We start from the raw sequence: 222,192 nt of genomic DNA, 5'->3' as shown, positions 1-222,192 counted from the left end.
CTGGCTGCGGGCGCGGCTGGCGGCGATGCCGCCGTCCCTGCCCTTCGCCGACGGCGCCAGCGTGCCCTATCTCGGCATCGAGCATGTCATCCGCCACGACCCTGCCATGCGCGGCCCGACGCGCCTTGAGGACGGTGCCCTGCTGGTCGGCGGCCAGCCCGAGCATGTCGCCCGCCGCATCCGCGATTTCCTGACCGCGGAGGCCAAGCGCGAGCTGGCGACCCGTGCCCGGCTGAAGGCCGCGGTCATCGGCGCCCGCGTGGCGGCGGTCACGATCCGCGACACCAAAAGCCGCTGGGGCAGCTGCTCGTCCACCGGCCGGCTGTCCTTCTCCTGGCGGCTGATCCTGACGCCGGAGCCGGTGCTGGATTACGTGGTCGGCCACGAGGTGGCCCATCTGCGCGAGATGAACCACTCGCCGCGCTTCTGGGCGCTGTGCGCCAGCCTGACGGACGGCAGCGGCGTGGACTGGCCGCGGGCCTGGCTGAAGGCGAACGGTACGCGGCTGCTGCGGTACGGGTGACGCCCGGTGGGTGACGCCTGCCCTGATCGACCGCCTAACCCACCGGTTCGGCCACCCGCGGCTCGGCTGCCGCTGCGTCGCGGCGGACGAACTCCAGGAAATCCTCGTAGGGCATCGGGCGGCCCAGCAGATAGCCCTGGCACTGGTCGCAGCCCATCTCGGCGAGGCAGCCATACTGCTCCTCGGTCTCCACCCCTTCGGCCAGCGTCTGCATGCGCAAGGACCGCGCCATGCCGATGATCGCCTCGGCGATGGCGCCGCTGTCCGGGTTGCCGGCGCGCAGGCCGCTGACGAAGCTGCGGTCGATCTTCAGCTTGTCGACGCGGAAGCGCTTCAGATAGGCCAGCGAGGAATAGCCGGTGCCGAAATCGTCGATGGCGACCGGCACCCCCAGCTCGCGCAGCCGCGAGAAGGTTTCCGACACCACGTCGGACTCGTCCATCAGGACGCTTTCCGTCACCTCCAGCTCCAGTGCCGAGGGCGGGATGCCGTAGGCCGACAGCCAGCCGGCCACCCGCTCCGCCAGTCCCGGACGGCGCACCTGCACCGCCGACAGGTTGATGGCGATCAGCAGGTCATGGTGGCGCAGCAGTTCGGCCGCGCGGCGGCAGGCCTCGCCCAGCACCCAATCGCCCAGAGGCAGGATCAGGCCGGTATCCTCGGCCACCGGGATGAACTGGCCGGGCATGATCAGCGTGCCGTCGGGCTGGCGCCAGCGCACCAGCGCCTCCGCCCCGATCAGCCGGCGGCCGTCCATGGAGAACTGCGGCTGGAAATGCAGTTCCAGTTCGTTGTTGGCGAGCGCCCGGCGCAGGTTGTTTTCGGTCCACATCCGGTCCGACGCGCGGCGGTTCAGCTCCGGCGTGAAGAACTGGTAGGTGGCGCGCCCGGCATCCTTCGCGGCATACATCGCCATGTCGGCGCTTTTCAGCAGCCCGTCGATGTCGGTGCCGTCGTCGGGGTAGATGGCGATGCCGATGGAGGGCGTGACCCGCAACTCGTGCCCGTCGATCAGATAGGGTTCAGACAGGGTGTGCAGGACCTTGCGCGCGACGATGTCCGCCGCGTCGGGGCTGCCCATGTCGCCGATCAGGATGATGAACTCGTCGCCGCCCTGGCGGCTGACGGTGTCGCCCGCCCGCACGGTGCCGGTCAGCCGCCCGGCCACCTCGCGCAGCAGGTCGTCGCCGACCTGATGTCCCAGGCTGTCGTTGATCGTCTTGAAGCGGTCGAGATCGACGAACAGCAGCCCGACCTTGGTGCCGTGGCGCCCGGCGGCCAGCATCGCGCGCTCCAGCCGGTCGCGCAGCAGGAAGCGGTTGGGCAGGTCGGTCAGGAAATCGAACTGCGCCAGATGGCGGATGCGCTCCTCCTGCGCCCTGGTCGCGGTGATGTCGCTGAAGGCCGCGATATAGTTGGCGACGGCGCCGTCCTCGTTGCAGACCAGCTTGACGCTCAGCCACTCCGGGAACACCTCGCCGTTCTTGCGGGTGCTCCAGATCTCGCCGGCCCAATGGCCGTTTTCGAGCAGCTGCGCCCACAGCTCCTCATAGAAGCCGGAGGGATTGCGGTCGGAGCGCAGGAAGTCGGGGCCCCGGCCCAGCACCTCGTCCCGATCGTAGCCGGTGATGCGGGAGAAGGCGTCGTTGGCGGCGACGATCTGCCGGTGTTCGTTGGCGACGAACATGCCCTCGGCCGCATTGTCGAACACCTTGGCCGACAGGCGGAGCTGCCACTCCGCCCGCTTGCGCTCGCTGATGTCGCGGGCGATGGCCGAGTAATAGACGTCGCCTTCGTAGGTGATGCGGCTGGCGGTGACCTCCAGCTCCAGCGTGCGGCCGTCGGCGGTGCGGTAGGCGGTCTCGTAATGGCTGGCCGCGGCCTCGCCCTCGGCGGCGAAGCGCTTCAGCAGATCGGCCTGCCCCATCACGAGGTCTTCCAGCGTTCCGCCCAGGGCCTGGCAGCCGAAGGGATTGATGTAGGCGATGCGCAGGCCGGCGTCGGCCAGCACGACGATCTCCGACACATGGTCGATGAAGAAGTTGGCGAGATACAGCTGACGCGCCCGTTCGCGCAGCATGCTGTCGCTGTGCCTGACCCGCAGCTGATAGCCGCCGACGATGCGCCGGATCCAGCCGGTGACCAGCCATGACACGCCGACCGACGCCGCCAGCGCCACGGCCAGCACCGCCACCGTGGTCCAGACCCGCTGGTTGACGCCGCGGCTGATTTCCGCCCGGCGGACCTCCATCTCCTTGCCGACATCGTCGATGTAGAAGCCGGCGACCAGGATCCAGCCCCAGACGCTGGGGGCCGAGACATAGGCCATTTTCGGGGTCGGCCGGGCGGTGACCGGATGGATCCAGTCATAGCGCAGCTCGCCGCCGCCCTGGCGTCCGAGTTCCAGCAACCGGGTGACGAGGTCGCGCTCGGTCTTCCATGGCAGGTCGCGGGCGTTCATCCCCTCCGACGCCGGGGCGGTGGGCGACAGCAGCACCTGCCCGTCCTGGCGCAGCACCCCGACATAGCCGGTTTCCCCGAAGCGGAAGGCGCGCAGACGCTCCAGCGATTCGTGCTGCAACCGCGCCTCCACCGCTCCCAGCGCGTCGCTGGCGCCGATCACCCAGTCATAGGGTTCAAAGCGGCGGACGAAGGCCATCTTGTCCACGGCCGATCTGTCGCCAGTTTGGACCGGATCGTCCGGCATGCGCCAGCGATAGCGGGCGAAGCCGCGCAGGCTGGGATCCTGGACGGCCCGCATCAGCTCGCGCATCACCGCGGCCCCTTGCGGATCGGGAGCGGAGAAGGGAGAGGTCCCCTCCCGCGCCGGGTCGACCGGCATCAGCACCGATTCGCCGTTCAGGTCGTTGATGAAGTAGTAGCCGCGCCCGCCGGAGAAGCGCAGCGGCCGCAGCGTCTGTTTGATCGATTCCTTCACCGACGCTTCGGGCAGGATGTCCTTTTCCCGGTCATGGACGCTGCGGGCGATGGAATAGGCCTCGTCCACCTGGGCGCGCAGCTGCTCCTTCAGCAGCGGTTCGACGCGCGAGCGCATGTAGGCGAGGTAGGACTGCGCGTTCTCCACCTCCTGCACCAGGGCCTGGTGCTGCTCCTCGACATAGCGCGCCTCGCTCTGCTGGAGGTCGTGCTCCAAGTCGGCCCAATGCTGCCAGACGAAATAGAGGCCGAGCCCGAGGACGAGCGCCGAGACCAGCGCCATCGACGCCAGGAATTGCAGGCGGTAGAGCCGGGCCTCGTCGGACGAGCGCGACGGCGCACGGACCAGCTCGGCGACGGGGTCGGACAAGAAGGGCTCCCTTCGGATGGCCTGTTCGGCGGAACTCGCGGAAACCGGCTGGGGCCGGTCCCGATGCGCTGTGCAAGTGTTGCTTAATGCTCGCGCGGATTCAACTGCAAGCAAATCAAATCCACCCAGGCGCGACTCTTTGACTGTTTTCCTCGCGTCTGGATGGACGGTGGCGTGCGGATCCCTATGTTGACAGGGAATTGATGGAAAGTCCGCCCGCGCAACGTTAGGCGCGGATTCCCTTAGGCTGGCAAAGATTCGCCCGTGAAGATTAATGCCGCCAACAGCGGAGCGGGCAGACAAGCCGGTTGGGCGGACGGATCGGGCCATCGCGAGGCTTTAAAACGCCCCCCGGCACCGCTATGGTCGCGCGCGCGTGCTATCAGACCTGCAGCCGCTCCTTTTCCAGCGCCAGCATCCTCCGGAGAGTGCCGATGATCCCCCGCTATACCCGCCCCGAAATGGCCCGCATCTGGGAGCCGGAGAACCGCTTCCGCATCTGGTTCGAGATCGAGGCGCACGCCTGCGACGCGCAGGCCGAGCTGGGCGTGATCCCGAAGGAGGCCGCCAAGGCGGTGTGGGAGCGCGGCAAGTGGGAGATCGACCGCATCGACGAGATCGAGCGCGAGACCCGGCACGACGTCATCGCCTTCCTGACCAACCTCGCCGAATATGTCGGTCCGGAAGCCCGCTTCGTCCACCAGGGCATGACCTCGTCGGACGTGCTGGACACCTGCCTCGCCGTCCAGCTGACCCAGGCCGCCGACCTGCTGCTGGCCGACATGGACGCCCTGCTGGCCGCGCTGAAGCGCCGGGCCTATGAGCACAAGAACACCGTCACCATCGGCCGCAGCCACGGCATCCATGCCGAGCCGACGACCTTCGGCCTGAAGCTGGCCGGCCATTACGCCGCCTTCGCCCGTGGGCGCGAGCGTCTGGTCCAGGCGCGCCAGGACATCGCCACCTGCGCCATCTCCGGCGCCGTCGGCACCTTCGCCAACATCGATCCGCGGGTGGAGGAGCATGTCGCCGCCAAGCTCGGCCTGTCGGTGGAGCCGGTGTCGACCCAGGTCATCCCGCGCGACCGCCACGCCTTCTTCTTCTCCGTGCTGGGCGTGATCGCGTCGAGCGTCGAGAATCTGGCCACGGAAATCCGCCACCTGCAGCGCACCGAGGTGCGCGAGGCGGAGGAGTATTTCCACCCCGGCCAGAAGGGCTCGTCGGCGATGCCGCACAAGCGCAACCCGGTGCTGTCGGAGAACCTGACCGGCCTGGCCCGCATCGTGCGCGCCGCCGTCGTCCCGGCACTGGAGAACGTCGCGCTGTGGCACGAGCGCGACATCTCCCACAGCTCGGTCGAGCGGATGATCGGCCCCGACGCCACCGTCACGCTGGACTTCGCCCTGGTGCGCCTGACCGGCATGATGGAAAAGCTGGTGGTCTATCCGGAGCGCATGCAGAAGAACCTGGACGACCTGGGCGGGCTGGTCTTCTCGCAGCGCGTCCTGCTGGCCCTGACCCAGGCCGGCATGAGCCGCGAGGACAGCTACAAGGCGGTGCAGCGCAACGCCATGCAGGTGTGGGAGAAGGGCGGCAACTATCTGGACCTGCTGTCGAACGACGCCGACATCGCCAAGCACATCGGCCGCGACAAGCTGGAGCCGATGTTCGACATGACCTACCACACCAAGCATGTCGACACGGTGTTCAAGCGCGTGTTCGGCGAATAACAGGCGTCTCCTGTTGAATGAGGGGCGTCCGGGCCGTTACGGCGTCTTCCGCAGGGCGGCAAAGACTTGCCGGTGGATGACAAACGGCCCGGCCGCACCTACTCTATCTCGATAAGCGTGTGCCCGGGCGGGGCAATCCTGAACAGAGCGAGGACCAGACCCATGGCGATGGAAGCCGCCACGATCGAAAAGCTCATCAAGGAAGGCATCCCGGACGCGGTCGTGGAGATCGCGGACCTGCGCGGCGACGGCGACCACTATGCCGCGCTCGTCACCTCCGCCGCCTTCAAGGGCAAGAGCCGGGTGCAGCAGCACCAGATGGTCTACGCATCCCTCCAGGGAAAGATGGGCGGCGAACTGCACGCCCTGGCGCTGACCACCGCGGTGCCGGAAGGCGCCTGACGCAAGGCTGCCGGAAGGCGCCTGATCAAAGTTGCAACGGACAAGGCCCCGGCGCCGCCGGGCCTTAATCGGAAGGGTTATCAGGTCATGGTCGATCAGAACGTCGTCGAGCGCATCGAGCAGGACATCAAGAACAACGATGTCGTGCTGTACATGAAGGGGACCCCGGTGTTCCCGCAGTGCGGCTTCTCCGCCGCCGTCGTCCAGGTGCTCAGCCACACCGGCGTCAAGTTCAAGGGCGTCAACATCCTGGAGGACCCGGGCCTGCGCCAGGGCCTGAAGGAATACTCGAACTGGCCGACCTTCCCGCAGCTCTACGTCAAGGGCGAGCTGGTCGGCGGCTGCGACATCGTCCGCGAGATGTACGAGTCGGGCGAGTTGCAGACCCTGATGGCCGACAAGGGCGTCGCCACCGCCGCCTGACCGCATCGCCGGTCCGGTGAGAAACGGAAAAGCCCCGCTCCGGCGGGGCTTTTTCATGCCCGGCACCTTTTCCATGCCGGGCATTTTCGATACCCGACGCCAGGATGACGTGTAGCGATGCCGGCCGCGCAGCCCGGCCATGCCCGGCGGCCCGCTGCCGGATTGCCCAAACAATGTGCTAAACGGACGGTATGGCTCAGACCCCGCCGCCCGCCAAGGCCCCGACCTCCACAACCGCCGCGTTCGTCGCGGCGCTTGCCTCCTACCTGATCTGGGGGCTGGTCAACCCCGTCTTCTTCAAATCCCTGGGCGATGTCGGCGCGGTGGAGATCGTCGCCCACCGCGTGGTGTGGACCGTGGTGCTGGTCGGCATCGGCGTGCTGGCGACCCGCGGGCCGGCGGCCGTCGTCGCCGCGGTCGGCAACTGGCGCCGGCTGGGCATCCTGGTGGTCACCACCCTGCTGGTCACCGTCAACTGGACCGTCTTCATCTGGGCGGTGGTGAACAGCCGGCTGGTCGAGGCCAGCCTGGGATACTTCATCAACCCGCTGGTCAATGTGCTGCTGGGCGTGCTGTTCCTGAACGAACGGCTCAGCCGCGGCCGGATGCTGGCGGTCGCCATCGCCGCGGCCGGCGTCGGCAGCCTCGTCGTCAGCTATGGCGCCGTGCCCTGGGTCGCGCTGTCGCTGGCACTGTCCTTCGGCTTCTACGCCCTGGTGCGCAAGAAGGCGGCGATCGATCCGGTGATCGGACTGCTGGTGGAAACCGCCCTGCTGCTGCCGGCGGCGCTGGGTTATCTGCTGTGGCTGGGCAGCGACGGCGCCTTCGGCCATGGCTGGGGGGAAAGCACCCTGCTGGTGCTGGCCGGACCGATGACGGCGGTGCCGCTCGTGCTGTTCATGATCGGCGCGAGCCGGCTGACCATGACCACCCTGGGTCTGCTGCAATATGTCGGGCCGACCGGGCAGTTGCTGCTGGGCGTGCTGGTCTATGGCGAGGCCTTCACCCACAGCCACGCCATCACCTTCGCCTGCATCTGGGTGGCCCTCGCCGTCTTCACCGCCGACGCGGTGCACAGCCACCGCGCCACCACCCGCGCCGCGGCAGCTGCGGAGTAGGGGTCAGCGCGGCGTCAGGCCATGGGCGATGGTGTGGGCCAGCGTGCCGACCATCGCGCAGATGCCGGCATCGTCGCGGCCGAACACCACCTGATCGAGAAAGCCCAGCCCGAAGCTGAGCGTCGCGATGCCGGCCGCCACATTGGCGAGGTCGGCGTCGGCGGCGATGGCGCCGCGGTCGCGATAGCCCTCCAGCCGCTTCAGCAGGCAGGGGATGCGGCTCTCCGACAGGGTGCGCGCCATCTCGTCCGCCACCGCCTGATCGACCAGGGCGCGCGCCAGCACGACGCGGGTGAAGTCGCGGCATTTCCAGCTGTGCTTCAAATGGGCATGCAGGAAGCGGGCGAGATCGGTTTCCAGATCGTCGTCCGGCGGCGGCAGGTCGCAGCCACCGGACTCCTCGCGCCAATAGCGCTCGACCACCGCCAGCAGCAGCCCGCTCTTTCCTGAGAAATAGCGCTGGATCAGCTGTTCGTTCACCCCGGCCCGCCCGGCGATCTCCCGGGTCGTCGCCGCGTCGAAGCCGCGCTCGGCAAACACCACCTTGGCGGCGTCGAGCAGCGCGCTTTCCGTCGCGGCACGGTCGCGCTTGCGCGCCCCGCCTTCGCAGGCGCCCTCGGTGCCGTTTCCGGGGCAACAGCCGTCGGCTTCAGTGCTTGCGTCCAAGACCCGTCCCTCTCCAGTCCGCCCCGCCGCCGTCATGACGGGCCGCTTCACGATAGGCAGCGTCATGTCGGACGGCTTCATAATAAGTATGCAGATACATACTTGACAAGCGGCAGGCGTCGGTTCAAGTATGTACTCACATACATACAAGCCCTCACCCCAAAAGCCTATTGCCCAACAGGGGGTATTCCCGCCATGCCGCACAGCAACGACACGCACAGCACCGCCACTCCGGATCTGTTCACCCCGCTGCGTCTCGGCGCGATCGAACTGCCGAACCGCGTCGTCATGGCGCCGATGACCCGCAGCCGCGCCGGCGACGGCAACTGCCCGACCGCGCTGACCGCCGAATATTATGCGCAGCGCGCATCCGCCGGCCTGATCATCACCGAGGCGACGCAGGTCTGCGACACCGCCCAGGGTTATCCCAACACGCCGGGCATCCACACCGACGCCCAGACCCTGGCATGGCGCGCGGTCGCCGACGCGGTGCACACGGCCGGTGGGCGGATCGTCACCCAGCTCTGGCATGTCGGCCGCATTTCCCACCCGCGCTTCCAGCCCAACGGCGCCGCCCCGGTCGCCCCGTCGGCCATCGCGGCGAAGGGCCAGCTCTACACCGGCGCCGGCATGGAACCCTTCCCGGTTCCGCGCGCCCTTGAAACCGCCGAAATCCCTGCCTTGGTCCGTCATTTCGCCGACGCCGCCAAGCGCGCCGTCTTCGATGCCGGCCTGGACGGCGTCGAGATCCACGCGGCCAACGGCTATCTGATCGACCAGTTCCTGCGCGACAGCACCAACACCCGCACCGACCGGTATGGCGGGACGGTGGAGAACCGCTGCCGCTTCCTGCTGGAGATCCTGGAGGCGACGGCCCATGCCGTCGGCGCCGACCGCATCGGCGTCCGCCTGTCGCCGACCGGCGTGTTCAACGACATGAAGGACAGCGACCCGCTGCCGCATTTCCTGGCGATCACCAAGGCGCTGAACCCCTTCAACCTCGCCTATCTGCATGTGATCGAGGGCAAGCCCGGCCACCACATGGCCCCGCCGGAGGGCGCGCCGCACGTGGCGTCCACCCTGCGCGCCGCCTACAAGGGTCCGTTCATCCTGAATGGCGGCTACAGCCGCGGTGACGCCGACGCGGCGCTCGCCAACGGCGAGGCCGATGCGGTCAGCTTCGGCGAGGCCTTCATCTCCAACCCGGACCTGCCCGTGCGCCTGCGTGCCGGCGCCTCGCTGGCCGAGCCGGACCGGACCACCTATTACGGCGGCGATGCCAAGGGTTACACCGATTACCCGGCGCTGGAATCGGTCGCCGCCTGACAGGTTTGCGGCCCCGACTTCCGCCCCCTGGAATCCCCAGTCGGAAATCCCCAATCGGGGCCGCAATTCCTCTCGACGTGAGAGAGCGCGTCGTGAGCGCGTCGTGAGACGCAAATCCCCCCTGCCCCCGGCCCGGTTCCCCCCTGGGCCGGGGGTCTTTTTTATGGGACCGCCTTATCTGGCCGGGTCGCTCACGCCGCCCCGCCCTCTCCGTCCAACCCGCGGGCAAGTGCCGCGATGGTGCCGTAGCCGACCTGATCGGCAGGGTCGATCTCCGCCATCTTGGCGAGGATCGCCAACGCCTTGTCGCGGTTGTGGCGGCGCAGTTCGATGAAGGCCAGCGCCTTCATGGTGAACAGGAAGAAGCGCGCCGGCCCGGCCGCCGTCCAGTCGGTGGAGCCTGCGGTCAACCGCGACCAGTCGGCGGGAAAGCCGCCCTGGAGAGCCGCGGCATCCAGCCCGATGCGGGCCACCCGCTCCGCCTCCCCCAGCTTCTTGCGGTTGAAGTAGAATTTGTAGAGCGCGTAGAAGACCGGCAGCACCCGCGGTCCCTTGCGGTGGGCCTCCCACAGCAGCGCCTCGCAGGCCTCGGGCACGTCGCGGGCCTTCACCGCCTCCTGCAAAAGCTCGTCGATCTGTTCGGGCACGTCGCCGAAGGCCATGCGGCCGTTCGACATCCGGAGTTCGATCGGTTCGTCGCTCATCGCTTCCCTCGCCTGTGTTTTCCGCTGCTGCAATCAACCATCCGACGCACCGACGACGCCCCCATGGTACGCGTGGGGACGCCGGGAAAGACCACATTATTTTTGTGCGGCGAAGTGTCGCGGCTGTCGCGAATCCGACACGCACCAAACCCGACAAAACCGTTTGTAGGCGAAACATTGTCGGACTTTCGCCACGCCCGCCTGACCTGACAATCCTTTTGTTTCAATGACTTGTTAGATTGGCACACCGCTTGCTTTTAACCTCGTCAGATTGGCCGGCACCCCCGGCAACGCGGCTTGAGGAGGCGGGACATGGTGACTCTGACGGATGCGGCGGTCTCCACCCTGGAACAGGTCCTGGCGAAGTCCGGCGGTGCTGCCGCCGGCTTGCGGATCGCGGTGACCGACGGCGGCTGCGCCGGCCTGAAATACCAGATGGGCCTGGAGGCGGCGGCGGGCGACGACGACACGGTGCTCAGCTTCGGCCCCGTCACCATCTTCGTCGACGCCAACAGCCAGCCCTTCCTGTCGGGCGTGGTGGTCGATTTCGTCGAGGGCATCGAAGGCTCGGGCTTCAAGTTCGACAACCCGAACGCGACGAGCAGCTGCGGCTGCGGCAAGTCCTTCTCGGCAGGCGACGGCGGCGGGGGCTCCTGCTCGACGTCGTCGTCGAGCTGCGGATCGTCAGCCCCCTACTCGACCCACTGATCCCGCTTTCAGATAGCTCTTCCCCTAGGCGCGCACCCCACGGAAAGGCAGCAGCGACATGTGGAACTACACCGACAAGGTCAAGGAACACTTCTTCAACCCGAAGAACTCCGGTGTCCTGGACAGCGCCAACGCGGTCGGCGAGGTCGGCTCCATCACCTGCGGCGACGCGCTGCGTCTGATGCTGAAGGTCGATCCCGACACCCAGGTCATCCTGGACGCCAAGTTCCAGACCTTCGGCTGCGGCTCGGCCATCGCCTCCTCCTCAGCGCTGACCGAGATGATCATCGGCAAGACGGTGGACGAGGCACTGACGCTGACCAACCGCGACATCGCCGAGTATCTGGGCGGCCTGCCGCCGGAGAAGATGCACTGCTCGGTCATGGGTGCGGAGGCCCTGCGTGCCGCCATCGCCAACTACAAGGGCGAGGAGTGGGTCGACGACCACGAGGAAGGCGAGCTGATCTGCAAGTGCTTCGGGGTCGACGCCGCGATGATCGAGCGCGCGGTGACCGTCAACGGCCTGACCTCGCTGGAGGAAGTCACCCACTACACCAAGGCCGGCGGCTCCTGCCAGACCTGCCACGAGAAGATCGAGGAAGTGCTGGAAGCGGTGATGGCCAAGACCGGCGCGCTGAAACCCGCCGCGAAGCACACCCCCGGCACCGTCGGCCTCGACGCCATCAAGCCGCTGCCGGCCAAACCGGAACCGGCCGCCGCGCCGAAGCTGACCAACGTGCAGCGCATGCAGGCCATCATGTCCGCCATCGAGGAGATGCGCCCGCAGATCCAGCGCGACGGCGGCGACGTGGAGCTGGTCGACATCGACGGCAAGGACATCTACGTGCGGCTGACCGGCGCCTGCTCCGGCTGTTCGCAGTCGGCCGGCACCATGATGGGCGTGCAGATGAAGCTGGTCGAGGCGCTCGGCGAGTTCGTCCGGGTCAAGCCGGCGTCCCTCATGCCGGCCCATGCGGGCTAAGGGGAGGAACCGGCGATGACGATCCCGAACACGACCATTCCCAACCGGGGCATCTATCTCGACAACAACGCCACCACCCGCGTCGACCCCGACGTGCTGGCGGAAATGCTGCCGCTCTTCACCGAGCATTTCGGCAACCCGTCCTCGATGCACGCCTTCGGCGCCGCGGTCGGCGGCAAGATCGAATGGGCGCGCAAGCAGGTGCAGGCTCTGCTGGGCGCTGCGCATGACAGCGAGATCGTCTTCACCTCGGGCGGGACGGAAAGCGACAACACCGCGATCCTGTCGATCATCGAGGCCTATCCGAAGAAGCGCGAGATCGTCACCAGCGTGGTCGAGCATCCCGCCGTGCTGGCGCTCTGCGACTATCTGGAGAAGAAGCGCGACTACAAGATCCACCGCATCCCGGTGGACGGCAAGGGCAACCTCGACATCGACGCCTACCGGGCGGCGCTGTCGGACCAGGTCGCCATCGTGTCGATCATGTGGGCCAACAACGAGACCGGGACGATCTTCCCGATCGAGGAACTGGCGCAAATGGCCAAGGCGGTCGGCGCCGTCTTCCACACCGACGCCGTCCAGGCGGTCGGCAAGATCCCGATGAAGCTCGCCGACAGCGCCGTCGACATGCTGTCGCTGTCCGGCCACAAGCTGCACGCCCCCAAGGGCATCGGTGCGCTGTACGTCAAGCGCGGCCTGCGCTTCCGTCCGATGCTGCGCGGCGGCCACCAGGAACGCTCGCGCCGCGCCGGCACCGAGAACGCCCCGGCCATCGTCGGCCTGGGCGCCGCCGCCCACCTCGCCCTCACCCACATGGGCGAGGAGAACACGCGGGTGAAGGCGCAGCGCGACCGGCTGGAACAGGCGATCCTGGCCGCCGTGCCGGCCTGCTTCGTCACCGGCAACCCGGACCACCGGCTGCCCAACACCTGCAACATCGCCTTCGAGTTCATCGAGGGCGAGGCCATCCTGCTGCTGCTGAACGAGCAGGGCATCGCCGCGTCCTCCGGATCGGCCTGCACCTCGGGGTCGCTGGAGCCGAGCCACGTGATGCGTGCCATGGGCGTGCCCTACACGGCGGCGCACGGCGCCACCCGCTTCTCGCTGTCGCGCGACACCACCGACGCCGAGATCGACCACGTCATCGCCGTGGTGCCGGGCATCATCGCCAAGCTGCGCAGCCTGTCGCCCTACTGGCAGCAGGAAGCCGGCAAGCCCAAAGAGTTCGCACCCGTTTATTCCTAACACCGGAATCGCAGGCCGGGTCGGTGGCCCGTCCCGGCACCCCGCCCGACGACACCCCGTCGGGGCGGGTCCCCGGCCCGGCCTGCGACATTTATCAACGGGGACAGCCGGTCCCCGCGCGCGAGGTGCCCCCATGCCCACCACCTTCGCCACAATCAACGACACCACGCTGCGCGACGGCGAGCAGACCGCCGGCGTCGCCTTCACGCTCGACGAGAAGATCGCCATCGCCAAGGCGCTCGACGCCGCCGGCGTTCCGGAGCAGGAAATCGGCATCCCGGCCATGGGCGAGGAGGAGCGCGAGGGCATCCGCGCCGTGGCGTCGCTGGGGCTGAAAGGCCGGCTGATGGTGTGGTGCCGGATGCATGACGCCGATCTGAAGGCGGCGCTGTCCTGCAATGTCGGCTTCGTCAACCTGTCGATGCCGGTGTCGGACATCCACATCACCAGGAAGCTGAAACGGAGCCGCGCCTGGGCACTGGCCGAGATCGAGCGCCAAGTGAAACAGGCGCGCGACCATGGGCTGGAGGTCAGCGTCGGAGGCGAGGATTCGTCGCGCGCCGACATGGATTTCCTGATCGCCGCCGCCACGGTGGCGCAGGAAGCCGGCGCCCGCCGTTTCCGCTTCGCCGACACGCTCGGCGTGCTCGATCCCTTCCAGACGCGCGCCTGCATCGAGCGGCTGCGCCGCGCCACCGACCTGGAGATCGAGATCCACGCCCATGACGATCTGGGCCTCGCCAACGCCAATTCGCTGGCCGCGGTGCTGGGCGGCGCCACCCACGTCAACACCACGGTGAACGGGCTGGGCGAGCGCGCCGGCAATGCCCCGCTGGAGGAGGTGGTGGTGTCGCTGAAGCACCTCTACCACATCGACACCGGCGTCGAGACGCGCTCGCTCGGCACCATCAGCGATCTGGTGGAGCGGGCGTCCAACCGGCCGGTGGCGGTCAACAAGTCGATCGTCGGCGCCGCCGTCTTCACCCACGAGGCCGGCATCCATGTCGACGGGCTGCTGCGCGACCGCAGCACCTACCAGAATTTCGACCCGGCCGAGGTCGGGCGTGAACACCGCATCGTGCTTGGCAAGCATTCCGGCACCGCAGCGGTGAAGCTGGCCTATGAGCGGCTCGGCATCGCCTGCGACGACGCCGCCGCACAGGCGGTGCTGCCGCGCGTCCGCGCGCTGGCCACCCGCGCCAAGCGGCCGCCAACTCCCGAGGAACTGCACGCCTTTCTGGAGGCGGCGACATGACGAAGGCCAGAACTCCTCCGAGAATCGTCGTCCTGCTGCGCGAGGACGTCGCCTGCGTGTTCGACCGCGACCCGGCGGCGCGCAACGTCCTCGACGTGCTGACCTGCTATCCCGGCATCCATGCGCTGGTGATCCACCGCGTCGCCAACGCAGCCTGGCAGCGGGGGCTGCGCTGGCCGGCGCGTTTCCTGTCCTATGTCGCCCGCGCGGTGACCAACATCGACATCCATCCCGGCGCCCGCATCGGCCGCCGCTTCTTCATCGACCATGGCGCCGGGGTGGTGATCGGCGAGACGGCGGAGATCGGCGACGACGTGACTCTCTACCACGGCGTGACGCTGGGCGGCACGTCCTGGACCAAGGGCAAGCGGCACCCGACGCTGATGGACGGCGTGCTGGTCGGTGCCGGCGCCAAGATCCTGGGACCGATCACCGTCGGCGCCGGCGCGCGGGTCGGCGCCAATTCGGTGGTGACCAAGCCGGTGCCGCCGGGCATGACCGTGGTCGGCATCCCCGGCCGGGTGGTGCGGCCGGAAGCACACCGCCAGTTGTCCGACCCCCACCTTTCCAATCACGGCATCGATCTGGAACATCATCTGATGCCCGATCCGGTCGGCAAGGCCATCGCCTGCCTGATCGACCACATAAACCGCATTGAAGCCCGGCTCGAGGCCCACACCGCAGCGGAAACGTCACAGTTTCCTGCTAAAAGCATCCGCCTGTCGGAATTTCGCCTGAACGACATACACAGCGATATACGCTTGGACGGTGTGGCCTGCAGTTCCTGCGGCAACATCTGCGACCAGGAGGGGTGCGCCCCCTCGCCTTCCACCCAGCAGCACGCGTGAGGAGCCTTCGACGATGAGCGATTTCACCGACGACCTCGACGATCTGGAGACCGCGGAAGACTTCCTGCGCTTCTTCCACGTCACCTACGACCAGCGTGTTGTGAACGTGAACCGGCTGCACATCCTGCAGCGCTTCCACGATTACCTGTCCGACGACATCGGCATGGAAGGGCTGGACGACGACGGCACGGCGGCACGCTACCGTTTCCACCTGGAACGGGCGTACCAGGATTTCGTCGTCTCCAACGCCATCGCGGAGAAGACCTTCAAGGTCCACAAGGAAGAGGCGCGCAAGATGGCCGACCGCTTCGTCCCGCTGGACAGCCTGCTGGGCACGCCGGTCGGCTGAACCGCCGGCGCCGTTTTGCGGAGCAAGGGGGGCGCCTGCAGCGCCCCCTTTGTCGTCAGTGGATTTTGCTCTCGTTCGGGCTGCCGTCGCGCCGGTAGACATGAACATGGTAGGCCGCCATCGGATTTTCGTCGAGATAGCGGAGCAGCTCCTGCTCCGTGCGTGGCGTGGCGCCGCGGATCAGCACCTGCCAGGCGGGCTCCATCGTCGCGCGCATGGTCTCACTGTGCGGCAGCATGATGAAGCCGGCCCATTCCGGGTCGAAATCGGCCAGATAGCTCTTGGTGTAGTGCTTCATCATCGCCGCGTCGTTGACGTTGACGCTTTCCATGTTTTCAAAACAGACGCGCAGATCCATCGCCGGTCTCCTCATGCAAAAAGGCCGCAAACCCGCAGATAACCCGTCCGACAGTTTGCAAGGGACGGGTGCAGGCCCGCGATGCTCGCTCGTGAAAACAGCCTTAACAGTCAGATGGTACGCCGCAGGTGTGAAAAACAAGGGTTCGCGGACAGCCCAGCCGACGCTTTTCCACCCTCACCCATGCAAGGGACGCAGGCTGCACCATTGGTCATAACCCCGCCTTTTCAGGTTCGCCGATTGCACGACTCCTGTAAAATCATTGTGACACTCCTTGCACGATCATGATGACCGACCTATCGCCTGCCTCCGACAGTCCTGTCCGCATCCTCATCGTCGAAGACGAAAGCCTCGCCGCCATGGCTTTGGAGGAGGTCCTCGGCATGCTTGGATTCGCCGTCGTCGGGATCGAGGACAATGCGGATGACGCGGTCGCGACGGCGGAGCGGCTGCGTCCGGACATCGTGATGATGGACATCCGCCTGCGGGGGCCGCGCGACGGGATCGAGGCCGCGGCGGCGATCCGCAAGCGGACCGGCATCCGCTGCATCTTCACCTCCGCCTTCGGCGACCCCGAAACCCGCCACCGCGCCGCCGAATGCGATCCTTTCGGCTTTGTCCGCAAGCCCTATTTCCCGGCCGAACTGCAACGGGCGCTGGGGCAGGCGACAGAGGCGTTGCAGAGCCGGGTGTAGAAAAGCGTCGGCGGAAGCCTCCTCCCTTCCGAAAACAGATCGGCCCCCGCGCGTCACCGCGCGGAGGCCAACCGGTTCAGGGGAAAGACAATGAAAGACCGGATCAGCCGAACTTGTAGCTGATGCCGTACCCGCCACGCGGATAATCCCAGGCGATGTTGCCCTTGTCCTGGCAGACGACACGGCAGGTACCGCATTCCAGGCAGCCGTCGGTCACCAGCGTCACGCCGCCGGTTTCGTTCTTGCTGTAGCAGGCCGCCGGGCAGCAGAAGGTGCAAGCCTGCTTTTCGCAGGTCTGGCAGGCCTCCACGCTCTTGATCTGGATGTGCGGCCGGCTTTCGTCGACGATGTAGCGGTTCTGATAGAGCTTCTCTTCGACCTTCACCATCATTGTCATCGCACGGCCCTCACCAGCTTGATTGCGTCACCGACCAGTCCCATCACCGAGCGGCGCTTGATGAAGGACTTCATGATCTGCTTTTCCTTCGACTTCTTGTCGACGCTGTCCACGGTGAACCAATTGTGGGCCGCCGCGGTGATTTCGTCGGGATAGGCGCCGAAGAACTGCTTGTTGCCATGCATGATGCCGGGCAGTTCGCGATACTTCTTCAGATCCTTCATGATGAAGCTGTCATCCAGCTTCTTCTTGTAGGCGGCCAGGTTCGGCGCGCTGAAGCCCTTGCCGGCGGACTTCAGCTCGATCACCGTCTCCGCCGCCATCCGGCCCGACGCCATTGCAAGGTTGGAGCCCTCGCGGTGGGCGGCGTTGTTGAAGTGGGCGGCGTCGCCAACGACCATCCAGCCATCGCCATAGAGCTGCGGAATCGCCTTGTAGCCGCCCTCCGGGATCATGTGGGCGGCGTATTCCTTCATCTCCGCCCCTTCGATCAGCGGCTTGATGACGGGATGCTTCTTCAGATCCTCCAGCATCCGGTAAGGCGGGCAATCGCCGTTCTTGAAGTCGGAGATCAGGCAGCCGATGCCGATCGTCAGCGATTCCTTGTTGGTGTAGAGGAAGGCGGTGCCGACCATCCCCTTGGTCACCTTGCCCATGATCTCGATGACGACGCCCTCGTCCTCCTTGATGCCGAAGCGCTGCTGGATCAGCTCCGGATCGATGAAGAGGATTTCCTTGACCGCCAGCGCCACATTCTCCGGCGCGGCTTCGTCCTGCAACCCGGCGCGCTTGGCGAGCAGGGCGTTGACGCCGTCGGCCATGATGACGACGTCGGCGTGAATCTCGCCGCCTTCGCGGTCGGTGCGGACGCCGATGACCTTGCCCGACGCATCGCGGATCAGCTCGGTCACCGTCGTCTCGCAGATCTGGAGACCGCCGACCTTGCGGATCTGCTCGCCCCACCATTTGTCGATGTTGGCGCGGATGATGGTGTAGCGGTTCGGCTTGTCGCTGTTGAAGGCTTCCGAGCGGTAGTTGGTGCCGACGTAATTGTCGTCACCCAGCAGCCAGACGCGCTGTTCGATGATGTGGCGCTCGGTCGGGCAATCGTCCCGGAAGTCCGGAATGATCTTCTCCAGCTCATGGGCGTACATGATGCCGCCCTGGACGTTCTTGGCGCCGGGATACTCGCCGCGCTCGAGCTGGAGCACCTTCAGCCCCTGCTTTGCCAACGTGTAGGTGGCGGCGTTGCCGGACGGGCCGGCACCGATGACGATGGCGTCGAACTTTTCGACCATGTCGACAGGCTCCTTTCTCGTCCGGCGGTCAGCCGGCCATGCGGTTGACGGAGAGGCGGCGGCCGAAGGCATCGGTCAGCGCCGGCAGGATCTTCAGCGCGTCGCCGACCAGCCCGAGATGGGCGAAGTCGAAGATCGTCGCGTTCGGATCGGTGTTGATCGCCAGGATCAGGTCCGACTTCTCCATGCCGACCCGATGCTGGATGGCGCCGGAAATGCCGGCGGCGATGTAGAGCTTGGGCCGCACCGTCTTGCCGGTCTGCCCGACCTGACGGTCGTTGGTCGCCCAGCCGGCCTGGACCAGCGGGCGGGTCACCCCGACCTCGGCGCCCAGAATCTTGGCGAGATCGAAGACCAGCTTCATGTTCTCGACCTTGCCCAAACCCTTGCCGGCCGACACGATGATGTCGGCGAAGGCCAGTTGCGCCTCGTTCTGCTCGCGGTCGGCGATGAAGTTCAGGACCTTGGTGACGATGTCCTCTTCGCGCAGGTCCGGCTGGATTTCGATGACGCGGCCGATGCGGGCGTCGTCGCGCTCCGGCATCGCCATCACGCGCGGGCGCACCGTCGCCATCTGCGGCCGGTAGGCCAGCGTCTGGATGGTGCAGAGCAGCGTGCCGCCGAAGGTCGGCCGGGTGGCGGCCAGCGAGCGGTTGTCGGCGTAGATGTCCAGCTCGGTGCAGTCGGCGGTCAGCCCAGTCGCCAGCGTGGTGGCGATGGCGCCGGCCAGATCGCGGCCCAGCGTGGTGGCGCCCAACAGCACGATTTCCGGCTTATGGGTGTTCACCACGTCGGTCATGACGCGGCAATAGGGATCGGTGCGGTAATCGGCCAGCGCCGGATCGGTCACCTTGTAGACGATGTCGGCGCCATAGCCGATGGCGTCGCCGCAGATGCGGTTCAGGTCGGGGCTTTCGGCACCCAGCACCACGGCACCGACCTCCACCCCCAGCTTGTCGGCCAGCTTGCGGGCTTCGCCCAGCAGCTCCAGCGACACGGAGTGGACGATGCCGCGCTCCTGCTCGACGATCACCCAGACGTTCTTGTAAATTTTCAGGTGTTCGGGAAGCTGGAACTTGCGGCCCTGGGGCTTGCTCGGTTCGCTCATCGTCGGGTCTCCCGCGGGTAAATCGTCAGAGCCCGGCCGCGGCGCGGGCGAGCAGGTCGCCGGCCAGCTTGGGCTGGGCAGCGAAGATGGCGTCGATGGCGGCGGCGGCCATCGCGTCGGGGGTGTCGGCGTCGGCAACGATCATCTTCGCCTTCTCCGCCCGCGGCTTCGGCACGAACACCTTCGACACCACGGTCGGCGAGCCCTTCAGCCCGACGCGGCCTTCCTCGGCTCCGGTGAAATCGCGGCTCCAGCTCTTCAGCTCGTAGCGGGCGGCGCGGAACAGATCGTCCATCTTGCCGAAGCGGATGGTGTTGGTGCCCTCCAGCATGGTGATCATGCAGGGGAGCTTCGTCTTCAGCACCTGCACGCCGCCTTCCGAGCGGCGCTGCACCACGATCTCCTTCGAGGCGGTGTTCAGATCCTCGATCCTGGTGATGTAGGTCAGCTGCTCGAAGCCGAGGCGGGTGGCGATGCCGGGGCCGACCTGGGCGGTGTCGCCGTCCACCGTCTGCTTGCCGCAGAAGACGATGTCGACCGGATCCTCCTCGGACAGCTTCTGGATGGCCGAGGTCAGGGCGTAGGAGGTCGCCAGCGTGTCGGAGCCGGCGAACTTGCGGTCGGTCAGCAATACCGCGTCGTCGGCTCCCAGCGACAGCGCCTTGCGCAGCGAGGTCTCCGCCATCGGCGGCCCCATGGTCAGCACGGTGACGCGGGCGCCCACCTTGTCCTTCAGCCGCAGCGCCTCTTCCAGCGAGAACAGGTCGAAGGGGTTGATGATGGCGGGCACGCCCTGCCGCATGATGGTGTTGGTGACGGGATGGATGCGGATCTGGGCGCTGTCGGGCACCTGTTTGATACAGACGACGATGTGCATCCCGTTCTCCTTGGCTTCCGCTCTCGCTGTGGCGCGCATGTGGGTTTGGGGCCGGCACCGGGCCGGGATACACCCAAGACAGCAAGCAGCGTGCCAGCCGGCGGAGGCCGGCCAAGTCACGGGAAACACTGGAGATTTTCAAAAGTCGGAAAGTGCCCTCCCCGTGTCGCAAAGGCGACAAGGGGAAGCTGATGTCGGTTTCGCTACAGCCGCGGCGGGTGCGGGCTCAGACCGTTTCGATGTGGGCGACGACCCGGTCCAGCTCCACGCCGATACGGGCGACCATGTCGGCGATGCCGTCGAGCCGGTGGTCGATCACCGCCAGTTCCACCGCATCGGCGGCGGCGGCAAGGTCGCGGGCGCCGACGGTGCGCGAGGACCCCGCCAGCTTGTGGGCGGCCTGCCGAACCTCGTCCCAGATCTCGCCGGCCAGCGCGTCGACCAGCCAATGGTGCGAAGCGCTGTTGGAGGTCACGAACTCCCCCAGCAGATGCCGGACGAACTCGCTGTCGCCGTCGAACAGCGCGGTCAGCGCCTCAAGATCGAGCGGCGGCAAATCGGCGATGACGGGAGCGGCGGCAGGAGCATGCCGGGGCGAGGGCTGAGGTTCCGGTTGCTGCAACCCGCCGGTCACCGGTACCTTGCTCTGCAACGGATCGTCCAATTCCTCACCCTCCCCGCTTTCGCCGTCCACCGGCGGCAGGAAACGGTCCACCACCCGGCGCAGGTCGGCAAGGCTGACCGGTTTCGCCAGCGTGTCGTCCATGCCCGCGAGAAGGCAAAGCTGGGCCTCGTTCTCCGTCGCGTTGGCGGTGATGGCGACGATGGGCAGGCGAGCCCCGCTTTCCCCCTCCGCGGCGCGGATGCTGCGGGCCAGCTCCATGCCGTCCATCTCCGGCATCTGGCAGTCGGTCAGCAGCAGGCCATGGCCGCCGGCCCGCCACAGGGCCAGCGCCTGGGCACCGTCCTCCGCGGTCTCCATCACATGGCCGAGCAGGGTCAGCTGGCGCTGGATGACCTGACGGTTGGTCGGATGGTCTTCCGCTACCAGGATCAGCCGGCCCCGTGCCCGCGCCTCCTCCACCGTGGGCAGTCGGCGGCGGCCGGCGGCCGGGGCGGCGGGCTCCGGCGCGGGTTGCCGGTCGGCGCGCCCGCCCTCCCCTGCCGCCATCCGGCCGGCGGCGGCCAGGATGGCGCGGACCAGCCCGACCCGGCGCACCGGCCGGCCGAGCACCATTGTGCCGGCACCGGAGGCACCAAGCTCCGCCGCATCGCCGGAACTCAGCGCGTCGCCACCGATCACCACGCGCCCGCGCACCCGGCCGCGCGGATCGCGGTCCAGCGCCGCGGTGTCGGTGCCGAGCGTGGCGACCAGAACATCGCAGGCGGCGGTCGGCAACAGGGTGCGCAAGGCGGCGTCGGCGTCGGCCGCCTCCACCACCTGCGCGCCGTCGGCGTTCAGATAGCGGGCGAGAAAGCCACGCTCCTGCGCATCCGCCGCCAGGAGCAGGACGGTCACCCCCTGCAGCGGCGCCCGCTGCGTCACGGCCGGTTCGTCCACCGCAACCAGATCGGCGGCGAAGGTGAACCAGAAGGTGGAGCCGACATTGACCTCGCTGTTGACGCCGATGTCGCCGCCCATCAGTTCGGCCAGGCGCCGGCAGATCGACAGCCCCAGCCCGGTGCCGCCGAAGCGGCGGGTGGTCGATGCCTCCGCCTGGGTAAAGGGGCGGAACAGGCGGGTCTGGTTTTCCCTGGAGATGCCGATGCCGGTGTCGGTCACCGCGACGCGGATGATGACGCGGTCGCCGTCGAAATGCGCCAGTTCCACCCGCACGGTGACCGAGCCGGACTGGGTGAACTTCACCGCATTGCCGGCGATGTTGAACAGCACCTGCCGGATGCGGACCGGATCGCCGACGACCTCCGCCGGCAGGTCGGGGTCGATGTAGGTGACCAGCGACAGCCCCTTGGCCCTGGCCCCCGGCGCCAGCGTGTCGGCCACCCCCTCCACCACATTGGCGAGCGCCACCGGCACCCGCTCCAGGTCGAGCCGGCCGGCCTCGATCTTTGAGAAGTCGAGGATGTCGTTGATGATGGTCAGCAGGGCGCCGGCCGATTCCCGCACCACGCTGACCAGTTCGCGCTGGTCGCCGGTCAGGCTGGTGTGCTCCAGCAACTCCAGCATGCCCTGGATGCCGTTCATCGGCGTGCGGATTTCGTGGCTCATCGTCGCCAGGAACAGCGACTTCGCCTGATTGGCCGCCTCCGCCTCCGACCGTGCCGCCTCCGCCGCCACGCGCGCCGCCACCAGATCCTGCGTGCGCTCCGCCACCTGCCGTTCCAGGCTGCGGTTCAGCTCGGTCAGTTCCTCGTACAGGTGGACGTTGTCGAAGCCGATGGCGACCTTGGCGCAGAACACCTCCAGCAGCCGCCGCTCGTCGGCCGTCAGGGCGCGGCCATGCCCGAGATAGACCACGGTGTCGTGCCGGCGGGTGGCGGAGCGGAAGACCAGGACGCTGTGCCCGCGCTCATAGCGGTTGCGGCCATCGGCCAGCGCTGCGGTCACCGCCTGCGCCGCGTCGGGCGGCAGCGCCAGGAACAGCGGGATCCCCTCCATCCCGACATGGCAGCCGGCACCGCCCAGCACCAGCGGCTCCGACGGCCGCGGCCCGTCGCACAGGCGGCTGACCAGCGCCACCCCGCCCGACACCCCACCCGACATCAGTCCATTGGCCGGCGGGCAGACGCCGACGATCTGGGCCACGGCATGGCGGACGAACTCCGCCATCGTCCGCTTGCCCAGCAGGGTGGAGGAGGAGTCCAGGATGCGCTCCAGCCCCTCCCGGTGATCCTCGATGGCGGTGATGTCCTGATAGCCGCGCAGCGCGGCGACCACAGAGGTGAACAGCTTCTGCGCCGTCAGCTCGGTCTTCGATTTGTAATCGTTGATGTCGTAGCTGAGGATAACGTCGCGTTCCGGCGCCTGCCCCGGTTGGCCGGTGCGCAGGATGATGCGCACACGGCGGTTGCTCAGCTCGCTGCGGATGTAGCGGACCAGCCGCAGACCGGCATCGTCGGATTCCATCACGACGTCCAGCAGGATCACCGCGATGGCCGGGTTGTCGCGCAGCACCCCGCGTGCCTCCGCCGCGGTGGCGGCCGACAGGAACTGCGCCGGGCGTCCTTCAAAGGTGAAGCCGCGCAGCACCATCTTGGTGGTCGCATGGATGGCCGGGTCGTCGTCGACGATCAGGATCAGCCAGGGTTCGACCGGCTCCGCAGCCTCGGCAACCGCCTCGACGGCGGGCTCCTCCTCCGCGAACAGGAATTCGTCGCTCATCACGGTCCCCCGCCGAACTTGCCGCGCTTTTTCCACCCCGACACGCGGCCCAAAGCGCCGGCGACCTTAGCATATGTCGGGGAATGGCCGCCAGTTCGGCCCCCTCCGGCGGCCATCGGGCTGAAAGGGTGGATTTGCCGGGCGGCAGCCGCCATGGTGGCGCCGTTTTCCATCGCGCATGTGCCGTCATGAACCTGCTTGCCTGCATCCACGACAAGGCCCCGCTGATCGAGGCGCGGGATCCCGACCTGGGCGACCTGTTCCCGCCCGGCTTCCTCGATCTGTACGAGGTGCACAGCTACCGCAACGCCGCGCGCATCCTGGCCCATGCCTGCACGGCCGAGTTCCGCGAGATCACCGAACGGCTGATGGAGTTTCGCATCCGCACCGAGGACATCGTGGCGTCCGGAGGCAACAAATCGCAGATCGCCAAGACGATGGAGCGGATGCTGAACCCGCTGGGCTGGAACGAGACGCGCATCCGCGGCGACCTGTTCATCACCAAGATGATCGTGACGCACGAGGAGAAACGCCGCGTCGCCGGCAAGAACCGCGGCCGGACCGTCACCGAACAGCGCCAGCGCGAGGAGCTGTACAAGGTCAACGGCTTCATCGACGGGCACAAGATCGACTTCGTGAAGGGACGGGTGTCCTTCGACCTGGAATGGAACAGCAAGGACCAGACCTTCGACCGTGACCTCTACGCCGCCCGCACCTTCTACGAATGCGGCATCATCAATGCCGGCGTCCTGCTGACCCGCAGCGCCGAGCTGATCCCGCTGTTCACCGAGGTGGCGCGGCGGGTCGAGATGAAGAATTTCCAGAACAAGTACGGTGCCAGCACCACCTGGATGAAGAAGCTGCTTTACCGGCTGGATGCCGGCCGCGGCGGCGGCTGCCCGGTGCTGGCGCTCGGCATCCGTCCGGCGCTGGTGTCGGATTTCGACGACTGGAAGGACAGCCATCCGGTGGTCCGGCAGGCCGCGACCTTCGATGTCGATACCGGTGCGGAGGACGAGGACGATCTGTGGTGAGGGCGCCAGGGAGCCCTCACCGGCTTCTTCACGCGAATTTGCGGTCGGTCAGCAGCAGCCGCACCGCGAAGCCCAGGAACAGGACGCCGGCGATGCCGTCCAGCGCCGTGCGGACCCGCGGGCTGGACAGGACGCGCCGCGCGGCCCCGGCACTGAGTGCCGCGATGCCGACCAGATAGAGACCGCCCAGCACCGAGATGATGTTGCCAAGGATGAAGGTCTGCAACGCCACATGGCCCAGCTCCGGGGCGATGAACTGGGGCACGAAGGCCAGCTGGAACAGGATGATCTTCGGGTTCAGCAGGTTGGTCAGCAGCGCCTGGACGAAGACGCGGGAGGTGCCCGCCGGGGCCGGGGCCTCGATGGACGGAACGGGCTCGGCTCCGCGGCTGGTCCAGACGCTCCACAGCGACCGCAGGCCGATCCAGGCGAGATAGGCGCCGCCGGCATAGCGCAGCAGGTCGAACAGCGACGCCGACGCCGCGATCAGGGCGGAGATGCCGGCGGCGGCCAGCAGCGAATGGACGGTGTTGCCGACGCAGATGCCGATGGTGGCCACCACGCCCGCCTGCCGGCCATCGGCGATGCTGCGGGTCAGCACCAGAAGCGAGTCCGGTCCCGGTGCCAGGACCAGCACACAGACGGCGACCATATAGAGTTGCAGCAGGTGGAGGTCGAGCGGCAGGGTCATCGCAGGACGGACCTTCGGCGAGAGGTTCGGGTGCTCAGTCGGGCCAGCGGCGGTGGATCCACAACCATTGCGCCGGCCGGTCGCGGATCCAATCCTCCAACAGTCGGTTCAGCCTTTCCATAAGAATTCGCGCATCCGCATTGCGGTCGCCGCTGGTCGGGTATTCCTCCGGCGGCAGGACGGTGACGCGGAAATGGGCCCCCTCCAGCCTCTCGGTCCGCGCCGGACACAGCGGGAGCTGCATCTTCATGCCGAGGACGGCAGCCGCCGGAGCCGTCATGGCGTCGCGACCGAAGAAAGGCACCGGAATGCCGTCGTTCATCTTCTGGTCGATCAGCATGCCGACATGGCCGCCCCTGGTCAGGTGACGCAGTAGGATCCTGGCACCGTCCGGCCCCTTGGGAATCTGCATGCCGGTCGCCGCCCCGCGCAGCTTCACCAGCAGTTCACCGACCATCGGGTTGTTGGGCGCGCGATAGACCAGCCCCAGCTCCAGCCCCAGCATGCGGGAGGCGACCGACTGGACCTCCCAGTTCGCCAGATGGCCGGAGACCAGGATACCGGCCTTGCCGTCCTCGCGCAGCGCATCGACATGCTCGATGCCGACCACCTCGATCCGTTCACGGCCGATCTGCTCCAGATGCGGATATTCGGCGATGGTGCGGCCGAGATTGTCCCACATGCCGCGAATGATCGCCTCGATCTCCGCCCCGCTCTTCTCGGGGAAGGCGCGGGTCAGGTTGCGCCGGGCACGGGCGCTGTTGGGCAGCCACGGCCCCACCGTCCGGCCGATCCAGCCGCCGAGCGCCGATGCGCGGTCGAGCGGCAGCATCCGGAACAGACCGCAGACGCCATGGACCAGCAGCGCCTCCACCGGATAGCCGATGCGGCGCGTCAGCCATTTCTGAAACGGGCTACGCGGCTTGGCCATCGGGGCTTCCTTTCAGCGAAACATGCGTCAGCAGCGCGGCGAGCGCGCTCTCATCGGCCCAGCGCACCGACACCGGCAGGACGGCGATCTTCGCCCGCAACTCCGGCGGCAGGCGGATGGCGTCCTTGGCGGTGGTGACGGGCACGGCGCCCAACGCCGCGGCGCGGTCGAGCAGCGCCGCCACCTCGGCCGGACGGTAGGGGTGATGGTCGGCGAAGGGCACCCGCTCCGCGATGCGGGCGCCGAGCGCCTCCAGCGTCGCGAAGAACTTCTCCGGCCGGCCGATGCCGGCGAAGGCCAGCACGTCGCGCCCGGCGAGACGGGCGGCGGCCTCCGGATCGGGCTCCAGCCGGGCGGTCAGCACCGGGCGTCCGCCGGCCAGCGCCGCCAGACCGTGACGGTCCTCGCCCAGGATCACCAGCGCATCGGCGCGGGCGAGGCCGTCGGCCACCCGTTCCCGCAGCGGCCCCGCCGGAACCAGCCGGCCGTTGCCGAAACCGACCGCCCCGTCTGCCACGATCAGCGACAAATCCTTGTGCAGGGCCGGGTTCTGGAAGCCGTCATCCATGACGATTGCCTTGGCTCCGGCGGCAACCGCGCGCTCCGCCCCAGCCAACCGGTCGCGCGCCACCCAGCAGGGCGCCGCCCCGGCCAGCAGCAGCGCCTCGTCGCCGACGTCGGCGGCGGTGTGGCGGCCGGGATCGACCGCCAGCGGACCAGCCTCCCGCCCGCCATGGCCGCGGGTCAGCGCATGGACGGCGACACCGCGGGCCTGCAAGGCCGCAATCACAGACAGCCCGACCGGCGTCTTGCCGGCGCCGCCCGCCACCAGATTGCCGACGCAGACCACCGGAACGCCGACCTTGCGCGGAACGGTTCCGGCGATGCGCCGCCGCCCGGCCAGCCCATAGAGCGCACCCAGCGGTGCCAACAGGGTGGAGGCGAGACCGGGCGGCCGGTACCAAAAGGCGGGGGTCTTCACGGCGGCGCGTCCCCTCAGGCAGCCGTCCGGATGCCGGCCGCGCCCAGCACCGGGGCCAGCGCCGCCAGCGCCCGGTCGATGATCCGCCGGTTGTCGGCGGTCACCCGTGCCGCACCCGCGACGATGCGGTCTCGTGCACGGTCATCGGTCAGCAGCCGGCGCGCCTCGCGGGCCAGCGCCTCGCCGTCCGCCACCGGCAGGGCGCCGCCGGCGGCTTCCAGCATGTGGGTGATCTCGCCGAAATTGAACATGTGCGGCCCGTACAGCACGGCACAGCCCAGCTGCGCCGGCTCCACCGGGTTCTGTCCACCATGGGGGATGAAGGAGCCGCCCATGCACACCACCGGTGCCGCACGGTAGAACAGCCCAAGCTCGCCCATGGTGTCGGCGACATAGACGGCATGCTCGGGACCCGGCAGGCGATGCCCGGCGGTCCGTTGAAGAACCGGCAGCCCGCGCGCCCGCATCAGCTCCGCGATGGAGTCGCCGCGATGGGCATGGCGCGGGGCGACGACCGTCAGCAGCCCGGGCAGCACGGGGGCCAGCGCGGTGTGGACCGCCGCGGCGATCTCGTCCTCGCCAGGGTGGGAACTGGCGAGCAGCCAGACGGGCCGGCCGGCCAGGGATGCCCGCAGCGGCTCCATCGCGTCGGCAACGGCGGGGGGAGGCTCGGCGGAGAATTTCAGGTTGCCGACGCTGGCGACACCGGAGGCGCCGAGCCGGCGCAGCCGCTCCGCATCGCCTTCGGTCTGGGCCAGCGTCACCTGGAAGGTCGACAGCAGGCCGCCGATCAGCCCCGGCACGTTGCGCCAGCGCGAGAAGCTGCGTTCGGACATGCGGGCATTGACCAGCGCGGCGGGGATGGATCGGGCGCGGATACCGGCCAGCAGGTTCGGCCAGATCTCCGATTCCGTCCACAACACCGCGTCGGGCCGCCAGTGTTCGAGGAAACGGTCGACCGCGCCCGGCAGATCGACCGGCACATACTGGTGGATCGCACGCCGCGGCAGCCGCCGGCCCATCAGCTCGGCCGAGGTGACGGTGCCGGTGGTCATCAGCACGGTCAGGTCGGGCGCGCCGTCCAGCAGCCGGCCGACCAGCACGAGGACCGAGTTCGCCTCCCCCACGCTGGCCGCGTGGATCCAGACCAGCGGACCGGCCGGCCGGGCTTGCGATGCCATGCCGAACCGCTCCGCCTGGCGCGCGGGGTCTTCCTTGCCGGCAGCACGGCGCCGGTCGAGATAGAGGCGCACCGCCGGCCCGGCAACGGTCGTCAGGCCACGGTAGAGGGAATGCAGCATCAAGGCCCGGAACAGGAGACGTACGACAACGGGCGCGTTGCCGGTGCCCCTGATACGGACCACCGGCGACGCGCCCGGCGGCACCTTAGCACGCGGCAACGGTTCCGTAACAGGGGCCGGTGCGACGCAGGCCCCTCATCGCTCCCTCAAAGCGTCACAAGCGCCAACCGCGCGGAAAAGGCTGCGGCGCATCCCGAATGCTTCCCGCTTACGAAAAGGGTCGCAGGTTCGACAGGAACTGTTCGGCCGAGCGGCGCCAGGAGTAGCCCAGCGCATAGTCGCGGCAGGTCTGCGCCGGGATCGCCAGCGCCCCTTCGACCGCGCGCTTCAGAATCCTCGTCCAGGCAGCCGGCGCCGGAGCCGTCCACCACGTCCAGCGGTCCAGGCACCGGATAGGCCGCCACCGGCACGCCGGACGCCAGCGCCTCCAGCAGCACCAGCCCGAAGGTGTCGGTGCGCGACGGGAAGACGAAGACGTCGGCGGCGGCATAATGCCTCGCCAACTCCTCGCCATGCTTGGCGCCGACCCAATGGACGGCCGGATACTTGCGCTGCAACTCCTCCCGCGCCGGGCCGTCGCCCACCACCACCTTGGTGCCGGGCAGGTCGAGGCGCAGGAAATCCTCCAGGTTCTTTTCCACCGCCACGCGCCCGACATACATCGACACCGGACGCGGCAGATCGAGGAAGTCCTTGTCGCGGGGCCGGAACAGCTCGGTGTCGACTCCGCGGGTCCAGCGGCGGATGTTGGCGAAGCCGCGGGTCGTCAGCGCGTCCTCGATGGTCTGGGTCGCCACCATCACCGCCGAGGACGGCTTGTGGAAGCGGCGCACCACCGCATAGGACAGCGCCAGCGGGATCGGGGCGCGGTCGCGCACATATTCGGGAAAGCGGGTGTGGTAGGCGGTGGTAAAGGGCTTGCCGTGCTTCAGGCAATAGGACCGGGCGGCAAAGCCCAACGGCCCTTCGGTGGCGATGTGGATGCAGTCGGGCCGCAGGCCGTCGATCATCGCCCACAACCGCCGCTTCGCCCCCAGCGCCAGCCGGATTTCCGGATATGTCGGCATCGGCAGGGTGCGGAAGCGGTCGGGGCCGATCACCTCGACGCTGTGGCCCATCGCCTCCAGCTCCGCGCGCACGGTGCCGATGGTGCGCACGACGCCGTTCACCTGCGGGTGCCAGGCGTCGCTGACGATCAGGATGTTCACGCCGCTTCCCGTTCCTTCGCCGTGAGTTCCTTCGCCTTGATCTTGCCGCCGGTGGGACTGCTGCTGGGACCGGTGGTGGCAAGCCGCTGCGCCATGACCTCCGTCCAGTGGATGATTTCCAGCGCGCCACTGTCGTGCTCGACCAAGGCGGTGCAGGACTCGACCCAATCGCCGTCGTTGCAATAGAGGATTCCTTCGATGTCGCGCATCTCAGCGGTGTGGATGTGGCCGCAGACGACGCCGTCGACCTTGCGGCGGCGGGCCTCCTCGCCGAGCGCCTCTTCGTATTTGCCGATGAATTCGACCGCGGTCTTCGCCTTGTGCTTCAGGTAGGCCGACAGCGACCAGTAATTGAAGCCGAGCTTGCGGCGCACCCAGTTGAACAGGGTGTTGACGTGCAGCAGCGTGACGTAGGCGTGGTCGCCGAGCAGGGCCAGCCACTTGGCGTAGCGCACCACCGCGTCGAACTTGTCGCCGTGGGTGATCAGCAGGCGGCGGCCGTCGGCGGTGGTGTGGACCCATTCGTCCACCACATGCACGCCGCCGAACTGCAGCCCGACGTAATCGCGCGCCGCCTCGTCATGGTTGCCGGGGATGTAATAGACCTCCACCCCCTTGCGGGCGCGGCGCATGATCTTCTGCACCACGTCATTGTGGGCCTGCGGCCAGTACCAGCTTTTCTTCAGCCGCCAGCCATCGACGATGTCGCCGACCAGGTACAGGTGATCCGATTCGGTGTGCTTCAGGAAATCGAGAAGCAGTTCCGCCTGACAGCCGCGCGTTCCAAGATGAACGTCGGATATCCAAATGCTGCGGTACCGCTTGACCGCTGGGACGGCGTCCATCTTCCGCTCCGTCGTCGCCATGGCCGATGGCCATCAAGACAACTGCCGTATAAAGGAAAGAGGCACTCCTTGACAATGATTTGAAACACCCGCACCTATTCGTCACAACGATTTGGGCTATCGTCATACCGCCGCAGTTTTACTGCAATGGAACCGCCACGAGCCCTTCACTGTTCTGCAACAGAAGGCGCCCTTCGCGCCGGCCAGGGAGAACGAATCGGTGCGCGACACGGTTCTGATGGATGAAAGTCCGGCGGTTGGCATGGGCAGCGGCGAGGATGCGGCCATCGACATGCGACGGCTGCTGGTGATCCACAACCCGACTGCCGGCGGGCGGCGGGCACGGCGGCTTCGCGCGGTGGTCGCCCGGTTGGAGGCCCGCGGCATCGGCGTCACCGTCAGGCCGACCGGCAGGCGCGGCGATGCGGAGGCGTTTGCCCGCGCGGCCGATCCCGCCGAGGTGGATGCGGTGGTGGCGGCCGGCGGCGACGGCACCATCAACGAGGTCATCAACGGGCTGGCCGCCCATGCCGAGGCGGGTCGGCCGCTGCCGCTCGGCATCGTGCCAATGGGCACCGCCAACGTGCTGGCGGCCGAACTGGGCCTGACGATGGATGCGGAGCGCATCGCAACGGCGATTGCCAGCGGACGGCGGACGATGATCTGGCCGGCGCAGGCCAACGGACGGGTGTTCTCGCTGATGGCCGGGGTCGGGCTGGACGCGCGGGTGGTGGAGCGGGTCGATCCCCGGGTGAAGCGGCTGATCGGCAAGGGCGCCTATGTCGCCGAGACGCTGGTGCAACTGGCGACCCGGCCCGACCACCGCTATCGGGTCACTCTGGATAATGGCGACGGCTGGGGCGAACCGCAGGAGGTGGCGTCGGTCATCGTCGCCAAGGGGCATTTCTACGGCGGCCGCTTCATCTGCGCACCCGATGCGCGGCTGACGGAGCCGGAGCTGCATGTCTGCCTATTCCCGCGCGGCGGGCGGCTGAACGCGCTGCGCTATGTCTGGGGCGTCACCGCCGGGCGGCTGGCGCGCTTTCCGGATTATCGGGTGGTGACGGCCAGGCGCGTTCGGATCGAGGGGCCGGCCGGCGACGGGCTGTTCGCCGATGCGGTGCAGGGCGACGGCGACGTTCTGGCGCGGTTGCCGGTGGAGATCGCGCTCGCGGGGTGGCGGTTGCCGGTGCTGGCTGGGTGAGGTTTTCCGATCACCGCGACGGCGGCAAGCCCCGCGCCGCCCGTGCCTGCTCCTGCAACGCCACGTAATGGTGCCAGACCAGCCGAGCCGCCAGTGAGCGATGGGGCCGCCACGGCTCCGCCACCTCGATCAGCTGCTTAGCATTCGGCTTGTCCGCCCAGCCCTTCAGCCGCTGGACGCCCAGCTGAATCGCCAGATCGCCGATGGGCCAGATGTCCGGCCGGTCGAGCGTGGTCATCAGGTAGACCTCGGCGCTCCAGCGGCCGATGCCCTTCAGCGCGACGAGCCGGGCAATCGCCTCCTCGTCGGGCAGGTCGTGGATGATGTCGAAATCGAGCCGGCCGCTCGCCACCGCCTCGGCGAGGCCGCGGGCGTAGCCGATCTTCTGGCGGGAGAAACCGCAAGCGCGCAAGCTGTCGTCGTCGAGCGCCAGGATGGCGTCGGGGGTGACGGTGCCGCCCAGCCGGTCCTGCAGCTTGGCCCAGAGCGCCAGCGCAACCTTGGTGGAAAGCTGCTGCTCCATCACCATGCGCAGCAGGCCGACGAATCCGGTCGGCCGGCTGAAATCCCGGATCACCGGGCCGCCGACGCGCAAGCATTCGGCGAAAATGGGGTCGAGCGCGGCCAGATGGTCAACACTCATCTGCCGCGCTCCACTCCGGAAACCGCTGAATCAAGAAACCGCTTAATCAAGGCTGCCGGCGGATCAGGCCACCAGCTCGATGGCGTAGTCCTCGATCACGGTGTTGGCGAGCAGCTTGCTGCACATCGCCTCGACCTCTTTGCGGGCGGTCGCCTCGTCGGTGCTCTTGAGCTGCAGCTCGATCACCTTGCCGGCGCGGACGTCCTCGACGCCGTCGAAGCCCAGCGTGTGCAGCGCGTGCGCAATGGCCTTGCCCTGGGGGTCGAGAACGCCGCGCTTGAGGGTGACGTGAACCTTGGCCTTCATCGGATGTCCGCTCGCTTTACGGTGTTGGGTGGAGGGGTGGTTGCTGGATGGCGGTCACTGGATCGTCTTGGGACCCTTGACGTCGCTCGGCCCGCCTTCCGGCAGGATGCCGAGGCGCCGCGCGACCTCCTGATAGGCTTCCTCGACACGGCCCAGATCCTGGCGGAACCGGTCCTTGTCCAGCTTCTCGTTGGTCTTGACGTCCCACAGGCGGCAGTTGTCGGGGCTGATCTCGTCCGCCAGGACGATCCGCATCTCCTCGTTCTCCCACAGACGGCCGAACTCCAGCTTGAAGTCGACCAGCTTGAGCCCGATGCCGAGGAAGAGGCCGGACAGATAGTCGTTCACGCGCAAGCTGAGCGCGACCATGTCGTCGAGATCCTGGGGAGCCGCCCAACCAAAGGCGGTGATGTGCTCCTCCGAGACCATCGGGTCGTTCAGCTCGTCCGACTTGTAGTAGTATTCGATGATCGACCGCGGCAGCGGCGTGCCTTCGGGAATGCCGAAGCGGCGCGACAGGCTGCCGGCGGCGACGTTGCGGACGACGACCTCGATCGGGATGATCTCCACCTCGCGCACCAGCTGCTCGCGCATGTTCAGGCGGCGCATGAAGTGCGTGGGCACGCCGATCTCGGACAGACGGCTCATCAGATACTCGGAGATGCGGTTGTTCAGCACCCCCTTGCCGGTGATGACGCCCTTCTTCTGGTTGTTGAAGGCGGTGGCGTCGTCCTTGAAGTACTGCACCAGGGTGCCCGGCTCCGGCCCTTCGAAGAGTACCTTGGCCTTGCCTTCGTAGATGCGCCGGCGTCGTGTCATCGTATCTTCGTCCAAATACGTAAGGACCGGTCAAGCGAGCTTGCCGGCCCAGGAATGTGCCTGAGTGATATAGCAAGCCGGGTGCACGAACACAACGACGGGGGCTGGAGGGCAGGATTGTGCCGCCGGTTTACAGCTCCGCCGCCTCACAGCTCCACCGGCGCATAGTCCACCGCATGCGGCCGGCCGGGAGCGAAGTGCCAGATCGGGTTCAGGTCGGGACGCTCCACCCGCGGCACCGCGAGAAGCGAGCTGGACGAGGTTCCGAAGCCGCTCGGCAGCAGGAAATCCATGGCGCCGCGCTCGTCCGGCGTGCCCTCCCAGATGCGGCTGCCCATCAGTTCCGGCCAGCCGCCCCAGGCGAAGCTCTCCGCGTCGAGCGCGTCGAGGGTCGGCGGAATGGCATGCTCGAACAGCGGACGGTAGAAGGCGGTGCGCGGGTCCTGCGGGTCGTCCATCTCGAAGGCGGTCAGCATGTGTACGCCGGCGGGGATCGACGACACCTCCGGCCGGTGACGCGGGTTGGCGCCGCGGTGGACGACCAGGAAAGCGTCGCGGTTGTCGGCGACCACCAGATTGAACGGGCGGTAGGCGCGGATGTCGAGATCGGCGAAGCTGCGCGCCGCATCGGCGGCATCGGCATGGTCGAGCGCATCCAGCACCAGTTCGCCGCGCGACCGCTTGCCGGCCTCCGGCCCCAGCGTGCCGAAGCGGTTGAGGATGACCGCCACCACCCCCTCGTCGTTCAGCCCCATCCAGGAACCGCCGGCCAGCTCGTCCAGCCCGGCGACCACGTTGGGTCGGTCGGGCCAGTGGCGGGCCGGTGGCAACCAGGGGCGCCCCACCATCTCGTCACGGTTCCCGGCGACGACCAGCGGCCAAGTTGCATCGGGTCGCCGCAGGAGAATCACACTGCACATGCCTTGCCCTGTCTTTCGTTCGAGTCTTTTGTCGTGCCCGTCTTCGGCGGCATCCGAGGGTATCCCGCCGACCGGGGAGGCTCTGCAGAATATCCGCGGGTGCGACGCGGCGGGGCAGTGACGACAGCCGCCGTCGGGCTATATTATCTTCATATAAGGGAGCGAAACCAATAAAGGAGCCTGGGTCCCCATGACGACCTTCGACGACCGCGAAAAGGCTTTCGAGAACAAGTTCCAGCACGACGAGGACCTGCTCTTCCGCATCCGCGCCCGGCGCGACCGGCTGGCCGGCGAATGGGCCGCCGACCTGATGGGGCTGTCCGGTGGCGACGCCGAGGCCTATGCCCGCCAGATCGTGGACACCGACATCGCGACCCCCGGCCCGCACGACATCCGGGACAAGCTGAGCGCAGACCTGCACGCCCGCGGGGTCGACATCTCCGACCACCGCGTCGAAAAGCAGATGGCGCATTTCCTGGACATCGCGCGCCAGCAGGTCACGCAGTCCTGAGTGGAACGGGCCTGAGTGGATCGGGCCTGACGGGAACGGGCCTCCGCACGTCCTTCGCGACCCCGCCGACCCGATCCCGGCGGGGCGCCTACTCCGCTGCGCGGTGCAGGACGCGCTGGCCGGCATAGTCGGCGATGCGGCGGATCAGCGTGTCGATGTCGCCCTTCAGCCGGGCGAAGCCATCGTGGCGCTCCAGCGTCTCCTCGTTCATGTAGAGGCGGCGGTTGATCTCCAGTTGGATCGAATGGCGGCCACGCGCCGGCTCGCCATAGCGCGCCAGCAGTTCCACGCCTTTGTAAGGATCGTTGATCGCCACCCGATGGCCGAGGCCGCGCAGGGTGTCCGCCACCAGCCGGACGAAACCCGGCTCGCTGGTGGTGCCGTCGCGGTCGCCGATGACGAAATCCACCGCCAGCGGATCGCGCCCGTCCGGCCGCAGCGACGACGGCATGGAATGGCAGTTGACGTGCCACACGGCGCCGAACCGCTCCGCCAGCCCGTCCAGCGCCATCCGCATCTGGGCGTGGTACGGGCGGTAATAGCGGTCGATGCGGTCGGCAACCGCCGACGCCGGCAGCTTCCCGTCATAGAGCGGCACGCCCGGCCGTAGCATGGCCCGGATCAGACCCATGCCCAGCGTGCTGCGCGGGGTCGGACGCACCGGCAGCGGCAGATCGCCGTCGATCATCGCCGGGTCGATGTCGTCGACGGCACGGTTCACATCGATGCAAGTGCGCGGGAACAGCGCGCACAGCAAGGTGGCGCCATGGTCGGGGGCAGTGGCGAACAGCTCCTCGACATGGGTGTCCTCGGCCTGACGCAGCAGCGGATGCGGGCAGATCACCCGGAAATCGTCGGGATAGATTCTGCCGCTGTGCGGCGAATCGAACAGCACCGGGAGGCGCCGGCCGACCGGGTCGTTGCGGACCAGAACGTCATCGATCACGAAGCTCATCGACCTGCCCCGACCAGACGACCCACAACCAGATAGCCCCCACCCAGGAAACCCGGGCGGAACAACCGCCAGTCCAAGTGCCGCAACGTCCACCGCCGCCCTTATCGATCCGGCGGATCCTATAACCCATGCGTCAACTCGCAGTCGACGGCAATTCGTCATGATGCTGCCATGCCGCCGCAACATTGCGCCAGGCGCATCAGCCAAAAAAACCGCGGCTGCGCACCGGCCCGCACTGGCGTGGAGTCGCTTGGTTCGCCATACTGTTCGGAGCGCCCACCGCTGGCGAGCTTGCCGCTTGACCGACCCGCTCTTCGCCCCCGTAGAACTCACGCCGCCCGACATCGCGCCCTACCGGCGCGGCAACACCGGCATCGACCACGTCACCAGCCTGTCGGCGGCGGAGCCCGGGCCGCACGTGGTGCTGAACGCGCTCGTCCACGGCAACGAACTGTGCGGCGCCATAGCGCTGGACGCCCTGCTGCGCATGGGATTGCGGCCGACGCGCGGGCGGCTGACCTTCGTCTTCGCCAACACTGCGGCCTACGCCACCTTCGACCGCCAGAACCCCTACGCGTCGCGCTATCTGGACGAGGATTTCAACCGGCTGTGGTCACCGGAGCATCTCGACGGCCGGCGCGACAGCATCGAGCTTCGGCGTGCCCGCGCCCTGCGGCCGGTCTATGAATCGGCGGATCTGCTGCTCGATCTCCATTCGATGACGGCGGACACCGCACCGCTGACCCTGTGCGGACGGACCACCCGCGGGCGCGATCTGGCGCTCGGCCTCGGCTATCCGGCCTGGGTGGTGGCGGACGGCGGGCATGCCGGGGGCAAGAGACTGATCGATTACGGCAACTTCGCCAAGCCCGAGGGGTCGCACACCGCCATCCTGGTCGAATGCGGCCAGCATTGGCGGACGGAAGCCGCGACGGTGGCGCTGGAAAGCTGCCTGCGCCTGCTTCTCGGCCTGGAGATGATCGAGCGACCGGCGAACGGTCCGCGCATGCGCCCGCGAACCGATCCGCAGCGGCTGGTCGAGGTGACCGAGGCCATCACCGCCGCCAGCGAGCGCTTCCGCTTCACCGCCCCCTTCGTCGGGATGGAGGTAATCGGCCGCGCCGGAACCGTCATCGGCTGGGACGACGGCCGCGCGATCCAGACCCCTTACAACGACTGCGTTCTCATCATGCCCGCCCGCCGTGTGAAGGCCGGCCAGACGGCGGTGCGGCTGGGGCGGATCGTCGGCTGACGATGGATGTGGGGCCGGACCGGCCGCTCACTTCACGGCCGGCTTGCCCTTCGTCCAGGTCGCGTTCGCGCTGAACAGCGGCACGGTGGAGATCGAGGTCTTGGCCGAAGCGTCCTTCACCTGTCGGCTGTACACCACATAAACCAGCGTGTCGTTTGGCCGGTCATAGATGCGGCGGATGGCGATCGACTTGAAGATCAGGCTTTTCCGTTCGGAGAAGACCTCCTCCCCCTTCTGCGACAGGTCGATGTCGCCGACGGTGACCGCCCCGGTCTGGCGGCAGGCGATGGAGGCGTTCGACGGATCCTCGAACCAGTTGCCCTTGCTCAGCCGGTCGATCAGGCTGCGGTCGAAATCGACCAGATGGCAGGTGATCCCCTTCACCTTGGGGTCCTCGATGGCCTGGACCTGAAGTCCGTTGCCGGTCCAGTCGTTGGAGAAGCGGCCGATCACGTCGTCCGCCGCCGCTGCTGACGGCAGCGTCAGCCCGGCGGTCAGCAGGCCCAGAACCAAAAGGCCGGCGGAAACGTTCATCAGGGGAAACGGGCTGCGCATCGCGACTGGGTCTCCGGCAAGGACGGGCGGGGACCGCGGGCAGCGCGGTCCGGCAAAACACTCCCCTAGATCGGAGGATCGGGCGCCACCGTCAAGCGCCCACCTTCGGAGGTCCGGCCACCGCGATGACAGACCGCAGCCAGTTCGCCTCGATTCCCCCCGCGCATCCCCCTGCGCCAGAGGCTCCGCTCGCCGGAACGCCGGAACCGGCGACAGAGCCCGTGCCCCCGCCTGGCCATCGCCGCAATCCGCAAACCATCGCAACCGTCGGCCTGTTCGTCATCGCCCTGCTGTTCGCGCTGTATTTCGGGCGCGACGTGCTGCTGCCGATCATGCTGGCGCTGATCCTGAGTTTCCTGCTGCGGCCGCTGGTCCGCGCCCTCTACCGCGTCCGCGTGCCGGAAGGCATCGGCGCCGCCATCATGGTGCTATCGCTGTTCGGCGGGGTGCTACTGGCGGTCTACACCCTGTCGGGCCCGGCGGCGGAATGGGTCAACCGCATGCCGCGGGTCATGCACGAGCTGGAGTTCAAGCTCGGCGACATCCGCGCCGGCATCGACCGCGCCCGCGAAGCGTCGCGCCAGATCGAACAGATCACCAAGGAGACCGGCAACGAGGCCGGACCGGTGCGCGAGGTGGTGGTGCGCGGCCCGACGCTGATGGAGCAGGCGGTCAGCCAGGTCGAAACGGTGCTGGCCAATGTCGTGATCCTGCTGGTGCTGCTCTACTTCTTTCTCGCCCGCGGCCGGCATTCGCTGGAGGCGCTGATCGGCACCATGCGCAACATCGACGACCGGGTGCATTACGCCATGGTCGCGGCGACATTGCAGCAGAATATCGCCGCCTATCTGCTGACCATCACGGCCATCAATACCATCCTGGGGCTGGCGACCGGCCTGCTGATGTGGCTGTGGGGATTGCCCAACCCGGCGCTGTGGGGGGTGATGGTGGCGCTGGCCAACTACATCCCCTTCATCGGCCCGGCGGTGATGACCGGCGTGCTCTTCCTGGTGTCGGTCCTGACCTTCGACAGCCTCGGCACCATCATCCTGCCGCCGCTGTCCTTCGTGGCGCTGACGACCATCGAGGGCAATTTCCTCACTCCGATGATCGTCGGCCGCCGTCTGTCGCTGAACCCCATCGCAGTGTTCGTGTCGATCCTGTTCTGGGGCTGGCTCTGGGGCATTCCGGGAGCGCTGCTGGCCGTGCCGATCCTGGCGATCCTGAAGATCCTGTTCGACGCCCACGAACCGCTGAAACCGGTCGGCGCCCTGCTGGGCGACTGAGGGGAGCCGACGCCCCCCTCATGTCTCCCTCACGCCACCGAGGCCAGCGGCAGGTTCACCAGCAGGTTCTGCGGCTTCAGCGTCAGCCGCCGCGCTTCCGTCATCGCCAGCCCGAGATAGACCGGCCGGCCGGCGACGTCGGGGCGCATGGCGGCGGGATCGGCGAAGTCCAGGCGGAACAGGGCGAGGATGCGGGCCAGCCGCTCCTCCCCCACCTCTACCCCGTTGTACAGGTCGTTGAGGATCGCGGATGCTGCGCTGTCCAGCCCGACATGCCAGACCCAGCGGTCGTCGCGGATGGTCTGCACCGGCTGGATGCTGACGGTCACGCCCAGGAAATGCCCGACCCAGGCCTCCAGCACGCGGGCCAGCGCGTCCAGCCCGGCAGCGGCGAAGGTGATGTCCAGCACTGTGTCGTGGCGGGCGTCGCGTCCCCAGTAGAGCGGGTGGTTGGTCTCGTCCAGAATGTCCAACTCGACGCTGCGCGGGGTGGTGCCGGCCTCCACGACGAGGCGGCCGAGCGAGCCGAAGCCGCCGGACGCCGCCATCGTCTCCACAGTCTCGGCATCGGCGACGCGGACGCGGCCGTCCTCCACCGACACCGTCTGCTCGCGGAAGAACAGCTCCCCCGCCCGCGCCCGCAGTCCGGACGGCGTTTCGTCGAGGATGCCGCGCAGGATGGCGTGGACCAGCTGGTCGATGAACAGGCCGGGCACGCCGCGGGCACCCTCGCGGAACAGGCGGATGTAGCAGCCCTCCAGCGTCCCGGCGGCGAGCAACCGGTCGCGGAAGGCCAGCCAGACCTGGAAATTCTCCCGTGCGTCCGCATCGGCGATGGCGTCGAGCAGCGGAGCCGGCACGATCCGCGCCGGATCGTCCAGCAGGGCGGCGTGCAGCGTGCGCTCGGCGTCGCAGGCCTCCTCCGGCGGGCGCATCTCGGGCCGGAGCAGGTAGGCGCGCAGAAAGTCGGGCGTCACCGCCAGATGGTTGTCGGCGTCGCGGGTCAACAGGTGGAAACCGGACGCCGTCCAGAAATCGGTCATGCTGCTGGGCACCTTTGGTCCTGAAGGCGCCTATCGGACGACAGAGCCGCCGGCCGGCGCAAGTGTCTTGTGCCCGGCCCCCTTGCCGAGGGTCCTGTCGAGAAAGGCGTCGATGTCCGCCCACACCCGGTCGCGGATGGCGTCGCATTCCATCAGCACCTCGTGCCGCGCGCCGGGATAGCCGACGAGATGGGCGTTGCCGAGGCGGGCGGCCACCATGCTGTGGGCCTCCGCCCGCACCACCCGGTCCTCCGGCGCGCTTAGCAGCAGCACCGGCGTGCGAACCCGCTCCAGCGGCAGGACGTGGCGCAGCGCATCCTCCGCATCCAGGGCGGCGGCGACCCAGGCGAAGCTGACACCGCCGACGCGCAGCTCCGGCCGCTCGGCAAAAGGTCCATGGTAGGCGGCATACCGCCGCGGATCGGCGGTGATCTTGTTGTCCAGGCTGAAGCGCCCATCGGCCGGATCGTAATCGCCCTGCCCCAGCGCATAGCGCGCGCCCCAGCCGCAGGCGAGCCCAAGGCTGGCGAGCACCCGCACCAGCCAGCGCGGCAGCGGCCCGCTGTGGATGGCATACATCGGCGCCGCCAGCAGGACGGCGGCGTAGCGGTCCGGATCGTCGGCGGCATGGCGGACAAGCGCCAGAGTCGCCACCAGCCCGCCCATCGAATGGGCCAGCAGGATCACCGGCCCGCCCGTCTCCGCCGCAACCGGCGCCACCACCTGCCGATGGATTTCGTCGAGATCGTCCACCAGGGTCGCGAAATCTGTCAGGTGATGGATCTGCCGGTTGGGCAAAGGCCGGTCGGACAGGCCCTGGTTGCGCCAGTCGACCGCCACGACGCGGAAACCGCGGGCGGTCAGCGCCTCGGTGGTTTCGGCATATTTCTCGATGAACTCCGCCCGGCCGGTCAGCACCAGCGCCGTGCCGCGGGCCCGCTCCGGCATCGGCCAGACGGCCACGCGCAGCCGAGCCCCGTCGGGCATCGTCACCTGACGCATCTCAGCCGGGGCGGACACACCATTGGCGAGGTGATCCGCCGCAAATTCGGATGCAGTCCAGGCGGCATCATCGGCCATGCTTTCTCCCCTGACCGTTGTGTTGTGGACCGGAGGGGCGCCCCCGAGGGCAACCCACTCCGAATTCGTCAAGATATAAGAAACCAGAAATAGTGGCGATGTCTTGTCCCACTCCTGCGAGGGAACTCTTTTCCTTGAATGGCGTTGGTCCGCCGTTGGAGGTGTACCGATGAAGACAACACGCATTATCGTCCTGGCGCTGACCGCCGCGACCCTGTGCGGGACTGCCGTCCCGGTGCTGGCGAACGGGAAGGCCAAGGTTCCGCCCGTGCATGTAGAGCATGAGGATGGCGAGGAGATCCTCGTCCACAAGGGGGAAGCGTCCTTCTACAGCCAGAAGTTCCATGGCCGCACCACGGCGAACGGCGAAACGATGAACCAGAACAAGGCGACCGCCGCCTCGCGCACCCTGCCGCTGGGTTCCAAGGCCACCGTCACCAATCAGGAGAACGGCAAGAGCGTCGACGTCATCGTCAACGACCGCGGCCCCTATGTCGACGGCCGCGTGATCGACCTGTCGCGCTCCGCCGCCAAGAAGCTGGACATGATCGAGGACGGCACCGCCCCGGTGAAGGTCGAGGTCAAGCCGTCGGAACAGCCGACCGACACCGCCCGCGAAAAGGTGGAGGAGAAGGTCGACCAGCTGACCCCCGGCAATCAGGTCGCCCAGGGCGAGGGCAACCGGAACAGCGGAAATTCCGGCGGGAGCAGAAGCGACACAGTGTCGCACTCCGGCTCCGGCAAGTAATGCTGCGGCGCGGCGAAAAGGGCTTCCGATTCGCCGCGCCTGCCACCCTTATTATATTGCATCGCCGAACCAACCGTCACCATACGGTCAAACCGTTGAAAAGAACGGGACTTCGCCACCGACGCTCCAGACGGTGGCGAAACAGTCGCATCCATGGCGCCATATCGGTTGGAGCGGCTCGGGCTTTTATGATAAGTCCATGATCCGGCGTGATTTCTCCTGCATTACCTTGGTTTGTAAGTAATCCTTTACCGTCGTTCCGGCTTCCATTGACGCAAAGCCTGCCGGACGGAGCGGCCGGCGTCCTCGCCAACTTGCGCAGGACGTTAGAGATTTTTTTGCATTTTTGGAGGAGACGTGGTGCCATTCCCATCGCTGCGGTGCACATGACGCATTGCAGCGAACGGCACGGCGCCCGGGCGTCAGATGCCGGAACAGGCACCGAGAGAAAGAGGAATTGCTGCGATGGACGACGTGCGTCAGGTCCGCAAGGATACCGAAGGCTACTGCATCGAAGACCTGTCCGTCGGCATGACGGCCAGCTTCGCCAAGACGGTGACGGAAGCCGACATCGTCCTGTTCGCGGGCATTTCCGGCGACACCAACCCGGTCCACATCAACCAGGAATATGCCGCGACCACCATGTTCCAGGGCCGCATCGCCCACGGCATGCTGACGGTCGGCTTCATCTCGGCCGTTCTCGGCACCAAGCTACCGGGGCCGGGCTGCATCTACATGAGCCAGACCCTGAAGTTCAAGGCGCCGGTCCGCGCCGGCGACACCGTCACCGCCCGCGCCACCGTCACCGAACTGATCCCGGAAAAGCGCCGCTGCGTCATCAAGACGGTCTGCACCGTCGGCGAGACCGTGGTGGTCGAAGGCGAAGCGCTGCTGATGGTTCCGTCCCGCGGCTGATCGCATAGGGCCAATCGGCCTGTCTGCGAGCGTAAAACACGCCGGCGCGTTTACCCCGCGCCGGCGTCGGTCTATATAGACGCCCGAGCAAGCGGACCCGCCGGGGTCCGCCCACAGCACCGGGGCGCGCATGCGACTGTACAGACACACCGCCGACCTGCCGGCCGAAGAGCGGGGCGCCGTCGTGGCGCTCGGCAATTTCGACGGCGTCCATCGCGGGCATCAGACGGTCATCGGCACCGCCCAACGCCTCGCCGCGGAATTGAGGGTGCCGTCCGCCCTCGTCACCTTCGAGCCGCACCCGCGCAGCGTCTTCCGTCCCGACGACCCGCCCTTCCGCCTGACGCCCTTCCGCGTCAAGACCCGCCACATCGAGGCGCTGGGCGTCGACCAGCTGATCGTCTGCCATTTCGACGACGGCTTCCGCCACAAGACCGCGCAGGCCTTCGTCGACGAAATCCTGGTCGGCGGGCTGGGCGTGCGGCATGTCGTCTGCGGCTACGACTTCCTGTTCGGGCACAAGCGGTCGGGGAATCCCGCCTTCCTGCTGCAGGCCGGGCGCACCCAGGGCTTCGGCGTGACCGAGGTCGGGCCGGTGTCCGACGAGCAGGGCGGCGTCTATTCCTCCACCCGCGTGCGCGACGCGCTGACCGCCGGCCGGCCGCGCGAGGCCGCCCATGTGCTGGGCCATCCGTGGGAGATCGAGGGACGTGTCGTCCATGGCGACCAGCGCGGCCGCACCATCGGCTTCCCGACCGCCAACATCGAGCTGGGCGAGTATCTGCGCCCGGCCTTCGGCGTCTATGCGGTGCGCGCCGGCATCGACCGCGCCGGTGAGACGGTCTGGCTGCCGGGCGTCGCCAATCTCGGCGCCCGCCCCACCGTGGACGGCACGGTGGCGCGGCTGGAGGCCCACCTGTTCGATGTCGATCTCGACCTGTACGATCTGCATCTGCGGGTCCAGATGATCGACTTCCTGCGGCCGGAGATGAAGTTCCCCAGCTTCGGTGCGTTGAAGGACCAGATCGTGCAGGATGCCGCCGCCGCCCGCGCCGTGCTGGCGGCCGGCTGACCGGGAGGGGAATTGGATGGAACGGGTCCTGATGCTGCTGTTCATGCTGAACCAGGGCGGCCCGACCACCCTGGAGTTCGCCAGCATGGAGCAATGCAAGGCGGCCGAGCCGATCATCATCCAGAACTACCGCGAGATGACCGGCAACACCGTGCTGTCACGCTGCATCCGCATGACGCTGCCGGCCAACCGGCCGGGATGAACGCGCAGCAGGCTTGAACAGGCGGGCGGCGATCCGCACTGGCGGCGGTGGTTTCATCTGATACAGTGCCGCCCCGTCCCCGCTTCCCGCCGCAAGCCGTCCCGAACCTCCATGCCCCGTCCAGACTCCCTGACCATCCGCATCCTGCTGACGGCGCTGGTCGCCTTCGGCCCGCTGTCCACCGACCTGTATCTGCCGTCGCTGCCGACGCTGGTGCGGGTGTTCGGCACCGACGTCGCCACGGTGCAGCTGACCCTGTCGATCTTCCTGGTCGGCTTCGCGGTGTCGCAGCTGGTCTATGGCCCGATGTCGGACCGGTTCGGCCGGCGCCCCACCCTGCTGGTGGGGGTGACGATCTATCTGGCGGCCAGCGCCGTCTGCGCGATGACCAGCAGCATCGATGCGCTGATCGCCGCCCGCTTCTTCCAGGCGCTGGGCGCCTGCTGCGGCCCGGTGGTGGCGCGCGCGGTGGTGCGCGACGTGTTCGGGCGCGACCGGGCGGCGACGGTGCTGGCCTATATGTCGATGGCGATGGCGTTGGCCCCGGCGGTGGGGCCGATGCTGGGCGGTGTGCTGACGGAATGGTTCGGCTGGCGCGCCAACTTCGTGCTGCTGACCGTCTTTGCCTGCTGCATCCTTGCCGCCGTGTGGTCGATGCTGGGCGAGACCAACGCACATCGCGACGAGGACGCCCTGAGACCGAGCCGGCTGGCGGCGAACTACCTGCTCCTGCTGCGCAACCGCGGCTTCCTCGGCTATGTGCTGGTGGTCGCCTTCTCCTACAGCGGCATCTTCTCCTTCATCTCAGGCTCGTCCTTCGTGCTGATCGAGCAGATGCACCTGACGCCGGCCCAGTATGGCGCCAGCTTCGGCGCGGTGGTGCTGGGCTACATGCTCGGCACCTTCCTGGCCGGGCGGCTGACGCCGCGGCTTGGGGGGCCAAGGATGATCCGGATCGGCACGCTGCTGTCGATGGGCGGCGGGCTGGTCGGCGGGGCGCTGGCGCTGGCCGGGGTGCTGCACCTGCTGGCCATCGTGGTGCCGGTCTTCCTGTTCATCCTGGGCACCGGGCTGACCCTGCCGAACGCCAGCGCCAACGCCGTCGGTCCCTACGCCACCATGGCCGGGCTGGCCTCCTCGCTGCTGGGCTTCGCGCAGATGGCCATCGCCGCGGTCATCGGCATCGTCGTCGGCCACATGAACGACGGCACCGCCCTGCCGATGATGGGGGCCATCGGGCTGGTCGCCCTGGGGGCGTTGCTGGCGCACCGGTTGCTGGTCATCCCCGCGGCGACGAGCGGGCAATCCGCCTGATCCGGCCCTGATCGGCGGAGTGACGGGAGGAATGACGGGAGGTGCCGCGGCGCTTCCGAGCCTTCCCGGCATCGTCGCCGTCCTCTTTGCCCAACTGCGGGAAGCGATCCAGCAGGATGGTGAACAGGATCGTCACCAGCAGGCACAGGCCCAGCGTCATCCCCGCCAGCATGTAATATCCGGCGCCGCAGGCGATCCCGAGCGCGCCGGCCACCCAGATCACCGCCGCGGTGGTCGCCCCGCGCACGCTGTCGCCCGAGCGGAACATCACGCCGGCACTGATGAAGCCGACCGCCTGGGCCACCCCCTGGATGACGCGGACGGGATCGCTCGGCCGCTCGTCCCCCGTCGCCTGCAGCCCGGCGTAAAGCTCCAATGCAACCAGCGTGGTCAGCGCACAGCTGATGGATATCAGCGTATGCGTGCGCAACCCCGCCGCCTTGCCCCGCATCTCGCGGTCGAGTCCAAGCAAAGCGCCGCACAGGGCCGCCGCCAGCAGCCGCAGCCCGATTTCCCCGGAAGTCAGAACACTGGTCAAGCCCATGAAATTGCTCCGGTTTTTCCGCCCTCCAAACGGTCTGCCACTTTTTTGGGGCAGACGGCATTTTTCACTTTGCAATCGTTCGCGTTGGATCTATGTAACGCGAACTCGCAAGCGCACGTGCCGCTGGCCCGCCCCTCGGCGTCTCCGAGATGTGGTTATGCAACGACGTAACGCGTGATCCCCGACCGTCCCTTAAACAAGGCGGCGACTTGGAGGTTACGATGGTTGATGTTGTTGTGGGTGGGCGCGTGCTCACCCGTCTCCGAAATTTGCCGCTCCTGGACCATACGGACAGAACAGGGTTCTGTACGGGGAAATCCAGTATTGGCGGCTTGAGCGCCTGATCAGCTTTTTCAGTTGCTGATCGGCCCGCTCGGCCGCTCCGTTCCCCCCCGACTTCGCCCTTTCCGTTCCATCATCTTGCGTCCCAGGAGACTGAGATGACCCAGAAGATTGCGCGCTTTTTCGAAGAGCAGCGCCCGCAGACCCCTTGCCTCGTCATCGACCTGGATGTCGTCGAGCAGAACTACAACGATCTGCATGACGCCCTGCCCGACGCCCGCATCTTCTATGCGGTGAAGGCGAACCCGGCCGCGGAAATCCTCAGCCTGCTGGCCCGTCTCGGCTCGGCCTTCGACTGCGCCTCGGTCCCGGAAATCCAGATGGCGCTGGCTGCCGGCGCCACCCCGGACCGCATCTCTTTCGGCAACACCATCAAGAAGGAGAGCGACGTCCGCCGCGCCTTCGAGCTGGGCGTGCGCCTGTTCGCCTTCGACAGCGAGCCGGAGCTGGAGAAGATCGAGCGTGCCGCCCCCGGCGCCCGTGTGTTCTGCCGCATCCTGACCTCGGGCGAAGGCGCCGAATGGCCGCTGTCGCGCAAGTTCGGCTGCGACCTGCCGATGGCGCGCGAGCTGCTGCTGAAGGCCCGCGACATGAACGTGCAGCCCTATGGCGTGTCGTTCCATGTCGGCTCGCAGCAGAAGGACCTGATGCAGTGGGACCACGCCATCTTCCAGGTGGCGCAGCTGTTCCGCGAGCTTGAGGTGCTGGGCGTCGACCTGGGCATGATCAACCTGGGCGGCGGCTTCCCGACCCGTTACCGCACCGACGTGCCGGAATGCACCGCCTACGGCCAGGCGATCTTCAACTCGCTGCGCACCCACTTCGGCAACCACCTGCCGGAGACCATCGTGGAGCCGGGCCGCGGCATGGTCGGCAGCGCCGGCATCATCGAGAGCGAAGTGGTCCTGGTGTCGCGCAAGTCGGCCGAGGATCCCAAGCGCTGGGTCTACTTGGACATCGGCAAGTTCGGCGGTCTGGCCGAGACGATGGACGAGGCGATCCAGTACCCGATCGAGGTGCTGGGCGACGAGCAGGATGAGGACCGCGAGGCGGTGATCCTCGCCGGCCCGACCTGCGACAGCGCCGACGTGCTGTACGAGCGTGCCGACTACAAGATGCCGATGGGCCTGAAGTCCGGCGACCGCGTGCGCATCCACGCCACCGGCGCCTACACCACGACCTACTCGGCCGTCTGCTTCAACGGCTTCGAGCCTCTCAAGCACTACTGCATCTGAGGATACGGGCGGGGGGTTGCCCTGCCCGGCTTCAGTCCACCAAGAGAAAGCCCGCCTGCCGGTTCACCCGGCGGCGGGCTTTCTCTTTTCCAGCCGGCGATTTTTTGTGCAGCTTATTTTTTGAGCACGCCTAAGCATCGGACAAAGAAAAAGGCCGCCTCCGATCAACGGAAGCGGCCTTTTTCAGTGCGTTCGCCGGCCGGCGTACAGGCGCTCATTCGCGCCAGAACGGCTTCGACATCTCGCGCTCGGCATCCAGGCGGCTGAAGCCGATGTCCTGGAGCATACGGTCGTCCAGATAGCCCAGTTCACGGCGGGTGACGACGCGCTGGCGCCACAGGCCCAACAGGTTCGAGGCGATTTCGACGACATGGCCGAAGGTGGTGTTGGCGTGGCCGGTCTCGGCCGAGTGCAGAAGGGTTGCCATGATGGAGATTCCTGAGATGTCTTGTTTTGGAGGGTCCGCCGGTCGGCGATCACGTCCTCCTTGTGTGGAAATATAATTATGCTTCTTTGAGCCATGTTGCCACCCCCGACGGCAACATGCCCGCTTTGCAGGCAGCGAAGAACTCGCCATGGAATGTCACCGATCTGTGGCAAAATCGTCATTGCGGATACTTACCGTTCGCTAGACGGACAATAAAGGACCTCCACATCGGCACCCCCTGGACAAGGCAGACCGACTTGGGCCATGTATTGTTTTACTTACGGATCAATCCTGCGGACCAGTGGACAGGCTCATGAGCAGCATCCCCAGCCCCGCCGGCACCCCCGCCGGCCAGCAGTTCGAGACCATCGGCTTCGATGGCGACGACACGCTCTGGCACAATGAATCGCTGTTTTCGATGACGCAGGACCGCTTCCGCGCCCTGCTCGCCCACGCCGCCGACCCGACCGACCTGGACCGCCGCCTGCTGGAGGCGGAGCGGGCGAACCTCGGGGTCTATGGCTATGGCATCAAGGGCTTCGTGCTGTCGATGATCGAGACGGCGATCGCCGTCACCGACGGCCATGTCCCCGCCCGCGACCTGCAGAGCCTGATCGACTTCGGCAAGGCGATGCTGGAGCATCCGGTGGAGTTGCTGCCCGGCGTGAAGGAGGTGGTGGAAACGCTGGCCGGCCGTCACCGGCTGGTGCTGATCACCAAGGGCGACCTGTTCGACCAGGAAAGCAAGATCGCGCGCTCCGGTCTGTCGGACCTGTTCCAGGCGGTGGAGATCGTCAGCGAGAAGGACCCGGCCACCTACCGCCGGGTGATGGACCGCCACGGCATCGACCCGGCCCGCTTCCTGATGGTCGGCAACTCGGTGCGTTCCGACATCCTGCCGGTGCTGGCGACCGGCGCCCATGCCGTCCATATCCCCTATGCCATCACCTGGGCCCATGAAGAGGCCGAGGTGCCGGATGAACATTACCGCCGGCTGGGGTCGGTTCGCGACTTGCCGGCATTGCTGGCCGACTGGTAAGGAGCCCTGACGATGACCCTGCCCATCCCCCTGTCGCTCCTGGCCGACCTCGACGGCATCACCCCCGAAACGGGCGCACCGGCAGCCGAGCGCATCCTGTCGGGCGCGCCGGTCTTCACCAGTTGGAACGGCTACGAGTTGCCCGATGGCAAGCGGTTCGCCGGCACATGGCGGTCGACGCCCGGCTCCTGGCGCATCGTCTATGACGAGTGGGAATATTGCGAGATTCTGGAAGGCGAAAGCATCGTCGCCCATGACGATGGCCGGTCATGGACCTTGAAGGCCGGGGACCGTTTCGTCATCGAACCGGGATTCCAGGGAAGCTGGACGGTGATCGCGGCCACCACAAAGCGCTATGTGGTGATCCTGCCCTGACCCTAACCGGTGATCTCGACGGACTGCTGGACGGTGTTGTGGCTGAGGATGGTGACGGCCTTGCGCCCGATCTCCACCGCCAGCACGCCCAGGACGAGGATGGAGGCAACCAGCATCAGGCGGGCGATGTCGCGGGACCAGACGCGTTTGCGGGCATTGGCCCGGCGATGTGCGCGGAGTACCGCCTGAGCGGCACGGCCGGGCAGACGCTGTCCCATCCAGGCGGTGGCGGCCATGATGCGCTCCCTCACCATTCCCAACAATCGATATGCTTTTATATAAAATTTTATCTTGTTCGGCAAGAGACGAGTCCCGCAGCGGATTGCCGCAGGACTCACCCCGCAGAGGCGACGCTTACTCCTTGAAGGCCACCTCGCGCTGGCGGCGGAAGGCCGGCAGCAGGATCAGGGCCAGCAGGCCGGCGGCCACCGCCATCAGGCCGGCGCTGATCGGCCGGGACACGAAGATGCCCAGGTCGCCATGCGACAGCAGCATCGCCCGGCTGAGATTCTCCTCCAGCAGCGGGCCGAGGACGAAGCCGAGCAGCAGCGGCGCCGGTTCGCAGTCCAGCTTTTTCAGCACATACCCGAACAGGCCGAAGCCGGCCATCATCACCACGTCGAAGACGTCGTTGCGCAGGCTGTAGGTGCCGATGCAGCAGAAGACCAGGATGGCGGGAAACAGGTAGGCGTAGGGAACGCGCAACAGCCGCACCCAGATGCCGATCAGCGGCAGGTTCAGCACCACCAGCATGATGTTGCCGACCAACATGCTGGCGATCATGCCCCAGAACAGGTCGGGCTGCTTGGTCATGATCTGCGGGCCCGGTGTGATGCCGTGGATCATCATCGCGCCGATCATCAGCGCCATCACCGCGTTGGACGGAATGCCGAGGCTGAGCATCGGGATGAAGCTGGCCTGGGCGCCGGCATTGTTGGCGGCCTCCGGCCCGGCGACACCCTGGATGGCGCCCTTGCCGAAGGCAGCCGGATCCCGCGCCACCTTCTTTTCCAGCGCATAGGAGGAAAAGGCGCTCAGCGTCGCCCCGCCGCCCGGCAGGATGCCGAGGAAGGCGCCGAGAGCCGTGCCGCGCACCGCCGCCGGCCAGGCGTCCTTGAAGTCCTGCCAGCTCGGCCACAGCCGGTGGATCGGCGAGGGCTCGATGCCGCGCCCCTCCGTCTCCTCCAGGTTGATGATGATGTCGGCCAGACCGAATAGCCCCATGGCGAGCGGCACGAAGTCCAGCCCGTCGTAAAGCTGCGGGATGTCGAAGGTGAAGCGCATCTGGCCGGAATTGACGTCGGTGCCGACCATCGACAGCAGCAACCCGATCAGGATCATCGCCACCGCCTTGACGACGGAGCCGTGGGCGAGGATCACCGCACCAATCAGCCCGACCAGCATCAGCGCCACATATTCCGACGGACCAAAGGCCAGCGCCACCCCGGCAAGCGGCGGACCGGCGACGGCGATGACCAGCGTGGTGACGATGCCGGCGAACAGCGAGGCCAGTGCCGCGGTCGCCAGCGCCACGCCGCCGCGGCCCTGGCGCGCCATGGCGTTGCCATCCAGGCAGGTCATGACGGACGAGGATTCGCCCGGCAGCTTCACCAGGATGGCGGTGGTCGAGCCGCCATACTGGGCGCCGTAGAAGATGCCGGCCAGCATGATCAGCGCGCCGACCGGTGGCAGGTAGAAAGTGATCGGCAGCAACAGCGCCACCGTCGCCGTCGGCCCCAGCCCCGGCAGAACGCCGATCAGCGTGCCGATCAGGGCGCCGAGGAAGCAGTAGAGCAGGTTCATCGGCTCGACCGACACGCCCAGCCCGAGCCAGAGATTGGCGAAGACGTCCATCATGGCCAGATCTGGAGCGGCAGGCCCAGTCCCCAGGAGAAGATAGCGACGCAGGCGGAGGCCAGCGTGGCCCACAATGCGGTGAAGGGACCCGGGCGCAGCGGCCGGCCGGCCAGCCCGCCGATCCCGATCAGCGCCAGGATGGCGAGCACCAGTCCCAGCTTGTCGAGCAGGGCGGCGAAGGCCACCACCGCGACGGTGATGGCGACCGACGGCCTCCATGCCCAGGCCAATGCCGCCGGCGCATCGGCGGTCAGGGCGCGAAACATCGTCGCGAGCCCCGACAACAGCAGGAAATAGCAGACGAGCCGCGGGAAGAAGCCGGCCTGCATCAGGGCCAGCGACCCGGCCTCCCAATTGCGCGCCAGCCACAGGCCGCCGAGTGCGATGGCGGCGAGCAGCAGCCCGGCCGCCAGGTCCTGGGGCGATCTCAGCCGGAAGGCAGCCGGCCGTGGCGATCTCAGGGTATGTGTCATTGGATGGATGTCCGCTCTCTCAGGCACGCAACGGCGAGTAGGCCGGGTGCAGCGCTCTCGCTTCGTGGAACGAGTTCATCGGACGAGGGGCACGGGAGGGAGCGGGCCCGCGCCCAACCGGGCGCAGTCCACACTGGCCGTTCCGAACCCTCGGCACCCGAATCCGCGGGTTGCATTATCGTCGCGCAGCGCATCTCCGTCGAGTGTCATATGCATGACGTTGCGCGCTTTAATTCGCGATAAAAGGAAATTTTCAAACTTTATCCGCGGCATTTCGCGCGGAGACACCCTTTTCGATATCAATAAATTTAGCCAATACACGCACAAGCGACGGCGTGTGGATGCGGGTGCCGAGGCGAGCGGAGCCGGCGCCGGCCCCATCGGCACGAAAGAAGGGATGGAGCGATGACAGCAGCGACCCGATTACTGCGCATGGCCGGCGGCCGTGCCGCATCCCTTTTCGGCACGGCACTCGCGGCGCTGGTTCTGTGCGCTGCGGCCGCCCCGATGGCGCAGGCCGCCTATCCGGAGAAGCCGATCACCATGATCGTGGCCTATGGGGCCGGCGGATCGACCGACGTGACGGCCCGCATGCTGGCGCCCTACATCGAGCGGTATCTGGGAGGCGCCCGGATCGTCATCCTGAACCGTCCCGGCGCCGGCGGGGAAATCGGCTTCGCCGCCATCGCCGACGCCGTGCCCGACGGCTACACCATCGGCTTCATCAACACGCCGAACCTCATCACCATCCCGATCGAACGGCAGGCGCGCTACGGCCTGGATCGGCTGGATCCGCTGGTGAACATCGTCGACGACCCCGGCGTGATGACCGTCCGCGCCGACAGCCCGTTCCGCTCGGTCGCAGACGTGGTCGCCCAGGCCAAGTCCAATCCCCGCGCTCTCACCGTCGGTTCGACCGGCATCGGCTCCGACGACCATCTCGCCATGCTCCTGCTGGAACGGCAGGCCGGGGTTCACCTCACCCATGTGCCCTTTCCCGGCAGCGCCGAGAATTACCGGGCGATGCTGGGCCAGCACATCCAGATCTGCGACCAGAATCTGGGCGAGGGGCTGCGTGGACTCGCCGGTGGCGATCCGGTGCGGATGCTGGGCGTGATGAGCCGATCGCGCTGGGACATGGCACCCGACCTGCCGACCTTCCGCGAGCAGGGCTATGCCATCGACATGGTGTCGATGCGCGGCATCGGTGCTCCGAAAGGCCTGCCGCCGGAGATCCGCCGCCCCCTGATCGAGGCGATCACCAAGGCCGCCATGGATCCGGAATTCCAGGCCAAGGCGCGCGAGACCTTCCAGCCGCTGCGCATCGTCGGCCCCGACGCCTTCACCGCCGAGTTGATGCAGCTGGACGGCGAGTTCCGCAGCCTGTGGACCGAGATGCCCTGGAAGTGACGGCCTGGATATAAGAACCGATCGCGAAACGATCTCTTCTGTTACGCATTCATTCCGGTATCGTAACGGATCGGATCGGTCATTCCGGCTTCGGAAAAGCCCTTGAGACGCAGCAGGCAGCTGTCACAGGCGCCACAGGACAACCCCTCCGGCGTCGGATCGTAGCAGGAGTGGGTGAGGCTGTAGTCCACCCCCAGCTCCAGCCCGCGGCGGACGATGGCGGCCTTGTCCAGCGTCATCAGCGGTGCATGGATCCTGAAGCGGCTGGTGCCTTCGACCCCGGCCTTGGTGGCGAGGTTGGCGAGTGTTTCAAACGCCGCGATGTATTCGGGCCGGCAGTCGGGATAGCCGGAGTAATCCAGCGCATTGACGCCGATGAACAGGTCGGATGCTCCCAGCGTCTCCGCCCAGGCCAGCGCAAAGGACAGGAAGACGGTGTTGCGCGCCGGGACATAGGTGACGGGGATGCCCTCGCCCAGCCCGGCCTGCAGATCGGCGGTGCTGTCGTGCTTCGGCACGGCGATGGAGTCGGTCAGGGCCGAGCCGCCGAAGGCGCGCAGGTCGATGTCGGCGATCACATGCCGCTCCACCCCCATCGCCGCGACCACCCGCCGCGCCGCTTCCAGTTCCACCGAATGGCGCTGGCCGTAACGGAAGCTGAGCGCATTGACCCGGTAGCCCTCGGCCTTGGCGATGGCGAGCACCGTCGTCGAGTCGAGCCCGCCGCTGACCAGCACCACCGCGTCCCTGACACCGTTCCGATCCGCCATCGCACACCTGCCTTTCCGAAACCGTCCACCGACAAGGCGGACATCCCGCGACAGCTTCTGGCACATCCGGGCGGCACAGGCCAGATCAGGACATCGACGCCAGCAACTCCGCGATGGTCATGATGCGCGAGGGCGGCAGCCGGATGGTGGCGGTGCAGCCCTGCCCCGGCGCGCTGTCCAACGTCAGCGTGCCGCCATGCGCCTCCACCAGACGCAGCGCCAGCGGCAGGCCGAGACCGATGCCTTCGTGACGGCGGGTGACGGTCTGGTCGATCTGGCCGAAGGGGGTGAGCGCCTGCGCGACGTCCTCCTGCCGCATGCCGACGCCACGGTCGCACACCGACAGCTCCACCCAACCATCGGCGGCGAGCCCTGCGGACAGGCTGACCGGACCACCCGGATGACTGAACTTGATGGCGTTGGACAGCAGGTTCCCCAAGGCCTGCCCGAGGCGGCGGTCGTCGCCGCGAATCGGCGGCAGGTCGCCGTCGGCCATCACCTCGACCGTCACGCCCTGACGGGTCGCATGGAAGCGCAGATCCGCCACCGCGCGCTCGATCAACGCCGACAGGTTCACCGATCCTTCGACCAGCGACAACCCGCCGGCATCGACGCGCGCCATATCGAGGATGTCGTCGATGATCGCCAGAAGCTGTTCGCCGGCCTGCCGGATCGCCCCGACGCAGTCAGCCATTAAGTCATTCTGCCGCCCGCCCGCCGCGGCAGTCCCGGCTTGCGTCTCCAACAGTTGGGAGAAGCCGATCACCGCGTTCAGCGGGGTGCGCAACTCGTGGCTCATCGTCGCAATGAAGGTCGATTTCGCCTGGTCCCCGGCCTCCGCCGCCTCTTTGGCTGCCAGAAGCTCGGCTTCGACCCGCCGACGCTCGGTCACGTCGCGAAGAATGGCGGTGTAGAGCCGCCGCCCCTCCACCTCGCTGGCGCTGACCGACAGCTCGACAGGAAAGCGGGTGCCGTCGGCACGTTCCGCCTCCGCCGCACGGTCGCGGGCGACCAGGGCGGTGGTCTGGCCGGGAGCGAACTCCAGCCGGATGCCGCCCTCCTCCCTCAAATCGGCCAGCGGGATCAGGCGGTCGAGCGGGCGCCACAGCAGGTCGCCCGCCGCAACGCCGAACATCGCCTCCGCCGCACGGTTGAAGCTGAGCAGCACGCCCGCCTCGTCGACGGTCAGGATCGCATCGGCGGCGGTGTCGAGAACCGCCTCGTTGCGCGCCTCCGACAGGCGGAGCGCGTTGGCGGTGAGCACATATTCGCTGACGTCGGTGATGGTGGCGATGGTGCCGCCATCCTCCAGGCGGATGCGCTGGCACAGCACCCGGCGGTCGGCCCCCGTCCCGTCCGGATCGTGGAAGCGGAAATCGGTCGTCGCGGCATCGCAGCCCGAGTCCAGCCGCCAATCCGCCGCCACCCGCTCCCGGTCCTCCGGATGCACGGCATCGAGCCAGCCCCTGCCGAGCAGCCGGTCGGGCTCCAGCCCGGTGATCCCGGCCAGACGGGCATTGGCGAACTGCACCTGCCCTGTGGAATCGGCCTGCAGAATGCCGACCGGCACCGCCTCCGCCAGGGTGCGGTAACGCGCCTCGCTGGCGCGCAGCCGCTCCGACAGGGCGATGTGGTCGCTGATGTCGCGGATGTTCAGCACCAGCCCGCCGATGGCCGGGTCGGCTAGCTCGTTGCGGGTGGTGACCTCCAGCCAGCGCCAGCCGCCATCGGCATGGCGGAAGCGGAAAACGGCGCGGCCGCTGCTGCCCGCGGGAGCGTTCACGCGGAGTTGCAGCCTGTGCTGCGCCTCCTCCACATCGTCGGGGTGGATATGCTCGCCGAGCGATGCGCCGGCCAGCGCCTCCGGCGGATAGCCCAGCAGGTCGCCCGCGAACTCGCCGATGTGGCGCACGCGCCCGTCCGGCGACAGCACAGCGACAAGCTCGCGGCGATCCTGGAACAGGCCGCCGATCCTGAGTTCCCTGGACAGGCCATCCTGCAAGACGACACCCCCGACCCTGATGCGGACAGCGGGATTGCGCTCGATCCCGCCGTCCGCAGGGTAATCAGAGGGCGTTAACGGTTCATGTCAGGATCAACCCCACTCCGGGTGCATGATTTCCGCGTTGAAACCCCTATCCCCGCCGCAGGGACAGGAAGGAAGCCAAGGCTTCCAGCACCGAATCGGGGGACTCGGTCATCACCATATGCCCGGTCTGCGGCAGGACGACGACCTGCGATGTCTTGACGCGGGCCGCCAGCGACCGTCCGGCCTTCGCCGGGGTCATCTTGTCGAGCGCCCCCAGCAGGAACAGCGCCGGACAGGCGACCATCGCCGCGGCATCGGCCCCCTGCCCATAGTCGTTGCAGGCGGCGAGGTCGACGCCCAGCACGCCCGGACGCACCGAATCCATCAGCCGGCGCCCGCCGGGGATCAGCGCCAGCCCCGGCGTCGGGCAGCCGCCGCCCTGGGCACCGCCATGGCCGCGCGGGCCGGAGCCCCAGCCGATCACCATCTCGATGGCCGACTGTTCGCCGGCATGGGCCGCGGCCAGCAGGTCCGGATGGACCGGCATCCGCTCCGCCACGCCCAGCAATGCCACCGCCTCGACCCGGCCTCCATGGCGAGCGGCGGCGTCCAGCGCCACCAGCGCGCCCATGGAGTGGCCGACCAGCGCCGCCCGCTCCAGCCCGGCGGCGTCCAGCAGGGCGATCACCCAGTCGGCGATGGCGGCGATGCTGTCCAGCGGCCCGCCGCCGGAACGGCCATGGCCGGGCAGATCGACCGCCAGGACGGAGCGGCCATGGTGGGCGAGATAGCGGCTTTGCAGGCTCCACACGCTGTGGTCCATGCCGGCGCCGTGGATCAGCACGACAGCCGGACGGGCGGGGTCGATGTCCCGGCCGCCGGTGTGGATGAAGACGGGGTTTCCGTTGACGGTCAGCTGCATGGCGCGGCCCTCAGCCCTTGGTGGCGGCGCGCAGCGCCTGCTTCAGATCGTCGATCAGGTCTTCGCAATCCTCCAGCCCGATGGACAGGCGGATCATGTCCTCCCCCACCCCGGAGGCCTTGAGCGCCTCGGCATCGAGCTGGGCGTGGGTGGTGCTGGCCGGATGGATCACCAGCGACTTGGCGTCGCCGACATTGGCGAGGTGCGAGAACAGCGTCAGCAACTCGATGAAGCGCCGTCCGGCCTCGCGGCCGCCGCCCTGCGCGCCGGCCCGGATGCCGAAGGAGATGATCGAACCGGCGCCATGCGGCAGCAGCCGGGCGGCCAGAGCATGGTCGGGATGATCGACCAGTTCCGGGTAGGAGACCCAGGCGACCGCCCCCTTCTCCGAATTCAGCTCCCCTTCCAGGAAGCACACGACCTTGCGGGCGTTGTGGATGTGGCACTTCATCCGCAGCGGCAGCGTCTCCACGCCCTGCAGGATCTGGAAGGCGTTCATCGGGCTCATGCAGGCGCCGAAGTCGCGCAAACCCTCGGCACGGGCACGGGCGATGAAGGCGGCCGGGCCGTATTCCTCGGCGAAATCGATGCCGTGATAGCCGGCATAGGGCTCGGTCAGGGTCGGGAACTTGCCCGATGCCTCCCAGTCGAAGCGGCCGCCATCGATCACCACGCCGCCGATGGCGGTGCCATGCCCGCTCAGCCACTTGGTGCAGGAATGCATGACCAGATCGGCGCCATGCTCGAACGGCCGGCAGAGATAGGGGGTGGTGAAGGTCGAATCGATCAGCAGCGGGATCCCGGCCTCATGGGCGATGGCCGCGACCTTCGGCACGTCCAGCACCTCCAGCCCCGGATTGCCCAGCACCTCGCCGAAGACCAGCCGGGTCTCATCACGGATCGCGGCGCGGATGCCGTCGAAGTCGCGCGGATGGACGAAGGTGGTGGTGATGCCGAAGCGCGGCAGGGTATACGCCAGCAGGTTGCGGCTGCCGCCATAGATGGAGGAGGAGGCGACGATGTGCCCGCCCGCCCCCATCAGCGTCATGATGGCGAGCGTCAGCGCCGCCTGTCCGCTGGCGGTGCAGACCGCGCCCACCCCGCCTTCCAGCGTCGCCAGCCGCTCCTCCAGCACCGCGACGGTGGGGTTGGAGATGCGCGAATAGATGTGGCCGGGCCGCTCCAGGTTGAAGAGCGCCGCCGCCTGATCGACGTCGCTGAAGACGTAGGAGGAGGTCAGGTGGATCGGAACCGCCCGTGCCCCGGTGGCCGGATCGGGCTTCTGCCCCGCATGCAGGCTCTGCGTATCGAACTTCAGGAACTTGGCGCCCGCCATGCTCCCCCTCCCCTCGAAGTTGGCACCGAAAATTAAAAGAGGGCCGCCTGCGATGGAGCGGCCCTCTTTGCTTTTCAGCGTCTTATTTGCCAGCCCTGTTCAACCCGCATTCCTGCGGCATCGACGGTGCGGAATCGTATGGAGACGTGACGCGCGCGTCAAGGTGGTTGGATCGACGAAAAAGCCAGTCGTTGGACAAGTTTACGCGAATGAGAACAAGTTGCAACAAGTGGCGGGAGGGACTAAAAGGCGGCGATGGCTTGGTCCCTCGAGGCCCGGCCTGTCCGAAGAAGAGGTTGGAATGAAGATCTCCCGCTCCCGGTTCGTCCGGTCGCTCGCCCTCGCCTCCGCTCTCGCCGCCCTGCCGGTCGTGGCCCTCACCGGCACCGCCTCGGCGCAGACGGCCCCCACCCAGGCGACGCCGAGTGCCGATGGCATCACGGTCTACAACGCCCAGCACGCCAGCCTGACCAAGGAGTGGGTGGAGCGCTTCACCCGCGAGACCGGCATCAAGGTGACCGTGCGCAACGGCAGCGACATGGAGCTTGGGAACCAGATCGTGCAGGAGGGCGCCGCCTCCCCCGCCGACGTGTTCCTGACGGAGAATTCGCCGGCGATGGCCCTGGTCGACAATGCCGGGCTGTTCGCGCCGCTCGGCGCCGAGACGCTGGCCCCGGTGCCCGAGAGCTTCCGCCCGGCCAACGGCCATTGGGTCGGCATCGCCGCCCGCTCCACCGTCTTCGCCTACAACACCGGCAAGCTGACGCAGGACAAGCTGCCGAAGTCGCTGCTCGACCTCGCCAACCCGGAGTGGAAGGGCCGCTGGGCCGCCTCGCCCGCCGGTGCCGACTTCCAGGCCATCGTCGGCGCGCTCCTTCAGCTGAAAGGCGAGGCGGCCACCGCCTCCTGGCTGAAGGCGATGAAGGAGAACGCCAAGCCCTACCGCGGCAACAGCGTCGCCATGAAGGCGGTGAATGCCGGCGAGGTCGAGGGCGCGGTGATCTACCATTATTACTACATCGGCGATCAGGCCCGCACCGGCGGCGAGAACAGCAAGAACGTCGCCCTGCATTATTTCCGCAACGGCGATCCCGGCGCGTTCGTCAGCATCTCCGGCGCCGGCATGCTGGCATCCAGCAAGAACAAGCGCGAGGCCGAGGCCTTCGTGAAGTTCCTGACCGGCAAGGGCGGGCAGGAAGTGCTGCGCGACGGCAATTCTTATGAATATGCCGTTGCCAGCGGCATCGCGTCCAATGCCAAGCTGGAGCCGCTGGACAAGCTGCAGGCGCCGAAGGTCAAGCCGGAGGCTCTCAACAACAAGGCCGTCACCGACTTGATGACTGCGGCCGGCCTGCTGTAATCCAATCTGCCGTCGCCCGCGGCATCGAACCCGCGGGCGGCGGCAGTTCAGGCCCGTCCATCCGGACGGACCCGGAGCCGGTTCCGGAGTTCACCGTCATCGCTCTTCACCCACACTCTTCCCAGCCGCAGGCGGACCGCGACCGCCCCACGCTTCATGCCGCGGCCTCCCTCGTCACCGCACGCCGTCCCAAGCAGGCGGCACTGCCGGTCCTGGCCGTCACCTCTGTGGTCGCGGCACTTGCGCTGATGCCGCTCGCCTTCGTCGTCTGGATCACCTTCCAGACCGGATGGGACACGGTGGTCGAGCTGGTGTTCCGCCGCCGGGTCGGCGAGCTGCTGGTGAACACGCTGCTGCTGGTGCTGTTGACCCTGCCGCTTTCCATCCTGGTGGCGGTCACGCTGGCTTGGTTGACCGAGCGCTCCGACCTGCCGGGACGGCGGTTCTGGGCCTGGCTGGCGGTGGCGCCGCTGGCGGTCCCCGCCTTCGTCCACAGCTATGCCTGGGTCACCGTCGCCCCCGGCCTGCACGGGCTGGCGGCAGCGGTGCTGGTCTCGGTGCTCGCCTACTCCCCGTTCCTCTATTTGCCGGTCGCCGCCCAGCTGCGCCGGCTCGATCCGACGATGGAGGACGTCGCCGCCTCGCTCGGCCACGGACCATGGCGGGTTTTCCTGACGGTGGTGCTGCCCCAGCTGCGGCTGGCCGTCTGCGGCGGTTCGCTGCTGATCGGCCTGCATCTGCTGGCCGAATACGGCCTCTACGTCATGATCCAGTTCGACACCTTCACCACCGCCATCGTCGACCAGTTCCAGTCGGCCTACAACGGCCCGGCGGCGAACATGCTGGCCGGCGTGCTCGTGCTGCTCTGCATGGGGCTGATGGGCGGCGAGGTGCTGCTGCGCGGCCACGAACGCTACGCCCGTGTCGGCAGCGGCGCCGCAAGACGGGCGGCACCGGTCGAACTCGGCCGCGCGACCCTGCCTTGCCTGCTGATCCCGCTGCTGTTCGCCGCACTCTCGCTCGGCGTCCCGCTGCTGACGCTCGGCCGCTGGCTGGCCATCGGCGGTTCCCGCATCTGGCAGGGCGCCGACATCGGCGGCGCCATCGTCCAGACCGTCGCCCTGGCGCTGGCCGGCGCGCTGCTGACCACGCTGGCCGCCGCACCGATGGCCTGGCTGTCGGTGCGTGCGCCCGGCCGGCTCCAGCGTCTTCTGGAAGCCTGCCATTATTATGTCGGCTCGCTGCCGGGCGTGGTCGTCGCCCTGTCGCTGGTGACGATCACCGTGCGGGTCGCGCTGCCGCTCTACCAAACCGTCGGCACGGTGCTGCTGGCCTACCTGCTGCTGTTCCTGCCGCGGGCCCTGGTCGGGCTGAGGGCCAGCCTCGCCCAGGCGCCGGTCGAGCTGGAGCGGGCGGCCATGGCGCTTGGCCGCACACCGTTGCAGGCGGTGCGCCAGATCACCTTCCGGCTCGCCGCCCCCGGTGCGGCGGCCAGCATGGCGATGGTGGCGCTCGGCATCACCAACGAGCTGACGGCGACCCTGATGCTCGCCCCCAGCGGCACGCGCACGCTGGCCACCGAATTCTGGTCGCTGACCAGCGAGATCGACTATGCGGGGGCTGCCCCCTATGCGGTGATGATGGTCGCCGCATCGCTGCCGATGACGATCCTTCTCCACATCCAATCGAAACGGGCCGCCGGACGATGAGCTTCCTTCAGGTTCAGGGACTGGGAAAACGGTATGGCAACGCGGTGGCGCTGGAGGATGTCGACCTCTCGGTGCATGCCGGCAGCCGCACCGCCATCGTCGGACGTTCCGGCTCGGGAAAGACCACGCTTCTGCGCATCGTCGCCGGCTTCGAGTCCGCCGACAGCGGCCGTATCCTGCTCGACGGGCACCCGCTGGTGGATGGCGCCGGAATCGTGCCGGCCCACCGTCGCGGCATCGGCTATGTGCCGCAGGACGGCGCGCTGTTCCCCCATCTCAGCATCGCCGACAACATCGGCTTCGGGCTGGAGCGCGGCGATGCCGGCCGGCGGAGCCGCATCCTCGAACTGCTGGATGCGGTGGAACTCGATCCGCAGATGCTGGAGCGCCGGCCGCACGAACTGTCCGGCGGCCAGCAGCAGCGCGTCGCGCTCGCCCGCGCGCTCGCCCGCAAGCCGGCGCTGATGCTGCTGGACGAGCCCTTCTCGGCGCTCGACACCGGCTTGCGCAACTCCCTGCGCCGCACCGTCGCCCGGGTGCTCTGCGAAGCCGGGATCGCGACGATCCTCGTCACCCACGACCAGGCCGAAGCGCTGTCCTTCGCCGATCAGGTGGCGGTGATGCGCGAAGGCCGCTTGACGCAGGTCGGCTCGCCCCAGGAGCTGTACCGGCGGCCGCGCGACCGCGAGACGGCGGCGTTCCTCGGCGATGCGATCATTCTGCCGGCGGACGTCGAAAACGGCTGGGCGAGCTGCAGTCTCGGCCGGCTGGCGGTGAGCGCCGGTTCCCGGCGCGGCGCGGCCGAGATCATGTTGCGCCCCGAACAGCTCCGGCTGGTGGTGGACGACCGCGACGCCCCGCCGAACACCCCGCCGAAGGCCGGGGAGAGCGGTGCGGAAAGCTGGGGGCGGGTCATCGACGTCGAGTTCGGCGGCTCCGTCTGCAAGGTCGCGGTGGCGCTCGGCACTGTGCCGGGGCAGCGCAACCCGCTGCTCCTGCGCCATTCCAGCCTGGATTTGCCGAGGATCGGCAGCCGCGTCCGCATCCATGTCGAGGGCGAGGCGCATATCTTCGACACGCCCCTGCGCTGACAACTCCGTGGACGCCGGGGGGGCGGGATCAGGCGGTGACGCCCGTCGGTGACGGCTCGTCCCGCACCCCCACCATCGTCTCCTCCACCAGCCAGTCCACCACCCGCCGCAAAGCCTCGTCCTCGCTGGCGCCGTCGGCGAGCGCCGCCTGGAAGATCTCGATCTGCCGGTGTGCGCTGGTGCCGCGCTTCAGAATTTCACGTGCCCGCCCGACCTCGGCGGTGCAGCCGAAATGCTCGGCATCCTCGCGGGTCAGGTCGATGATTTCGTCCAGCAGGTCGGCGTAGGGCACGATGCGGCCCTGCCCGAAATCGACCAGCCCGCTGTCCAGGCCGTAGCGCTGGGCGCGCCAGCGGTTTTCCTCGATCAGCAGGTTCTTGTAGGGCCGCCACGTCACATTGCGCAGCTTCAGCCGCCACAGCATGCGCAGCAGGCAGCGATACAGCGCCGCCACCGTCACCGCATCGTCCAGCCGGGTGCAGATGTCGGTGATGCGCATCTCCAGCGTCGGGAAGCGCGAGGACGGGCGGATGTCCCACCACAGCTTGCTGGCATCCTCGATCACCCCGGCATTCACCAGAACCGCGACGTGGCTCTGATACTCGCCATAGCTCTGGAAGCTGGCGGGCATGCCGGTGCGCGGCAGCTCGTGCCAAACGCTGAGCCGGTAGGAGCGGCGCTCCATGTCGCGCCCGCGCCAGAAGGGCGAGGAGGTCGACAGCGCCAGCAGGTGCGGCAGGAAATAGCGGACCTGATTCATCAGGTCGATGCGCAGGTCGTCGTCTTCGATCCCGACATGCACATGCATGCCGCAGATCATCAGCCGGCGGGCCGGCGCACCGAGGTCGCGGGCCAGCATGTTGTAGCGGTCGCGGTTGGTGTGCTTCTGCGGCTCCCATGCGGCGAAGGGGTGGGTCGAGGCGGCGATCGGCGCCAGCCCGTAGCGGTCGGCCACCCCGGCCACCGTGCCGCGCAGCGCCGCCAACTCGGCCCGCGCCTCGTCCAGCGTCTTGCAGACCGGCGTTCCCACCTCGATCTGGCAGCGCAGGAATTCCGGATGGATGCGGCCGGGCGCCTGTTCCTGGCAGGCTTCCAGCATCTCGTCCGGCGGGCTGGTCACGATGTCGCGCGTGCCGCGGTCGACCAGCAGATATTCCTCTTCCAGGCCGAGGGTGAAGGACGGTTCGGTCACGGTGCTTTCCATGCGGTGTCAGGCCCGGGGATAATGGTGGACGACCGTCAGCGACGGCAGGGAGAGCAGAGGGTCCAGCGCGTCGCCGATCACCTGCGCCCAGAGATCGGCGCCCTCCGGCGTGGCGATCAGGTCCTGCCGCACCTCAAGCAGGACATTGGGGTAGCCGGCGGGGGTCGCATGGGTCTCCACCGTGCCGCCCAGCGTGCCGCGGCCGGAATAGGGCTGGTTGTCGCCGACGCACCAGCGGCCGTCGGCCTTCAGCGCGTCGATCAGCGGCACCGGCAGGCGCGGATCGTTGTCCCACAGAACGCCGATGTGCCAGGGCCGCGCCACCCCGCGCATGGCCGGGGTGAAGCTGTGCACCGAAACCAGCACCGGCACCTGCCCACGGGCGCGGATCGCTGCGACCGCCGCCGCGACCGCGGCGTGGTAGGGCTTGAACAGCGCCTCCACCCGCTGCGCCTGGGCCTCGGCATCGAGCGCACGGTTGCCGGGGATCACCACGTCGTCGCTGACCACCGGGATGGCGGTCGGATCCTCAAGCGCCCGGTTCGGATCGATCACCAGCCGGGAGAATCCGGAGAGCACCGCGGTGGCGCCGAACCGCTCCGCCAGCCGCCGCGTCACCTCGGCCGCGCCGATGTCGTAGGCGATGTGGCGGCAGAGCTGCTCCTCCGGCAGACCGAGGTCGGCCAGCGACCGCGGGACCGCGCGGGAGGCGTGGTCGCACAGCAGCAGCAGCGGTCCGCCGGCATCCGGGTTCAGCGTGGTCGCCGGCGGCGGATCGCCGGGTCCCAGCAGCGGAACGGCACTGCGCGGTGCCGGCGCGGGGGCGGTGACGGGCTGGCGATGTTCGGAAGGTGATGTGGCCATATGCCACACTAACGCAACCGCGACACCGGGCGGAAGCGCGGCCGATGGTGGTAGCCCGAACGGCAAGATGCTAGGCTGTCCTTCCCTCTCCCGCGCGAACCCACCCGGAAGACGACCCGCATGCTTCGCCTGCTTTCCCTCTGCCTTGCCGTGATGGCGCTGCTCAGCGCTTGCGGACCCGTTTACGAGACGCAGTACAGCCTCGTCCCGCCAAGCTCGGCCGAAGGTCGGCTCTGCGTCAACCAGTGCCAGCAGAACCGCAACTACTGCCGCCAGAATTGCGGCATGTCGCAGCAGGCCTGCGTGAACGAGGCGCGGTCGCGCGCCCTCTACGACTATCAGGCCTACGTCAACCGCCAGCAGGCGGAGAAGAAGCCGATCAAGAAGTCGGTGGGTGATTTCGACCGCTCCTATTCCTGCGGCAACAGCAGTTGCGAAGCGCGCTGCGAATCCGACTATCGCGACTGCTTCGGCGGAAGCTGCGGCGGGCAGGTGGTCGCCAAGCGCGTCTGCACCGCCTTCTGCGACCAGGAAAAGCCGGCGCCCGCCGCGCCGATGCTGAGCCCGGTGCCGCCGGGCGGCGTTCAGGCGCCGATGATGCAGGCGCCGATGGGGGCCGCTCCGATGTCCAACAATGGTGGCTATGCCGCCGGTTCGTCGCTGTGCCAGCCCGGCATGCGGGTGTCCGTGGAATGGAAAGGCGACTGGTATCCGGCCACCGTCAAGGACCATCCCCGCAAGGACGGCCGTTGCCCGGTGCACTATGACGATTTCGGTTCGGACGACGACGAGTCGGTCGCGCTGCGCCGCATCCGTCCGCGCTGATCCGCGGTTTTTCCCATCGCCGCCGGCAGCCTTCGGGAGAGTCCCGGGGGCGCACGGCAGCCATGACTTGCGTCCCGCTGGCCCGGCAACCGGGCGGCCGTTATAAGCGGTCCATGCCAGACGCCAGTGCCTTCCCCGTCGACCATGCCTACCGGACCCAGCGCATCGCCCTGATCGCGCTGCTGGTCGGCGCCTTGGGCATCGCCTTTGCCCCCATCTTCGTCCGGCTGTCGGAGGTCGGACCGGTCGCCACCGGCTTCTGGCGGACCGCACTGGCGATGCCAGCACTGGGGCTGTGGATGGCCGCCGAGTCGCGGCAGCACGGCGGGCGCTCCAGCCGCCGCCCCTCCTCGGTCTCCGACTATGCCCGCCTGTCGCTGGCCGGCCTGTTCTTCGCCGGCGACCTTGCGATCTGGCACACGTCGATTCGCTTCACTTCGGTCGCCAACTCGACGCTGCTGGCGAACTTCGCCCCGCTCTACGTGGCGCCGGCCGCCTGGTTCCTGTTCAAGGAGCGGATCACCCGCCGTTTCGTCATGGGCATGCTGCTGGCACTGGCGGGCGCCATCGTGCTGATGGGGGAGAGCTTCCAACTCGATGCCGATCATCTGTTCGGCGATGGGCTGGCCCTGCTCACCGCCGCCTTCTATGCCGGCTACATCCTGTCGGTCGGGCGGCTGCGCGCGGAATTCTCCACCGCCACCATCATGACCTGGAGCGGCGCGATATCCGCCTTGGTGCTGTTGCCGATCGGCCTGTATGACGGCGAGCCGATGCTGCCGGCGAGCGCGTCCGGCTGGGCGGTGCTGGCGGGGCTTGCCCTGTTCAGCCACGCCTGCGGCCAGAGCCTGATCGCCTACGCCCTGGCGCATCTGCCGGCGTCCTTCTCTTCGGTCAGCCTGCTGCTTCAGCCGGCAGCGGCAGCCATCCTCGCCTGGATTCTCCTGAGCGAGCCTCTGGGCCCGTTGCAGGCACTGGGTGCCGCAGTGATCCTGGCGGGCATCCTGCTGGCCCGCCCCGGCGGCCGCTGACCCCCAGGTCCGGGCGGTTGCCCATCGCCATCGCCGCCATAGTTTTCCATCCCGTGGGCAAGGCGCCGCAGCGCGACGGTCGGGCATTGACCGCACCCGCAGGGACCGTTACCGGTATGACCATCCAGCAATGAACCGCCTTCCGACCAAAGGGGAACAACCCGTGCCCGGCACCGACGACAGCGCTCACGTCCCCTCCTCTTCCCAGCGCATTTCGGAGTGGGTGGCGCAACAGCTCCTCGACCGCATTGCGCGGGGCGAGCTGGTGCCGGGGGAACGTCTGCCGGGCGAGCGCCAGCTGGCTGAACAGCTGCATGTCAGCCGGGTTTCCGTTCGCGCCGCGCTGCAGAAGTTGAAGACGCAGGGCTTCCTGACCGCAGTCCAGGGCGGCGGCACCCGTGTCGTCTCCTCGGCCGGTGTAATGGACGGGGCATTGACCGCCATGGTCCGCAGCACCCACCAGAACCTGTGCGACCTTGTCGAAATCCGCATGGCACTGGAGAGCTGGGCCGCCCGCCGCGCCGCGGAGCGCGCGACGCCGGAGCAAATCGACACCATCGGCCGCATTTTGGCGGCGATGACCGAGACCAACCGCGACGGCGGTCGCGCTGCCGACGACATGGATTTCCACGTCGCTGTCGCCCAGGCGTCGGGCAGTCCGGTCTACCTCCATCTGCTGTCGACCATCCGCGACATCCTCGGCAACATGGTCGAGATGAAGCACACGGAACCCTTCATGGAAAACCATGAAGCGCTGATGATCGAGCATCACCGTGCCATCCATCAGGCCCTCGCCCGCCGCGACCCGGACGGCGCCGCGAACGCCGTCACCGCTCATCTCGGCTGGATCCTGGCGCGCTACCGCACGATGTCCGACCATTCCGCCGGCGGCACCGACAGCGCGACCGACGCCTCGCCCTCCCCCAGCGCCGGCTGACACCGGCAGCCCGCTCCAAAGACGGCAAAAAGAAAGGCCGCAGCCTCCGGACGGAGACTGCGGCCTTTTTCTATCCGACCGACGGCGATCCTCAGCTGGCGAGGATCGTCCCGATCTGCTTGGTAACCTCATCGATGTCGGCCATGCCGTCCACCACCTTCAGCACGCCGCGGCCCTGGTAATAGGGCAGGATCGGCGCGGTCTGCTGGTGATACTGGCCCAGGCGGGTGGTCACCGTCTCCGCATTGTCGTCGGCGCGCCGCTTGAATTCGGTGCTGCCGCAGACATCGCAGACGCCCTCGACCTTCGGCTTCTCGAAGCTGTCGTGATAGCCCTTGCCGCACTTGGCGCAGGTATAACGGCCGGTGATGCGGTCAACCAGCACGTCGTCGACCACCCGCATCTCGATCACGTGATCGAGCTTCAGGCCCTTCTCATCCAGCATCCGATCCAGCGCCTCGGCCTGAGCGACCGTGCGCGGGAACCCGTCGAGGATGAAGCCGTTCTTCACGTCAGGCTTCGAAATGCGTTCGGCGATCATGCTGACCATCAGCTCGTCCGGCATCAGCTTGCCGGCGGCCATGATCTCCTTCGCCTGCTGCCCGAGCGGCCCGCCTTCCGCCACCATGGCGCGGAGCATGTCGCCGGTCGACAACTGCACCAGACCACGAGTGTCTTCCAGACGGCGCGCCTGGGTCCCCTTCCCGGCGCCCGGCGGACCGAGCAGTATGAGGTTCATTACTTTCTCCCCCGAAGCTTCGATTTCTTGATCAATCCCTCATACTGGTGGGCCAGCAGGTGGGAATGAATCTGCGCAACCGTGTCCATCGTGACGGTGACCACGATCAGCAGGCTGGTGCCGCCAAAATAAAACGGAACCGAGTGCTGGGATATCAGGATTTCGGGGAGGAGACAAACCGCCACAAGGTAGGCGGAGCCGATGACCGTCAGCCGCGTCAGCACGTAGTCGATGTGGTCGGCGGTGTTCTTGCCCGGACGGATGCCGGGGATGAAGCCGCCGTACTTGCGCAGGTTGTCGGCCGTCTCCGTCGGGTTGAAGACGATGGCGGTGTAGAAGAAGCAGAAGAACACAATCAGCGAGGCGTACAGCAGCATATAGAGTGGCGTGCCGTGCGCGACATAGCGCGACACCGCCTGCAGCCACTCCGGCCCTTCGCCGCCGGCGAAGCCGACCGCGGTCAGCGGCAGCAGCAGCAGCGACGAGGCGAAGATCGGCGGAATCACGCCGGCCGTGTTCATCTTCAGCGGCAGGTGCGACGCTTCGCCGCCGAACACCCGGTTGCCGACCTGACGCTTCGGGTACTGCACCAGCAGGCGGCGCTGGGCGCGTTCCATGAAGACGATGAAGAACACCACACCGACCGCCATCACCAGCATCAGGATGATGAAGACGGTGGACAGCGCGCCCTGGCGGCCGAGTTCCAGCGTGTTGACCAGCGCACGCGGCAGTTCCGCGACGATGCCGGCGAAGATGATCAGCGAGGTGCCGTTGCCGATGCCCCGCGCGGTGATCTGTTCGCCCAGCCACATCAGGAACATGGTGCCGCCGACCAGCGTGATGACCGTGGCGATGCGGAAGAACAGGCCAGGGTCGATGACCGCAGCACCCGTGGAGCCGCGCATCGACTCAAGCCCGACCGCGAGGCCGTAGGCCTGGACGGTGGCGAGAACGACGGTGCCGAACCGGGTGTATTGGTTCAGCTTCTTGCGCCCGGCCTCGCCTTCCTTCTTCATGGCCTCCATCTGCGGCGACACGGCGGTCAGCAACTGCACGATGATGGACGCCGAGATGTACGGCATGATGTTGAGCGCGAAGATGGTCATGCGGTGGAGCGCACCGCCGGCCAGCATGTCGAACATCCCGAGGATGCCGCTGCCCTGCTGCTTGAAAACGTCCTGCAGGATGTGCGGATCGATGCCCGGAATCGGGATGTAGGTGCCCAGCCGATAGACGATCAGGGCCGCCAAGGTGAACCAAATCCGCTTTTTCAGCTCGGTCGCCTTGGAGAAAGCCCCGAAATTGATGTTGGCGGCAAGCTGCTCGGCCGCTGATGCCATGGTCCAATCCCTGTCCCGTAAGCGCGAACGGGGCGGCACTGCATGACGCAGGCCGCCCCTCGCGACTTCGCTTTTTGTAGTGCCCCGAAAGCCCGCGCGCAAGCACGGGCTTGTCGCGGAACTTTACTCGGCGGCTTCGGCGGCGGGAGCGGTCAGCGTGACGCTGCCACCCGCCTTCTCGACGGCTTCGATCGCCGACTTGGACGCGCCGGCGACCGTGAAGGAAACCTTCGTGGTCAGCTCGCCCTTGCCCAGCAGACGGACACCGTCCTTCTTCACCTTGCCGGTGACGCCGGCGGCGTTGAGCGCCGCGGCATCGATGGTCTCGGCGGCGTTCAGCTTGCCCAGGTCGATGGCCTTCTGGACCATGCCCAGGTTAACCACCGAGTATTCCTTGGCGAAGATGTTCCGGAAACCGCGCTTCGGCAGGCGGCGGTGCAGAGGCATCTGCCCGCCTTCGAAGCCGTTGATCGCCACACCGGTGCGCGAGGTCTGACCCTTCACGCCGCGGCCAGCGGTCTTGCCCTTGCCCGAACCGATACCGCGACCGACGCGCATGCGCGCCTTGCGGGCACCGGCGTTGTCACGCAGGTCATTAAGCTTGGTCATGATCTCAGCCCTCGTTCTCGACGCGGACCAGGTGCGCGACCTTGGCGATCATGCCCCGCACGGCCGGAGTGTCCTCCAGCTCGCGGGTCCGGTGCAGCTTGTTGAGACCCAGACCGACCAGCGTTTCGCGCTGGTCGTGCTTGCGGCCGATCGGGCTGCCGATCTGGGTCACGACGACGGTCTTCTTCTCGCTCATGATCAGGCCTCCTGACCGGCGCCGGCCTCGCGACGACCGAGGATGTCGCTCACGCGACGACCACGGCGCGCCGCGACGGACCGCGGGCTGGTGACCTGGGTCAGGGCGTCGAAGGTCGCCTTGATCATGTTGTGCGGGTTCGACGTGCCGATCGACTTGGTCACGACGTCAGCGACGCCAAGAGCCTCGAAGATCGCGCGCATCGGACCACCGGCGATGATGCCGGTACCGGCCGGAGCCGCCCGCAGCACGACCTTGCCGGCACCGAAGTGGCCGTTGGTGTCATGATGCAGCGTACGGCCTTCGCGCAGCGGGACGCGGATCATGCCGCGCTTGGCCTGGTCGGTCGCCTTGCGAATGGCTTCCGGGACCTCGCGGGCCTTGCCCGAGCCGACGCCGACACGACCCTTGCCGTCGCCAACGACGACCAGAGCGGCGAAGCCGAAGCGACGACCACCCTTGACCACCTTGGCAACGCGGTTGATGCCGACGAGCTTTTCGATCAGCTCGCTTTCTTCCCGCTCGCGCGGCTGCCGGTCGCGGTTGTCCCGCTCCCCACGTTCACGTGCCATATCCGGGCCTCCTTAGAACGACAGCCCGCCCTCACGGGCGGCGTCGGCCAGGGCCTTGACCCGGCCATGGTAAATGTAACCACCGCGGTCGAACACGACCTCGGTAATCCCAGCGGCCTTGGCGCGCTCGGCAATCAGCTCGCCGATGCGCTTGGCAGCATCGACGTTGCCGCCGTGCTTGAGCTGCTCGCGCAGCTCCTTCTCGAGCGACGAGGCAGACGCGAGCGTCTGGCCGTTCACGTCGTCGATGATCTGGGCGTAGATGTGCAGATTGGACCGGAAGACCGAGAGGCGAACGCGCCCGCCGGCCTTCTTGGCAATCTGCGCGCGCACGCGCTGCTTGCGGCGCTCGTGGAGTTGCTTTGGCTTCAGCATGGCGGTTACTTCTTCTTACCTTCCTTGCGCAGGACGGTTTCGGTCTCGTACTTGATGCCCTTGCCCTTGTAGGGCTCCGGCTTCTTCCAACCGCGGATCTCGGCGGCGACCTGGCCGACCTTGTGCTTGTCGTAGCCGCTGACCGAGATGGCCGTCGGCTTGTCGCACTTGATCGTGATGCCTTCCGGGATCGGGTACTTCACGTCGTGCGAGAAGCCGAGCTGGAGAACCAGCTCCTTGCCCTGCACGGCCGCGCGGTAACCGACGCCGTTGATTTCCAGGTTGATCGTGTAGCCCTGGCTGACACCGGTGACCATGTTGTTGATCAGGGTGCGCGAGGTCGCCCACATGACGCGGGCGCGCTTGCTGTCGTTTGCCGGCTTCACCACCACCTTGCCGTCTTCCAGCGAGGCGGTGATGTCGTCGATCAGGGTCAGGCTGAGTTGCCCCAGCTTGCCCTTGGCCGTCACCTGCTGACCGTCGACCTTTACGTCGACGCCAGCCGGGACCGGCACGGGATGCTTGCCAATGCGCGACATCTGCCAATCCCCCTTAGAACACGCGGCAGAGGACTTCACCGCCAACGTTGGCGGAGCGGGCCTCATTGTCCGACATCACGCCGCGCGGGGTCGACAGGATCGACAGACCGAGCCCGTTGTAGACACGGGGCAGGTCGGCGATCTTCGAGTAGACGCGGCGGCCGGGCTTCGACACACGGGCGATCTGCTTAATGACAGGCTCGCCTTCGTGGTACTTCAGCTCGATCTTCAGGTTCTTGACGCCCGGACGCAGTTCTTCCTCGGACCAGCCGCGGATGAAGCCTTCACGCTTCAGAACTTCCAGGACGTTGACGCGCAGCTTAGACGCCGGGGAAACCACAACGGACATGCGGGCGTGCTGACCGTTGCGGATGCGGGTCAGCATATCGCCGAGCGGATCGCTCAAAGACATTCTCGGACCCTCCTTACCAGCTCGACTTCGTCATGCCCGGAATCTGGCCGGTCGAGGCCAGTTCGCGGAGCGTGACGCGGGACAGCTTGAACTTGCGATAGAACGCGCGCGGACGCCCGGTCATTTCGCAGCGGTTCCGGATGCGCACCTTCGAGGAGTTGCGCGGCAGTTCGGCCAGCTTGAGGCGGGCAGCGAATTGCTCTTCCGGCGGGAGGGCCTTGTCGTTCGCGATTGCCTTCAGGCGCGCACGCTTGTTCGCGTACTGCTTGGCCAGCTTGGCGCGACGCTTGTTCTTTTCGATGGCACTGGTCTTAGCCATGGTCGTGCTCCAGCCTCAGCTCACGAACGGCATGTCGAAGCCCTTCAGGAGAGCCTTGGCTTCCTGATCGGTCTTCGCCGAAGTGACGATGATGATGTCCATGCCGCGGATCTGATCGATCTTGTCGTAATCGATCTCCGGGAAAATGATCTGCTCCTTGACACCCATGGCATAGTTGCCACGGCCGTCAAAGCTGTCACCCGGGATACCGCGGAAGTCACGGACGCGCGGCAACGCAATCGTCACCAGGCGATCCAGGAACTCGTACATGCGGTCGCGGCGGAGCGTGACCTTGCAGCCGATCGCCATGCCTTCGCGCAGCTTGAACTGGGCGATCGACTTGCGCGACTTGGTCACCACCGGCTTCTGACCGGTGATGGCGGCCATCTCGGCCACGGCGAGCTGGATCTTCTTGGAGTCGGCGACAGCCTCGCCGACACCCATGTTGACCACGATCTTCTCGATCCGCGGAACTTCCAGGTCGTTCTTGTAGCCGAATTCCGACTTCAGAGCGGCGCGGATCTTGGAATCGTAAACTTCTTTCAAACGTGCGGTCATGCCCGGGTCCTCACAGGTCAATGACTTCGCCGGACCGCTTGGCGACACGCACCTTGCGGCCATCCTCAAGGATCTTGAAACCGACGCGGGTCGGCTTGCCATCCTTGGGATCGACGTGAGCGAGATTGGAGACGTTGATCGGCGCCTCCATCTCGATGATGCCACCCTGCGAGCGGGCGCTGGCACGTTGGTGCTTCTTCACCACGTTCACGCCCTGCACAACGGCACGGTTCTCCTTGGGGAAAACCTTCAACACCTCGCCGGTCTTGCCTTTGTCGCGGCCGGTCAGGACAACGACCTTGTCCTTGGTCTTGATCTTGGCGGCCATTACAGCACCTCCGGCGCCAGCGAGATGATCTTCATGAACTTCTTGCCGCGCAGCTCGCGAGTGACCGGCCCGAAAATACGGGTGCCGATCGGCTCGCCCTGCTTGTTGATCAGCACGGCGGCATTCCGGTCGAAACGGATCGCCGACCCGTCCTCCCGACGCAGTTCCTTCGCGGTGCGGACGATGACGGCGCGATGCACGTCACCCTTCTTGACGCGGCCCTTCGGAATGGCCTCCTTGACCGAGACGACGATGACGTCGCCCACGGTCGCGACCTTCCGCTTGGACCCGCCAAGCACCTTGATGCACTGCACCCGGCGCGCCCCGCTGTTATCGGCGACTTCCAGGTTGGTTTGCATCTGGATCATTGTTTACGACCTTTCGTTATCACGCGGCGCCGCTGTCGGCGGCGGACTCCGTCACGACCGTCCAACGCTTGGACTTCGAGATCGGGCGGCATTCGATGATCGAAACGGTATCGCCGACCTTGAACTGGTTACCCTCGTCGTGGGCGGCGTACTTCTTCGACTGACGAATGAACTTCTTGTACACGGGGTGCATGACGCGGCGCTCGACAAGAACCGTAACGGTCTTGTCGCACTTGTCGCTGACCACCGTGCCCTGCAGAACGCGGCGAGGCATGGATGATCCCCCTTACTTGCCGGCGTCGGCGGAGCGGGCGCGCTCGCCGAGGATGGTCTTGATGCGGGCGATGTCGCGGCGCACCGTGTTCACCCGCGCGGTGTTCTCCAGCTGGCCGGAGGCCTTCTGGAAGCGCAGGTTGAACTGCTCCTTCTTGAGCTGGATGAGCTGATCGTTCAGCTCATCCGCGCTCTTCGTACGAATGTCTACGGCCTTCATGCCGCGGTCTCCTCGACACCGCCCAGGCGGGTCACCAGCTTCACCTTGATCGGCAGCTTCGCGGCCGCCAGAGCGAAGGCGGTTTTTGCCACATCTGCCGGCACGCCGTCCAGTTCAAACAGGATGCGACCCGGCTTCACGCGAGCCGCCCAGTACTCCGGCGAGCCCTTACCGGAACCCATGCGGACTTCGGCGGGCTTGGTGGAGACGGGGAGGTCCGGGAAAATGCGGATCCAGACGCGGCCCTGACGCTTCATCGCACGGGTGATCGCGCGGCGGGCCGCTTCGATCTGACGGGCGGTGATGCGCTCCGGCTCCAGGGCCTTGAGGCCGAAGGAGCCGAAATTCAGGGCGGTACCGCCCTTGGCGTTGCCGTGGATGCGGCCCTTGTGGGCCTTACGGAATTTCGTGCGCTTGGGAGAAAGCATCGCTCGGCCCCTTTACTCGCGTTCGGAGCGCTCGGAGCGCTCGCGACGGTCGCGGCGATCGTGCCGCTCGCGGCGCGGCTCGCCATCGGTCGACACCGGCTCGGAACCCATGCGCTTGTCCTGCGCCATCGGGTCGTGAGCCATCACCTCGCCCTTGAACACCCACACCTTGACACCGCAGGTGCCGTAGGTGGTCTTGGCGGTGCCCACACCGTAGTCGATGTCGGCGCGCAGGGTGTGCAGCGGAACGCGGCCTTCGCGGTACCACTCCATGCGGGCGATTTCCGCACCGCCGAGACGGCCCGAGCAGTTGATCCGGATGCCCTGGGCGCCCAGACGCATGGCGGACTGCACGGCGCGCTTCATGGCGCGACGAAATGCCACACGGCGCTCAAGCTGGCTGGCGATGTTCTCGGCGATGAGGCGAGCGTCGATTTCCGGCTTGCGGATCTCGACGATGTTCAGGCTCACCTCGCTGCCGGTCATCTTGGACAGCTCAAGACGCAGCTTCTCGATGTCCGCGCCCTTCTTGCCGATCACCACGCCCGGACGAGCCGAGTGAATGGTGATGCGGGCCTTCTTGGCCGGACGTTCGATGACGACGCGCGAGCAACCGGCCTGCTGCAGGCGACCCTGCAGATAGCCACGCAGCTTCAGGTCCTGGTGCAGCAGATTGGCGTAGTCGCGCTTGGCGAACCAACGGCTGTCCCAGGTCCGGTTGATGCCGAGGCGCAGCCCGATCGGATTGATTTTCTGACCCATTACTCGGCCCCCTCGGCAACGGCGGCGTCACGCTCGCGGACGATGATCGTCAGGTTGCTGAACAGCTTCTCGACCCGGGCGCCACGACCGCGGGCACGGGCGTGGAAGCGCTTCATCACCAGAGCGCGACCGACCGTCGCCGACGACACGTACAGACGGTCGACGTCGAGCTGGTGGTTGTTCTCGGCGTTCGCGATCGCGGCCTGCAGGACCTTCTTCACTTCGCCGGCGATGCGGCGCTTGGAGAAGGTCAGCTCGGCCACGGCGCGGCTGGCATCCATGTTCCGGATGAGCTGGGCGACGAGGTTGAGCTTCCGCGGGCTGGTGCGGATCATCGGATTGCGGGCCAGAGCCTCGTTCTCCGCGACCCGGCTGGGGTTGGCAGACTTGCCCATGGCTTACTTCCTCTTCGCCTTCTTGTCCGCCGCGTGGCCATAGAAGGTCCGCGTCGGAGCGAACTCGCCGAACTTGTGACCGATCATGTGCTCGGTAACCAGAACCGGCAGGAACTTGTGGCCGTTGTAGACGCCGAACGTCAGACCGACGAACTGCGGCAGGATGGTCGAACGACGCGACCAGATCTTGATGATCTCGTTGCGGCCCGAAGCCCGGCTCTTGTCCGCCTTCTTCAGCAGATAGCCGTCGACGAACGGGCCCTTCCAAACGGAGCGTGCCATCGTTCGACCTCCTTACTTCGAATGACGGCGGCGCAGGATCAGGCCATCCGTCTTCTTGTTGTGACGAGTCTTCTTGCCCTTGGTCGGCTTGCCCCATGGCGTGACCGGATGACGGCCGCCCGAGGTGCGACCCTCACCACCACCGTGCGGGTGGTCGATCGGGTTCATGGCGACGCCACGGACCGACGGACGCTTGCCCAGCCAGCGGTTGCGACCGGCCTTGCCAAGGTTGGTGTTCATCTGGTCCGGGTTGGACACGGCACCCAGGGTGGCCATGCACTCGCCACGAACCATGCGCAGCTCGCCGGACGGCAGCTTCAACTGGGCGTAGCCGCCGTCGCGGCCGACCAGCTGCAGGTAGGTGCCGGCGGAACGAGCCACCTGACCACCCTTGCCGGCCTTCAGCTCGACGTTGTGCACGATCGAACCGACCGGGATGTTCTTCAGCGGCATCGCGTTGCCGGGCTTCACGTCGGTGCGCTCGCCGGAGATCACGGTGTCGCCGACCTTCAGGCGCTGCGGCGCCAGGATGTAGGACAGGGTCCCATCCTGGTACTTGATCAGCGCGATGAAGGCCGTGCGGTTCGGATCGTATTCCAGCCGCTCGACGGTGGCCGGAACGTCGAACTTGCGACGCTTGAAGTCCACCAGACGGTAGGTACGCTTATGACCGCCACCCATGCGGCGCGCAGTGATGCGGCCGGTGTTGTTGCGGCCACCAGACTTGGTCAGGCCCTCGGTGAGGGTCTTGACCGGCTTGCCCTTCCACAGCTCCGAGCGGTCAACGATGACCAGCTGGCGGAGCGACGGCGTAATCGGGCGGTATTGCTTCAGAGCCATCGGATCACACTCCCGCTCAGATGCCCGTGGTCACGTCGATCTTGTTACCCTCGGCGAGGGTGACGACGGCCTTCTTGAAGTCCGAGCGACGGCCGATGGTGCCGCGGAACCGCTTGGTCTTGCCCTTGGAAACGAGGGTGTTGACCCCGGTCACCTTGACGTTGAAGAGACCTTCAACGGCGGCCTTGATCTCCGGCTTGGAGGCCGTGAGCGGCACGCGGAACGTGACCTGGTTATGCTCCGACACCAACGTCGACTTCTCGGTGATGACGGGAGCGAGGATCAGGTCGTACATCCGCTCCTGGCTCACCGCAGGTTTCGACTGCTTGCTCATTTCAGGCGAGCCTCCAGTTGCTCGACCGCGTTGCGGGTCAGGACCAGCGTGTCGCGGCGGAGAATGTCGTAGACGTTCGCACCCTGCTCCGGCAGCACGTCGATCAGCGGGATGTTGCGCGAAGCCTTGGCGAAGTTATCGTCCAGGTTCGAGCCATCGATGATCAGCGCCGAAGTCAGGCCGAGGGTGGCAAGACGGGCCGCCAGTTCCTTGGTCTTGTGCGTCTCGGCGGCCGCGGCCTCGAGGACGATCAGCTTGCCCTCGGCGGCCTTGGCCGACAGGGCGGTCTTGAGCGCCAGCTTGCGGACCTTCTTGGTCAGGTCGTGGGCATGCGAACGCACCACCGGCCCGAAGATGGTCGCACCGCCGCGGAACTGCGGCGAACGGATGGAGCCCTGACGAGCGCGGCCGGTGCCCTTCTGCCCATAGGGCTTCTTGGTCGTGCCGCTGATCTCGCTGATGCCCTTGGTCTTGTGGTTGCCGGAGCGGCGCTTGGCCAGCTGCCAGTTAACCATGCGGGCCAGCAGGTCGGTGCGGGCCGGCAGACCGAACACGGCGTCCGACAGCTCGATCTCGCCGACGGCTTCGTTGTTCAAATTCTTGATCGTGGCCTTCATGGCGCTCACTCCTGCGTCTCGGCCGGGGCTTCCGCCGCCGGAGCAGACTTGATGCCGGCCGGGAAGGGCAGGCCTTCCGGAGCCTTCTTCTTGACGGCGTCACGGATGCGCAGCCAACCGCCCTCGGCGCCGGGGACGGCACCCTTGAGCAGGATCAGACCACGGGCTTCGTCGACGGACACGACCTGAAGGTTCAGGACCGTGACCCGCTCGTCGCCGAGATGACCGGCCATCTTCTTGTTCTTGAAGACCTTGCCGGGATCCTGACGGTTACCCGTCGAACCGTGCGAGCGGTGCGACACCGACACGCCGTGCGTGGCGCGCAGACCACCGAAGTTCCAGCGCTTCATCGCACCGGCAAAGCCCTTGCCGATGGAGGTGCCGGTGACGTCGACGAACTGGCCGGCGACGAAGTGCGACACCGACAGCTCGGCACCGACCTCGATCAGGGCATCGGCATCGACGCGGAACTCGACAAGCTTGCGCTTGGGCTCCACACGCGCCTTGGCGAAATGCCCGCGCTCAGGCTTGTTGACGTTCTTGACCTTGATGGCGCCCGCGCCGAGCTGGACGGCGGTGTAGCCATCCTTTTCCTCGGTGCGAACGGCGACGACCTGGCAGCTGTCGACTTTCAGCACAGTGACCGGAACATGCTGGCCGTCGTCCGTGAAGACGCGGGTCATGCCGACCTTCTGCGCGATCAAACCGGATCGCATTGTTCTTTATCTCCTGACCAGGGACATCCGATTACCGGAGAGGTCCCTTACCAAACCAAAATCAGAGCTTGATCTCGACGTCGACGCCGGCGGCGAGGTCGAGCTTCATGAGCGCATCCACGGTCTGCGGCGTCGGATCGACGATGTCGAGCAGGCGCTTGTGGGTGCGGATCTCGAACTGCTCGCGCGACTTCTTGTCGATGTGCGGCGAACGGTTCACGGTGAACTTTTCGATGTGCGTCGGCAGGGGGATCGGGCCCCGCACGCGCGCGCCGGTCCGCTTGGCGGTGTTGACGATCTCGCTGGTCGACTGGTCGAGCACGCGATGATCGAACGCCTTCAGACGGATGCGGATGTTCTGGCTGTCCATGTCCAAACGTCCCTTGCACCTTCTAGCGATGACGCGGACGCGTCACCGGAACTCCACGAGCTGCTTCGGGGCTTCGCCGACAGCGCAAGGCCGCGCGCCGAACCACCGAAACGGGGCCGACGGGCGACACTGTGACCGATGCGACGGGCCGACACGAAAAAGAACATCCCCTGCGCGGGAGGCGCGGAGGGGATGTTCCGATCAGCAGACGGCGCGCCTCCCGTGGAGGCGCGCCGTGCCGTTCGTCTCGGGCTGCGTCTAGGCCGAAGCTGCCTACCACCAACCCAAAATCCAGAGGGCGTAATCTCTAGGCGTTCAGCGCCCGCGTGTCAATCCTGAATCTCCCCCCGGATCGGAGGAAGCTGGGTTGACAGGCGGACGGCTCCGAACACCGACGCCCGATGGCTAGAACCGGGCGGGCCAACCTTCCTGCTCGCGCAGGAACGACGGCCCGTCTCTTACATCCGGCGGCCGGATCGCTCCGACCGCCCTACCCGTCCCTCTCCGGCGACCGCCTTGCGGCGGCTGCCGGATGGGTCATCACTCGACGATCTTGGCAACGACGCCGGCACCGACGGTGCGGCCACCCTCACGGATGGCGAAGCGCAGGCCTTCGTCCATGGCGATCGGGGCGATCAGCGTCACTTCCATGGCGACGTTGTCGCCCGGCATCACCATCTCGACGCCTTCCGGCAGCGCAACCATGCCCGTCACGTCCGTCGTACGGAAGTAGAACTGCGGACGGTAGTTGGTGAAGAACGGCGTGTGACGGCCACCCTCTTCCTTCGTCAGGATGTAGGCTTCGGCCTTGAACTTGGTGTGCGGGGTGATCGAACCCGGCTTGGCCAGAACCTGGCCGCGCTCGACGTCCTCACGCTTCGTGCCGCGCAGCAGAGCGCCGATGTTGTCGCCGGCTTGCCCGGAGTCGAGCAGCTTGCGGAACATCTCGACGCCCGTCACCGTCGTCTTCACCGTCGCCTTCAGACCGACGATCTCGACTTCCTCGCCGACCTTCACGATGCCGCGCTCAACACGGCCGGTCACCACGGTGCCGCGGCCCGAGATCGAGAACACGTCTTCGATCGGCATCAGGAACGGACGGTCGACCGGACGCTCCGGCTGCGGGATGTACTCGTCAACCGTCTTCATCAGCGCCAGGACGGCGTCACGGCCGATCTCCGGCTGACGGTCTTCCAGGGCGCACAGAGCCGAACCCTTGGTGATCGGAATGTCGTCGCCCGGGAACTGGTAGGACGACAGAAGCTCGCGCACTTCCAGCTCGACCAGCTCCAGCAGCTCCGGATCGTCGACCATGTCGACCTTGTTCATGAACACCACCAGCGCCGGAACGCCAACCTGGCGCGCCAGCAGGATGTGCTCGCGGGTCTGCGGCATCGGGCCGTCGGCGGCCGACACGACCAGGATCGCGCCGTCCATCTGGGCGGCGCCCGTGATCATGTTCTTCACGTAGTCGGCGTGGCCCGGGCAGTCGACGTGCGCGTAGTGGCGGTTGTTCGTCTCGTACTCGACGTGGGCCGTCGAGATCGTGATGCCGCGCGCCTTCTCTTCCGGCGCCTTGTCGATCTGGTCGTAAGCGGTGAAGGTGGCGCCGCCGGACTCCGCCAGCACCTTCGTGATCGCCGCCGTCAGCGACGTCTTGCCGTGGTCGACGTGGCCGATCGTGCCAACGTTGCAGTGCGGCTTGTTCCGCTCGAACTTTGCCTTCGCCATGGGGTGGTCTCTCCGTTTCTCAATCGTTCCAGCGGTCTTCAGGCCACCTTGGCGCGGACGCCGTCCGCGATGGCCTGTGGCACCGGCTCATAATGGTCGAACTGCATGCTGTACTGCGCGCGGCCCTGACTCATGGAGCGCAGGGAGTTCACATAGCCGAACATGGCCGCCAAGGGAACCAGTCCCGTGACGATTCGCGCGTTGCCGCGCTGGTCCATGCCGGTGATCTGTCCCCGGCGACCGTTCAGGTCGCCGATGACGTCGCCCATATAGTCGTCCGGCGTGATGATTTCGACCCGCATCAGCGGTTCCAACAGCGCCGGAGCGGCTTTTGTCATAGCCTCGCGGAAGGCGGTCCTCGCCGCGAGTTCAAAGGCGAGCGGCGAGGAATCGACGTCGTGCGCCTCGCCGCCTGTCAGCGTCGCCTTGACGTCCACCACCGGATAGCCGGCGACGACGCCGCTGTCCTTCGCGGCCTCCAGGCCCTTCTGCACACCGGCGACGAAGTCGCGCGGCAGGCCCGCCGCCCGGTTCTCGAACACGAAGCCGGCGCCGCGATCCAGCGCCTCCAGCTTCAGCATCACGCGTGCGAACTGGGCGCGGTCGCCGGTCTGTCGGGCGTGGACATGGTCGATTTCGGCCGAGCGCAGCACGGTCTCCCGATAGGCGACCTTGGGCGCACCGACAGCCGCATCGACGCGGAACTCGCGCCTCATGCGGTCGACGATAATGTCGAGATGCAGCTCGCCCATGCCGCGGATCACGGTCTGGCCGCTTTCGCGGTCGACCGTAACCTGCAACGAGGGATCCTCATGGCCGAGACGGTTCAATGCCGCCGCCATCTTGTCGTGGTCGGCGTCGGTGCGCGGCTCGACGACGATCTCGATCACCGGTTCCGGAACGTCGAGACGCTCCAGCACGATCGGCTTGGCGGCGTCGCACAGCGTGTCGCCGGTTGCCGTGTGCTCCAGACCGGCGAAGGCCACGATGTCGCCGGTGTGGGCGCGCTCGATCTCTTCACGGCTGTTGGCGTGCATCAGCAGCATCCGACCGATCTTCTCGCGCTCACCCTTGATGGGGTTCAGCAGCGAATCGCCGACGCTGACGGTGCCTGAATAGATGCGGCAGAAGGTGAGCGTCCCGACATAGGGGTCGTTCATCACCTTGAAGGCAAGGCCGGAGAAGGGCGCACTGTCGTTGGCGGCGCGCTCCTCGGCCCGGTCGCCACCCACCGCATGGCCCGTCACCGCACCGATGTCGTTCGGCGCCGGCAGGTAATCGACCACGGCGTCCAGCATCGGCTGGATGCCCTTGTTGCGGAAGGCGGACCCGCAGAGCACGGGAACCATGGCGCCGGCAATCGTCCCCTTGCGGATCAAAGCGCGCAGCGCGTCGGGCGTCGGCTCCTCGCCGCGCTCGAGATAGGCGGCCATTGCCGCCTCATCGAGGTCCAGCACAGCGTCCAGCAGCGCCTGACGGGCGCTTGCAGCCGGACCGGCCAACTCCTCGGGAATTTCGGTGTGCTGGAATTCGGCGCCGAGCGTTTCGGCTTTCCAGATCGTGGCGCGCATCGAAACCAGATCGACGACACCGGCGAAGCCGGCCTCGCTGCCGATGGGACGCTGAACCACCAGCGGCTTGATGCCAAGGCGCTCGGCCATCATGGCGACACAACCGTCGAAGTCCGCGCCGACGCGGTCCATTTTGTTGACGAAGGCCATGCGCGGCACGCCGTACTTGTCGGCCTGCCGCCACACGGTCTCGGTCTGGGGCTCGACCCCCGCAACCGCGTCGAAGATGGCAACGGCGCCATCCAGAACACGCAGCGACCGCTCGACTTCGATGGTGAAATCCACGTGGCCGGGCGTATCGATGATGTTGATGCGGTGGTCGCGCCAGAAACAGGTCGTGGCCGCCGACGTGATGGTGATGCCCCGCTCCTGCTCCTGCTCCATCCAGTCCATGACGGCGGTGCCGTCATTGACCTCGCCCATGCGATAGGACTTGCCGGTATAGAACAGGATGCGCTCGGTCGTCGTCGTCTTTCCGGCATCGATGTGAGCCATGATGCCGATGTTGCGGTAACGGTCGAGGGCGTGCGAGCGGGGCATGCAAAATCACCAGGACAGGCGTTAACCTTACCAGCGGTAGTGCGAGAACGCCTTGTTGGCTTCCGCCATGCGGTGCGTATCTTCGCGCTTCTTCACGGCAGTGCCGCGCTGGCTGGCGGCGTCGAGCAGCTCACCCGACAGACGCTCGGTCATGGTGTTTTCCGAGCGGGCACGGGCGGCGCTGATCAGCCAACGGATTGCCAGGGCCTGGGCGCGATCCGAACGGACCTCGACCGGAACCTGATAGGTCGCACCACCGACGCGACGCGACCGCACTTCGAGGTGCGGCTTCACGTTGGCGAGGGCGTCGTGGAAGACCTGAACGGGGTCGTTCTTGGTCTTGACCTCGATGCGGCCCAGCGCACCATAGACGATGCTTTCAGCCGACGACTTCTTGCCGTCAAACATCAGGCAGTTCATGAACTTCGTCAGGACGCGGTCGCCATACTTGGCGTCCGGCAGGACTTCACGCTTCTCGGCGCGATGACGACGGGACATCGTGAATTCTCCTTACTTCGGACGCTTCGCGCCGTACTTCGAACGACGCTGCTTACGATCCTTGACGCCCTGGGTATCCAGCGTGCCGCGAATGATGTGATAGCGAACGCCGGGAAGATCCTTCACACGACCGCCGCGGATCATGACCACCGAGTGTTCCTGGAGGTTGTGGCCCTCACCAGGGATGTAGCTCGTCACCTCGAAACCGTTCGTCAGACGAACGCGGGCGACCTTACGGAGCGCCGAGTTCGGCTTCTTCGGGGTGGTGGTGTAAACGCGAGTGCAGACGCCACGCTTCTGCGGGCAGGCCTCCATCGCGGGAACCTTGTTGCGCGCGGCCAACGGCTCGCGCGGCTTACGGATCAACTGGTTGATCGTCGGCATATCTGCCCTTCATCCCTTCAAGATCACTCGGCCGGACGAGCCGGACGAAGCAAAAGCCCGCCTGCGAAACGTTGCCGTTCCGAGCGGGCTGAATGAGCGAAAGCCGACCGGAGGACTCCGATCGGCGGGATCGGTGGATTCAAGCGGACGCACGGAGAGCCCCGGCGGCCTTTGAAGTTCGCGGACTTTAAGGAAAGGGGTGAATGGAGTCAAGCGGGCTTTGCGCCGCGTTTGGACCCGGCCGGGCGGAGCGCTCCGGAGCGCCTGTCGGACCCGTCACCGGAGATCAGTCGGCATCGGGGGCAGCCCCAACTCCGACAGCGCGCGGATGATCAGATCGCGCAATTCCCGGTGAATGGCGATGCGGCGTGGGCCGGCATCCTCACGACAGAGCGAATCGTCCTCCCCGTTCTCCTGCAAAAGAGCCGCAGCTTGGGCGGCGCAAACCGGGAAGAGGTCGAAGGGGGTCGTCCCCGCCACGGAGCGAAAACGGTCGGTCGGCAGGAAGCCGGCGAGATCGTCCACCTTCGCCCCTGAGATCACCGCCTCGCCGAGCAGCAGGACCGACATCGAGCGGCTGGCCGCCATCAGCCCCTCCGACGTCATGACACTGGTCAATTCCGGGGCTACGGCCACACCGGCAAGCACTCGAGCGTCACGGTGGTTGGCCCCCACCGGACCGAGATCCAGACCGGAGAAGGAAATACCGGCGTTGGCGAACCAACGGCAATCACGATCCCCCGGCGATCCCTCGCACAGGGTCGCGTAGCGTTCGCCGCTGATCCGTGCTCCGAGCAACGCCATGGCCGAGGTTCCGCCACGCAACAGCCCGACCGCGCCGATCCGTCCGGGCTCGATCGCCGACGACAATTCGGCGTTTCCAAGCAGCGCGGAAATCGCCGCGCTCATGTCCGCGGGCCTGGCGGCCAGCTCCTTGAGCACACCGGCGCCATCCGGTTGGAACCCGACGGGTTCGATGAGCGCCACGACATAGCCGGCCCGCGCCAGCCCGGCCGCAAGCCAGTCTCCGATATGACCGCCTGCGCGCAACCCACCATGCGCCATCACCAGCAGGGGATGGCGCCCTTGGGGAAGCGAGCCGGTCCGGGCCAGCGTCGGCCTGAAAACCCGACTGCCCCCGACAAGCGTGCCGGCACCACCATCGCCATCGCCTGCAACGGGATACCAGATGCCGACCGTGACCTCGCCGCCACGCACCGGCGAGGCGATGGTCATTGACCGGTATCCCACCGCAACCGTCGCTTCCGGCGGGTCGACAAGGGCCGATCCGGTGGCCGCCGGCAGGAGCAGCGTGACAAAGACCACCGTCAGAAGCGCGATCAACCTCCGCCGCATCATATCATCCTCCGATCCGGCCAAAGGAAAAGCCGGACAAAGAAAAAGTCCGGGGCTTCCTTTCGGAGGCGCCCGGACTTTTTCTAACACCCAACCAATCAGCGCCGCATCAGGCCGCGCTGCTTTCCTCACCCGGGGTCGGCAGGGCCGGAGTTTCCTCCGGAGCGCCGGCCTCGAGGGCCGCCTCGCGGTCACGCTCGGCGGCGATCAGCTTCAGGCGGTTCACCACGGAGCCCGTGCCGGCCGGAATCAGACGGCCGACAATGACGTTCTCCTTCAGGCCTTCCAGATTGTCGACCTTGCCGCCGACGGCCGCTTCCGTGAGGACGCGGGTGGTTTCCTGGAACGACGCGGCCGAGATGAACGAGCGCGTCTGCAGGCTGGCTTTGGTGATGCCCTGGAGAACCGGGTGGCCGTGCGCCGGCTGCAGGCCTTCCGCGACGGTCTTTTCGTTCTCCTCGTCGAACTCCTGACGGTCGACCTGCTCGCCCACCAGGAAGGTGGTCTCGCCGGCGTCGGTGATCTCGACCTTTTGCAGCATCTGGCGAACGATCACCTCGATGTGCTTGTCGTTGATCTTCACGCCCTGCAGTCGATAGACGTCTTGGATTTCGTTGATCAGGTAGTCGGCCAAGGCCTCCACACCCATCACCGCCAGGATGTCGTGCGGCACCGGGTTGCCATCCATCAGCAGATCGCCGCGTTCGACATAATCACCCTCCTGCACGGAGATGTGCTTGCCCTTCGGGATCAGATACTCCTTCTCGTCACCGCTCTCGTCGTTGCGGACGACGATGCGGCGCTTGGTCTTGTAGTCCTTACCGAATTCGACGCGGCCGCTCATCTCCGAGATGATGGCGAAGTCTTTCGGACGACGCGCTTCGAACAGCTCGGCCACGCGCGGCAGACCGCCGGTGATGTCGCGAAGTCTTGGACAACTCGCGCGGGATACGCGCCAGCACGTCGCCGGCCCGGACCTCGGCACCGTTCTCCACCGACAGGATGGCGTCCACCGACATGAAATAGCGGGCTTCCAGTCCGTTCGGCAGGGTGATCAGCTCGCCCCGCTCGTCCACCAGCGCGATGCGCGGCTTCAGATCGGCACCGCGCGGCTGCTGGCGCCAGTCGACGACCACCTTGGAACTGATGCCCGTCGCCTCGTCCATCACCTCGCGCATGGAGATACCCTCCACGAGGTCGATGTAGCGGGCGGTACCGGCGCGCTCCGTGATGATCGGCAGGGTGTAGGGGTCCCACTCGGCCAGCTTGGCGCCGCGCTCGACCTTCACGCCCTCATCGGCCAGCAGCTTGGCACCATACGGCACGCGGTGACGCGCCCGCTCGCGGCCCTGCTCGTCGAGCAGGATCACTTCGGTGCTGCGGCCCATGACGACCGGGATGCCCGACGAGTTCATGACGACGTTGCGGTTGTTGATCCGCACCGTCGCGTCGAACGCCGCCTCGATCTGGCTCTGCTCGGCACCGCGCTGCGCCGCACCGCCGATGTGGAAGGTACGCATCGTCAGCTGGGTGCCCGGCTCGCCGATCGACTGCGCCGCGATGACGCCGACCGCCTCGCCAGTGTTCACCAGCGTGCCGCGGGCCAGATCACGGCCATAGCACTTGGCGCAGACGCCGTCGCGGGTCTCGCAGGTCAGGACCGAGCGGATCTTGACCGAGTCGATGCCCGACCGCTCGATGCGGTCGACCGTCGGCTCGTCGATCAGGCCACCGTCCTCGACGATCAGCTCGCCGTTCAGCGGGTCGATCACCGCCCCGACCACGGTGCGGCCGAGGATTCGATCGCCCAGCGGGCTGATGACTTCGCCGCCGTCGATCACCGCCTTGACGGTGATGCCGCGTTCGGTGCCGCAATCATGCTCGACGATGATGGCGTCCTGCGCCACGTCGACCAGACGGCGGGTGAGGTAACCGGAGTTCGCTGTCTTCAAGGCGGTGTCGGCCAGACCCTTGCGGGCGCCGTGGGTGGAGTTGAAGTACTCCAGCACGGTCAGGCCTTCCTTGAAGTTCGAGATGATCGGCGTCTCGATGATCTCGCCCGACGGCTTGGCCATCAGGCCGCGCATACCGGCCAGCTGACGGATCTGCGCGGCGGAACCACGGGCACCGGAGTGGGCCATCATGTACACCGAGTTGACCGGCTTGCCGGCTTCGGTGGTCGAGATTGCCTTCATCATCTCGGACGCGACCTTTTCGGTGCATTCCGACCAGACGTCGACGACCTTGTTGTACTTCTCGCCCTGGGTGATCAGGCCGTCGAGATACTGCTGCTCGAACTCCTTCACCCGCTCCTTCAACTCGTTGACCAGCTTCTCCTTGGCGGCCGGGATGACCATGTCGTCCTTGCCGAAGGAGATGCCGGCGCGGCAGGCGTGGCCGAAGCCGAGCTTCATCAGGCGGTCAGCGAAGATCACCGTCTCCTTCTGACCGCAATGGCGGTAGACGGCGTCGATAACGTTGCCGACGTCCTTCTTGGTCAGGACGCGGTTGATCAGCGAGAAGGGCACCTTCGGATGGCGCGGCAGCAGCTCCGACAGAAGCATGCGGCCCGGCGTCGTCTCGACGATGCTGATCAGCTCCTCGCCCTCGTCGTCCACGCCGACGTAGCGCGCCTTGATCTTGGCATGGATCGACAGGACCTTGGCGTTCAGCGCCTGCTCGATTTCCGAGACATTGGCGAACACCATGCCCTCGCCCTTCTCGCTCGGGCGGTCCATCGAGATGTAGTAGATGCCGAGCACGATGTCCTGCGACGGCACGATGATCGGCTTGCCGTTGGCGGGCGACAGGATGTTGTTGGTCGACATCATCAGGACGCGCGCTTCCAACTGCGCTTCAAGCGACAGCGGAACGTGCACGGCCATCTGGTCGCCGTCGAAGTCGGCGTTGAAGGCGGTGCAGACCAGCGGGTGCAGCTGGATCGCCTTGCCTTCGATCAGCGTCGGCTCGAAGGCCTGGATACCGAGGCGGTGCAGCGTCGGCGCCCGGTTCAGCATCACCGGATGCTCGCGGATGACCTCCTCCAGGATGTCCCAGACCTCGGGACGCTCCTTTTCCACCATCCGCTTGGCGGCCTTGATGGTGGAGGCGAGACCGTACAGCTCCAGCTTGGCGTAGATGAAGGGCTTGAACAGCTCCAGCGCCATCTTCTTCGGCAGGCCGCACTGGTGCAGCTTCAGCTCCGGACCGACGACGATGACCGAACGGCCCGAGTAATCGACGCGCTTGCCGAGCAGGTTCTGACGGAAGCGGCCCTGCTTGCCCTTCAGCATGTCCGACAGCGACTTCAACGGACGCTTGTTGGCGCCGGTGATGACGCGGCCACGGCGGCCGTTGTCGAACAGAGCGTCGACGGCCTCCTGCAGCATGCGCTTCTCGTTGCGGACGATGATGTCCGGCGCCTTCAGCTCGATCAGCCGCTTCAGACGGTTGTTGCGGTTGATGACGCGGCGGTACAGGTCGTTCAGGTCGGACGTGGCGAAACGGCCGCCATCGAGCGGCACCAGCGGACGCAGCTCGGGCGGGATTACCGGAATCACTTCCAGAATCATCCACTCAGGCCGCGACTGCGAGGCCAGGAAGGCGTCGATCAGCTTCAGGCGCTTGACCAGCTTCTTGCGCTTGGCCTCGGAGTTGGTGTCGCGCAGATCCTCACGGCAGCGCTTCTTCTCCTCGTCGAGGTCGAGCGCGGACAGCATGATGCGCAGCGCTTCGGCACCGATCGACGCGGTGAAGGCGTCCTCGCCGTACTCGTCCTGGGCGTTCATGAACTCTTCCTCGCTCAGCAGCGAATGCAGCTTGAGCGGGGTGAGGCCGGGCTCGATGACGACGTAGTTTTCGAAATAAAGGATGCGCTCCAGATCCTTGAGCGTCATGTCGAGCAGCAGGCCGATGCGGCTCGGCAGCGACTTCAGGAACCAGATGTGCGCGACCGGGGACGCCAGCTCGATGTGGCCCATGCGCTCGCGCCGGACCTTCGACAGCGTGACCTCGACGCCGCACTTCTCGCAGATGATGCCGCGATACTTCATGCGCTTGTACTTGCCGCACAAGCACTCGTAGTCCTTGATCGGGCCGAAGATGCGGGCGCAGAACAGGCCGTCGCGCTCCGGCTTGAAGGTGCGGTAGTTGATGGTTTCCGGCTTCTTGATCTCGCCGTAGGACCAGGACCGGATCCGCTCGGGGCTCGCGATCTGGATGCGGATCTGATCGAAGCTCTGCGGCCCCTGGACCTGGCCGAAAATGTTCATCAACTCATTCATGACCGTCTCCCGCTGGCATCGCCGCGTTGTCGGTTAAGGGCAGTGCATGACCCCGGACCGGCGCGAATGCGCCGCTCCGGGGTTTGGTCACGTCAAATCGGCTCAGTAGGACCGCTGGTTCAGTTCGACGTTCAGGCCGAGCGAGCGCAGCTCCTTGACCAGCACGTTGAACGATTCCGGAATGCCGGCCTCGAAGTTGTCGTCGCCGCGGACGATGGCTTCGTAGACCTTGGTGCGGCCGGACACGTCGTCCGACTTCACCGTCAGCATTTCCTGCAGCGTGTAGGCGGCGCCGTAGGCTTCGAGCGCCCAGACCTCCATCTCACCGAAGCGCTGACCGCCGAACTGGGCCTTGCCGCCCAGCGGCTGCTGCGTGACCAGCGAGTAGGGACCGATCGACCGGGCGTGGATCTTGTCGTCCACGAGGTGGTGCAGCTTCAGCATGTAGATGTAGCCGACGGTGACCTTGCGATCGAAGGTCTCGCCGGTACGTCCGTCCACCAGCGTCGACTGGCCCGACCGGTCGAAGCCGGCGCGTTCCAGATGGACGCAGATGTCCTCCTCGCGGGCGCCGTCGAAGACCGGCGTCGCGAAGGGCACGCCCTTGCGCAGGTTGCCGCCCAGCTCCAGCAGCTCGCCGTCGGTCATGTCGGCGATGTCCTCATTGTAGGTCACCTCGCCGTACGCCGACTTCAGCGTGCCGCGCAGGGCCTCCAACTGGGGAGCGCCTTCGGCCTTCTGGCGGATGGCCAGACGGTACTGGTCGACCGCACGGCCGATCTGCTTGCCGAGACCCGAGGCCGCCCAGCCGAGGTGGGTTTCCAGGATCTGACCGACGTTCATGCGCGACGGCACGCCCAGCGGGTTCAGCACCAGATCGACGGGGGTGCCGTCCTCCAGGTAGGGCATGTCCTCCTGCGGGATGATGCGCGAGACGACACCCTTGTTGCCGTGACGGCCGGCCATCTTGTCGCCCGGCTGCAGCTTGCGCTTCACCGCGACGAAGACCTTGACCATCTTCATGACGCCCGGCGGCAGCTCGTCACCGCGCTGCAGCTTGTCGACCTTGTTCTCGAAGCGGTCCTGCAGGGCCTTGATCGAGTTGTCGAACACCTTCGCCAGGTTCTCGACGGTCTCCATCACCTGCTCGTCGGCGATGGCGATCTGGCGCCACAAGCCCTTCGACAGGCCGGCCAGCACCTCGTCGGTCAGGACCGTGCCACCCTTCATGCCCTTCGGACCGGACTGCGCGGTCTGGCCGATCAGCACTTCCTTCAGGCGGGTGTAGAAGCTGCGCTCCAGGATGCCGCGCTCGTCGTCGCGGTCCTTGGCCAGCTTCTCGATCTCGGCGCGTTCGATGGCGAGCGCGCGTTCGTCCTTGTCGACGCCGCGGCGGCTGAACACGCGGACCTCGACAATGGTGCCGACCACGCCCGGCGGCAGGCGCAGCGAGGTGTCGCGGACGTCCGAGGCCTTCTCGCCGAAGATGGCGCGCAGCAGCTTTTCTTCCGGCGTCATCGGGCTTTCGCCCTTCGGCGTCACCTTGCCGACCAGAATGTCGCCCGGACGGACTTCGGCGCCGATATAGACGATGCCGGCCTCGTCGAGGTTCTTCAGAGCTTCCTCACCCACGTTCGGAATGTCGCGGGTGATTTCCTCCTGGCCCAGCTTGGTGTCGCGGGCCATGACCTCGAACTCCTCGATGTGGATCGAGGTGAAGACGTCGTCCTTGACGATGCGCTCGTTGATGAGGATCGAGTCCTCGAAGTTGTAGCCGTTCCACGGCATGAACGCGACGAGCACGTTCCGGCCGAGCGCCAGCTCGCCCAGATCGGTCGACGGACCGTCGGCCACGATGTCGCCGGCGTTCACCCGGTCACCGACCTTCACCAGCGGACGCTGGGTGATGCAGGTGTTCTGGTTGGAACGCTGGAACTTCAGCAGGTTGTAGATGTCGACGCCCGGCGCTGTGCTGTCCGAGCTGTCGGTCGCACGGACGACGATGCGGGTGGCGTCGACCTGGTCGACGATGCCCGAGCGCTTGGCGACGATGGTCACGCCGCTGTCGCGGGCGACGGTCGCCTCCATGCCGGTGCCGACCAGCGGGGCGTCGGCCTTGACCAACGGCACCGCCTGACGCTGCATGTTCGAGCCCATCAGCGCGCGGTTGGCGTCGTCGTTCTCCAGGAACGGGATCAGCGCCGCGGCGACGGACACCAGCTGCTTCGGCGACACGTCGATCAGGTCGATGGCTTCCGGCCGGAACATCAGGTATTCGCCGCCCTGGCGGCAGGACACCAGATCGGCGGCGAAGCTGTTGTCCGCGTTCAGTTCGGCGTTCGCCTGGGCGACGACGTAGCGCCCCTCCTCCATCGCCGACAGATAGACCACCTCGTTGGTGACCTTGCCGTCGATGACCTTGCGGTAGGGGCTCTCGATGAAGCCGTACTGGTTGACGCGGGCATAGGTCGCCAGCGAGTTGATCAGACCGATGTTCGGGCCTTCCGGCGTCTCAATCGGGCAGATGCGGCCATAGTGCGTCGGGTGCACGTCGCGCACCTCGAAGCCGGCGCGCTCGCGGGTCAGACCGCCCGGACCGAGAGCCGAGAGACGACGCTTGTGCGTGATCTCGGACAGCGGGTTGGTCTGGTCCATGAACTGCGACAGCTGCGACGAGCCGAAGAACTCGCGCACGGCGGCCGCCGCCGGCTTGGCGTTGATCAGGTCGTGCGGCATCACCGTGTCGATCTCGACCGAGCTCATGCGCTCGCGGATCGCACGCTCCATGCGGAGCAGGCCGACGCGGTACTGGTTCTCCATCAGTTCGCCGACCGAGCGGACGCGGCGGTTGCCGAGATGGTCGATGTCGTCGATCTCGCCGCGGCCGTCCTTCAAGTTCACCAGAACCTTCAGGATCTCCAGGATGTCCTCCTTGCGGAGCACACGCATCTGGTCGTCGGTCTGGAAGTTCAGGCGGGCGTTCATCTTGACGCGGCCGACGGCCGACAGGTCGTAGCGCTCGCTGTCGAAGAACAGGCCGGAGAACAGCGCTTCGGCCAACTCCAGGGTCGGCGGCTCGCCCGGACGCATCACGCGGTAGATGTCGATCAGCGCGTCTTCGCGGCTGGCGTTGCGGTCCGCGTTCATCGTGTTGCGGATGTAGGCGCCGACGTTCAGATGGTCGATCGCCAGCACCGGCAGCTCGTCGACGCCGGTCTTCTCCAGCTTGTCGAGATCGCTCGCCGACAGCTCGTCACCGGCTTCGAACAGGACTTCGCCCGTGCGCTCGTTGATGATGTCGACGGCGAGGTAGCGGCCGGTCAGCTCCTCGGTGGAGACCTGCTGCTCGGTCAGGCCGGCCTCGACCAGCTTCTTGATGACGCGCGGGGTCATCTTGGTGCCGGCCTCGGCGACGATGGCGCCGGTGGCGGCATCCACGAGGTCGGAGATCAGCTTGACGCCCTTCATCCGCTCGGCGCTGAACGGGGTCTTCCAACCGCCGGCCGACCGGGTGTACGTGATCGTGTCGTAGAAGTAGTTGAGGATCTCTTCCTTGGCCATGCCCTGCGCCTCGTAGGGCAGCAGGTCCTTGCGGTTGGCCTTGCGCTCGGCGCGCAGCGCCTCGGTCTCCGCGCCGTCCAGGGCGAACAGCAGCGTGGTGGCCGGCAGCTTGCGGCGGCGGTCGATGCGGACGTAGACGAGATCCTTGGCGTCGAACTCGAAGTCGAGCCAGGAACCGCGGTAGGGAATGACGCGGGCGGCGAACAGATACTTGCCCGACGCGTGGGTCTTGCCCTTGTCATGGTCGAAGAAGACGCCCGGGCTGCGGTGCATCTGCGAGACGATGACACGCTCGGTGCCATTGATGACGAAGGTGCCGTTGGCCGTCATCAGGGGCATGTCGCCCATGTAGACGTCCTGCTCCTTGATGTCGCGGATCGAACGGAGGCCGGTGTCCTCCTCAACGTCGAACACGGACAGGCGCAGGGTGACCTTCAGCGGGGCGGCGAAGGTCATGCCGCGCTGCTGGCATTCCTCGACGTCGTATTTCGGCTGCTCAAGCTCGTACTTGACGAAATCCAGCACCGCGCGGTCGGAGAAGTCCTTGATCGGGAAGACCGACTTGAAGACTTCCTGCAGGCCCAGGTTCGCCCGCTTTTCCGGGGCGACGTCCATTTGCAGGAAGTGATCGTAGGAGCTGCGCTGCACCTCGATGAGGTTGGGCATCTGGGTGACTTCCGGGATGCGCCCGAAGCTCTTCCGAACACGTTTACGACCCGTAAAGGATTTGGCCATGGATGTCCCCAAACGTCTGTACGTGATGCGCGTTATACCGACCGTTCAACCGACCGTAGGATCGAGCCGACTGCTGTCGACCGGTCCCGAGGGCGCCCGCGCGGGCCATCCCCATGATGGGGACGGAAAGAGCCGGGCCGGGCAAGCCCGGTCCGGCGGAAGGCAGAAAATGCCGTGCGGCGGCCGGTCCCCTAGGGAACCGACCGCCGTCCGGCTTGGTACTGTGTGCTTCGTACGCAACAAGGTCTTACTTAATATCGACCTTGGCGCCGGCTTCTTCAAGCTGCTTCTTGATCTTGGCGGCCTCGTCCTTCGTGGCGCCTTCCTTGACCGGCTTCGGAGCGCCCTCGACCAGGTCCTTGGCTTCCTTCAGGCCCAGGCCGGTGATCGCACGGACTTCCTTAATCACGTTGATCTTCTTGTCGCCGGCATCGGCGAGGATCACCGTGAACTCGGTCTGCTCTTCGGCCGGAGCGGCGGAGGCAGCGGCCGGGCCGGCGGCGGCGACGGCAACCGGAGCGGCGGCGGAGACGCCCCACTTCTCTTCGAGCAGCTTCGACAGCTCGGCGGCTTCCAGGACGGTCAGGGCCGACAGATCGTCGACGAGCTTCTGCAGATCAGCCATGTTACTACTCCAAACGACTTGAGTTCTGGGGATGTAAAAAACGAGTGACTAGGCCTGGTTAGGCCGCCGCCTCGTCGTCCTTCTTCGCGTAGGCAGCAAGCACGCGGGCGACCTGGCCGCCCGGAGCCTGGAGGACACCGGCGATACGGGTCGCCGGGGTCTGGATCATGCCCACGAGGCGGCCACGCAGTTCGTCCAGCGACGGGAGCGAAGCGAGGGCCTTGACCCCCTCCGCGTCCAGAATCTGGGTGCCGAGGCTGGCGCCGACGATCTTGAGCTTCTCGTTGGTCTTCGCGTAGTCGGCCACCACCTTGGCAGCCGCAACGGGATCCTTCGAGTAGGCGATCGCCGTCGGTCCCTTGAAGAGACCGTCCAGACCTTCGAACTGCGTCCCCTGAAGGGAACGACGGGCGAGCCGGTTCTTCGTCACTTTGAAGCTGGCGCCAGCAGCCCGAACCTTCGCACGCAGGTCGGTGACTTCCTTCACCGTCAGGCCCAGATGGTGGGTGACCACCACCAGGCCCGTGTCCTGGAGCTTCGATTGCAGAGCCGCGATCGTCGCTTCTTTTTGTGTACGATCCACGGATCGCCTCCTTGCACAGAGGTGTACATGGACCCCCGTCCCCGAAGGGCCGGAGATCCGGCGAACCTGTCCCAGAAGTCAAGCCGTTCCTGAACCGGTTCCCGTCGCGCATGGCGGCGGGGCCGGAGGGGTAAACGGGTTCAACTCCTGTCTGCGCGGGTGAATTTTAAGCCCTTCCCTCTCCTTGCGGTCGGGGACGGACACCAGCGGTCTCGGACAGGGATGGGCGGGTCCCCTCGGGGTTTCCCCCTCAGGCGGTCCGCCCGGACGCCACCGCTGCCCGAGGGCAGACGGCGGCGAAACGGGTCATCAGGCGGCGGCCGGAGCCGACACGCTGGAGAGGTCGAGCTTCAGACCCGGGCCCATCGTCGACGAGAGCGAGACCTTCAGCAGGTACTGGCCCTTGGCGCCGGTCGGCTTGGCACGGGTGATGGCATCGACGAAGGCGCGGATGTTCTGGACCAGCGCCTCTTCCGAGAAGCTGACCTTGCCCACGCCGGCGTGGATGATGCCGGTCTTCTCCGCACGGAACTCCACCGCGCCGGCCTTGGCGGCCTTGACGGCGCCGGCGACGTCGGGGGTCACAGTGCCCAGCTTCGGGTTCGGCATCAGGCCGCGCGGGCCCAGCACCTTACCGAGCTTGCCGACCACGCCCATCATGTCGGGCGAGGCGATGCAGCGGTCGAAGTTGATGTTGCCGGCCAGGATCTGTTCGGCCAGATCGTCGCCGCCGACAACGTCGGCGCCGGCGGCCAGAGCCTCATCGACCTTGGCGCCACGGGCGAACACCGCCACGCGGACGGTCTTGCCGGTGCCGTTCGGCAGGTTCACGACGCCGCGGACCATCTGGTCGGCGTGGCGCGGATCGATGCCGAGGTTCATCGCGATCTCGATGGTCTCGTCGAACTTGGCCTTGGCGGCACCCTTGACCAGGGTGACGGCCTCTTCCAGCGAGTAGAAGGAGTCGCGGTTGACGGTCTTGTAGGCGTCGGTCAGACGCTTGCCCAGCTTCGCCATAGGATCAGCCCTCCACCACTTCGAGGCCCATCGAGCGGGCGGAACCGGCGATCATGCTCGCGGCGGCTTCGACGTCGTGCGCGTTCAGGTCGACCATCTTCTTCTGGGCGATCTCGCGGATCTGCGAGGTCGTGACCTGGCCGACGAAACCACCCTTGCCGGGGGTCGTCGAACCCTTGTCCTTGCCCGAAGCCTTCTTGAGGAAGTAGCTGACCGGCGGGGTCTTCGTCACGAAGGTGAAGGTGCGGTCGCCGTAGGCGGTGATGACCACGGGAATCGGCATGCCGACTTCCAGGTCCGCCGTCTTGGCGTTGAACGCCTTGCAGAACTCCATGATGTTCAGGCCGCGCTGACCGAGCGCCGGACCGATGGGCGGCGACGGGTTGGCCTTGCCGGCCGGGACCTGCAGCTTGATGTAACCGACGATTTTCTTCGCCATCTCACAACCTCCTGGGACGACGCCTCACGCTCTTGACCGATTGGTCCGGCGCGGCGCCGCGGGGTTTTGCGGTTCGGCCATGGCGAGCCTCCCGCAACAGAATGGAGCCACCGATGCAAGCACCGGCAGCTCCAACTCATAAACCGTGGAACCTTGCGATCAGAATCTTTTCGACCTGCGTGTATTCCAACTCGACCGGCGTGGAGCGACCGAAGATCGAAACCGCCACCTTGAGGCGGGACTTCTCTTCGTCGACTTCCTCGACGACACCATTGAACGAGGTGAAGGGACCGTCGCTCACTCTCACCTGCTCGCCCACCTCGAAGGTGATCGAGGGCTTGGGGCGCTCAAAGCCTTCCTGCACCTGATGGATGATCCGCTCGGCCTCTCGCTGGGAAATCGGCTGCGGCTTGCCGCCGCCACCCAGGAAGTCCGTAACCTTCGGCGTGTTCTTCACCAGCGACCAGGATTCGTCGGTCAGGTCCATCTTGACGAGGACATAGCCGGGAAAGAACTTGCGTTCGGTGTTGATCTTGGAACCCCGGCGCACTTCGACCACTTCTTCGGTCGGGACCAGGATTTCCTCGAACTTGTCTTCCAGACCCTTCTGAGCCGCCTTTTCGCGGATGGCCTGGGAGACTTTCTTTTCGAAACCCGAATAAACGTGAACGACGTACCAGCGCGCAGCCATGTCTTAGCCCCCCAGCCCAAGGATCAAGCGAACGGCAACCGCCAGCACCTGATCGACGACGAGGAAGAACAGGGCGGCGAGCACGACCATGACGAACACCATGGCGGTCGTGATGCCGGTTTCCTTGCGGGTCGGCCAGGTAACCCTGGCTACCTCGCGGCGGACCTCGCGCGCGAATTCTGCGGGATTGACTTTAGCCATCGTGCGAACCGTGCGAGCTCCGGAGCGACTGTGAGGGCGCCGCTTTTACCCTAATCATTATTGGGACGGGATGGCAGGAGTGGAGGGGATCGAACCCCCAACCCCCGGTTTTGGAGACCGGTGCTCTACCAATTGAGCTACACTCCTATCTCCGTCCGGCCACACCTTTCGGCGTGGGAGGCCGCTTAAACCATTCTTTAGGCGGCTGTGTCAAGGCCTTTCGACCTGACTTTCGGAATAACTTTCAGAACGGCTTTCCGGAAGCCCAACCGTACTCTTCAGGCAGACAACCTCCCCCGCCAGACCGGGGTCCGACGGGGGAGGCAGGCTTATAGCATCACTCGATGATCTTGGCAACGACGCCGGCACCGACGGTGCGGCCACCCTCGCGGATGGCGAAGCGCAGGCCTTCGTCCATGGCGATCGGGGCGATCAGAGCGACATCCATGGCGACGTTGTCGCCCGGCATCACCATCTCGACGCCTTCCGGCAGCGCAACCATGCCCGTCACGTCCGTCGTACGGAAGTAGAACTGCGGACGGTAGTTGGTGAAGAACGGCGTGTGACGGCCACCCTCTTCCTTCGTCAGGATGTAGGCTTCGGCCTTGAACTTGGTGTGCGGGGTGATCGAACCCGGCTTGGCCAGAACCTGGCCGCGCTCGACGTCCTCACGCTTCGTGCCGCGCAGCAGAGCGCCGATGTTGTCGCCGGCCTGACCGGACTCGAGCAGCTTGCGGAACATCTCGACGCCGGTCACCGTCGTCTTCACCGTCGCCTTCAGGCCGACGATCTCGACTTCCTCGCCGACCTTCACGATGCCACGCTCAACGCGACCGGTCACAACCGTGCCGCGGCCCGAGATCGAGAACACGTCTTCGATCGGCATCAGGAACGGACGGTCGACCGGACGCTCCGGCTGCGGGATGTACTCGTCAACCGTCTTCATCAGCGCCAGGACGGCGTCACGGCCGATCTCCGGCTGACGGTCTTCCAGGGCGCACAGCGCCGAACCCTTGGTGATCGGAATGTCGTCGCCCGGGAACTGGTAGGACGACAGAAGCTCGCGCACTTCCAGCTCGACCAGCTCCAGCAGCTCCGGATCGTCGACCATGTCGACCTTGTTCATGAACACAACCAGCGCCGGAACGCCAACCTGGCGCGCCAGCAGGATGTGCTCGCGGGTCTGCGGCATCGGGCCGTCGGCGGCCGACACGACCAGGATCGCGCCGTCCATCTGGGCGGCGCCCGTGATCATGTTCTTCACGTAGTCGGCGTGGCCCGGGCAGTCGACGTGCGCGTAGTGACGGTTGGTCGTCTCGTACTCGACGTGGGCCGTCGAGATCGTGATGCCGCGCGCCTTCTCTTCCGGCGCCTTGTCGATCTGGTCGTAAGCGGTGAAGGTGGCGCCGCCGGACTCCGCCAGCACCTTCGTGATCGCCGCCGTCAGCGACGTCTTGCCGTGGTCGACGTGGCCGATCGTGCCAACGTTGCAGTGCGGCTTGTTCCGCTCAAACTTTGCCTTCGCCATCGCTTTGGTCTTTCGTTCCCGACGTTCCGGACGCACACAATGGCCCGGCCGAGATCGGTTTTCCGTGGCGCACGCGGGATTGGAGCGGGTGAGGGGAATCGAACCCCCGTCGTAAGCTTGGAAGGCTTCTGCTCTACCATTGAGCTACACCCGCAAGCATCCCGCCGGCGCGACCGTCCGGGGCAAACGCGATCACGGACAAGCCGTGGAAAGTAATGGTGGAAGGGGCTGGATTCGAACCAGCGTACGCGTACGCGGGCAGATTTACAGTCTGCTGCCTTTAACCACTCGGCCACCCTTCCAGTCCGCGGCCTGGCGATGCCCGCCGCGGAGTTCGGCAATATGCGAATTTTTCAGGCCTTGTCAACACGGGTTAAGCGGTTCACACCAGAAAAAATTCGGCCGCAGTCCGCTGCGGCCCCCTCCCCTTCTTCGTGGGTATCATGACGCGCTCCAGACATCCCGGTTCCGGCCCCTCCTCCGCCCGTCCCGCAGACCGCAATACCGACCGCAATACCGACCGCAACGCCGACCGATCCGGCGGCCGGCCTCAGCCGGGCGCGTCTCCGCGGCAGGACGAAGGGGACGAGGGAGCGCGCGGCGGCCGCAAGGCGGCCAAGGGAGGACGGGGACCCGCGGCACGTGGCGTCCTTATTTACGGACTTCACCCGGTGGCCGCCGCCTTGACCAACCCCGAACGGCGCATCCATCGCCTGCTGGTGACCGACTCGGGCCGCGCCGCGCTGGAACCGGCAATTGCCGCCGCCCGCGCCCAAGGGCTGCAAAGGCCGGAGGCGTCGCCGACCGACCGGGTGGAGCTTGACAGGATGCTGCCGCCTGGTGCGGTGCATCAGGGCGTCGTCGTCGATGCCTCTCCCCTGCCCGATCTGGGCATCGAGGATCTGTGCAACGAGCTGGCGGGGGAAATCTCGGCGGTCATCGTGGCGCTCGATCAGGTGACCGACCCGCACAATGTCGGCGCCATCCTGCGATCCGCCGCCGCTTTCGGCGCCCGTGCGGTCGTGGTGACCGAGCGCCATGCTCCCGAGACGACCGGTGTTCTCGCCAAGAGCGCTTCGGGCGCTTTGGAGGCGGTGCCGCTGATCCGCGTCACTAATCTGGCCCGGGCTCTGACGGATCTGCAACAGAACGGCTTCTGGTCGGTGGGGCTCGCCGAATCGGGACCGTCGACGCTGGCCAAGCTGAATTTGACCGGAAAGACGGTGCTGGTGATGGGCGCGGAAGGCAGCGGCCTGCGCCGGCTGACCATGGAGCGCTGCGACACGATCGCCCGGCTGCCGACAGGCGGACCGGTCGGCAGCCTCAACGTCTCGAATGCCGCCGCGGTGGCACTCTATGAGGTCGCCCGCCTGCGTGAGTGATCGCGCCCCGCAACACCATCGTGGTCAAGTGCTTGTTTACGCGGAAAAGGGGCGCTAAGGTGTGCCTCCCGCAAGCGGCGGGCGCCGGATTAGCTCAGCTGGTAGAGCAGCTGATTTGTAATCAGAAGGTCACGGGTTCGATTCCTGTATCCGGCACCAGATTTTTCAACGGCTTAGCGCACACTGCGCTAGGCCGTTTTGCTTTCTGGGAAAAAAGTCGGTCGGTTGCCATTCCGCTGAGGCGGGTTCAAGCCGCCGACATGACGGGCTCATCGGACCTTGGGGCCGTCCAATCGCTTGGAGGCGTGCGCAGGGCGGTCTTCTTTTCTGTCACTCACCGCCCAGCCATTGTGGCGTTTCTGCCAAGCATCCGCCATCGGCGCGCCCCTAGGCGCCCATCCGGTTGCAACCAGAGGGCTTTCCGACTCTCTGCGGTCACGGGCAAGGCAACGCACACCGGGAAGCCTTGCCGGCCCGTCGCGGTAGGGTTGCACTGTTCCCGCATAGGTCTGGATACGGCACCCGATCTGGGGTATATCCCATGCCGCTCTGGACCGAAATGCCGCTTGAATTTGGAGTTCCGGACCCACAGGCGCGCAGCAGGGATGGCATAAGGGTGGATGATGGTTTTCAGCTCTATCGTATTTATCTTTTATTTTTTGCCAATTTTTATCTTTTGCTATTATTCCCTGCCCTTGAAGCACGGGACGCTGCTTTTCTTCAGCCTGGTTTTCTATGCGTATGGCGAGGTGATCTATACCTACGTCATGCTGCTGTCGATCCTCGTCAATTATGCCTTCGGGTTGTGGATCGCCGGCCAGGAAGGGCGTGGCCGCAAACTCGCCATGGGTGCCGGCGTCGTCGTCAACCTGGGCATTCTCGTCTATTTCAAATATCTGGGCTTCTTCTACGAGATGGTGGCCGCGGTTTTCCCCAACCTGCTGTCGGGACCGCCGCAGGTGCATCTGCCGCTCGGCATCTCGTTCTTCACCTTCCATGCGCTGTCCTACCTGATCGACGTCTACCGCCGGCAGGTTCCGGTCGAGCGCAGCCTGATCTATGTCGCCGTCTACATCACAATGTTCCCGCAGCTCGTGGCGGGACCGATCATCCGCTTCCACGACATCCGCGACGAGATCCACAACCGCAGGGTCAGCGCCGGGCTGTTCGCCGAGGGAATTCAGATCTTCGTGATCGGCCTCGCGCAGAAGGTGCTGATCGCCAACACGGTTGCGGTGGCGGCGGACCAGATCTTCGCGCTCGACCCGACGGGACTGAGCCTGCCGATCGCCTGGCTGGGAATCGTCTGCTACACCCTGCAGATCTTTTTCGATTTCTGCGGCTATTCGACCATGGCCATCGGGCTGGGGCTGATGATCGGCTTCCATTTCCCGCTGAACTTCAACTATCCCTACATCGCCCAGTCGATCACCGAATTCTGGCGCCGCTGGCACATCTCGCTGTCGATGTGGTTCCGTGACTATCTCTATATCCCGCTGGGCGGCAACCGCGCCGGTCCGCTGGCCACCTACCGCAACCTGCTGATCGTCTTCTTCCTGTGCGGCCTGTGGCATGGCGCCAGCTGGACCTTCGTGGTCTGGGGCCTGTGGCATGGCGCCTTCCTGGTGTTCGAGCGGCTGGGCATCGCCCGGATGCTCGACCGGTCGGCGCCGGCGGTCCGCCATGTCTACACGCTGCTGGTGGTGATGATCGGCTGGGTCTTCTTCCGCGCCGACACGCTGGGCCATGCCTGGATCTTCCTGAAGGCCATGGCCGGCGCCGGCCATCCCAGCCCTCTGGCGCCGCATGTCCTGCAGTTCCTGACGCCGGAAACCGTCACCGCCCTGGTCATCGGCGCGGTCGCCGCGACGCCGCTGCTGGGCCGGCTGGTGCGGGGCGGGCTGGATGCGGTGCGGAACGCGACCGGCGGGCGCATGCTGGTCGGCACCGGCGAGGCGCTGTACCTCGCCGGCCTGCTCGGCATGTTCGCGCTGGCGGTCATGAGCCTCGCGGCCGGCACCTACAACCCGTTCATCTACTTCCGGTTCTGACCATGCGAGCGATGTCTCTCGGGATCGTGCACAGCACGCTGTTGCAGAAACTGTGCATCGGGATTTTCCTGGCGCTCCTGCTGCTGCCCATGATCGGCCAGACGCTGTCGGTCGGGACGGGCGTGACGGCGACCGAAATGCGGGCGCCGAACGAGCTGCCCGACCTGCCCGCCACCTTCGACGAGTTTTCCGTCCTGCCGCAGCGCTTCGAGGCGTGGCTGAAGGACCATTTCGGTTTCCGCAACGATCTCGTCCTCGCCAACAACTTCATCCGGGTCAAGGTGTTCGGGCAGAGCACCTCGCCGCTTGTCGTGCTCGGCCGGAACGGCTGGCTGTTCTATACGGGCGAGCATGCGCTCGAGCAGACGCGCGGCATCGACCGCTTCTCGCCGGAGGAGCTGGACCGCTGGATCGACGTGATGGAACGGCGGCAGGCATGGCTGGCGGAGCGCGGCGTCCCCATGCTGATGGTCGCGATCCCCAACAAGGAGCGCGTCTATCTCGAGGATTTGCCGGCCTGGGCCACCCAGGTGAACCCGGAAAGCCGGATGGAGCAGATCGTGCGCCGGCTGGCGGAACGTCGCTCGCCGCTGGTGTTCAAGGACATGACCGCCGACCTCGTCGCCGCGAAGAAGAGCATGAAGGTCTATCTCCAGGCCGACACGCACTGGACGGGCGATGCCGCCTTCGCCATCGGCTATCGGCGGATCGTGGAGTGGATCAAGACGGTCCGCCCTGATTTCACGCCGCTGACGCCGGCCGACATGAAGCAGGTCCAAGTCATGCGCCAGGGCGTCGACCTCGACCTCGCCCGCATGCTGGGACTGGCCGCGGTTTATCAGGAAGAGGAGGTCCGCTACGAGTCCCTGAGGCCGCCCAAGCTGCGCGCCAACGACGTCTCGATGCCGAACGGCATCGTGCAGAACATCCTGCGCGCCGATCTGCCGACGGCACCCAGCGTGGTGTGGTTCCGCGACTCCTTCACCATCCCGATGTTCCCGTACATCGCCGAAAGCTTCAGCAAGGCGGTGGTCACGGAGCACAAGGGACTGCGCTTCGACAAGGCGTTGATCGAGGCGCAGAAGCCGGATGTCGTCGTCTACCAGTTCGTCGAACGCTCGCTCAACAACCCCGTCCCGGCGGAGTGAACAGGGGTAGGCCGGGAGCTTACCCTCACCTTTTCCAAGTTCTGTCAGTCAGGTTTCACCGCCAGCCTGCGCCCCGGCCCTGACGCGGACGGGCCCTGCCCACGACGAAGATCAGGCCGAGCAGGGCCCTGCCGCATCCCACGAATGCCAGCATCAGTCCGGCTCCGAAGGTCGGGGGCATTTCTCCGCTGATGGACCCGTCGGGCAGCACCGTCGGAGACAGGCAGCACAGGGCAATCGCCGCCCCTGCACTGCCGCCGGCGATCAGGATCGCGCAGCAGGCCCAATAGAGCCGCCGCCAACCGCGGGCGCGGACCGCCAGGACCGTGGCCACGAGCAACAGGGTCACCGCAATCGCCGGGATGACGAACGCCAACAGCGTCAGGCCGGTGTCGGGCATCGGGCGCTCCCATGGCGTTGAGTGGTCGGGCCGGGTCTTACGATCGCCGATAAGCCCACCGATATGCCCCGGCGGGGAACCCCCGGCAGGACGCGGCGGTTGGAGAAGGCATCGGAATGCCCCTCACAGCAGTTTGCGCGAAAGGCCGACCATGACCAAGCCCCATCCCGAGTCGGGTGACCGGACGCCGACCACCCCCAGCGCGGAAGCGAATCGGATGCGCGCGGACATCGACCGCGGCCTGACCGGCGACAAGGTTCCCGCCACCGATCCCGCCGCGGCGCCGCTCGGCACCGACGACGAAGCCGCCGGCACCACCCCGCCGCACGGTATCTCCCGCGATGCGGTCGTTCCCGCGAACCAGCGCATGCCGCCGGGGCAGAAGAAGGGCGGCGACACGCTCGACACCTGATCGGACATCCCGATCCGCAGACGGCAGAAAGCCCGGCCGGGTGCTCCCCGGCCGGGCTTTCTTGCAATCCGGCAGCGTCCTGCCGTTGGCTCTTGGAAACCGTTGCTTAGAAATAGCGCTCCGGAATGCGGACCACGTCGTCCGGCATCACCGAGGTGGTGATCGGGGCCTTGCGGATTTCCTTCTTGGGATCGCTGCCGCGGGTGATGAGGACGTAGTCCTCCTTGGCGCGGTAGGTGTAGCCGCCGGCCATCGCCACCGCCGACAGGGCGGTCATGCCGTTGACATACTGGTACTGGCCGGGGTTGCGCACCTCGCCCAGGATGAAGAAGGGGCGGTGGTTCAGCACCTCGACGCTGACCTTCGGATCCTTCACATAGCCGGCGGACAGCCGGGTAGCGATTTCCTTCTCCAGGTCCCGGGTGTTGCGGTCCTTGGCCGAAACCTCGCCGATCAGCGGCATGGCAACCTTGCCGGTGCCGTCGACGCGGAATTCGCCGGACAGCTGCTCTTCGCCGAACACGATGACGCGCAGCGCGTCACCCGGGCCGAGACGGTATTCGCCGATCTGACCGGCGCTGGCGGTCTCCATCGGCGCGTCGTTGCCGCCGGCACAGCCGACCATGGCAACGGCGAGCGCGGCCAACCCGATCCCCTGGCCCAGCGCACGGATCACCTGACGTCGATTCATCCCTAAACCCTTTCCCTGGCTGGTGGATGCCTGCCACAGCGCCGGTCCGGCCCGTTCGACGGATCGGTTCCGAGAAACCGATCCATCCGCCGGCCGCCTTGCAGCGGCGCCCTTTGGTCACGCACCTGAATTCGGGTGGAGACTAGCAACTCGCAAGCGCTTGGGAAAAAGTGGAGAGGAATTACCGCCTTCGGATCTGTTCAGTACATCGCCATCGATCATAAGAGCAGGCATAAGAAAAGGGCGCCCGTCATAGGACGGACGCCCTGCCCTGTTCAGCGGAACCTTTAGGACCTTTGGCCGGGACTTTCCCGGCCGGCCGATCCGATTCCGGCGGATTACCTGCTGGATTACATCTGGGCGCCGAGTCGCAGATAGATCAGGTTGTCGCTGTACTCGGCGGAGCTGATGTTGGAATTGCGCTTTTCGTAGGTATAGCCGCCGGTCAGATACAGGTTGCGGTTCATCTGGTAGGTGCCGCCGACGCCGGCCGTATAGACCTTGTCGTTGCGGTCGTTGCCGTTGAAGTCGTCCTGGCGGTATTGCAGGCGGCCGTTCAGCACCAGCGAGCGCAGCAGCTCGTGGTCGACGCCCAGCGCGACCAGGGTGCGGGTGTAGCTGGAGGCGGTGCCGAAGCCGGGGCTGGCCGACGTCTCGCGCACCTGGCGGCTGGCGGTGGCGCTGATGCCGGTCAGCTGGGTGACCGCCCAGTTCACGCGCCCGCCGAAGGACAGGCCGCTGAAATCCTCCAGCCGCGAATCCTTGTAGTTGCGGACGAGGTAGCCGGCAAAGACCTCGCCGGTGATCAGGCCGGTCAGGTCGGTGGCCAGACCGCCCACCACCTCGTAGCCGTCCGAGTCGCGGTCGAGGCCGAAGGCGTCGCGGTCGTTCTTGTGGCGGGTCCAGGAATAGGTGCCCTGGACGAAGGCCTCGTAGCCCTCGATGAACTCGTAGCCGACACGGCCGACCGATGCATATTCCCAGCGGTCGCGGTCGCCCTGGCGGGCGACGCCGCCGCCGATCAGGTCGACGTCGTCATAGGAGATGTACTGGGCCGAACCGGAAACGCGGGCGCGCAGGCGGTTGAAGCGTTGGGTGTAGCCGGCCTCGCCGCCGCTGGTGAGGAAGGTCACCGGCTCGGCATAGCCCTGCAGGCTGTTGATGTCGCCGCGGCCTTCGTGATTGCGGCGGTGGAACAGCTGGCCGTCCAGCGCGCCGCCCTTGTTCACGTCGAAGCGGCCGTCGGCCTGCACGGCATAATCCGTGTAGTTTTCGCCGGAATGGTCGCTGTAGCGGCCGGCATCGGCCGAGGCCGAGAAGTTCAGCGCGTGGGCCGAGAAGTCCGACTTGATGTCCAGCCGCGGCCGGACCGTCCAGATGACGTCGTCCTCGTGGTTGTCGCGGGTGGCGTAGACGTTGGTGTCATAGGTGGCGCCGGCTTCCACCCGCGGCAGGAACAGGAAGGAGCCGGCGCGCAGCCCAAGCTGCTCCAGCTCCGGCCGGCGGCGCTCCAGCACGGTTTCGCCACGCTGCAGGTCGTCCTGGGCGGCGGCGGGAAGCGACGTCAGCCCGGTCGAGGCGAGAGCGAGGGCGAGAAGGGAAAGGGTGCTGGTCTTCATGGAGTCACCGCGCTTGGCTGGGTTCGGTCGGCTCACTGGGCCGGGGGTCCGGCTCCTTGGTGGGAGGCGCGCCGCCGCCGGTCTTCGGCCAGAACCCCGGCCGGGACCGCTGCGGACGCATCCTCGGCAAAGACACAACAAACCGTGCTTCCCACGCAACAGTGAAGCCCATGCACCGCTGCTTTTGCCGGCCCCTGTGGTGTGGCCGCAACAAAAAGCTGCCGGCCGGTCACTGTGGCCTGAAGCGGTGGTCTGCTTGATTCCAGCGTCTTTTTCAAATGGTCCTAAGATGAAGGTCATAGAGCAACGAGGCGAAGCCGATGGCGCAACAGGGCTCGTGCTTTGGAACCGCCCGCCCGGCGGCGGGTTGTTCATCACGTTTCTTGATCCGCAAAGGTGCCGCATGACCCGCCAACTCGACACACCGCCCCCGCCGCCCTCGACCAAGCGTCCGCCCGACGCCACAACCCCGCCCTACACGCCGGGCGGCGTGACTCCCCCCGAAAAGGACGATGCCGTCAGTCCAGCCGAAAAGACCGCTCCGCCCGACAGCTATCCGCCCAAACGGACGCCCTGAGCAAAAGCAGCCGGTGAAGTGCGGCGGCGGCGGAAGGGTATCGCGCCGCCGCGGCCATGAATTGGTGGCGCATACTCTCCGAATTGCGACAGAATCCGTTCGCAGCTTATTTTCAGGCTTGCGGCGCTTCTTTTGTTGCGCAAGCGATGACATTCGCATTCCTGTGGCTCTATGCCGCATCTGCGAAGATTGCACTGCGCCCATTGTGTTTTCTACCCTTTCCATGAGGAACGCATGATGGACGCATCGGATGGTGACAGGCGGGAAACGCCGCGCCATCCCTGCCCACGCAGCCGGGAGCGGCGGTCCGTGTCCGCCCCAGCCTTCGCCCCGGACCGAAGGCGGGCGCGAACCACGGGCCCGTTGACATGGACGACTTCGGACGACTGCCTCCCGGCGATTACCAGTTGGCCGGCCAGGTTCACCACCGCCTTCGCCGCGCCCATCAGCGTGCCTCGGCGATCTTCATCGAGGTGATCGGCGACCAGCTGCTGACGCCCACGCAATGGGGGGCGCTGGCCACGCTGCATGCCGAAGGCCCGCTGTCGCAGAACCAGCTTGGCCGCCTCACTTACATGGATCCCGCCACCACCCAGGGCGTGATCCTGCGGCTGGTGGAACGCAACCTGGTGGAACGCCAGCCCGACCCGCAGGACCGCCGCCGCACCAGCGTCCGGCTGACCCGGATCGGCCAGGCCCTGGTCATCGATTTGATGGCGAATGCCGCCGCCGCCCACGAGCAGACGCTGGCCCCGCTGAGCGAGGAGGAGCGGGTGCAGTTCATGTCGCTGCTGGCCCGCCTGATGTAGGCGGCACCCCGAGAGGGCAGCCAAGGAGGGGCACGGGCGGGAAAACCCCGATCAGTCGGTGACTTTTGCGCCGGGTTTGCTATGAACGCGGTGTGTTGCGTCGCACCGCGACCGGACACGCCGCTGGTCTCTTACGAACCGGGGTCCCCGCAGGATGAAGCACCGCCACCCGACCGCCTCGCCGCTGGCGAAGCTCCTTCGCCCCGCCGCTCTGGGCGCCACCCTGTCAATCGCGATTGCAGCGGCGGCTCTCACTGCCGGCCCAGCCGCGGCCCAGTCGGCGAAAGAGCCGGTGAAATTCTCCGGCGCACCCGTGCGGGTGGGCGAGATCAACAGCTACACCGGCCTGCCCGCCTTCACCATTCCCTACCGCCAGGGCTGGCAGCTGGCGCTGGAGGAGATCAACGCCGAAGGTGGCGTGATCGGCTGCTGCGAGCTTCAGGTCGTCTCGCGCGACGATGCCGGCAAGCCCGACGACGCGGTGCGCGTCGCGCAGGAACTGGTGACGAACGAGGCGGTCGACGTGCTGGCCGGAACCTATTTCTCCCACATCGGGCTGGCGGTCGCCGATTTCGCCGCGCGCAACAAGATGCCCTTCGTCGCGGCCGAGCCGCTGACCGACGCCATCACCTGGTCGAAGGGCAACCGCTACACCTTCCGGCTGCGTCCCAGCACCTACATGCAGGCGGCCATGCTGGTGGAAGAGGCGGCGAAGCTGCCGGCCAAGCGCTGGGCCACTGTCGCCCCCAACTACGAATACGGCCAGTCGGCGGTGGCGTGGTTCAAGCAGCTGCTGAAGGAAAAGCGCCCGGACGTCGAGTTCGTCGCCGAGCAGTGGCCGGTGCAGGGCAAGCTGGAGGCCGGGCCGACTGTGCAGGCGCTCGCCGCCGCCAAGCCCGACGCCATCTTCAACGTCACCTTCGGTGCCGACCTCGCCAAGTTCGTGCGCGAGGGCGAGGGCCGCGGCCTGTTCCGCAACCGCAAGGTCGTCAGCCTGTTGACCGGCGAACCGGAATACCTTGAGCCGATGAAGGACGAGGCGCCGGAAGGCTGGATCGTCACCGGCTATCCCTGGGACCAGATCGACACGCCCGCCCACAAGGCCTTCGTCGCCGCCTACACCGCGCGCTTCAAGGAGTCGCCTAAGGCGGGGTCCATCGTCGGCTACATCACCATGAAGGCGGTCGCCGCCGCGATCACCAAGGCCAAGTCGGCCAACGCGGAGCCGATCGTCGATGCGCTGGCCGGCCTGACCATCGACAGCCCGGTCGGCCCGGTGACCTTCCGCGCGTCCGACCACCAGGCGACCATGGGCGCCTATGTCGGCACCACGACGGTGAAGAACGGCCGCGGCACCATGAAGGACTGGCGCTACGCCGACGGTGCCAACTACCTGCCGCCCGACGACGCGGCGCGCAAGATGCGGCCGGCGGAGTAAGGCGCCCGGTTTCCGGCGCCTCCCCCCCATGTCCTTCCTGCTCGTCCAGGCCCTCAGCGGGCTTGCGACCGCGGCGACGCTGTTCCTGGTGTCGTCGGGGCTGACCATCGTGTTCGGCGTGACGCGGATCGTGAATTTCGCGCACGGCTCCTTCTACATGGTCGGCGCCTATGCCGGCTGGTCGCTCATCGAGCGGTTCGGCGGCACGCCGGCCGGATTCTGGGGTTCGGTCGCCGCCGCGGTGCTGGCGATGGGCGTGCTGGGGGCGGCGATGGAGATCGGGCTGCTGCGCCGGCTCTACCGCTCGCCGGAACTGTTCCAGCTGCTGGGCACCTTCGGCGTCGTTCTGGTGGTTCAGGATCTGACCGCCTGGGCCTGGGGGCCGGAGGATCTGTTGGGCCGCCGCGCGCCGGGGCTGAAGGGCTCCATCGACATCCTCGACCAGCCCTTCCCGCTCTACGACCTCGTTCTGATCGGGCTGGGGCCGCTGGTGCTCGGGCTGTTGTGGCTGCTGTTCAACCGCACCCGCTGGGGCACCCTGGTGCGTGCGGCGACGCAGGACCGCGAGATGACCAGCGCGCTCGGCGTCGATCCGGCGCGGCTGTTCACCGGCGTGCTGTTCCTGGGCTGCGCGCTGGCCGGGCTGGGCGGCGCGCTGCAGGTTCCGCGCGAATCGGTGACCTTGCAGATGGACATGGCCATCGTGGTCGAGGCCTTCGTCGTCGTCGTGGTCGGCGGCATGGGCAGCCTGACCGGCGCTTTCCTCGCCTCGCTGCTGATCGGGCAATTGCAGGCCTTCGGCATCCTGGTCTTCCCGCAGATCACGCTGGTGATCGTCTTCCTGTTCATGGCGGTGGTTCTGGTGCTGCGCCCGCACGGCCTGCTCGGCCGGGCCGAGGAGGTGCCGCCGACCGCACCCGCCACCGTTACCGTGCCGCTGTCGGCCGGCCGCCACGCCGGGCCGTGGGCGCTGGCTTTGCTGGCACTTCTCGCCGCGGCGCCGCTGGTCGCCGGCGATTACGCGCTGATCCTGCTGACCGAGGTGGTGATCCTCGCCTTGTTCGCCGCCAGCCTGCATCTGCTGATCGGGCTGGGCGGGCTGGTGTCCTTCGGCCATGCCGCGTGGTTCGGGCTGGGCGCCTACGGTTCGGCCCTGCTGGTCAAGCATCTGGGGGCACCGATGCCGCTGGCGCTGGCCGGGGCGCCGGTCCTGGCGGGGCTGGGGGCGCTGGTGGCGGGCTGGTTCTGCGTGCGGCGGTCGGGGCTGTATTTCGCCATGCTGACGCTGGCCTTCGCCCAGATCGTCTGGTCGATCGCCTTCCAATGGTATGCGGTGACCGGCGGCGACAACGGCATCCTCGGCGTCTGGCCGCCGGCCTGGGCGGCGGGCAAGGCGACCTATTACTGGCTGACGCTGGGCTTGTGCGGCGGTGCCTTGTGGCTGCTGCGCCGGGCGGCTTTCGCCCCCTTCGGCTACGCGCTGCGGGCCGGGCGCGACTCGGGGCTCCGCGCCGAATCGGTGGGCATCGACGTGCGCCGCTTCCAATGGATGGCCTTCGTGCTGGCCGGCACCGCGGCTGGGCTGGCCGGCGGTCTCTATGCCTTCGCCAAGGGCAGCGTCTTCCCCACCCTGCTGGCGGTGCCGCAGTCGGTCGACGCGCTGGTGATGGTGCTGATGGGCGGCATCCAGACCGTCGCCGGCCCGCTGGCCGGTGCGCTGGTGTTCCATCTGCTGGAGTCGGAGGTGATGAGCCTGACCGACTGGTGGCGGCTGGTGCTGGGCCTGATCATCGTCGCGCTGGTGCTGGTCTTCCCCAAGGGGATCGTCGGCTTCCTCTCGGGCATCAGGAGGCGGGCATGAGCGAGCTGGTGGTGCGCGACCTGCAACGCTCCTTCGGCGGGGTGCAGGCGGTGGGCGGCGTGTCCTTCACCCTGCGTTCCGGCGACCTGCTGGCGCTGATCGGTCCGAACGGCGCCGGGAAGAGCACCTGCTTCAACCTGCTGAACGGCCAGCTGCGTCCCGACTCGGGCTCGGTCAGGCTGGACGGCACCGAACTGGTCGGGCTGCCGCCGCGGCGCATCTGGGCGCTGGGGGTCGGGCGCACGTTCCAGATCACCGCGACCTTCGCCTCGATGACGGTGGCGGAGAACTTGCAGATGGTCCTGCTGTCGCGCGCCCGCCGGCTGTTCGGGCTGTGGCGCCCGGCAGCCGCCCAGTTCCGCGAACCGGCGCTGGCGCTGCTGGACCGCGTCGGCATGGCGGCACAGTCCGACCGGCCCTGCGGCGTGCTGGCCTATGGCGACGTCAAGCGGGTCGAACTGGCGATGGCGCTGGCGAGCGAGCCGACTGTGCTGCTGATGGACGAGCCGACCGCCGGCATGGCGCCCGCGGAACGGCTTGCCCTGATGGCGCTGACAGCGGAGCTGGTGCGCGAGCGCGGGCTCGCCGTGCTGTTCACCGAGCATGACATGGATGCCGTCTTCGGCCACGCCACCCGCGTGCTGGTGCTCGACCGCGGCCGGCTGATCGCGGAGGGCTCGCCGGATCAGGTGCGCGCCGACCCGCGCGTGCAGTCCGTCTATTTGGGAGGCAAGGCGTGAGCGAACCCCTGCTGACGGTCGACGGCCTCCAGGCCTGGTACGGCCGCGCCCACATCCTCGACGGCATCGCCCTGACGGTCGGGCGGGGCGAGGTGGTGGCGCTGATGGGGCGCAACGGCGCCGGCAAGACCACCACGCTGAAGGCGATCATGGGACTGGTCGAGCGGCGTGCCGCGACCCTGCGTTTCGACGGCCGCGACCTGTCCGCCCTGCCCGCCCACCGCATCGCCCGGCTCGGCGTCGGCTATGTGCCGGAGGATCGCCGCATCTTCGCCGACCTGACGGTGGAGGAAAATCTGGAGGTCGGCCGCCAGCCGTCCCGCCCCGGCGCCCCCGCCTGGACGCCGGAGAAACTGTTCGCGCTGTTCCCCAACCTCGCGGAGATGCGCGGACGCCGCGGCACCCGGATGAGCGGCGGCGAGCAGCAGATGCTGACGCTGGCCCGCACGCTGATGGGCAACCCGTCGCTGCTCCTGCTGGACGAACCGTCGGAGGGCCTGGCGCCGCTGATCGTCAAACAGATGGCCGAGGCGGTGCGGCAGCTGAAGGCGGAGGGGCTGTCGGTGCTGCTGTCCGAACAGAGCCTGTCCTTCGCCTCATCGGTCGCCGACCGCGCCTGCGTCATCGAAACCGGCCGCCCGCGCTGGACCGGCCCGATGACGGAGCTGATGGCGGATGACGGGGTGAGAGCGGCCTATCTGGCGGTGTGACCGCCCCCTCCCCTTAACCTCACTGACCCGCGACGCTGAGGTCCATCACCGATTTCGGATCCAGCGCCTTGTCGACCTGACCTTCGGACTGCCAGAACTTCACCTGATTGACGATGTCGTCCACCAGCAGGCGGGCCTGCGGATCGACATAGGGCAGGCCGGCGGCGACGATGTCGGGCTTCTGCTTGGTGGCGTCGGCGATGATGCCCAGCAGTTCGTCATAGCCGGGGCCCTTCACCAGATTGCCCGAGGCGTCCTTGCCGTTGAAGGCGGCGTGGTATTCGGCCAGCGCGGTCTTGTAGGCGCGGACGAACTTCTCGACCAGCGGACGGCGGTCCTTCATCGTCTTCGGCGCGGTGAACAGGGCACCGAGCTGCCAGGGCGTCTCGTCGCCGACCCAGCCCAGCATCTTGCCGGCACCGTCGGCCACCAGTTGCCGCGACACGGTGGAGGGCGCGATGATGGCGTCGACCTGCCCACCCTTGAAGGCGGCGACCATCTTCGGCACGTCCTGCAACGGCACCATGGTCACGTCCTTGACCGTGAAGCCGTGCTTCTGCGCCAACAGCCCGATCATGTAATGGAAGGTCGAGCCGACGGTGGTGATGGCGACCCGCTTGCCCTTCAGGTCGGCCGGCGTCTTCAGCCCGGCGTCATAGGCGGCGTTGGTCGCGAGATAGGCGCTCAAGGGAAAGCCCGGCTCGTCGCGGCTCTGCGCGGCGATGATGGTCACGGCCCCCTTGGAAGCGAGGTTGTAGAAGCCGGCGGTCAGGCCGGTGACGCCGAAATCGGCATCGCCCGAGGTGACGGCGACCGGAACCTGCTGGGCCGAGGTGAACATCTTCAGCTCGACGTCCAGCCCCTCCTTCTCGAAATAGCCCTTGGCCTTGGCGATGAAGATCGGCCCGGAGGAGGACAGCGCCAGCACGCCGACCGTCGCCTTCTCCAGCGGCTGCGCCAGCGCGGCGGACATCAGGGTGCCGGCGGCGAAGGCGGCGCCAGTGGTGGCGATCAGGGCACGCCGGGTGAGGCGGGCCAGGGTCATGGCGGCGGTCATGGACGGAAATCCTCCCGATGGATGGTTCGGTTTCTTGGGAAAAAGCCGGTCAGCGCCAGTTCAGCAGGCGCCGTTCAAGCTGCGACAGCACCGTGCCGATGGCGAGCCCCAGCAGTGACAGCACCAGCACGCCAGCCAGCAGCGTGTCGGTCTGCATCAGATTGCCGGCCATCAGCACGAAGGCGCCGATGCCGTATTCGGCACCGATCATCTCCGCTGCCACCACCAGGATCAGCGCGATCGACGCGGTGATGCGGAAGCCGGCCAGGATGCCCGGCAAGGCGCCCGGCAGAACGATGGAGCGCAGGATCGACCGCCAGGGCAGACCGAAGCTCTGCGCCATGCGGATCAGGTTGCGCGGCACCGAATCGATGGCGCTGTAGGTGGCGATGACGGTTGGGAAGAAGACGCCGAAGCCGATGGTTGCGAATTTCGACGGCTCGCCGATGCCGAACCACAGGATGAACAGCGGCAGAAGAGCGATCTTCGGAATCGGAAAGAAGGCCGACACCAGCGGCACGCCGACCGCGCGGGCAGTGGAGAAGATCCCCATGGCGAAGCCGACCAGCATGCCGCCCGCTGTGCCCAGCACCCAGCCGACGGCGATGCGCCCCAGCGACGCCTTCAGGTTCAGCCAGAGCGATCCGTCGGTCACCATGCCGGCCAGCGCGCGGGCGACGGCGCTCGGCGGCGGCAGGAACAGCGGGCTGGCGAGGCCGAGACGACTCGCGCCTTCCCATACCGCGATCAGCACGGCGAAGGCGGCCAGCGCCGCCCAGGGATGGCGTTTTACGGTAAAACCGCCGCCACGGAAGCGGACGGGCTGGCCCATCGCGGACGCCGCGGCTGCGGTGGGCGGGTTCAGGCTGTCAGGCACGGGCGATCTCCCGGTCGGCCATCTGGGCTTCGGCCTTCATCAGGTGCCACAAGCGGTCGCGCACTTCGGCCAGATGAAACTGGGCCGACGGCTCCTGCCGGCGCTCCCGCGGCTCCTCGATGGTGACCAGTTCGCGGATGCGGCCCGGACGGCGGCTCAGCACGCAGACACGGTCGGCCAGCCGCAGCGCCTCGTCCAGATTGTGGGTGACATAGAGGGCGGTGGTCTTCTCCCGCCGCCAAAGCTCCAGGAAATCGTCCATCAGCAGCTCGCGCGTCTGGGCGTCCAGCGCCGACAGCGGCTCGTCCAGAAGCAGCATCGCCGGACGCACCGCCAGCGCGCGGGCGATGCCGACCCGCTGGCGCATGCCGCCGGACAGCTGCTTGGGCAGCGCCTTGCGGAACTCCCACAGCCCCATGCGGCGCAGGCCGCTGTCGATGCGCTCGCGCCGCTCGGCGGCGGAGAGCGGGTGATGCTCCAGCACCAGGGCGACATTGTCCTCCACCGTGCGCCAGGGCAGCAGGGCGAAGTCCTGGAAGATGAAGGTGATCGGGTTGAGGCAGCCGTCCGGCACCTCCCCCTCCACCCGGATGCTGCCGGAGGTCGGCGCGACGATGCCGCCGGCGATGCCGAGCAAGGTCGACTTGCCGCAGCCGCTGGGGCCGATCACCGCCAGGATTTCCCCCTCCGCCAGGGTCAGGTCGATGCCGTCCAGCACGGTCAGATCGTCATAGCGGTGGGTCAGATCGGAAACGAGAAGCCTCATCGCGCCCTTATCAAGCCTGCAGCCTTGTCGGTGGAGTCCGACTGTTCGTTGGGCCTGCCACTATAGCGCGGCGATCCGGCGGCGGAGAGGGGAAAGGCGTTCCGCATCCCAGCCATACGGCAGTATGGTAGTGGCCGGAAGGCGTCAAGCCGCTGTCGGTTTCGCGACAGCGGTCGTCAGGCGGTTCCGCTGACCGGGCCACCACCGACCGGCAAATCCAGCACCCGCAGCGCGGCGGCGCAACGGCCGACCGCCGCTTCCGCCAAAGCATGGCGCTCGCTGAGGCCCGCCTCGTCCACCTCGTCGGGGGTCATCGCCTGCAACAGGACGCGCAAGGTGCGAACATAGGTGCGCAGGAGCGTGGCTTCCTCGGCATAATCGCCCAGCAGACCGGCCTGTCCGGCGGTGCGCAGGGCGACAAGCTCACCGTCCAGCGACGCGGCGGCCATCTCGATGGCGAGCAGGGCCCGCGTCAGGCGGACATGCTTCAGAACGACGACATCGGCCATGCCCACCTCCCTGCCGGCTTGAATGGCTGGGTGAAAGCAATGGCCGTGCCAGCGGCTTCGCGAGACCCGTCAACGCCCCCGCATCGACGGATGCCAGGCCGTCGTCGCCCGCTCCAGCAGCGCCAGCGCGCCATACAGGCCGGAACCGGTCAGCGCCGCCACGGCGATGGTGGCCCAGACGATGTCGAGATTCATCCGCGCCACTTCGGTGGAGATGCGGAACCCCATGCCGACCACCGGGGTGCCGAAAAATTCGGCAACGATGGCGCCGATCAGGGCCAGGGTGGAGTTGATCTTCAAGCCGTTGAACAGGAAGGGCAGCGCATTGGGCAGCCGCAGCTTCACCAGCGTGCGGCCATAGCCGGCGGCGTAGCTGCGCATCAGGTCGAGCTGGATGCGCTCCGAAGTGCCAAGGCCGGCAAGCGTGTTGATCATCATCGGGAAGAAGGTCATGACGACGATGACCGCCGCCTTCGACTGCCAATCGAAGCCGAACCACATCACCATGATCGGCGCGATGCCGACCACCGGGATGGCACTGGCAAGATTGCCGAGCGGCAGCAATCCGCGGGCAAGAAACGGCACGCGGTCGGCAAGGATTGCCACAATGAGTCCGGCACCACAGCCCATGACATAGCCGCGCAGGACGGAGGTCAGCACCGTCTGACGGAAATCGTCCCACAGCACCGGCGCGTTGGCGGCCAGCGCCGCCGCGATGCGGCTGGGCGGCGGCAGCAGGATCGCCGGCACCTGGAAGCCGCGGACCAGCACCTCCCATCCCACCAGCAGGCCGAGCCCGAACAGGCCGGGCACGATGACGGAGCGGGTCCAGCCCGGCACGCCGGCCAGCACCCCCATCACCCGCCACAAAAGCAGCGTCGCCGCGACCAGGAACAGCCACAGCCCCCAGCCGGCCGACAGGTCCAGCCCCTCGTTCAGCAGATGCAGCGGCAGGAGCCAGGCCAGCGCCACGCCGGCCAATTCCGGCCAGGCGCCCCAGACCCGCTTCGGTGCCGACGCGCCGGCAACGACAGCCAGCACCACCCCGATCAGGAACAGCGGCGCCATGGTTCCGCCGAACCAGCCGAGGACGGCGCCGCCTTGGGCGCCCACCGGCAGGGCCAATGCCGCCAGCGCCGGCAGGGCGATGGCGACCAGCCCCCAATCGGCGGCCGTGCGCAGGCTGGTGCGGTAGGGATTTGTCGCCTCATCGCCGGTCGAATCGCTCATCGCGCCCCCGCCCGGCCCAGCAGGACCAGCTCAAGCCCACGCACCACCGCGATCAGCGCCACCGACAGCAGCGAGGCCATGATCAGCGCCGCCCAGATCTGCACGGTCTGGCCGTAATAGGACCCCGACAGCAGCCGTGCCCCCAGCCCGGCCTGCCCGCCGGTCGGCAGCTCGCCAACGATGGCGCCGACCACGCTGATGGCGACCGACACCTTGAGGCTGGCGAACAGGAAGGGCATTGAGGCCGGCAGCCGCAGCGACCAGAAGGCGCGCAGCCCGCTCGCCGAATAGGTCCGCATCAGGTCGAGCCACAGCGGATCGGCGGAGCGCAGCCCCTTCACCATGCCGACCGTGATCGGGAAGAAACAGAGATACATGCAGATCACCGCCTTCGGCAGCAGCCCGGTCAGTCCGATGTTGCCGAGGATGACGACGATCATCGGGGCAATCGCCAGGATCGGGATGGTCTGCGACGCGATCACCCAGGGCAGCAGGCTGGCTTCCAGCGTCCGGGTATAGACGATGCCGGCGGCCAGCAGGATGCCCAGCGCCAGCCCCATCGCCAGACCCGTCAGCGCCGCCTCCGCCGTCACCCAGGCATGGAACAGCAAATTGCGCGGGCTGGTCGGCGCGTAGCCGGTCAGGGAGTTCCACAGCTCCACCACCACCTGATCGGGGGTGGGCAGGATCGGCCGCTTCATCGCATAGGCCTGGGCCAGCACATCCGCGAAGCCGGCCGGCCTGTTGGCGCGCGCCAGCGTTTCAGCCGCCTGCGGCCAGTTCAGCCACGCCGCCCCGATGTACCAGGCCGCCAGCAGGAGCAGCGTCATCACGGTGACGGGAAGCGCACGCTTAGTCATCGTAGCTGTGCCCTTCCTTCAGCCCCTCGCGCACACGGTGGGCGATGGCGGCGAATTCCGGCGACTCGCGGATGTCCAGCGTGCGCTCGCGCGGCAGGCTATCGCAGTCGATGACGTCGAGGATGCGTCCGGGGCGCGGGCTCATCACCACGATGCGGGTGGACAGGAACACCGCTTCGGCAATCGAATGGGTGACGAAGACGCAGGTCTTGCCGGTCGCCCGCCACAGCTGGGTCAGATGCAGGTTCAGGTGGTCGCGGGTGATCTCGTCGAGCGCGCCGAACGGCTCGTCCATCAGCAGCAGGTCGGGCTGCAAGGCGAGAGCGCGGGCGATGGAGACGCGCTGCTGCATGCCGCCCGACAGCTGCCAGGGGAACTTGCGCTCGAAGCCCGACAGGCCGACGCGCTCCAGCTGCTCGCGGGCCCGTGCCTGTCGTTCGGCGCGGGCGATCCCCATGATCTCCAGCGGTAGCATGACGTTGCGTTCCACCGTCCGCCACGGATAGAGCGCCGGGGCCTGGAAAACGTAGCCGTAGAGCCGTTTCAGCCGCGCCTGCTCCGGCGTCATGCCTTCGATGGCGATCTGGCCGGCGGTCGGACGCTCCAGATCGGCGATCACGCGCAGCAGCGTGGTCTTGCCGCAGCCGCTGGGACCGATCAGCGAGACGAAGTCGCCCCTGGCGATGGTCAGGTCGACCTCGCTCAGCGCCGTGACCGGCTTGTCCGCCGTGGGATAAACCAAGGAGAGCTTGCTTGCCTCGACAACCACCGGGGACTTGGCCGAAGAAGACTTGGCCGAAGAAGCGGCCCGGTCCGAGCCTTGCCTGGAAGCGGACGCCTCCCGGACATCGAGCGGATTTGGGAAGGTCACGGGCGGCGGTCCTTCACAGGGCGGATAGCGGGCTGGTTTGGAAGACGGATCTGACGGTTTGGTCAGAAATCATCCACCCCGCAAACTATCACCGCCCCGACCAGGGCACCAGGGTTGCAAAAGCCCAGCCCTCTCACCCAAGGGCATCGGAACGCAACTTTGAGGGAAATTTTCACCGCAGCGCGTTTGGCACGCACATGCACGCCCTGTATTCTCGCGCATAAGGACGCGCACGATGCGCCAACAGCAACCGGAAGGAGGTGGCGCGAGTGAGAAAATTCCTGAAGTGGCTCGGCCGCTTCTGGTTCAAGCTGAAGTTCGAGTTCGAAGCCGGCTTCAACACGGACCAGGATAGGTAAGCCAACATTGGCGGGGCCGGGAAACCGGTCCCGTCATTCAGGAAGCGGCTCGCGTCACCTCCTGCCCCGCAGATTACCACGCCCCCACCATTTTCAAGGCAGGGGCGAGAGGTCATCCCGCCCGGACACGCAACGCGGGTGCGGATGCCCGGTGGAAGGGACAGGGCGAAAGAACTGGACGGGCGGCACCCTGCCGGAACAGGATCACGCCCCGTTCACGACCGCGCCAGCGACATGCCCGCCGCCAAGCCGCCCCCCAGTCTGGAAGTCACGCGCGAAGACGGCGCGGCCGGCACCGTGTTCGTGGCGACGCCGGTGCTGACGCCGGTGATCCGCACGCGCTATCTGCTGATCGCGGGGCTGCTGGCGACCGGCTTCATCGCCGGGGCCGGGCTGGCACCCGACGAGTTGTCCGGCATGCTGCAATGGCTGGCGGCCTTCTGCGCGGTGCCGGTGCTGCTGTTGTGGGTGGTGACATTGTCGGAGACGGTGCAGCGCCGCGCCGTACGGCTCGGGGTGACGGAACGTGGGTTGACGGTGGACGGCGCGCGCATCCATCCGCACGAAACGATTCGGGATCTGGCGCTCTATCCGATGGTGGGCGGCAAGCCGCTGTTCGTCGCCTGGATCGATCCGGCATACGACTACCGTCACAAGGCGGAGATGACGCTGGTCGCCGGCAACGTGGCGCCCAACGATGCGGTGAAGGCGGAATTGAAGGCTGCCGGCAGCCGCAATGTGCGGCTGGTCATGCACCGGCGCGGCGGGCACAAGGCGATCGTCCTTGTCCGCGGCCTGACCCTGTCGGGCGGGCAGACCCTGCTGGCCGCCCTGGCAGCGGAGCTTCGCGCTCGCAGCCGCTAGGGCGCCCCAGGCGATAGACTGGAAAAAACCGGAAATCAGCGGCGCGGAATGGCCGGCGGCTCCGGCAGGTCCTCTTCCAGGATGACGACGTTCAGGGCATAGGACACCTCGCCCTCGTCCTCGTCACGGTTCAGCGTGCCGAAGAACTCGCCATCCACCGTCACTTCGGCCGACTGGCCGGGCTTGGCCGGCGGCTCGATCACGATCTTGGGATTGCCCAGCGTCTTGCGCAGATACATCTGCACGCGGGCGATTTCGGTGTCGGACATCCGGACGGCGGACGGCTTGGCGGGCGGCATGGCGAACCTCGTTGTCTGCGAAGGAGCGTCATATAGGCGGCTTCGCCGCGAAGGGAAAGCGATACATCGCCGGATCTCCCGCTGCTACCGGAGGTGTGGCACGTGCGCCAGAGCCGCCCCAGACCTGCCCTCGCCCACGCGGGGTAACGCCGGCACAGTCCGACGCTCCGAATGAGCGGCGCTCCCGACTGGCGGAAAAGGCTATGCTCCCCGCGGCGGTACGCTTCCCGGCAACGGGCTGCCGCGATGACGTAAGGATGGAACGCCGTGACGAAGACCGCACTCCCGACCGCAAGCCATGCAGACCGCCGCCCGGCCGGCCGGTGGAGGCGCCGGCTCGAGGCGACCGTCCTGACGGCGGCACTGCTGGCCGCCCTGCCCTTCGGCGGCATGCAGGCAGGCGGCGCCCGGGCGGAGACCGGCAAGCGCGTGGCGCTGGTCATCGACAACGGCCGCTACACAGCACTCGACGGCCGGTCCGATCAGGCGGCCGCCAACGCCTCCGCCATGGCATCGGCCTTGCGCAGCGCCGGCTTTTCGGTGACGCGGGCCGACAATGTCGGACGGGTCGCAATGGAATCGGCGCTGGAGCGCTTCCGCGAGGCGCTGTCGGGGGCCGACCTCGGCTTCGTCTATTACACCGGCCTCGCCGTCGGACTGGGGGAGCGGGAATTCCTGCTGCCCGCCGATGCCGCCCCCACCGGAGCGGATGACCTGCCGCGCAACGCCCTCGACCTCGACGGCGTGCTGGGCGATCTGCGCGACAGCGGGCGCAAGTCCATCGTGGTGATCGATCCCGGCGTCGCCGAGGCACTGGCCCAGCGGGTCGGCGGCGGCGCGCTGGGCACGCCGATGGAGGCCGACGGCCTGTTCATCGTCTATGCCCATCGTCCGGGCGTGCCGCCGGTGCCGCCGAAGTCGGGCAAGGGGCCCGATGCCTTCACCGCCGCGCTGGCGCGCGAGATGGTCAAACCCGGGGTCACGTTCCGCGATTCGCTGGCCGAGGTCGCACGTTCGGTGGCCGAACGCAGCGACGGCCGGCAGTTGCCCTGGCTGCAGGACCGGCTGGGCAGCACTCTGGTGCTGGTGCCGGCGGTTGCCGCCGCCCCTGCCAAGCCACCGGCCACCCCGCCAGCCACGCCTCCGGCCGCCGCTCCGGCGAAGGAACCGCCGGCGGTGACCGGTTCCAGCCTTCCGCCCGGCAATTATGAAATGGCGAAGCCGGGCGTCCTGTTCGACCGGCCGGCGGTCGGTGCCCGCGGCGTCGCCCAACTGGCGGCAGGCAGCGCCGTGACGGTGCTGGAGTCGGTGCCGGAAGGAAGCTGGCTGCGCGTGCGCGATCCGGCTGGGCGAACCGGCTATCTCACCGCAGGGGCGCTGTCGGCCCGCTGGGCCGACCCGTCGCCGCAGGCTGCCCGTGGCCGCGGCCCGGTGGAGGCCGGACCGTCCTTCGGCGACCCCGGTTTGGACCAGGGCAGCGAACCGCCCGCCGCCGGCAACTCCGACCCGGTCCAGACCGAGCAGCGCAGTTTCCCCACCGCACCGGCCGGAACCGGCTTCTCCAGCCCGGACGGCCCGGCGGTGGAGGCGGAGCAGCAGGCGATGCGCGCGCTGGGCGATGCCCGCACCGCCGCGGAGCGGGCGCGCAGCCGACCCGACAGCCGGTTCTGGAGCTACGGCTTTTCCGGCGGAGACCGCTATGAGGGCGGCTGGGCACAGCCCTCGTCGAATTCGGGAGCCAGCACGGCACTGGGCCGCCCGATCCGCCAGGGAACCGGCGTCTACCATTTCGCCAACGGCCAGACCTATGAAGGGGAGTGGTCGGGCGATCTGATGTCCGGCTTCGGCGTGATGACCTTCAACGACGGCAGCCGCTTCGCCGGACGGTTCCGCAACGGCCAGCCGGACGGCCCCGGCATCTTCCACTACGCCAATGGCGGACAGAGCGCCGGGATGTGGCGCGGTTCCGTCCGCCTTGACCAGTAAACGGCCAGTAGACGCTACCGGCGAGATCCGCCGGTAGGATCAACCCGGCTTCGATCAGCGCGGCTTCAGGGCTTCCACCACCTGCACATGCCCCTGCAACGCGCCGAGCGTCAGGGCCGAATTGCCGTTGGCATCCATGCGGTAGGGGTTCGCCCCGCTGTCGAGCAGCAGCTTCGCCACCGCCTCGTGCCCGTTGTTGGCGGCGTACATCAGCGCCGACCAGCCATAGGCGGTGGTGCGGTCGACCATCACCCCGCGCTGGATCAGCGTGCGCGCCACCTCCTGGTGGCCGCGGGCGGCGGCGGCCATCAGCGCGGTCTTGCCATCGCTGTTGGTGGTGTCGAGGTCGGCGCCGCCCTCGGCCAGCGCCCGGACCACCCCGTCATGCCCGCCCCAGGCGGCATACATCACAGCGGTGGCGCCGTCGGAGGTGCGCAGGTCGGTGCGGGCATGGCGGTCGAGCAGCACGCGCACCGCGTCGGCCAGCCCCTGTTCGGCGGCGATCATCAGCAGGGTCTTGCCATTGTCCAGCCGCGTGTCGGCGCTGGCGCCGGCCTGGAGCGTGCGCGACAGCTCCGCCGGATTGCGCAGCAGGGCCAGGACCGATTCGCGGTCGCCTAGCCCCGGCGTCGCCTTCACCGGCGCCGCGGAGCTTCCTGGCGCAGTGCCGCCAGCGGTGCCGATAGCGGTCCCGCTGGCAGGCCCGACGGAGGGACCGGTGTAGACCCGCTGTTCGCTCGCGGCACGGATGCGCTCGGCCAGATCGGGGCTTTCCGGCGAGATCATCTGCGCCCGCTCGTAGAAACGCTTCGTCTCCGACCAATCGCCGTCCCGCTCGGCCAGCATCGCCCAGCGGCGATAGGTGTCCGTCATGGTGGTCAGCAACTCCGCCACCTCCGGCGACGACGGCGCGATCTGGCGGATGCGCTGCACCGTCTCATAGGCATTGTCGCCCGGCGGGGTGGTCAGGCGCTTGCCGGCGATCTGGCGGCGGGCCTGATCGACCATCGTCCGCACGCGCAGGGCGGTGTCGGCATCCGGAGCGGCGGGAGCAGCGGGAACCGCGGCGGTCGTCGACGGGTCTTCCAGCGGCGGCAGCGAGGCGACGCCCGGCGCCGCTTCCGTGTTGCCGGTCGAGGAGGCCTTGGCGGCCGACGGCTGCGCCTGGGCCGGCGGCAACGCCGCGGTTTCGATCGGAGCAGCCGCCGCCGGCACGGTCGTCGAGGCAGGCGGCGCCGGCTTCGACACCGTCTGGGTGCCGGCGGTGGGCGGCGCGGCGGGCGCCTGGACAGCCGTCTGCGTGGTCGGGGCCGTCGATGCGGTGGAAGGAGCGATGGCGGCCGAGGCGGTCGCGTCCGCAGCCGGTGCGACCGGCACCGTGACGGCATGCTGCCGCTCGGCCGGAGCCGTGGCACCGGTCAGGCCCTGCACGGTGCGCTCGACCGCATCGCGCGCCTTGGCCCAGCCCTCCTCGACCATGGCCAGGGCACGGTCGGGGAAGGCGCCCGGCACGGCGGTGGCGATGGCGGCACCGGCGGCGCCCAGCAGGACCAGCGTGGTCAGCGCCGCCCCGGCATAAAGCGCGGTGCGCCGCGGCGCCTGCACGGCACCGGCCTGACCGCCGTCCGGCGACCAGCCCTGGCCCTCCCAACGCTCATCCTGCTGCCAGGTCTCTTGCGGCGGGTTTTCCCGGCGCTGCCCCACCGACCAATCGTTCGCCGGTGGAATCGCGGCGGATTGCACCGGAGCCTGTTGTGGCTGGGGCTGGGGCGGTACAGCCAGCATCGGCCCGGGAAGGGGCGCAGGCCGGGACACGGGCTGCAGCGCCGGAGCCGGCTCCCGCACGTCGTCGACGAAGCCGCCCGCCGTCATCCGGTAGATCACGCCCATGTCGCGCAACTCATCGGTCAGACCGGCGCGCGCCAATGTGCCTTCCAGCTCGGGCGTGCCGCAGAGCAGCACCTGCATGAAGCGTCCGGCCGGCGTCTCCGCCCGCGTCAGATCGACCAGATCGGCCAGCACCGGCGGTGCCAGCACGGCGGCGTTGTCCACCGCCAGCAGGCCCGATCCGGCAAGCTCCAGCCGCTCCTCCAGCGCCGCGATCAACGTGTCGAAATCGGTCTCGCCGTCCTCCCCCGGAACCAGATCGGGCAGGGCACCGGTGCCGGCGGCAGCGACCAGATCCTCAACCTCCGATCCGACCGACGCCGCGACCGGCAGCGCCATGGCACCGTCGGCCTCGACATGCTCGACCAGCTGGCGGAACAGGGCGGGACGGCCCGAGCCGGCATCGCCCACCAGCACCAGCAGCCTTTTGCGCGCCAGGAAGGCGAGCACCAGTCCATCGCGAATCTCGGCCGCCGTGACACCGGCGGATTCGGAAACGGGATCGTGGTGGCCCGGAGCGGCGCGCCGGGCGCGCGAGGAATGTTTCGGGGCAGAACGGTCCATGGACATCTCAAGACGCCGATCAGTGAAGGATGCGCTGATGAGACTCTAGTGATGCGCCCCCCAAGCCCCGACGGAGCAAAGGGCGGTTGCCCCCTCTCTTCCGGGGTGGGTGGACTGACCCTTCCGGCGCGAAAGCAACCCTGGTCCGCCGGACGGGGGAGAGGTATAGGGTTGCCGCCGAAATTCGGTCATATCCCACCATCCGGACAGCGACAGTCATGCAAGTCGGAATCGATTTGGGCGGCACCAAGATCGCCGCCGTGGCGCTGGACGGCGACGGGACGGAACTCGCCCGCCACCGCCGTCCGACCCCCCGCGGCTTCGACGCCACGCTGGACGCCTTGGCGGAGACGGTGAACGCCCTCGACCCGGCTGGAACCGGCGGTATCGGCATCAGCCTGCCTGGTGTGGTGGACGCCGCCGCCGGACGGGTAAGGGCGGTCAACCTGCCCTGGCTGGACGGCCGTTCCCTCGTTGCAGACGCAACGCGGCGGATCGGGCGGCCGGTGCGGATCGCCAACGACGCCAACTGCTTCACCCTGTCGGAAGCAACCGATGGGGCGGCGGCCGGCGGAGGTCCGGTGGTGTTCGGCGTCATCCTCGGCACCGGTGTCGGCGGCGGCATCGTGGTGGATGGCCGCATCCTGCCCGGCGCCAACGGGCTGGCCGGCGAATGGGGCCATGCGCCGCTGCCCTGGCGCGAGGAGGCGGACGGCCCGCCGGTGCCCTGCGGCTGCGGCAGGATCGGCTGCCTGGAAACCATGCTGTGCGGGGCCGGGCTATCGCGCCTGCACCGTCATCTGACCGGCGAGACGCTGGACCCGCCGGAGATCGCCGCCCGCGCGCTCGTCGGCGATGCCGCCGCGGCCGGAACGCTGGCCCGCCATGCCGATGCCCTGGCCCGCGCGCTGGCGCCGGTGCTGAACCTGCTGGATCCCGACATGATTGTGATCGGCGGCGGCCTGTCCGCCCTGCCCGGCCTGTGCGAGACGGTGACGCGGCGCTGGGGCGCCTGGGCCCTGACCGCCGATCCGCGCACCCGGATGGCCGTCGCCCGCCATGGCGCGGAAAGCGGCATGCGCGGTGCCGCCCGCCTGTGGCCGGACTGACCGGCGTCCCGGCCACAGCACCACTTTCGAGACAGCAGACGCAACCAACGGTCACGGGTGGCACGGGACTTGCGCATTCTCCCTTCAGACCGAACGGGGGATATGCCCATGATGCGGAAGAAATTGGGGACGCGAGCCACGGGCAGCAGCGTTCATTTGCATTTTGCAAACCGGAACGCGACGCGGGCGGGAAAACCGGCAGTTCGTTTGCATTCTGCAAATGATCCTGGGGCAAGTGGTCAGCAAGCCGTCCTTGGCACCGGCCTCCATCTGGAGCATGCCTGTGCGCGTCTGCAGGACGCGGCGGTCGAGTTGGAAACGGTGCTGGCGACCTTGCCCGGCGACGAGCAGGCCGACCTGCATGAGGCCATCGGCTCGATCATGGAGACGCTGCAACTGATCGCGTCGGCCCATGCCCGGCTGGAACCGCCCATCGCCGCCGACTGACGCGCCAGTCCGCCATTGGCGGCATTGAATTGGCGACATGGAAAAAGGGCGGCCCGATGGGACCGCCCTTTCCGTTCGCCTGACCGTCGGATGCCGGTTCGGTCGGCGATGCGCTCAATCGGTGATGGTCTGCCAGAAGAAGAACGCGACGGCGAGAACCATGATGGCGATGTCCATGGGAACGGCTCCTGTGGATGACGGCGGATAGGCGTTTCGCTTCGATCTATACGACAGTTCGACCTCCGGCGGCAGTGCCTCCGTTCCCCCTGCGGCGGTTTTTCACTCCCCTGCGCGCTCCGCACGAAAAAAATCCGGGGGCACATGCTGGCCGATGATGCCGCCAAATTTGCGGACGCGACCTTCCCGCCCGCGCCCGCCGCGCAGGGGGCCGCGCCGAAGAGCCGGAAAACCCCGCTTCATCTATTTGTAAACAAAAGGAATTTTGAATTCTCTTGACCCGCTGCGCTGCGATGGCCCCTTGCTGCTCTTGCCCCGGCCTCCCGGTTTCAGACATGAAGATCGCAGCGCTATGACTTTTGTCAGGGGTTGCCTTCCCGGGGGGCTTTCTGGCAAGAAAAAGGCCGCTGGAAACAGCGGCCTTGAGTTTAGGGAGGAAACGCCCAAGAAGGGCGAAGCAGCAATCGCTTGCTGCACTGCAACAGTACCAGAAGCGGGGGGCGCTGCAACCCCCAAAGCCGGCCCCTGCGTGGGGCCGCAGCTTTTGGAGGGGCCTGTTGCGCATCGGCCACAGCCGGGTCAATCCTTTTGCTGGAGCGCAAGCCAGTCCGGCAGTCCGGCCGTTACACCAACGCGGCGTGCCGGCATTGGCCGACCGCCGCATTCCGACCGGCAGCGGCGCTGAGGACCCAGCCTTGACCCTCCATCCCCCCTCCGCCTTGGCGGAATTCGACGCCTTCACCGCATCCCTGGGCAGCCGCACCCCTGCCCTCTTCCTCGACTATGACGGAACGCTGGCCGCCATTGCGCCGCGTCCCGAACTGGCAACGATGCCCGACGAGGCGCGCGCGGTGGTGCAGCGGCTGTCGGCGCTCTGCCCGGTCGCCTTCGTCAGCGGCCGCGACCTGGACGACCTGACGGCGATGGTGGCGGTGGACGGCTTGGTCTATGCCGGCAGCCATGGCTTCGACCTGCGCGGTCCGGGCCTGCGCCGCCAAGTGGGGGTGGAGTATGTCCCCGACCTCGACATCGCCGACAGCAATCTGCGCGACCGGCTCGGCGGCATCGCCGGCGCGCTGGTGGAGCGCAAGCGCTTCGCCATCGCCATCCACACCCGTCAGGTCGCCTCAGCCGAAAAGCCCCGGGTCGCCGATGTCGTCCGCGCGGTGGTGGAGGTCCAGCCGCGCCTGCGCATGACCGGCGGCAAGGAATTGTTCGAGCTTCGCCCCAACCTGCCCTGGGACAAGGGCCGCGCCGTGCTCGCCCTGCTGGAGGCGCTGGGGCTGGAAGGGGACGGCACCATGCCGATCTATCTCGGCGACGACGAAACCGACGAGGATGCCTTCCGCGCCCTGGCAAGCCGGGGAGACGGGAACGGCATCGGCATCCGGGTGATGGACGGCCCGGCGGAGACGGCCGCGACCTGGAGCCTGCACGACCCGGCGGAGGCCGCGGCCTTCCTGGGGCGGCTGGCGGACTGGCTGGCGCAGGGGTGATGACGGACGGTTGACGATCCGGGGGAGCACCGCCCCCATTCACCAACCCTAAACCCCCGCCGCGCTACGCTGGCCGCTCAACCAGCCGGACAGCGTGCCATGGACATCGGATCGGCCACCACCGCCACGCCCTACCGGCCGCAGGCCAGCGCCGTCGACGGCCTGCAGGACGCGCAGGCCCGCACCGAGGCGGCGTCGGAACAGATCGCCGCCGGCAACCTGGACCCCGCCGTGGTGCTGGACCTGACCTCGGCCCAGGTGGATTTCGCCGCGAACGCCAAGGTGCTCCAGGCGACGCAGGAAAACAGCCGGCGCCTGCTCGACATGCTGGCCTGACGCCGGATCAGCGCGGCTTGTTGGGGCCGTAGATCTTGGGCTGGCTGAAATTCAGGTGGTCGAGAAGGCCCTGGGTGGCACAGCCGTCCACCGGCAGCTTGGCCGCGCGCTGGTAGGAGCGGATCGCCGTGCGGGTGCGCGATCCCATCTGGCCATCGACCGAACCGGCGTTGAAGCCATGGTCGTTCAGCGCCTCCTGGGCGCCGGAGATGAAGGCCCGGCGCATCTCGTCGGGCAGGTTGTCCGTTTCGCAGGCAGCAAAGGCCGGAGTCGCCAGCAGCATGGCGCCGCAAAGAACCGGAAGCAGAAGTCTGTTCATGGATCGGTCGCTCCGCATCGTTGGAGTAGCAGTCTGTTGAAACAGCCGAGCCCACCCTTCCATTCCATGGATGGGCATTCCAAAAACGCACCGAATCGAAAAGGGCGGCCGCAAGCGACCGCCCTTTCCTTCGTTCCGACCGGTCAGCCCCCGGCGGCGTGCGCGTCGTCGCTCTGCCCCTTGATCCGGGCGGCGAGTGCCGCCTCCAGGAAGGGATCGAGCGCACCGTCCAGCACCGCTTGGCTCTGCGAGGTCTCCACCTCCGTCCGCAGATCCTTCACCATCTGGTAGGGGTGCAGGACATAGGAGCGGATTCTGATGGCCCCAGCCGATGTCGGTCTTGGTGGCTTCCAGCGCGGCGGCGGCATCCTCGCGGATTTTCAGCTCGCGCTCGTACAGGCGGGCACGCAGCATGTCCCACGCCTTGGCGCGGTTCTTGTGCTGCGACCGTTCCTGCTGGCAGCTCACCACGATGTTCGTCGGGATGTGCGTGATGCGCACCGCCGAGTCCGTCTTGTTGATGTGCTGGCCGCCGGCGCCCGACGCCCGGTAGGTGTCGATGCGGCAGTCCTTCTCGTTGATCTCGATGTCGATCTTGTCGTCGATCACCGGGGAAATCGAGACGGCCGAGAAGCTGGTCTGGCGCCGCGCCTGGCTGTCGAACGGGCTGATGCGCACCAGACGGTGCACGCCGGCCTCGGTCTTCAGCCAGCCATAGGCGTTGTGGCCCTTGATCTGAACGGTCGCGGACTTGATGCCGGCCTCTTCGCCCGGCGTCTCGTCCAGCCATTCCGCCTTGTAGCCGTGCTGTTCCGCCCAGCGGGTGTACATGCGCATCAGCATCAGCGCCCAATCCTGGGCCTCCGTGCCGCCGGCGCCGGCATTCACTTCGACGAAGCAGTCGTTGGCATCGGCCTCGCCCGACAGCAGGCTTTCGATCTGCAGCTTGTTGGCGCGGTCGCGCAGTCCGTAAAGCTGGGCCTCCGCATCGGCGACGACGGTGGCGTCCCCCTCCAGCTCGCCCATCTCGATCAGCTCCAGGCTGTCGGACAGGTCACGCTCCAGCGCGCGGTAGCCGGCGACGGAGGTGTCGAGCTGGGTGCGCTCGCGCATGATGGTCTGGGCCCGCGTCGGATCGTCCCAAAGCTTGGGATCCTCAGCGAGGTTGTTCAGTTCGTCGAGACGCCGCAGTGCATTGTCCCAGTCAAAGATGCCTCCTCAGCAGCGCCAGCGATTCTCTGATCTCGCCGGCGGCCGCTTCGATCTCGGCCCGCATGGCGGTGCCTCCTCGTCAGCCAGAGTTGAAGGGTGTGTCGGCTGCATATGTAGCCGCTCGTCCCCCGCCTTGCACCCCCTTAATGAGCAGGGCCGCCCCGGACCGCGCCGCCGCACCGGGACGGCTTGCCACTTTCGAGTATGGCCGAGCCCCTGCTTGGTGGTCCTATCCGTTTGGAATCATCGGACCGGTTCATTTCAGAGTACGTCCCATATCCGGCCGCACAACCCTACCGCGGCGGCCGGGATTCCCCGAAATCGAGCTTATCTTCTGCGTCGTTCTTCACCTTTCTTGCGCGATTCCGCCGGACACCCCGTGCGCGATTCCGCGCAGGGCCTTCCTTGCGCGAACGCCTGGACGCGCGACACCTCTGCCGGGGGCACGATGAGCTTCACCAGCCTGAATTTCCTGCTGTTCATCACCGTGTTCAGCGCCGGCTTCATGGCGCTGGCCCGCACGCGCGCCTTCACGCCCTTCCTGCTGGTGGCCAGCTATATCTTCTACGGCTATTGGGATTACCGGTTCTGCGGGCTGCTGGCGCTCAGCACCTTCATCGACTTTTATTGCGGGTTGAAGATCGCAGACTCGCCCGACCGCAGCACGAAGAAGATGTACCTGTTCATCAGCCTGGGCGCCAACCTGGGCATGCTGTTCTTCTTCAAATACTACAATTTCTTCGCCGACAGCGCCGAGATCGCCCTGGCCTCGCTGGGGGTGGAGATCGGACGTCGGACGTTGGACATCCTGCTGCCGGTCGGCATCTCCTTCTACACCTTCCAGAACCTCAGCTATGGCATCGACCTATACACCGGCGAGGTGAAGGAGCCGGAGCGCTCGCTGATGCGCTACGCCACCTTCGTCGCCTTCTTCCCGCAGCTGGTGGCCGGCCCGATCGTGCGGGCGCGCGACCTGCTGCCGCAAATCCAGCAGCGCCCGCGCGAGATCCCGTTCGAGGAGCGCTTCGCCGGGCTGGAAAAGGTGATCTGGGGCTATTTCCTGAAGATCGGGCTGGCCGACAACGCCGCCGTGGTGGTCGACGCCCGCTTTCACCAGCCGGAGTTCTTCAATGCGCTCCAGCATGTGATCGGGCTGGTCTGCTTTTCCTTGCAGATCTACGGCGACTTCGCCGGCTATTCGCTGATCGCCATCGGGCTGGCGCAGATCTTCGGCTACACCATGTGCGAGAATTTCGCCCGCCCCTACTTCGCCACCGGCATGCGCGACTTCTGGCGGCGCTGGCACATCTCGCTGTCCACTTGGTTCCGCGACTATCTCTATGTGCCGATGGGCGGCAGCCGCACGCGCTGGCTGCGCATCCGCAACGTGGTCATCACCATGCTGATCTCCGGCCTGTGGCACGGCGCCAACTGGACCTTCGTGCTGTGGGGCGCGATGCATGGCGGCCTGATGCTGGTGGAGGACGGCGTGCGCCGGCTGGCAGCCGCCAGCCCGGTGCGCCTCAACGGCCCGATGCTGGCCGCCGGGCGGCTGGTGATGATCGGCCTCGTCTTCATCGTGGTGACGCTCACCTGGCTGCCCTTCCGCGCCGACAACCTGCAAACCGTCTGGACCATCCTCGGCATCATCGGCCATGGCGATTTCGGCCTCCAGCAGGGCAACCAGCAGGCCAGCACGCTGATCCGCGTCGCCGTTGCCGGCCTGATCGTTCTGCTGGTCGACATGATGGTCGAGCGCGGCGCCGGCCGCCGCTATGCCGGGACCAATGTGGTGGCGCGCTCGATGGCCTGCTCGGCCCTGATCCTGGTGATGCTGCTGTTCGGCAGCTTCGCCAACCACGCCTTCATCTACTTCCAGTTCTGACCGGACGGAGACCTCCCCATGTACCGCCTTCTGGCTTGCATCGCGCTGATCCTCGCCACCGTCACCGCGATGGACCGGGTTCTGGCCTCGGCGCTGGGCGATCTTCTGCTGCGCTCCAGCGATCGCTTCATGACGGTCTACCGCCCGTTCGAGGCTGCGCAGCAGCCCGCCATCGGCCCAGGGACCAATCCGGGCACCCAGCCGGGTACCAAGCCCGGCATCAAGCCGCCCGCCGGCCAGGAGGAGCAGCCGAACGCCCTGCTGGTGAAGGCCGCCCTGACGACGCAGCCGCGGCCGGCCAACGGTCCGGCGGCCGGCCCCACCGCCAAGCCGGCCAGCGGCCCGGCCGACGTGCTGGTGCTCGGCAACTCGCGGGCGGACAACCACTTCCCGGTCTCGGCACTTCAGGACATGACCTGCGGCCGGGCGCTCAACCTCGGCATGGGCGGGGCGCCGACCGTCCTGTCGGCCCTGTTGTGGGACGATTACGTCGAGCGGCACGGCGCGCCGCGCCTGCTGGTGCTGGAGCCGACCGGCCTGGTCGACAATCCGCACGATCTGGCCGACCTGCCGCTGCTGGCTTACTACTCGCCGCGGATCGACGCCTTCGTCCGTCAGGAAAACCAGGAGCTGTGGATGGCCAACCACGCCTTCAACCTGATGACCTTCAACAACAACCAGACCATGCGGCTGATCGCCGGGCTGGTGAAGCCGGCCGCCGACCGCACCCTGGTGGGCGCCATTCCCGACCCGATGAAGGCGCAGCTGGCCGCCGCACCGGAGGAGATGATGACCGCCGACGCCGCCAACTGGCAGGCGCTGGACCACATCATCGCCAGCGCCCAGGCACAGGGCACCCGGGTGGCGGTGGTCATCACCCCCTATTTCCCGACCTATGCCGGCAAGCTGAAGAATTTCGACGCCTTCTTCGCCGACCTGAAGGGCCGTTTGCCCGCCGGCGTCACCGTGATCGACGCCCGCCGCGCGGTGGACAAGGACGAGCTGTTCATGGACGCCCTGCACGTCAACGAGGACGGCGTGCGCGCGATGTTCGCGGCGATGGAACCCGACCTGCGCCCGCTCGGCAGCTGCCCGGTCGATGCGATGGCCTCGCTGTCGGGAACCGGAAACACGACGCACTGATCGTCAGGGTGTCGCCGCTTTAGCGAACGAAAAGGGGCGCCCGCAGTGGGCGCCCCTATCTCTTTTCAGCTCAGTACAGCCCGCCGGTTCCCAGCGTCGCCGCGGCCGGCGGGGCCGGTATCCCCGGCTGCTGGGCCCCGAAGCCGGCGGCGTTCGGGTCGCCGCCCATCATGGCACCGGCCCCCTGGGAGGACCCGTCCAGCACCATTTGCGGCTGGTCGGGGTTGGGCTCGGTGCCCGGCAGGAAGGCTTCCCAGATGGCGCGGTTGTCGCCGAACTGGGCCAACTGGCCGTTGGCCGGGTTGACGCGGACGAGGCGCAGGCCGGGCGGAACGCGGAACGGCGTCGCCGGCTTGTCCTTCAGCGCCACCTGCATGACCTCCTTGAACACCGGCACGGCGGCGGACCCGCCGGTCTCGTGGCTGCCCAGCGAACGCGGCTGGTCAAAGCCGATATAGGTGCCGACCACCAGATCGGGCGAGAAGCCCATGAACCAGGCGTCGTGGCTGTCGTTGGTGGTGCCGGTCTTGCCGGCCAGCGGCTTGCCCAGCGACTTCAGCGCCGCCGCGGTGCCGCGCTGGACCACGCCCTCCAGGATCGAGACGATCTGGTAGGTGGTGCGGGGGTCGTTCACCTGCTCGCGGGTGTCGGGCACGGCGGGCACCGCCATGCCGTCCTTCCAGCTGACGTTGGTGCAGCCCTCGCACGCGCGGTTGTCGTGGCGGAACACGGTCTTGCCGTTGCGGTCCTGCACACGGTCGATGAAGGTCGGCACCACCCGCTTGCCGCCATTGTCCAGCATGGCGTAGGCGGTGGCGAGGCGCAGCACCGTCGTCTCGCCGGCACCCAGCGACATCGGCAGATAGGGCTGGAGGTTGTCGACGATGCCGAACTTCTCGACCAGCGCTTTGACCTTGTCCATGCCGATCTGCTGGGCGAGGCGGACGGTCATGACGTTGCGCGACTTCTCGATGCCGACGCGCAGCGGGGTCGGGCCGTAGAATTCGTGGCTGTAGTTCTCAGGCCGCCAGACCGGCTGCCCGCCGCCCGGATCGAAGGAGAAGGGCGCGTCCATCACCAGCGACGACGGGGTGAAGCCCTGGTTCAGCGCCGTCAGGTAGACGAAGGGCTTGAAGGACGAACCGGGCTGGCGCAGCGCCTGGGTGGCGCGGTTGAACACGCTCATCGCCGGGGAGAAGCCGCCAACCATCGCCAGCACGCGACCGGTGTGCGGATCGAGCGCCACCAGACCGCCCTGGACCTGCGGGATCTGGCGCAGGCCGTAGCTGCCCGGCGGCAGTTCCTTGGCGGCGGACTTGTCATTCTTCCTGGCCGGCTTCTCGTCCTCGTCCTTGGCCGGCGGGCCGCTCACCGCCTCGACCAGCAGGATGTCGCCCAGCTTGGCGACGTCGGACGGCTTGCGGATCGCCGGGCCGGCGACGTCGCCGTCCTTGGAGGCGCGGGCCCAGCGCAGTTCGGACAGCGGGATGCGCCCGCGGGTGCCGTCGGCCACCCCGATGTCCAGCCCGTCCGCCTGATCGTCCTTCAGCACGACCGCCAGCTTCCAGCCCTCGGAGCCCGCGGGCGGCGGCATGGCGGCCAGCTTCTTCGGCCAGTTGTCGAAATTCTCCATCTTGGCGACCGGGCCGCGCCAGCCATGGCGGCGGTCGTAGGCGATCAGCCCGTCGCGCAGCGACTTGGTGGCGGTGGCCTGCAGCACCGGGTCCATCGAAGCGCGGACCGACAGCCCGCCCTCGTACAGCGCCTGCTCGCCATAGAGCTTCACCAGCTCGCGCCGGATCTCCTCGGCGAAATATTCGGAGGTCACGACCTCCTGCTCGTCGCGCTTGCGGGTGACCAGCGGGCGCCCCTGGGCGGCCTTCGCCTCCTCCGGCGTGATGTAGCCGTCCTCCGCCATGCGGCCGATCACCCAGTTGCGGCGGGCGATGGCGGCGTCATGCTGGCGGTCGGGGTTGTAGTTGGACGGCGCCTTGGGCAGGGCCGCCAGGAAGGCGACCTCCTCGATGCTCAGCTCGTCCAGCGCCTTGTTGAAATAGTTCAGCGCCGCCGCCGCCACGCCGTAGGAGCGGTTGCCCAGGAAAATCTCGTTCAGATACAGCTCGATGATGCGGTCCTTGGTGAAGGCCCGCTCGATGCGGACCGCCAGGATCGCTTCCTTGATCTTGCGGGCGAACGACACCTCGTTGGTCAGCAGCATGTTCTTGGCGACCTGCTGCGTGATCGTGCTGGCGCCCACCGGCCGGCGCTCGCGGCCGAAATTCTCGATGTTGGTCAGGATCGCGCGCAGGATGCCGATGGGGTCGACGCCCTGGTGGCCGTAGAAATTCTTGTCCTCGGCCGCCATGAAGGCGTTCATCACTTGGCGCGGCATGGCGTCGATCGGCACGAAGATGCGCCGCTCCGACGCGAATTCGGCCATCAGGCGCCCGTCGCCGGCATAGATGCGCGTGGTCACCGGCGGCTCGTAGTTGGCCAGCTTGGTATAGTCGGGCAGGTCGTGGTCGTAATGCTCGAACAGGAAGACCAGCCCCCCGGCGCCGGCAAGAACCAGCATCACGAAGGCCATCAGCAAGGACAGAAGGAGACGCATGACCAATCCCGCAAGAAACGACGAACGGCGTGGCTGAAGCCCGCCCCTTTCCGGGGTGGGACCGCGAGCCATGCCTGACAGGGCGGCGCATCCTACACCGCCGCGCCGGGAAGCGCCGCCCCCGTTCCCGTCATGTCAGGAAAATGTGACGCGCAGAGGGCATGCGCGAGAAATCGCCGGCGCAAAAGGGGTAATCCGCCCCTCGCTGTCGCGTTTCAGCTGCGCTGCGCGCCGTGCAGCCAGCGGAAATAGCTGTCGATGGTCCGCGCCAGCGACTTGCCCAGCCGCTCGCGGTGCGCGCCGGAGGTCAGCAGACCGACATCCTGCCGGTTCGACAGATACCCCATCTCGATCAGCGCCGACGGCACGTCGGGCGCGGTCAGCACGGCGAAGCCGGCCTGCCGGTGCGGCCGGCTGGAGATCAGCGGCACGTCGCGCCCCAGCGTCTGCAACGCCAGCGTCGCGAAGCGCTTGGAATGGTTCATCGTGTCGCGCTGGGCCAGATCGATCAGGATGTTGGCGACAAGCTGGTTCTCGCCCGACAGGTCGAGACCGACCAGGGCGTCGGCCTTGTTCTCCTTGGCGGCCAGCATCTCTGCCTCGCGGTCGGACGCCTTGTCGGACAGGGTGTAGATCGACAGGCCGCGCATGTCGCCGCTGCTGATGCTGTCGGCATGCAGCGAGATGAACAGGTCGGCCCCGGCCTCGCGCCCGATGGCGACACGGTCGCGCAGGCGGATGAACACGTCGCTGTCGCGGGTCAGCTTCACCCGGTAGCGGCCGGTCGCCTCCAACTGGCGCTTCACCTCCCTGGCGGTGGCGAGCGTGATGTCCTTCTCATAGATGCCGCCGACGCCGATGGCGCCGGGGTCCTGGCCGCCATGGCCGGGATCAAGCACGATCAGCGGCTTTTCCGCCACCGTCGGCGGCTTGTTGTCCGGCAGCGGCGGAGCGACGGGCAGAGCGGCCGGGATCAGCTGGGCCGGCGGAATTGGCGGCAGCGGGGCGAAGGGCGGCGGAGCCGGAACCGTGCTGGCGGGATCGGCGGCGGGCGGCGACGGCTGCGGGGCCGGAACCGGCGCCGGGATCGCCATCGCCGAAGACACGATGGAGGACATCGTCAGCTGCCCCTTGCCGCCGACCTCCTTCGCATCCCTGCCGGCCCCGGCGAGCTGCCGGAACTCGGCCGGCGTCGTCTTTTCCAGGTCGAGGACGAGGCGCGGCTGATGGCCGTCGCGCGCCGGGATCATGTAGCCCTCGCGCAGGCGGGCGGGACCAACCGTCTCGAAGGTCAGCCGCGTGCCGCGCGGACCTCCGGCATGGTGGTAGCGCGCGACCACCCCCTTGCCCTCCATCGGCAGCGACCCGCCGGGCCAGATCAGATCGGGCAGATCGACGACGATGCGGTAGGGATCGGCGACCAACGACACGGTGAAGGACACCGGGTCGCTCAGCTCCAGCACGAAGCGGGTCTTGTCCGGATGGATGCCCAGCCGGGCATCGACCACCGCGGTGCGCGGCGGCGCCGACGGCAGGGCCGCCGTGGTCTGCGCCGTCGCCGGCCCGGCCGTCATCCCGGCCGACCCGAAGCCCAGCAGCACCAGTGCCAGCACAAGCACCCCGAGGACACGGCCAACCGATCTGCGCGGCGAACCGGCGGAATGCGGGTGGCGGTCGGGTGCGGTGGCGGGCAGGCTGGGCGGCCGTGGCATCAAATCTCCTCGGCGGCAGAGGGTGTGCGGCAATGGGCAAGCAGCGCAAGCAGGCGCCGGATGACCAGCTATAGCCCAGCCAATTCAACGCTCTCAACGCGGATCGTCAGAGCCCGAGTCAATTCCGGCCGGGGGTGCCGTTCCTGCAACAGTGGAGGGGACGGCAAGCCCCGGCGTGGCCGGACCGCACCCCGGACGGGCTGCCCCGGTGGAAGGTGGCGGCCCGGCTTCCCCGCGACGAACTTGTTCGCCGAATCGGCGCATTTCCGCGTTGTGCAAGAGGGATCGCTTGTCTATGGTATCTTTGCGACAGACCGCAATTCGCCAGACCAGGGTCGGACTTCCAAGGTGAGCGTCGCTTCGCTGATCCCCGGACATCGATTCCATCGAGCCGAAGGTCAGCCGATCGCCGGTCACGGGGCCTGATCCAAGGGGCTGCGGCGTCGCCCTCGACACCGCCTGTCCGGCCATCCGCGCCGGAGGGACGTCGCAGGGTGGCGCGTTCGGATTGGCGGTGAGAGGACGAAACCTCGAAGCTGGCTGTGGCCGCAAGGCGGCAGCCCGGCGCGTGTCGACCGGGCCGTCCTGGCTGCTCTCGTCAGCGCCGTTCGGCGGTTCCGGTCCGTCGTGCCGTATGCTTCGCCCACAACAGACGCTGCGTCCAGGCGGCCCGACCGGTCGCGCGGGTTCCCTGGGTCGCGCCGTTGAGGATCGTATATGGCCAAGCGCATGCTGGTGGACGCCACGCACCCGGAAGAAACCCGGGTCGCCGTGGTCAATGGCAACCGGCTGGAAGAACTCGACTTCGAGATCGCCAGCCGCAAGCAGCTGAAGGGCAACATCTACCTGGCGAAGGTGACGCGGGTCGAGCCTTCGCTCCAGGCGGCCTTCGTGGAGTATGGCGGGAACCGCCACGGCTTCCTCGCCTTCTCCGAAATCCATCCCGACTATTACCGCATTCCGATGGCCGACCGCGAGGCCCTGCTGGCCGAGGAACGCCGGCTGGAGGAGCAGGCGGAAGCCCGGGCCGAGGCCGCCGCCGACGGCGCCGTGATGGCCGAGCCGATCCGCCCCGAGCAGGTGGTCGAGGAATGGTCGCCGATGCCCTCCCCCATCGCGCCCGAGGCGTCCGATGAGGAAGACGGTGACGACAGCGGCGAAGACGCCGAGGCCGCCGACGAGCAGGCCGCCCCGTCCGAAGGCGCCGCCCCCGACACGCTCGGCGGCGACGAGGACGAGGAGGCGGAAACCCAGCGCCGCCGCTCGCGCCCGCTGCGCTCCTACAAGATCCAGGAAGTGGTGAAGCGCCGGCAGGTCATGCTGGTGCAGGTGACGAAGGAGGAGCGCGGCAACAAGGGCGCCGCGCTGACCACCTACCTGTCGCTGCCCGGCCGCTACTGCGTCCTGATGCCCAACACCGGCCGTGGCGGCGGGATTTCCCGCAAGATCACCAACCCGGCCGACCGCAAGCGCCTGAAGGAAATCCTGTCGGATCTCGACATTCCCGACGGCATGGCGGTGATCCTGCGCACCGCCGGGCTGGAGCGCTCCAAGCCCGAGATCAAGCGCGACCTGGAATATCTCCTGCGCCTGTGGGACGACATCCGCGAACAAACGCTGAAGTCGTCGGCGCCCTGCCTCATCTATGAAGAGGCGAACCTGATCAAGCGGTCGATCCGCGATCTCTATTCCAACGACATCGACGAGATTTGGGTCGAGGGCGAGGCCGGCTTCCGCACGGCGCGCGAGTTCATGGACATGCTGATGCCGGGACATTCCCAGCGCGTCCAGCTGTACCGCGACAGCCAGATCCCGCTGTTCCACCGCTATCAGGTGGAAACGCAGATCGACGCCATCCACAGCCCGGTGGTGCAGCTGCGTTCCGGCGGCTACATCGTCATCAACCCGACCGAGGCGCTGGTCTCCATCGACGTCAACTCCGGCAAGTCGACCCGCGAGCGCAACATCGAGGAAACCGCCTACAAGACCAACCTGGAGGCCGCCGACGAGGTGGCGCGCCAGCTGCGTCTGCGCGATCTGGCCGGCCTGATCGTCATCGACTTCATCGACATGGAGGAGCCGCGGAACAACGCCGCCGTCGAGCGCCGCATGAAGGAGGCGATGAAGAACGACCGGGCGCGCATCCAGCTCGGCCGCATCTCCGCCTTCGGCCTCCTGGAACTGTCGCGCCAGCGTCTGCGTCCGTCGCTCCTGGAGACCAACTTCGAGCGCTGCCCGCACTGCTCGGGCACCGGCGTCGTCCGGTCGGTCGAATCCGCCTCGCTGCACGTCCTGCGCGCCATCGAGGAAGAGGGCATCCGCAAACGCTCGGCCGAGATCACCATCTTCGTCCCGACCTCCATCGCGCTCTACATCCTCAACCAGAAGCGCGGTGAACTGGCCAAGATCGAAGAGCGTCACGCCTTCAGCGTGATGGTCCAGGCCGACGACGGGCTGATTGCACCGGATCACCGTCTGGAGCGCAACAAGGCCCGCCTGCCCGACGAGGACGCCCCGCTGGTCAGCGCCGACCGCGTGATGGCAGAGACCGACCGCGCGCTCGCCGCCGAGCCGGTCGAAACGGTGGAGGAGCCGGAAGCCGAGACCGAGGCCGTGCAGGCCGAGGAGACCGGCGAGCGTGCCGAAGCCAACGGCGAGGGCACCGGCGAGGATCGCCGCCGCCGCCGCCGCCGCCGCCGTGGCCGTGGCCGTGACCGCGAGGACGGCCGGACCGAGGGCGACAGCGCCGAAGGCGAGGCCGAGACGGACGAGGCGGATCAGGACGCCGGCCAGGACGCCGATGAGAGCGTTCTGCCGGTTGCCGCCGAAGCCATCCCCGGTGCCGCCATCTCCGAACCCGAGACCGATTCCGCCGACGCCGAAGGCGACGACGGGGATGAGGATGACGGCGAGGACGAGACCGGCGCCGATGCCGGCGAGCGCAACGGCGATGGCCGCAAGAAGCGCCGCCGCGGCAAGCGTGGTGGCCGTCGCCGGTCGCGCCGCGAGGGTGCGGAAGGCCTGGAGGGCGGCGAAGACGCCGCCGACCAGCAGCCCGACGCCGCTCCGGTCGCTCCGGCCCAGACGGCGCAGGCTCCGGCCGAGGCGAGCGATCTCGACTGGATCCTGGCCGGCGAAGCCGCTCCGGCGGTCGAGGAAGCCCCGGTTCCGGTGACCGCCACCGAACCGCCGGTGGCCGCTCCGGCCGACGCTGCCAAGGCGCCCGCCAGGAAGGCGTCGCGCAAGCGCAAGGCCGCCGCCGAGGCGCCGGTCGAAGCCGCCCCCGCGGCTGCTCCTGCGGTCGTCGCCGAAGCTCCGGCCAAGGGCCGCAAGCGCAAGGCCGCTGCCCCGGTCGAAGCGCCGGTCGAGGCCGTTGCCGAAACCGCGCCGAAGAAGGCGTCGCGCAAGCGCAAGGCCACCGCCGAGGCGCCGGTCGAAGCCGCGCCCGAGCCGACTCCGGCGGCCGCTGCCGAAGCCCCGGCCAAGGGCCGCAAGCGCAAGGCCGCCGCTGCGGTCGAGGCGCCGGCGGAGACCGTTGCCGAAGCCGCTCCGGCCAAGAAGGCGTCGCGCAAGCGCAAGGCTGCTGCCGAGGCCCCGGCCGAAGCCGCGTCCGAGCCCGCGGCAGCCACGCCGGCCCCGGCTCCCGAGCCGGCTGCGGCTGACAACGATGCCGACGCCGATGCCAAGCCGCGCCGCGGCTGGTGGAAGCGGTAAGCCCAACGGCCCAACCGGGACCTCTGGAACGGGAAAAGGCGCCGCAAGGCGCCTTTTCCTTTTCCCGGACGTTATCACCCCTGCCACAGGACAGGTCGGACCATGAGCAAGGCCTTCACCCGCGAGACCGACACGCAGGACGACGACGACCTCGACGATCCGGCACCGTTGCCGCAGGGCTTCAAGAACTACATGACCCCGCCCGGCTTCCAGCGCATGCAGGAGGAACTGCGCCACCTGCTGCGGGTGGAGCGGCCGAAGATGGTGGAGGTGGTGTCCTGGGCCGCCGGCAACGGCGACCGCTCGGAGAATGGCGATTATCTGTACGGCAAGAAGCGCCTGCGCGAGATCGACCGCCGCATCCGCTTCCTGAACAAGCGGCTGGAATCGGCGGTGGTGGTCAATCCGCAGGACCAGAAGAACCGCGAACAGGTCTTCTTCGGCGCCACCGTCACCTATGCCCGCGAGGATGGGGCGGAGAACACCGTCACCATCGTCGGCGCCGACGAGGTCGACCCCGACCGCGGCCATGTCAGCTGGATTTCCCCCATGGCCCGTGCCCTGCTTAAGGCGCGGGAGGGTGATCTGGTGGACGTGCGCACCCCGGCGGGACTGGAACAGGTCGAAGTGCTGGAGATCCGGTACGCCGACTGACGAAGGGGGCGGCGACCCGCCCCCCGCCAGACTTTATTCCGCTGTCGGCTGGTAAATCTCCCCACCCGACTGGCGGAACTTCTCCGACATCTCGGCCATGCCGGACTCCGCGGCGTCGCGGATTTCCTGCGTGATCTTCATCGAGCAGAATTTCGGCCCGCACATCGAACAGAAATGCGCGGTCTTGGCGCCTTCCGCCGGCAGGGTCTCGTCGTGATAGGCCATCGCCGTGTCGGGATCGAGCGACAGGGCGAACTGGTCGCGCCAGCGGAATGAGAAGCGGGCACGCGACATGGCATCGTCGCGCAACCGCGCCGCCGGGTGTCCCTTGGCGAGATCGGCGGCATGGGCGGCGATCTTGTAGGCGATGACGCCGGCCTTAACGTCGTCGCGGTCGGGCAGGCCGAGATGCTCCTTCGGCGTGACGTAGCAGAGCATCGCCGTGCCGAACCAGCCGATCATCGCCGCACCGATGGCACTGGTGATGTGGTCGTAGCCGGGTGCGATGTCGGTCACCAACGGCCCGAGCGTGTAGAAGGGCGCCTCGCCGCACAGCGCCAGCTGCTTCTCGACATTGTGCTTGATCTTGTGCATCGGCACATGGCCCGGCCCTTCGATCATCACCTGCACGTCGCGCGCCCAGGCGATCTTGGTCAGCTCACCAAGCGTCTCCAGCTCGGCGAACTGGGCGGCGTCGTTGGCGTCGGCCTGGCTGCCCGGCCGCAGCCCGTCGCCCATCGACAGCGCCACGTCATAGGTCCGGCAAATCTCGACGATGTCGGCGAAGTGGTCGTAGAGGAAATTCTCGCGGTGATGCGCCAGGCACCATTTGGCGATGATCGAGCCGCCGCGCGAGACGATGCCGGTCACCCGCTTCGCCGTCAGCGGGATGTGGGCCAGCCGCAGGCCGGCATGGATGGTGAAGTAATCGACGCCCTGCTCCGCCTGCTCGATCAGCGTGTCGCGGAACAGCTCCCAGGTCAGATCCTCGGCCCTACCCTTCACCTTCTCCAATGCCTGATAGATCGGCACGGTACCGATGGGAACCGGGGAGTTGCGCAGGATCCATTCGCGGGTCTGGTGGATGTCGGCGCCGGTGGACAGGTCCATCACGGTGTCCGCCCCCCAGCGGATCGACCAGACCATCTTCTCCACCTCCTCCTCGATGGAGGAGGTCACGGCGGAATTGCCGATGTTGGCGTTGATCTTGGTCAGGAAGTTGCGGCCGATGATCATCGGCTCCGACTCGGGATGGTTGACGTTGGACGGGATGATCGCCCGCCCGCGCGCCACCTCGTCACGGACGAATTCCGGGGTGATGAAGTCGGGAATCTCGGCGCCGAAATCCTCGCCGTCCCGGGCAGCCTCCAAGGCGGCGGCGCGACCCAGATTTTCGCGGATGGCGATGTATTCCATCTCCGCGGTGACGATTCCGGCGCGGGCATAGGCCATCTGGGTCACCGCCCCGCCACCCTTGGCGCGCAGCACGCCGTTGTCGGCGGTCTCGACATCGCCGCGCGCCAGGATCCAGTCGCGGCGGTGCTTGGACAGGCCGGTCCGGACGTCGATGGCAACCGACTCGTCGGTGTAGGGACCGGAAGCATCATAGACGGTCAGCTGCGGCTCGCCGCCCGACAGCGCGATCTCGCGCAGGGCGACGCGCAGATCGGGGAAGCGCGTGCCGGGCACGTGGATTTTCCGCGACGACGGCAGCGGGCCGGTCGAAATGCGGATGGCGGTCTCGTTGAAGTCCTTAGGCATTGGGTTTCTCCGTCGGAGGTGGGCGGACAAACCCGGGACTGCGGACGGAGGTGCGGTATCTTCGTGCGGGCCGTTCTCGGAATGGCTTCCCCGGCGTGGCGGGGCCGATACGGCCGGACGGGGCGAGAATCGGCCCGTCACGAGGTCCCTCCCTTCGCCGGTATGACCCGGATCAGGTTCGAAGGGTCACCACGCTGCCGGCTTGCGCAGTGCGCCGCCCGGCCGTTGGTATCTCAGCCCCCTGTCGGGACCCCCCTGGAATGCGGCCCATCCTGCCGCCGACGGACGGTCGTGTCAAAAGGAAAGCGCTGCGGACGATCCGCCTGCCATATTGTGGAAACGCGCTACATCCAGCGTTTCGACCGGACATAGACCATCGGCAGCAACGCCGACAGCAGCATCAGACCCAAGGCGCTGGCATAACCGAAGGGCGACTGGCTGCCGGGCATGTCGGTGAAGTTCATGCCGCCGATGCTGGCGACGAGGGTCGGCGGATAGAGCAGGACGGTCAGGACCGACACGATCTTGACGATCTCGTTCTGCTCGACATTGATCTGTCCCAATGCGGTGTCCAGCGCCAACGCGACCTTTCCCGATAGGAATCGGGCATACTGGTCGAGCCCGCGCAGATCCTGCAGGGTGGTCTTGGCCCAGCGCCGCGTCGCCTTGCCGGCGTTCCAGCCGTCGCCGCGCGCCAGGAAATCGGTCATGCGGGTGAGGCTGGCCAGACTGATCCGCGCCTTGCCGATCAGATGGCCGGCATGGCCGATGCGCTTCAACGTCTGGGCGTCGTCCAGCGTCTCGCCGCGGGAGCGCAGCTTGCGCCCGCGGAAGTAACGGCGGTTCAGCGCATCCATTTCCACCCCGGTCCGCCGCAGCACGACGGAGGTGCGGTCGATCATCCCGTCCACCAGGGCGGCCAGCACCAGCTCGCCGCGGGCGGCGGAGACCTGCCCATGGGTGGCGCGGCGGCGGAAGGCCAGCAGGGCCTGCGGGTCGATGTCGTGGATGGTCACCAGCCGCCGGCCGGCCAGAACGAAGCTGACGGTGGCGATACGCGGCTCGTCGGTGTCGGCCCAGACCAGGGCGGTGACGGTCATGGTCAAGGCACCACCGGCCACGCGCAGACGGCTCGATTCCTCGATCTCCGCCATCTGCTCGCGGGTGGGCAGGCCGGTGCCGATCAGCGCCTCCGCCCGCGCCAGCTCGTCGGGCGTCGGGTTGATCAGGTCCAGCCACACGGCAGTGTCGGGCAGCGTGACCGACACGTCTGCGGCCTCCCTGTCCCAGCGCAGCAGACCGCCGTCATTGACAAAAACATGCAGCAAGTCTGCGCTCCTCGCGTGGCTTTGAACTGAGCTTATCCTTTGCCCATGTGGAACAGCAGGACGGCAACGTGATCGACGGCATCACCCCCGCGCGCTCGCCATTTCCAGCAGACGCACCCCAAACCCTCCATTTACGTCAACCAGTTCGCCATGGGCAATTGCCTGCCCTTCGACACAGACATCGACCGGCGCCTGAACCGGACGGTCCAAATCCAACACGCCCCCATGGATCAGCGCCAGAATGTCGGCTAGGCGTCGTTCCACCGTGCCAACGATGACCGAAAGCGTCACTTCCACCTCAAGCAGGGCGGACATTGCCGGCTTCGCTCCGGCGTCCGCCACCGATGCAGCCATCTGGGGGAGTTGACGGGGGATCTCCAGGTCATCCGGTTCGGAGGCGACGACAACCCGCCAGCACCGCTTGCCGGCACGGAGCCGCCCGGTCACCAGCGAGCGCCCCGCCACCTCGACGCGGACGGCCCCATCGGAGTCGCCGTCGACGGCAAAGACCGTCCCAGCTGCCGCCGCCAGCAGATCGCATAATGGCAGCTGTATCGTACCGACCACAACCTGCACGGTCGTCATGCTGTGCAGCGTCTCCCGCACCAGATGGCGGCGCCACAACGGATCATTGCCGAAGCGTTCTCCGGCAAACATGGACTGAAGCTGTGGGCGCACCGGTTCCAAGAGCCCATAGGGCAGGAGCAGATCCAGGCCACCGCTCCGCCCCTCCAGTTCGACCGCGAGTCGCACGCACATGCAGCCGCAAGACGGTCGGGCGATGGTCGCAAAACGCGGGGATGTTTCGATGCGGTCCGCATCGAAACGCACCGTGCCCACCGGCTGGAAAGCCGCTCCGAGGTCGCCCAGCAGCCGGTGGGCCATCCCCATCGCCAACTCAAAATCAAATTTGCTGAGAGTGCGCGACGGAATGCGCAGGCAAACATCGGCCGGATCGCCGCCGAGCAAGGCTTCTCCCAACGCCTCGACAAAGGCCCGGTCGATGGCGAGCAGTCCGTAATCGTCCCAGGGATCCGCACGAAACGGGATCAGCGGCCGTTCGCCCGTCTCGTCATCGATCCAGTCGGCAAAGCGCACCGACCGCATGCTCATCAGAGCCACATCCACAGACGCACCGCTATGGGCGCGCAGGGAGGTGGCAAGCATGCGCACGAAACGGTCGATCACCACCTCGAGCATCGGCAGGCGGTCTACCGAAACCCGCCTGTTCTGGAGCAGGGCCGCCAGGCCCGATGACAGAACCGGCGGGGTCCAGCCTGCCTCCGCATCCTGCGCCGGTGGGCTGGGCCCGACGACGGTATCCATGGGGGCGGTTTCCACGGGGGCGGCATCGGCGGCAACGCGAAGCGCGTTTTGCCGGTCCGGTGCCACATGGTCGAGAATACGGGCGAGGGCCTCCGCCCCGACGGCGGACTCCGCAGACTCGGCCATCGTCAGCACTTGGTCGAGAACCGCGAGCGCGGCGGGGGATGGCCGACGTGTGCGCGACAGGCAGCGCACCACAAGCGGCTGAAGCTGGTCGTCCAACGCCATCAGCGCCTCGGCCGCCACTTCAGCTGGAAGAGCGGACAGCACCGCAGCAATGGTCTGGGGCGCCTCGCCACCGAGAAGACGGGCAAGCCGGTCAGCCGGCACAGTCCGCAAACCGCACAAGGGAACTCCGTCCGCCGCCATGCCGGCCTCCCAGGCAGTTCTGCGCAGAGTGGATCCCGAATGGCCCTGCCAGAGATTCGGGTCCTGGCGAATGCTCACCGCCGACCACGAGAGCAGGCGGAACACCAAAAGTCTAGACGATACGACCGCCGCGACGTGGCTTTTCGGGCGGTTTGGCGGGCGCGGCCTTCCCCCCGTCATCGAGGTCCAGCATCGCGCCCTCGTCCTTCAGCGCCTGTTCCAGCTTGCGGCGGAAGGCGCCGCCATCCCGCTTGGCGTCGAGGAAATGGCCGACAGCCTCCTTCGCCGCGTCGCTGTCATAGGGGACCTTGCCCAGAGCGGCCAGCCGGGCACGCTCCACCAGCTTCGGGTCCATCTTCTCGCGGATGGCCTTCATCTGGCGGAGCAGGTCCTTGCGCAGGTCGTTCATCGGGTCCCCATAAGCAGCGTCAGGCCTTGCCGATCAGGGTGCCGGCGCCACCCTCGGTGAAGATCTCAAGCAGCAGCGCATGCGGCACGCGGCCATCCAGGATAACAGCGGCATCGACGCCCTGCTCCACCGCACCGATGCAGGTCTCGATCTTCGGGATCATGCCGCCGGACGCGGTGCCGTCGGCGATGGCCTTGTGGGCATCCTCCAGCGACATCTTCTCGATCAGCTTCTTTTCCTTGTCGAGCACGCCGGCGACGTCGGTCAGCAGGAAGAAGCGCGCCGCCTTCACCGCCGCCGCGACCGCGCCGGCCGCCGTGTCGGCGTTGATGTTGTAGGTGTCGCCATTCACGTCGAAGCCGACCGGCGCGATCACCGGGATGATGTCCGACTGGGCGAGCGCATGCAGGATCTGCGGGTTGACCTTGTAGGGCTCGCCGACGAATCCCAGGTCCAGCACCCGCTCGATGTTGCTGTCGGGATCGCGCTGGACGCGCTCCAGACGGCGGGCGGTGATCAGGTTGCTGTCCTTGCCCGACAGACCGACGGCACGGCCGCCGGCGCTGTTGATGGCGGCGACGATCTGCTTGTTGATGGAGCCGGCCAGCACCATCTCGACCACCTCGACCGTCTCCTTGTCGGTGACGCGCAGGCCGTCGATGAAGCTGGACTTGATCTTCAGACGCTCCAGCATCTGGCCGATCTGCGGCCCGCCGCCATGGACGACCACCGGGTTGATGCCGACCTGCTTCAGCAGGACGATGTCACGCGCGAACAGCTCCGCCAAGCTGGCGTCGCCCATGGCGTGGCCGCCGTACTTGATGACGAAGGTGCTCCCGGCATAACGGCGCATGTAGGGCAGCGCTTCGGACAGGGTACGGGCCTTGGCGAGCCACTCGTCACGGGTGGGAGTCTGCACGGGAGGATGCCCTTTGTCGGGGTGGAGTGTCGGGCTTCTTTAACGGAAAGGTCGGCCGGTTGCCTAGGGGGCAATTTATCGGTCACACACCCCCGTGACGGCCTCCTGCGGCCGCGGCAGCCGTGCCGCCGGCCGGACGCCACAATCCGGCCAGCCGCGTCATCGGCTGGGTCAGCGCGGTGACGGCCACCGCCATCAGCACCATCGCCGAAAAACAGGGGCCGGACAGCACGCCCGCCTCCAGCAGGACGGTCAGGACGATGACCTCCATCAGCCCCTTGCACGGCATCAGCGTGCCGAGCCGGAGCGCGTCGGGCCAGGACTCCCCGGTCCAGCGGGCGGGCAGCGTGGTGCCGGCCATCTTGCCGGCGATGGTGGCGAGGCTGGCGAGGGCGAAGACGGTCCATTGCGCCGGATCGTCCAACGTCAGGGTCACCTTCAGCCCGGTCAGGGTGAAGAAGAAGGGCAGCAGGATCAGCGTGGCAAAATGCTCCAGCCGGTCGAGGATCGCCGCCGCATAGCGGCGCGGCATCGCGCTGCCCGCTATGAAGGCGCCCAGGATATAATGCAGCCCGATCAACTCGGTCACCGCGGCCGATGCCAGCAACGCCGCACAGGTCACCACCACCGCGGTGTCGCCCATCCGCCCGTCCGGCGCCACCCGCTCCAGCAGGCGGTCAAGCAGCGGGCGGACCACCAGAACCGTCGCCCCGACATAGGCAAAGCCCAGAAGGCCGACCTTCGCCACCGCCCAGGCGTCGCCGCCGCCAGCCGCCCCATCGGCGGTCGACCAGGCCAGCACCGCGGTGATCAGCAGCCAGAGCAACGCGTCGTTTACCGCGGCATAGCCCAGCGCCAGCCGCCCCACCCGGTCGCCCAGCAGGTCCATCTCGCGCAGGATGGCGCCCAGCACCGGCAGAGCGGTGACGCCGACGCAGATGCCGAAGCCGGCGGCGAACAGGCCGGGTGTGGCGCGCGTACCGGTCATGGCGGGAAAGGCGCCGGCCAGCCACCAGCCCAGGGCCCCGCCCAGCAGGGTCGGCACCAGCATGCTGGACAGCGCCACCGTGGCGAAGGCCCCACCCCGCCCGCGGAACTCGGCGGGATCGAGATGGAGGCCGGTCAGGAAAGCGAAGAACACCACGGCCATCAAGGCCAACCCGGACAAGGGCGCGAGCGCCGCCGGTGCGAACAGCACGCCCCACAGATCGGGAACCAGCCGGCCGAGCAGCGACGGCCCCAGCGCCACCCCGAACAGGATCTGGACCACCACCATCGGGGCGATGTGACGACCGCCGCCGAGCCGCCACAGCAGAAACGGCCCGGCGATCAGCAGCAGGGCCTGCATCAGGAACAGCAGCGCGGGAGACAGACCGCCCATCGCCGCGGCCCGCCTATTCCGCGCCGAGTGCCAGGGCGGCGAGGCTGGCGCGCAGTTCCGCGATGCCGATGCCCTTCTCGGAACTGGTGACATGGATGTCGGGGAAGGCGGCAGGGTGCTTTTTCAGCCCGGCCTGGGTGTCACGGCGAACCTTGTCGAGATCCGCGGCCTTGACCTTGTCCGCCTTGGTCAGCACGACGACGTAGGGCACCGCCGTGCGGTCGAGCATCTCCATGATCTCATGGTCGTGGGGCTTCATCCCATGGCGCGAATCGATCAGCACCAGCGCCCGGCGCAGGGTGACCCGGCCGCGCAGGAAGCGGCGGACCATGTCGTTCCACGCCTCCACCTTCTCCTTCGATTCCTTGGCATAGCCGTAGCCGGGCATGTCCACCAGCTTCAGTCGATTGCCGAGGTTGAAGAAGTTCAGCTGCTGCGTGCGGCCCGGCGTGTTGGAGGTGCGGGCCAGCGTCTTGCGTCCGGTCAGCGCGTTGACGAGGCTCGACTTGCCGACATTCGACCGGCCGGCGAAGGCAACCTCCGGCAGGTCCGCCTCGGGCAGCTGGTTCAGCGCGTTGGCGCCCCAGACGAAGTCGCATTCCTTGGCGAACAGCAGCCGGCCGGCCTCCAGCGCGGCCTCGTCGAAGCCGGAAACGATGCTGGGGGTGTCGGGGGTCGGCGTGGCGGGGCTGGTCATGGCGGGCGCTCTCGTTTGGGTCGGCTAAAAAACATACCGCCGGCAGAGGCCCGTCAAGGGTCTTTGCCGGCGGCAGGTCTCAGGCATTGGGCAGGGGGGTCAGGACCTGACGGATCAGGCCTTCACGCCCATGCGCTTCATGATGGTCCACTGCTGCAGAACCGACAGGGTGTTGTTCCAGGCCCAGTAGATCACCAGACCGGCCGGGAAGCCGGCGAGCATGAAGGTGAAGACGATGGGCAGGAACTGGAACACCTTCGCCTGGATCGGGTCCGGCGGGGCCGGGTTCATCTTCTGCTGGAACCACATCGTCACGCCCATGATCAGCGGCCACAGGCCGAGATGCAGCATGGCGGGCGGATCCCAGGGGATCAGGCCGAACAGGTTGAAGATGGTCGTCGGATCGGGCGAGGACAGGTCGTGGATCCAGCCGAAGAACGGCGCATGCCGCATTTCGATGGTCACGAACAGCACCTTGTAGAGCGAGAAGAACACTGGGATCTGGATCAGGATCGGCAGGCAGCCCGACACTGGAGAGACCTTCTCGCGCTTGTACAGCGCCATCAGCTCCTGGTTCATGCGCGCCTGATCGTCGCTGAACTTCTCGCGCAGCTCCTGCATCTTGGGCTGCAGGGCCTTCATCTTGCTCATCGCCTGATAGGACTTGTTGGCGAGCGGGAAGAAGACGGCTTTGACGCAGACGGTCAGCACCAGGATGGCGACGCCGAAGTTGCCGATGATGCGGCCCAGGAAATCCAGCGCGTAGAAGAACGGCTTGGTCAGGAAGTAGAACCAGCCGAAGTCGATCGCCAGATCGAAGTTCTTGATGTTCAGCTTCTCGGAGTAGCCGTCGAGCAGCTTCACCTGCTTGGCACCGGCGAACAGACGGCCGGTGTTCTCGGCCGAGGCGCCCGGCGCCACCGTGACCGGCGCACCCATGGTGTCGGTCTGGTAGCGGTCGGTGTTGGCAACCTGGTTGTAGAGGAAGCGCGCCGTGACCTTCTCGTTCGGGTCGGGCACCAGCGACACCAGCCAGTACTTGTCGGTGATGCCGACCCAGCCGCCGGTGGTCTCCTTGGCGATCGAGCCGGCCTTGCGGACGTCGTCGTACTTCTCTTCGGTCAGCGAGCCGTTGAAGACGCCGAGCGGGCCTTCATGCAGGATGTAGTAGCCCGACGTGTGCGGCGTGCCGCTGCGCGACACCAGGCTGTAGGGCAGCAGGGTGACAGGGGCGGTGCCGGTGTTGCGGACGGTCTGCGTCACCGTGAACATGAAGTCCGGGTCGACGGCGATCTTGCGCTCGAACACCAGCCCCTGGCCGTTGTCCCAAGTCAGGGTCAGCGGCTTGTCAGGGGTCAGCGCGGCGCCGTCGGCGGTCCAGCGGGTGGTCGCGGTCGGAGCGGCGATGCCGGCGCCCTGCGGGACCCAGCCGAACTCGGCATAATAGGCGGCGGGCGTGCCGGCCGGGGCCAGCAGCACGATCTCCGGGCTCTTGGGGTCCGGGGTCTCGTGGTACTGGGCCAGCGTCAGGTCGTCGATGCGGCCGCCGACGAGGTTGACGGAGCCGTGCAGGGCCGGCGTGTCGATCTTCACGCGGGTACCGGCCGCCAGCTGCTCGGCGAGCAGGACGGGGCGCTCCTTCGCGACCTCAGCCGTGGCCGGAGGCTGCTGGGCGGGCACGCCGGGGGCCGGCACCGGCACCGACTGCTCCGTCTGGGCGGCCTGCTGGGCGGCGAGTTGCTTCTGCTGCTCCACCCGCGGCTTCTCGTAGAAAAACTGGAAGCCCAGAAGGATGGCGATCGACAGGGCAATCGCGATGATGAGGTTGCGTTGGTCGGTCATGGCGTCCCGGTTGCCGTGGGGCCTTTGGAAGAAGGGCGGCGTGTGCGCGGCCTTGTTACGGGTTTTCGCCGGGCTGGGCAACCGCCGCATGCCCCTTTTCCCGCAGTCCGCAGCGATGCGGCGCCAGGGGCGCCGGCCGCGGCACGGGATCGGGCACGGGATCCCAGCCCGACCCGCCCCAGGGATGGCAACGCCCGAGCCGGCGCACAGTCAGCCATCCCCCCCGGATGGCCCCATGCTTTTCCAGCGATTCGATGGCGTAGCAGGAGCAGGTCGGCTGGAAACGGCACTGCCAGCCCACGAAGGGCGACAAGGTCCAGCGATAGAGATAGACGAGCGCGCGGAGCAGGTGCGCGAGCGGGCTGAGGCCGGCGATGCGAAACATGACGTCGCGAGCCTCCTACCCTTCCGCCTCGCGCCACAGGCCGAGGCGCTTCAGCCCGGCGGCAAGGTCGCCGAGCAGGTCGGTCCACGGCCGCTCGGCCGTGCCGCCGCGGGCGACCAGCACGAAGTCGTGGCCGGGCGCCGCATGAACGGTCAGAATCTGCCGCGCGGCCTCACGCAAACGGCGGCGGGCACGATTGCGCACCACCGCGTTGCCGACCTTGCGGCTCGCCGTCAAACCGAGACGGATTGGCGGACCGCCTTCGGCGGGCCGCTGCTTGTCGTCGTGCCGGCGCACCTGGAGGATCAGGCCGGGAGCCACATGCTTTCGCCGTGTCCCGGCCACGGCCAGAAATTCCGGCCGCCGCATCAGGCGCCCGACCTCGTGGCCCGGCGCCGCCATAGCGGGGATCAGGCGCTCAGAACCTTGCGGCCGCGGGCGCGGCGACGGGCGATCACCTTGCGGCCGCCGACGGTGGCCATGCGGGCGCGGAAGCCATGACGACGCTTACGCACGATTTTGGACGGCTGGAACGTGCGCTTCATGGCGCCTACTCCTTAAACTTTGCTGATGGTGACGGGAAGAAAGCGCCCAGCCGGACGGCCGGGCGCCGTATCTATGAACCTGAACCGAACCGGAAGGCGCCTTACTCGGCAGCCCGGCGGCCGTTGACCATGCCGCGGCCGGTCGTGCGCTCGGCGATGCGGGCGGCCTTGCCGCGCAGATCGCGCAGATAGTACAGCTTGGCGCGACGGACGGCGCCCTTGCGGACCAGCTCGATCGAGTCGATGCGCGGGGAGTACAGCGGGAACACGCGCTCCACGCCCTCGCCGTAGCTGATCTTGCGAACGGTGAAGGAGCTGTTCACACCGGCGTTCTTGCGGGCGATCACGACGCCCTCATAGGCCTGGACGCGCTCGCGCGTGCCCTCGACGACCTTCACGTTCACGCGGACGGTATCGCCCGAGGAGAACTCCGGGATCGTCTTGCCACCGAGGGCCTTCTCGATCTGCTCCTGCTCGAGCTGCTGCAACAGGTTCATAGCACTACCCCTTTTCTATCGGCGCGCCTCGCGGCGGACCGTCACTCCGGTTTCGGGTCGCGCCGGCGAGCCTGCCGCCGACCCTTGTTCGTAACAGTTACTGCCGGACGGCTCGCCTGGTAGAGCGACCACAGGTCCGGCCGTCGGGCCTCCGTGATCTTCTCCGCCTCGGCCAGCCGCCAGGCCTTGACCTTCCCATGGTGACCGGACAGCAGAACCTCCGGCACCGTGCGCTCCACACCCTGTCCGTCGGTCCAGACCGCCGGCCGGGTGTAGTGGGGGTATTCGAGCAACCCCCGTTCGAAACTCTCTTCGCCCGCCGTCTCAACATTGCCCATGACACCGGGGAGCAAGCGCACCACGGCATCCATCAGGCTGAGCGCGGCGAGCTCCCCGCCGGACAGCACGAAATCCCCGAGGCTGACCTCTTCGAGGCCGTGCGCATCGAGGACCCGCTGGTCCACCCCTTCGTACCGGCCGCAGAGCAGCGTCACCACCGGGGTGGCGGCCAGCTCCTTGACCAGTTCCTGGTTCAGCACCCGTCCGCGAGGCGACAGATAAATCGCCCGGCCGCGTCCCGGTGCCCCCACAGGTCCCGCCGTCGCAGTCAAAGCCGCGTCCAGCACGTCGGGCCGCATGACCATGCCGGCCCCTCCGCCGAAGGGGGTCTCGTCGACGGAGCGGTGTTTATCGCGCGCGAACGAGCGAATGTCCACCGATTCCAGCGCCCAGACTCCATTTTCCAACGCCTTGCCCGCCAGCGAGTGGCCGAGCGGCCCCGGAAACATTTCCGGGAACAGCGTCAGAACCTTGGCCGTCCAGACCCGCGGACCGTCGGCGCCGTGATTCACGGCCCCTCCTCCCCGCTCCGGTCTCCATCCTCTTCACCCTCCTCCGCCTCGTCACCGGAGTCCTCGCGGGCCTCGATCACGGCGGGAAGGTCGACGACGATGCGGCCGCCCCGGACATCGACCACCGGCACGCAGGCCTTGGAGAAGGGAAGCATCTCCAAAGGCCCGCCTGCGGTCCTGATCTCCAGCACGTCGCCGGCGCCGAAGTCGTAGATCGCCTTCACCGTGCCGTAGACGGTTCCGTCGGCGAGTTCCGCACGCAGGCCGATCAGATCGGCATGGTAGAACTCGTCCTCGTCCTCCGTCGCCGGCAGAGCGCCGCGCTCCACATAGAGCCGCACACCGGCCAGGGCTTGCGCCTGTTCGCGGCTGGTCACCCCGTCGACCTTGGCCAGGAAGTTGTCCTTGACCATGCCCTGGAGCGTCACCGTGAACCGGCGGGTCCCGGTCTCGTCCGACATCGGGCCGTAGGTCATGACGTCGGCAGGTTCGGCGGTGAAGCTGCGCAGCTTCACCAGCCCCCGCACGCCGTGCGATCCCGCGAACTGGCCGACACAGATTTTGGCGGTCATCGAAGGAGCACCCGGCACGTCGTCACGACCTCAACCCTGCGGGCCAACCGGCCCGACCTTACCTTTAGACCCAACCTCAGCCCCAAGGTCAGCCTTCTGCGGCAGCCGCGGCAGCGGCGGCCTCGGCCTTCAGACGCTCCTGCGCCTTGGCCTTCGGAGCCGACTTCTTCGGAGTCTCGCGGACGGCGGGCTTCTCGACCAGGCCGGCAGTGGCCAGGAAGTGAACGACGCGGTCCGTCGGCTGGGCGCCGACCGACAGCCAATGCTTGGCGCGCTCGGCGTTCAGGATGATGCGCTGCTCATGCTCGCGCGGCAGCATCGGGTTGTAGGTGCCGATCTTCTCGATGAAGCGGCCGTCACGCGGGCTGCGGGCGTCCGCGATGACGATCGAGTAGAACGGACGCTTCTTCGCACCACCGCGAGCCAGACGAATCTTCAAAGCCATTGGTCGAAACTTTCTCTTCTCAAGTCAAACAGGTATCGGGTGATTTCGAGAGGCGGTCAGGTCAGCCGAAAGGCCCCTTGCCGCCAAAGCCGCCGAGTCCCTTCGGCAGCAGGTTTCCGAGGCCGCCGCGCAGCATCCCCTTCTTCCCAAGCTTCTGCACCTGCTTCATCATTCCGCGCATGGTCTCGAACTGCTTCAGCAGCTTGTTGACCTCCTGCACCGAAGTGCCGGAACCGGCGGCGATGCGCTTGCGGCGCGAAGCCTTGATCAGGTCGGGGTTCTTGCGTTCCGCCTTGGTCATCGAGGAGATGATCGCCTCCTGGCGCTTGATCATCCCGTCGTCGACGTTGGCGTCCTTCAGCTGGTCCTTGATCTTGCCGATGCCCGGCAGCATTCCCATCAGGCCGGACATGCCGCCCATCTTGCGGAGCTGCTTCAGTTGCATCGCCATGTCGTCGAGGTCGAAGCCCTGGCCCTTTTCCATCTTGCGGGCGAGCTTTTCGGCCTCGTCCTTGTCGATGGTCTCGACGGCCTTCTCCACCAGCGACACCACGTCGCCCATGCCGAGGATTCGGCCGGCGATGCGGTCGGGGTGGAAGGGCTCCAGCGCGTCGATCTTCTCGCCGACGCCCAGCAGCTTGATCGGCTTGCCGGTGATCTGGCGCATCGACAGGGCGGCACCGCCGCGCGCGTCGCCGTCGATGCGGGTCAGCACGATGCCGGTGATACCGACCTTGTCGTTGAAATTGGTGGCGACGGTGACGGCATCCTGGCCGGTCATCGCGTCGGCGACCAGCAGGGTTTCCACCGGCTTGGTCGCGTCGCGGACGGCCGCGACCTCCGCCATCAGCTCCTCGTCGATGGCGAGGCGGCCGGCGGTGTCGAGCATGACGACGTCATAGCCTTCGAGACGGCCGGTCTCGATGGCGCGCCTGGCGATGGCGACCGGGTCCTGGCCCGGCACGATCGGCAGCGTGGCGACGCCGGTCTGCTCGCCGAGAACCTTCAGCTGCTCCTGGGCGGCCGGACGGCGGACGTCCAGCGAGGCCATCAGGACCTTCTTGCGGTCCTTCGTCTTCAGGCGCAGCGCGATCTTGGCGGTGCTGGTGGTCTTGCCCGAACCCTGGAGGCCGACCATCAGGATCGGCACCGGGGCGGCGGCGTTCAGGTTGATCTCGGCGCCTTCGCCCAGCATCTCCACGAGGTTGTCGTGGACGATCTTGATGACCTGCTGGCCGGGGGTGACCGACTTCAGCACCTCCTGCCCGACGGCGCGTTCCTTCACCTGGGTGACGAACTGCTTGACGACGGGCAGAGCGACGTCAGCCTCCAGCAACGCCACGCGAACTTCGCGCAGTGCGGCGGAGACGTCCTCTTCGGTCAGCGCGCCACGGCGGCGCAGCTTGTCGAAGATGTCGCCCAGGCGTCCGGTCAGGCCTTCGAACATGCGATACTCGTTCCCCAGTTCCGGGTCCAGCGTCAGGGCCGCCACCCGCACAAGCACGAAAGCGCCAGTGCGCGAATTTCGCGGACTGGCGGAGATACCCGGCGTTGGGCCGGGGTACCCGGTCTATCGGCTTTGCGGAAGACAGGTCGGCGGACCATAGAGAAGCCGGCAGGCCGAGTCAACCGCCACAGTCGGTCTTTTGCTGTCGTCCTTACGTCTGCCTTGCCCGGAGGCGGTTATCGGCCCCAAGCTTGTCACAAGCCATCAACCCTTAACCAAATTTTGGCGACTCTTTCGGATTATGAGTCACCAAATAGAGAAGGTATGCCGGCGATGTCGTCCGCCCAGGGCTTTGGGTCCAACAGCCCGCGAACCAAGCTGACCCAGAGCCAGCTCAACGCGATCCTGTTGCGGCACCAGGCATTCCGCAAAAGCCAGCCCGGCGGCGTGCGCGCCAACCTGAAGATGCGCGACCTGTCGCACCTCGATCTGTCCGGCATCGACCTGTCCGACGCCGACCTGTCGGGGGCGAAGCTGTTCAGCGCCCGGCTGACCGGCGCCAACCTCGCCAACGCCAACCTCTATGCCGCCGACCTGCGGCTCGCCAACCTGGAGAAGGCGGATCTGCGCCGGGCCGATCTGCGCGGCGCCTGCCTGCGCGGCGCCGTGCTGAGCGAGGCGACGCTGGTGGAGGTCGACCTGCGCGACGGCACGCTGCTGCATTACGACTCCAGCGGCGAGATGTACGCCCATGAATATGAGGATTCCGTCCTGACGTCGGAACTGACGGCGGCGACCATCCGCGGCGCCGACCTGTCGCGGGCCAAGATCGCCAACGCCTTCGTCATGCAGACCGACCTGACCGACGCCGTCCTGCGCGGCACCAAGTTCATGCGCGCCAACCTGACCGGATCCAACCTGACCGGCTGCGACCTGACCGACGCCGACCTGACGGAGGCGAACCTGTCGGGCGCCCGGCTGTCCGGGGCGGTGATGACCGGCTGCGCCATCAACCGCACCAATTTCAGCGGCGCCACCTTGATCGGCGCCATTCTGGACGCGGCGCAGATGCGTTCGCCCAACCTCCAGGCGGCGGTGCTGGCAAAGACGCTGGAGAACCCGGAGGACGACCTGCGCGAGATGCTGATGGAGCATCTGAGCTGGATCGACAGCGGCGGCAAGGCCGGCAAGCGCGCCGACCTGTCGGCGCTGGACCTGTCGGGGCGCAGGCTGGACGGGATCAACCTGTCGGCGGCGATCCTGCAATGCATCGCGCTGCGCGGCGCCAACCTGTCGGGTGCCGCCATGGCGATAGCCGATATGTCGCTGGCCGACCTGCGCAAGGCCGACCTGTCGAAGGCCGACCTGCGCGGGGTGAATTTCGAACGCGCCACCCTGACCGGCGCCAACCTGACCGGCGCCCAGCTCGGCCCCGTCCATATCCAGACGATGAGCGGCCATGTCTGGCGGGCCAACCTGCAACGCGCCCGGCTCGGCATGGCGCTGCTGTGCAAGGCCGACCTGCGCAAGGCCAACCTCTCCGGCGCCAATCTCGCCGGTGCCGACCTGAGCGGCGCCAACCTCAGCGAAGCCGACCTCACCGGTGCCGACCTGACCGGTGCGGTGCTGGACGGCGCCACCATGGACCAGGCGATCGTCGAGGAGGCGATCGGGCTGGCCAGCTGAGCGGTCGGTTCAGGACTCCGAATTCAGGCGGCCAAAGTTTTAAACGGAGGGCCCGCCCCGCTGCGCCATCCAGTCGCCGGAGCCGTAGACGCTGCGGACATGGCGGACCAGCAGGTTGCGGGCGTCGATCAGCTGGCCCATCCGCTCGCGGCAGGCGACGATGCCGGTGTCCGGATGATAGACCGGCGCCAATTCGCGGAAGCGCCGCCGGACCTGATCCTCGTCGAAGCACCATTCATTGACGAAACCGAACAGCTGGGCGGCGTCGCGCACCTGCGTGATGCGGCCGTCGAGCGGCTGGAAGGACAGGCGTTGCAGCGCGTGGGCCAGCGTCTTGTTGCGGTAGCCCAGCGTCTCCACCGCGGCTTCGAGCCGGCGGACATCCTCGCCCGGCAGGATGCGGGCGCCGGGATCGGCAAGCGCCAGGGCGGCGGCCAGCGCCTTGCGGATCGCACCGTCGCTGGCGTCGATCTCTCCCACCTCCAGCAGCGCCTCCCCCTCCGGGTCGCGCAGGCCCGGATCGGCACCCCCCTTCGGCGCCAGCAGCAGGGCGGCGGCCACAAGCATCGGCACTGCTGCCCCGCGGGCGGCGGCCAGCTCCAGAACGTCGGCACGGAACCGGGCGCCGCAGGGCACGGCACGGCCGGGGGTCGGTGAGGAAGCGGTCTCTTCCGGTGCGGTCATCGTCGGCGCCAACACTTGGTGGAAGCGGGCGCGAGTCTACGCAATCGCCGGAGTCGCCGCAATCGCACCGATGGATGCGGGCGGAGGGATTAAAGAGGCTGGATAAAAGAGGGTGGATGAAGGGAATGGAAGAACCGCTTCCGGATCACTGCACCGTCATCGCTCCCGGCTTGGCCGGCAGCCGGTCGAGCAGTTCGCCGATGTAGGCGGTTTCATCCTTGCCGGCCATGGCGGCGAAGCCCTTCAGCATCTGGCCGCCGAAGGTGAAGACGCTGGCGAGGTCGATGCGCCATGCCCCGCCCTCGCGGACGAAATCGGCAGGAACCAGCGCCGGCCGGTTGTCGACCATCAGCAGGCCCGACGCCCGGTCGCCCTTCACCCGCACCGGCCCCAGCGCGCTGCGGGAGATGACGTTCGGCCCGAGCCAGCCGGCTTTCAGCGCATGGTTGGCGATGTCGCCGACCGACATGCGCCGCAGGTCCGCCGGGCCAAGATAGCGGCGCAGCCCCATGGCGGCGAAACGCTCCGCCGGCTCCAGCCGTTGCAGGGGCGCATCGCCGGGCTGGCGGGCGGCGTCGCGCACCGACTCCAGCGTCTTGACCGAATTGCGGGTGAGCAGCGGGATCACCGCCGACCCACGCTTCTCGGACAGCGCCGTGCGGGCGGCGTCGAAGGTGGCTGCGACCTCGCGCTCCTCCGGCGTTTCGCGCGGCGGGGCGGCGAAGCTGGTGGCGGCGGCGATCAGGACGAAGAAGAAGGCGAGAAAGGCGACACGCATACCGGAGACAACCCGAACAGGGGGAAAACGTCACGCCTTCTCCTCGACGCCGAAAAATTCGAGCTGCCAGCGCATCTCTTCATCGGTCATCGGATAGTGCGTGCCGTCCCGAGCATTAAGCGCTGTTTTTGGCGGAATCTGGGCGAGCCGCAACTGAACCTGCCGGGCGAAGCGCATGGTCAGCCCGGCGCGCCAGACCAGGGCGGTGACGGCGCGCGGCGCATGGGTGGCGACGATGCGGTCGACCACCGGCAGCGGAATCTGCGAAAGCTCCGCCAAGGCGGCCATGACGAAGCCGCGGTCGCCCTCCACCATCGAGCCCTCGATCAGTTTCTCGGTCAGCTTGCCTTCCTTGTTCAGGCGTGCCGCCTTGTCGCCGGGACGCTCGACCGGCTTCTCCGGCCCGGCGGCGGCACCGCCGACGGCCTCCTCGCCGAAATCGACCGGGCCGAGCGGCAGGCCGGGCGGTGCGCCGGCTGCCTGCCCCACCCGCTGGCGCACCGCCTCCACCAGCCCGCGCGTGGCGTCGGGGTCGAGGTCGTCGCGATCCTGCAGCACCTTCAGCAGCTTGTCGGCGACGAAGCTGGCCAACCGCGCCACCGCACGGGCCGGCAGCCGCGGTCGGCGGACCAGCGGCGAATGCCAGGGTTCGTGCTGCGGCGACTGATCGAGGATGCGGTCGAGCGTCTCTTCGCGGATCTGGGCCGACGGGTTGCCGAGCAGTGCCGTCACCGCCGCCTCGTCGTCCGAGCGCGCGATGGCGTCGGCGACGGAGGCTGTGACGTTGTGCCGGCTGGCGATGGCGGTCATCGCGCCCCGCACCGGCCCCTTCATGATGATGTCGGTCAGATCCTCTTCGGTGAGGATCGGCGAATGCTGCAACACGGGCGCGCAGACCGACAGCTCGACATCGCGGGCCAGCCGGTTGATCACGCCGTGCGGCGCGTTGGGCAGGTCCTTCAGCGCTTCGGCCAGGATGCCGCGCACCTCCGTCGCCTGATCGCGGGCCAGCGTCTCCAGGCATTCCACCGTCAACCGTTCGATCTGCATCGCCTGGTCGGCCGACAGCTCCGGCAGCAGGCGGGCGATCTTCCGCGCCACCGCCTGCCGCACCATGACCTCGCGGTCCTTGGCCAGCAGCAGGTCGGCCTGCCGCGGCGTGCCGGCATTGGTGGCGATGGCGCGCCGCACCTCGGCCGCGGCATCGGCGGCAAGGAAATACAGCAGCTCCGGCCGGGTCTTGGGATGCTCGGCAACCTTCCGGCGAACCGCCGGATCCTCGCTCTGCACCATCCGCTTGGCGGATTCATAGTCGGCGGGGTCGAGGGTTTCGGGACGCGGATTGGCGGGCGGGGTCACGGTATAGGCTCCGCGGCGGAAACATCGGAGGAGGATGCCTGAGCGGCCGCCCGATAGGCGGGGGCCAGGGCAAAATGGCCCTTGCCGCTCTTCTTGGCGTCGTACATGGCGGCATCGGACCGGTCGGTCAACTCCCGCACCGATTCGCCGCGACCGGGGGTGTGGACGGCGATGCCGATCGACAGGCCCAGCGGCTTCTCGGGACTGGCCGACAGGTGGGCCAGATCGCGCATGCCGTTCAGCAGCCGTTCGGCGACGATGCGGGCCTTCGCCTCGTCGGTGCGGCCCAGCCACAGCACGAACTCATCACCGCCGAGGCGACCCGGCAGGTCGCCCGGCCGCACCCCGGTGCTCAGCAGCGTGCCGATGGCCTTCAGCACCGCGTCGCCCTGCTGGTGGCCATGCAGGTCGTTGACTGCCTTGAAATTGTCGAGGTCGACATAGAGCAGGGCCGACGGCCCGCTGTCCGGCCGGCAGATCGACTCCTCCAGCCGTTCGAAGAAGGTTCGGCGGTTGAACAGTCCGGTCAGCCCGTCGCGCTCCGACAGCCGGCGCAGCCGCTCCTGGTAGGCGAGATGGGCATGCGCGATGCCGATATGGTCGGCCACGCCCGACATCAGATGGCGGTCGTCTTCGTCCCATGGCTCGGAATCGCCGGCGCGCCAGACCAGCAGCGCGCCGTTCGCCGCCTGCCGGTACTCCGTCCGCTCGCCGATCAGCTGCACGTCGCCCAGCCGGTCGGTCACCAGCCCTTCGCTGTTGGCGATGCGGTCGAGCAGGGCGGTGCCGACGCCCGGCAATTTGGCGCCGAACTCCGCCACCAGCGACAGCACGACACGGCTGCCCCCATTGCCGCCGGCCGCACCCTCCTCCGCCCGATAGATGCGGCAGCCGTCGGCGCTGAGCGCCCGCGCCGTTTCCGTCGCGGCCACGGCCAGCGCCTCCGCGGCGTCGAGCCTGTCGCGCAGGGTATGGACGATGTGGCCGAGCAGCCGTTCACGGTTCCGGATGCGCGCCAGCTCGTTGGAGCGCAGCACCTGTTCGGTCACGTCGCGGCAGACGCCGCGGGCGCCGATCCAGTCGCCCTGCACCCCGAACAGCGGCAGGGCGGAGGCGACGACACAGGCCGGCGTGCCGTCGGCGCTCTTCAGCCAAAGCTCCGTCTGGTCGATCGCCCGGCGGCAGTCGAACGGCATCGGCAGGTCTTCCGCCTCTTCCAGCGCCAAGCTGCGCGGGTCGCAGCCGATCAGCGCGTCGGCCGGATAACCCAAGGCACCCTTATGGCTGACGAAGACGAAGGTGCCGTCCGGCCCGGTCTCCCAGGCGAAGTCGGAAGAGACCTCCACCAGATCCTTGTAGCGCCGCCGCGATTCGGTCAGCGTGTGGCGCAGCTGGCGCTCCAGCGTGTCGTCGCGGCCCAGCAGCAGGAACCCGCCGTCGGGCAGCGGCACGCCGGCCCATTCGACGATCATGATCCCGCGCAGCGATTCCACCGGCACCGAGCGCAGCCCCGGCGCCACGCTGGAGGCCGACAGCCAGTTGCGCAACTCCGGCAGCCAGCGCGGATCGCTGTCCATCATGTCTTCCGCCTCGGCATTCGCTTCGGCGACGGCCAGCGCCGAATCCAGCCGCAGGGCCGGGCCGGGATACAGCGCGACCAATGGCACGGGGCCGGTCTGGCCGCCGGTGGCGGCGGAAGCGGTGGCAGAGGTACCGGTGGTCAGAAGAAGGTCCACGGCAATCCCAGAGGGCAATCCACGAGGCTTGCGGGCCACGAGGCAGGCGGAGCGGAAACCTTTGGCTGTAAACCATTACAAGGTCTGGTCCATGCTACCTCTTTAGGGGTTAATCTTCAATCAACCAACGACGCGGGAGACTCCCCATAGCGTCGGCTTGGCCAAAGGGCGGCTGCGCGCCTGCGACCATGTGAAGCGCCTTGCGGCCGGACGGCGGCGGCCCCATTCTTGTGGGATGACCGTCCCGACCTCCCCCCAGGACAGGGCCGCCGCTCCGGCGCCCAGCTCCACGACCGGTTTCACGACCGGCTCCACCTCCGGCTCCGCGCCCCATCCCCTCGCCGCCCTGCGCAACCGCGCCGTGTGGATCTTCGACCTCGACAACACGCTCTATCCGGCGTCCTGCAACCTGTTCGCCCAGGTCGACCTCCGGATCAACGAGTTCATCGCCACCCATTTCAACATCGGGATGGACGAGGCGCGGGTGCGGCAGAAGCACTTCTTCCGCGAATACGGCACCACGCTGCGCGGCCTGATGATGGAGCATGACGTCGATCCGGTCGCCTACATGGACTATGTCCACGACATCGACGTGACCGGGGTCCAGCCCTCCGCCCTGCTGGCCGACGCGCTGGCGCGGCTGCCCGGCCGCAAGATCATCTACACCAACGGCTCGGTCCGCCATGCCGAGAACGTCGCCGGCCGGCTCGGCATCCTCGACCGGTTCGACGCCGTGTTCGACATCGCCGCCGGCGGCTTCGTGCCGAAGCCCGATCCCCGCCCCTATGCCACGCTGGTGGAACGCCACGGCGTCGATCCGGCCGACGCCTGCATGGTGGAGGACATCGCCCGCAACCTCGCCCCCGCCCATGCGCTCGGCATGACCACCGTCTGGGTCCGCGGCGAGAAGGAGTACGAGAAGGCCGGCGTCGGCGCCGGGGTCCACATCGACCACACCGTCGACGACCTGCCCTCCTGGCTGGCGGCGGTGGCGGGGGTTTGAGGGGGGCAGTCCGGGGGCTTTGTCGCAAACCGGCCGATGCCGGCCGCGGGTATGGTTGACAGGGGCGGCGATGCGGCTCCATGGTGCCGTCCCTTGGACAATCGACAGCAGAACGACCGCGCCATGAGCCACGCCAGCCTGCAAGCCACCATCGACGCCGCCTGGGAAAACCGCGCCGATCTCACCACCGCCACCACCGGTTCGGTCCGCGACGCCGTGAATTCGGCGCTGGACGCGCTGGACGCCGGCGATCTGCGCGTCGCGGAAAAGACCGCGGACGGCTGGAAGGTCAACCAGTGGCTGAAGAAGGCGGTGCTGCTGTCCTTCCGCCTGAACGCCAACGAGATGATCCCCGGCGGTCCCGGCGGCTCCTCCTGGTACGACAAGGTGCCGCCGAAGTTCGAGGGCTGGAGCGAAGGCCAGTTCCAGAACGCCGGCTTCCGCGCCCTGCCCGGCGCCATCGCCCGCAAGTCGTCCTATGTCGCCCCCGGCGTCATCCTGATGCCGAGCTTCGTCAATGTCGGCGCCTATGTCGACAGCGGCACCATGGTCGACACCTGGGTCACCGTCGGCTCCTGCGCCCAGATCGGCAAGAACGTCCACCTGTCGGGCGGCGTCGGCATCGGCGGCGTGCTGGAGCCGCTGCAGGCCGATCCCGTCATCATCGAGGACAACTGCTTCATCGGCGCCCGCTCGGAGATCGTCGAGGGCGTGATCGTCGAGGAAGGCGCCGTCATCTCCATGGGCTGCTACATCGGCGCCTCGACCAAGATCATCGACCGCCACACCGGCGAGATCTTCATGGGCCGCGTCCCGGCCTATTCGGTCGTCGTCCCCGGCTCGCTGCCGGGCAAGCCGCTGCCCGACGGCACGCCGGGCCCGAGCCTGTACTGCTGCGTCATCATCAAGCGCGTCGACGAGAAGACCCGCTCCAAGACCGCGATCAACGACCTGCTGCGGGATTGATCCGCCAATAGACCAAGCGTCACCCCCGCGAAGGCGGGGGTCCAGGCGTCGCATACAGCATTCCGGCCCTGCACCTGGATCCCCGCCTTCGCGGGGATGACGACCGGCGGAGGCCGGGCCGGTTGGAAAAGAGCCGCATGACCATCGACCCCGTCGCCCTCGCCCAGGATCTGATCCGCTGCCCCAGCGTCACGCCGCGCGACGACGGTGCGCTCAGCGTGCTGGAGGCGGCGCTGGCGCCGATGGGCTTCACCTGCCACCGCCTGCGCTTCCAGCAGGAGGGGACCGAGCCGGTCGAGAACCTCTATGCCCGGCTCGGCACCGAGGGGCCGAACTTCTGCTTCGCCGGCCACACCGACGTGGTGCCGCCGGGCGACCGGGGCTGGACCGTCGATCCCTTCGCCGGCGAGGTGATGGGCGGGCGTCTGTTCGGCCGCGGCGCGGTGGACATGAAGGGCGCCATCGCCGCCTTCGTCGCCGCGGTGTCGCGCCGGCTGGAGGACGGGCCCCCCGCCGGCTCGATCAGCCTGCTGATCACCGGCGACGAGGAGGGGGTGGCGATCAACGGCACCCGCAAGGTGCTGGAGTGGATGGCCGAGCGCGGCGAGCGCATCGATGCCTGCGTGGTCGGCGAGCCGACCAACCCCAAGGCGCTGGGCGACATGATCAAGATCGGCCGGCGCGGCAGCCTGACCGGCTTCCTGACCGTGTTCGGCGCGCAGGGCCACGTCGCCTACCCGCATCTGGCCGACAACCCGCTGCCGCGGCTGGTCCGCATGCTGGCCGCCATCACCGAAGACCCGATGGACGAAGGCACGGCGCATTTCCAGCCCTCCACCCTGGCGCTGACCACCATCGACGTCGACAACACGGCGACCAACGTCATCCCGGCCCAGGGCAAGGCGACCTTCAACATCCGCTTCAACGACGCCCACACCCCGGCCGGCATCGAGGCGTGGCTGCGCCGGACCTTCGATGCCGTCGGCGGCGCCTATGAGCTGGAGGTCTACTGCTCCGGCGACAGCTTCGTCACCCCGCCGGGTCCGCTGACCGAACTGGTGGCCGAGGCGGTGGAGGGGGTGACCGGGCGCCGGCCGGAATACTCGACCACCGGCGGCACGTCGGACGCGCGCTTCATCAAGAATGTCTGCCCGGTGGTGGAATTCGGGCTGGTCGGACAGACCATGCACAAGGTGGATGAATATTGTTCGGTGGAGGATCTGCGCCAGCTGACCGCCATCTACGAGTCGATCCTGAAGGGCGTGTTCACGCGCCTTGCCGGGTGAGAGGTCTGACCGGGACACCACGATGCCGCTGACCACGCCCGCCATCCTGTCCGCACTGACCGGCGCCTGGCGGTTGGCCCGCTTCGACCGGACGGGGATGGAGTTCTTCGACCGCACGCCCGACGGCGCGCTGAACTCCTTCTACGCTGCCCTGGTGGTGCTGCCGGCCTATGCGCTGCTGCTGGCGATCCGCCTGTGGGACCAGTTGGACGGCACACCGGTCCTGCAGCTGGTGACGGTGGAGGGCATCGCCTATGTGGTCAGCTGGACCGCCTTCCCGCTCGCCCTGTTCCGCATCGCGTCTCTGCTGGGCAAGGAGCAGCTCTATCCCGGTGCGCTCGCCGCCTACAACTGGTCGGCGGTTGTGCAGATGGCGATCTATCTGCCGGCCATCCTGTTGTCCGCCGCCGGCCTGCTGCCGTCGGGCGTGTCCGAAGCGCTCGTCTTCGGCGTCATGATGGCGATGCTGACCTACCAGTGGTTCGTCCTGCGCACCGCCCTGTCGCTGTCGGGTCTTGCCGCCGCCGCGCTGGTGATGCTGGACCTGTTCCTGTCGGCCGCGATCAGCGATCTGGCGGACGGGATGCTGTGAGGGCCACGGAAGCCCTCACGACACCCGACTCCACAATCACCCCTGCGTGCTGACGCCTGCGTCGGCGAAGGTTGCCATCCCGGCGTGGCAGGCGACGGCCGACTTGACGATGTTGATCGCCAGCGCCGCACCGGATCCCTCGCCCAGCCGCATGCCGAGATCGAGCAGCGGCTCCTTGCCGATCAGCTGCATCAGGCGGCTGTGGCCCGGTTCGACCGAGCGGTGGGCGACCATGCAATGGTCGAGCGCGCGGCGGTCGGCCTTGTAGAGCACCGCGGCGGCGGCGGTGCAGGCGAAGCCGTCGAGCAGCACCGGAACGCGGGCGACGCGGGCGGCCAGGATGGCGCCGGCGATGGCGGCGAACTCGTAGCCGCCCAGGCAGCGCAGCGCCTCGAACGGGTCGTCCTTGACCTGCGGGTTGGCGGCGACGCCGGCCTCGACCGCGGCGATCTTGCGGGCGAGCCCGTCGTCGTCGATGCCGGTGCCGCGGCCGGTCCAATCGGCCGCCTCGCCGCCGAACAGCGCGAGGCAGAGCGCCGCCGCCGAGGTCGAGTTGGCGATGCCCATCTCGCCCAGCGACAGCAGCTGGACGCCCATCTCCACCGCCATCATGCCGTAGGCCATGGTGCGGCAGCACTCCTCCTCACCCATGGCCGGGCCCTGGGTGAAGTCGGCGGTCGGGTTCTCCAGGTCCAGCTCATAGACGCGCAGGTCGGCGTCGGCGACCTCGCAGAGCTGGTTGACCGCAGCCCCGCCGTTCTGGAAGTTGGCGACCATCTGCACCGTCACCTCGGCCGGATAGGCCGAGACGCCGCGGGCGGCCACGCCATGGTTGCCGGCGAAGACGGCGACGCGCGGGCGGCGCGCCTCGGCCGGGTGCTGGCCCTGCCAGGTCGCCATCCACTGCGCGATCTCCTCCAGCCGGCCGAGCGAGCCCGCCGGCTTGGTCAGCTGCCGTTCGCGCTGGAGAGCCGCGGTGCCGGCCTCCAGGTCGGGGCCGGGCAGGTTGCGCACGAGCGCGCGGATTTCCTCGAAGGTGACGGCGGGCTGCTGGTTGCTCATGATCGGTCCTGAGGGGTGAGCGCCAAAAACGGCGCGACCTTGCACCCATCCGGCGATCAAGTCAAAGCGCCAGCGTAGGGTATTTTGCCCCCTCCCCGCTCCGCTTCCAGCGTCACGCCGCCTTGGAGACCGCGTCGGTTCCGGCCGCGCCCGCGGTGGCGGACGCGACCGGCGTCGCCGATTCGGAGCCGACGATCCGGCCCAGACCGAGGCCGAAGCCCACGGCGACGCCGGTGCCCGACGACTGGTCGGTGCGCACCGGCTCGTCGCGCATGCGGCGATGCTCCTTGTCGCGCAGGCGGGCCGGGCGGCCGCTGACGCTGTCGACCTCGTCCGGCGTCTCCAGCGCGTTCAGCGCCAGCACCTGATAGATCGACAGCGGCGTGCCGTTCAGCGCCTTGGCCGGGGCCGTCGGCACCTGGGTGGTGAAGCCGTCCGGCATGTCCTGCTTGCGCACCGCGTCGTTCGCCACCTGGGCCGGGGCGAAATTCGCCATCGGGTTCTCCGAGAACTTGGAGGCGAAGCGGTCGTAAATCTCCTTCAACGACTTCGCCTTGCCGGTGGCCTTGTCGTAGAAGACGTTCTTGTTGGCGGCGGCGGCGTCGGGGAAGACGTCGCGGGCGGTGCGGCCGGGGTTCTCCTGCATCGCGTTCAGGAACTTCGAGGCACCGCCGGCCCCCAGGAAATGCGCCATGTACAGCTCGGTCGAGCCGATCTTGCCGTCCACCGTCTCTTCCAGATACTCCTTGTTGTCGCGGGTGTATTCCGCGGCCATCAGAGCCGACGCGGTCGGATCCTTGCGCAGCTCCAGGATTTCCTTCTTCATCTCCGGGTCGGAGACATAGGGCCGGCCGTCGCCGCGGGTCTGGATGGCGTTGGCGTATTTGCCATAGCCATGGTCGGCGCCATGCTCCTTCATCGTCTGCAGCCAGGTGCTGTCGATGAACTGGTAGAGCCCGGTCGCCGAGGAGGAGGAGGACTTTACGTCCGTGCGGTACCCGCTCTCCACGGCAGCTTTTTCCATGAGGTAGGAAAAATCGACCCCCGTCTTCGCGCTGGCATTGCGCACGGCAGCCTCCACAGTGGCCGGACCGCGCGAGGCGGCGGCGGCCTGGGTGGCGGCGTTGCTGGGATTGCCGAGGGCGGAAGCGTAGGTCATGGGTCGATCCCCGTGTGAAGGCCCCGGTGGGAGGCGTCCTTTCCTATGCAGACGCCGTGCCAGTCGGCTGGGGGGTTGATGCTGCCCCATGGCTGGCCTAGCCTTGATGAAGGGGATGGACGCGGCATCCCGCCCTCTCGCCAAGCGCCATCCGATGCTGTATGTTGACCTATAGGTAAACCAAGCAATTCGCCCCCATAAATACGTCCTGGGAGACTCGCCCCGCCATGACCTACACCGCTCCGGTCGACGATCTGCGCTTCGTCCTGAACGAGGTGGTCGGCCTCGACGCCATCGCCGCCCTGCCCCACTGCGACAGCGCCGCCCCCGATCTGGTCGACGCCATCCTGGAGGAGGCCGGCAAATTCGCCTCCGGCGTGCTCGCCCCGCTGAACAGGGTGGGCGACAAGGAAGGGGCCAAGCTGGAGAACGGCGTCGTCCGCACCGCCACCGGCTGGAAGGAGGCCTATGGCCAGTTCACCGAAGCCGGCTGGAACAGCCTGCCCTTCGAGCCGGAGTATGGCGGGCAGGGCCTGCCCTGGACGGTCGCCTTCGCGGTCAACGAGATGTGGCAGGCCGCCAACCTGTCCTTCGGCCTCTGCCCGCTGCTGACCCAGGGCGCGGTGGATCTGCTGACCGAGCATGCGAGCGACGAGCAGAAGGCGGTCTATCTGTCGAAGATGATCTCCGGCGAATGGACCGGGACGATGAACCTGACCGAGCCGCAGGCGGGCAGCGACCTCGCCGCGGTGCGGACCAGGGCGGTGCGGGCCGGCGACGGCAGTTACCGCATCAGCGGCCAGAAGATCTTCATCACCTATGGCGAGCATGACCTGACGGAGAACATCGTCCATCTGGTGCTGGCCCGCCTGCCCGACGCCCCGGCCGGCATCAAGGGCATCAGCCTGTTCATCGTGCCGAAATTCCTGCCCAACCCCGACGGCACGCCCGGCCAGCGCAACGACCTGCGCTGCGCCAGCCTGGAGCACAAGCTGGGCATCATGGCCAGCCCGACCGCGGTCATGGCCTACGGCGACGACGAGGGCGCCATCGGCTACCTCGTCGGCGAGGAGAACCGCGGCATCGAATATATGTTCACGATGATGAACAACGCCCGGCTCGGCGTCGGCATCCAGGGCGTGGCGATTGCCGAACGCGCCTACCAGCAGGCCCGCGACTATGCGAAGAGCCGCGTGCAGAGCAAGGATCTGGCCGATCCCAAGGGCTCCGGCGTCGCCATCATCAAGCATCCGGACGTGCGCCGCATGCTGCTGGACATGCGGGCCAAGACGGAAGCCGCCCGCGCCCTAGCGCTCTATGCCGGCACGCAGTTGGACATCTCCCGCCACCACGAGGATGCGGGCGTCCGCGCCGCGGCCACGGCGCGGGTCGATGTGCTGACCCCCATCGTCAAGGCGTGGTCGACCGACATCGGCTGCGAGGTGGCGTCCACCGGCGTGCAGATCCATGGCGGCATGGGCTTCATCGAGGAGACGGGGGCCGCCCAGCATTACCGCGACGCCCGCATCACCCCGATCTATGAGGGCACCAACGGCATCCACGGCAACGACCTGACCTTCCGCAAGACCGGCCGCGACAAGGGGGCCGCCGCCCGTGCTTTCGTCGCCGACATGCGGGCGACGGTGGAAGAACTGGGGGCCGCCCCCGGCGACGATCTGGCGGTGATCCGCACCGAGCTGTCGGCCGGTCTGGACGCGCTGGACCGCGCCATCGACTGGATGGTCGCGACCCAGGCGGAGGGCGACCTACAAGGCGCCGCCGCCGGTGCCGTGGCCTACCTGAAGCTGTGGGGCACGGTTGCCGGCGGCTGGATGCTCGCCCGCTCGGCGATGAAGGCGATGGAGGGTCTGCGCCAGCCCGGCGCCAACGCGGCCTTTCTGGAAACCAAGCTGATCGTCGCGCGCTTCTACGCCGAGCAGGTTCTGGCGACCGCCCCCGCCCTGCTGCCGACCATCGCCAGCGCCCGCAACACCGTGATGGCGCTGAGCGAAGACCAGTTCTGAGGTCTGCACCCCTGTTTTGCGGGGGTGGATGGAACGTTTGAAACGCCGTGAAACGGTTTTCCGGCCCCTGTTCAACTGTTCAACGCCGCCATCGCCATGGCGGCGCTGAGCGGTGAAGGGGGTGGGAAACCGGGCAACGGGGGACATAGGGGCTCCGCGAGAAAGCAGGACGCTAATCCTATATTCAGCAGATGCTTCAGACAACGTTCCGCCGAAAATCAGGCCAGACGGTATTCGCCCTCAAGATGGCATCCTGCCAAAGCCAGCGCGGCATTCCTTCTCCCAGTGGGAGAGGGGCTTTCCCTGCGTCGTCCACCCCAATCCTTCCGCCGGTTTCCGACTGCCCTGTTTTTTCGGGGAGCTTTGTTATCGCCTATCGAATGAGCATGGTCCTAATGGCCAACTGAACATCCTTGTTATCGGTGATAGCGTCATATTGTTCGCATCACCAACAAAGATGAAGTCGTAAGCCATGACAAGCACAGAGACTCAGACCGAGACTCATACGGGCAGCTGCTTCTGCGGTGCGGTGGAGGTGGAGGTCACCGGATCGCCGGAGGCCATGGGCTATTGCCATTGCCGGTCCTGCCGCTCCTGGTCCGGCGGCCCGGTCAACGCCTTCACCCTGTGGAAGCCCGACGCGGTGCGCGTGACCGCAGGTGCCGAACATCTCGCGACCTTCCAGAAGACGCCGGTCAGCCAACGCCAATATTGCGCGAAGTGCGGCGGGCATCTGATGACCAATCACCCGCCGCTCGGCCTCGTGGACGTTTTCTCCGCGACCCTGCCGACCCTGCCCTTCGCCCCCGCCGTCCACGTCAACTACGCCGAGACCGTGCTGCCGATGCGGGATGGCCTGCCGAAGCTGAAGGACTTCCCGGCCGAGTTCGGCGGTTCCGGCGAAACGATGGCAGAGTAGCGGCAACCTTCACCAGTAGCGCATCGCGTCCGCATACAGCCCGCGCAGGTCGTCCTCCGATACCGGGCGCGGGGCGATGGTCAGCAGGCGTTGCTGGGCGGCCGCTCCCCTGACCAGACCCGGAATGTCGGCCTCGCCATAGCCGAGCGCCGACAGCCCGTTCGGCAGGCCGGTCGCCCGCATCATGCCGATCAGCCGCGTCGCCAGCAGCTCGCCGCCATCCTCCGGCGCGGCGCCGCGCGTGTCCGCCCCCAGCGCCTCGGCGGCGCGCAGATGGGCCTCGGGAGCGGCCGGGCCGGTGAAGCGGAAGGCGGCGGGGGCGTTCAGCACCACCGAGATGCCGTGCGGCACCATCGGGTCCACCGTCTCGTAGCCGGTGGCGGTGAAGCTGTGGTTCATCCCCGCCACCGAATAGGACATGGCGTGCGGGATGTGGACGCCGGCATTGCCGAAGGCCAGACCGGCCAGCGTCGCCGCGAACATCAGGGCGTCGCGGGCTTCCGCACAGTCGGGGTCGTTGACCGCCCGTTCAAGCCATTGCCCGCCGAGCCGGATCGCCTGAAGGCTGCCGATGTCCGACCACGGGTTGGCGCCCTGGTAGGGCGGGCGGGCCGTCGGCGACTCCGGCTTTGGGCGGGAGCGGAAGGGGCGCGCGGTGTGGCTCTCGATGGCGTGGGTCAGCACGTCGAAGCCGGTGGCGGCGATGGCGCCGGGCGGCAGGCTGTCGATGGTGCGCGGATCGACGACGGCAAGGCTCGGCCGCAGGAAGCGCGACGAAATGCCGGTCTTCACCTGCTTTTCCACATGGTCGAAGATGGCGACGCCGGTGGTCTCGCTGCCGGTGCCGCAGGTGGTCGGGCAGGCGATGTGCGGCTTGACCGGGCCGGGCACCGGGATGCCCTCGCCCAGCGGCTTGTTGACGTAGGCGAGGAAGTCGGCCGGGTGGGTGGCGTAGAGGTTCGCCGCCTTGGCGGTGTCGATCACCGAGCCGCCGCCGATGGAGACATAGCCGTCGAAACCGCCGTCCCGCGCGAAGTCGGCGGCGTCGAGGAAGGAGGCGCTGGTCGGCTCCACCCGGCAGCGGTCGAACACCACCGGATCGACGCCGGCCCGCTTCAGCGACTCGAGCGCCATACCAAACGGAGCGGTTGCCGCCACCCGCGGGTCGGTGAACAGCGCCACCCGCGTCATGCCCAGCGACAGAGCGTCGCCGCCCAGCTCCGCCAGCATGCCGGGGCCGAACTTCATCCGCGCCGCCTCGACGGTGAAGCCCTCCTCGCCGTCGGGAAGGATGGGATAGGCGTTGCCGTGCGTCTCGCTGTGCATGAGCGCTGCTCCTCCGGTGGCGGGGGCCGGATTTCCGCTCCGGCCCATCCTTCACCGTATGGGAGCGTCCCCCGCCCGGCCTGTCAATGCGTCCGTTGGTCCAACAGACTGTCAGTCGGCAGATCGTCTGTCGGCGGCGGCCCCAATGGCGCTGACGGCTCCGGCGGCGTGCCGGCCGACGGCGGGCGCAGCAGCCGCTGGTAGAGCCAGCCGGTGCCGACCAGACTGAGGCCGAGGCCGAGGAAGGAAGCGACGCGGTACATGCCCTCCAGGTCCGACATGTCGCTGAGGAACACCTTGGCGACCACCGCCAGCACGAGGATGAGCCCGGCATGGCGCATCCAGCCCCAGCCGAAGCGGATGCCCACCACCAGCATCGCCACCGCGAACAGCAGGAATCCGGCCGAATAGCTGTACCATTCGGCGTCCGACATCTCGTAGCCGGACAGGACCGGCCCCTGGAAAGCGCGGCGGATCTCCAGCGCCAGATTGGTGGCGATCAGCAGCAGCGGCAGCACCGGGGCCGCACTGCGCAAGGGCGCCGACGGCGGCGGGTCGTACCACAGATAGACCAGCCCCAGCATGGCCGGCGCGCCATAGGCCAGCAGCAGCCGGTTGACCACCGGCCAGTTGCCCACCCACTCGTCGTTCCACAAGGGGTTCAGCGCCAGCAGATGCAGGAACAGGGCGGTCGCGGCGGCCAGCAGCACCAGCAGACGCCGGCCCCAAACCGCGACGGGCCGCGCGCTCCACCGCCGGTCGACCGCCAGCAGCAGGGCAAGGCCGAGCCAGGACAGGGTGTGCAGCGCCACCTCCGCCAGACTGGACGGCGCCGCCTCCAGGCTGCCGGCCATCCAGCGGTGAACGCCCAGCGACAGCATCAGGGTGGTGAAGATCAGGGCGCCGGCCTCCAGCACCATCACCACCAGATCGTCGCCTTTGCCATCAGGGGCCGACCGCATCAAGCTCGCCGCCACCAGGAAGCCCAGCGCCGGCAGGCCATAGCCGTAGGCGATCCAGCCATAGCCCTCATACTCCAGCACCGAGGGGTTGATCGCCAGCCGCACCAGCACGGCCGCCGCCACCAGCAGGGCGACGCCGCGCAGCTCGCGCAGGCTCAGCTGCCGCTCCAGCCAGGCCAGCACCGGCACCTGCATCGCCAGCGCCACCGTCAGCCACGCTTCCTGCAGGACCATGGTGGCGCCGAGCGCGATGGCGCCGGTGGCGCCGGCGGCGAAGGCGGCCAGCCCCAGCGAGGCGCCGGGCCGGTGGCGGTGACGCCCCAGCGGCGTGGTGGCGCCGACCAGAAGCGCCGCCAGACCCAGCGCCGCCGCCGGCCAGCCGATGGCGGTCTCCGGCGGCTCCACCAGGGCATAGGCCAGCGTCAGCAGGGCGAGCGGCACCAGCGCCGAGATCGAGGCCCACAGCGCCGCCCGCCGCGCGTCCCACAAGGCGATGAAACCGCCGATGCCGAACAGCGCGGCGAATCCGCCCGCCACCCACAGGAAATGCGCGACCGCCGCCGGATAGCCGGCCGGATCGGCGACGATCAGCGGCTGGCCGTCGGCATTCAGCGGCGGCGGGCTGGCCGGCACATAGGGCAGGCTCCAGGGGGCCAGCGACAGCAGGACGCCCAGCGCCGCGATCCAGGCGACGCCGGCGATCCGCTCGGTCCGCCGCCCGCCGACCATCGCCAGCAGGGCGAACAGGCCGAGGACGATCAGCGACACCGATCCATGGGAGTCGCGCCAAGTCATGGCGGCGATCAGGAACCCGAACACCACCGTCGCCGTCATCGCCAGCCGGTCGGCGGGGTGGCGCCGCTTGCGCCGGGCCCAGCCGGGCAAAGCCGTGCGCCAGCCGGTGGCGGGGGCCGGCTCCGGCAGCGTCTGGTCCAGCACGCCGCGCACCGCCGGCACCAGGAACAGCGCCGAGGTCAGCAGCAGATAGAGGCCGGTCGGCAGCTCGTCGCCGCTGCGCCAGGGATCGATCATCCACAACAGCGGCCACAGCGCGGCACCGGCCAGAGCGCCCCAGCCGAGCCAGCGCCAGCCGCGATACAGCACCACCCCCATCCCGGCGCCGTTCAGCGCCAGCAGATAGGCGAACAGGCTCCAGGCGTCCGGGTTGCCGGTGGACACCAGAAGGGGGAGACATAGCCGGCCAGCAGCCCCAGCGCGGCGATGAGCGGCCCTTGCAGCAGCGACAGGCCGATGGCGGCCAGCGACAGGCCGGCCAGCAGCGCGAAGGCGACCAGCGGGGTGAACAGGCCGAACAGGGCGAATCCGCCATAGACGCTGATGAAGGCGGTGAACAGGCCGGCGGCGGTCAGGGCCGGCGGCACGTAGTCCGGCTGCAAGGCGGCGACGGCGCGCTGCATCGGCCGGCGGCGCAGCCACTCGCCCCCCACCATCAGCCCAAGGCCGGAGAGCAGCCCCAGCGCGACACGGACCGACGGCCCGAGCCAGCCGTGATCGACCGACAGCTTGATGAAGAAGGCCGCCGCCAGCGCCATGGTGCCGCCGCCGAGCCAGATCAGCCAGCGCGAGGCGAGAGAGTCCTCCAGCTCGCGCCACCCCGTCCGATGCGGCGGGGCCGCGGGTTGCGGGGTGGGGCTTGGAGGCGGTGCCGGCTCTTCCGTTTCCGAAGCCGCTTGCGAGGCGAAGACCGGTTCGCCGATCTCCGCGGCTTCGGGAGGTGGCTCGATCTCCGGTTCCAGCGTTCCGGCGGAAGCCCCGACGGGCGCCCCGATGGGCGGTTCGGCAGCTCCGGCCGGCACGGCGGCGGCGGAAGGCAAGGTCCCGGTCAGTGCCTTGTCCAGCCTGCCGCGCAGAAGGGCGATCTCCGCCGCCTGCACCTTCAGCCTCCGGTCGAGCCGGTGGGTGATGAAGCCGAAAATCAGCAGTAGGACGAGGAACTCCATGACCGCACCGCCTGCACGCCGTTGCCCCATCTCCGGGGGCGTTTCGTGGCAGGATAGCTTTGCAACAATGAACTGTCTCGGTCGTGCTGGAGGCTCCCCCATTGGAGAATTCCACCTATGACCGACACCCGTTTCAGGACTGGAGCGCTCGCAGCCGCGCCATCGTCGCCAGCGCGTCGTCGACGGCATGGAAGTCGGCGGTGTTGTCGAAGACGCACCAGACCGGTCGCAGCGCCGCCTCCGCCGCCAGCCTCTCGGCCAGCGCGTCCAGCACCGCCGGTTCGTAGGCGGAGCGGTACATCACCGGCGATCCGTGCAGCCGCCAATAGCGCAAGCCATCCCAACCGCCCGGCTCGCCCGCTCCCGGCACCGGGGCGGGATCGGCAGCGACGCGGGCGACGCGGTGGGAGACCAGCAATGCCTCTGCCGCATCGGTGAACCAGCTGGCATGGCGCGGCTCGCACACGACGTCACCGTCGAACCGGGTGCGCAGCAGCGTGAAGAAACCCTCCACCACCGCGCGGTCGAAGCGCAGGCTGGGCGGCAGTTGGACCAGCAGCGGACCGAAACGGTCGCCCAGCATCCCCGCCTCGGCCAGGAAACGGTCGAGCGCCGCCTCCGCGCCCACCAGCCGGGCGTCGTGGCTGATCGCCTTGGGCAGCTTCACCGCGAAGCGGAAGCCCAGCGGGGTGGAGGCCGCCCAGCGCGCCCAGGTTTCCGGCTTGTGCGGACGGTAGAAGCTGCTGTTCACCTCGGTCATCGGCATGACGCGGGCGGTGCGCTCCAGATGGGTGCCGTCCACGGGAAAGGCGGCGGCCGAGAGCTTCGGGATGCTCCAGCCCGCCGTGCCGATCCGGATCGGGTGCCCGGCCGGTTGCGCCATCACTCGGCCGGCATTCCATGGGGCGGAAGCCCCTGAACCGGGGCGGTTCCGTCAGCGTCGCGGCCGCGGCGGGCGCGCAGCGACTCGGCCTCGACGAAGATGCGGCGGATGATCGGATATTGGCTGCGGATGCGGCTTTCCAGCGAGCAGACGGCATCCTCCACCTCGCGGGCGTTCAGGCTGTCCTGGAACTCCACCGACAGGTTCAGCAGCACGTCGTCGGGGCCCATATGCATGGTCAGCACGTCGAGCGGGCGTTTCACCCGCGCCTCCTCGCCGACGATGCGGCGGATACCCTCGACGACGCGGCGGTCGGCCGACTCGCCGATCAGCAGCCCCTTCGACTCGTAGGCCAGCAGCGCCGCGACGACCGCCAGCACCACGCCGATGGCGATGGAGGCGTAGGCGTCGAAGATCGGGTTGCCGGTCACCTCGCCCAGCGTCAGGCCGATGCCGGCCAGCAGCAGGCCGATCAGCGCCGCGGTGTCCTCCAGCAGCACGACGAAGACCGACGGGTTCTTCGAGCGGTGGACGGCGGACAGGATGCCGACGCCGCTCTGGCCGCGGCGGAACTCGCGCAGCGCGACGATCCAGGAAAAACCCTCGAACAGCACGGCGAAGCCCAGAACGGCGAAATTCACCCAGGGGCTTTGCACCGGCTCCGGATGGGACAGCGCGTGCCAGCCGTCATAGATGGACAGGCCGGCACCGATGCCGAACAGCAGGACCGCGACGACGAAGGACCAGAAATACACCTCGCGCCCATGGCCGAAGGGATGCTGGGGCGTCGGCGGACGGCGGGCGCGGCGGATGCCGTAGAGCAGCAGAAGCTGGTTGCCGCTGTCGACGACGGAATGGATCGCCTCGCTGAACATGGCGGCGCTGCCGGTCATCGCGGCGGCGACGAACTTGGTCAGCGCGATCATCAGGTTGCCGCCGAGCGCTGCGAGCACGACCTTGGTGGAGCCTTCGGCCAAAACGGGACCCCTTCGCTGAAGCGGACGGATTTGCGCATGAGCAACGTCCATCCGCCGCGGCGGTTCCCCCCAGGGCTCCCTTTAGCGCGCCATCAAGGACCGCGCAGCGTCCGCCAGGCGCAGACCGCGGCGTAATAGACCGAGGTCGCCAGCCACAGGCCGAACAGCCAGCCCGGCCGCGCCGGCTCCACCACCACCAGCGCGATGCAGCAGAGCAGCCAGACGGTGGTCACCGCGATGTTCAGCGCCATCAGCGCCTTGACGCGGAAGGGATGCAGGAACTTGACCGTGGTGAAGGTCAGCAGCCCCAGCGCCACCACGACGGCCGCGTTGAACCAGGGATTGAGGTCGAGCAGCCAGAGATAGAGGGCCACGACGTTCCAGATCGCCGGAAAGCCGACGAAATAATTGTCGCCGCTCTTCATCCCGACATTGGCGAAGCAGTAGAGCGCCGTCAGCAGCACCCAGGCGGCAAGCGCGATGCTGACCAGCCCCTCCGGCAGCAGGCCGAAGCGGTGCATGAACACCGCCGGCACCACGACATAGGTCAGGTAATCGATCACCAGATCCAGCGCCGAGCCGTCGATGCCCGGCAGCACCTGCTTGACCGAGACGCGCCGGGCCAGCGTGCCGTCGACGCCGTCGACGACCAGGGCGATGCCCAGCCACATCAGGCACAGCTTCGCATCGCCCGCCGCCGCCGCGAGAAGGCCGAGCAGCCCCAGCACGGCGCCGCTGGCCGTGAAGATGTGAACGCCCCAGGCCGACAGGCGATGGGTGATTCCGTAGGCGGCGCTCATGCCGATGTTTTCCGTGGGTGGCGAGGACAAGGCGATGACCTGAACGGGGCGGGGGCTGGAACGATAGGCGGTGAGGCGGGCGGATTTTCTGACACAGTTGGACGCAGATAAACACAGAATTGTGGGGGTACGAAACCCCCCGGTTCCGCCCACGCTGTCGTGCACGCCCTCTTCTCCCCGCCCCGATGGTCAGGCCGCCCGCACCCCACCCTGCCGGAAGGCCGGGCGTCCGGCCAGCGCATCCGGCATCGGGCCGCCGGTCGCCCAGTCCAGCAGTTCCACCGTATGGACCACCGGCAGTCCCGTCCCGCCGGCAATCTGGGCGATGCAGCCGAGATTCCCGGCCGCCACCGCCTGGGGCTGGGTGCTCTCGATGGCCGCGACCTTGCGGGTGCGCAGCTCTCCCGCCAGTTCCGGCTGCAGCATGTTGTAGGTGCCGGCCGATCCGCAGCAGAGATGCGCGTCGGGGATCTCCTTCACCAGGAATCCGGCGGCGCGCAGCAGGGCGCGCGGCGGCTCCTTGATGCGCTGGCCGTGCTGCATGGAGCAGGCGGAGTGGTAGGCGATGACCTGCCCGGTCTCCACCACCGGCCGGGCCAGCCCGATCTCGTCCATCAGCTCGGTGACATCCTTGGCGAGACCGGCCACCCGTGCCGCCTTGGCGGCATAGGCCGCATCCTCGCGGAACATGTGGCCGTAATCCTTCACGCTGGTGCCGCAGCCCGATGCATTGATGACGATGGCGTCGAGTTCCCCGCTCTCGATCTCTTTCGTCCAGGCGTCGATGGTCTTCTTCGCGGCGGCGTGGGCGAGATCCTCCTTGCCCATATGGTGCGTCAAGGCGCCGCAGCAGTCGGCACCCTTCGACACCACCACCTCGACCCCGTGGCGGGTCAGCAGACGGATGGTCGCCTCGTTGATCTGTGGGGCAAGCACCTGCTGGGCACAGCCGATCAGCAGGGCGACACGCTTCTTCCGCGGTCCTTCCGCCGGATGGACGCCGGGCCGGTCGCTGTAGCTCGGCACCGGGACGCTGGACGGGGTAAGCGCCAGCATAGCGGACAGCCGCTTGGGCAGCATCGCGCGGAAGGGCCTGCCCAAGGAGGCGCCGAGCAGCGCCATGCGGAACAGCCGCGGGTTGGGCAGAACCCGCGCGATCAGGTCGCGCACCGCCCGGTCGGCCGGCGGGCGGCTGTGGGTGGCCTCGATATGGGCGCGGGCGTGATCGACCAGATGCATGTAATGGACGCCCGACGGGCAGGTCGTCATGCAGGACAGGCAGGACAGGCAGCGGTCGATGTGCTTGACCGTGGTTTCGGGCGGCGGGCCGCCCTTCTCCAGCATGTCCTTGATCTGGTAGATGCGGCCGCGCGGGCTGTCCAGCTCGTCCCCCAGGATGGTGTAGGTCGGGCAGGTCGCGGTGCAGAAGCCGCAATGCACGCATTTGCGCAGGATCTGCTCCGAGTCGCGGATCGCGGCGTCGGCCAGCTGGGCCAGCGAGAAGTTGGTTTGCATCGAGATCGGTCTTCCCGTTACAGACCCGCATACATGCGGCCGGGGTTGAGGATGCCCTTGGGGTCGAAGCTCTCCTTGACCCGGCGGCTGAGCGCCATCAGCGGCTCGGGCAAGGGCTGGAACACGTCCGTCGCCGCGCGCACCGACTCGGGCGCCCGCACCAGCGTGGCATGGCCGCCGGCGGAGAGCGCACCACGGATCGCGGCACCTGAGTCGGGCGGTGCCGCCAGCCAGACCAGCCCGCCGCCCCAGTCGTAGAAGACCTCGACGTCGCGCGTCCGGCGGATGGCTTCGACTGTGGCGGGGCCGGCCGACGGGGGAACCGAGAATTTCCAGAGATGGGCGTCGCCACCCTCCCCCAAGCAGGCTTCCAGCCCCGCCCCGTCCCGCACCTCGCGCCAGACCGCCAGCGACTCGTCGCGACCCAGCACGGCATCGGCCCGCAGTTCCTCGCGCAGCATGGCGACGCGCGCGGCGACCGACGGGCCGAACCCCTCCAACCGCACCAGCGTCACCGCCCCGCCCGCCCCCGACACCGCGGCCACGCCCGACCGCGCGGCGATCCCCGCCGGCAGATGGGCGGCGCCCGACACCTCGTAGGGGCTGCGCAGCGCGCGGTCGAGCATCGCCACCGCCGCCGCATCGTCCAGCCCGGACAGCAGCAGCGTCGCGCTGTCCTCGGGCGCCGGCAGCACCTTCACCGTGATCTCGGTCAGCGCGGTCAGGGTGCCGAACGACCCCGCCATCAGCTTGGGCACGTCATAGCCGGTGACGTTCTTCACCACCTTGCCGCCGCCCTTGTAGGCCTCGGCCCGGCCGCTGACACCGGCAATGCCCAGCGTGTGGTCGCGGGCGGATCCCGCCGATATGCGGCGCGGCCCGGCCAGCCCGCTGGCGACCAGCCCGCCGAGCGTCCCTCCTTCGGGGGGCTCGAAGGCCAGATGCTGGCCGCGGTCCGCCAACATGGAGCGGATCAGGTCCATCGGCGTGCCGGCAAGCGCGGTCAGCACCAGTTCCTCCGGCTCGTAGGCGATGACGCCGGACAGGCCCGACAGGTCGAGCGCGTGGCCGGCCTGCACCGGGCGCCCCAGCCCGCGACGGCTGCCGCTGCCGAGAATCTCCAGCGGCTCATTGGCCGACAGCGCCCAGCGCACCGCGTCGGTCACCTGTGCTGTGGTTTCCGGCTTCAAGGTGGTGATGGTCATGGCTGACAGCGGCCCCTCAGAAGCGCGGGATGTCGGGGAAGCGCAGCTCCCCCTGGTGGACATGCAGCCGGCCAAGCTCGGCGCAGCGGTGCAGCGTGGGGAAGACCTTGCCGGGGTTCAGCAGCCCGTCGGGGTCGAAGGCGCATTTCAGCCGCTGCTGCTGCTGGAGGTCGGCCTCGTCGAACTGGTCGGTCATCAGGTCGCGCTTCTCGACGCCGACGCCATGCTCGCCGGTCAGCACGCCGCCGACCTCGACGCACAGGCGCAGGATGCTGTTGCCGAACTCCTCCGCCGCCTCCAGCTCGCCCGGCTTGTTGGCATCGTAGAGGATCAGCGGATGCAAGTTGCCGTCGCCGGCATGGAAGACGTTGGCGACGCGCAGGCCGCAGCGGTCCGACATCTCCTGCATCCGTTGCAGCACCAGCGGCAGCGCCTTGCGCGGGATGGTGCCGTCCATGCAGTAGTAATCGGGGCTGATGCGCCCCACCGCCGGGAAGGCGGCCTTGCGCCCGGCCCAGAAGGCCAGCCGCTCCTCCTCGCTCTTCGACACGCGGGCGTAGCAGGCGCCCTTGTCCCGCGCGATCGCCTCGACCCGGTCGATCAGATGGTCGACTTCCGCCGCCGGGCCGTCCAGTTCGACGATCAGCAGCGCCTCGACGTCCAGCGGATAGCCGGCATGGACGAAGGCCTCCGCCGCATGGATGGCCGGGCGGTCCATCATCTCCATGCCGCCGGGGATGATGCCGGCGGCGATGATCGCCGCCACGCAGTCGCCGCCCTGCTCGCTGCTGGGAAAGCCGAGCAGCACCGCGCGAGCGGTCGCCGGCTTCTTCAATATGCGCACCGTGACCTCGGTCACCACGCCGAGCAGCCCCTCCGACCCGGTGACGATGCCCATCAGGTCGTAGCCGCCGGCGTCCAGATGCTTGCCGCCCAGCCGCAGGATGGTGCCGTCCATCAGCACCATCTCCAGCCCCAGCACATTGTTGGTGGTCAGCCCGTATTTCAGGCAGTGCACGCCGCCGGAATTCTCGGCGATGTTGCCGCCGATGGTGCAGGCGATCTGGCTGGACGGGTCGGGGGCGTAATAGAAGCCCTCATGCGCGACGGCGTTGGAGATGCCGAGGTTGGTCACCCCCGGCTGCACGGTGGCACACCGATTCGCATAGTCGATGTCGAGGATGCGCTTGAACTTGCCCATGCCGAGCAGCACGCCGTCGGCCAGCGGCAGGGCGCCGCCCGACAGCGAGGTGCCGGCGCCGCGCGGCACCACCTTCACCCCCATCGCCTTGCAGGCTTTGAGGACCTGCGAAACCTGCTCCACCGTGCTGGGCAGCACGGCGACCATCGGCAGCTGGCGGTAGGCGGTCAGACCGTCGCACTCGTAGGCGCGCAGCTCGTTCTCGTCGACGATCACGCCTTCGCCGGGAACGATGGCGCGCAACGCCTCCACGATCTCCCGGCGGCGGGCGATCACCCCGCTGTCCGGCACCGGCATCTTCATGGCGGGCGGTCCTTATCCCGTTGCGGCGAACTCGTCCGCCACACGTACCATCCGCCGCAACCGTAAGACAAGACGATGCCGCTCCCGCCCCATCCGGCCGGAAGCATCCTGCGGAAAGCGCAGGCCACAAAACGCAAGAGCCGCACCCGAAGGCGCGGCTCTTGCGTAAACACCCGATGACGGGAAGCTGGGCGCGATGCCCGGCCTCGCAGTCGATCGACCCTTGCGGATCGATCAGCCCTGGCGGGCCTTGAAACGGGGGTTCTGCTTGTTGATGACGTAGACGCGGCCCTTGCGGCGGATCACGCGGCAGGCCTTATGGCGCGTCTTCATCGACTTCAGGGAGTTGACGATTTTCATGATGCTGTTCCTGAACGCTCGGCGGCTCGATTGAAGGCGCGCACCATAGTGCGGTGCCCACCGACTGTCAACGCTCGGGAACGCTCCGAAAAGCACCTCCCTGCCGCTCAGCCTTTGCCGCCCCATCCACCCCGCCGGAACGACAGATGCGGGAGGACGGATGGGCATAGGATATTTATGGGACATAATGCTGATACCATCTCTCCAATAAAGAGAAATCCATGGGACGGTCCAGCAAACTGTATGGAAGATATACAACTTCGCGTTAGACGGCGCCGATGGGCGGCGGGCCGGAGATGACTGTCCGCCCACGATTCTCGACTTTGCCCTCCCCAAAAAAATCCAACAAAAACTGCCACACAATCGAGCCGATACACAGTATTTACTTATGACACCCTGATAGCTTCATCAATCCTTCGCAATATTCTGCGGTGTATTGACGCGACGATCCGAAATCGTATGCTGCGGAGTTGAAGGGCTGTTCTTGCTGATGTAGGAACATCCTCAGATATTCAGCGGCATCCGGACCGCCATCGCGCATGATTACAGCCGATCCCGTCGGAAAGGTTGTCGATTCGTGCCGGATCGGCCCGGACTCCGTCCCGTTCCGCGCATGGCACGCCGCATGCGGTCGCCTGCGCAGCGCATCATCGATGGGGGGATCATGAAGTTCTGGAAAGCTCTCTCTCTGGCAGCCGCGGCCGGCGCGCTGTTCATGTCGGCCACGAACGCCGAGGCGGCCTATCCGGAGAAGCCGGTCACGATGATCGTGGCCTTCGGCGCCGGCGGCGGCACCGATCTGCTGATTCGCGCCCTGGCACCCTTCCTGGAAAAGCAGCTGGGTGAGGGCAGCCGGGTCGAGGTGGTGAACAAGCCCGGTGCCGGCGGCGAGATCGGCTTTGCCGCCATCGCCGACGCCGCCCCCGACGGCTACACCATCGGCGCCATCAACTCGCCGAACGTCAACGCCATCCCGATCGAGCGCCAGGCCCGCTATTCGCTGGACCGCCTCGACCCGCTCTACAATCTGGTCGACGATCCCAGCTCCTTCGCGGTCAACACCGAAGGTCAGTTCAAGACGCTGACCGACGTCGTCACCTTCGCCAAGGCCAACCCGAACGGTGTGACGGTCGGCACCACCGGCATCGGCTCCGACGACCATCTGGCGATGCTGGTGTTCCAGCGCCAGGCCGGCGTGACCTTCACCCATGTGCCCTTCCAGGGCTCCGCCGCCAACGAGGCGGCGCTGGCCAACAAGAAGATCATGCTGAGCGCCGTGAACATCGGCGAGGCGATGCAGTACAAGCAGAAGGACCCGATCGCCGTCCTGGGCGTGATGGCCGAGAAGAAGGTGGAGCAGGCCCCCGGCGTCGGCACCTTCAAGGAGCAGGGCTTCAACGCGCTGATGTCGTCGCTGCGCGGCATCGCGGCGCCGAAGGGTCTGCCGCCGGAGGTGCGGACCAAGCTGGTCGACGCGCTGGGCAAGGCCGCCAACGATCCGGGCTTCCAGGCCAAGGCGAAGGAGCTGTACCAGCCGATCCGCCTGCTGGCGCCGGACCAGTACGCCGCCGAACTGGCCGAGTCGACCAAGGAGCTGCGCGAGCTGTGGGCCACCAACCCGTGGCTGAAGTAAGAGCCCCCGCAGGGTTCGGACGATAAGGAAAGGGCGCCGGCTTGCACCGGCGCCCTTTATCGTTTTGAAAAACTCACGATCCCTTCGTCAGCCCCTCACTTCAGCCAGGGCGTCTCCTTCCAGATGGTGCGGAAGGTCGCCTCCTGGGTCTTCAGCTCCGCCGCATACTGGTCGGAGGGCAGCAGGCGCAGCGGCTGGTAGGCCTTGCGGGCGATGTCCTGGAACTCCGGATGCTGGACCGCCTTGGCGATGGCGTCGACCAGCCGGGTCCGCACCTCCGGCGGAAGGCCCATCGGGGCGGCGAGGCCGCGCAGCGACGACATCTTCACATCGAAGCCGAGTTCCTTGAAGGTCGGCACGTCGGTGGCCTGCTCCGACCGCTTTTCGGTCATCACGCCCAGGATGCGGATCGGGTCGCCTTCACGGGCCCGCGCCGATTTGCCGATGTTCATCGAAGTGACCTGGATATGCCGGCCCAGCAGGGCGCGGTGGGCGTCGGCGCTGCCCGGGAAAGGCACATGGGTCAGCTGGGTCTGGGTCAGGCGCTGGAACATCAGCATCGCCAGATGGTCGTCGGAGCCGATGCCGGTGGTGCCGACCGTCACATTGTTGGGGTTGGCCTTGGCGAAGGCGGCGACGTCGGCCAGCGTCTGGAACGGGCTGTCCTTGTGGACGACGAAGGAGCCGGGATCGTCGACCAGATTGTAGAGCGGGTCGAGCCGGTCGAGCGAGAAGCGCGCATGCCGCTCGATGGGGATCGTCACGACGTTGGGCGAGTTGATGAGGCCGATGGTGTAGCCGTCGGGGGTGGCGTCGGCGATGGCAGCGAAGCCGATCTCGCCGCCCGCACCCGGACGGTTCATCACGATCACCCGGGCGCTGCCGCCCAGCTCCTTCTCGATGAAGGGGGCGAGCGACCGGACGATGAAATCGGACCCGCCGCCAGCGGCATAGCCGACGATCAGGCTGATCGGCTTCTCCGGATAGGCGGCCAGGGCAGCACCCGGCGCCGCCAGCGCGATGACCGCCGCCAGCCCGGCGGCGGCCCCAGTGGCGACAATCCCGGCGGCCGCCGACAGCCGCCCCAGCCCGCGCGACAGGAACCCGTGCGACAAGGCGCCAAACCGGCCGATTCCAGCCGCGGCGGCGGGTCCTGTCGATCCATCCTGAACGGTGGAATGCGCCTTCATATCCATACATCGCCTCCTTCGGTTCGCATCCGCGCCACGGCCGGGACCACGATCCAGCGTTGTACCCGGAACCGCCCCGGGAACCGCCGATCCTGCGGATGCGGCATCTTCCAATTGCTTTTTATCGATCATCAGACACCGTTCTGGCGCCTTCTTGCGGCACGACCCATCGTAGAGGCGATTTTCCAGCAATCAACCTCCGTTTCGATGTTCTCAGTTACAGCAAAATATTCTAATACTTGTCTATCCGTCGTGATTCACCCGTCATAAGGATCGTCCGGGGCACGCCGCACCGGATGCCGTTCATTCGCGAAAGGCTGTTCCCGGCATGACCGTTCACAAGGATTTCGCCCGTCCCGACGCCGTGACGCTGGAGGCGCTGCGTGCCCAGGCCCCCGCCACCCTGCACGAGGCCATGGGCAAGAAGGGCGCCATGGGCTACCCGATCAAGCCGCTGTTCCCCGGCATGCGGCTGTGCGGTCCGGCGCTGACCGTGTCCTGCGGGCCGACCGACAACCTGATGATCCACATCGCGGTGGCGCTGGCCAAGCCCGGCGACGTGCTGGTGGTGGATTTCAAGGGCATGACCGATGCCGGCCCCTGGGGCGACATCCTGACCGCGTCGGCCATCGCCCGCGGTCTGGGCGGGCTGGTGATCGACGGCTGCGTGCGCGACGCCACCGCCATCCGCGACATGGGCTTCCCGGTCTTCTGCCGCGGCACCAACATGAAGGGCACCAACAAAACCGACGCCAAGGGCGACGTCAACACGACGGTCGTGGTCGGCGGCGTGATGGTCTCGCCGGGCGACATCGTGGTCGCCGACGACGACGGCGTGGTGGTGGTGCCGCAGGATCTGGCTGCCGACACGCTTGCGAAGGCCGCCGCCCGCGAGGCCGCGGAAGAGGCCTACCGCCACAAGCTGGAAGCCGGCGAGACGACCATCGAGCTTCTGAACCTGAAGCCCTATCTCGACGCCGCCAACATCGCGCTCTGACCCGCCCGCCGACCGCCCCCTCCAGCGAAGTCCCCCGCCATGCCCGACATCATCATTTCCGAATTCATGCAGCCCAGCGCCGTGGACGAGCTGCGCCGCGACTTCGACGTCCATTACGACGAGACCCTTTATAAGCGCCTGGACGAGCTGTATGCGATGGGCCGCGACGCCCGCGCCATCTGCATCCGCAACGAGACGGAGATCCGCGGCGCCTTCTTCGACGCCTTCCCCAACCTGAAGGCGGTGGGCCGGCTGGGCGTCGGGCTGGACAACATCGACGTGCCGGCCTGCCAGCAGCGCGGCATCGCCGTCCTGCCGGCCACCGGCGCCAACGAGGTGTCGGTGGCGGAGCTGGCGATCGCCGGCCTGATGATGCTGGTGCGCGGCACCACCTATTTCGCGACGCCGGACGTGGCCGCCGGCAAATGGCCGCGCGGCCGGCTGATCGGGCGTGAGGTGTCGGGCAAGATTCTGGGCATCGTCGGTTTCGGCCGCATCGGCCGCCATGTCGCCCGCCGTGCCCAGGGGCTGGACATGACGGTGATCGCCGCCGACCCGCATGTGCCGGCCGACGATCCGGTCTGGGCCCGCATGGGCGTGGAGAAGGTGTCGTTCGACCGCATCTGGGACAGTGCCGACGCGCTGTCGCTCCACCTGCCCTACACGCCCGACACCCACAATCTGGTGAGTGCCGAGGTGATCGCCCGGCTGAAGCCCGGCACCATCCTGGTCAACGTCGCCCGCGGCGGCATCGTCGACGAGGCCGCACTGGCGGCGGCGCTGACGAGCGGCCATCTCGGCGGCGCCCTGCTCGACGTCTATGCGACGGAGCCGCTGCCGGCCGACAACCCGTTCCAGGGCGTGCCGAACCTGATCCTGACCCCGCACATCGGCGCCACCACCGACGAGGCGCGCGTCCGCACCGGCCATATGATCGCCGACAATGTCCGCGCCGTGCTGACCGGAACCATCCCGGACACCGCCATCGTCTGAGTGCGACGGCAAGGGGCCTTCCTCCGCCGGCATGCCGGGGAAGGCCCTTTTTGTTGCCCGGCTTGCAGCCGCGCGGCAAAAGGCGGAGAGTCGCGGCCACCCGCCCACCGGTTCCGGGAATTTCCCTTTGCGGCTGCTGCTGATCGAAGACAACCGCCGGCTGGCCGCCCTGACCGCCGAAGGGCTGGGCAAGGCCGGCTTCGCCGTCGACCTCGTCCACAGTGCGGAGGATGCGTCGGCCGCCCTGGCCGTCACCGGCTTCGATGCCGTGCTGCTCGATCTCGGACTGCCCGATGCCGACGGGCTGACGCTGCTGTCGGCCCTGCGCGCCCGCGCCGACGCCACCCCGGTGCTGATCCTGACCGCCCGCGATTGCGTGGACGACCGGGTCAGGGGGTTGAATCTGGGGGCCGACGATTATCTGGTGAAGCCCTTCGCGCTGGAGGAGCTGGTCGCCCGCATCCGCGCCCTGCTGCGCCGGCCGGGGGCGGCGCTGGGCATGGTGCTGCAACAGGGGAACCTCGCCTTCGATTCGGCGGCCCGGCTGGCCAGCGTCGCCGGCAGGCCGCTGGACCTCAGCCGGCGCGAGCTGGACGCGCTGGAACTGCTGCTGCGCCGCGCCGGCCGGGTGGTGTCGAAGGCGGCGCTGGAGAACGGCCTCTACGGCTTCGGCGAGGAGGTCGGGTCGAATGCGGTCGAGGTGCTGATCCACCGGCTGCGCAAGCGGCTGCTTGCCGCGGGCGCCACCGCCGGCGTCCAGACCCTGCGCGGCATCGGCTACATCCTGACCGAAGTGCCTGCGGAGAAGGGGGCGGAGGCCGGCACGGAGAGCGGGCAATGAGCGGCGGCGCGGACAAAGGGCGCCCGCCGTCGCTGCTGGCCTCCATTGCACGCTGGCTGGTGCTGGTCACGCTGCTGGCGGTCGCCACCACGGCGCTGCTGCTCTATGTCGAGTTCAAGGGCACCCACGACCGGATGCGCCAGCGCACCCTGTCCGGCGTCGCCCGCGTGATCGAGAAGGCGGTGCGCGGCCCCGACGGCACGCTGAACACCACTTTGTCCGAGCCGGTCCAGGCGATGCTGCGGGTGAATGCCGCCTCCTTCGCCCTGGTCGATGGCGGGGGCCGGCTGCTGCTCGGCTCCAGCGGTGTCGACGGTCCGCTCGACCCTGGCGCGACCGAACGGCCGCGCAGCGTCTTCCGCGTGCCGGCGCAGAACGGCGAGCCGCCGCTCTACGGCCTCAGCCACCGCATCGAGGTCGGCGGCCGGGCCTATTGGATCCAGGTGGCCTCCGGCGAGGAGGAGCTGCACATCGAATGGCTGCTAGAGGAGTTCGTCGAGCATTTCGGCTGGATCTGGCTGCCCTTCGCCCTGGTGCTGATCATCGTCAATCTGGTCATCATCCACCGCGGCCTGCGCCCGCTGCGCCGCGCCTCGGCCCGTGCTGCCGAGATCGGACCGGACAGCGTGTCGGAACGGCTGCCGGAGCAGGGCATGCCGCGCGAGGTGCTGCCGCTTGTCCGCGCCGTCAACCAGGCGCTCGACCGGCTGGAGGCCGGTTACGAGGCGCAGCGCGGCTTCATCGCCGACGCCGCGCACGAGCTGCGCACGCCGCTGGCGGTGCTGGACGCCCATCTGGCGCTGATCGGCGCCGCGGGCGCCCCGATTCGCGAGGATGTCGCCGGCATGGCGCGGCTGGTCGACCAGCTGCTCGATCTGGCGCGGCTGGACGCCCTGCGCATCGCCCCCGACGAGTCGGTCGATCTGTCCCGGCTTGCGGTGGAGGCCGCCGCCCATCTCGCCCCGCTGGCGCTCGGCAAGGGCCGCCTGATCGAGGTGATCGGCGACGAGCGGGCGCTGCCGGTGCGTGGCGCACATGACCCGCTGTTCCGCGCCCTGCGCAATCTGGTGGAGAACGCCGTCTGCCATGCCCCGGCCGGCAGCACGGTCAGCCTGGAGCTGGCGCAGTCCGCCGACGGCGGGCCGCTGCTGCGGGTGATCGACCGCGGCCCCGGCATCCCGCCGGACCAGCGGACCCGCGTGTTCGAGCGCTTCTGGCAGGGCGGGCGCGACAGCCGCCACGGCGCCGGAACGCATGTTGACGGAACAGGCGGGGCCGGGCTGGGCCTGTCCATCGTCGCGCGCACCATGCAGGCGCATGGCGGCGGCATCGCGGTCGAGGACACCCCCGGCGGCGGCGCCACCTTCACCCTGCATTTCCCGCCCATGCCGCGGCGAAGCGACGCAGCCCGTCCGATTCCGGCTGCCGCGGGTGTGCCGCAAGCCCCCCTGTGAGCCCGCCGTAAGCCCCCTGTAAGCTTGGCGGTCTAGACCGGTGGGGACTTTCCGCCCCTGCCAGGAAGACCGCCGATGCTGTCCGCCACCTCCCCGACCGCCCTGCCGACGATGCCGTCACCGCTCCAGAGCCGCCCGTCCGCGACCGCGACGGCCACGGCCGGGATCGACAGCGACGGCGACCGCGACAACGACACCCGCGAGAGCGCCAGCGCCCAGTCCACCGAGCAGCGCAGCGCCACCCCCAGCCTGCCGGCGGACCCCAACCGCGGCCGCACGCTCAACATCACCGCCTGAACGGAGGCGCGTTCCAGATGCCCACCACCTACAGCACCACCCAGAAAACCCTGCACTGGCTGATCGCCCTGCTGATCGTCGGCCTCTATCTGCTGACCTTCGGCGAGGATTTCTACGAGCGCGGGCACCCCATGCGGGCCACGATCTGGTGGCTGCACATCTCCTTCGGCCTGGGCCTGCTCGGGCTGGTGCTGTCGCGGATCGTGCTGCGCCTGACCCGCGGCACCCCCGCCCTGCCGCCGGAGATGACGCCGGCCGAACGCGGCGCCTCGCAACTCGTCCATTTCGGCCTCTACGCCCTGATGCTGGCGATCCCGCTGGTGGGCGTGGTGCTGACCTGGCTGCGCGGCGACACGCTGACCTTCTTCGGCCTGTTCACCATCCCCTCCCCCGTCGAGGCCGACCGCACGCTTGGCCGCTCGGTGAAGGAGATCCACGAGCTTGGCGCCAACCTGATCCTTGCCCTTGCCGCCCTGCATGCGGCAGCGGCGCTGTGGCACCATTTCGTCCGCCGCGACGGCGTGCTGGCCCGCATGCTGCCGGGCCGCCATGGACGCAGCCAGCCCGGCCTCGCCGACTGATCCCGCGGCCGTCTTTCTCCACCCATGCGAGCGCCGCCCCTGTGCGCTCGCGCATCCAGACGCTATAGTCTTTGCCATACATATGCATGGCGATGGGCGATGGCAGAACGCAAGACGACAGGACGCGGCCGGAAGACCGGACGTGCGGCAGGCGGAGCGGAAATGGACGATGCCGGCCAAGGCGCCGGCCTCCTGCCCTTCCCCGACCTGCTGGCCTCGACCGCCGGCTCCACCCCCGATCCCGCCCCCGATGCCGCTGGCGACGCCGACGATGAGGCCGCCGCCGAGGATCCCCATTATCTCGACCATCGCGAACGGCTGCGCCGCCGCTTCCTCGACCGCGGCCCGGACGCGCTGGAGGATTACGAGCTGCTGGAGATGGTGCTGTTCGCCGCCAGCCCGCGGCGCAATGTGAGGCCGCTGGCCAAGCTGCTGATCCGGACCTTCGGCGACCTGTGGGGGGTGGTCAACGCCCCACCGGAACGGCTGCGCGGCCTGAAGGCGGACGGCGTGTCGCTCGGCACCGACAATGCCGTCGCCACCGTTCGCATCGTCGGGGCGGCGGCCCTGCGCGCCTTGCAGCAGCGGGTGATCGACCGGCCGGTGCTGGCCTCCTGGCAGGCGCTGATCGACTATTGCGCCGCCGCCATGGCGCATGAGCCGACCGAGCAGTTCCGCCTGCTGTTCCTCGACCGCAAGAACAAGCTGATCGCCGACGAGGTGCAGCAGCGCGGCACCATCGACCACACCCCGGTCTACCCGCGCGAGGTGGTGAAGCGCGCGCTGGAGCTGTCGGCCGCCGCCGTGATCCTGGTGCACAACCACCCCTCCGGCGACCCCACCCCCAGCCGCGCCGACATTGAGATGACCAAGGAGATCGTCCGCGCCGCCAACGCCGTGGGGCTTGTCGTGCACGACCATCTGGTGATCGGCAAGGGCGGCCGGCACACCAGCTTCAAGGCGCAGCGCCTGCTGTAACCCGCTCCTCATCCCCTGCTTGCCATGCAGCCGCGCCATGCGCCGCCACTTTGCATTTGCGAATCGGTCGCCATTTTGTTGACCTGACGCTGCCCCGCCGAAAGATCGACCGACCGCATGTCCTCCTCGCCCCTCTCCCTGAAGCGCCGCAGCCTGCTGATCGGCTGCGGAGCCCTGGTGCTGATGTCCGACCGCGCGATGGCCGCCCCCGCCGCCCCGCGCCGCCTGACCCTGACCAACCAGCACACCGGCGAGACCTTCGACGGCCCCTACCGCGACGCCGACGGCCCGCTGCCCGACGCGATGGCCGACCTCGGCAAATTCCTGCGCGACCACCGCGCCAACAAGGAGGGGCCGGTCGACGTCGGCACGCTCGACTTCCTGGCCGATATCCTGGAGGCGGTGGGCCAGTCCAAGGCGACCATCCTGTCGGCCTTCCGCACGCCGGAAACCAACGCCATGCTGGCCGCCCGCAGCCTGGGCGTGGCGGAGCACAGCCAGCACCTGCTGGGCCGCGCGCTGGACGTCACCCTGCCGTCGCGCCTGCCCGATGCGCACCGCAGCGCGCTCGACCTGAAGCGCGGCGGGGTGGGCTGGTATCCGCGCTCCCACTTCCTGCACATCGACACCGGCCCGTTGCGCAGTTGGGAGATGTTCGGCCAGAACCTGGACGGTCTGTTCGCCCCCGGCGCCCGCAGCACCCGCCTGCGCACGGTGTCGCAACGCATGCAGCTGCACCGGGCCATCGCCCGCCGCCAGATGCTTGGACGGAAGTGATCGTCCAAGGCTGGATTTTTCCCTCATGCCGGTGTAGGGAGTGCGCCATGACCGACCGCATCGCCCTCACTGCCCCGATGTATTATCCGCCGCTCACATAGCGCGGCGTCGATCGGTCATACCCGAAACCATGCCGTCGCAAGTCCGGCGGCCATGGTTCTCTCCCCATACAGAGACAGTCTCCGGACGGCCCGGCCAACCGTAGAGACGTCTTCGATGCCGACCCAGTCCAATGCTGCCGAGTTCCTGCGCATCCTGCGCGAGCGCGGCTTCCTCCATCACTGCAGCGATCCGGCCGACGACCTGTCGGGCCTCGCCGCCGCGGCGCCGGGCGGGGCGCTGACCGCCTATGTCGGCTACGACGCCACGGCGGCCAGCCTGCATGTCGGGCATCTGCTGTCGATCATGGCGCTGCGCTGGCTTCAGCGCACCGGCAACCGCCCCATCGTGCTGATCGGCGGCGGCACCACCCGGATCGGCGATCCCAGCTTCCGCGACACCAGCCGCCCGATGCTGGACGAGGCGCAGATCGCCGCGAACGCCGCCGGCCTGCGCAGCGTCTTCGGCCAGTACCTGACCTTCGGGGACGGCCCGGCGGACGCCGTCATGGTCGACAATGCCGACTGGCTGGACGGGCTGGACTACGTCCCCTTCCTGCGCGACGTCGGCCGCCATTTCACCATCAACCGCATGCTGAGCTTCGAGTCGGTGCGCCAGCGGATGGAGCGCGAGCAGCCGCTGACCTTCCTGGAGTTCAACTACATGATCCTCCAGGCCTATGATTTCCTGGAGCTGTCGCGCCGCCACGGCTGCCTGTTGCAGATGGGCGGGTCCGACCAGTGGGGCAACATCGTCAACGGCATCGAGTTGGCCCGCCGGGTCGAGCGGCGCGAGCTGTTCGGTCTGACCACGCCGTTGCTGACCACGGCGTCGGGCACCAAGATGGGCAAGACCGCCGGCGGTGCGGTGTGGCTGAACGCCGACGCGCTGAGGCCCTTCGATTTCTGGCAGTTCTGGCGCAACACCGAGGACGCCGATGTCGGCCGTTTCCTGCGCCTGTTCACCGAACTGCCGCTCGACGAGATCGCCCGGCTGGAGCGGCTGGGGGGTGCTGAGATCAACGAGGCGAAGATCGTCCTGGCGACCGAGGCGACCCGCCTATGCCATGGCGCCGTGGAGGCGGAACGGGCGGCGTCGGCGGCCGGCAGCCCCTTCGCCCCCAATGGCGACGGACTGCCGGAAGTCATCCTGCGGCTTGCCGAGGGGACCGGCGGCGTGCCGCTGGTCGATGCGCTGGTGGCGGCCGGCCTGTCGGCCTCCAAGGGGGCGGCGCGCCGCCTGATCCGCGAGGGCGGCGCCCGGCGGGACGGCCGGCCGGTGACCGACGAGGCGGCGACGCTGACCGCGCCGGCCGTGCTGTCGGCCGGCCGCAAGCGTCATGTCCGCCTGATCGTCACCGCGTGAGGATAGGTAAAGGTGGCGTCAGCCCTCCAGCTGGCGCCACATCTCCATGTCGCGCTCGGCGGTCCAGATGCGCGGATCGACATGGCCGGTCGCCTCGTCATAGGCGCGGGTGACGTTGAACGGCATGCAATGGTCGAAGATCACCCAGTGGCTGAATTTCGGCTTCAGCGCGGCGTAGGTGTCCTTGTAGATGGCGCGGAGGTCCTTGCCGGCCGCGACCCCCTGCTTGACCAGCTCGAACAGGTCGCTGGTGAAGGCGCGGGTGCCGCGCAGCCCCTCCTGCACCTGTTCCGCCGTGGTCAGGGCGGCACCGCGGCCGGGCACCAGCTTCTCCGGCTTCAGCGCGGCGAGGGCGTCGAGCGTCGCCGGCCAGTCGGTGAAATAGGCGTCGCCGCAATAGGGCGTGGCGCCATATTCGACGAGGTCGCCCGAGAACAGGATCTTCTGCTGCGGCAGCCACACCACCGTGTCGCCCTTGCTGTGGCCACGGCCGAGTTGCAGCAACTGCACCTCCAGCGAACCCAGCCACATCGTCATGTGGCCACGGAAGGTGATGGTCGGCCAGGTCAGGCCGGGGACGGACTCGACGGCGCGGAACAGGCGGGGGAAGCGGCCGATCTCGCTCGCCATGTCGGCCTCGCCGCGCTCGACGATCAGGTCGCGGGTGTCCTCGCTGGCGATGATCTGCTCCGGCGCATAGCCCGAGGCGCCCAGCACGCGCACCGCATGGTAATGCGACAGCACGACATGGCGGATCGGCTTGTCGGTGACCTCGCGGATGCGGCGGATGACATCCTGCGCCATCACCGGCGTCGCCTGGGTGTCGATCACCATCACCGCATCGTCGCCGATGACGATGCCGGTGTTGGGATCGCCCTCCGCCGTGTAGGCATAGGCGTTGTCCGACAGCTTGTCGAAACTGACGGTCTTCTCGTCCAGGTCGGCGTGCGAAGCGAAGTTCTTGGACATCCGTTTTCTCCACAGGCGCGGCCGATACCCCCAACCCTCCAGGGACGCACGGCCGTCATTGATCGGTTGGGCAAACCATATCGTTTCACTTGAAACCATGCAATGCGTTTGAATTAACCGGTTGTTAGCGGGCGCCGCCGCCTTCTCATGCATGCGTCTGGTCGCGGGGGGAGGCATCGGGTGAGACGGTGGGTGCGTTTCGATATTGCCGCACTGCTGGCATCCGCGCTGCTGGTTGCCGCAACCCCGGCCCTGGCCGACCGCGCGCCGAAGGGCATCGCCGCCGTCCCGCCGCACTGCCTGGACATGGCGGCGGTGGAATGGCAGGTGCCGGCCGATGCGCTGCGGCTGATCCTGGCGGTGGAACAGGGCACGCCCGGCGCCTGCTCGGCCAACAGCAACGGCACCAAGGATTGCGGGCCGGGGCAGATCAACAGCATCTGGTTCCCGGTGATCGCCGCCGGCCGCGTCCCGCCGGAGGTGGTGCAGCAGGCGCTGACCTTCGACCCCTGCTACAACATCCGGGTCACCGCCTGGATCCTGCGGCGGGAGATCGACGCCGTCGGCTGGGAGAATTTCTGGACCGCCGTCGGCAACTATCACAGCCGCACGCCGGAGTTCCACGCCCGCTACCTGCGGCGCGTCATCGAAGCCGCGAAGTCACTGTCCAGCCAGCCCAAATAAGCCCAGACCAAGCAAACCCAGCTAAAGCGCCTTGCGCGTCAGCTCCACCTGCATGCCGACCTTCCCACCTTGGCCGCCGGGACCGCAGGACAGCCCCATGCAGAAATAGGACAGCGTCATGTCCGGGCAGAAGGCCAGCAGGCCCGACGCATCGGTCAGCGAGGTCCGTTGGTCGACCGCGTCCGGCAGCGTGACGCGCAAGCCCTCCGGCGTCATCGTCAGTTCCCCGCCCATCCGGCGGGCCGCCCCCAGGCAGATGCCGTCCGACCGGCTGCCGCCCTCGGCCACCGCCTCGCCCAGCAGATAGCTGCGGATATGCAAAGCCGCTCCGACCCCGGCGAACAGGACGCCGCAGACCGACAGGGCGATGCAGGCGGTGCGGGCCGATCCGGGGGCGAAGAGGGGGCCGGTCATGGCGGTGGAGTTTCCTCGGCTTAAAAGGGTTGCCGCGCGATGTGCTCGGCGAGTTGCAGGATCGGCACGATGGTCAGGCCGAACATGACGATGCCGGCCACCCCGACCACCACGACGGACAGGCCGCGCAGCACCGGTTCCGCCACCGCGACGGCGTGCAGGTAGAGGTCGCGGTATTGCTCGGCCAGCGCCGACAGGCTCTGCGCCAGTTCCACCCGGTTCTCCGCCGCGGCGATGGAGGCGCGGTCGGTGCCCGGCAGCGCCCGCATGGCGTCGGTCCAGGGCAGCCCGGCGGCGACCGCCCGCGTCGCATCAATGAGGTCGGCGGCCAGCGCACCGGCGGGGGCGCCGTCGGCGGTCAGCCGCAGCACCCGGTCGATCGGCACGCCGCCGGCCACCAGCAGCGACAGCTCGCGGAAGATCACATGGTGCTGGATGCCGAGCGCGATGTCGCGGTAGAGCGGGATCCCCATCACCAGCCGGTCGACCTGTTCCGGTGCGGCCCGCCGGCCGACGGTCGCCAGCCCGCCCAGCACGGCGAGCACGGCCAGCACAATCGCGACCAGCCCGGTGGTCAGGTTCGACAGCAGATAGACCCAGTCGACATTCACCTCCTCCCCCGCCCGCCGGAACACCTCGGTCTCGAGCAGGAGCGGCGTCAGGACGAAGGAGGTGCCGACCATCACCACGCCCGACGTCACGACATAGAGCACCGCCAGCGCCAGCCCGGAGCGGAAGCCCTGGCGCGCCCCGGCCAGTTGCCGCTCGAACTCGGCGGCGGTGCGGAGTGCCGCCGGCGTGCCCTCGCCGAAGCCGCCGGCCCGCACCAGCGCCACCAGCACCGGTGGGAAGCTGCGCGGCTGGCGCAGCATGGCGTCGGCAAGGTCGTCGCCCAGCTCCACCGCGTCGGCCATCCGTTCGGCGGTGCGGCGGATGCGCCCGCGGAAGGCGGCGGCGATGCGGCGCAGCGCCTCGGCCAGCCCGACGCGCGAGTCGAGCATCGCCGCCAGCCGGATGAACAGGATGTGCCGTTCGTTGCGGTCGAGCGGCCGGCCCCAGCCGCCAACCTTGAGCCGTCGCCGCACCGACAGCACGCGGCCCCGGCCGCTGATGGCATCGCGGGCGCGGCGTTCGTCGGCGGCCTCGACCTCGATGGAGCGGGCACGGCCGCCGGCGAGCAGCCTGACCTCGAACCACGCCATCGCCGCCGTCCCGTCAGCGTGCGGCCGGACGGAAGACCGTCACGGTCGGCCGCAGGATCAGGAAAAGCGCGTCCTTGCTGATGTCCTGCGCCTGCTTGCCGATCACCCCCTTGTCGATCGCCCCGCGGGTCACCGTCGGCTGGTTGCCGCTGAAGCCGCGGCTGTCGGTCTGCAGGCCGCCCAGCACAACCGTGTTGCCGGCCACCACCCGCACGATGTCGTTCAGCGCCTGCTCCTGCGTCACCGGCTGGGTCAGGATGCCGACCTGGTTGCCGGCATTCAGGTCGCGGAACTCGATCAGGTTGTTCAGCAGCAGGTTCAGGTCGATGGTGACGATCTGGTTGTCGGCATCGAAATGCGGCGTCAGCTTGATGGTCAGCCCGGTCTGGACCGTGCCGGTCTGCGCCGACCCCACCACTCCCGGCGAGTTCAGCGCGGCGTTGCCGGTCGCGGCGGTCGTGGTGCCGAGCCCGCCGACGGCGGTGACGCCGACCCCGGTGACATAGGGGATGGTCTGGCCGCTGCGCAGCGTCACCTCCGCCCCCGACAGGGTGTGCACCTCGACATTCTGGCGGGTGTCGGTGTTGCCGAACTTCGACAGGAAGGAGATGGCGCCGGCGACATTGAACACGCCGCTGACCCCCAGCAGCGTGCCGGGGTTGGAGATGTTGACGGAGATCGGTGCCTGGCCCGCCGAGACGGTGCCGCCAAGCCCACCGTTGACCGTCGTCGCCCCGTTGGTGGTCGTCGTGGTGGCACCCGATTGCAGCCGGTTGAACTGCAAGGCCAGCGCGTTCCAGTCGAAGCCGCTGGCCGACTGGTCGGTCAGGCCCAGGCTGACCACCGCCAGTTGGATGCGCACCATCGCCATGTTGCGGTGCAGCCGGTCGATGTAGGGCTGGATCACCTCGCTGTAGACGGTGGGCGAGGCGGAGAAGACCACCTGCCCGCCGCGCAGCGACTGGGTGATGTCGGTGGCGCCCAGCGTCTTCAGGTCGGTCATCACCGAATCGATGACCGCCTGGTTCTGCGGCACGGTGAAGGCGAAGCGGTCGCGGTTGCTGAGGAACAGCGTGCCGTTCTGCCACCACGCCACCACGCCCATGCCGGTCTCCAGCACGCCGGCCAGATCGGTGAAGCTGCCGGTGAAGGCGCGGATCGGCAGGGTCTGGCGCAGCATCGCCGCCCCGTCGGTGCCCTCGAACCGGGTGGCGACCGGCACGCCGGAATAGGTCATCATACTGGTCAGCCGGTCCAGCGTGTTCTCGCCCGACGGGAAGCTGACCGAGATCTGGCGCGCCGCGAGGCTGGCCGGCAGCGGTTGGCGCAGGGATTGGGCGACCAGCATGCCGCGGCCCACCGGCACCTCGGTCACCGCCGGGGAGTTGTCCTCGGTCAGGCGCTGTTCGGCGGCGGCGACCACCGTCTCGCGCTTCGGCAGCTCGGCCACCTCCGGCAGGGAACAGGAGGCCAGCAGCCCCAGCATTGCGGGCAGCAGGAAGCCGCTCTTGCAGATCACGGTCATCTTGCGCATGTGGCGGGTCCCCCGCCCGTCGCCGGGAAGGCGCGCGGGTCGATCAGGAACGGCGTGCCGGCACGGTCCTGGAAAAAGGCGCGGCCGTCGAGACAGCCGACGAAGGTGGCGCCCGACGGCACCAGATCGGCCGCCGACATGGCGGACCCCGGCATGTTGGGCAGCGGCGGCAGCGGCGGCGCCCCCGGCGGGCTGCCGGCCAGGGCCGCCCCCTGGCGGCGTCCGCCCGGCGCCATCGCTCCGGCGGAGGCACCACCGGGCAAGGTCCCGCCCGGCACCGCCATCCGGCGGGTCAGCGCATCCTCGACCGCCCGCGGCAGGGCACCGTCGCGCGTGCGCCCATCGAGGGCATCGATCATCGCCTTGGCGACCCGCTCCTCCAGCCCGGACACCGCGGTGTCGATGCGCTGTTGCAGGCGCCGCTCCAGATTGTCCTGGCGGGCCGATGGCGGCAGGAACGGGCTCTCCTCCGCCAGCGCGGCAGCGGGAAGCAGTGGGCCAGCCGACAGCGACGCCGCCAGCAGGGCCGCTCCCGCCATCTGTCTCATCATCCCGGAAACCCGGTCCGCCATCGTTCCCGCCCGCCGGTTGCGACCATCAGGTCCGGCGGCAATACTCCCGGCATTATGCTTGAGAATGGGTAAATCGGCGACCGTCCACAGCATCAGCGGGGGCATCAGCGGGCACTCGGTGGCTGGCCCGCAATCTCGATGCTCCACTTGCCGTCGCGGTATTCCAGCTTGCTGACATAATTGTCCGGACCGATGGCGGCCAGCGCCGCCTCCCACTGCCGGTGGGGCATCTGTTCCAGCGTCAGGGCCTGCGGCTGCGGCACGCGGTGCGGTGACCAGTAATACAGCCCGCCGCCGGTGGTCAGCAGCCCCAGCCCGGCGGCGAAGCCGACCGACGACAGCGCCAGCGGCACCGAGACCGGCGCCGACACCCGCCGCATCCGCCGCGTCGCCCGGATGGTGCGCAGCCTGACCTGATCGGCGGTCACCCAAGGCGGGATCACCACGCCATAGGCCTTGCCGTCGACCGGCACCGTCGGCCGGATCGCCGCCATCTGAAGCTGGACCTGCCGGCTCTTGGCCTCGGGCAGCAGCCCGCCGACCGGACGCCCGTTGCGCACCGTCAGCTCGAACACCCGGCGTCCCGACGGCACCAGCGCGATTCCGCCGGGATTGGCGTCGAGCTCCGTCACCAGATCGGGCAGGAAGGACCGGCCGGGGCCGCCCTCGTGGATTTCATAGAGGAAGCCGGTCCACAGCGGCTCGACCGCGTACCAGCAGCGTTCGGAGCTTCCCACCGTGCGCCGCGCGAACGAGCGCGCATAGGCGAGGGCGTCGCGGCGCTCCACACCTTCCAGGAAGCCGTACATGACATTGGTCGCGAGACCGCCGCTGCCCAAGAACGCCCCTGCCTTCCCGACTCGACCGAAAGAGGTGGCGACAGTCCGTCCAAGGTACCACGCACGGACAGGGCGCCGCAGCATCTCTATGCCCGCCGACGCCCCGCGGTCAATGGCCGGGGCTGAAACAACGTGAGGACCGGGGCCACTCCCCTATCGCGTCGTCCGCTGCATCCACAGGGTGGCGGCAATGGTTCCCGCCGGCTCTCCCCCCGCCCCGCCGCAGGTGCGCGTCACCTCGTACAGCCCCTCCGGCCGCCGGGTGGCGAGCGAAGCCAGCGCCCCCGTCACCGGATCGCCGCCAACTCCAACGGCAGAGCCGCCGGACAGCGGGCCGGACAGGCAGAACCAGGTCCCCTCCGCCTGCACGCCGTAGGACCAGGACAGCCCCGACACCGCCGGCGGCATCGTGCCGAAGGCCGGGAACAGCGCCGCCTGCCATCCGTCGGCGGCCGGCACCGCGGCACCGCTGGCCTGCCGGCTGCGATAGGCGCCCTCCAGCACGGAAAAGCCGGAATCGGCCTGCGAGGCGACGCGGCTTTTCGCCATGGCCGAAGGGTTGACGTACTGGATGCCGCCCGCCACCACCATGCCCATCAGGGCAAGGGCGAAGATCGCCTGGATGATGTTCATCGCCGCCGACGTGTCATGTCTTCCGCCTCACGTCTTCGGCCGCGGCGCCGGCATGCGCTGCTCCACACCCTTGGCCTCGCTGCCGAAGACGCGGCGCAGTTCGGCCGCGGTGGTGACGCCGGCGTGGAATTTGGCGACCGCATCCTCATACAGCGACCGCCAGTTCCTTGCCCCCTTCGCCGCGGCGACCACCGCGGCGGGCTCGTCGAACACCGCGCATTCGCTGACGGCCGTCCGCCCGGCATAGCCGGCATTGCCGCAGGCCGCGCAGCCGGCGCCATGGCAGGCCCGGCAGAGGGTGCGGACCAGCGACTGGACCAGAACGCCGCGCAGCAGCGACTTGATGTCGTGAGCCGGAACGCCGAGATGGCGCAGCCGGTCGATGGCCCCGTTCACCGACCCCGTGTGCAGGGTGGTCAGCACCATATGGCCGGTGTCGGCGGCGCGCACCGCGATCTGCGCGGTCTCCTCGTCGCGCACCTCGCCCAGCACGATCACGTCGGGATCGGCGCGCATGAAGGTGCGGACCACCCGCGCGAAGTCCAGCTTGACCGCCGGGTTGACATTCACCTGGCCCGTATAGGCCATGCGGTATTCCACCGGGTCCTCGATGCTGTAGATGGCACGGCCCAGCCGGTCCATCTCACGCACGGTCGCGCTCAGGGTGGTCGACTTGCCGGACCCGGTCGGCCCGCAGACCAGGCACAGCCCATGGCGGCGGTCCACCGCGCGGCGCCAGTCGCCGACCTGGCTGATGCCCAGCCGGTCCAGGTTCGGCTGCACCCGCTCCACGTCCAGGATGCGCATGACGATGATCTCGCCATCCACCGACGGCACGGTGGTCACGCGCAGATCGACCGGCCGCCCGCGATGCTCGACCTCGAACCGCCCTTCCTGCGGCAGCCGCCGTTCCGCCAGATCCATGCCGGAGCGGTCCTTGATCCGGGCGACGATGGTGGCGGCGGTGGTCGACGCCGTCTCGTCCATCAGGCGGCGGATGCCGTCCACCCGCAGGAAGATGCTGCAGGTCTTGCGGCGCGGCAGGATGTGGATGTCCGACGCCCCGGCCTCCACCGCGCGCGACACCAGCTGCTCCACCGGATCGCTGTCCTCCAGCCCGGACTGGGCCCGGCGGACGCGGTCGAGGAACTCGTCGAACTGGTCGGGGACGAAGCTGCTGAAGCGCACCATCCGCCCGGGGTAGTAACGGGCGGCCACCCGGCCGGCCACCGATTCGTCGTGCAGCGTCGCCACATGCACCGCATCGTCGCTGAGCCCGGTGACGATGATCGCGTGCCGCTCCAGCAGCGGCAGCGGGATCGGCGTGCCGCCCATCGCCTCCGGCGTTTCCAGGGCGGTCTCGTGGCTGATCTTCGCCTCATCCAGGTCGGTGCGGGCAAGGAAGCCGTTGCGCACCAGGATGGCGCCCAGCGGTTCGCCGGTCACCCGCTGCTCCGCCATCGCCGCATCGAGGATGCCGCGCGTCACCAGCCCCTTGCGCAGCAGGTAGCCGGCAAGTTCTTCGCGGAAGGCGGCGGACGGCTTCAGGACCGGCATGTCCAGCTCGCCCGGTTGGCGACCGACGGCAGGACCGCGCCCGATGCGGCGGCCCCGGAAACGGCCCGCGCCCCCTCCCCCGCGACAGCCTGCTGGGAAAACAGCGCCCCCTGGGCGCAGCGGCCGCCGGGCGCCGACCAGATGTGGCTGTTGGGGTCCGCCACCGCGTGCGACCCGCCGAGGTCGAGGACACCGGCACTGCCCGGCCGCGCCGCCGGCCCGCCGATGACGGAGGATTTCATCTCCAACTGCCCGTTCTCGATGACGATGCCGAAGGGGGTGCCGTTGTCGACGGCAACATCGGTCCGGTCGAGGATGGCTTGGCCGCCGCCGCTGCGCAGCGCCGCCATCGGCAATCCCCTGCCATGGACTTGCAAGGACGGGCGCCGCGACTCGGCCGTGAAGGTGACGCCGGCCCCCAGCGAGGACACCAGCGCACTGCGCCCGGCCCCCACCGTCACCTCGACGGCGGCGTCGCGGAACAGGGCGGTGCCGCCGTCGACCAGCACACCGTCGCCGCCGGGCGCCGTCACCGTCAGCTTCCCGCCCGCGACGTCCAACCGCGCATGCGCCACCCGCAGCCCGGCGGCCCGGTTGGTCGAGATGGCGTTGTTGCCGGCGAAGGTCAGCCGGGTGCCGGGAAGCGCCTCGACCGGCATCTCGAAGCCGACATTCTCGATCCGGGTATCGGTCGGCAGCCGGAGCGCCACGTCCGGCGGGTTGGTGGACACCACGACTCCGGCGGCTTCCGCCTTCAGCACCAGCCGCACCGCCCGGCCGCCGTCCTGATCCGCGGCCAGCGCCTGAACCTGCGCCGCCGGAAGCTCGTGCCGGCCGGGGGCGAGGCGCAGGACCATGGTCGAGGGCCGGGTCGCCTGCCAATGGCCGAGCGCGGCCGACAGGGTCATGGCGTCGGCCGGGCTGGTCCCGGTCGCATCGCCCTGCGCGGTCGGCGCCACATGGCGCGTGACGGTCGCCGAGGCGGCCAGCGCTGCGAGATCGGCCGAGGCCCCGCGGGTGACGGCGACGGCGCTGCCCTCGGCAACCTCGATCCGGCCGTCGCGGAAGGTCAGGGCCGCGCAGTCCGGCAGAGCGGTCGAGCCGATCGGCGGCGCCACGATCGCGGCGATCACCCCGGCACGGGCCAACTCCGTTGGAGCCGCGGGTGCGGCCGCCACGTAGCTGCGCCCGCCGCCGGCCGCCCCCGCCGGCCAGGACGCCGTGCGGAGCTGCGCCGCCGCCCGGTCCGATGCCGGAGCGAACACGCAATAGCCGTAGACCGCTCCCCAGGGTGTCCGGGTGCCCGGCATCAGCCAGCGCGGCAGGGTGCCGGCCGGCTGCGCCGGCTCCTTGGCCGCAGCCTTGCCGGTCGATGCCTGCCCTTTTGCGGATGCGGCGCCTGCCGGACGGGGAGGCGGATCCTCGGGCGCCGGCGGACTGGCGACTCCGTCATTGTCGAGAACGCGCAGGTTGGCCTCGACCAGCGCCGCCAGCCGGTGCATGTCGGCGGCACTTCGCTGCGCCTGGCTGATCCGGTTCGAGGCGTCGACCATGGTGTAGGCGGTGTAGCCGGTCGTCGCCACCAGCGAGATGGCCATGATCGTCATCAGGATCAGCGATGTCATGGCATGGCCTCCAAATCGGGCCCACTCTATCTTGCCGCCGGGTCGCGGACCAATCCCGTTGCCGCGCATTCCGGAAAAAGACCCGGAAAATCACAAGAAAACGCCCCGGCCACAGGGGTCGGGGCGCTTCGGTCAGCAACAGGGCGCCTCAGACGACGCTTAGAACTTGTAGTAGGCGACGTACTTGTTGTTGTCACCGGCGATGCCGGTCACGTTGTTGAAGGTCAGCGCGGTCGCCGTGGTGATCTGGACGCAGCCGAACTTGTAGCCGGTGAAGGCGGTGTTGAAGGCGGCCGGGGTGGCGACGGTCAGCGTCAGGCCGGTGCCGGGAACGGCCAGCGTACCGGTGGCGGAGATCTGGCCGCCGGCACGGGCGATTTCCGTGCACTGGGACAGGGCCGTGGTGCCCAGCACCAGGAAGATGCCGCCGTTGGCGAAGCTGCCGAACTGGGTGACGCCGGTGGCGGTCGCCGTGTTGGTCAGGTCGAGCGTGTAGGCACCGGCGACGCCGTTCCAGGTGGCGGAAATCGTCGGAGCGGTCGGCACGGCGGCGAGATAGCCGGTGTTGATCAAGTCGGTCTGCGTCGCCGCACCGGACATGGTCGGGAACGTCGAACCTGCGGCACCCAGGGTCGTGGTGTTGCCGTTGCTGCCATACAGCGTCCAGGCCGCATCGACCTGCGACAGCGCCTGGATGATGCCGACGGCGGCGGCCTTCGGACCGGCGGTGGTGAAGGCGCTACCGACATAGAACACGCCGGCGGCTCCCATCACCGCCGTAAGAGCGACCGAAATAATGACGGTCAAAATATTGAACATTCATGTCTCCTGGGGCGGCCGGCACACGGCTGGTGGTCGCGCGGCAGGAGGCCGGCCCGCCAGCCCCTTCCCGGCCCGGCGACCTTCCCTCTGCCTTGCTTTTGTCTAAAATAGGTTCGCCGTGAAGGCGTTTATGAGAGGTTAATTTCGCGCAGGCGTTGATTTGCGCACCGACTGTAGAGCGCGGGTTCCCCATAGCCCGACAACCCACCGCACACTCTCGTCACAGCGGTCCATTCCGCGGATGAAGGGTCGCGAACGGCAAAAGACCGGAAACACCGAGAAGCCACCGGGCGTTGACTCTGCCGCCAGCGGCGGTCCGAGGCGGGTTCGGCCGCCAACCGAAGAATCATGAAAGCGGTTGCACAGCCAATGCCTCCGCTTAAGATAGCATCGTCTGCGAAATATTCTTTCTTTGGGAGGGACCGTGAACAAAGCCGCTACCCTGGCGCTGATTTCCACCGTCGCATCGGCCATTGTCTCTGCCGCATCTCCCGCTTCGGCCCGGGACGCGCACCTGATGTTTCCGATAGAGTCCGCCCTCAACACAGCCGCAGCCCAGGAGAAGCTGGACAAGGGCGTGAAGCTTTATTTTGGCAACCAGAAACATCCCAATCCGGTCAAAGTCGTCGGCGAATGGGCCACAAACAAGAAGACCAACGCATTCAACAAATCCGACAAGGAGGCTTGCGAGTGGGTCTTTCTCAGCGCCGTTCTGGAACTGCAGGAGCGCGCCCGCAAAGAAGGCGGTAACGCGGTGATCGACATCAAAAGCAATTACAAGAACACGGAAACGAACAGCAATACGGAATACATGTGCGGCGCCGGCAACATCATGGCAGGCGTGGCGCTCAAGGGAACCGTGGTCAAGCTGGGCGCCAAGTAAAGCCGCCGGCATGGGCCTTGCCGTCGCAACGACGGCTCCGGCCATCGACGGCAAGACCGGCAACCGTATCGCAAAATCGATGCGCGCCTCTATCCACAACGTGACCCTGCCATGATAGGGTCCGCACTCGCTCCACATGGCGTCCGGAAACGGCAGGACATGACTTTGCAGACCGGCATCCGCACGCTTTTCCTCATTCTCGCGACGGTCGCCGTGCTCGGCGGCTGCAGCCGCCGGCAGCCCATCTACCGGGTAACCGACCAGCCCATGCCGGCGGCGTCGCGCAACCTGTCAGCCGCGGTCCTCCAGCGGACGATCATGGAAGCGGCGATCGACCGCGGCTGGTCCGCGGAGTGGAAGGCGCCCGGTGAGATTCTGGCGACGAAGGCATGGAAGGATCACGAGGCGGTCGTCGAAATCCGCTATTCGCATGAAAGCTACACCATCGATCATGTGTCCACGACCAACCTACGGGAGCGGGGCGAAACCGTTCATCAGGCCTACAACAAGTTGGTGCGCGCGCTGCAGGACGAGATCGAGCGGCGCCTGCGCCAGGCCGAACCCCGGGTCCCGTCCGCGCCATGACTGAAACCCTGCGTGTCGCCATCCGCGGCTGGTGCGCCTGGGCGCCGGAGCGCAGCACCCGCGCCGCGTGGCGGGCCTGGGCGGGTGCGCCCGCCCTGTCCGACGATGCCCAGCCGCCGGCGCTCCCCATGATGTTGCGCCGCCGCACCTCGCCCATCGGGCAGAGGCTGATCGCCGCCGCGCTGGCCTGCGGCGACGCGGCGCAGACGGCGCGCTACGTCCTCGCCTCCGGCCATGGCGAGCTGGCGCGGACCGTCGGCATCATCGATTCGCTGCGGCAGGGCGAGTTGCCGTCGCCGGCCGAGTTCAGCCTGTCCGTGCATCACGGCCTGGCCGGGTTGCTGTCCATCCACACCGGCAACCGCCGAGGCCACACGGCGCTCGCCGCCGGTCCCGACAGCTTCACCTTCGGACTGCTGGAGGCCGCCGCCAGCCTGGCCGAAAACCCGTCGGAACCGGTGCTTCTGCTCTACGCCGACGCGCCGATGCCCGACGAATACGCGCACTTCCACACCGCAGCCGACGAAGCCCTGCCGCTGGCGGTCGCCCTGGCGCTCGGCCCCGCGGATGGAGAGGGCGAAGGGCTTGCGCTGCACTGCGCGCCGTCGGCCGGCGGGCCGGCCGCAGAGTCCACGGCGCTCGATTTCATGCGCTTCCTGCTGTCCGGAGCGCCCCGGGCAACCTCGCGCGGGGCGCGGCTCGACTGGGTGTGGCACCGTGCCGGCTAAGGTTCTGGACAGGCTGTGGCGGCGCGCGGCCACCGGATTCGCCTTCGCCTTCCTGTTCGGCGGCGGCGCAATCCTGGCGCCCACCATCTTTCCGCTGCTGGCGCTGACCAGCCCGGCGGGTGCTGTCCGGCGCCAGCGCTGCCAACACCTCATCCATCTGATCTTCCGCTTCTACATCCGCATGCTGCGCGTGCTGCGCGTCATCGACCTGAAGGTCGAGGGCGCCGAGCGCCTGCGCGACGGGCATGGCAAGCTGGTGGTGGCCAACCACCCCTCGCTGCTCGACGTGGTGATTCTGATGGCGCTGATGCCGCGCGCCCAGTGCATCGTGAAGAAGGAACTGTGGGAAAGCCGCTGGCTGGGCGGCATGGTGCGCGGCGCCGGTTACATCCGCAACGACCTCGACCCGGAGGCGCTGCTCGACGCCTGCCGCACCGCGCTGGAGGCCGGCGACGGACTCATCATCTTTCCCGAAGGCACGCGCACCGTCCCCGGCGAGCCGATCCGTTTCCGCCGCGGTTTCGCCAATCTGGCCACCCTGCTGGAAGCCGAGGTGCAACCGGTCACGATAACCTGCGATCCGCCCACGCTCATTAAGGGCGAAAAATGGTGGATGATCCCACCGCGACGGCCGATTTTTCGCGTCATGGTAGGGGATCGTCTGGACGTTACGGGGTTGCTCGGCTATCAGTACCGCTCACTGGCGGCCAGGAAGCTGGTGCGCAGTCTAGAAGAATATTTTGCGGAACGGTTGGCCGATGGAAAAGCTTGAACGTGAGTTGAAGGTTTTGATTGTTGACGCGCTCAAGCTGGAAGATATCGCCCCAGAAGATATTGACAGCGAAGAGCCGCTCTTTAATGATGGACTAGGCCTCGATTCCATTGACGCCCTGGAACTGGGGGTCGCGCTGCGCAAGACTTACGGAATCAAGATTGAGTCGGTGACGGACGACGTGAAGCAACATTTCGCCAACGTACGGTCTCTTGCCAGCTTCATTCAATCTCAGCATGCGGAGTAGAGGCCATGCTGACGCAGGATGAAATTTACGCGCGCCTCCAAAGCTATCTCGAAGACATGTTCGAGGTGCCGCCCGAGAAGATCTCCCGGGAGGCGCGGCTGTTCGAGGATCTCGACCTCGACAGCATCGACGCGGTCGATCTGGTGGTGAAGCTGCAGGAACTGACCGGCCGCAAGTTCAAGCCCGAGGAGTTCAAGAGCGTCCGCACGGTCGGCGATGTTCTCGACCGTGTGCATGCCCTCCTCCAGGAATAGGCTGCACCCGCTCGGCGTCGCGGCCCTGGTCGTCGCCGGAGCCCTCTATCCCGTGCTGGTCTATGGCGGGCGGGCTTCGGTGCCGCCGCTGGCCTTCGTGGCAGTGGCCCTGGCGCTGATCGGGGCGCGCTTCGCCATTTGCTCTTCGCCTGCGGCGCGGGTCTGGCGCCTTCCGCTGGCGGCGGCGGCGGTCCTGGTCGGCGTGCTCGCCGTGCTCGATGGCACGCTGGCGGCCAAGGCCTATCCGGTCGCGCTCAGCCTCGGCACCGCGGCGGCGTTCGGCGCCTCGCTGCGGCACCCGCCCAGCCTCGTCGAGCGATTCGCCCGTCTCCATGAGCCCGACCTGCCGCCGTCGGGGCAGGCCTACTGCCGCACCGTCACCGTGGTGTGGACCGTCTGGCTGGTGTCGAACGCCGCCGTCGCCGGGGCGCTGGCCCTGTGGGGCAGCGACGAGGCGTGGGCGCTGTGGACCGGTCTCATCGCCTACATCGTCATGGGCCTGCTGTTCGGCGGCGAAGTCCTGGTCCGCCGCTCCATGCGCCGGAGGCACGCCGGGGCATGACCGCCATCCCGCTTTCCCGTCTGCTCGCCGTGGGGCGGCCGGACGATGCGCCGGTTGCCGACGGCGTCACCTTCGCCCGCTTCCGGGCCGACGTGGCCGGCAACGCGGCACGGCTGAAGGGGTGCCGGCGCGGGCTTCTGGTCGCGGCGGACGCTTATTGGGGCGCGGTGGGGCTGCTGGCGCTGCTGCACGCCGGCGCCGAGGTGACGATCCCGCCGAACGCCCAGCCGGGAACTCTGACCGCCCTGACCGCGGACGGTGCCGTGCCGGTCGGCGGCGATCTGCGGCCGGGTGGCGAAGGGCCGGGTGGCGAAGAGATGGCGTTGACCCCGCTCGATCCCGAGACGCCCTTGACCTTCTTCACCTCCGGCTCGACCGGCGAGCCGAAGCGGGTGGTCCGCACCCTCGGCATGCTGGAGGCCGAAGCCCTGGCGACCGAGGCCGTGCTCGGACGGCTGGCCGGGCCGACCGCCCGCGTGCATGCCACGGTCCCCCACCAGCACGTCTACGGTCTGAACTTCCGCCTGCTGTGGCCGCTGGTCACCGGCCGCCCCTTCGCCAGCACGATGCACGAGCTGTGGGAGACGGTGCCGGCCGCGCTCGACGCGGGGTCTGTGCTGGTCACCAGCCCGGCGCACCTGACCCGGCTGTCGGGCATCGCGCCGCTGCCGCCGTCGCGGCGTCCGGCGCTGGTGCTGTCGGCCGGAGCCCCCCTTCCGGAGCCCGCTGCGCGGGAGGCAGCGGCGGTCTTCGGCACAGCGGTCACCGAGATCTTCGGCAGCACCGAGACCGGAGCCATCGCCCACCGCCGCCGCGAGGGCGGTGATCCGCCCTGGCGCCCGCTGCCCGGCGTCGTCGCCGGACGCACCCCGGAGGGTCGCCTGCGGGTCGGAGCGGCGCATGTGGAAGGGCGGGAGCATGTCGGCTCCGACCTGGTGGAAATGGCCGGGGACGGCGGCTTCCGTCTCCTTGGCCGCGCCGACCGGATCGCGAAGGTGGAGGGCAAGCGCGTCAGCTTGCCGGAGGTGGAGGCGCAGTTGCGCCGCTCCCCCTGGTGGCCGACGCCGCCGTGCTGACGCTGGAGCAGCTTTGCGCCGTCGTGGTGCCGAGCGCCGAGGGCGCGGCGCGCCTGGAGGAGATCGGCGCCTTCCGCTTCGGCCGCTCGTTGCGGCGGGAATTGTCCGCCGTTTTGGAACCTGCCGGCCTGCCGCGCCGCTGGCGCTTCGTGAACCGTTTGCCGGATGGCGCGTTGGGCAAGCGTCGGCATGCCGACATCGCCGCCCTGTTCGAGGAGGCCACCCTGTCTGAAGCCGCCCTTTCTGAAGCCGTCCTGCCTGAGATGGCTGGCCCCCGGTCAACCGCCCCCGATGTCCGCGCCGTCCGGTCGCTTGCCGACGGGGTGGAGCTGGACCTCTTCATTCCCGGCAACCTCGTGCAGCTCGATGGTCATTTTCCCGGCATGCCGATCGTGCCGGGCGTGGCGCAGATCGATTGGGCGGTGATGTTCGCCAACACGCATCTCGGCCTCGGGATCGAGGCGGCGCAGGCGCTGCAGGTGAAGTTCCGGCGAGTCACCGTTCCGGACACGCTGGTGACGCTGGCGTTGCGCCACGCCCCGGCACGGCGCCGCCTGTCCTTCGAGTATCGCTGCGGGGACGAGACGCTGTCCTCCGGCTCCATCGGCGTGGAGGGGATCGCCCCATGATTTCGGCAGAGGTCATCACCCGCGCGCAGTTCTACGACCTCGACCCCATGCAGGTGGTCTGGCATGGCAACTACGCCCGGTATCTGGAGCAGGCGCGTTGCGCGCTGCTCGACCGCATCGGCTACAATTACCCGGAGATGGCGTCGTCGGGATACGTTTTCCCCATCGTCGACCTCCATGTGAAGTATGTGCGCCCCATTCGCTTCGGTCAGTCGGTCAAAGTCACGGCGACTCTGGTCGAGTACGAGAACCGCATCCGCATCGACTACCGCATCCATGACGAGCAGGACGGCACGTTGCTGACCAAGGCGCGCACGGTGCAGCTCGCGGTGAAGGAGGAGGGGGCGGAGCTGTGCTTCGAATGCCCCGCGGTGTTCACGGACAAGGTGAGGGCTCTGCTGTGACGCGCATCGTCGTTTTCCTCCTGACCCTGCTGGCCGCCTTCCCGGCGCCGGCCGCCGAGACGCCGGCCGCCGGGACGCTTGCCTCCGAGAGGCTGGCCACCGAGACGCTCAATGAGGGGCAGGTGCTGCGCGGCGCCTTCGTGCAGGAGCGTTTCCTCAAGGGCTTCCAGGCGCCGCTGAAGAGCGGGGGCCATTTCACCCTGGCGCCGGGCCGCGGGCTGATCTGGCGCACCGAGACCCCCTTCGCAGTCACCACCGTCATGAGCCCCGCCGGTCTCGTGCAGGAGGTGAAAGGCAACGAGACCATGCGCCTGCCCGCCGCGCGCCTGCCCTTCATGTCGAAGCTCTACACCATGCTGGGCGGCGCGCTGACCGGTGACTGGAAGGCGCTGGAGGACATGTTCGCGGTTGAGCGCGGCGGCGACCGCGACGCCTGGACCCTCCACCTGACGCCGCGCCGGACCAACGACCCGACCATGCCGATCCGCGCCATCGACGTGCGCGGCGGGCGCTTCGTGGAAGAGGTCGAGATCGTCAAGCCCGACGGCGACCGCGACCGCCTGACCTTCCGCGACCAGCGTCTGAACGCGGAAGCGCCGACGGCGGACGAGGCGGCGCTGCTGGCCTCGGCGGCGCGTCCGTGAGACGGCTGGGGGCACTGCTCTGGCTCGCGCTCGTCCTGCTGGCCGGCGGCTATCTCGCGCTGCGCCTTCACGACGGGCTGGGCTTCCGCACCGATCTGCTCGCCCTGCTGCCGCGCGAGGAGCAGGACCCCGTTCTGCAGCGTGCCAACGATGCGGTGACCAAGGCGCTGGGTCGCCGGGTGCTGGTGCTGGTCGGGCACGCCGACCGCGAAACCGCCCGCAAGGCGGCGGCGAAGCTCGGCGACGCCCTTCTGGCGACGGGGCAGGTGGAGCGGATCGGCGAGGGTATCGACGTCGACCGGCTGAAGCGGCTGGGGGCTCTCTACTTTCCCCATCGCCAGAGCCTGCTCAGCGATGGCGACCGGGCGCTCCTGGCGGCCGGCAAGGGGGAGGAGGTCGCCACCCGCGCGCAGGCGCAGGCATTCGGCTTCGCCGGGCTTGTGGACGCCGGGCTGCTGCGCACCGACCCGTTCCTGCTGCTGCCTTCCTTCCTCACCAACCTGCCCTTCCCGCTGTCGCGGCTCACCCCCGACGAGGGCATGCTCAGCGTCACCGAGAACGGCACGACCTGGGTTCTGGTCAGCGCCGTTCTGGCCGGCGAGCCGTTCGAGCTGGATTTGCAGGACCGGCTGGTCGACGCCTTCGACGCCGCCGTGGGGGAGATGCCGGGCGTCACGGTGAAGCGGCTGGGCGCGGTGTTCTTCGCGCACGCCGGCTCGAAGACCGCGATCGCCGAAGCCTCCACGCTCGGCACGCTGTCGTTGGTCGGCACCATAGTGCTGACGGCGCTGGCGTTCCGCCGGCCGGGACCGCTGCTGCACAATCTGCTGGCGCTGGGCGTCGGGATGACGGTCGGGTTGAGCGGAAGCCTGCTGCTGTTCGGCGAACTGCATGTGGCGGCGCTGCTGTTCGGGTCCAGCCTGATCGGGGTGGCGGTGGACTACAGCCTGCATTACAGCGCCAGCCTGTTCGACCCCCTGTCGGGAAGCCCGCGCGACCGGCTGCGCCACGTTCTGCCGGGCATCGCGCTGGGGCTGGTCACCACCTTGATCGGCTACGCGGCGCTGATGCTGGCGCCCTTTCCAGGGCTCCGGCAGATCGCCGCCTTCTCGATCATCGGACTGGTGGGCGCCTTCCTGACGGTGGTGCTGTGGCTGCCCTCGCTCGACCGGGCGGGAAAGCTGACGCACGGCGCCTGGATGCTGCGCGCCGCGGCTGGCCTGTGGGGTTTCTGGGAGGAGCGCCGCTGGCGCGGCGTGCGCGTCGTTCTCCTGCTGGGCTGCGCGCTGGCCGGAACGGTGGGGCTGGCGCGGCTGTCGGCGGACGACGACGTCCGGCGGTTGCAGGCGGTCTCGGCGGAACTGAGGCAGGAGCAGGACGAGATCCAGCGGCTGATCGGTGCCACCACCGCCGCGCAGTTCCTGCTGGTGCAGGCCGCGGACGACGAGGCGGCGCTGCGGCTGCAGGAGGATCTCGCCGCCACGCTGGCCGGGCTGAAGGCGAAAGGAAGCATCGCCGGCTACCAGATGCCGGCCGCCTTCGTGCCGTCCGCCCGGACGCAACGGGAAAACCGCGCACTGGTCGCCGGGGCGCTCGACGGTCCTCTGCTGGCGGCGCAGCGCGCCAGCCTCGGCTTGCCGCCGGCCGGGCCGGATGACAAGGCTCCGAACGACAAGGCGGCGGACGGGGTGCTGACGCTGAAAGAAGCGCTGGCGGCGGACAGCGTGCCGTTCCTGCGCGAGCTCGTGCTCGGGCCGGGGCTGCACGTGGTGGCCTTGCAGGGGCTGAACGATCCGGACGCCGTGCGCGCCGCGGTGGCCGGCACGGCCGGCGTCCGGCTGGTGAACCCGACGGCGGACTTCTCGGCGCTGCTCGCCAAGTACCGGCACCGGGCGCTGCTGCTGACCGGGCTGGCGGGACTGCTGATGTTGCCCGTGCTGATGTGGCGCTACGGCTGGCGAGGGGGGCTGTGGACGCTGTTGCCACCCGGGGCGGCGCTCATCCTGGCGCCGGCGGCGGTGGGGCTGATGGGCCAGGATTTCACCTTCTTCCATGCCATGGCGCTGGTGCTGATCCTCTCCATCGGCGTGGACTACGCCGTCTTCTGCGCGGAGAGCGGCGTGGAGCAGCAGCCGGTGACCATGCTGGCGGTGTGGCTGGCGACCCTGACGACCTTGCTGTCCTTCGGGCTCCTGGCCTTCAGCGCCGTTCCGGCGGTGCACAGCTTCGGCATGACCATGCTGATCGGAATCTCCATTGCCTTTCTTTTCGCACCGCTGGCCGCGCGCGGCGCGCGCCACAATGAAGCCACAACCGGTGCGCGGTTACTCTGATTGGTGTATGCTCTAGGTTAGATACATTTCTGGGAAATCACCTCACGTCATGACCACGCATAAGGGGTGGGTCGCACTCCTGTTCCTGCTCGGAGCGTGCGCCTCCGTGCCCGGCAGCGGCCCGGCGGACCCAAGCACGCCGCTGCTCGCCCCCGGCGAGCCGCTGGCCCTGCCGCGCCCGTCCGATCTCGGGCAGAGCATCGAGGCGGCACAGCTCATCACCGCCAGCCGCGACGGGCAGACCTTCGTTTTCGAGGGCCGGATCAGCGTCACGCCGGAGCGGTTCCTGCTGGTCGGGGTGGACAGCCTGGGCCGTCGCGCCATGACCGTCACCTGGAGCGATGCCGGGTTGAAGATGGAGACCGCCCCCTGGCTGCCCCCGGCCCTGCGGCCGGGCAGCATGCTGGCCGACATCGTCGTGCTGTACTGGCCCGAAGCGGTCGTGCAGAAGGCGCTCGCCCCCGCGGGCGGCACGCTGAGCGCCGACCCGCACCGGCGCAGCGTGCGCATCGACGGCAAGGAGGTGCTGCACGCCGAACGCAGCTGGGCCGACGGCGCGCCATGGACCGGCACCCTGCGCTACGCCAACCTCGCCTGGGGCTACGAGATCGAGGTGCAGTCCACGGCAGCATCCGCGGCGGCATCCACGGCGCCATCCGCGGCGGCGGCGCAATGAGCCACCCGCTCGGGCTTGCCGCCCTGGGCCTCGCCACCCCCATCGGCACCGGGGCGGTCGCGGTGGCCGATGCCTTGTTCGCCGGCACCCGCGACGGTCTGCGCCCGCGCACCGGCTTCGTGCCCGGCCGCGCAGTGCATGTCGGTTCGGTGGACGCGCCGCTGCCGCCGGTCCCGGCGGGGCTGGAGACCTACGACTGCCGCAACAACCGCCTGCTGCTGCTGGCCCTGGAGCAGATCCGCGACGCCGTCGAAACGGCGGCCGCGCGCCACGGCCGGCACCGGATCGCCGTGATCATCGGCACCAGCACCTCGGGCATGGCCGAGGCGGAGGCCGGCTTCACGGCGATGCGCCGCGACGGCGCGTGGACGGGTCCGTTTCATTACGACCAGCTTGCCACCGGCGGGCCGGCGGAGTTCGCGGCGCGCGCGCTCGACCTGCCGGGGCCGGCCTACACGGTGGCGACGGCCTGCTCCTCCAGCGGCAAGGTGTTCGCGTCCGCCCGGCGGCTGATCCGCTCGGGGCTGTGCGACGCCGCCGTCGTCGGCGGTGCCGACACGCTGTGCGGCACGACCCTGGGCGGCTTCAGCGCGCTGGAGGCGGTATCGGCGGGCCTGTGCAATCCCTTCAGCGCCAATCGCGACGGCATCAACATCGGCGAGGCGGCGGCGGTCTTCCTGCTGACCGCGGAGGATGCCCCGGTTCAGCTTCTCGGGGTGGGTGAAAGCTCCGACGCGCACCACGTCAGCGCCCCCGACCCGGAGGGCCGCGGCGCCTTCGCCGCCATGCGGGCGGCGCTGGACGACGCCGGGCTGGCGCCGCAGGACATCGCCTATGTCAACCTGCACGGCACCGCGACGGCGCTCAACGATTCCATGGAGGGCAAGGCGGTGCACGCGCTGTTCGGCGACGCGACCCCGTGCAGCTCCACCAAGGCGATGACCGGCCACACGCTGGGCGCCGCCGGGGCGTGCGAGGCGGCGTTCCTGTGGCTGGCCCTGAATCCAGCCCACAACCCCGACGGCCTGCTGCCCCCACACCTGTGGGACGGCGCGCCCGACCCGGAAATTCCGCCGTTGAACCTGATCGGCCCCGGCGCGGCGCTTCCCGCCGGACCGGCGGCGATGCTCAGCAACTCCTTCGCGTTCGGCGGCAGCAACGTGGCCCTGGTGCTGGGCCGGGGGGAATGGCGATGAGCGCGTATCCGTGGTCCATCGAGGATCTGCTGCCGCACGCACGCCCGATGATTTTGCTGGACGAGGCGGTCGGACGGGTGGACGACCGCTTCGTGTCGGCGCTGACCGTGCGGGAGGGGGCGCCCTTCGTGGTGACGGGGCGGGGCGCCCCGGCCCATGTCGCCGTGGAGTGGATGGCGCAGACCTGCGGCGCCCAGGCCGGAGCCGAGGCCAGGGAAGCCGGCGGCGACGTCCGTCTCGGCCTGCTGCTGGGCACGCGCGACTTCCGCGCCTCCGTTCCCTGGTTCGCCATCGGCGAGCGGTTGGAGGTGTCGGTGGCGCCGGTCTTCCGGGACGAGAACATTGGGTCTTTCGATTGTGTGGTGATGCGCGCGGGCACCGGGGACGAACTGGCGAAGGCCCAGCTCACCGTCTACCAGCCCGAGGACACGGCCGCGCTGCTCGCCAGCCAGGGAGTTCAGGTCGAACGATGAAGAAGACGATTCTGGTCACCGGAGCCAGCAAGGGCATCGGCCGCGCGGTCGCCGAACGGCTGGCCGCCGACGGCTTCGCGGTGGTGGTGCATTACGGCCGCGACGCGGCCGGCGGCGAGGCGACGCTGGCCGACGTCCGCGCGGCCGGCGGCGAGGGCCGGCTGCTCGGCTTCGACATCGCCGACCGCGACGCCGCCCGCGCCGCGCTGGAGGCCGACATGGAGGCGCACGGCCCCTATTGGGGCGCCGTCCTGAACGCCGGCATCGCCCGCGACGCCGCCTTCCCGGCCATGGCGGACGACGATTGGGATTCGGTTCTCCACACCAACCTCGACGGCTTCTACAACGTGCTGAAGCCGCTGGTGATGCCGATGGTCTCGGCCCGCAGGGGCGGACGGATCGTGACGCTGTCGTCGGTGTCGGGGCTGGTCGGCAACCGCGGACAGGTCAACTACAGCGCCGCGAAGGCCGGCATCATCGGCGCCACCAAGGCGCTGGCGATCGAGCTGGCGAAGCGGAACATCACGGTGAACTGCGTGGCGCCCGGCATCGTCGAGACGCAAATGACCGATGGGCTGCCCATGGAGGAAGCCTTGAAGCTGGTCCCCATGCGCCGGGCCGGCCGGCCGGACGAGGTCGCGGCGGTGGTGTCCTTCCTGTGTTCCGACGGGGCGGCTTACGTGACGCGGCAGGTGATCGCGGTGAACGGGGGTATGGTGTGATGCGCAGGGTGGTCGTCACGGGCATGGGTGGGGTGAGCGCGCTGGGCGAGGACTGGCCGACCATCCGCGCCCGCATGGCGAAGGGCGAGACCGCCGTCCGCACCATGGGGGAGTGGGACCGTTTCCACGGAATCAACACGCGCCTCGCCGCCCCGGTGACCGGCTTCTCGGTGGAGAGCCGCTATCCGCGCAAGAAGACGCGGACCATGGGACCGGTCTCCCGGATGGCGGTCTACGCCACCGAGAAGGCGCTGAACGACGCGGCCCTGCTGAACGACCCGTTCGTCCGCGGCGGGCGCATGGGCATCGCCTACGGATCGTCCTTCGGCAGTCCCGCCCCGGTGATCGCCTTCGCCGAGCTGATGACCCAGGGCGCGTCGAAGACGCTCAACGCGACCAGCTACATCCAGATGATGAGCCACACCGCGGCGGTGAACATCGGGTTGTTCTACGGCGTGACCGGCCGCATCATCCCGACCAGCAGCGCCTGCACCTCCGGCAGCCAGGCCATCGGCTACGCCTACGAGGCGATCAAGTGGGGCAAGGCCGACGCCATGATCGCCGGCGGCGCCGAGGAACTGGACGTGACCGAATCGGCGGTGTTCGACACGCTGTTCGCCACCTCCACCCGCAACGACCGCCCGCACACCAGCCCCCGCCCCTACGACCGCGACCGCGACGGGCTGGTGATCGGCGAAGGCGCCACCACCTTGGTCCTGGAGGAGCGCGAGCACGCCATCGCCCGCGGCGCCAACATCCACGCGGAGATCGTCGGCTTCGCCTGCAATTCCGACGGCAACCACGTCACCCAGCCGCAGGCCGGTACCATGGAGATCGCCCTGCGCATGGCCTTGGAGGACGCCGGGGTGTCGACGGACGCCATCGGCTTCGTCAACGGCCACGGCACCGCCACCGAATGGGGCGACATCGCCGAGACCGCGGCGACCCACGCCGTCTTCGGGCCGCGCGCGCCCATCCATTCGCTAAAGAGCTATTTCGGCCATTCTCTGGGCGCCTGCGGCGCTCTGGAGGCGTGGCTGGGCATCGAGATGATGCGCGAGGGCTGGTTCGCCCCGACCGCCAATCTGGACAATGTGGACGAACGCTGCGCCGAGCTGGACTACGTCATGGGCGAGGGCCGGCGCATCGACACCGAGTTCCTGATGTCCAACAACTTCGCCTTCGGCGGCATCAACACGTCGCTGGTGTTCCGGCGCGGGTAGACGGGCGTCTACTCCGCCGCCCTGGCCTCCGCCGGGAACCCCGTTGCCAGGTTTGCCGCGCCCATGCCGGAGATCACCACCGCTTCGACGCCGGGACCGCTTTGGCAGCCGGCGCCGACCAGCATCAGCCCCGGCAGCGGCGTCTTGTTCGGCGGGCACCATTGGCCGCGGGCGGCGCCGTAGATCGCGCCATTGTCGGCGAGCGCGTAGCGGGTGAAGGTGGTCGGGCTGGCCGTCTGGCGGTAGAGGATGCGCCCCCGCAGCCCGGGAAGCACGCTCTCCGCCGCGGCGACCAGACGGTCGGCGAAGGCTTCCTTGCGCCGGCGGTTGGCGGCCTTGTCGGCGGCGAACCATTCGACTGCCTCGGGTTCGGGCCGTAGGCAGAGCATGCTGACGGCGGCGTGGCCCTCCGGGGCCAGGGACGCATCGACGGCGCTCGGGTTGCCGATGCCGAAATGCAGGCCGTCCGCCCCGACGAACACGCGGGCCGGCAGGTCCGGAACGCCCTCCACGGCGAGGCTGACCAGCACCGCCGTGGGGCCGCGCTTCAGCCCCCTCACACGCTGGGCGTAGCGTTTGGGCAGCAGCGCCGGGTCCACCAGCCGCGTCAACGTGCCGACCACGTCGGAATTGGCCAACACCAGCGGCGCCCGGTGCACCGTTCCGTCGGCGGTGGCGATGCCGGCGGCCCGACCGCCCTCGATCAGGATGCGTTCGGCGCGGGTGCGCAGATGGACGGCGCCGCCCCGCTCCCGCACCACCGCGCACAGCAGGTCCGCCAGCCGCTGGGAGCCGCCGGCCGGGTACCAGCCGCCTTCCAGATAATAGCCGAACAGCGGCGCCATCTCACGCACGGGCAGCAGTTCGGGGCGGTCGGTGAGATACTCGCTGATGGTGGTCAGCAGGGCCTTCAGCCGCGGGGCGCGCAGATGGGTATCCAGCATCTCGGCGTAGGGGCGGTGCATCCAACGCCAGGCGTCGGGCCGGCGGGCGGTCCAGGACCGCATGGCCTCCAGCGTGGCGGGCGGCATCGGCACGCCGCCGGTCTCATCCACATCGGCGTAGAGATCGGCGTAGACGCGCCCCATCTCCGCGAAGAAGCTGGCGATCCCCGGAGCCTCCTGCGGGAACAGCGCCTGGAGGTGCGTCACCAGCTCCGCCGGCCGGTCCGGCACATCCAGGCACAGGCCGTCCTGCACATAGCGGTGGCGGACCCGGCGCCAGTCCATGCGATGCGCCACGCCCAGGCCCTCCAGCAGCCGCCGCAGCGGTCCGCGTGGCCCCAGCCCGCTGAAATCCTGCACTCCGGCGTCGAAGATGTAGCGCCCCACCGACCCATCCCGGCCGCGGACCTTGCGCAGCCAGGACGAGCAGTAGCCTCCCGGCCGGTCGTGCGCCTCCACAACCAGCACCTTCAGCCCGCGCTCCGCCAGGGTCGCCGCCGCCGACAGCCCGCCGATCCCGGCGCCGACCACCACCGCATGATGCTCGTGCTCGCCAGCCGGCCAACCGCCGAACGTCGGCATCGGCCATGCCGAGGACTGACCGGACAAGGGACGATGCGTCATGGAAGGAAAGCCGGGCGGTGCAGGGCGAGAGACGAGCGCCCTATACGCCCGGCCTCCATCGATGCCATCTCAGGCTGTATCACTGCGTGGAAAGGTTTCACCGCGGCCCGGCCTTCGGGTCAGCCCAAAAGTCGAAGAAGTTGTACCATTGCAGCGGGTCGCGCAAGCAATGGTGCTCCAGCCTTGCAGCGTAGCGCGCGGCGAGCACGGCGAGCGCGTCGTCCTTCCCGCGCCGCGGCAATTCGATGCGCTCGGCGAAGGGCTCGAAGGTGACGCGGTGGCCCTGTCCCTCGCGCAGGCAGAACAGGAGGTAAACCGGGCAGCCCATCAACGCCGCCAACACGTAGGGTCCCTGCGAGAAGGCGGCCTCCCGGCCGAGGAACGGAACCCTGCTGACCCGGCCGTTGAACTCCACCGGCGTGCGGTCCCCGGCGATGGCGATCCATTCGCCGCGCTCCACCCTCTCCTTGAGATCGATGGCGGTCTGCGGGCCGATGTCGGTGACTTGTATGGTGTGGTCCGCGGCGTCGGGGCGGACGGAGCGGATCATCTGGTTGTAGCGGACGGCATGCCGCGTGTGCAGCAGCACGTTGATGTCTTTTCCAAACCGGGTCCCCAGGCGGGCACGCGACAATTCGGCGTTGCCCAGGTGCGAAACGATCAGCAGCGCCCCACGCCCCTCCGCGGCGAGGCGGCCCAGCGGCTCGTCGCCGTCGACGGCGATGGGACCGGTGCGCTCCGGAGCGGCCCAGGCGATGAAGGTGTCGAGCGCCTTGACGGCGAAGCCCATGTGGTGTCGCAGCCCGTCCCGCCAGGACGGGGCCGGCAGGCCTTTCGCCGCGTTGGCGCGCGTCAGGAAGTCCAGCGAATGCCGCCGTCCCGCGGCATTGGTCATGTAGAAATAGCCGACCACCGGCCACAGGAGTGCGATGCAGCCCGGCCGGCCGAGCAGCCGATAGACCAGCGTCACCAGCCTCATGCCCCACCAGGCGCCCCGCTCCCCCACGGTCGACCAGTGCGCGTCGGCTCCCGCTTTCGGCGGACGGTTGCGCAGCACCGAGGGCAGGCGCAGCAGCATGGTCAGCACGAGCCGCGTGTGCATGCGCGTCAGCAGCAGGTTGTCCCGCAGGAGGTTGAAGTTGGAGGTGTTTCCCTCGGGATAGATGACCCGCACGGGGATGTGGACCAGCGGAACGCCACGCCAGAACAGGCGGACGACGATTTCCGGGTCGAAGTCCATGCGGGTGCCGATCCGCTCGCTGTCCAGCACCGCCATGGTGGGGGCCAGCGGGTAGACGCGGAAACCGCACATGCTGTCCTTGACCCGCAGCGACAGCGTCTCCACCCAAATCCACACATGGGTGGCCCAGCGCGCGATCAGCCGCGAGCGGGGGACGGAATCGTCATAGACCGGCCGGCCGCTGACCAGCGCGTCGGGATGCGCCGCCGCGGTCGACAGCAGGTCGGCAACGGCGCCAAGGTCGTGCTGGCCGTCGGCGTCCACCTGCACCGCGTGGGTGAAGCCGCGCTCATGAGCGCGGCGGAGGCCGGCCATGACGGCGCCGCCCTTGCCTCGGTTCACGTCCAGCCGCAGCACCTCGACCCCGTCCGCAGGGGCGTGCCGTGCCGCGATGGCGCTGCGGGCGGGCTCACCGCTCCCGTCGTCGATCAGGATGACCTCCAGCCCATGCCCCCGCAGCGCCGCGACGATTCCGTCGAGCGCCGTATGGTGGTTGTGGCTGGGGATGATGGCGCATGCCCGGATGCTCATGCCTTCTCCATGAGGCTTGCCGGTCGGAGAGGCGACCTCCTACCCCTGTTGCGGGAGCAACGTCAAGCGACCGAATTCAGCGACGGACGGCGACCTGGTCCAGCTTGGCCGCAATGTCGCGTTCGAGGTTGCCCACCCAGCGGTTGTAGGCCCGCTCCACCCCGTCGTTGCCGCGCTCCATGTTCTTGGCGCTGACATATTGGATGCGGTAGCTCCGGTTCGAGAACAGCACATCGGCCTCGGCCACCCACGGCCATTTGGTGTAGGTGGCGCGGACCTGTCCATCCGCAAGGTGCTGGAAACGCCAGCCGCGCCGGGCGCCAGCCTCGACGATGGCGAGTTCGATGGCGTTGAGCGGCAGGGCTTGCGCCCCGGGGGGCACAGCATGCTCCTGGGTCGTCGTGATTGGCCGGGTCTGGCAGGCGGCGAGAAAGAGAATGGCGGCGGCCGCCAGAATGTTGCGCACAAGCCTGTCCTTTGTCTGTGTCACGCG

The 222,192-nt window shown here is 68.0% G+C and carries 219 protein-coding genes, 4 tRNA genes, 3 pseudogenes and 1 riboswitch (1 of these 227 cut by a window edge); of the genes and pseudogenes, 90 read left to right on the top strand and 136 right to left on the bottom strand.

The features are described from left to right. Positions 1-523, top strand: partial view of a M48 family metallopeptidase gene (locus ACWPN8_RS05150; RefSeq protein WP_492240083.1) — the 3' portion only. It extends 236 nt beyond the left edge of the window; 523 of the gene's 759 nt are visible here — the last part of the coding sequence; the start codon falls outside the window, past its left edge; its stop codon occupies positions 521-523. Between the two features lie 34 nt (positions 524-557). Here the strand turns inward: ACWPN8_RS05150 and ACWPN8_RS05145 are convergent, their stop codons facing one another. Beyond that, positions 558-3,830 carry a bifunctional diguanylate cyclase/phosphodiesterase gene (locus ACWPN8_RS05145; RefSeq protein WP_492240082.1) on the bottom strand — a complete coding sequence of 1,091 codons (3,273 nt, stop codon included), beginning with the start codon at positions 3,828-3,830 and terminating at the stop codon, positions 558-560. Between the two features lie 434 nt (positions 3,831-4,264). On the opposite strand from ACWPN8_RS05145, the gene purB reads away from it, so the two are divergent. The 4 genes from purB (at position 4,265) to rarD (ending at position 7,503) form a co-directional block, all read left to right on the top strand. Beyond that, positions 4,265-5,560, top strand: a complete 1,296-nt coding sequence (gene purB, locus ACWPN8_RS05140; protein ID WP_492240081.1) for an adenylosuccinate lyase — start codon at positions 4,265-4,267, stop codon at positions 5,558-5,560. A gap of 162 nt (positions 5,561-5,722) precedes the next feature. Further along, positions 5,723-5,962: a BolA family protein gene (locus tag ACWPN8_RS05135; RefSeq protein WP_012973287.1), complete on the top strand. Its 240-nt coding sequence runs from the start codon at positions 5,723-5,725 to the stop codon at positions 5,960-5,962. Between the two features lie 87 nt (positions 5,963-6,049). Further along, the gene (grxD, locus tag ACWPN8_RS05130) at positions 6,050-6,385 is read left to right on the top strand and encodes a Grx4 family monothiol glutaredoxin (RefSeq protein WP_085088255.1); all 336 of its coding nucleotides are present in this window, start codon (positions 6,050-6,052) and stop codon (positions 6,383-6,385) included. A gap of 191 nt (positions 6,386-6,576) precedes the next feature. Further along, on the top strand, positions 6,577-7,503 hold the full coding sequence (gene rarD, locus ACWPN8_RS05125) for an EamA family transporter RarD (RefSeq protein WP_109452071.1): 927 nt from the start codon (positions 6,577-6,579) through the stop codon (positions 7,501-7,503). Positions 7,504-7,506: 3 nt separating this feature from the next. Here the strand turns inward: rarD and ACWPN8_RS05120 are convergent, their stop codons facing one another. Next, complete coding sequence (locus tag ACWPN8_RS05120) at positions 7,507-8,169, bottom strand: TetR/AcrR family transcriptional regulator (RefSeq protein ID WP_109452073.1); 663 nt, start codon at positions 8,167-8,169, stop codon at positions 7,507-7,509. 195 nt (positions 8,170-8,364) lie between these two features. Between ACWPN8_RS05120 and ACWPN8_RS05115 the strand changes: the two genes are divergently transcribed. Then, a complete protein-coding gene (locus tag ACWPN8_RS05115) occupies positions 8,365-9,495 on the top strand; it encodes an alkene reductase (RefSeq protein ID WP_492240080.1) in 1,131 nt (376 codons plus the stop codon). A 191-nt stretch (positions 9,496-9,686) separates the two neighbouring features. Here ACWPN8_RS05115 and ACWPN8_RS05110 read toward each other — a convergent pair whose 3' ends face one another. Next, positions 9,687-10,199, bottom strand: a complete 513-nt coding sequence (locus tag ACWPN8_RS05110) for a hypothetical protein (RefSeq protein ID WP_109452077.1) — start codon at positions 10,197-10,199, stop codon at positions 9,687-9,689. A 312-nt stretch (positions 10,200-10,511) separates the two neighbouring features. On the opposite strand from ACWPN8_RS05110, the gene ACWPN8_RS05105 reads away from it, so the two are divergent. The 6 genes from ACWPN8_RS05105 (at position 10,512) to nifW (ending at position 15,586) form a co-directional block, all read left to right on the top strand. Continuing rightward, entirely contained in the window at positions 10,512-10,907 is a 396-nt protein-coding gene (locus ACWPN8_RS05105) for a HesB/IscA family protein (protein WP_109452079.1), read from the top strand. A 58-nt stretch (positions 10,908-10,965) separates the two neighbouring features. Continuing rightward, positions 10,966-11,889 (top strand): Fe-S cluster assembly protein NifU, encoded by a 924-nt coding sequence (nifU, locus tag ACWPN8_RS05100; RefSeq protein ID WP_109452081.1) that lies wholly within the window; start codon positions 10,966-10,968, stop codon positions 11,887-11,889. A 15-nt stretch (positions 11,890-11,904) separates the two neighbouring features. After that, positions 11,905-13,134, top strand: a complete 1,230-nt coding sequence (gene nifS, locus ACWPN8_RS05095) for a cysteine desulfurase NifS (protein ID WP_492240079.1) — start codon at positions 11,905-11,907, stop codon at positions 13,132-13,134. 133 nt (positions 13,135-13,267) lie between these two features. Next, positions 13,268-14,389: a homocitrate synthase gene (nifV, locus tag ACWPN8_RS05090; protein WP_492240078.1), complete on the top strand. Its 1,122-nt coding sequence runs from the start codon at positions 13,268-13,270 to the stop codon at positions 14,387-14,389. Then, the gene (cysE, locus tag ACWPN8_RS05085) at positions 14,386-15,237 is read left to right on the top strand and encodes a serine O-acetyltransferase (protein ID WP_492240077.1); all 852 of its coding nucleotides are present in this window, start codon (positions 14,386-14,388) and stop codon (positions 15,235-15,237) included. The genes nifV and cysE overlap by 4 nt, the downstream gene beginning before the upstream one ends. Before the next feature lie 13 nt (positions 15,238-15,250). Then, the gene (gene nifW, locus ACWPN8_RS05080) at positions 15,251-15,586 is read left to right on the top strand and encodes a nitrogenase-stabilizing/protective protein NifW (protein ID WP_109452086.1); all 336 of its coding nucleotides are present in this window, start codon (positions 15,251-15,253) and stop codon (positions 15,584-15,586) included. 55 nt (positions 15,587-15,641) lie between these two features. Here nifW and ACWPN8_RS05075 read toward each other — a convergent pair whose 3' ends face one another. Next, the gene (locus ACWPN8_RS05075) at positions 15,642-15,944 is read right to left on the bottom strand and encodes a hypothetical protein (protein ID WP_109051293.1); all 303 of its coding nucleotides are present in this window, start codon (positions 15,942-15,944) and stop codon (positions 15,642-15,644) included. A gap of 284 nt (positions 15,945-16,228) precedes the next feature. On the opposite strand from ACWPN8_RS05075, the gene ACWPN8_RS05070 reads away from it, so the two are divergent. Further along, on the top strand, positions 16,229-16,639 hold the full coding sequence (locus ACWPN8_RS05070) for a response regulator (protein WP_247873338.1): 411 nt from the start codon (positions 16,229-16,231) through the stop codon (positions 16,637-16,639). Positions 16,640-16,742: 103 nt separating this feature from the next. On the opposite strand, the gene ACWPN8_RS05065 is transcribed toward ACWPN8_RS05070, so the two are convergent. The 5 genes from ACWPN8_RS05065 to ACWPN8_RS05045 form a co-directional block, all read right to left on the bottom strand. Further along, positions 16,743-17,036, bottom strand: a complete 294-nt coding sequence (locus ACWPN8_RS05065; protein WP_109452087.1) for a ferredoxin family protein — start codon at positions 17,034-17,036, stop codon at positions 16,743-16,745. Further along, positions 17,033-18,334, bottom strand: a complete 1,302-nt coding sequence (locus ACWPN8_RS05060; RefSeq protein WP_109452088.1) for an FAD-dependent monooxygenase — start codon at positions 18,332-18,334, stop codon at positions 17,033-17,035. Before ACWPN8_RS05060 ends, ACWPN8_RS05065 begins: the two co-directional genes overlap by 4 nt. 28 nt (positions 18,335-18,362) lie before the next feature. Further along, positions 18,363-19,442: an electron transfer flavoprotein subunit alpha/FixB family protein gene (locus tag ACWPN8_RS05055; RefSeq protein WP_109452089.1), complete on the bottom strand. Its 1,080-nt coding sequence runs from the start codon at positions 19,440-19,442 to the stop codon at positions 18,363-18,365. Between the two features lie 25 nt (positions 19,443-19,467). Further along, a complete protein-coding gene (locus ACWPN8_RS05050) occupies positions 19,468-20,319 on the bottom strand; it encodes an electron transfer flavoprotein subunit beta/FixA family protein (RefSeq protein ID WP_492240076.1) in 852 nt (283 codons plus the stop codon). Between the two features lie 226 nt (positions 20,320-20,545). Next, a complete protein-coding gene (locus ACWPN8_RS05045) occupies positions 20,546-23,662 on the bottom strand; it encodes a hybrid sensor histidine kinase/response regulator (protein ID WP_492240075.1) in 3,117 nt (1,038 codons plus the stop codon). A 188-nt stretch (positions 23,663-23,850) separates the two neighbouring features. On the opposite strand from ACWPN8_RS05045, the gene ACWPN8_RS05040 reads away from it, so the two are divergent. Continuing rightward, complete coding sequence (locus tag ACWPN8_RS05040) at positions 23,851-24,696, top strand: BglII/BstYI family type II restriction endonuclease (protein ID WP_492240074.1); 846 nt, start codon at positions 23,851-23,853, stop codon at positions 24,694-24,696. A gap of 28 nt (positions 24,697-24,724) precedes the next feature. On the opposite strand, the gene ACWPN8_RS05035 is transcribed toward ACWPN8_RS05040, so the two are convergent. The 6 genes and pseudogenes from ACWPN8_RS05035 to ACWPN8_RS05010 form a co-directional block, all read right to left on the bottom strand. After that, positions 24,725-25,387: a LysE family translocator gene (locus tag ACWPN8_RS05035; RefSeq protein WP_492240073.1), complete on the bottom strand. Its 663-nt coding sequence runs from the start codon at positions 25,385-25,387 to the stop codon at positions 24,725-24,727. 34 nt (positions 25,388-25,421) lie between these two features. Further along, entirely contained in the window at positions 25,422-26,318 is an 897-nt protein-coding gene (locus tag ACWPN8_RS05030) for an LpxL/LpxP family acyltransferase (RefSeq protein WP_492240072.1), read from the bottom strand. After that, entirely contained in the window at positions 26,302-27,300 is a 999-nt protein-coding gene (gene lpxK / locus ACWPN8_RS05025) for a tetraacyldisaccharide 4'-kinase (protein ID WP_492240071.1), read from the bottom strand. The genes ACWPN8_RS05030 and lpxK overlap by 17 nt, the downstream gene beginning before the upstream one ends. 14 nt (positions 27,301-27,314) lie before the next feature. Then, a complete protein-coding gene (locus ACWPN8_RS05020) occupies positions 27,315-28,601 on the bottom strand; it encodes a 3-deoxy-D-manno-octulosonic acid transferase (protein ID WP_492240070.1) in 1,287 nt (428 codons plus the stop codon). Positions 28,602-28,809: 208 nt separating this feature from the next. After that, positions 28,810-29,809 (bottom strand): annotated as a pseudogene (locus tag ACWPN8_RS05015) (glycosyltransferase family 4 protein). Continuing rightward, positions 29,806-30,654 carry a UDP-2,3-diacylglucosamine diphosphatase gene (locus tag ACWPN8_RS05010; RefSeq protein ID WP_109453359.1) on the bottom strand — a complete coding sequence of 283 codons (849 nt, stop codon included), beginning with the start codon at positions 30,652-30,654 and terminating at the stop codon, positions 29,806-29,808. Before ACWPN8_RS05010 ends, ACWPN8_RS05015 begins: the two are co-directional and overlap by 4 nt. Positions 30,655-30,874: 220 nt before the next feature. Between ACWPN8_RS05010 and ACWPN8_RS05005 the strand changes: the two genes are divergently transcribed. Then, complete coding sequence (locus tag ACWPN8_RS05005) at positions 30,875-31,858, top strand: diacylglycerol/lipid kinase family protein (protein ID WP_109452111.1); 984 nt, start codon at positions 30,875-30,877, stop codon at positions 31,856-31,858. Positions 31,859-31,868: 10 nt separating this feature from the next. Here ACWPN8_RS05005 and ACWPN8_RS05000 read toward each other — a convergent pair whose 3' ends face one another. The 4 genes from ACWPN8_RS05000 to ACWPN8_RS04985 form a co-directional block, all read right to left on the bottom strand. Then, entirely contained in the window at positions 31,869-32,501 is a 633-nt protein-coding gene (locus ACWPN8_RS05000) for a DNA-3-methyladenine glycosylase family protein (RefSeq protein WP_109452113.1), read from the bottom strand. A 63-nt stretch (positions 32,502-32,564) separates the two neighbouring features. Further along, positions 32,565-32,807: a phosphoribosylformylglycinamidine synthase subunit PurS gene (gene purS / locus ACWPN8_RS04995; protein WP_014246942.1), complete on the bottom strand. Its 243-nt coding sequence runs from the start codon at positions 32,805-32,807 to the stop codon at positions 32,565-32,567. A gap of 54 nt (positions 32,808-32,861) precedes the next feature. Continuing rightward, positions 32,862-33,626 carry a phosphoribosylaminoimidazolesuccinocarboxamide synthase gene (purC, locus tag ACWPN8_RS04990; RefSeq protein ID WP_042697247.1) on the bottom strand — a complete coding sequence of 255 codons (765 nt, stop codon included), beginning with the start codon at positions 33,624-33,626 and terminating at the stop codon, positions 32,862-32,864. Between the two features lie 146 nt (positions 33,627-33,772). Further along, on the bottom strand, positions 33,773-34,546 hold the full coding sequence (locus ACWPN8_RS04985; RefSeq protein WP_109452115.1) for an NRDE family protein: 774 nt from the start codon (positions 34,544-34,546) through the stop codon (positions 33,773-33,775). Between the two features lie 190 nt (positions 34,547-34,736). On the opposite strand from ACWPN8_RS04985, the gene ACWPN8_RS04980 reads away from it, so the two are divergent. Further along, positions 34,737-35,057, top strand: a complete 321-nt coding sequence (locus ACWPN8_RS04980; RefSeq protein ID WP_109452117.1) for a DUF1476 domain-containing protein — start codon at positions 34,737-34,739, stop codon at positions 35,055-35,057. Between the two features lie 88 nt (positions 35,058-35,145). Here ACWPN8_RS04980 and ACWPN8_RS04975 read toward each other — a convergent pair whose 3' ends face one another. Then, positions 35,146-36,012: an N-formylglutamate amidohydrolase gene (locus ACWPN8_RS04975; protein ID WP_109452119.1), complete on the bottom strand. Its 867-nt coding sequence runs from the start codon at positions 36,010-36,012 to the stop codon at positions 35,146-35,148. 298 nt (positions 36,013-36,310) lie between these two features. On the opposite strand from ACWPN8_RS04975, the gene ACWPN8_RS04970 reads away from it, so the two are divergent. Then, complete coding sequence (locus tag ACWPN8_RS04970) at positions 36,311-37,264, top strand: M14 family metallopeptidase (RefSeq protein ID WP_492240068.1); 954 nt, start codon at positions 36,311-36,313, stop codon at positions 37,262-37,264. A gap of 27 nt (positions 37,265-37,291) precedes the next feature. Here the strand turns inward: ACWPN8_RS04970 and ACWPN8_RS04965 are convergent, their stop codons facing one another. Further along, positions 37,292-37,819, bottom strand: a complete 528-nt coding sequence (locus ACWPN8_RS04965; protein WP_492240067.1) for a CreA family protein — start codon at positions 37,817-37,819, stop codon at positions 37,292-37,294. Between the two features lie 221 nt (positions 37,820-38,040). On the opposite strand from ACWPN8_RS04965, the gene ACWPN8_RS04960 reads away from it, so the two are divergent. Further along, on the top strand, positions 38,041-39,105 hold the full coding sequence (locus tag ACWPN8_RS04960; protein ID WP_492240066.1) for an AI-2E family transporter: 1,065 nt from the start codon (positions 38,041-38,043) through the stop codon (positions 39,103-39,105). A 29-nt stretch (positions 39,106-39,134) separates the two neighbouring features. Here the strand turns inward: ACWPN8_RS04960 and ACWPN8_RS04955 are convergent, their stop codons facing one another. Further along, positions 39,135-40,148, bottom strand: a complete 1,014-nt coding sequence (locus ACWPN8_RS04955) for a DUF6352 family protein (RefSeq protein ID WP_492240065.1) — start codon at positions 40,146-40,148, stop codon at positions 39,135-39,137. Between the two features lie 30 nt (positions 40,149-40,178). Further along, positions 40,179-41,228, bottom strand: a complete 1,050-nt coding sequence (locus tag ACWPN8_RS04950; RefSeq protein ID WP_492240064.1) for an alpha/beta hydrolase — start codon at positions 41,226-41,228, stop codon at positions 40,179-40,181. A gap of 169 nt (positions 41,229-41,397) precedes the next feature. Between ACWPN8_RS04950 and ACWPN8_RS04945 the strand changes: the two genes are divergently transcribed. The 5 genes from ACWPN8_RS04945 (at position 41,398) to ACWPN8_RS04925 (ending at position 45,479) form a co-directional block, all read left to right on the top strand. Beyond that, entirely contained in the window at positions 41,398-41,976 is a 579-nt protein-coding gene (locus ACWPN8_RS04945) for a septal ring lytic transglycosylase RlpA family protein (protein WP_109452129.1), read from the top strand. A 465-nt stretch (positions 41,977-42,441) separates the two neighbouring features. Further along, positions 42,442-42,891 carry a MaoC family dehydratase gene (locus ACWPN8_RS04940; protein WP_042697280.1) on the top strand — a complete coding sequence of 150 codons (450 nt, stop codon included), beginning with the start codon at positions 42,442-42,444 and terminating at the stop codon, positions 42,889-42,891. Between the two features lie 130 nt (positions 42,892-43,021). Continuing rightward, the gene (locus ACWPN8_RS04935; RefSeq protein ID WP_492240063.1) at positions 43,022-43,963 is read left to right on the top strand and encodes a bifunctional riboflavin kinase/FAD synthetase; all 942 of its coding nucleotides are present in this window, start codon (positions 43,022-43,024) and stop codon (positions 43,961-43,963) included. 16 nt (positions 43,964-43,979) lie between these two features. After that, the gene (locus ACWPN8_RS04930) at positions 43,980-44,165 is read left to right on the top strand and encodes a hypothetical protein (protein WP_109452133.1); all 186 of its coding nucleotides are present in this window, start codon (positions 43,980-43,982) and stop codon (positions 44,163-44,165) included. 111 nt (positions 44,166-44,276) lie between these two features. Continuing rightward, positions 44,277-45,479, top strand: coding sequence for a multidrug effflux MFS transporter (locus tag ACWPN8_RS04925; RefSeq protein WP_109452135.1), 1,203 nt, complete (start codon positions 44,277-44,279; stop codon positions 45,477-45,479). Here ACWPN8_RS04925 and ACWPN8_RS04920 read toward each other — a convergent pair. Next, entirely contained in the window at positions 45,445-46,023 is a 579-nt protein-coding gene (locus ACWPN8_RS04920) for an MgtC/SapB family protein (protein ID WP_492240062.1), read from the bottom strand. The genes ACWPN8_RS04925 and ACWPN8_RS04920 overlap by 35 nt on opposite strands. A 440-nt stretch (positions 46,024-46,463) precedes the next feature. On the opposite strand from ACWPN8_RS04920, the gene ACWPN8_RS04915 reads away from it, so the two are divergent. After that, positions 46,464-47,600 (top strand): type III PLP-dependent enzyme, encoded by a 1,137-nt coding sequence (locus tag ACWPN8_RS04915; protein WP_492240060.1) that lies wholly within the window; start codon positions 46,464-46,466, stop codon positions 47,598-47,600. A 214-nt stretch (positions 47,601-47,814) separates the two neighbouring features. Here ACWPN8_RS04915 and ACWPN8_RS04910 read toward each other — a convergent pair whose 3' ends face one another. Further along, positions 47,815-48,027, bottom strand: coding sequence for a DUF1127 domain-containing protein (locus tag ACWPN8_RS04910; protein ID WP_098740467.1), 213 nt, complete (start codon positions 48,025-48,027; stop codon positions 47,815-47,817). A gap of 313 nt (positions 48,028-48,340) precedes the next feature. On the opposite strand from ACWPN8_RS04910, the gene ACWPN8_RS04905 reads away from it, so the two are divergent. Together ACWPN8_RS04905 and ACWPN8_RS04900 are read left to right on the top strand one after the other, a co-directional pair. Beyond that, a complete protein-coding gene (locus ACWPN8_RS04905) occupies positions 48,341-49,066 on the top strand; it encodes an HAD family hydrolase (RefSeq protein WP_492240059.1) in 726 nt (241 codons plus the stop codon). Positions 49,067-49,078: 12 nt separating this feature from the next. Next, positions 49,079-49,441, top strand: a complete 363-nt coding sequence (locus tag ACWPN8_RS04900; RefSeq protein WP_492240058.1) for a cupin domain-containing protein — start codon at positions 49,079-49,081, stop codon at positions 49,439-49,441. A 2-nt stretch (positions 49,442-49,443) separates the two neighbouring features. Here ACWPN8_RS04900 and ACWPN8_RS04895 read toward each other — a convergent pair whose 3' ends face one another. The 3 genes from ACWPN8_RS04895 to ACWPN8_RS04885 all read right to left on the bottom strand — a co-directional run bounded on the left by ACWPN8_RS04895 (position 49,444) and on the right by ACWPN8_RS04885 (position 51,771). Then, on the bottom strand, positions 49,444-49,677 hold the full coding sequence (locus tag ACWPN8_RS04895) for a hypothetical protein (protein WP_109452145.1): 234 nt from the start codon (positions 49,675-49,677) through the stop codon (positions 49,444-49,446). 118 nt (positions 49,678-49,795) lie between these two features. Beyond that, positions 49,796-51,298, bottom strand: a complete 1,503-nt coding sequence (locus tag ACWPN8_RS04890) for a tripartite tricarboxylate transporter permease (protein ID WP_376958371.1) — start codon at positions 51,296-51,298, stop codon at positions 49,796-49,798. Next, a complete protein-coding gene (locus ACWPN8_RS04885; RefSeq protein WP_109452147.1) occupies positions 51,295-51,771 on the bottom strand; it encodes a tripartite tricarboxylate transporter TctB family protein in 477 nt (158 codons plus the stop codon). The genes ACWPN8_RS04890 and ACWPN8_RS04885 overlap by 4 nt, the downstream gene beginning before the upstream one ends. A 214-nt stretch (positions 51,772-51,985) precedes the next feature. Here ACWPN8_RS04885 and ACWPN8_RS04880 point away from each other — a divergent pair, with 214 nt between their 5' ends. Both ACWPN8_RS04880 and ACWPN8_RS04875 read left to right on the top strand, forming a co-directional pair. Further along, positions 51,986-52,180: a hypothetical protein gene (locus tag ACWPN8_RS04880; RefSeq protein WP_146208108.1), complete on the top strand. Its 195-nt coding sequence runs from the start codon at positions 51,986-51,988 to the stop codon at positions 52,178-52,180. Then, positions 52,177-53,181 carry a tripartite tricarboxylate transporter substrate binding protein gene (locus ACWPN8_RS04875; protein WP_492240057.1) on the top strand — a complete coding sequence of 335 codons (1,005 nt, stop codon included), beginning with the start codon at positions 52,177-52,179 and terminating at the stop codon, positions 53,179-53,181. The genes ACWPN8_RS04880 and ACWPN8_RS04875 overlap by 4 nt, the downstream gene beginning before the upstream one ends. Before the next feature lie 41 nt (positions 53,182-53,222). On the opposite strand, the gene queC is transcribed toward ACWPN8_RS04875, so the two are convergent. From queC to ACWPN8_RS04855, 4 genes are all read right to left on the bottom strand, one after another. Continuing rightward, complete coding sequence (queC, locus tag ACWPN8_RS04870; protein ID WP_109452151.1) at positions 53,223-53,951, bottom strand: 7-cyano-7-deazaguanine synthase QueC; 729 nt, start codon at positions 53,949-53,951, stop codon at positions 53,223-53,225. 85 nt (positions 53,952-54,036) lie between these two features. Beyond that, entirely contained in the window at positions 54,037-55,953 is a 1,917-nt protein-coding gene (locus ACWPN8_RS04865) for a PAS domain S-box protein (protein WP_492240056.1), read from the bottom strand. 133 nt (positions 55,954-56,086) lie between these two features. After that, positions 56,087-56,902, bottom strand: coding sequence for an alpha/beta fold hydrolase (locus ACWPN8_RS04860; RefSeq protein WP_492240055.1), 816 nt, complete (start codon positions 56,900-56,902; stop codon positions 56,087-56,089). 10 nt (positions 56,903-56,912) lie between these two features. Next, positions 56,913-58,238, bottom strand: a complete 1,326-nt coding sequence (locus tag ACWPN8_RS04855) for an O-acetylhomoserine aminocarboxypropyltransferase (RefSeq protein WP_492240054.1) — start codon at positions 58,236-58,238, stop codon at positions 56,913-56,915. Positions 58,239-58,539: 301 nt separating this feature from the next. Between ACWPN8_RS04855 and ACWPN8_RS04850 the strand changes: the two genes are divergently transcribed. From ACWPN8_RS04850 to ACWPN8_RS04840, 3 genes are all read left to right on the top strand, one after another. Continuing rightward, positions 58,540-59,598, top strand: a complete 1,059-nt coding sequence (locus ACWPN8_RS04850; RefSeq protein WP_492240053.1) for an iron ABC transporter substrate-binding protein — start codon at positions 58,540-58,542, stop codon at positions 59,596-59,598. Positions 59,599-59,825: 227 nt separating this feature from the next. Then, positions 59,826-61,307 carry an ABC transporter permease gene (locus ACWPN8_RS04845; RefSeq protein WP_247873342.1) on the top strand — a complete coding sequence of 494 codons (1,482 nt, stop codon included), beginning with the start codon at positions 59,826-59,828 and terminating at the stop codon, positions 61,305-61,307. Next, on the top strand, positions 61,304-62,398 hold the full coding sequence (locus ACWPN8_RS04840; RefSeq protein ID WP_492240052.1) for an ABC transporter ATP-binding protein: 1,095 nt from the start codon (positions 61,304-61,306) through the stop codon (positions 62,396-62,398). The genes ACWPN8_RS04845 and ACWPN8_RS04840 overlap by 4 nt, the downstream gene beginning before the upstream one ends. Before the next feature lie 28 nt (positions 62,399-62,426). Here ACWPN8_RS04840 and ACWPN8_RS04835 read toward each other — a convergent pair whose 3' ends face one another. Both ACWPN8_RS04835 and ACWPN8_RS04830 read right to left on the bottom strand, forming a co-directional pair. After that, positions 62,427-63,590, bottom strand: a complete 1,164-nt coding sequence (locus ACWPN8_RS04835) for a carboxylate-amine ligase (RefSeq protein ID WP_492240051.1) — start codon at positions 63,588-63,590, stop codon at positions 62,427-62,429. 18 nt (positions 63,591-63,608) lie between these two features. After that, on the bottom strand, positions 63,609-64,466 hold the full coding sequence (locus ACWPN8_RS04830; protein WP_492240050.1) for an N-formylglutamate amidohydrolase: 858 nt from the start codon (positions 64,464-64,466) through the stop codon (positions 63,609-63,611). A 120-nt stretch (positions 64,467-64,586) separates the two neighbouring features. Between ACWPN8_RS04830 and ACWPN8_RS04825 the strand changes: the two genes are divergently transcribed. The 3 genes from ACWPN8_RS04825 (at position 64,587) to ACWPN8_RS04815 (ending at position 67,259) form a co-directional block, all read left to right on the top strand. Beyond that, entirely contained in the window at positions 64,587-65,291 is a 705-nt protein-coding gene (locus tag ACWPN8_RS04825) for a tudor domain-containing protein (protein WP_492240049.1), read from the top strand. A 113-nt stretch (positions 65,292-65,404) separates the two neighbouring features. Then, a complete protein-coding gene (locus tag ACWPN8_RS04820) occupies positions 65,405-66,322 on the top strand; it encodes a DMT family transporter (protein WP_492240048.1) in 918 nt (305 codons plus the stop codon). Positions 66,323-66,485: 163 nt separating this feature from the next. Beyond that, positions 66,486-67,259 carry a FadR/GntR family transcriptional regulator gene (locus ACWPN8_RS04815; protein ID WP_492240047.1) on the top strand — a complete coding sequence of 258 codons (774 nt, stop codon included), beginning with the start codon at positions 66,486-66,488 and terminating at the stop codon, positions 67,257-67,259. 91 nt (positions 67,260-67,350) lie between these two features. On the opposite strand, the gene ACWPN8_RS04810 is transcribed toward ACWPN8_RS04815, so the two are convergent. The 40 genes and pseudogenes from ACWPN8_RS04810 to ACWPN8_RS04615 all read right to left on the bottom strand — a co-directional run bounded on the left by ACWPN8_RS04810 (position 67,351) and on the right by ACWPN8_RS04615 (position 98,896). After that, complete coding sequence (locus ACWPN8_RS04810) at positions 67,351-67,998, bottom strand: adenylate kinase (protein WP_098740483.1); 648 nt, start codon at positions 67,996-67,998, stop codon at positions 67,351-67,353. Continuing rightward, positions 67,998-69,338, bottom strand: coding sequence for a preprotein translocase subunit SecY (gene secY, locus ACWPN8_RS04805; RefSeq protein ID WP_098740484.1), 1,341 nt, complete (start codon positions 69,336-69,338; stop codon positions 67,998-68,000). Before secY ends, ACWPN8_RS04810 begins: the two co-directional genes overlap by 1 nt. Positions 69,339-69,461: 123 nt before the next feature. Continuing rightward, entirely contained in the window at positions 69,462-69,947 is a 486-nt protein-coding gene (gene rplO / locus ACWPN8_RS04800) for a 50S ribosomal protein L15 (RefSeq protein WP_434617528.1), read from the bottom strand. 4 nt (positions 69,948-69,951) lie between these two features. After that, a complete protein-coding gene (gene rpmD / locus ACWPN8_RS04795; protein ID WP_042694084.1) occupies positions 69,952-70,143 on the bottom strand; it encodes a 50S ribosomal protein L30 in 192 nt (63 codons plus the stop codon). A 2-nt stretch (positions 70,144-70,145) separates the two neighbouring features. Beyond that, positions 70,146-70,715 carry a 30S ribosomal protein S5 gene (gene rpsE / locus ACWPN8_RS04790; protein ID WP_014246902.1) on the bottom strand — a complete coding sequence of 190 codons (570 nt, stop codon included), beginning with the start codon at positions 70,713-70,715 and terminating at the stop codon, positions 70,146-70,148. A 12-nt stretch (positions 70,716-70,727) separates the two neighbouring features. Then, positions 70,728-71,090, bottom strand: a complete 363-nt coding sequence (gene rplR / locus ACWPN8_RS04785) for a 50S ribosomal protein L18 (protein WP_098740487.1) — start codon at positions 71,088-71,090, stop codon at positions 70,728-70,730. 5 nt (positions 71,091-71,095) lie between these two features. Then, positions 71,096-71,629 (bottom strand): 50S ribosomal protein L6, encoded by a 534-nt coding sequence (gene rplF, locus ACWPN8_RS04780; protein ID WP_063633869.1) that lies wholly within the window; start codon positions 71,627-71,629, stop codon positions 71,096-71,098. 13 nt (positions 71,630-71,642) lie between these two features. After that, entirely contained in the window at positions 71,643-72,041 is a 399-nt protein-coding gene (rpsH, locus tag ACWPN8_RS04775; protein ID WP_085088120.1) for a 30S ribosomal protein S8, read from the bottom strand. Between the two features lie 13 nt (positions 72,042-72,054). Beyond that, entirely contained in the window at positions 72,055-72,360 is a 306-nt protein-coding gene (gene rpsN, locus ACWPN8_RS04770) for a 30S ribosomal protein S14 (protein WP_098740488.1), read from the bottom strand. 15 nt (positions 72,361-72,375) lie between these two features. Continuing rightward, a complete protein-coding gene (gene rplE, locus ACWPN8_RS04765) occupies positions 72,376-72,918 on the bottom strand; it encodes a 50S ribosomal protein L5 (RefSeq protein WP_012973217.1) in 543 nt (180 codons plus the stop codon). Positions 72,919-72,928: 10 nt separating this feature from the next. After that, positions 72,929-73,246 (bottom strand): 50S ribosomal protein L24, encoded by a 318-nt coding sequence (rplX, locus tag ACWPN8_RS04760; protein ID WP_014246896.1) that lies wholly within the window; start codon positions 73,244-73,246, stop codon positions 72,929-72,931. Further along, a complete protein-coding gene (gene rplN, locus ACWPN8_RS04755; RefSeq protein WP_012973215.1) occupies positions 73,246-73,614 on the bottom strand; it encodes a 50S ribosomal protein L14 in 369 nt (122 codons plus the stop codon). Before rplN ends, rplX begins: the two co-directional genes overlap by 1 nt. A gap of 19 nt (positions 73,615-73,633) precedes the next feature. After that, positions 73,634-73,888: a 30S ribosomal protein S17 gene (gene rpsQ / locus ACWPN8_RS04750; protein WP_042694099.1), complete on the bottom strand. Its 255-nt coding sequence runs from the start codon at positions 73,886-73,888 to the stop codon at positions 73,634-73,636. Between the two features lie 12 nt (positions 73,889-73,900). Continuing rightward, the gene (rpmC, locus tag ACWPN8_RS04745) at positions 73,901-74,107 is read right to left on the bottom strand and encodes a 50S ribosomal protein L29 (protein WP_042694100.1); all 207 of its coding nucleotides are present in this window, start codon (positions 74,105-74,107) and stop codon (positions 73,901-73,903) included. Continuing rightward, complete coding sequence (gene rplP / locus ACWPN8_RS04740; RefSeq protein ID WP_014246894.1) at positions 74,104-74,535, bottom strand: 50S ribosomal protein L16; 432 nt, start codon at positions 74,533-74,535, stop codon at positions 74,104-74,106. Before rplP ends, rpmC begins: the two co-directional genes overlap by 4 nt. Before the next feature lie 12 nt (positions 74,536-74,547). Further along, positions 74,548-75,297, bottom strand: coding sequence for a 30S ribosomal protein S3 (rpsC, locus tag ACWPN8_RS04735; RefSeq protein ID WP_012973211.1), 750 nt, complete (start codon positions 75,295-75,297; stop codon positions 74,548-74,550). Next, positions 75,297-75,692 carry a 50S ribosomal protein L22 gene (gene rplV / locus ACWPN8_RS04730; protein WP_012973210.1) on the bottom strand — a complete coding sequence of 132 codons (396 nt, stop codon included), beginning with the start codon at positions 75,690-75,692 and terminating at the stop codon, positions 75,297-75,299. Before rplV ends, rpsC begins: the two co-directional genes overlap by 1 nt. A gap of 3 nt (positions 75,693-75,695) precedes the next feature. Then, positions 75,696-75,974, bottom strand: a complete 279-nt coding sequence (gene rpsS, locus ACWPN8_RS04725) for a 30S ribosomal protein S19 (RefSeq protein WP_012973209.1) — start codon at positions 75,972-75,974, stop codon at positions 75,696-75,698. Positions 75,975-75,986: 12 nt separating this feature from the next. Then, positions 75,987-76,814: a 50S ribosomal protein L2 gene (gene rplB, locus ACWPN8_RS04720; RefSeq protein WP_098740492.1), complete on the bottom strand. Its 828-nt coding sequence runs from the start codon at positions 76,812-76,814 to the stop codon at positions 75,987-75,989. Between the two features lie 16 nt (positions 76,815-76,830). After that, positions 76,831-77,148 carry a 50S ribosomal protein L23 gene (locus ACWPN8_RS04715; RefSeq protein ID WP_109452170.1) on the bottom strand — a complete coding sequence of 106 codons (318 nt, stop codon included), beginning with the start codon at positions 77,146-77,148 and terminating at the stop codon, positions 76,831-76,833. After that, a complete protein-coding gene (gene rplD, locus ACWPN8_RS04710) occupies positions 77,145-77,765 on the bottom strand; it encodes a 50S ribosomal protein L4 (RefSeq protein WP_109051340.1) in 621 nt (206 codons plus the stop codon). The genes ACWPN8_RS04715 and rplD overlap by 4 nt, the downstream gene beginning before the upstream one ends. A 5-nt stretch (positions 77,766-77,770) precedes the next feature. Next, positions 77,771-78,481, bottom strand: coding sequence for a 50S ribosomal protein L3 (gene rplC, locus ACWPN8_RS04705; protein ID WP_109452172.1), 711 nt, complete (start codon positions 78,479-78,481; stop codon positions 77,771-77,773). A gap of 61 nt (positions 78,482-78,542) precedes the next feature. Then, the gene (gene rpsJ, locus ACWPN8_RS04700; protein ID WP_012973204.1) at positions 78,543-78,851 is read right to left on the bottom strand and encodes a 30S ribosomal protein S10; all 309 of its coding nucleotides are present in this window, start codon (positions 78,849-78,851) and stop codon (positions 78,543-78,545) included. 540 nt (positions 78,852-79,391) lie between these two features. Then, positions 79,392-80,582: an elongation factor Tu gene (tuf, locus tag ACWPN8_RS04695; protein ID WP_492240046.1), complete on the bottom strand. Its 1,191-nt coding sequence runs from the start codon at positions 80,580-80,582 to the stop codon at positions 79,392-79,394. A gap of 38 nt (positions 80,583-80,620) precedes the next feature. Further along, positions 80,621-82,693 (bottom strand): elongation factor G, encoded by a 2,073-nt coding sequence (gene fusA, locus ACWPN8_RS04690; protein ID WP_492240044.1) that lies wholly within the window; start codon positions 82,691-82,693, stop codon positions 80,621-80,623. 27 nt (positions 82,694-82,720) lie between these two features. After that, on the bottom strand, positions 82,721-83,191 hold the full coding sequence (rpsG, locus tag ACWPN8_RS04685) for a 30S ribosomal protein S7 (RefSeq protein ID WP_098740496.1): 471 nt from the start codon (positions 83,189-83,191) through the stop codon (positions 82,721-82,723). A 12-nt stretch (positions 83,192-83,203) separates the two neighbouring features. Beyond that, complete coding sequence (gene rpsL / locus ACWPN8_RS04680) at positions 83,204-83,575, bottom strand: 30S ribosomal protein S12 (RefSeq protein WP_012973201.1); 372 nt, start codon at positions 83,573-83,575, stop codon at positions 83,204-83,206. A gap of 276 nt (positions 83,576-83,851) precedes the next feature. Next, on the bottom strand, positions 83,852-84,919 hold the full coding sequence (locus ACWPN8_RS04675) for an alpha/beta hydrolase family protein (protein ID WP_492240043.1): 1,068 nt from the start codon (positions 84,917-84,919) through the stop codon (positions 83,852-83,854). 121 nt (positions 84,920-85,040) lie between these two features. Next, a pseudogene (rpoC, locus tag ACWPN8_RS04670) lies at positions 85,041-89,214 on the bottom strand (DNA-directed RNA polymerase subunit beta'). Positions 89,215-89,316: 102 nt separating this feature from the next. Then, positions 89,317-93,510 carry a DNA-directed RNA polymerase subunit beta gene (rpoB, locus tag ACWPN8_RS04665; protein ID WP_492240042.1) on the bottom strand — a complete coding sequence of 1,398 codons (4,194 nt, stop codon included), beginning with the start codon at positions 93,508-93,510 and terminating at the stop codon, positions 89,317-89,319. A gap of 247 nt (positions 93,511-93,757) precedes the next feature. Then, on the bottom strand, positions 93,758-94,135 hold the full coding sequence (rplL, locus tag ACWPN8_RS04660) for a 50S ribosomal protein L7/L12 (protein WP_109451260.1): 378 nt from the start codon (positions 94,133-94,135) through the stop codon (positions 93,758-93,760). 58 nt (positions 94,136-94,193) lie between these two features. Then, positions 94,194-94,718: a 50S ribosomal protein L10 gene (gene rplJ, locus ACWPN8_RS04655; protein ID WP_098740499.1), complete on the bottom strand. Its 525-nt coding sequence runs from the start codon at positions 94,716-94,718 to the stop codon at positions 94,194-94,196. Between the two features lie 309 nt (positions 94,719-95,027). After that, a complete protein-coding gene (gene rplA, locus ACWPN8_RS04650) occupies positions 95,028-95,735 on the bottom strand; it encodes a 50S ribosomal protein L1 (protein ID WP_109051345.1) in 708 nt (235 codons plus the stop codon). 4 nt (positions 95,736-95,739) lie between these two features. Further along, positions 95,740-96,174, bottom strand: a complete 435-nt coding sequence (rplK, locus tag ACWPN8_RS04645) for a 50S ribosomal protein L11 (protein ID WP_109451263.1) — start codon at positions 96,172-96,174, stop codon at positions 95,740-95,742. Positions 96,175-96,310: 136 nt separating this feature from the next. After that, the gene (gene nusG, locus ACWPN8_RS04640) at positions 96,311-96,865 is read right to left on the bottom strand and encodes a transcription termination/antitermination protein NusG (RefSeq protein ID WP_492240041.1); all 555 of its coding nucleotides are present in this window, start codon (positions 96,863-96,865) and stop codon (positions 96,311-96,313) included. Between the two features lie 3 nt (positions 96,866-96,868). Then, positions 96,869-97,066 (bottom strand): preprotein translocase subunit SecE, encoded by a 198-nt coding sequence (secE, locus tag ACWPN8_RS04635; protein ID WP_014246876.1) that lies wholly within the window; start codon positions 97,064-97,066, stop codon positions 96,869-96,871. 71 nt (positions 97,067-97,137) lie between these two features. Continuing rightward, a tRNA-Trp gene (locus ACWPN8_RS04630) sits at positions 97,138-97,213 on the bottom strand. 190 nt (positions 97,214-97,403) lie between these two features. Further along, positions 97,404-98,594 carry an elongation factor Tu gene (gene tuf, locus ACWPN8_RS04625; RefSeq protein ID WP_492240040.1) on the bottom strand — a complete coding sequence of 397 codons (1,191 nt, stop codon included), beginning with the start codon at positions 98,592-98,594 and terminating at the stop codon, positions 97,404-97,406. 80 nt (positions 98,595-98,674) lie between these two features. Next, a tRNA-Gly gene (locus ACWPN8_RS04620) sits at positions 98,675-98,748 on the bottom strand. A gap of 62 nt (positions 98,749-98,810) precedes the next feature. Next, a tRNA-Tyr gene (locus ACWPN8_RS04615) sits at positions 98,811-98,896 on the bottom strand. Between the two features lie 141 nt (positions 98,897-99,037). Here ACWPN8_RS04615 and rlmB point away from each other — a divergent pair. From rlmB to ACWPN8_RS04595, 4 genes are all read left to right on the top strand, one after another. Continuing rightward, a complete protein-coding gene (gene rlmB / locus ACWPN8_RS04610) occupies positions 99,038-99,976 on the top strand; it encodes a 23S rRNA (guanosine(2251)-2'-O)-methyltransferase RlmB (RefSeq protein ID WP_492240039.1) in 939 nt (312 codons plus the stop codon). Positions 99,977-100,059: 83 nt separating this feature from the next. Beyond that, a tRNA-Thr gene (locus ACWPN8_RS04605) sits at positions 100,060-100,135 on the top strand. A 590-nt stretch (positions 100,136-100,725) separates the two neighbouring features. Next, positions 100,726-102,027, top strand: a complete 1,302-nt coding sequence (locus ACWPN8_RS04600) for an MBOAT family O-acyltransferase (RefSeq protein WP_492240038.1) — start codon at positions 100,726-100,728, stop codon at positions 102,025-102,027. Positions 102,028-102,038: 11 nt separating this feature from the next. Next, positions 102,039-103,175: an alginate O-acetyltransferase AlgX-related protein gene (locus tag ACWPN8_RS04595; protein ID WP_492240037.1), complete on the top strand. Its 1,137-nt coding sequence runs from the start codon at positions 102,039-102,041 to the stop codon at positions 103,173-103,175. 55 nt (positions 103,176-103,230) lie between these two features. Here ACWPN8_RS04595 and ACWPN8_RS04590 read toward each other — a convergent pair whose 3' ends face one another. After that, the gene (locus ACWPN8_RS04590) at positions 103,231-103,575 is read right to left on the bottom strand and encodes a hypothetical protein (RefSeq protein WP_492240036.1); all 345 of its coding nucleotides are present in this window, start codon (positions 103,573-103,575) and stop codon (positions 103,231-103,233) included. A gap of 217 nt (positions 103,576-103,792) precedes the next feature. Here ACWPN8_RS04590 and ACWPN8_RS04585 point away from each other — a divergent pair, with 217 nt between their 5' ends. Continuing rightward, entirely contained in the window at positions 103,793-103,987 is a 195-nt protein-coding gene (locus tag ACWPN8_RS04585) for a hypothetical protein (RefSeq protein WP_492240034.1), read from the top strand. Positions 103,988-104,093: 106 nt separating this feature from the next. On the opposite strand, the gene ACWPN8_RS04580 is transcribed toward ACWPN8_RS04585, so the two are convergent. Together ACWPN8_RS04580 and ACWPN8_RS04575 are read right to left on the bottom strand one after the other, a co-directional pair. Next, positions 104,094-104,678 carry a polysaccharide biosynthesis/export family protein gene (locus ACWPN8_RS04580; RefSeq protein WP_109051350.1) on the bottom strand — a complete coding sequence of 195 codons (585 nt, stop codon included), beginning with the start codon at positions 104,676-104,678 and terminating at the stop codon, positions 104,094-104,096. A 350-nt stretch (positions 104,679-105,028) separates the two neighbouring features. After that, positions 105,029-106,297 carry an outer membrane beta-barrel protein gene (locus tag ACWPN8_RS04575; RefSeq protein ID WP_098740506.1) on the bottom strand — a complete coding sequence of 423 codons (1,269 nt, stop codon included), beginning with the start codon at positions 106,295-106,297 and terminating at the stop codon, positions 105,029-105,031. A gap of 403 nt (positions 106,298-106,700) precedes the next feature. Between ACWPN8_RS04575 and ACWPN8_RS04570 the strand changes: the two genes are divergently transcribed. The 6 genes from ACWPN8_RS04570 to ACWPN8_RS04545 all read left to right on the top strand — a co-directional run bounded on the left by ACWPN8_RS04570 (position 106,701) and on the right by ACWPN8_RS04545 (position 112,432). Beyond that, positions 106,701-106,874, top strand: coding sequence for a hypothetical protein (locus tag ACWPN8_RS04570; RefSeq protein WP_492240033.1), 174 nt, complete (start codon positions 106,701-106,703; stop codon positions 106,872-106,874). A gap of 368 nt (positions 106,875-107,242) precedes the next feature. Beyond that, a complete protein-coding gene (locus ACWPN8_RS04565; protein ID WP_109450029.1) occupies positions 107,243-107,683 on the top strand; it encodes a MarR family winged helix-turn-helix transcriptional regulator in 441 nt (146 codons plus the stop codon). Between the two features lie 154 nt (positions 107,684-107,837). After that, positions 107,838-109,121 (top strand): ABC transporter substrate-binding protein, encoded by a 1,284-nt coding sequence (locus ACWPN8_RS04560; RefSeq protein ID WP_492240032.1) that lies wholly within the window; start codon positions 107,838-107,840, stop codon positions 109,119-109,121. A 28-nt stretch (positions 109,122-109,149) separates the two neighbouring features. Further along, the gene (locus tag ACWPN8_RS04555; RefSeq protein ID WP_492240031.1) at positions 109,150-110,982 is read left to right on the top strand and encodes an ABC transporter permease; all 1,833 of its coding nucleotides are present in this window, start codon (positions 109,150-109,152) and stop codon (positions 110,980-110,982) included. Next, a complete protein-coding gene (locus tag ACWPN8_RS04550) occupies positions 110,979-111,722 on the top strand; it encodes an ABC transporter ATP-binding protein (RefSeq protein ID WP_492240030.1) in 744 nt (247 codons plus the stop codon). The genes ACWPN8_RS04555 and ACWPN8_RS04550 overlap by 4 nt, the downstream gene beginning before the upstream one ends. Further along, a complete protein-coding gene (locus ACWPN8_RS04545) occupies positions 111,719-112,432 on the top strand; it encodes an ABC transporter ATP-binding protein (RefSeq protein ID WP_492240029.1) in 714 nt (237 codons plus the stop codon). Before ACWPN8_RS04550 ends, ACWPN8_RS04545 begins: the two co-directional genes overlap by 4 nt. Positions 112,433-112,451: 19 nt before the next feature. On the opposite strand, the gene ACWPN8_RS04540 is transcribed toward ACWPN8_RS04545, so the two are convergent. From ACWPN8_RS04540 to ACWPN8_RS04510, 7 genes are all read right to left on the bottom strand, one after another. Then, positions 112,452-113,489 (bottom strand): ABC transporter substrate-binding protein, encoded by a 1,038-nt coding sequence (locus tag ACWPN8_RS04540; RefSeq protein WP_492240028.1) that lies wholly within the window; start codon positions 113,487-113,489, stop codon positions 112,452-112,454. Positions 113,490-113,538: 49 nt separating this feature from the next. Further along, positions 113,539-114,366, bottom strand: a complete 828-nt coding sequence (locus ACWPN8_RS04535) for an ABC transporter permease (protein ID WP_492240027.1) — start codon at positions 114,364-114,366, stop codon at positions 113,539-113,541. Beyond that, positions 114,359-115,132, bottom strand: a complete 774-nt coding sequence (locus ACWPN8_RS04530) for an ABC transporter ATP-binding protein (RefSeq protein WP_492240026.1) — start codon at positions 115,130-115,132, stop codon at positions 114,359-114,361. Before ACWPN8_RS04530 ends, ACWPN8_RS04535 begins: the two co-directional genes overlap by 8 nt. A gap of 176 nt (positions 115,133-115,308) precedes the next feature. Then, positions 115,309-115,641: a hypothetical protein gene (locus ACWPN8_RS04525; RefSeq protein ID WP_109450016.1), complete on the bottom strand. Its 333-nt coding sequence runs from the start codon at positions 115,639-115,641 to the stop codon at positions 115,309-115,311. 69 nt (positions 115,642-115,710) lie between these two features. Next, on the bottom strand, positions 115,711-116,871 hold the full coding sequence (locus tag ACWPN8_RS04520; protein ID WP_492240025.1) for an ABC transporter permease: 1,161 nt from the start codon (positions 116,869-116,871) through the stop codon (positions 115,711-115,713). Further along, positions 116,868-117,731 carry an ABC transporter permease gene (locus tag ACWPN8_RS04515; protein ID WP_492240024.1) on the bottom strand — a complete coding sequence of 288 codons (864 nt, stop codon included), beginning with the start codon at positions 117,729-117,731 and terminating at the stop codon, positions 116,868-116,870. Before ACWPN8_RS04515 ends, ACWPN8_RS04520 begins: the two co-directional genes overlap by 4 nt. Continuing rightward, entirely contained in the window at positions 117,724-118,473 is a 750-nt protein-coding gene (locus tag ACWPN8_RS04510; RefSeq protein ID WP_492240023.1) for an ABC transporter ATP-binding protein, read from the bottom strand. Before ACWPN8_RS04510 ends, ACWPN8_RS04515 begins: the two co-directional genes overlap by 8 nt. Before the next feature lie 722 nt (positions 118,474-119,195). On the opposite strand from ACWPN8_RS04510, the gene ACWPN8_RS04505 reads away from it, so the two are divergent. Further along, positions 119,196-119,825: a hypothetical protein gene (locus ACWPN8_RS04505; RefSeq protein WP_109450010.1), complete on the top strand. Its 630-nt coding sequence runs from the start codon at positions 119,196-119,198 to the stop codon at positions 119,823-119,825. A gap of 35 nt (positions 119,826-119,860) precedes the next feature. On the opposite strand, the gene ACWPN8_RS04500 is transcribed toward ACWPN8_RS04505, so the two are convergent. After that, positions 119,861-120,124, bottom strand: a complete 264-nt coding sequence (locus ACWPN8_RS04500) for a DUF3126 family protein (RefSeq protein ID WP_098740518.1) — start codon at positions 120,122-120,124, stop codon at positions 119,861-119,863. 267 nt (positions 120,125-120,391) lie between these two features. Here ACWPN8_RS04500 and ACWPN8_RS04495 point away from each other — a divergent pair, with 267 nt between their 5' ends. Continuing rightward, positions 120,392-122,110 carry a caspase family protein gene (locus ACWPN8_RS04495; protein ID WP_492240022.1) on the top strand — a complete coding sequence of 573 codons (1,719 nt, stop codon included), beginning with the start codon at positions 120,392-120,394 and terminating at the stop codon, positions 122,108-122,110. 54 nt (positions 122,111-122,164) lie between these two features. On the opposite strand, the gene ACWPN8_RS04490 is transcribed toward ACWPN8_RS04495, so the two are convergent. Further along, positions 122,165-124,561 carry an ankyrin repeat domain-containing protein gene (locus ACWPN8_RS04490; protein ID WP_492240021.1) on the bottom strand — a complete coding sequence of 799 codons (2,397 nt, stop codon included), beginning with the start codon at positions 124,559-124,561 and terminating at the stop codon, positions 122,165-122,167. 218 nt (positions 124,562-124,779) lie between these two features. Between ACWPN8_RS04490 and ACWPN8_RS04485 the strand changes: the two genes are divergently transcribed. From ACWPN8_RS04485 to ACWPN8_RS04470, 4 genes are all read left to right on the top strand, one after another. Next, positions 124,780-125,670 (top strand): ROK family protein, encoded by an 891-nt coding sequence (locus ACWPN8_RS04485; RefSeq protein ID WP_492240020.1) that lies wholly within the window; start codon positions 124,780-124,782, stop codon positions 125,668-125,670. Between the two features lie 312 nt (positions 125,671-125,982). Beyond that, positions 125,983-126,117 carry a hypothetical protein gene (locus tag ACWPN8_RS04480; RefSeq protein WP_492240019.1) on the top strand — a complete coding sequence of 45 codons (135 nt, stop codon included), beginning with the start codon at positions 125,983-125,985 and terminating at the stop codon, positions 126,115-126,117. Positions 126,118-126,989: 872 nt separating this feature from the next. Next, positions 126,990-127,790, top strand: a complete 801-nt coding sequence (otsB, locus tag ACWPN8_RS04475; protein ID WP_492240018.1) for a trehalose-phosphatase — start codon at positions 126,990-126,992, stop codon at positions 127,788-127,790. Between the two features lie 99 nt (positions 127,791-127,889). Next, complete coding sequence (locus ACWPN8_RS04470) at positions 127,890-128,126, top strand: hypothetical protein (protein ID WP_109450004.1); 237 nt, start codon at positions 127,890-127,892, stop codon at positions 128,124-128,126. Between the two features lie 7 nt (positions 128,127-128,133). On the opposite strand, the gene ACWPN8_RS04465 is transcribed toward ACWPN8_RS04470, so the two are convergent. Together ACWPN8_RS04465 and prfB are read right to left on the bottom strand one after the other, a co-directional pair. Next, positions 128,134-128,352 (bottom strand): peptidoglycan-binding domain-containing protein, encoded by a 219-nt coding sequence (locus ACWPN8_RS04465; RefSeq protein ID WP_492241371.1) that lies wholly within the window; start codon positions 128,350-128,352, stop codon positions 128,134-128,136. Positions 128,353-128,588: 236 nt separating this feature from the next. Continuing rightward, positions 128,589-129,721, bottom strand: a pseudogene (prfB, locus tag ACWPN8_RS04460) (peptide chain release factor 2). A 384-nt stretch (positions 129,722-130,105) separates the two neighbouring features. Between prfB and ACWPN8_RS04455 the strand changes: the two are divergent. Together ACWPN8_RS04455 and ACWPN8_RS04450 are read left to right on the top strand one after the other, a co-directional pair. After that, entirely contained in the window at positions 130,106-131,542 is a 1,437-nt protein-coding gene (locus ACWPN8_RS04455; protein ID WP_109449998.1) for an MBOAT family O-acyltransferase, read from the top strand. Positions 131,543-131,560: 18 nt separating this feature from the next. Beyond that, positions 131,561-132,685, top strand: a complete 1,125-nt coding sequence (locus ACWPN8_RS04450) for an SGNH/GDSL hydrolase family protein (RefSeq protein WP_109449996.1) — start codon at positions 131,561-131,563, stop codon at positions 132,683-132,685. Positions 132,686-132,755: 70 nt separating this feature from the next. Here ACWPN8_RS04450 and ACWPN8_RS04445 read toward each other — a convergent pair whose 3' ends face one another. Both ACWPN8_RS04445 and ACWPN8_RS04440 read right to left on the bottom strand, forming a co-directional pair. Further along, positions 132,756-135,296, bottom strand: a complete 2,541-nt coding sequence (locus ACWPN8_RS04445) for a penicillin-binding protein 1A (protein WP_109449994.1) — start codon at positions 135,294-135,296, stop codon at positions 132,756-132,758. A 215-nt stretch (positions 135,297-135,511) separates the two neighbouring features. Next, on the bottom strand, positions 135,512-137,008 hold the full coding sequence (locus ACWPN8_RS04440) for an N-acetylmuramoyl-L-alanine amidase (protein ID WP_492240017.1): 1,497 nt from the start codon (positions 137,006-137,008) through the stop codon (positions 135,512-135,514). A 717-nt stretch (positions 137,009-137,725) separates the two neighbouring features. On the opposite strand from ACWPN8_RS04440, the gene ACWPN8_RS04435 reads away from it, so the two are divergent. Both ACWPN8_RS04435 and greB read left to right on the top strand, forming a co-directional pair. Beyond that, entirely contained in the window at positions 137,726-140,722 is a 2,997-nt protein-coding gene (locus tag ACWPN8_RS04435) for an Rne/Rng family ribonuclease (RefSeq protein WP_492240016.1), read from the top strand. 102 nt (positions 140,723-140,824) lie between these two features. Beyond that, complete coding sequence (gene greB / locus ACWPN8_RS04430; protein WP_492240015.1) at positions 140,825-141,376, top strand: transcription elongation factor GreB; 552 nt, start codon at positions 140,825-140,827, stop codon at positions 141,374-141,376. 33 nt (positions 141,377-141,409) lie between these two features. Here greB and thiC read toward each other — a convergent pair whose 3' ends face one another. From thiC to ffh, 16 genes are all read right to left on the bottom strand, one after another. Beyond that, positions 141,410-143,137: a phosphomethylpyrimidine synthase ThiC gene (thiC, locus tag ACWPN8_RS04425; protein WP_492240014.1), complete on the bottom strand. Its 1,728-nt coding sequence runs from the start codon at positions 143,135-143,137 to the stop codon at positions 141,410-141,412. A gap of 132 nt (positions 143,138-143,269) precedes the next feature. Beyond that, positions 143,270-143,404: riboswitch (TPP riboswitch) on the bottom strand. A 77-nt stretch (positions 143,405-143,481) separates the two neighbouring features. After that, complete coding sequence (locus ACWPN8_RS04420) at positions 143,482-144,465, bottom strand: magnesium transporter CorA family protein (protein WP_109449983.1); 984 nt, start codon at positions 144,463-144,465, stop codon at positions 143,482-143,484. An 81-nt stretch (positions 144,466-144,546) separates the two neighbouring features. Further along, complete coding sequence (locus ACWPN8_RS04415) at positions 144,547-146,160, bottom strand: FliM/FliN family flagellar motor switch protein (RefSeq protein ID WP_492240013.1); 1,614 nt, start codon at positions 146,158-146,160, stop codon at positions 144,547-144,549. Between the two features lie 112 nt (positions 146,161-146,272). Continuing rightward, entirely contained in the window at positions 146,273-146,569 is a 297-nt protein-coding gene (locus ACWPN8_RS04410) for a hypothetical protein (RefSeq protein ID WP_492240012.1), read from the bottom strand. Between the two features lie 19 nt (positions 146,570-146,588). After that, positions 146,589-147,488, bottom strand: a complete 900-nt coding sequence (argB, locus tag ACWPN8_RS04405; protein WP_098740533.1) for an acetylglutamate kinase — start codon at positions 147,486-147,488, stop codon at positions 146,589-146,591. Between the two features lie 82 nt (positions 147,489-147,570). After that, entirely contained in the window at positions 147,571-148,869 is a 1,299-nt protein-coding gene (locus ACWPN8_RS04400) for a cation:proton antiporter domain-containing protein (protein WP_109449977.1), read from the bottom strand. Positions 148,870-148,882: 13 nt separating this feature from the next. Continuing rightward, positions 148,883-149,566 (bottom strand): ribosome biogenesis GTP-binding protein YihA/YsxC, encoded by a 684-nt coding sequence (gene yihA, locus ACWPN8_RS04395; RefSeq protein ID WP_109449975.1) that lies wholly within the window; start codon positions 149,564-149,566, stop codon positions 148,883-148,885. A gap of 114 nt (positions 149,567-149,680) precedes the next feature. Next, a complete protein-coding gene (gene yidC / locus ACWPN8_RS04390; RefSeq protein ID WP_109453089.1) occupies positions 149,681-151,408 on the bottom strand; it encodes a membrane protein insertase YidC in 1,728 nt (575 codons plus the stop codon). Between the two features lie 55 nt (positions 151,409-151,463). Continuing rightward, entirely contained in the window at positions 151,464-151,793 is a 330-nt protein-coding gene (yidD, locus tag ACWPN8_RS04385) for a membrane protein insertion efficiency factor YidD (RefSeq protein WP_109449973.1), read from the bottom strand. A 15-nt stretch (positions 151,794-151,808) separates the two neighbouring features. Beyond that, positions 151,809-152,195 (bottom strand): ribonuclease P protein component, encoded by a 387-nt coding sequence (rnpA, locus tag ACWPN8_RS04380; RefSeq protein WP_098740537.1) that lies wholly within the window; start codon positions 152,193-152,195, stop codon positions 151,809-151,811. A gap of 8 nt (positions 152,196-152,203) precedes the next feature. After that, complete coding sequence (gene rpmH / locus ACWPN8_RS04375) at positions 152,204-152,338, bottom strand: 50S ribosomal protein L34 (protein ID WP_012973146.1); 135 nt, start codon at positions 152,336-152,338, stop codon at positions 152,204-152,206. A 101-nt stretch (positions 152,339-152,439) separates the two neighbouring features. After that, positions 152,440-152,835 carry a 50S ribosomal protein L19 gene (gene rplS / locus ACWPN8_RS04370; protein WP_109150133.1) on the bottom strand — a complete coding sequence of 132 codons (396 nt, stop codon included), beginning with the start codon at positions 152,833-152,835 and terminating at the stop codon, positions 152,440-152,442. Between the two features lie 41 nt (positions 152,836-152,876). Next, complete coding sequence (gene trmD / locus ACWPN8_RS04365) at positions 152,877-153,623, bottom strand: tRNA (guanosine(37)-N1)-methyltransferase TrmD (RefSeq protein ID WP_492241370.1); 747 nt, start codon at positions 153,621-153,623, stop codon at positions 152,877-152,879. Between the two features lie 59 nt (positions 153,624-153,682). After that, a complete protein-coding gene (rimM, locus tag ACWPN8_RS04360; protein WP_492240011.1) occupies positions 153,683-154,258 on the bottom strand; it encodes a ribosome maturation factor RimM in 576 nt (191 codons plus the stop codon). An 88-nt stretch (positions 154,259-154,346) separates the two neighbouring features. Then, a complete protein-coding gene (gene rpsP, locus ACWPN8_RS04355) occupies positions 154,347-154,703 on the bottom strand; it encodes a 30S ribosomal protein S16 (RefSeq protein WP_042704821.1) in 357 nt (118 codons plus the stop codon). A 61-nt stretch (positions 154,704-154,764) separates the two neighbouring features. Continuing rightward, positions 154,765-156,150, bottom strand: a complete 1,386-nt coding sequence (gene ffh, locus ACWPN8_RS04350) for a signal recognition particle protein (protein WP_376958309.1) — start codon at positions 156,148-156,150, stop codon at positions 154,765-154,767. Between the two features lie 333 nt (positions 156,151-156,483). Here ffh and ACWPN8_RS04345 point away from each other — a divergent pair, with 333 nt between their 5' ends. Beyond that, positions 156,484-157,836, top strand: coding sequence for a pentapeptide repeat-containing protein (locus ACWPN8_RS04345; RefSeq protein WP_109453085.1), 1,353 nt, complete (start codon positions 156,484-156,486; stop codon positions 157,834-157,836). 39 nt (positions 157,837-157,875) lie between these two features. Here ACWPN8_RS04345 and ACWPN8_RS04340 read toward each other — a convergent pair whose 3' ends face one another. The 4 genes from ACWPN8_RS04340 to ACWPN8_RS04325 form a co-directional block, all read right to left on the bottom strand. Further along, positions 157,876-158,520 carry a hypothetical protein gene (locus ACWPN8_RS04340; RefSeq protein ID WP_492240010.1) on the bottom strand — a complete coding sequence of 215 codons (645 nt, stop codon included), beginning with the start codon at positions 158,518-158,520 and terminating at the stop codon, positions 157,876-157,878. Positions 158,521-158,665: 145 nt separating this feature from the next. After that, positions 158,666-159,298 (bottom strand): hypothetical protein, encoded by a 633-nt coding sequence (locus tag ACWPN8_RS04335; protein ID WP_492240009.1) that lies wholly within the window; start codon positions 159,296-159,298, stop codon positions 158,666-158,668. Positions 159,299-159,328: 30 nt separating this feature from the next. Then, a complete protein-coding gene (locus tag ACWPN8_RS04330; RefSeq protein ID WP_109449965.1) occupies positions 159,329-160,657 on the bottom strand; it encodes a DUF2336 domain-containing protein in 1,329 nt (442 codons plus the stop codon). Next, positions 160,654-162,393: a sensor domain-containing diguanylate cyclase gene (locus tag ACWPN8_RS04325; protein ID WP_492240008.1), complete on the bottom strand. Its 1,740-nt coding sequence runs from the start codon at positions 162,391-162,393 to the stop codon at positions 160,654-160,656. The genes ACWPN8_RS04330 and ACWPN8_RS04325 overlap by 4 nt, the downstream gene beginning before the upstream one ends. A gap of 235 nt (positions 162,394-162,628) precedes the next feature. Here ACWPN8_RS04325 and ACWPN8_RS04320 point away from each other — a divergent pair, with 235 nt between their 5' ends. The 4 genes from ACWPN8_RS04320 (at position 162,629) to ACWPN8_RS04305 (ending at position 166,240) form a co-directional block, all read left to right on the top strand. Beyond that, positions 162,629-163,396 carry a pyrimidine 5'-nucleotidase gene (locus tag ACWPN8_RS04320; protein WP_492240007.1) on the top strand — a complete coding sequence of 256 codons (768 nt, stop codon included), beginning with the start codon at positions 162,629-162,631 and terminating at the stop codon, positions 163,394-163,396. A 123-nt stretch (positions 163,397-163,519) separates the two neighbouring features. Further along, positions 163,520-164,362, top strand: coding sequence for a 2,3,4,5-tetrahydropyridine-2,6-dicarboxylate N-succinyltransferase (gene dapD, locus ACWPN8_RS04315; protein WP_109449959.1), 843 nt, complete (start codon positions 163,520-163,522; stop codon positions 164,360-164,362). A 137-nt stretch (positions 164,363-164,499) separates the two neighbouring features. Beyond that, a complete protein-coding gene (dapE, locus tag ACWPN8_RS04310; RefSeq protein WP_109449957.1) occupies positions 164,500-165,648 on the top strand; it encodes a succinyl-diaminopimelate desuccinylase in 1,149 nt (382 codons plus the stop codon). Positions 165,649-165,670: 22 nt separating this feature from the next. After that, complete coding sequence (locus ACWPN8_RS04305) at positions 165,671-166,240, top strand: hypothetical protein (protein ID WP_109449955.1); 570 nt, start codon at positions 165,671-165,673, stop codon at positions 166,238-166,240. A gap of 36 nt (positions 166,241-166,276) precedes the next feature. Here the strand turns inward: ACWPN8_RS04305 and cobT are convergent, their stop codons facing one another. Together cobT and ACWPN8_RS04295 are read right to left on the bottom strand one after the other, a co-directional pair. Next, entirely contained in the window at positions 166,277-167,302 is a 1,026-nt protein-coding gene (cobT, locus tag ACWPN8_RS04300; RefSeq protein ID WP_492240006.1) for a nicotinate-nucleotide--dimethylbenzimidazole phosphoribosyltransferase, read from the bottom strand. Positions 167,303-167,414: 112 nt separating this feature from the next. After that, a complete protein-coding gene (locus ACWPN8_RS04295) occupies positions 167,415-168,461 on the bottom strand; it encodes a transglycosylase SLT domain-containing protein (protein WP_492240005.1) in 1,047 nt (348 codons plus the stop codon). 227 nt (positions 168,462-168,688) lie between these two features. Here ACWPN8_RS04295 and ACWPN8_RS04290 point away from each other — a divergent pair, with 227 nt between their 5' ends. Further along, on the top strand, positions 168,689-170,485 hold the full coding sequence (locus ACWPN8_RS04290; protein WP_492240004.1) for an acyl-CoA dehydrogenase: 1,797 nt from the start codon (positions 168,689-168,691) through the stop codon (positions 170,483-170,485). Positions 170,486-170,957: 472 nt separating this feature from the next. Then, a complete protein-coding gene (locus ACWPN8_RS04285) occupies positions 170,958-171,404 on the top strand; it encodes a GFA family protein (protein ID WP_109449946.1) in 447 nt (148 codons plus the stop codon). A gap of 9 nt (positions 171,405-171,413) precedes the next feature. On the opposite strand, the gene ACWPN8_RS04280 is transcribed toward ACWPN8_RS04285, so the two are convergent. From ACWPN8_RS04280 to ykgO, 10 genes are all read right to left on the bottom strand, one after another. Next, entirely contained in the window at positions 171,414-172,730 is a 1,317-nt protein-coding gene (locus tag ACWPN8_RS04280; RefSeq protein WP_109449944.1) for a hydroxyacid-oxoacid transhydrogenase, read from the bottom strand. An 83-nt stretch (positions 172,731-172,813) separates the two neighbouring features. Then, entirely contained in the window at positions 172,814-174,871 is a 2,058-nt protein-coding gene (locus tag ACWPN8_RS04275) for a DUF2339 domain-containing protein (RefSeq protein WP_492240003.1), read from the bottom strand. Beyond that, complete coding sequence (locus tag ACWPN8_RS04270) at positions 174,817-175,653, bottom strand: DUF2339 domain-containing protein (protein ID WP_492240002.1); 837 nt, start codon at positions 175,651-175,653, stop codon at positions 174,817-174,819. The genes ACWPN8_RS04275 and ACWPN8_RS04270 overlap by 55 nt, the downstream gene beginning before the upstream one ends. Before the next feature lie 133 nt (positions 175,654-175,786). Then, the gene (locus tag ACWPN8_RS04265) at positions 175,787-176,536 is read right to left on the bottom strand and encodes a DUF72 domain-containing protein (RefSeq protein ID WP_109449939.1); all 750 of its coding nucleotides are present in this window, start codon (positions 176,534-176,536) and stop codon (positions 175,787-175,789) included. Then, the gene (locus tag ACWPN8_RS04260) at positions 176,536-177,513 is read right to left on the bottom strand and encodes a cation diffusion facilitator family transporter (RefSeq protein ID WP_109449937.1); all 978 of its coding nucleotides are present in this window, start codon (positions 177,511-177,513) and stop codon (positions 176,536-176,538) included. Before ACWPN8_RS04260 ends, ACWPN8_RS04265 begins: the two co-directional genes overlap by 1 nt. Before the next feature lie 92 nt (positions 177,514-177,605). After that, positions 177,606-178,313 carry a phosphatidylcholine synthase gene (gene pcsA, locus ACWPN8_RS04255; RefSeq protein WP_109449934.1) on the bottom strand — a complete coding sequence of 236 codons (708 nt, stop codon included), beginning with the start codon at positions 178,311-178,313 and terminating at the stop codon, positions 177,606-177,608. Positions 178,314-178,502: 189 nt separating this feature from the next. Then, positions 178,503-179,828, bottom strand: a complete 1,326-nt coding sequence (glcF, locus tag ACWPN8_RS04250) for a glycolate oxidase subunit GlcF (RefSeq protein ID WP_492240001.1) — start codon at positions 179,826-179,828, stop codon at positions 178,503-178,505. A 17-nt stretch (positions 179,829-179,845) separates the two neighbouring features. Next, positions 179,846-181,033 (bottom strand): glycolate oxidase subunit GlcE, encoded by a 1,188-nt coding sequence (glcE, locus tag ACWPN8_RS04245; protein ID WP_492240000.1) that lies wholly within the window; start codon positions 181,031-181,033, stop codon positions 179,846-179,848. 16 nt (positions 181,034-181,049) lie between these two features. Continuing rightward, entirely contained in the window at positions 181,050-182,537 is a 1,488-nt protein-coding gene (locus ACWPN8_RS04240; protein ID WP_492239999.1) for an FAD-linked oxidase C-terminal domain-containing protein, read from the bottom strand. A gap of 234 nt (positions 182,538-182,771) precedes the next feature. After that, positions 182,772-182,897 carry a type B 50S ribosomal protein L36 gene (ykgO, locus tag ACWPN8_RS04235; protein ID WP_012973122.1) on the bottom strand — a complete coding sequence of 42 codons (126 nt, stop codon included), beginning with the start codon at positions 182,895-182,897 and terminating at the stop codon, positions 182,772-182,774. A 664-nt stretch (positions 182,898-183,561) separates the two neighbouring features. Between ykgO and ACWPN8_RS04230 the strand changes: the two genes are divergently transcribed. Beyond that, on the top strand, positions 183,562-184,530 hold the full coding sequence (locus ACWPN8_RS04230) for a tripartite tricarboxylate transporter substrate binding protein (protein ID WP_109453081.1): 969 nt from the start codon (positions 183,562-183,564) through the stop codon (positions 184,528-184,530). A gap of 95 nt (positions 184,531-184,625) precedes the next feature. Here the strand turns inward: ACWPN8_RS04230 and ACWPN8_RS04225 are convergent, their stop codons facing one another. Next, a complete protein-coding gene (locus ACWPN8_RS04225) occupies positions 184,626-185,645 on the bottom strand; it encodes a tripartite tricarboxylate transporter substrate binding protein (RefSeq protein ID WP_492239998.1) in 1,020 nt (339 codons plus the stop codon). 403 nt (positions 185,646-186,048) lie between these two features. On the opposite strand from ACWPN8_RS04225, the gene ACWPN8_RS04220 reads away from it, so the two are divergent. From ACWPN8_RS04220 to tyrS, 9 genes are all read left to right on the top strand, one after another. Continuing rightward, a complete protein-coding gene (locus ACWPN8_RS04220) occupies positions 186,049-186,717 on the top strand; it encodes a 4-carboxy-4-hydroxy-2-oxoadipate aldolase/oxaloacetate decarboxylase (RefSeq protein ID WP_109449924.1) in 669 nt (222 codons plus the stop codon). A gap of 39 nt (positions 186,718-186,756) precedes the next feature. After that, complete coding sequence (locus ACWPN8_RS04215; protein ID WP_492239997.1) at positions 186,757-187,710, top strand: hydroxyacid dehydrogenase; 954 nt, start codon at positions 186,757-186,759, stop codon at positions 187,708-187,710. Between the two features lie 127 nt (positions 187,711-187,837). Continuing rightward, on the top strand, positions 187,838-188,551 hold the full coding sequence (locus ACWPN8_RS04210; RefSeq protein ID WP_492239996.1) for a response regulator transcription factor: 714 nt from the start codon (positions 187,838-187,840) through the stop codon (positions 188,549-188,551). After that, a complete protein-coding gene (locus ACWPN8_RS04205; protein ID WP_492239995.1) occupies positions 188,548-190,005 on the top strand; it encodes a sensor histidine kinase in 1,458 nt (485 codons plus the stop codon). The genes ACWPN8_RS04210 and ACWPN8_RS04205 overlap by 4 nt, the downstream gene beginning before the upstream one ends. A 75-nt stretch (positions 190,006-190,080) precedes the next feature. Continuing rightward, positions 190,081-190,302, top strand: coding sequence for a hypothetical protein (locus ACWPN8_RS04200; RefSeq protein ID WP_109449915.1), 222 nt, complete (start codon positions 190,081-190,083; stop codon positions 190,300-190,302). A 17-nt stretch (positions 190,303-190,319) separates the two neighbouring features. Beyond that, positions 190,320-190,883 (top strand): cytochrome b, encoded by a 564-nt coding sequence (locus tag ACWPN8_RS04195; protein ID WP_492239994.1) that lies wholly within the window; start codon positions 190,320-190,322, stop codon positions 190,881-190,883. Between the two features lie 162 nt (positions 190,884-191,045). Then, entirely contained in the window at positions 191,046-191,861 is an 816-nt protein-coding gene (gene radC / locus ACWPN8_RS04190; RefSeq protein WP_247873178.1) for a RadC family protein, read from the top strand. A 117-nt stretch (positions 191,862-191,978) separates the two neighbouring features. Then, a complete protein-coding gene (locus tag ACWPN8_RS04185; RefSeq protein WP_098740568.1) occupies positions 191,979-192,638 on the top strand; it encodes a YcbK family protein in 660 nt (219 codons plus the stop codon). A 216-nt stretch (positions 192,639-192,854) separates the two neighbouring features. Next, positions 192,855-194,102, top strand: a complete 1,248-nt coding sequence (gene tyrS / locus ACWPN8_RS04180; RefSeq protein ID WP_492239993.1) for a tyrosine--tRNA ligase — start codon at positions 192,855-192,857, stop codon at positions 194,100-194,102. 18 nt (positions 194,103-194,120) lie between these two features. On the opposite strand, the gene ACWPN8_RS04175 is transcribed toward tyrS, so the two are convergent. Beyond that, positions 194,121-195,071 (bottom strand): MBL fold metallo-hydrolase, encoded by a 951-nt coding sequence (locus ACWPN8_RS04175; RefSeq protein ID WP_492239992.1) that lies wholly within the window; start codon positions 195,069-195,071, stop codon positions 194,121-194,123. 192 nt (positions 195,072-195,263) lie between these two features. On the opposite strand from ACWPN8_RS04175, the gene ACWPN8_RS04170 reads away from it, so the two are divergent. Beyond that, entirely contained in the window at positions 195,264-195,755 is a 492-nt protein-coding gene (locus ACWPN8_RS04170) for a lytic transglycosylase domain-containing protein (protein WP_199237678.1), read from the top strand. 21 nt (positions 195,756-195,776) lie between these two features. Here ACWPN8_RS04170 and ACWPN8_RS04165 read toward each other — a convergent pair whose 3' ends face one another. The 9 genes from ACWPN8_RS04165 to ACWPN8_RS04125 all read right to left on the bottom strand — a co-directional run bounded on the left by ACWPN8_RS04165 (position 195,777) and on the right by ACWPN8_RS04125 (position 204,950). Further along, positions 195,777-196,169 (bottom strand): hypothetical protein, encoded by a 393-nt coding sequence (locus ACWPN8_RS04165; RefSeq protein ID WP_492239991.1) that lies wholly within the window; start codon positions 196,167-196,169, stop codon positions 195,777-195,779. Between the two features lie 20 nt (positions 196,170-196,189). After that, on the bottom strand, positions 196,190-197,371 hold the full coding sequence (locus tag ACWPN8_RS04160) for a type II secretion system F family protein (RefSeq protein ID WP_492239990.1): 1,182 nt from the start codon (positions 197,369-197,371) through the stop codon (positions 196,190-196,192). Positions 197,372-197,384: 13 nt separating this feature from the next. Then, the gene (locus tag ACWPN8_RS04155; protein ID WP_492239989.1) at positions 197,385-198,905 is read right to left on the bottom strand and encodes a type II secretion system protein GspD; all 1,521 of its coding nucleotides are present in this window, start codon (positions 198,903-198,905) and stop codon (positions 197,385-197,387) included. After that, positions 198,893-199,444 (bottom strand): hypothetical protein, encoded by a 552-nt coding sequence (locus tag ACWPN8_RS04150; RefSeq protein WP_492239988.1) that lies wholly within the window; start codon positions 199,442-199,444, stop codon positions 198,893-198,895. Before ACWPN8_RS04150 ends, ACWPN8_RS04155 begins: the two co-directional genes overlap by 13 nt. 137 nt (positions 199,445-199,581) lie before the next feature. Beyond that, on the bottom strand, positions 199,582-200,286 hold the full coding sequence (locus ACWPN8_RS04145; protein ID WP_492239987.1) for a hypothetical protein: 705 nt from the start codon (positions 200,284-200,286) through the stop codon (positions 199,582-199,584). A gap of 183 nt (positions 200,287-200,469) precedes the next feature. Further along, on the bottom strand, positions 200,470-200,949 hold the full coding sequence (locus tag ACWPN8_RS04140) for a hypothetical protein (RefSeq protein WP_492239986.1): 480 nt from the start codon (positions 200,947-200,949) through the stop codon (positions 200,470-200,472). Positions 200,950-200,976: 27 nt separating this feature from the next. Further along, positions 200,977-202,506 carry a GspE/PulE family protein gene (locus ACWPN8_RS04135; protein WP_492239985.1) on the bottom strand — a complete coding sequence of 510 codons (1,530 nt, stop codon included), beginning with the start codon at positions 202,504-202,506 and terminating at the stop codon, positions 200,977-200,979. Further along, a complete protein-coding gene (locus ACWPN8_RS04130; RefSeq protein WP_492239984.1) occupies positions 202,494-204,131 on the bottom strand; it encodes a hypothetical protein in 1,638 nt (545 codons plus the stop codon). The genes ACWPN8_RS04135 and ACWPN8_RS04130 overlap by 13 nt, the downstream gene beginning before the upstream one ends. Before the next feature lie 159 nt (positions 204,132-204,290). Continuing rightward, entirely contained in the window at positions 204,291-204,950 is a 660-nt protein-coding gene (locus tag ACWPN8_RS04125; RefSeq protein ID WP_098740578.1) for a hypothetical protein, read from the bottom strand. A gap of 427 nt (positions 204,951-205,377) precedes the next feature. Here ACWPN8_RS04125 and ACWPN8_RS04120 point away from each other — a divergent pair, with 427 nt between their 5' ends. The 17 genes from ACWPN8_RS04120 to ACWPN8_RS04040 all read left to right on the top strand — a co-directional run bounded on the left by ACWPN8_RS04120 (position 205,378) and on the right by ACWPN8_RS04040 (position 218,360). After that, positions 205,378-205,836: an excinuclease ABC subunit A gene (locus ACWPN8_RS04120; protein WP_247873176.1), complete on the top strand. Its 459-nt coding sequence runs from the start codon at positions 205,378-205,380 to the stop codon at positions 205,834-205,836. Between the two features lie 159 nt (positions 205,837-205,995). Further along, on the top strand, positions 205,996-206,421 hold the full coding sequence (locus ACWPN8_RS04115) for a hypothetical protein (RefSeq protein ID WP_492239983.1): 426 nt from the start codon (positions 205,996-205,998) through the stop codon (positions 206,419-206,421). Continuing rightward, positions 206,418-207,149, top strand: coding sequence for a beta-ketoacyl synthase chain length factor (locus tag ACWPN8_RS04110; RefSeq protein WP_492239982.1), 732 nt, complete (start codon positions 206,418-206,420; stop codon positions 207,147-207,149). The genes ACWPN8_RS04115 and ACWPN8_RS04110 overlap by 4 nt, the downstream gene beginning before the upstream one ends. Then, on the top strand, positions 207,139-207,921 hold the full coding sequence (locus ACWPN8_RS04105; RefSeq protein ID WP_109449886.1) for a lysophospholipid acyltransferase family protein: 783 nt from the start codon (positions 207,139-207,141) through the stop codon (positions 207,919-207,921). The genes ACWPN8_RS04110 and ACWPN8_RS04105 overlap by 11 nt, the downstream gene beginning before the upstream one ends. Beyond that, entirely contained in the window at positions 207,908-208,168 is a 261-nt protein-coding gene (locus ACWPN8_RS04100; RefSeq protein ID WP_492239981.1) for a phosphopantetheine-binding protein, read from the top strand. The genes ACWPN8_RS04105 and ACWPN8_RS04100 overlap by 14 nt, the downstream gene beginning before the upstream one ends. A gap of 5 nt (positions 208,169-208,173) precedes the next feature. Next, the gene (locus ACWPN8_RS04095; RefSeq protein WP_014239597.1) at positions 208,174-208,422 is read left to right on the top strand and encodes an acyl carrier protein; all 249 of its coding nucleotides are present in this window, start codon (positions 208,174-208,176) and stop codon (positions 208,420-208,422) included. After that, on the top strand, positions 208,403-208,984 hold the full coding sequence (locus ACWPN8_RS04090) for a COG4648 family protein (RefSeq protein ID WP_109449882.1): 582 nt from the start codon (positions 208,403-208,405) through the stop codon (positions 208,982-208,984). The genes ACWPN8_RS04095 and ACWPN8_RS04090 overlap by 20 nt, the downstream gene beginning before the upstream one ends. Next, complete coding sequence (locus tag ACWPN8_RS04085; protein ID WP_492239980.1) at positions 208,981-210,060, top strand: AMP-binding protein; 1,080 nt, start codon at positions 208,981-208,983, stop codon at positions 210,058-210,060. The genes ACWPN8_RS04090 and ACWPN8_RS04085 overlap by 4 nt, the downstream gene beginning before the upstream one ends. Next, the gene (locus ACWPN8_RS04080) at positions 210,039-210,689 is read left to right on the top strand and encodes an ApeI family dehydratase (RefSeq protein ID WP_492239979.1); all 651 of its coding nucleotides are present in this window, start codon (positions 210,039-210,041) and stop codon (positions 210,687-210,689) included. The genes ACWPN8_RS04085 and ACWPN8_RS04080 overlap by 22 nt, the downstream gene beginning before the upstream one ends. Continuing rightward, the gene (locus tag ACWPN8_RS04075; protein ID WP_492239978.1) at positions 210,686-211,093 is read left to right on the top strand and encodes an acyl-CoA thioesterase; all 408 of its coding nucleotides are present in this window, start codon (positions 210,686-210,688) and stop codon (positions 211,091-211,093) included. Before ACWPN8_RS04080 ends, ACWPN8_RS04075 begins: the two co-directional genes overlap by 4 nt. Next, on the top strand, positions 211,090-211,737 hold the full coding sequence (locus tag ACWPN8_RS04070) for a LolA family protein (protein ID WP_492239977.1): 648 nt from the start codon (positions 211,090-211,092) through the stop codon (positions 211,735-211,737). Before ACWPN8_RS04075 ends, ACWPN8_RS04070 begins: the two co-directional genes overlap by 4 nt. Continuing rightward, positions 211,734-214,070, top strand: coding sequence for an MMPL family transporter (locus ACWPN8_RS04065; protein ID WP_492239976.1), 2,337 nt, complete (start codon positions 211,734-211,736; stop codon positions 214,068-214,070). Before ACWPN8_RS04070 ends, ACWPN8_RS04065 begins: the two co-directional genes overlap by 4 nt. Positions 214,071-214,119: 49 nt before the next feature. Then, positions 214,120-214,746 (top strand): DUF3261 domain-containing protein, encoded by a 627-nt coding sequence (locus tag ACWPN8_RS04060; protein WP_109449872.1) that lies wholly within the window; start codon positions 214,120-214,122, stop codon positions 214,744-214,746. After that, the gene (locus ACWPN8_RS04055) at positions 214,743-215,942 is read left to right on the top strand and encodes a beta-ketoacyl-[acyl-carrier-protein] synthase family protein (RefSeq protein ID WP_109449870.1); all 1,200 of its coding nucleotides are present in this window, start codon (positions 214,743-214,745) and stop codon (positions 215,940-215,942) included. The genes ACWPN8_RS04060 and ACWPN8_RS04055 overlap by 4 nt, the downstream gene beginning before the upstream one ends. Continuing rightward, a complete protein-coding gene (locus tag ACWPN8_RS04050) occupies positions 215,939-216,415 on the top strand; it encodes a hotdog family protein (protein WP_109449868.1) in 477 nt (158 codons plus the stop codon). The genes ACWPN8_RS04055 and ACWPN8_RS04050 overlap by 4 nt, the downstream gene beginning before the upstream one ends. Beyond that, positions 216,412-217,137, top strand: a complete 726-nt coding sequence (locus tag ACWPN8_RS04045) for a 3-ketoacyl-ACP reductase FabG2 (RefSeq protein ID WP_109449866.1) — start codon at positions 216,412-216,414, stop codon at positions 217,135-217,137. Before ACWPN8_RS04050 ends, ACWPN8_RS04045 begins: the two co-directional genes overlap by 4 nt. Continuing rightward, positions 217,137-218,360: a beta-ketoacyl-ACP synthase gene (locus ACWPN8_RS04040; protein ID WP_109449864.1), complete on the top strand. Its 1,224-nt coding sequence runs from the start codon at positions 217,137-217,139 to the stop codon at positions 218,358-218,360. The genes ACWPN8_RS04045 and ACWPN8_RS04040 overlap by 1 nt, the downstream gene beginning before the upstream one ends. Positions 218,361-218,368: 8 nt before the next feature. Here ACWPN8_RS04040 and ACWPN8_RS04035 read toward each other — a convergent pair whose 3' ends face one another. The 3 genes from ACWPN8_RS04035 to ACWPN8_RS04025 form a co-directional block, all read right to left on the bottom strand. Beyond that, on the bottom strand, positions 218,369-219,886 hold the full coding sequence (locus ACWPN8_RS04035; RefSeq protein ID WP_158285417.1) for a phytoene desaturase family protein: 1,518 nt from the start codon (positions 219,884-219,886) through the stop codon (positions 218,369-218,371). 139 nt (positions 219,887-220,025) lie between these two features. Beyond that, positions 220,026-221,699, bottom strand: a complete 1,674-nt coding sequence (locus tag ACWPN8_RS04030) for a glycosyltransferase family 2 protein (protein ID WP_492239975.1) — start codon at positions 221,697-221,699, stop codon at positions 220,026-220,028. Between the two features lie 76 nt (positions 221,700-221,775). After that, a complete protein-coding gene (locus ACWPN8_RS04025) occupies positions 221,776-222,165 on the bottom strand; it encodes a hypothetical protein (RefSeq protein WP_109449857.1) in 390 nt (129 codons plus the stop codon). Positions 222,166-222,192: the final 27 nt, after the last annotated feature.

The organism is Azospirillum sp. UENF 112521, assembly GCF_058780665.1.
Note: the sequence above shows the minus strand (reverse complement) of the source record. Positions and strands in the feature narration are given on the sequence as shown.

Coding starts and splice junctions, on each gene's coding strand:
- purB (WP_492240081.1), top strand. CDS start 4,265: ATGATCCCCCGCTATACCCGCCCCGAAATGGCCCGCATCTGGGAGCCG.
- ACWPN8_RS05135 (WP_012973287.1), top strand. CDS start 5,723: ATGGCGATGGAAGCCGCCACGATCGAAAAGCTCATCAAGGAAGGCATC.
- grxD (WP_085088255.1), top strand. CDS start 6,050: ATGGTCGATCAGAACGTCGTCGAGCGCATCGAGCAGGACATCAAGAAC.
- rarD (WP_109452071.1), top strand. CDS start 6,577: ATGGCTCAGACCCCGCCGCCCGCCAAGGCCCCGACCTCCACAACCGCC.
- ACWPN8_RS05115 (WP_492240080.1), top strand. CDS start 8,365: ATGCCGCACAGCAACGACACGCACAGCACCGCCACTCCGGATCTGTTC.
- ACWPN8_RS05110 (WP_109452077.1), bottom strand. CDS start 10,199: ATGAGCGACGAACCGATCGAACTCCGGATGTCGAACGGCCGCATGGCC.
- ACWPN8_RS05105 (WP_109452079.1), top strand. CDS start 10,512: ATGGTGACTCTGACGGATGCGGCGGTCTCCACCCTGGAACAGGTCCTG.
- nifU (WP_109452081.1), top strand. CDS start 10,966: ATGTGGAACTACACCGACAAGGTCAAGGAACACTTCTTCAACCCGAAG.
- nifS (WP_492240079.1), top strand. CDS start 11,905: ATGACGATCCCGAACACGACCATTCCCAACCGGGGCATCTATCTCGAC.
- nifV (WP_492240078.1), top strand. CDS start 13,268: ATGCCCACCACCTTCGCCACAATCAACGACACCACGCTGCGCGACGGC.
- cysE (WP_492240077.1), top strand. CDS start 14,386: ATGACGAAGGCCAGAACTCCTCCGAGAATCGTCGTCCTGCTGCGCGAG.
- nifW (WP_109452086.1), top strand. CDS start 15,251: ATGAGCGATTTCACCGACGACCTCGACGATCTGGAGACCGCGGAAGAC.
- ACWPN8_RS05075 (WP_109051293.1), bottom strand. CDS start 15,944: ATGGATCTGCGCGTCTGTTTTGAAAACATGGAAAGCGTCAACGTCAAC.
- ACWPN8_RS05070 (WP_247873338.1), top strand. CDS start 16,229: ATGATGACCGACCTATCGCCTGCCTCCGACAGTCCTGTCCGCATCCTC.
- ACWPN8_RS05065 (WP_109452087.1), bottom strand. CDS start 17,036: ATGACAATGATGGTGAAGGTCGAAGAGAAGCTCTATCAGAACCGCTAC.
- ACWPN8_RS05060 (WP_109452088.1), bottom strand. CDS start 18,334: ATGGTCGAAAAGTTCGACGCCATCGTCATCGGTGCCGGCCCGTCCGGC.
- ACWPN8_RS05055 (WP_109452089.1), bottom strand. CDS start 19,442: ATGAGCGAACCGAGCAAGCCCCAGGGCCGCAAGTTCCAGCTTCCCGAA.
- ACWPN8_RS05050 (WP_492240076.1), bottom strand. CDS start 20,319: ATGCACATCGTCGTCTGTATCAAACAGGTGCCCGACAGCGCCCAGATC.
- ACWPN8_RS05045 (WP_492240075.1), bottom strand. CDS start 23,662: ATGAGCGACGAATTCCTGTTCGCGGAGGAGGAGCCCGCCGTCGAGGCG.
- ACWPN8_RS05040 (WP_492240074.1), top strand. CDS start 23,851: ATGAACCTGCTTGCCTGCATCCACGACAAGGCCCCGCTGATCGAGGCG.
- ACWPN8_RS05035 (WP_492240073.1), bottom strand. CDS start 25,387: ATGACCCTGCCGCTCGACCTCCACCTGCTGCAACTCTATATGGTCGCC.
- ACWPN8_RS05030 (WP_492240072.1), bottom strand. CDS start 26,318: ATGGCCAAGCCGCGTAGCCCGTTTCAGAAATGGCTGACGCGCCGCATC.
- ACWPN8_RS05020 (WP_492240070.1), bottom strand. CDS start 28,601: ATGCTGCATTCCCTCTACCGTGGCCTGACGACCGTTGCCGGGCCGGCG.
- ACWPN8_RS05010 (WP_109453359.1), bottom strand. CDS start 30,654: ATGGACGCCGTCCCAGCGGTCAAGCGGTACCGCAGCATTTGGATATCC.
- ACWPN8_RS05000 (WP_109452113.1), bottom strand. CDS start 32,501: ATGAGTGTTGACCATCTGGCCGCGCTCGACCCCATTTTCGCCGAATGC.
- purS (WP_014246942.1), bottom strand. CDS start 32,807: ATGAAGGCCAAGGTTCACGTCACCCTCAAGCGCGGCGTTCTCGACCCC.
- purC (WP_042697247.1), bottom strand. CDS start 33,626: ATGACACGACGCCGGCGCATCTACGAAGGCAAGGCCAAGGTACTCTTC.
- ACWPN8_RS04985 (WP_109452115.1), bottom strand. CDS start 34,546: ATGTGCAGTGTGATTCTCCTGCGGCGACCCGATGCAACTTGGCCGCTG.
- ACWPN8_RS04980 (WP_109452117.1), top strand. CDS start 34,737: ATGACGACCTTCGACGACCGCGAAAAGGCTTTCGAGAACAAGTTCCAG.
- ACWPN8_RS04975 (WP_109452119.1), bottom strand. CDS start 36,012: ATGAGCTTCGTGATCGATGACGTTCTGGTCCGCAACGACCCGGTCGGC.
- ACWPN8_RS04965 (WP_492240067.1), bottom strand. CDS start 37,819: ATGCGCAGCCCGTTTCCCCTGATGAACGTTTCCGCCGGCCTTTTGGTT.
- ACWPN8_RS04955 (WP_492240065.1), bottom strand. CDS start 40,148: ATGACCGATTTCTGGACGGCGTCCGGTTTCCACCTGTTGACCCGCGAC.
- ACWPN8_RS04950 (WP_492240064.1), bottom strand. CDS start 41,228: ATGGCCGATGATGCCGCCTGGACTGCATCCGAATTTGCGGCGGATCAC.
- ACWPN8_RS04945 (WP_109452129.1), top strand. CDS start 41,398: ATGAAGACAACACGCATTATCGTCCTGGCGCTGACCGCCGCGACCCTG.
- ACWPN8_RS04940 (WP_042697280.1), top strand. CDS start 42,442: ATGGACGACGTGCGTCAGGTCCGCAAGGATACCGAAGGCTACTGCATC.
- ACWPN8_RS04935 (WP_492240063.1), top strand. CDS start 43,022: ATGCGACTGTACAGACACACCGCCGACCTGCCGGCCGAAGAGCGGGGC.
- ACWPN8_RS04930 (WP_109452133.1), top strand. CDS start 43,980: ATGGAACGGGTCCTGATGCTGCTGTTCATGCTGAACCAGGGCGGCCCG.
- ACWPN8_RS04925 (WP_109452135.1), top strand. CDS start 44,277: ATGCCCCGTCCAGACTCCCTGACCATCCGCATCCTGCTGACGGCGCTG.
- ACWPN8_RS04920 (WP_492240062.1), bottom strand. CDS start 46,023: ATGGGCTTGACCAGTGTTCTGACTTCCGGGGAAATCGGGCTGCGGCTG.
- ACWPN8_RS04915 (WP_492240060.1), top strand. CDS start 46,464: ATGACCCAGAAGATTGCGCGCTTTTTCGAAGAGCAGCGCCCGCAGACC.
- ACWPN8_RS04910 (WP_098740467.1), bottom strand. CDS start 48,027: ATGGCAACCCTTCTGCACTCGGCCGAGACCGGCCACGCCAACACCACC.
- ACWPN8_RS04905 (WP_492240059.1), top strand. CDS start 48,341: ATGAGCAGCATCCCCAGCCCCGCCGGCACCCCCGCCGGCCAGCAGTTC.
- ACWPN8_RS04900 (WP_492240058.1), top strand. CDS start 49,079: ATGACCCTGCCCATCCCCCTGTCGCTCCTGGCCGACCTCGACGGCATC.
- ACWPN8_RS04895 (WP_109452145.1), bottom strand. CDS start 49,677: ATGGCCGCCACCGCCTGGATGGGACAGCGTCTGCCCGGCCGTGCCGCT.
- ACWPN8_RS04890 (WP_376958371.1), bottom strand. CDS start 51,298: ATGATGGACGTCTTCGCCAATCTCTGGCTCGGGCTGGGCGTGTCGGTC.
- ACWPN8_RS04885 (WP_109452147.1), bottom strand. CDS start 51,771: ATGACACATACCCTGAGATCGCCACGGCCGGCTGCCTTCCGGCTGAGA.
- ACWPN8_RS04880 (WP_146208108.1), top strand. CDS start 51,986: ATGACGTTGCGCGCTTTAATTCGCGATAAAAGGAAATTTTCAAACTTT.
- ACWPN8_RS04875 (WP_492240057.1), top strand. CDS start 52,177: ATGACAGCAGCGACCCGATTACTGCGCATGGCCGGCGGCCGTGCCGCA.
- queC (WP_109452151.1), bottom strand. CDS start 53,951: ATGGCGGATCGGAACGGTGTCAGGGACGCGGTGGTGCTGGTCAGCGGC.
- ACWPN8_RS04860 (WP_492240055.1), bottom strand. CDS start 56,902: ATGCAGCTGACCGTCAACGGAAACCCCGTCTTCATCCACACCGGCGGC.
- ACWPN8_RS04855 (WP_492240054.1), bottom strand. CDS start 58,238: ATGGCGGGCGCCAAGTTCCTGAAGTTCGATACGCAGAGCCTGCATGCG.
- ACWPN8_RS04850 (WP_492240053.1), top strand. CDS start 58,540: ATGAAGATCTCCCGCTCCCGGTTCGTCCGGTCGCTCGCCCTCGCCTCC.
- ACWPN8_RS04840 (WP_492240052.1), top strand. CDS start 61,304: ATGAGCTTCCTTCAGGTTCAGGGACTGGGAAAACGGTATGGCAACGCG.
- ACWPN8_RS04830 (WP_492240050.1), bottom strand. CDS start 64,466: ATGGCCACATCACCTTCCGAACATCGCCAGCCCGTCACCGCCCCCGCG.
- ACWPN8_RS04825 (WP_492240049.1), top strand. CDS start 64,587: ATGCTTCGCCTGCTTTCCCTCTGCCTTGCCGTGATGGCGCTGCTCAGC.
- ACWPN8_RS04820 (WP_492240048.1), top strand. CDS start 65,405: ATGCCAGACGCCAGTGCCTTCCCCGTCGACCATGCCTACCGGACCCAG.
- ACWPN8_RS04810 (WP_098740483.1), bottom strand. CDS start 67,998: ATGAACCTCATACTGCTCGGTCCGCCGGGCGCCGGGAAGGGGACCCAG.
- secY (WP_098740484.1), bottom strand. CDS start 69,338: ATGGCATCAGCGGCCGAGCAGCTTGCCGCCAACATCAATTTCGGGGCT.
- rplO (WP_434617528.1), bottom strand. CDS start 69,947: ATGACCAAGCTTAATGACCTGCGTGACAACGCCGGTGCCCGCAAGGCG.
- rpmD (WP_042694084.1), bottom strand. CDS start 70,143: ATGAGCGAGAAGAAGACCGTCGTCGTGACCCAGATCGGCAGCCCGATC.
- rpsE (WP_014246902.1), bottom strand. CDS start 70,715: ATGGCACGTGAACGTGGGGAGCGGGACAACCGCGACCGGCAGCCGCGC.
- rplR (WP_098740487.1), bottom strand. CDS start 71,090: ATGCTGAAGCCAAAGCAACTCCACGAGCGCCGCAAGCAGCGCGTGCGC.
- rplF (WP_063633869.1), bottom strand. CDS start 71,629: ATGTCGCGCATTGGCAAGCATCCCGTGCCGGTCCCGGCTGGCGTCGAC.
- rpsH (WP_085088120.1), bottom strand. CDS start 72,041: ATGTCTTTGAGCGATCCGCTCGGCGATATGCTGACCCGCATCCGCAAC.
- rpsN (WP_098740488.1), bottom strand. CDS start 72,360: ATGGCTAAGACCAGTGCCATCGAAAAGAACAAGCGTCGCGCCAAGCTG.
- rplE (WP_012973217.1), bottom strand. CDS start 72,918: ATGACCGCACGTTTGAAAGAAGTTTACGATTCCAAGATCCGCGCCGCT.
- rplX (WP_014246896.1), bottom strand. CDS start 73,246: ATGGCCGCCAAGATCAAGACCAAGGACAAGGTCGTTGTCCTGACCGGC.
- rplN (WP_012973215.1), bottom strand. CDS start 73,614: ATGATCCAGATGCAAACCAACCTGGAAGTCGCCGATAACAGCGGGGCG.
- rpsQ (WP_042694099.1), bottom strand. CDS start 73,888: ATGCCTCGCCGCGTTCTGCAGGGCACGGTGGTCAGCGACAAGTGCGAC.
- rpmC (WP_042694100.1), bottom strand. CDS start 74,107: ATGAAGGCCGTAGACATTCGTACGAAGAGCGCGGATGAGCTGAACGAT.
- rplP (WP_014246894.1), bottom strand. CDS start 74,535: ATGCTTTCTCCCAAGCGCACGAAATTCCGTAAGGCCCACAAGGGCCGC.
- rpsC (WP_012973211.1), bottom strand. CDS start 75,297: ATGGGTCAGAAAATCAATCCGATCGGGCTGCGCCTCGGCATCAACCGG.
- rplV (WP_012973210.1), bottom strand. CDS start 75,692: ATGGGCAAGTCTGCCAACCCCAGCCGGGTCGCGGAGAACGAGGCTCTG.
- rpsS (WP_012973209.1), bottom strand. CDS start 75,974: ATGGCACGCTCCGTTTGGAAGGGCCCGTTCGTCGACGGCTATCTGCTG.
- rplB (WP_098740492.1), bottom strand. CDS start 76,814: ATGGCTCTGAAGCAATACCGCCCGATTACGCCGTCGCTCCGCCAGCTG.
- ACWPN8_RS04715 (WP_109452170.1), bottom strand. CDS start 77,148: ATGAGCAAGCAGTCGAAACCTGCGGTGAGCCAGGAGCGGATGTACGAC.
- rplD (WP_109051340.1), bottom strand. CDS start 77,765: ATGAAGGCCACGATCAAGAATTTGAACAACGAAGCCGTCGGCGAGATC.
- rplC (WP_109452172.1), bottom strand. CDS start 78,481: ATGCGATCCGGTTTGATCGCGCAGAAGGTCGGCATGACCCGCGTCTTC.
- rpsJ (WP_012973204.1), bottom strand. CDS start 78,851: ATGGACAGCCAGAACATCCGCATCCGTCTGAAGGCGTTCGATCATCGC.
- tuf (WP_492240046.1), bottom strand. CDS start 80,582: ATGGCGAAGGCAAAGTTCGAGCGGAACAAGCCGCACTGCAACGTTGGC.
- fusA (WP_492240044.1), bottom strand. CDS start 82,693: ATGCCCCGCTCGCACGCCCTCGACCGTTACCGCAACATCGGCATCATG.
- rpsG (WP_098740496.1), bottom strand. CDS start 83,191: ATGTCCCGTCGTCATCGCGCCGAGAAGCGTGAAGTCCTGCCGGACGCC.
- rpsL (WP_012973201.1), bottom strand. CDS start 83,575: ATGCCGACGATCAACCAGTTGATCCGTAAGCCGCGCGAGCCGTTGGCC.
- rpoB (WP_492240042.1), bottom strand. CDS start 93,510: ATGGCCAAATCCTTTACGGGTCGTAAACGTGTTCGGAAGAGCTTCGGG.
- rplL (WP_109451260.1), bottom strand. CDS start 94,135: ATGGCTGATCTGCAGAAGCTCGTCGACGATCTGTCGGCCCTGACCGTC.
- rplA (WP_109051345.1), bottom strand. CDS start 95,735: ATGGCGAAGCTGGGCAAGCGTCTGACCGACGCCTACAAGACCGTCAAC.
- rplK (WP_109451263.1), bottom strand. CDS start 96,174: ATGGCGAAGAAAATCGTCGGTTACATCAAGCTGCAGGTCCCGGCCGGC.
- nusG (WP_492240041.1), bottom strand. CDS start 96,865: ATGGCTGCGCGCTGGTACGTCGTTCACGTTTATTCGGGTTTCGAAAAG.
- secE (WP_014246876.1), bottom strand. CDS start 97,066: ATGGCTAAAGTCAATCCCGCAGAATTCGCGCGCGAGGTCCGCCGCGAG.
- tuf (WP_492240040.1), bottom strand. CDS start 98,594: ATGGCGAAGGCAAAGTTTGAGCGGAACAAGCCGCACTGCAACGTTGGC.
- rlmB (WP_492240039.1), top strand. CDS start 99,038: ATGACGCGCTCCAGACATCCCGGTTCCGGCCCCTCCTCCGCCCGTCCC.
- ACWPN8_RS04595 (WP_492240037.1), top strand. CDS start 102,039: ATGTCTCTCGGGATCGTGCACAGCACGCTGTTGCAGAAACTGTGCATC.
- ACWPN8_RS04590 (WP_492240036.1), bottom strand. CDS start 103,575: ATGCCCGACACCGGCCTGACGCTGTTGGCGTTCGTCATCCCGGCGATT.
- ACWPN8_RS04585 (WP_492240034.1), top strand. CDS start 103,793: ATGCGCGCGGACATCGACCGCGGCCTGACCGGCGACAAGGTTCCCGCC.
- ACWPN8_RS04580 (WP_109051350.1), bottom strand. CDS start 104,678: ATGAATCGACGTCAGGTGATCCGTGCGCTGGGCCAGGGGATCGGGTTG.
- ACWPN8_RS04575 (WP_098740506.1), bottom strand. CDS start 106,297: ATGAAGACCAGCACCCTTTCCCTTCTCGCCCTCGCTCTCGCCTCGACC.
- ACWPN8_RS04570 (WP_492240033.1), top strand. CDS start 106,701: ATGACCCGCCAACTCGACACACCGCCCCCGCCGCCCTCGACCAAGCGT.
- ACWPN8_RS04565 (WP_109450029.1), top strand. CDS start 107,243: ATGGACGACTTCGGACGACTGCCTCCCGGCGATTACCAGTTGGCCGGC.
- ACWPN8_RS04560 (WP_492240032.1), top strand. CDS start 107,838: ATGAAGCACCGCCACCCGACCGCCTCGCCGCTGGCGAAGCTCCTTCGC.
- ACWPN8_RS04555 (WP_492240031.1), top strand. CDS start 109,150: ATGTCCTTCCTGCTCGTCCAGGCCCTCAGCGGGCTTGCGACCGCGGCG.
- ACWPN8_RS04550 (WP_492240030.1), top strand. CDS start 110,979: ATGAGCGAGCTGGTGGTGCGCGACCTGCAACGCTCCTTCGGCGGGGTG.
- ACWPN8_RS04540 (WP_492240028.1), bottom strand. CDS start 113,489: ATGACCGCCGCCATGACCCTGGCCCGCCTCACCCGGCGTGCCCTGATC.
- ACWPN8_RS04530 (WP_492240026.1), bottom strand. CDS start 115,132: ATGAGGCTTCTCGTTTCCGATCTGACCCACCGCTATGACGATCTGACC.
- ACWPN8_RS04525 (WP_109450016.1), bottom strand. CDS start 115,641: ATGGCCGATGTCGTCGTTCTGAAGCATGTCCGCCTGACGCGGGCCCTG.
- ACWPN8_RS04520 (WP_492240025.1), bottom strand. CDS start 116,871: ATGAGCGATTCGACCGGCGATGAGGCGACAAATCCCTACCGCACCAGC.
- ACWPN8_RS04515 (WP_492240024.1), bottom strand. CDS start 117,731: ATGACTAAGCGTGCGCTTCCCGTCACCGTGATGACGCTGCTCCTGCTG.
- ACWPN8_RS04505 (WP_109450010.1), top strand. CDS start 119,196: ATGCCCGCCGCCAAGCCGCCCCCCAGTCTGGAAGTCACGCGCGAAGAC.
- ACWPN8_RS04500 (WP_098740518.1), bottom strand. CDS start 120,124: ATGCCGCCCGCCAAGCCGTCCGCCGTCCGGATGTCCGACACCGAAATC.
- ACWPN8_RS04490 (WP_492240021.1), bottom strand. CDS start 124,561: ATGGACCGTTCTGCCCCGAAACATTCCTCGCGCGCCCGGCGCGCCGCT.
- ACWPN8_RS04485 (WP_492240020.1), top strand. CDS start 124,780: ATGCAAGTCGGAATCGATTTGGGCGGCACCAAGATCGCCGCCGTGGCG.
- ACWPN8_RS04470 (WP_109450004.1), top strand. CDS start 127,890: ATGGACATCGGATCGGCCACCACCGCCACGCCCTACCGGCCGCAGGCC.
- ACWPN8_RS04465 (WP_492241371.1), bottom strand. CDS start 128,352: ATGCGCCGGGCCTTCATCTCCGGCGCCCAGGAGGCGCTGAACGACCAT.
- ACWPN8_RS04455 (WP_109449998.1), top strand. CDS start 130,106: ATGAGCTTCACCAGCCTGAATTTCCTGCTGTTCATCACCGTGTTCAGC.
- ACWPN8_RS04450 (WP_109449996.1), top strand. CDS start 131,561: ATGTACCGCCTTCTGGCTTGCATCGCGCTGATCCTCGCCACCGTCACC.
- ACWPN8_RS04445 (WP_109449994.1), bottom strand. CDS start 135,296: ATGCGTCTCCTTCTGTCCTTGCTGATGGCCTTCGTGATGCTGGTTCTT.
- ACWPN8_RS04440 (WP_492240017.1), bottom strand. CDS start 137,008: ATGCCACGGCCGCCCAGCCTGCCCGCCACCGCACCCGACCGCCACCCG.
- ACWPN8_RS04435 (WP_492240016.1), top strand. CDS start 137,726: ATGGCCAAGCGCATGCTGGTGGACGCCACGCACCCGGAAGAAACCCGG.
- greB (WP_492240015.1), top strand. CDS start 140,825: ATGAGCAAGGCCTTCACCCGCGAGACCGACACGCAGGACGACGACGAC.
- thiC (WP_492240014.1), bottom strand. CDS start 143,137: ATGCCTAAGGACTTCAACGAGACCGCCATCCGCATTTCGACCGGCCCG.
- ACWPN8_RS04415 (WP_492240013.1), bottom strand. CDS start 146,160: ATGGCGGCGGACGGAGTTCCCTTGTGCGGTTTGCGGACTGTGCCGGCT.
- ACWPN8_RS04410 (WP_492240012.1), bottom strand. CDS start 146,569: ATGAACGACCTGCGCAAGGACCTGCTCCGCCAGATGAAGGCCATCCGC.
- ACWPN8_RS04400 (WP_109449977.1), bottom strand. CDS start 148,869: ATGGGCGGTCTGTCTCCCGCGCTGCTGTTCCTGATGCAGGCCCTGCTG.
- yihA (WP_109449975.1), bottom strand. CDS start 149,566: ATGACCAGCCCCGCCACGCCGACCCCCGACACCCCCAGCATCGTTTCC.
- yidC (WP_109453089.1), bottom strand. CDS start 151,408: ATGACCGACCAACGCAACCTCATCATCGCGATTGCCCTGTCGATCGCC.
- yidD (WP_109449973.1), bottom strand. CDS start 151,793: ATGTTTCGCATCGCCGGCCTCAGCCCGCTCGCGCACCTGCTCCGCGCG.
- rnpA (WP_098740537.1), bottom strand. CDS start 152,195: ATGGCGGCGCCGGGCCACGAGGTCGGGCGCCTGATGCGGCGGCCGGAA.
- rpmH (WP_012973146.1), bottom strand. CDS start 152,338: ATGAAGCGCACGTTCCAGCCGTCCAAAATCGTGCGTAAGCGTCGTCAT.
- rplS (WP_109150133.1), bottom strand. CDS start 152,835: ATGAACCTGTTGCAGCAGCTCGAGCAGGAGCAGATCGAGAAGGCCCTC.
- trmD (WP_492241370.1), bottom strand. CDS start 153,623: ATGTTTCCGGGGCCGCTCGGCCACTCGCTGGCGGGCAAGGCGTTGGAA.
- rimM (WP_492240011.1), bottom strand. CDS start 154,258: ATGACCGCCAAAATCTGTGTCGGCCAGTTCGCGGGATCGCACGGCGTG.
- rpsP (WP_042704821.1), bottom strand. CDS start 154,703: ATGGCTTTGAAGATTCGTCTGGCTCGCGGTGGTGCGAAGAAGCGTCCG.
- ffh (WP_376958309.1), bottom strand. CDS start 156,150: ATGTTCGAAGGCCTGACCGGACGCCTGGGCGACATCTTCGACAAGCTG.
- ACWPN8_RS04345 (WP_109453085.1), top strand. CDS start 156,484: ATGTCGTCCGCCCAGGGCTTTGGGTCCAACAGCCCGCGAACCAAGCTG.
- ACWPN8_RS04340 (WP_492240010.1), bottom strand. CDS start 158,520: ATGACCGCACCGGAAGAGACCGCTTCCTCACCGACCCCCGGCCGTGCC.
- ACWPN8_RS04335 (WP_492240009.1), bottom strand. CDS start 159,298: ATGCGTGTCGCCTTTCTCGCCTTCTTCTTCGTCCTGATCGCCGCCGCC.
- ACWPN8_RS04320 (WP_492240007.1), top strand. CDS start 162,629: ATGACCGTCCCGACCTCCCCCCAGGACAGGGCCGCCGCTCCGGCGCCC.
- dapD (WP_109449959.1), top strand. CDS start 163,520: ATGAGCCACGCCAGCCTGCAAGCCACCATCGACGCCGCCTGGGAAAAC.
- dapE (WP_109449957.1), top strand. CDS start 164,500: ATGACCATCGACCCCGTCGCCCTCGCCCAGGATCTGATCCGCTGCCCC.
- ACWPN8_RS04305 (WP_109449955.1), top strand. CDS start 165,671: ATGCCGCTGACCACGCCCGCCATCCTGTCCGCACTGACCGGCGCCTGG.
- cobT (WP_492240006.1), bottom strand. CDS start 167,302: ATGAGCAACCAGCAGCCCGCCGTCACCTTCGAGGAAATCCGCGCGCTC.
- ACWPN8_RS04295 (WP_492240005.1), bottom strand. CDS start 168,461: ATGACCTACGCTTCCGCCCTCGGCAATCCCAGCAACGCCGCCACCCAG.
- ACWPN8_RS04290 (WP_492240004.1), top strand. CDS start 168,689: ATGACCTACACCGCTCCGGTCGACGATCTGCGCTTCGTCCTGAACGAG.
- ACWPN8_RS04285 (WP_109449946.1), top strand. CDS start 170,958: ATGACAAGCACAGAGACTCAGACCGAGACTCATACGGGCAGCTGCTTC.
- ACWPN8_RS04280 (WP_109449944.1), bottom strand. CDS start 172,730: ATGCACAGCGAGACGCACGGCAACGCCTATCCCATCCTTCCCGACGGC.
- ACWPN8_RS04270 (WP_492240002.1), bottom strand. CDS start 175,653: ATGGAGTTCCTCGTCCTACTGCTGATTTTCGGCTTCATCACCCACCGG.
- ACWPN8_RS04265 (WP_109449939.1), bottom strand. CDS start 176,536: ATGGCGCAACCGGCCGGGCACCCGATCCGGATCGGCACGGCGGGCTGG.
- pcsA (WP_109449934.1), bottom strand. CDS start 178,313: ATGAGCGCCGCCTACGGAATCACCCATCGCCTGTCGGCCTGGGGCGTT.
- glcF (WP_492240001.1), bottom strand. CDS start 179,828: ATGCAAACCAACTTCTCGCTGGCCCAGCTGGCCGACGCCGCGATCCGC.
- glcE (WP_492240000.1), bottom strand. CDS start 181,033: ATGACCATCACCACCTTGAAGCCGGAAACCACAGCACAGGTGACCGAC.
- ACWPN8_RS04240 (WP_492239999.1), bottom strand. CDS start 182,537: ATGAAGATGCCGGTGCCGGACAGCGGGGTGATCGCCCGCCGCCGGGAG.
- ykgO (WP_012973122.1), bottom strand. CDS start 182,897: ATGAAAATCGTCAACTCCCTGAAGTCGATGAAGACGCGCCATAAGGCC.
- ACWPN8_RS04230 (WP_109453081.1), top strand. CDS start 183,562: ATGAAGTTCTGGAAAGCTCTCTCTCTGGCAGCCGCGGCCGGCGCGCTG.
- ACWPN8_RS04220 (WP_109449924.1), top strand. CDS start 186,049: ATGACCGTTCACAAGGATTTCGCCCGTCCCGACGCCGTGACGCTGGAG.
- ACWPN8_RS04215 (WP_492239997.1), top strand. CDS start 186,757: ATGCCCGACATCATCATTTCCGAATTCATGCAGCCCAGCGCCGTGGAC.
- ACWPN8_RS04205 (WP_492239995.1), top strand. CDS start 188,548: ATGAGCGGCGGCGCGGACAAAGGGCGCCCGCCGTCGCTGCTGGCCTCC.
- ACWPN8_RS04200 (WP_109449915.1), top strand. CDS start 190,081: ATGCTGTCCGCCACCTCCCCGACCGCCCTGCCGACGATGCCGTCACCG.
- ACWPN8_RS04195 (WP_492239994.1), top strand. CDS start 190,320: ATGCCCACCACCTACAGCACCACCCAGAAAACCCTGCACTGGCTGATC.
- radC (WP_247873178.1), top strand. CDS start 191,046: ATGGACGATGCCGGCCAAGGCGCCGGCCTCCTGCCCTTCCCCGACCTG.
- ACWPN8_RS04185 (WP_098740568.1), top strand. CDS start 191,979: ATGTCCTCCTCGCCCCTCTCCCTGAAGCGCCGCAGCCTGCTGATCGGC.
- tyrS (WP_492239993.1), top strand. CDS start 192,855: ATGCCGACCCAGTCCAATGCTGCCGAGTTCCTGCGCATCCTGCGCGAG.
- ACWPN8_RS04175 (WP_492239992.1), bottom strand. CDS start 195,071: ATGTCCAAGAACTTCGCTTCGCACGCCGACCTGGACGAGAAGACCGTC.
- ACWPN8_RS04165 (WP_492239991.1), bottom strand. CDS start 196,169: ATGACCGGCCCCCTCTTCGCCCCCGGATCGGCCCGCACCGCCTGCATC.
- ACWPN8_RS04160 (WP_492239990.1), bottom strand. CDS start 197,371: ATGGCGTGGTTCGAGGTCAGGCTGCTCGCCGGCGGCCGTGCCCGCTCC.
- ACWPN8_RS04155 (WP_492239989.1), bottom strand. CDS start 198,905: ATGCGCAAGATGACCGTGATCTGCAAGAGCGGCTTCCTGCTGCCCGCA.
- ACWPN8_RS04150 (WP_492239988.1), bottom strand. CDS start 199,444: ATGGCGGGAGCGGCCCTGCTGGCGGCGTCGCTGTCGGCTGGCCCACTG.
- ACWPN8_RS04145 (WP_492239987.1), bottom strand. CDS start 200,286: ATGTACGGCTTCCTGGAAGGTGTGGAGCGCCGCGACGCCCTCGCCTAT.
- ACWPN8_RS04140 (WP_492239986.1), bottom strand. CDS start 200,949: ATGAACATCATCCAGGCGATCTTCGCCCTTGCCCTGATGGGCATGGTG.
- ACWPN8_RS04135 (WP_492239985.1), bottom strand. CDS start 202,506: ATGCCGGTCCTGAAGCCGTCCGCCGCCTTCCGCGAAGAACTTGCCGGC.
- ACWPN8_RS04130 (WP_492239984.1), bottom strand. CDS start 204,131: ATGACATCGCTGATCCTGATGACGATCATGGCCATCTCGCTGGTGGCG.
- ACWPN8_RS04125 (WP_098740578.1), bottom strand. CDS start 204,950: ATGTTCAATATTTTGACCGTCATTATTTCGGTCGCTCTTACGGCGGTG.
- ACWPN8_RS04115 (WP_492239983.1), top strand. CDS start 205,996: ATGACTTTGCAGACCGGCATCCGCACGCTTTTCCTCATTCTCGCGACG.
- ACWPN8_RS04110 (WP_492239982.1), top strand. CDS start 206,418: ATGACTGAAACCCTGCGTGTCGCCATCCGCGGCTGGTGCGCCTGGGCG.
- ACWPN8_RS04100 (WP_492239981.1), top strand. CDS start 207,908: ATGGAAAAGCTTGAACGTGAGTTGAAGGTTTTGATTGTTGACGCGCTC.
- ACWPN8_RS04095 (WP_014239597.1), top strand. CDS start 208,174: ATGCTGACGCAGGATGAAATTTACGCGCGCCTCCAAAGCTATCTCGAA.
- ACWPN8_RS04090 (WP_109449882.1), top strand. CDS start 208,403: ATGCCCTCCTCCAGGAATAGGCTGCACCCGCTCGGCGTCGCGGCCCTG.
- ACWPN8_RS04085 (WP_492239980.1), top strand. CDS start 208,981: ATGACCGCCATCCCGCTTTCCCGTCTGCTCGCCGTGGGGCGGCCGGAC.
- ACWPN8_RS04075 (WP_492239978.1), top strand. CDS start 210,686: ATGATTTCGGCAGAGGTCATCACCCGCGCGCAGTTCTACGACCTCGAC.
- ACWPN8_RS04060 (WP_109449872.1), top strand. CDS start 214,120: ATGACCACGCATAAGGGGTGGGTCGCACTCCTGTTCCTGCTCGGAGCG.
- ACWPN8_RS04055 (WP_109449870.1), top strand. CDS start 214,743: ATGAGCCACCCGCTCGGGCTTGCCGCCCTGGGCCTCGCCACCCCCATC.
- ACWPN8_RS04050 (WP_109449868.1), top strand. CDS start 215,939: ATGAGCGCGTATCCGTGGTCCATCGAGGATCTGCTGCCGCACGCACGC.
- ACWPN8_RS04045 (WP_109449866.1), top strand. CDS start 216,412: ATGAAGAAGACGATTCTGGTCACCGGAGCCAGCAAGGGCATCGGCCGC.
- ACWPN8_RS04040 (WP_109449864.1), top strand. CDS start 217,137: ATGCGCAGGGTGGTCGTCACGGGCATGGGTGGGGTGAGCGCGCTGGGC.
- ACWPN8_RS04035 (WP_158285417.1), bottom strand. CDS start 219,886: ATGCCGACGTTCGGCGGTTGGCCGGCTGGCGAGCACGAGCATCATGCG.
- ACWPN8_RS04030 (WP_492239975.1), bottom strand. CDS start 221,699: ATGAGCATCCGGGCATGCGCCATCATCCCCAGCCACAACCACCATACG.